The sequence below is a fragment of the uncultured Erythrobacter sp. genome (assembly GCF_947499705.1).
Classification (GTDB): domain Bacteria; phylum Pseudomonadota; class Alphaproteobacteria; order Sphingomonadales; family Sphingomonadaceae; genus Erythrobacter.
On the sequence record NZ_CANMPJ010000001.1, the window covers coordinates 2,150,353 to 2,381,038 of the forward strand.

Sequence of the window (230,686 nt, forward strand, 5' to 3'; positions counted from 1 at the left end):
TGGGCTGGACCGGCGGATTTGTGATGCTGGCGCTGCTCCTCGCGCCTTATTTGCGGAAATTCGGGCAGTTCACCGTCCCCGATTTCATCGGCACGCGGTACTATTCCAAAACTGCCCGCGTGGTCGCGGTAATCTGCCTGATCTTCATCAGCTTCACCTACATCGCCGGGCAGATGCGCGGTGTTGGGATCGTGTTCTCACGCTTCCTCGATGTCGAGATCACCATGGGCGTGTTCATCGGCATGGGGATCGTCTTCATTTACGCCGTGCTCGGCGGGATGAAGGGCATCACCTACACGCAGGTCGCGCAATATTGCGTGCTGATCTTCGCCTACATGGTCCCGGCTTTCTTCCTTAGCTTCATGATCACGGGCACACCCATCCCGCAGATCGGTCTCGGCTCGGAACTGGCTGACGGATCGGGCTTATCCGTCTTGCAGAAGCTCGACAGCGTGCTCGTCGAACTGGGCTTCACGGCCTACACCGACGGCTCGAAGAGCATGATAGATGTGTTCTGCATCACGCTGGCGCTGATGGTCGGAACCGCTGGTCTGCCACATGTGATCGTGCGCTTCTTCACCGTGCCCAAGGCATCGGATGCACGCAAATCGGCCGGCTGGGCGCTGGTCTTCATCGCGCTGCTCTACACCACCGCTCCGGCAGTCGGAGCATTTGGAATGCTCAACTTCGTCGATAAGGTCGACGACACCGCCTACAGCGAAGTCGATGAGTTCTTCCCGCTATGGGAGAGCAACGGACTGCTCGCCTTCCAGGACAAGAACGGCGATGGGCGCATGCAATATCGCCCGGGTCCGGCGTTCGAAGGCAAGCCGGAATATACCGGCGAAACCGGTCCTTCGGGTGAGCGGCTGCTATCCAACACCCCGAATGCGGAAAGCGCCAACGAAGTCTATGTCGACCGCGACATCATGGTGCTCGCCAATCCGGAAATCGCCAACCTGCCGGGCTGGGTCGTCGCCCTGATGGCAGCGGGCGGATTGGCCGCTGCTTTGTCGACGGCGGCCGGTCTGTTGCTGGTTATCTCAAGCTCGGTCAGCCACGATCTGCTCAAGAGCACGTTCGCTCCCAACATCTCGGCCAAGACCGAGTTACTTGCGGCGCGGGTCGCGGCAACGGCGGCGATCGTGGTGGCGGGCTATCTCGGCATCTATCCTCCGGGATGGGTCGCGCAAGTGGTAGCCTTCGCCTTCGGTCTGGCCGCATCCAGCCTGTTCCCGGCGATCTTCATGGGCATCTTTTTCAAGGCGATGAACAAGGAAGGCGCGATTGCCGGCATGGTCTCCGGTCTGGTCTTCACCTTCGGGTACATCCTCTACTTCAAGTTGATGAACCCGGCGGCGAACTCGGCCGAAAACTGGCTGTTCGGGATTTCGCCCGAAGGGATTGGCGTAATTGGAATGGTCATCAATTTCAGTGTTGCGATTGCGGTCGCGAGTATGACCGCCAAGACGCCCGCCCACATCCGCAAGCTGGTCGATTCAATCCGCGTGCCTCGCGGGGCTGGCGAAGCGCAGGTGCACTAGCTCATGCCTCGACTAGTGGAGGCAAAAACGCCGTTTCTGTCCAATCAATAGATTCCCAATAGACCATGATGTGATCTCAATAGAATCGAATTTTCGATGATTCGACTGGAGATTAGACATGCCTGGCTACAAGCAATTCGTCAGTGAATTCAGCGCAGAGACGGTATTCTTGCAAACCCAAGGATATTTCGAAGATGATGATGTCGACAAAGGAGTTTGCGCGGCATTGTCGTACATGTGGGCTAGCGAGAATTTAGACGGGACATTCAAACTGGACGAATGGAGGCCGCGCGAAACGCGGTTCAAGTTCTCAGGCGTGCCTATGAATTCTGGAATCGGAAAGCAGTTTCCTGACCTGGTAATGCCGACCATTCACGCACAGAAAGTGAAACCCGGCTCGAAGTTCGTTCAGAAACTCTACGAGGTAGAATTCAGGACTTCGTCCGGAGATGCAATCCTTAAGATCGGACGCAAGGACGGCAGGCTGATCAAGCGGGTGGCAAAGATCTCGGGAAATGTGGGCGGGGCCGATGTTGGTGAGAACCTGAAACGATACAAAGCGAGTTTTCTCAACGGCTACGGAATTCTCACTTTCTCGATGAAGAAGGGAGGGCATGCCGTGGCGTTTCAGGCAACCGAGGGTCAATTTCAGCTATATGACGCCAATCTCGGTCACTTCAAAACCAGTTCCTGGCGTAGGATGAAGGAGCTCATCTCGTCCGCGTTTCAGGCTGCTGACTACAATTGCCGCAATTTGTCTTTCTACTCTGTCGGCAGAGTGAGCTAAGTGTCACCCACTTAGCCCTGACGCCCTCCGATCAACCGCCCAACCAGCGATGGGTCGGCCAGTGTCGAAGTATCGCCCAATGAGCCGTAATCATTCTCCGCCACCTTGCGCAGGATGCGGCGCATGATCTTGCCTGAGCGAGTTTTAGGCAGGCCGTCGGTGAATTGAATGTGGTCGGGCGAAGCGATCGGCCCGATCTCCTTGCGGACATGCGCGCGCAGCTCTTTGTAAAGCTCGTCCGAGCCTTCCTCGCCCGCATTCAGGGTGACGTAGCAATAGATGCCCTGCCCCTTGATATCGTGCGGGTAGCCGACCACTGCGGCTTCGGCGACGAGATCATGCAGCACCAGCGCGCTTTCCACCTCGGCGGTGCCCATCCGGTGGCCGGATACGTTGATGACATCGTCGACACGCCCGGTGATCCAGTAATATCCGTCTTCGTCACGCCTGCAGCCATCGCCTGTGAAGTACTTGCCCGCATAGGTGCTGAAATAGGTCTGGATGAAGCGCTCGTGATCGCCGTAGACGCTGCGCGCTTGGCCCGGCCAGCTGTGGGTGATGCACAGGTTGCCGTCAGTGGCGCCCTCAAGCACGCCGCCGTCATTGTCGACCAGCTGCGGTTGGATGCCAAAAAATGGCCGGCCCGCGCTGCCCGGCTTCATATCATGCGCCGCGGGCAGCGTGGTGATCATCACACCGCCGGTCTCGGTCTGCCACCACGTATCGACGATCGGGCAGCGGCCCTCACCCACAACATCGAAGTACCAGCGCCATGCCTCCGGATTGATCGGCTCTCCAACGCTACCAAGCAGCCGCAGCGATGACCGATCCCGGGTAGTCACAAACTCATCGCCTTCGCGCATCAGCGCGCGGATCGCAGTCGGCGCCGTGTAGAGGATGTTGACCGAGTGCTTGTCGACCACGTCCCAGAACCGTCCGTGATCAGGATAGTTGGGCACGCCTTCGAATACGACGCTGGTCGCCCCGTTCATCAGCGGGCCGTAAACGATGTAGCTGTGCCCGGTCACCCAGCCGATATCGGCGGTGCACCAATAGATCTCGCCCGGCTGGTAATCGAACACGTAGTTGAAGGTGGTCGCGGCCCACACGCCGTACCCGCCAGTTGTGTGTAGCACGCCCTTGGGCTTACCGGTCGATCCGGACGTGTAGAGAATGAACAGCGGTTCTTCGGCTGCCATCATTTCGCATGGAACATCCGTATCTGACGCGACCTCGTGGAACCAATGGTCGCGGCCTTCGGCCATGCCAACTTCAGCGCCCGTGTGCTGGATGACAAGGACACCATCCACGTCTGCCCCTTCAATCTGAAGCGCGGCGTCGACATTACCCTTGAGCGGTACAACCTTGGTGCCGCGCAGCCCCGTATCTGCCGTAATGACGAACCTACTTTCGCAGTCGATGATCCGGCCTGCCAATGCTTCCGGAGAAAACCCCCCGAACACAACCGAATGGATCGCGCCCAGCCGCGCGCAGGCAAGCATTGCTGTCACACCTTCGACGATGTTGGGCATGTAGATCGTGACCCTTTCGCCCTTCGACACGCCGATGGCTTTGAGCGCGTTGGCCATCCGAACAACTTCGCCATGAAGGTCGCGGTATGTGAGCGTGCGACCGTGCCCCGTCGGATCATCGGGTTCGAAGATGATCGCGGTATCGTCGCCGCGCGTTTCAAGATGGCGGTCGACCGCGTTGTGGCAAAGATTGAGCGCGCCGTCGGCGAACCATGTGATGTCAACGGGATCGTACGACCAATCGCCGCCTTTCGCAGGCGCGGAGAACCAATCGAGCCGATTGGCCTGATCAAGCCAGAACCCATCAGGATCGCTGATCGAACGCTGATACATCGCCGCATATTGCTCTGGCGAGCAATGGGTTGCCCGCTCGAACGGCGGACGCTTCACGAAATCGGTCACGACGAATCTCCCTTGTTCTGGCCGTTTAGGAGGACACGCCGGTGGCTGTCCACAAGTCCTATCCGAGCGCGGCGAGTGCTTCGGGCGTGTCGATATCGGCGAGCCATCTGGTGCGGCACTTGATTGTGTCGCCTTCACCCAGGATTGAGCGCGCGCCCTTATTGCCAGTCAGCGCGGTCAGTCTGTCGAATTGCTCGCGCCCAAAGATCGCAGGCGGCATCCGAATGATCCCGTTGGTAGAGGCGATGAGCAGATTGGGCCCAAGGGCACGGGCAGCATCGACCATCGCCGAATAATGCGACACCGGGATCAGGGGCATGTCTGCCAGCGCGATCAGCAACGCGTCGCTTTCCGCTCGGCGCGCGATACGAGCAGCTGTGGCAACCGACGTACCCATGCCTTCATCGGCATTGGGATTGCGGACAATTTCGAACCCGGCATCGCGCCAGCCGCCCGCGCAGGAGTGCTGCTGGTTCGAGGCGATGACCATGCGTAGCTCTGCGGGGACTTCGGCCAGCGCATCGCTGACATGCAGACCCAGAGGCTTGCCGCGAAACGGCGCGCGCAGTTTGTCGACCGGACCAAACCTGCGCGAAGATCCTGCCGCGAGCACGGCAACCGCAAGGCGCAGAGGTTCAGCCAAGTGCAACCTCAAAGTCCGCGTCCTGATAAGTGCGGATCACTTCGGCAAGTGTCGATAGCGCGAGGGTCTGCGGATCGCGCGAGGAGTGGAACACGCCAATCGGTGCGCGGATTGTTGCGAGTTGCTCTTCCGTAATTGCACGCTTGGCCAGAGCCTCACACCGCATTGCATGCGCCTTTCGCCCGCCCATTGCGCCGAGGTAGAAGTGCGGAAGGTCGAATGCGCGCGTCATTAGCTCGATTTCCCAGTCGTGATCGTGAAACAGGAACACCATAGCCGTCCACGGGTCGCTTTCGAGCAGGTCGGTCTGGCTGGTGCGGTCGATATGTATGGCGCTGAGGCCTTGGTTAGTGAGGGTCTCAACAATCCGCTCGTCTGGGGTGAGCACGTTGGACCCGCAACCCATCGAACGTCCGAGTTGGGAGAGCGCTTCTACTCCCGCGCCATGACCAACAATCAGCAAGTTTGGCGCTGGCCAGTGGCCGAATGACCCTGTGCCGCGCTGATGATCAAAGCTCTGTGCAACCCATTCAGCCGCATGTTCCGCGCCCTGCTCTTTGAGGATTATCGAAAACGGCTCTCGCTTAGCGGTTGATCCCAGACATTGGGACGCCAGATCGCTCGATCCAACCGGTTGAAAGTGCAGGTCCAGCCCACCCCCGCATGGCAGCTTGATATCGAGATAAGGAGAACCTGCGCCGAACCGCACAACCCGGCCTATGTCTGCCTTCAGCACAGCCAAAGCCTCAGCGACAACAGCGTTCTCAATGCAACCGCCAGAAAGCGAACCGGCGAAGCTGCCATCCTCGGCAACCCCCATGATCGTGCCCGGATTACGCATCGACGACCCTTCGACCGCGCACACGGTAACGAGCACGGCGGCCATCCCGCGCTCGCGGCATTCATCAAGGAATTGCAGAACCCGCTGAAGGTCCACGGATCAGGCGCGCCTTTCGGTTACTCGGACAGGCTGCCGAGATAGGCGACGATCGCCGCGCGGTTCTCGCCGTCGCTGACGCCGCCCGCGACCATGGTGGTCCCTTCGACCCGGCCTGCCGGATTGGCGAGGAAGCGATCAAGCTCGGCAATGTCCCATGTGATGCCTGAACTGGCGAGTGCATCAGAATATGCGAAGTCGTCCAGCGAGCCCGCTTGCCGCCCGACTACGCCGTGAAGATTAGGACCAGCGGTCGAGGCAGCCCCTGCTTCGACCACATGACATCCTGAGCACACAGCAAACGCCGTTTCGCCTTTCGCCACCAGATCGACCACATCATCGCTGGCCGCTTCGGCATTCGCTGCGATGGTGGCGTTGGCAGCCGGTTCGCCCGGCTCGCGCACGACGATTTGTTCGACTGGCGGTTGCTCTTCCGTGCCGCCACATGCGGCCAGCATCACTGTGAGCAGGCCTGCCGCCGCCAATGTGCGTGTGTGCATCTTTGTGTCCCCTCTAGGCTTTTCTTGGCGCCGTTCAGGCAAACTGTTTCGCGATCGGCAACTCGCGTAGGCGCTTGCCCGTCGCTGCGAAGATCGCATTAGTCAGAGCCGGAGCAGCAGGCGGCAGTCCCGGCTCGCCTGCACCGCCAATCGGCACATCGCCGCTGTTGATCAGTTCCACAGTGATCTCAGGCACTTCGTTGATCCGCAGCATCTTGTAATCGTGGAAGTTGCTTTGCTTGATCGCGCCATCGACCAGCTCCAGCTCGCCGTACATCGCGGCGGTCAGACCGAACACGATCCCGCCTTCGATCTGATTGCGGAAGCCATCGGGGTTCATGGCGTAACCCGCATCGCAGACTGCCCAGACATTTGTCATCTTCGGCTTGCCCGATGACATGTCGACTTCGATCACTTCGGCGACAATTGTACCAAAGCTCTCGACAATAGCGACGCCCTTGGCTTTGCCTTCGCCCGATGGCGCCCGCCATTCGCTGATCTCGGCGACCTTCTCGAGCACAGCCCGGTGACGCGGCGCGTCCTTGAGCATGGCAAGTCGGTATTCGAGCGGATCCTTGCCCGCTGCATGCGCTGCCTCGTCAATGAAGCTTTCGATGAACCAGCCCTGCTGCGAGTGATCGACTGAGCGCCACGCCTGGAACGGCAGATGCAATTCAGCCTCTGCAACCCGCACGGAGGTGTTGGGAATATCGTACATCGCCGGGACACATGCCTCGGCAGGATCATGCCGCTGCGTGAACACGCTGTCATAGGCCATGAGATTGCCCGCATCATCCAGCCCGGCACGCAAGCGGTTCATGTCTGCGCAGCGATAGAGCGCCTTTTGCGTGTCTTCCTCACGGCTCCAGATCATCTTGACCGGATAGCCGGTGGCCTTGGCAATGCGAGCGGCCATTGCGACATATTCCGCGCCAAGCCGGCGACCGAACGCCCCGCCCAGGTAGGGGTGATGGATGGTGATATCGTCAGCCGACAGACCAATCGTCTTGGCCACTTCGCTGCGCGCCATCAGCGGCACTTGCGTGCTCGTCCAGATGTCGCACTTGCCGTCCTTGTAGTGCGCGGTGCAATTCAGAGGCTCCATCGGCGCATGCGCGAGATAGGGGGCCTTGTATTCCGCTTCGATAGTGGTCGCAGCCTTGCCAAATGCGTCCTGCGCATTGCCTTTCGCCGCCGCTTCGTTCCCGCCAGTCTCGCCCGCGTCGTCCAGAGCAGCCGCAAAGGCGGCGAACTGGTCGTCCATCGTCTTGATCTTGCTCTCGGGCTCGCTCCAGCCGATCTGGATCGTGTTCACGGCCTGCTGCGCCTGCCAATAGCTATCGGCAACCACTGCGACGTAATTGCCCATATTCAGGATCTGGAGCACGCCAGGCATATCCTTGGCGCGGGTCGCATCCATGCTCTCTACCGAAGTGCCCTGGATTGGAGGTCGCACTACAGCTGCATAGGAAAGGTCGAGACCTTCCGGGACAGCATCGATGCCAAATTCGGCGGTTCCGGTGATCTTGGCTGGAATGTCCGTACGGGCCTTGCTCTTGCCCATCAGGCGGTATTCGGAGGACTTCTTGAGCGTAGGGGTGTGATCCATTGGCTGCTCCGCAGCCGCAGTCGCAAACTCGGAGTAGGGCGCGGAATTGCCGGACGCTTCGTGGATCAGCGTACTGTCGCGGGTCACGATTTCGCTCGCAGGAACGTCCCAAGCCTCAGCCGCTGCCCCCTTCAACATCTGCCGCGCAGCCGCTCCGGCGACACGCATCGAATGCTGGCCGGTGGTGCGGATCGAAGACGATCCGCCAGTGATCATCGCATCGGCCAGCCGCGCCATTTGCGTGAACAAGCCATCCCAAGTCGGCTCGATCCAATCCGCTGCGTTCAGCGTGAACGGCGCAAGGAACATGCGAGCCGTATCGCCAACGACGTAACTGCCATCGGCGGGCGCTTGCATGACGTTGACCTTGTCCCATGCCGCATCCAGTTCATCGGCGAGCATCTGCGCCAGAACCGAATGCGCGCCCTGTCCCATCTCGCAATGCGGGACGATGGCGGTGACGATGTTGTTGGTGTCGATCTTGACCCAGCTGTTGACCAACTGCTCACCGTCGCCCGGAGCGACACTGGATGCCAGCTTGTCGATCGGGTTACCCGGACGCACACCGATGCCGATCAGCAGACCGCCACCAGCGAGCACGCCCGCGCCGATAAATCCGCGGCGGCTCCATTTGGCCAAACCACTACGTTCTTTCTTCTCAGGAGACAGATCGTTCATGGCTCAAGCCTCCTCATTACGCGGTTCAAGCTGACCGGAGGCCACTTTGATCGCGCGGCGGATGCGGGTGTAGGTCCCGCAGCGGCAGATATTGCCTGACATGGCCGCGTCGATGTCCTCGTCGCTCGGCTGCGGATTGTCGCGCAGCAACGCGGTGGCGCTCATGATCTGGCCCGACTGGCAGTATCCGCATTGCGGCACCTGCTCGCTGATCCACGCTTGCTGGACCGCAGAGAGCTCGCCTTCCGGACCGGAGATGCCTTCGATTGTCGTGATCGCCCGGCCTTCTGCCTCGGCAATCGGGGTCGAACAAGAACGCACTGGCTGCCCATCGAGATGCACAGTGCAGGCCCCACACTGTGCGATCCCGCAGCCAAATTTGGTGCCATTCATGCCAAGCTTTTCGCGCACGACCCACAGGATCGGCATCGCCGGATCGACTTCGGCAGTGGTCTCCTGCCCGTTCAAGGTGAAACTCGCCATTCGTATTCTCTCCGGACTCACGCCTCAGTTGCGGTGCGCAACCTATCTTGAACGCTCACGTAAGGGAAGAGCGCGGGTTACATCACCCCGGCGGCGCGAAGGATCAACCGCACACCGAGACCTGCGGCAACCAGCACGACAGTGAACCCCAGCGCATTGGCGAGTCTGCCATTGGCGAAGTCTCCCAGAATAGCGCGCTGGTTCATTGCATAGAGCAAGAACACGGCGACGACCGGTAGCAGCAGGCCGTTGGCGAACTGCGCCGAAAGGATAATCGTAATCGGGCGGATGCCAGTGAGCGCAAATCCTGCGCCGATCACGATCACGCTGAGTGCCACCAGCCTCATCGCGCGTTGACGCTTTTCCGGCGCAACCTGGAAAATCTCGCTGACCGCATAGCCGGTCGCGAGCGGAGCGGTGATCGAGCTGGTCAGCCCTGCGGCGAACAGCCCCGCACCCATCAGATATTTCGCGTGCGACCCGAACAGCGGCTCAAACTGCGTCGCCATATCTGCAGCACTTTCAACCGGCACAGAGAGCGCGAACAGGCTGGCCGCTGCGGTCGAGACGATGAGAATCCCGATCAGGCCGCCGATACCGATCGTGACCATCGTGTCGACCCGTGCGGCGGGCAGGTCTGCTGGCCCTGACCATTTGTTGCGTGCAGCGCTGGCGTGGAGGAACAGGTTGTAGGGCACGACAGTGGTCCCAATCAGGGCCACCACGGTGAGCAGCGCTCCTTCGGGAATGGTCGGGAGAATAAGTCCCGCAAAAAGCGCGCCGAGATCAGGGCGCACAATCGCAAAGGTCGCGACAAAAGCGAGCGCCATGAACAGCACCAAAGCGACGAGCACTTTCTCGATCTGGCGATAGCTGCCGGTCCAGAGCAGCAATGCGGCGAGAACCGAAATTGCTGCAACGCTTGCTTGGAAAGCGATCTCGGAATCGCCCGCTGCTGCCGCGATCCCCAGCGCTGCACCGGACAGATTGCCCGCTTCATAGGCCGCATTGCCGACATAGAGCGCCACACAAATCAGCGCGATCAGCGGCCAGCGCCACACCGATTGGCGGAACAATTCAGCAAGCGTCTCGCCCAGTCCCTTCTGCGTGATCACACCAAGCCGGGCGGACATCTCCTGCAGGACCATCGTCGCAATGGTGGCAAACACCAGCGCCCAAAGCAGCGCATAGCCGAAGCTCGCGCCTGCCAAAGTGCAAGCGGTGACGGTGCCCGGTCCGATGAATGCGGCAGTGACCAGCGCGCCGGGGCCGCTGTTTCTAAGGCGCTGCGTGATGCTCATGTGTCCGTTCCCCCAAAGCCGCCGCCCGTTGGCGTGCGGATTACCACGCGGTCCCCCGCAGCGACATCGGTTTGGTCGCATCCGGCCAGTTTTTGGGCCGAGCCATTGCGGCGCTCAATCCAGTTCCTGCCGGGTCGGCCATCCTTGCCGCCATCCAGACCGACTGGGGCGACTTTTCGGTGGTCGGACAGGATCGAGACCTCCATGTCTTCCAAGAAGCGGATCGCGCGGGTTACGCCGTCGCCAGCGTTCGAGGCCCCCTTCCCGCCTGAACCACGATCGATACGGAACTCGTCGAGCACCACGGGATAGCGATGTTCGAGCACTTCGGGATCGGTCATCCGCGTATTGGTCATATGCGTGTGCACCGCCGCCGCGCCATCGAAACCGGGTCCTGCCGGAGCGCCTGAACAGATCGTTTCATAATACTGCCGCGAGGCGTCACCGAAGGTCAGGTTGTTCATGGTCCCCTGACTGGTGCCGAGCTTGCCGAGCGCCGCAAACAGCGCATCGGTTATCGCTTGGCTGGTCTCAACATTGCCCGCGACGACAGCTGCGTCGTTGCCGGGATTGAGCATCGAACCTTCAGGCACGATAATGCTGAGCGGCTTCATGCATCCGGCATTGAGCGGAACGTCATCATCGATCAGGCAGCGGAAGACATAGAGCACCGCCGCGCGTGTGACTGCTGGCGGAGCGTTGAATGCACTGTCCTGCTGAGCGCTGGTGCCGGTGAAGTCGATGACGGCGCTTCCAGCGTCACGGTCGGGCGTGATCGCCACCTGGATCGCAGCGCCTGAATCCAGTTCCAGCCGGAATTCTCCGCCTTCGATTGCCCCGATGACTTTGCGCACGGCAGTCTCGGCGGTGTCCTGAATATGCCCCATATAGACCTGCACGACCTCAAGGCCGTATTGCCCGATCAGCTTGCGCAGCTCCCCGGCACCCGCCGAATTGGCAGCAACCTGCGCCATCAAGTCAGCGACGTTCTGTGCGATGTTGCGGGCAGGATTGGGGCTGTCGCTTAGTAAGTTCTTGATCCGCTCGGTCTGAAATTCGCCGCTTTCGACCAGCTTCACATTGTCGAGCAGGATTCCTTCGTCGTCTATCGTGCGCCCCAGTGGTGACATCGAACCCGGGCTGATCCCGCCGATGTCCTCATGATGCGCGCGAGACGCGACGTAGAACAGGACCTGTTCCTCAGCCGCATCAAAGACCGGCGAGACCACCGTGACATCAGGGAGATGCGATCCGCCCTTATGCGGATTGTTATGAACGAAGGCGTCGCCCGGCTCGATTGCAACCCCGCTCTCTATGATGGTCTTCACGCTCGCATCCATCGAGCCAAGATGCACCGGCACGTGCGGCGCGTTGGCGACCAGATCACCTTCGGCGTCGAAGATCGCACAGGAGAAATCGAGCCGTTCCTTCACATTCACCGATTGCGCCGTGTTGCGCAGAATGATGCCCATCTGCTCGGCAATCGACATGAACAGGTTGGCAAATATCTCAAGCGTGACCGGATCGAATGCAGTGCTGCGCGCCAGCGATGACCCGGTTGCAATGTGGGTGAGGATCAAGCAGCCGTCCTTGTCGACTTCACCGGCCCACCCCGGTTCGATGATCGTCGTTCCCGTTGCTTCGATGATGATCGCAGGACCATCAATCCGATGGCCGAAACAGAGGTTGTCTCGGTCGAACATCTTGGCGTCGCGCCAAGCGCCTCCGGAATAGAACCGCGTGACTGTCTTCGGCTGCGGCGCCTCCTTTGCTGGCTCAGACTTAGGCGCAGCCTCTTCCGCTTGAGAACATGCCTCGCTCTCGACGATTACCGTGTCGAGCAACAACACTTTTTCGGGCGCAGCAAAGCCGAATTGCTGCCGGTGAAGTCGCTCGAATTCTGTTGCCATCTCGTCAACCGAACCGAGCGGTACGCGAATCGCGGTTTCCGTCCGGGCGTAGCGCATCAGGGCACTGACGTTGTGAACGACTTCATCGGAGCCAACACCTTGTTCAGCCAATTCCCTTTCGGTCTCGGCCCGCAAGTCAGCAACCGAAGATCGAACGTCTTCGAGCGCCTGCTCCGACAAGTGCTTATCCATCACACGCTGACGCTGAGCTTCGGTTTTGGCGAGGCCCATGCCAAAGGCGGACAGAACCCCAGCGAAGGGATGGATCTGGATGCTTCGTATACCCAGTCGCTCGGCGACAAGACACGCATGCTGCCCCCCTGCTCCGCCAAAGCAATTGAGCACATAGTCCTTCACATCATGCCCGCGTGCGGTCGATATCTGTTTGATTGCCTGCGCCATGTGCTCGTTGGCTATCGCAAGGAATCCTTCGGCCACCTCTTCGGGTGAGCGGCCATCATCCAGTTCGGTGGCTACGTCAGCAAAGGCCGCGCGCGAAGCCTCCGCATCGAGTGGTTGCGACTGATCGGCGCCGAAGATCGCGGGAAAATGCGCGAGCTGAACCTTGCCGAGGCAGACATTGATATCGGTCACAGCCAGTGGCCCACCGCGCCGGTAACAGACCGGCCCCGGATCGGCTCCGGCGCTTTCCGGGCCTACCCGCAAACGTCCATCCTCGAAGCGCAGGATCGAGCCGCCACCCGCTGCAACCGTATGGATATGCAGCATCGGCACGCGCATCTTCGCGCCCGCAACTTCGGTCTCGTAGACCTTTTCAAAGGTGCCCGAATAGTGCGACACATCTGTCGACGTGCCGCCCATATCGAAGCCAATGACTTTCTCGAACCCGGCGCGCTTCGCCGTGTGCACGCAGCCTACAATGCCTCCTGCGGGACCGGACAAGATTGCATCGCGCCCGCGAAACTTGGAGGCATCGGTAAGCCCGCCGGAGCTCTGCATGAAAAGCAGCTGTCCGGGCGCACGTGCATCGGCAAATCCGTCCGCAATGCGATCGACATAGTTGCGCAGGATCGGGGTCAGATAGGCATCGACCACGCTAGTCTCACCGCGCGGGACGATCTTGGTGAGCGGGCTGACTTCGTGGCTGACCGAGACCTGCGTAAAGCCGACTTCGCGCGCGATCTCAGCCAGGCGGATTTCGTGATCCGGGTAGCGGTAGGCGTGCATCAAGACGATGGCGGCAGCGCGCAATCCGGTCGCAAAGGCAGCCTCGAACGCCGCATGCGCCCGCGCCTCGTCCAGCGCTAGCTCGACCGCTCCGTCGTCGCGGACCCGTTCGGTAATCTCGATTACATCGGCATAGAGCGGCGCAGGCCTTTGAATGTTGAGCGCGAACGTATCCGGGCGCGCCTGCGTGCCGATCTCGATCACATCGCCTAGACCTTTGGTGATTGCCAGAAGGGTCGGCTCACCCTTGCGCTCCAGGAGGGCGTTGGTCGCGACCGTGGTGCCCATCCGGACCGACTGGATCGTTTCGAAACTGAGCTGCGCTTCGCCAGTCAGTTCGCGCATCCCGTGCAGCGCCGCATCGTCATAATGCTCAGGGTTCTCGGACAGGTATTTTCGCGTCAGCAACTCGCCACCTGGCGCACGCGCGACGATATCGGTGAACGTCCCGCCGCGATCGATCCAGAATTGCCATTGGCCTGTCGTGGCCGAACCGCGGGTATCTTGCATGCCGCCCTGATGAAACAGCTGCGCGCGCTTGGCAATTCGGATTAAGCGTTATCGCCCAGCGCCGCCTTCAATTCGCCCAGCCAAGGCTCGAACGGCTTCCAAGCGCCCTGCCCCTTACGGTTGATTGGCTGGCGGACCTGTTCGCTCGATGCGGTGCGAACGGCGCGGTCAGTCTTGTGGAACTCGAGGCATGCTTCCTCGAACGGTACTTCGAGATAATCGAGCATCCGCCGCGTTTGCCCTTCGAGATCATCGAGGACATCTTCATGCTGCACGCGAAGGACTTTGCCCGGAAGGACAGCGTCCCAGTGGTCCATCAGGTCGACATAGTCGGCGTAGTACCGCCCGATCTCGTGCAGCCCGTAGGTGAACTCCTGGCCCTGCGCGAACAGTTGTTTGAAGCCGGAGAAACAGCAATCCATTGGTTCACGGCGGGCGTCGATGATCTTGGCATTGGGCAGGATCAGATGGATCAGTCCAATATGCCGGAAATTGTTCGGCATCTTGTCGATAAAGATCGGCGCGCCTTGCCGGTGAACCTTTGTGTCTTGAATGAACTGAGCACCGAATTTGACGAAGTCCTCGCCGGTCAGATCGTGCAGGTTAGCAGGGTATAGTGGCTGCCCCACTTTGCGCCCGCGCAACCGGTGAGCGAGCGCGAGAATGTCCGGAAGTTCCAGCGTTCCATCGATCTGCGAATGGCTGGCGAGGATCTGTTCGAGCAGCGTAGAGCCAGCACGCGGTAGTCCCAGAATGAAGATCGGGTCGGGCGCGTCGTGGCCCACACCTTTGTGTTTTTCAAAAAGCTCGGCGGTACAGAACTGCTTCTGCCGCGCGAGTTCTTCGCTCATCCCGTCGGCGCTGTAACGGATCTGCGTGCGTTTGAGCGTATTGCCTTCCTCATAGCGTTCGAAGCTGCCTTCGTAGTCCCCGCGATCCTCCAGCGCCTTGCCCAGCGCGAAGGCGATATGGACCCGATCCGTAAACGCCAGATCGGGCCGCTCTGCCTGCTCCCGCATCGCGTCGATTTCATCATCGGTGAAGCGATAGGTCTTGAGATTGGCGAGCGCGTAATAGGCGTCGCCGTGGCTCGGCTGTGCAGCAAAGGCTGCGCGGTAGCTCGCGACCGCTTCGTCCTGCTTGCCCATCGTTTTCAGCGCATGGCCCTTGCTGGTCAGCGTCGAATGATCACGCGGCAGCTTTGCCAGCACTTGGTCGAACAGGTCGAACGCGCGCTCATATTCGCCCGCCTGCATGCTTTCGATCGCGAGCCGCGACTGGAACAGCGGGTTTTCCGGATCGCGCTCGTGCAGGGCTTCGGCTTCCTCACAGGCGCGTTCGAACTTCTGCTTGCGACGCAGCACATCGATGAAGTCGAGCCGCAACTGGATGTTATCGGGTTCGAATGTGACTGCGCTTTCGAGCAGGAATTCGGCGTCTTCCAAAACGCCCAATTCAACCCCGATCCGCGCGAGCAGTCGCATCCCTTCGACGTTGCGCGGTTGCTGGCGGAGGAAATGGCGGCAAATCTCTTCGGCCCGCAGCAGGCGGCCTTCATGCAGGTGGTTGGTGACGGCGACCAACTCTCGCGGGAGCTTTTGCAAACGCTCCAATTGCGCCTGCGCTGCGGCAGCCTCCTCCGTTCGGCCCAACTGCCCAGCCAATCGCGCCTGCTCCCGCCAACTGGCTTCGAGCGCGGAGTTGAACCGGGTCGCCTGCGTGAACGCCGCCAGCGCGTCTGCATCGTCGCCGCGCGCCAGAGCCAGGTGCCCTTCCTCCTGCCAAGCCCGCCCATATTCCGGCATCGCCGCGTGGAGCCGCTGGAGGTACGATGCTGCATCGTTGAACTGCTCGAGATACCGACAAGCAACCGCCGCCATATACAGCGCCTCGCCATCCGTAGCGTCCTCGCCAAGCAGCGCCTCTGCCAACGCCAAGCCATCGGGAAAGCGCCCACTTTGCATCGCTTGCTGTGCGGCCTTCAAATTGTCGGTGCGTGAATTCATTCATGCCGCCCTAAAAGCAAACGGCGGGAGTGAACAGCACCTGCTCACCCCCGCCGCCAAATCACTCAGGGTGATGGATCAGTAGTTGAACGTCACCCGTGCCCCAGCCGTCAGAGGACGGTTGGTAATGATGCGTTCGCGATCGTTTCCGAAGATGCCCGAAATCTCGGCGCGCTCATCGGTCAGGTTCTCACCGAAGATCTCAAAGCCCCATTGGTCGGCCTTCACACCGATCGACAGATCGAACAGCGCATAGCTATCGAGCTCGATCTTGTTGATCTCAATGATGTCGGTGAACTTCGATGCCGAATAGGTCACTTGCGGCTGGATATAGGCCTCGAGCGTGTCCGACAGGTCCCATTCGTACCGCGCACGCAGGTTACCCTGGAAGCCCGGCGCATAGGCCAGTTCTTCGCCCTCAAGCACGTCAGTGGTCGGGATGAGCACTTCGGTGATCTCGGTGTCGAGGATCGAGAAAGCACCCGTGACCGTCAGCCCCGGAAGCGCGTATGGCGCGATAGTGAAGTCTGCTTCAATCCCGTAAATCTCGGCATCGGCTGCATTCGACGAGAAGAAAAGGTTCGTGATCGATGGATCGAAAATCTGCGTTTGCAGGTTCGAAATGTCGACGAAGAATGCCGAACCGTTGAAACGGAACTGACCGTCGATCAGGTCCATCTTCCAGCCGAGTTCGTAGTTCTTCACTTCATCGGTTTCGACTTCGAACGGAACCACGAAGCCCGTACCTGCCGATACTGCACCGCCTGGACGGTTCAGCAGACCCGGACGGAAGCCTTCGGAATAGGTCGCGTAGAACAGCAGATCCGGTGTCGGGGTCAGCGTCAGCGTACCCTTGAAGATCGTGCCGCTGGTAGAGGCAGTATCGGGCGCGCGGATGGCATTAAACACCTGCTGCGCTTGTCCGGCAGAAAGGCCAGCGGCCTGAATGTCGGCAAGGCTGTCACCCAGATCGAAGGTCTGACGCAAAGTCGCGTCACACGATCCAATGAAGGTGAACTGCCCATCGCCATCATATAGGTCGCTGATGTCGGTGCCGAACGCGTTGGCGTCCGTCGCCGCGCCTGAGTTACAGAACGAACCGTTGGCGCTGCCTTCAAAGTCGACTTCGACATCGTAGTAACGCGCGCCAAATGTCGCAGTCAGCAAGTCGGGGACGATGTCAAAGCTGGCTTCACCAAAGATTCCGAATTGCTCGTCTGTCCGGCGAATGTCGTTGCGGAAGATCGTCGAGGCAGGAAACGGTCCCGGATCGGAAACAAAGCCCGACATTTGCGGGAAGTTCTGTGCGAACGGGCCGAAAGGCTGCGCAATCACGTTGTTCGGGTAGGCAAAGTCGACGCGCTCTTCGAGGCTGAGGTCCGAATAGAACCCACCACCTTGGAAACGGAAGCGCCAATCTTCAGGCGTGCTGAAGCGCAGTTCCTGCGTGAACACCTCGGTCTTGGAGAACGAGTTCACGAACAGGTTCGGTGCCTGGCACGTGCCGGTCGGATCGTTGCCAGCACCCGGATAGCTCACCGAGCCATCGCAGATGTAATATGGCAGATATTGCCCCGCAAACAGGTAATCGGTGTAGTCGGCGCGCTGGTCACTTTCGCGGTCTGTGTAGGCACCCGTGTAGACCACATCGAGCATCGCGATGCGGCCCTCGACAGTCCAGCTGGTGTTGGAGAAATCGTCTTCGAGACGGTCTTCTTCAAAACGCTCAATTTCAAGATCATCGAGACCGTTCAATTCCGGATCGGCGAAGAACACGCCGTCGCTTTCGAGGCTCTGGCGCTGGTGCGAGACGGTCACGGTCCAATCCGGTGTGACTTCCCACAGGCCCGAGATCCGGAAACCGGCATACTGTGTGTCGTTAAAGTTTTCCTGTGCGAGACCGGCATTGTCGGCATCGAGGAAGGTCACACCGCTAAGATCGGATGTCGACTGGAAACCGGCGCGGTTGGCGTTCACCGGTACGCCGTTTTCACGGACGAAACCTTCTGGGCGGAAACGTGCGCTCTCGGTGAGATTGCGGGTGCCCTGAACGTTGTCGATGTAGCCGCCCTGATCGTCGAGATAGACGACACCGCGAAGCGCGATCGTGTCGGACACCGGTACGTTGACGGTCAGCTCACCTTGGTAGCTGGCTTCGCCGCCCTTGGTAAAAGAGACACCGGCAGAGGCGTTGACCGCAAAGCCGCTAAGGTCGGGCTTGTTGGTGATCAGGCGGACAACACCGGCCTGCGAACTTGCGCCGAACAATGTGCCCTGGGGACCCGAGAGAACCTCGATCCGCTCAAGGTCGGCTGCGTACACATCTAGGTTACGGCCAGGCTGTGAGAGCGGCTGATCGTTGAGATAGAGCGCGACGTTCGGTGCGAGACCGGCAACACCGGCAACGGTGATGTTCGGCGTGGTCGAGGCGAGCCCGCGAATGTAGATCGTGCTCTGGCCGGGACCGTTGCCACCTGCGGTGACCGATGGGATCTGTTCCAGGTAATCTTCGAACGTGTCGATGTTGAGTTCGTCGAGCTGCTCGGCACCGATCGCGGTCACCGATACCGGCACGTCCTGCAGATCTTCGCTGCGGCGCTGCGCAGTAACGACAATGTTCTGAACCCCGCCGCGCTGTTCCTGAGCGCCTTCGGCAGCGTCAGTGTCCTGCGCGATAGCAGGCGATGCGACAGCAATAGCCAGCGCGCTCGCCGAGGCGGCGCTTGCAAATCTAATCATTTTGTTTGTCCCCTTAAGACAATTTGCGACCCGCGGCGCCATTCAAAGGGGGCCGCCTGATCAGTATTTCTGACGCGGTAATTTAGAGGTCGCGCCTTGGTGGAGCCCCTAACAAGGCTAGTTTGGCGCGGCCACAGCAGCGCGGAAAGATTTGGGGAATGGAAAAATCGATGTTGCAAAATAACAACATCGACACCGATGCTATGAATTCATTACCGATTAGATGATGATATTCAAAATATCGAAAATTCTATTTTTGCTTTGACTGCAATTTATTCAAAATCAGCTTCACCAACTCTCAAGATCAGTCAAATATATCTAATTTTACTCTTGCACTCACACCCTAAGTGATCAGCCCTATTCGGCAACGGATACTTTGCCATCCCAGTTTTCGCAGGCCTCGGCCGTGGTTGGGACCCCGTGGCGTTTGCGGATCAGATCGAAAATCACGGCTTTGCAAATGGATACGCCCATCAAGGCGACAACCACCGAGAACGGCAGAGCACCGATAATCATGGTGATCCGGATCGCCTCAATCCCGCCGAGGATCAGCATCGACCCCACCACAAATGCGAGCGCGATGCCCCAGAATACGATGTGGTACCGTCGGCTGCCCTCATCATCGCCCGCCCCATTGATCGTGTTGACGATCAGGATCGCGCTGTCTGCTGAGGTAATGAGGTAGGTCATCAGCAAGATCACAACGAGGCCGGAGACAATCAGCATGGTGCCTTCGCTCAGCATAACCGCGAGCGTCGCATAGAGTTGGTCCGCCATCGACGCTTCGAGGATCGAGCCGCCCGCTGCGCCGGTCAGTTCCAGATCGATTGCTGTCCCGCCAGCCAGTGCCATCCAGATAAAACACATCAGCGATGGAACGAGCGCCACGCCGAGCACATATTCGCGGATCGTCCGCCCACGCGAGATGCGCGCGATGAACATGCCGACGAACGGTGCAAAGGCGATCCACCACGCCCAGTAGGAAACCGACCAGCCAAGCTGCCACGCGACCAGTTCATCGCCCATTTCGCTGCCATCGGATGTGAACAGGCTGAGCGTCTGCTGCGGCAATGTCAGCACATAATCGAGCGTCCCGGTCCAGAGCAGCTCCAGCGCGAACAGCCCCGATCCGACTGTTGCGAACAGCGCCAGCAGGCCGAAAGAGAGGCCCATATTGATATTGGACAGCCACTTGATGCCCCGCCCGACACCAGACAGCGCGCTGACGGTCGAGGCCCCGACCAGAACCGCCAGAGCCATGACAATGCCTATCGAAGAGGCTGCGAGCCCACTGCCATCCGACTTGGCCGTCATCAGCCAATCGCCGAACCCGATCCGGTACAGCCCGGCAACGAATTGCTCGACCCCGAAACCCAAAGTGTAAGCAACGCCCAGGATTGTCGCGACGACGGCGACGATATCGACCACATGACCCATCGGCCCGGACATGACCTTACCGAACAGCGGTGCGAGGCTGGACCGGATCGTCAGCGGCAGACCCCGACGGTGCGAGACATAGCCTATCCCGAGACCGACCAGTGCATAGGTGCACCACGCACCAAAGCCCCAATGAAGAAAGGTGTAGAGATAGGCTGAGCGCACGGCCTCAGCGGAAAGCGCTTCGACCTCGCCGCGGATGATGTCCGGATTGTTGGCGAAATGCGCGAGCGGCTCTCCGGTTGAGAAGGTGAGCATCCCAATACCGATGCCTGCTCCAAACAGCATCGCGAACCATGAGAAACGGCTGAACTCTGGAGCCTCATCTGGCGCGCCAATCCTCAATCTCCCGGATTGCGGAAGCAACGCCAGCGCAACGCAAACCACCACCAAGGCGGCCACGAGATAGACATACCAGCCGCTGAAGATCGAAATTATTGAATTGTTGGCGGCGTCGAGCGTTTCGAGCGCATTGACCGGAAAAAAGATCGCCCAAAGGATAATCAGCGAGACGATGATCTTCGACGGAATCGTCACTTCGCGACTGAAACCGTCGTAAAATCCGCGATCATGGGTATCGATCGGCAGTTCAACGATGGGCGGGTCGATGGGATAATTCCCATCGATTGTCGGACTTGGGTCGATATCGGCCATCGAGGTGGTGTGTAACCTGTTGCTGCGTGAACCTGCTGCGTCGAAACGCGCTTCCGGTCGAAGCCAAGCGTGCCAGCGGTTCGGGAAATTGACCTAAAGCCTAGAGGCCGCAGCCATCATTGCAACCCCGGTGCCCCAATCGCACGGCACAGGATACTGACAGGATTGGGGGCGACAGGCGGTTTTGACGCCGCCTGTTGCTGTTAGATAGCTTAGAAGCGGAACCGGATATTCGCGCTCACGCCAAAGCCGCTGATGTCGTCACCCACCAGCACCTGCCCTCGGAACCCACCGCTCAGTGCGTCGTCTTCTCCGCCCAGTGACACTCCGGCGGTCAGTTCGGCATAATCGTCAACTGGAAGATTGCCGAAACTCGCCGTTTGCCCGCCGCTGGTGAAGATCACGCTGTCTTCGCCTTCGAATTCGTGGACATAGCGTGCGCCGACATAGATCGCGCCGGGGGTGTCGCCGGACTGGAAGCCCGAACCAAGCCGTGCACCAATCTTGCCGAGCATGCTGTCTCCTTCTTCGAAAGTCAGATTGCCCTGCGCGGTCGTGACGCCGTTAAGATCGGCATGGTTGTAGGCCAACGAAGCGCTCGGTTCGAAGAAGAACCCGGTGCGATCACCCAGCAAGGCGCCAACTTCGCCCTGAACACCGAAGGCCGAGCCATCGAGTTCGGAGGAAACACCGCCGGTCGCACTGCTGAGCTGGCCATTAATGTTGTCATACTTGAGCAGCGCATTGGCAAAGAACGGTCCCGTATCGAGCGCAAGATAGGCACCGATGGTCAGAACATCGAAATCGATGCGGTTGGGCGATGCGGCAAAGCGCACTTCGCTGCTGAGATAGCCGCCGGTGATACCGTAGCGCAGAGTCTCGCTGCCGAAATCGACGCCCGCGAGCACACCGAACGAATCCTGATCGTAACCCAGGTCGAATTGGTTCGTGATGCCATTCACATTCGAACTGAGATCGCGATCACGGTCGATATCGCCGCCAAAGCCGGTCAGCCACGCTCGCGCGGAACTGTCCTGCCCGCCCGCAAGACTGCTCGATCCAGAACCGAATTGATCGCGATCGGTCGCCATCTGGCCAGAGAATGCATCGGCGGATTGCTGCCAAACGCCGCGCGCACTTTCCGCAAAATTGCCTGCCTGGAATGCCGCTTGCGACGGTGCCGTTGCCAGGAGGTAATCGTTGCTGGAGGCGTCGAACACGACATCGAATTCGATCAGGCCAAGCGTCTGGCGTCCACCTGCCAGCGTAAAGGCCGCTTCCGCGCTGCCACTGCCCGCATCCACAACAAGGATATCGGCGAACAGCGTCGTCGGAGTTCCCCCGACCGTGTTGATCCCCAGCGTGGTCGATCCGGTGACCGCGCCGCCAATCGTCAGAACGTCGGCGCTCGCCGCAGCAAAGTCGACGTCGAGGCCAAGCATCGATCCGCCCGATCCGGCGAAATCACCCGCAAGGATCAGGTTGTTGCCGATTGCGTCGTCAACCAGTGAAACGAGGCCGGTATTGGCGAAGCTCTCCAGCCCGCCGAGGGTCAGGGATCCGCCACTCGCAACAGCGAAGTCGCCATTGTTGGTCAGCAAATCGGCTCCAAGACCGAAGCTGCTGTCGCCTTCTGCCATGAACATGCCGTTGTTGGTCAGAGTGTCGTCGCCGTCGCCCAAGGTGACGAAGCCAAGCAAGGTGCCGTTATTGGCAATCTCGGCATCAGCGCCCGAAACGTTGATCGCTTCGCCAGAGGTCGCCATCAGTGTCCCGTCATTGACGACAGTGGTCGGGCCGGTGCCATCATTGGCCGCGAGAACGCCCGCCGTCTCACCCATCGTGATTCCGGTGAGATTGATGGTGAGCCCTGACGTGCCCATCCCGTTGACCGCGTCGATGGCCACCAAGATCCCGCCGCGAATATCGCCAGCGGTGATCACCGTCGAACCGCTGCCGGTATTGTCGGCAACGATGCCGATAGCTCCGCCGACCACCGTCCCGGCGCTGGTGTCGATCGTGAGATCGGTGCCGGAATGCACCACCTCGATGCCTTCATCAGCCCTGCCGGTGACATCGCCGGTTGTAATCGTGGTCGCGCCGCTGCCGGTGTTGTCCGCATCGATGCCGCCCAGGCCGCCTTCGACCACGCCCGCGCTGGTGTCGATGACCAAGTCGGTACCGCTCGCTTCGGCGACGATGCCGTATCCGCTGACGCCTGCGACCATGGCGGTCGAGATCGAGACCGAGCCCGTTCCGGTATGGTCCACCAGCACACCTACATTGCCGCCCGCTACGGTTCCTGCAGTGCTGTCGACGCTTACATCGGTGCCAGCCGCAGCCACCGCGATGGCATCGACCATCCCGGTCACATCGGCGGCGGTGATAGCGGTGACGCCGGTGCCGGTGTTTTCGGCGACGATGCCATCATCCGCGCCCATGACGCTGCCCGCACTGCTGTCGATTATCAGGTCAGTACCGCTGGTCTGAGCAAATATCCCGATACCTGCGGTGCTGACCGTATCGGCGGCTGTGATCGTCGTTGCGCCAGAGCCGGTATTTCCAGCCAGGATCCCGCCGATTGCGCCCGTGACCGTTCCTGCCGAGCTGTCGATGGACAGGCTTGAACCGCTCGTTCTGGCCAGAATACCCGCATTGGTCATACCAATCGCATCAGCGGTTGTGATCGCCACTGCGCCTGAGCCGGTATCGGTCGCATCGATGCCGCTTTCGCCGCCAATCACAGTGCCAGCGCTGCTGTCGATTGCGATGCTGCCCGCGCCATCGGTGATCACTTTGATTCCGTTGGTAGAACCCATGACATCGCCGATCGCAGTGGTCGAACCAATGAGAATGGAACCGCCCATTCCGCCGCTCGCATCCGCCAGGATACCCGCGCCCGCTGTGCCGGTGACACCGCCTGAAAGCCCGACACCGTCGATGGTAATCGCGCCGCCATCGCTATCGGCAAGGATGCCGTTCGCGCCCATGCCGGTGATCGCGCCAATATCGCTGACAGTGATCGCGCCGCCTGCAGATGTCAGGTCAAGCCCATCGCCTGCCAGACCGATCACACTATCCAGATTGTCGACCGCGATATCGGCACCAGCGGTCACGACTGCTATGCCGTCAGTCGCTCCGGTCACATCTCCCGACGAACCTTGGACGGTCACACTGGCGCTCATCTGCGTGCTGATTGCCCTGATGGCCTCGCCTCCGAGGCCCACCACATCGTTGACCGTCACGGTCAGCGCGCCAGAGCCATAATGTCGCGCATCGATGCCTTGCAACGCGCCAGTGACACTGCCCGCGCTGCTGTCGAGATTCAGGGTCGTTCCGTCTGCCGAATTGACCGCATAAATCCCGTCACCTGAATCGCCAACCGCATCCGCCGACACTATCGAAAGTGCCCCCGTGCCGTTGTTAAGAGCAACAATCCCTTCGGTGCCGCCAGTAATTGCGCCTGCAGATGTATCGACTGTCAGCGACATTCCATCCCCGCGTGCGTATACAGCATCATCAGTGTTTGCAGATACGGTGCCGGTGATGACGGAGGTCGCTCCGGTGCCGTAATTGATAACCTCCACCCCGTCATATTCACCGCTCACGCTGCCCGCGCTGGTGTCGACGGTCAGGTCGGTGCCGTTGGTCGAGTTCAGGATCAGCATGCCATCGCCGCCCACACCAGTCACATCGGCTGCGGTGATCGAGACTGCACCTGATCCTCTGTGGGAGGCGAAGATGCCACGGGCGTCACCGACCACAGTCCCTGCCGAGGAATCGAGACTTAGCCCTGTGCCCGCGCCCGACACACTGATGCCGTTGCGCCCCAGCCCTGAAACATCTGCGGTGACGATCGACAGGTCACCCGAACCCGAGTGGCTGACATTGATGCCGTCGGTGCCGCCGGTGACGCTGCCAGCGCTGGTATCAACCATCGTGTCGCTGCCGTCGTTCAGCAGGAATATGCCGCGATCAGTTAGTCCAGTAACGTCGCCGGTCGTGACCGACAGGACTCCGGACCCCATATTGATGGCTCTTACACCTTCGGTTTGGCCCGCGACTTGGCCAGCGGTTGTATCGACTGAAAAATCGGTCCCAAACGCAGTGAAACTGATCGCATTGAAGCCAGTGGCAATGACATCGGCAGTGATCAGAGTTGTCGAACCTGCGCCGCTGTTGCTGCCATTGATGCCAATATTGCTGCCTGTCACAGTTCCCGAACTCGTATCGATCAGCACGTCCGTGCCGGTCGCTCCGAAGCTACCTGTGATGGCGTTGCCGTCGCTCGCAGTCACATCTGCGGTGCGGATCGTGCCGGTGCCACTGCCATTGTCGATCACGAAGATCCCGGAATTCACCCCGCTCACCGATCCGGCAGTGCTGTCAACCAGGAGGTTGGACCCGTAATTGGCGGTGAAGATACCGTTCAATGTATCAGCGGTTACGTCGCCAGAGAGTACGCTCAGCACGCCAGAGCCGCGATTGTCAGCAAAGATGCCATTGTTATTGCCGCGAACACCACCTGCACTGCTGTCGATGGTCAGATCGGTGCCATTGGCCGAATTGCGCGCTACAATTGCATTGTCGTTTTGGCTGGCCACATCGGCAGTCGTCACCGAAAGCGCGCCCGTACCGTCATTGTCAGCGAAGATGCCTTCGCTTGCTGCGCTGACAGATCCAGCGCTGCTATCAATGACCAGATCGGTACCTGCCGCGCTGTTCGTGGCACGGATTGCCCGCGAAGTTGCACTCGCCACGTCTGCCGTGGTGACATTTAGCGCACCATTGCCGGACTGACGCGCATCGATACCGTATACAGGCGCATTGACGCTGCCCGCACTGCTATCGACCGTAAGATCGGTGCCCATCGTTGAATTGAAGCCATAGATTGCCGTGCCGTTCACGCTCGTCACGTCGGCGGACGTTATCGATAAAGAACCTGTACCGCGATGTCGCGCCAGAATACCGGTGCTGTCGGCGGTGACATGGCCTGCACTGGTATCGATGCCGAATTCGGTCGCCGCGTATCCAGTCCCGCCATAAACACCGAAATTGTAGGTCGAATTGACATCGGCTGTCGCGATGTTCAGCGAACCCGTTCCCCTGTGGTTGGCGAACACGCCCAGGCGGCTGGCGTTGATCGTACCAGCCGTGGTATCGATGATGAGATCGGTGCCATAGTTGTTCGCGAAAATGCCATCGAATGATGTGGCCGAGATATCGGCGCTGGTAATCGATAGGATTCCTGATCCGAAGTTGCGCGCGTCTATCCCTTCGTAACTGCCACTAACTGCGCCGGCGCTGGTATCGATGATCAGATCCGTGCCGGTGTTGAATGCATAGATACCATCGTCAAACGTGCCGGTGACATTTGCAGTCGTGAGTGTCAGGGCGCCCGACCCTTCATTGCGCGCTTCAATCCCGTCGAACTGGCCAATCACGGATCCTGCGCTGCTGTCGATCGAGACATCGGTGCCATAGCCGCGACCGACGATGCCTACAGTGCCATCGCCGGCTACATCGGCGCTTGAAATCGTCAACGCACCATTACCGAAATTGCGGGCGAAAATTCCGCCACCGCTTCCGTTGACCAGTCCGGCCGTGCTGTCGATCATGAGCTCGTCGCCGCCATATTGAGTGGCAATGATGCCGTAACCATTGGCGCCCGTTGCATCGGCTGTGGTGATTGCAAGATTCCCGGCGCCATAGTTGCGCGCAAAAATGCCATTGGTCGCACCAATGGCTGCTCCCCCCGAGCTGTCAATCGTGAGGTTGCCGTTTGCACCATACTGCACCGCATAAATCGCGTCGCTCGCCTGGCCGACAACCCTGCCAGTCGTGATCGAGAGGTCATTCGAATAATAGCCATAGCTGCGCGCGGCAATTCCGCGATTGCTGCCAGTCACGGTGCCTGCGCTGGAATCGATGACCAAATCGGTTCCGTCGTTGGAGGCAAAGATGCCGTCATTGACCGTGCCGTCCACATCGGCAGTTGTAATGGTCAGCGCGCCGGTACCATAATTGCGGGCATCGATCCCGTAGGTCCCGCGGACTGCTCCCGCACTTGAGTCGATCGAGGCGTCGGTACCGAAGCTGTCGAGGTCGATCCCGCTATTATACGCCGCAATAACGGTTGCAGTGGTGATCGATGCGTCGCCAAGGCCAAAGTTGACGGCGGCAATGCCTCCGTTTGCCCCTTCGACCGTACCTGCGGAGCTATCGATGGTCAGGTTGCTTGCCGAAGCGCCGCCAAGATACCCGTAGATTCCGCGCCCGTAATTGCCCGAGACCCCGCCCGACGTGATCGACAATGCACCTGCGCCATATTGGCGGGCCTGAATGCCGGTGGTGTTGCCGGTCACAGCGCCTGCGCTGCTATCGATCGTCAGGTCACCCGCTGTGCCATAGGATGTCGCAGTGATGCCGTATTGACCGTAACCTTCGACACTGGCGGTCGTTATCGATGCAGAGCCATAGCCACTGTTGCGGACGCTAATCCCGCTGAGGCCGCCGGTTACCGTGCCCGCAATCGTATCGATGGTGACGCCGTCACCGACGGTGAAGACATCGATCCCGTAGTTGTTGGTGCCAGTGACATCGGCGCTGGTGATCGACACGGCGCCGTATCCGTATTGCCGAACGCGAATGCCGGTGTTCGCACCGCTGACTGAACCAGCACTGCTGTCGATCGTCACGTCGCCTGCGCCGGAATTGACGAGGATCCCGTAGAAGCCGCTGCCGGTTACATTGGCGGTCGTGATGCTGGTCGGCCCGTAGCCGTAATTGCTGATCGAAAGCCCGTTGTTTCCGCCGACTACGCTGCCTGCCGAGGTATCGACGCTGACGCCAGACCCGAAAGCCGAAACTGCAACACCGACTGCGTAATTGCCCGTCACATCGCCTGTGGTAATGTCGGCATAGCCGGAACCCTGATGCTGGACGCTAACACCGGATTGCTGACCGGTTACAGTGCCAGCCGAGGTGTCGACCGTCACGTCGGTTCCCTGTGAACGGACATCGACGCCGTCAAAGGCCTGACCGGTGACATCGGCGGTGATAACACTGGTTATGCCGGTGCCATCATTGCGAGCATAGACGCCGCTCATGTTGCCGATGACCGGGCCGCCGGCGGTATCGATCAAGAGATCGGTGCCATAGGTAGAGTTAGTGACAAAGACGCCCATACCTGAGGTTGCGGTCACCGCACCGGTGGTGATGGAGACTGAGCCGGTGCCGTAGTCCAAACTCGCATTGATGCCGGTGTTCACGCCGGAAACCGAACCGGCGCTGGTATCGATAATCAGGTCTGTCCCAGCGGTCTTGCGGGCGCGGACCCCTGCGAGGAGATTGCCAGTGACGTCACCGGTCGTGATCGTAAGAGTGCCGGACCCGAAATCTTGCGCGTAGATTCCGTTGGTTGCGCCTTCGACCACGCCAGCGCTGGAATCGATCGTCAGGTCGGTGCCGTAGCTTCGGGCGTCGATCCCGTCGCCAACTGTGCCGGTGACGCTAGCTGTAGTGATCGTAAGCGCGCCCGAACCATACTGGTCGAGATCGATCCCGTCATTGCCGCCGATCACGCTTCCCGCGCTGCTGTTGACGGTAAAGTCAGTGCCTAGAGTCGAGTTCTGCGCGAAGATTCCGGCGAAGTTGGTGCCGGCAACGTCGGCTGTGATGATCGTGTGCGATCCGGTTCCGCCATTGTAGGAATCGATCCCGTCATAGAGGCCCGTGACAGTGCCCGCGCTGGTATCGACCGAGACATCGGTGCCCAGGCCGCCGTTCGCCGCGACGAACACGCCATCTCGAATTGCGCCGGTGGCGTCCGCAGTGTTGACGATAGTCGCGCCCGAGCCGTTGTTGATAGCCACAACCGCCCAGGTTCCGCCATAGGCACTCCCTGCACTCGTATCGACCGTCAGACCATCGCCACCCGTAAATGCAAACGTACCGTATCGCGAAGTTCCGCTGGTCGCACCAGTGATGACTGTTGTTGAGCCGGTAATTGCAGAATGACCAACATACACGCCGGTTGTTATCCCTGACACTGTACCTTCGCTCGTATCGACGAAAACGTCACCCGCGTAGCTTCGCGAACGGATTCCAAACGTGCTCCCGGTGACATCACCCGTCACGATCGAAACGTCGGAAAAACTGGAATTCAGATAGATGCCCACCGAATAAACGCTCGAGATCGAGCCTCCGCTGGTGTCGATTGCAACCGCATCGGCTGCAGCTCCATTGGACCTTACATAAACGCCTTCGAACCTGGCATCCACATCGCCGGTCGTGATCGAAATCGCGCCGTCGCCGGATCCAAGATTGACGTCGATCCCCCGACCGGCGCTGGTGACTGTTCCACCCGACGAGTCGATCGTGACTGTCCCAAGGCCATCGGTAGACGCAGCAATGCCGGGGCCATAGGTTGATGTGACGTCTCCAATGGCAGTGGTGTTGCCGATTTCGATATTACCGCCAGACCCAATCCCGAATGAGCGGGCACCGGCCGATATACCATTAGCTACGCCTCCCACTTGGCCGACACCCTGTATCGAGATATCTCCGCCTCTGCTAATGGCGGCGACAGCACCGTTGATTGTATCGATATCGGAGATGGCAATCGCGCCACCTTGGCTGTCAGCGACAATACCCGCTCCGCCATTCGCAGTAATTGTTCCGATATCGCTGACCGTGATCGCCCCGCCCGCCGAGCCGAGATCGAGCCCATCGCCAGCATTGCCGGTCACGCTGTCGAGGTTTTCGACGAGGATGTCAGCGCCAGATGTGCGCAGGTAGATCCCGTCGCTTGCTCCAACAACGTCACCGGAAGAACCACGAACGACTATGTCCGCCACTGAAATCGTGCTGGAAGCCCGGATGCCGTTGCCACCGCTTCCACTCACATCATTGACAGTGATGGTCAGGTCCCCGGCACCTCGATTGTAGGCCAGGATGCCGTGGCGACCTCCTGAAATTGTGCCAGCGCTGGTATCGATGTTGAAAGCGTTGCCAGAATTATTCTCGCCGGAAATAGCATCGAATCGAGTGCTTTCGACATCCGCTGTTGTGATGTCCAAATCGCCGTAGCCGGTCTTGGTCGCGCGAATGCCAAGGTTTGCCGATGTTATTGACCCGCCGCTGCTGTCGATTGAAAGCCCCGATCCGCGGAACGTAGCCGCGTTTATGCCCGAGCCATTAATGCCGGTAGCCGCCACATCGCCTGTCGTAATCACGAGAGTGCCGGGCCCCGATTGGGCGGCGCTCACGCCGACTAGATACGCTTCAATTCTCCCAGCAGAGGAGTCGATGGCCATGCTCTGGCCGTTTGAGCGGGTGTAGATTCCGCGCCCGTTGAGATCTGTGACACTCGTAATGTCGCCGGTGGTAATCCTGACATTTGCGCCGTGGTAGCCGAATCCGCGGGCGTTAATGCCCGAGCCATCCGCCGTCAGAGCACCGGCCGTCGTGTCGATGGTAAGGTCGCCGCGAACATCGCGCACATAGATCGCGTCGGATGAGGTAGACGACACGTTCGCCGTCGTGATTTCAATCGACGCCGAATCGTTTCTCGCACGCGCGTAAATGCCGCGACCGCCGGCGGTCAGCTGACCTTGAGTGGTGTCGATGACGATTCCATCGCCATTGCTGCCATTGTAAACGTTGATGGCGTCGCCAGCACCAGAATTAACGTCTGCCGTGGTGATCGAGACTCCGCGTGTCGCGGCGGGATCAGTGCCGTTGACGCCATAGCTGTTGATCAGGATGCCATTGATCGCACCAGTAACTGGCCCAGCAGTGGAATCGATTGCGACCCCCAGGTTCGGTGTCCGCGCAAAGATCCCGACACTCGACCTTCCGGTAACACTTCCTCCAGTGGTGATGGAAACGAGTGCGGAGGCTCTAAGAGATGCCGAGAAGACCGGGAACGCGACGGCGCGGATACCTTGGTCACCGGTTATGGAGCTCGTTCCATCGCTCTGTCGGATTGAGATATTGCCACCATTCGAAGTGATATCGAGTCCGTCGCCGCCGATCCCGGTTGTGTCGACAGCAAATCCATCCTCGATCGTAATGTCGACAGAGTTCGCCACGATGGTCTGCTGGGTTATTGCAGGCGCACCATTATCCTCGCAAACGAACACACCGCTACCGGGCGCAGTCTCGACGCACGCATCTTGCGCCAACGCCGGGCTTGCGCCGACCAATCCCGACGCTGCGATCGCTGCCGGAGCCACTCCCCAGCGTAGCGCCGCAAGCGCGCGGCCTAGCAGGCTCGTCTCGCCACCCGCAGCGCCATCTACCGCAACCGAAACACCCAGCTCGGGCGAGTAGCTCGCCGCGACGCCGTGTTGCTTGATCATTCGACCGCCGCGCAGCATGGCTGAGGTCACGGGCCGGTGCTCATACGGCGCCAGATCAAGCCAATCCTTGTTCTGCTTTTCGCTCGAAATACCCGTTGCGAATGCGCCCAGCTTGTTCGTCACTTCAATAGCCCCTGTTTCCCCGCGCGTGCGGAGGTCTAGTGTGGATTCACCAGTCCGGTCCGACAGGAAAACCCACTTGCACGTTTCAAAAATGTCTGGCCCGTTTCGGGCTCTGGATTATGCGACCCTCTCCCGGTCAGCTGTCGTCGAAGGTAATCAACGTCGTGGCATCGGGAGAATTTGGAGACACGGTCATCGGGCAGGAAAAGCCTTCAACCAGCTCAACATCGTAAAGTTCGCCAATATCGCCATCGATCCGAAACCAGTCGACACAGGTGCCTTTGGCGAGGTCGATGACCTGCACACCGCACCATGGTTCGCTGTCGGCATCTTTCAGCCGCTGATCGAGCTCCAGGCCTTCAAAACGCTTGTAGCGAGGACGGGAAAGGCCGACGAAAGCGTAGCCGCCATGGAAAGTGAGGCCGCGCAGGAATCCGGGGCAGAAGGCAACCGGCTTGAATGTGCCCATCTCGCCGTCTTCGCCGAATTCGACATAGCCGAAATCGCCGGTTCCGGCGTTCAGCACCCAAAGCTTTCCATCGTGCCAGCGCGGCGAATGCGGCATGGAAAGACCTTCGCAAACCACTTCGCCGCTTTCGACGTCGATCACGACACCGCCATCCGCACGGCGATCGCGCCAGCCATCGATGGTGTTGGAGCGGGAGACTGCCGTGACATAGGCAGGCTTTCCGTCGCGCATCGCCAGGCCGTTCAGATGGCAGCGATCCTCATCCACGATTTCGCTGATGAAAGACGGCTGCCATATCGGCTTGAACGAGTGCCTGTCCGAAACCGTCGCCAGACAATTGTAACGGGTGTTGACGAAGACGATCTGCCCATCGACGTCGACCCCGACATCGTGGGCGTCAAGCTGCCCGGTCAGATGCTGTGTGCGCGGCATGAAGCACGCGTCGTAAACCTGGTTGATGCGCTGTTCAGGCTGGAGGATATTCTCAAACCGGATGATCTGCGCACCCGCCGACAAGACCAGACCGCCCTTGTCGTCGACACACAATCCCATCGGTTTGGGCATGCCCGATTGGTGCAGTTGCGCCCCGCCCTGTGGGCCGGAACCGAGCATGTAGAGAAAGCCGGATTGGTAGGATGTGAAAGCCAACGAAGCCTTCATGCCAGCCAGCCGTGCCAGCAATCCGCCGGACAGCGAGTATTCTACCTTAGGTGGTGCGGCCCCGACCTGACTGGCCGAAACGGGTTGACCCTGAGCTGACATTGAAAGTGTGCGCCCCCTATGCGCACATAACGAATCTGCGATGCCCTTTGATGGCGGAGCAAGGTCTCCGCGTAAAGACGATTGAAAGTCATTCGTCGATTTTTGTTGATCTTTTCCGAGGGTTTCACGCCAGCTGCGCCGAAGATTCCGGGCGTGTCTGTATCGCCCGATAACAGGCCGGAGCTTTCGGCGTATTGCCACGCACACGGCCTAGCTTCTTCGCTCGCATTAGTTCACTATTTGCCGATTATTGATCGATACTTGGCGATTGGAAGCAAAGCATGGCTACATCTCACATTCCGATTGGCGCGGATGGGTTTTACCATCCTTCAAGCGAAGTCGAAGTTATCGAACTTGTGAAGTTTGCGAGGAAGCAAAAGAAGCAAATCCGATCACGCGGTGCCACGCACAGTGTCGCCTGGAGCATCTACACCGACCCCGTCGGCAACATTCCGCCCAACCGCACGTTGCAGCAATCACCTCCGCCCGGAGATCAGATCAACATCGCTTTCGACAAAATGCGCGCGGTGAAATGGATCGATGAAAAGAACGGAATTGTCGAGTCCGAACCGGGCATCAATTTAGGCTGCGACCCGCGCGATCCGTTCCATGTCTCGACACTGGAAAACAGTTTTCTCTACCAGATTTTCGAGAAGGGCTGGGCGGTCAACACGCTCGGCGGGATTACGCACCAGACGCTGGCCGGGTTCACGGCAACGGGATCAGCCGGCGGGTCGACGCGCTATGCCTGGGACAACGCAATCGCATTCCGAGTTGTCGATGGCAAAGGGAAAGCCGAATGGATCGACAAGGATCATCCCGACTTTGACGCTTTTCCGACCTCGATGGGATTGCTAGGCATCGTCACCAAGTTACGGCTGCAGCTCGTCCCTATGTACAATATCAAAGGCACGGAGCGCACAACGCCGGTCTCGGGGGCCAAAGCGCCGATGGATTTCTTTGGACCAGGCTGCAAAGATCAGCTTTCGCTTGAACAATATCTCAAAGACACGCCCTACACCCGGATCGTCTGGTGGCCGCAGGAAGGGGCTGAGCGCATCCAGACATGGGAAGCCTCGCGCGTTGCCTTCACCAAGGACGATCTCACACCCTATCAGCAATTCACGCCGGATTTCGCCGGGCAGACAGAGCAGCTGTTCGCCTCGATGTTCTTCGTGCTGCTCGGCAACACCGATTTCGGGCGCGAAATGGCGCTGCTGTGGAGCAAGATCACTCATTATTTCCACAACATCGCGCAGCTTCCGGATCAGGGCTCACTCAGCTGGCTATGGCGCCTCATCACCTTTGTGATGGCCGCGCTTGCCAGTGCGGTTGTGCTGATCCTGGGATTGATACTGGGCATCCTGCAAGGAAGCGTCCGTGCGCTCTTCACCACACTGATGCCGCTGTTCAATCCGATGACGAAGAAGGACGGGGAAACCACCTTCAACGACTATTACTGGCGCAGCCTGTGCATGGACAACACGGTCGACGACGTATTCCTCGGCACCGAATTCACTGAGATCTGGGTTCCGATCCAGCACGCGCAGACGGTGATGAACCTGTATCGCGACATGTTCGATCAAGGCGGCGCGGAGGCCACCGGCTATTTCTCAACCGAGATTTACGGTGGACCTCCCAGCTCGGGCTGGATCGATCCCGGCTACACCGATGGGAAGGACGAATACAAAGACGGCACCGTGCGCATTGATGTCTATTGGTTCCGCGACAACCAGGGTGTACCCAACTCAGACGAAGGCTTCTTCGACCAGTATTGGGATATCCTGAAAGACAACCAAATCCCGTTCCGCCTGCACTGGGGCAAGTTCGTCCCGCGCTATGATTTCCCTCAATGGCTTGAGCACTACCGCGCAAGCCTGCCGAAATTCGATGACTTCATGGCGCTGCGCAAAAAGCGCGATCCGGACGGTCTATTCTTCACCTCCTATTGGAAGGAACGCCTGACCGGATCGGCTTGATCACACCGCCGATCTAGCGCCTGCCGCGCCCAATCGTAGCCCATGTCGGCACTGGCTCCGCTCCTTCAACAGCCGTGAGCACCGCGTTCGGCGGATTGAACAACTGGCACTTGGGTAGAGTGTCGGGATCAAGCGAACTGACAAGGTCCCACGTCTCCTCCGGATCGGGCTGAACTGCCTGGAAATTGGTGTAATTCTGGCTCACAATTGGGGCGAAGGGCACCATCTTGCCGTCGACTTCCCGCACGGGCACGCCCGAAAAGTAGAAGCTCTGCGGCATCACATCGTCGCCTTGGGCCTGAAAGCCATAGCCAAACATGACGCCGCCATCGGCCGTACGGTCGGGCGCGACGCCGGTCTGCATGATCGAACCATCGTCATGACTGACCCAGAAGCTGTAACCCTGCCCGCCTTCGCCGATGCGCCCGCTGTCGGCGGCATCGTAGGGCAGATGCTTGATGAAATCCTTGCGCGGCGGGTGGTTGAACTTCGAAAACAGGCACACATCCGGCATCCAGTCGGGCTTGCCCTCACCAGCTATGAAGAACGCGGTATTGCCGAGCGAAATAAACGAGCAGGAATAGGTGTTGTTGAACGGGAAGATCGGCAGACACCTCTTGTCATACTGCTCCATCATGGCGCCTGTCCCGCCCGGCCCGGTCCAGGTGGAATCGTAGTAGGTTGCCCCGTATGACACCTCGTAATCCGTACCTTCCTGCAGGGCCGCTGGAGGTTTTCCCGGATAGGGTGGCGGATTGTCTACGTAATTGTTGAACACCCGGTACATCGTCCATTCGGACACCCAATAATCCGGATAAATCGGGTTCTCCGGTTCGCCCTCCGATCGCGGATAGGTGCAATCATCATTGGTACAGGGCGGCGATGTTCCATCATTGTGCACGCCGTAGGTCTGGTAAACGGCACCCTGATCGATTTCGGGTTCTTCGTCAGGCGCCTTATCTTCAGCAGAATTACAGCCCGCCAGCAGCGCAATCGCGCTCACCATTGCGACTCCACCAATGGAATTCACACCTAAGTCGCGAACATTTATAAAGATATTCATTCTGCCGCCTCCCTCGCCAAAAATTATCGCCATAAGAGCAAAGCAATTGAACATCTGCAAATCAAAATTTCCCAATGAATAGTATTCGACTATTCAAGTTTGCGTGTAGGATACGGTAAATACGTGAGTCGGAAGGGGAAACGCGCATGTTTAAGCTGATGTGGACGCCGCCAAAAACACTCGAAGACGTTCAGGCGCGAGTTCAGACAGCGATAAATCTCGAGTTTTCTACGCTTCCGCCATATCTCTACACATTGCTGTCGATACCGCCGGGCGAAAATCTTGAGGCGCGCTCCCGCATCTACACCGTGACGATGCAGGAAATGATCCACATGTGTCTCGCCTGTAACATCATGAATGCGATTGGCGGCCGTCCCGCGATTGTCGCGCCAAAGTACCCCGGCCCCCTGCCCGGCGATCTGGCGCACGGGGTGCACATTCACCTCTACCCATTCTCTGAAGAAGCGATTGCGCAGGGCATGACAATCGAACAGCCAGAGGACCCGGTCGCGCCCTCCAACTTGCTGCGATCGCTGGAGGATGCGGGCGCGCAGCCAGTCACGATCGGTCAGTATTATGCATTGCTGGATGACGCACTCTCGAACCTTCCGGCGTCAGACTGGCAAACGGATCGCAACCAGTTCGACGATTCCCAATTCATGCAGGGCAATCTGTTCAAAGTGAACAGCTACGCCGATGCGCATCAGGCAATTTTCGAGATCGTTTCCGAAGGCGAAGGCACACCGGTGACCGCAGGCGACAATGGCAGCCCGCTCGACTGGCAGAATGAGCTCGCGCATTATTACCGGTTCTGGGAGGTTAAGCAGAATCTGGTTCTGACCAAGGCGGATACGCCCAGCGGCTATCAATGGGGGCCGCAAACGCTCGGGGTCGACTGGAGTGCGGTCTATCCGGCGATAAAGGATCCCGAGCAGCACGATTTCTCAAGCGAACCGCAGGCTGCGCAGGATGCGCAGCAGAAATGCAACGACGCCTATTCGGCGATGATTGCCGCGCTCGAACTCGCCTTTAACGGTCAGCAGGATCAGCTTGGCATAGCCGTACGAGCGATGTTCGATCTGCGCATGGCGGCGCGCGTCGCATTCACCACGCCGCTCAATTGCGGGAAAGTCGCTGGCCCTGCATTCCTCGACAATGCGCCGGGCTGGGTCGCCAGCAACGCGGTATCTGCCGAGGGAGAAGTCGCATGAGCGTGCTCGAAACACCCCGCATCTACTTCAAAGGCAACATCAGCTGGGACCCGGTCACCACCAACAATTACCCCGGCAAGAAACGGCTCGCCGGGTACGACGAAGACACGCTGGATTCTGTCTGGGACGGCGATGCCGTTGCACCGGAGCAAGTCGAAGAGTTTCGCCAGCAGGCGATCGAACAGGTCCCGGCACCGCCGGATGTTTCGGGCACAAGCTGGAACCCTGACGGGACGTATCGTTCGAACTTCTTCGACACCAAAGTCTCGGGCGTCGACACGGGCTCCGGTTTGGATACGTCCGATGCGCTGGTGGGTGCGCCTGTTGGTTTCAGCGGGATGCTCGTTGATGCCGAACCCTACGGTCCGTTTACCTCGCAATTGTTCTTCGATGAGATGAGCTTTGGCATTCCAGGCGGGTGCCGCATTCTCGGAAAACGGCAGCGCCGGTTCGATGATCGCAACATCAATTTCGGCGCCAATCCGAGCAACCAGATCATCGCCGGGCTGGCCTCTGTTTCATGGCAGACCGTGTTTCCGAAAGTCGGTCATGCGGTATTGGAGGAGTTCGACTCTCCAGCCGTCGCGGCATTGCGCGCGGCCTTTTCGCATGACGATGTTCTGGGCCTGATGGTGCGCTGGAATTCGTACCGCACGATCTATTACAACGACAAGGCGCTGCGGAATGGTAATCAGGCGCAGTCGGATGCCCAACAGGCGATCATGGCGAAACTGCGCGAGGGCGGCTGGCAGCCGAACCCTGCGCGAAGCCTGGTCGTTGGCGTCGTCGGGTTGTGGCGGCGCGGCGAATGCCCGACTGAGCCGGGCGACCGTACACTCATTTCAACCCTCACCGACATCTCGACGCCCGGCGGGGACGCGACAATGGGCACGGCATTTATGAAGCTCGATACTCAGGCTGAGCCGCCGACGCTTACGCTCGACCTTCAGAACTCCATTCCGTGCCGGAATCAGGAAACCGACAAGGTCGACCTCGGCACACTATCCGTGATCGCCGCCGATCCGCCGCCCGCCGTGGCGATGGCAGATCTCGTCGATATTCCTGTCGGAGCGTATGATCGCGCCGCGTACGAAGCGACATCGGGTATCGTCACGATCCCGTTGCCCCGCGCAATGCAGGGGCTCGAAGATTATGTGTTCTCGATCAAGGGCCAAGGCGATGCCCCGACCTATTTGAGGGAGATCCGCTACCGCGCGCTAGCGCTGGAACCGAATGTCTATGTCAATCAGGGCGACACGCGCCAGATCACGGTTCAAGTTTACGACCGAGGCGAGCCAGCCGGTTCGGGCCTGACGGTCACATGGACGCCATTTTCTGCTGTCGGGACCGACGATACGACCCACGGCACTGCGACAACCGACGCTAATGGGCAGGTTTTCGTGCCGCTCGATACAAGCACGGACGATCCGGAAACGAACAAGGGCAAAGTCTACGCGCTGATCTTTCAGGTTGGGACGAGCGCCGTGGTTCCGCTGCCGAAGTTCAATCCGATGGTGATGCCCTACGTCTATATTCGGGTGCTGCCGAAAGACGACAAAATCGCAGGCCTCTCCCCAACTTGGGACAATGTCTACGCCAACGTCCTGGCCAATTTCAAAGCCATTGCTCCGTGCATGGACAACTGGCTGCGGCTCGACGAGGAAGCGCAGGTGCGCGCCTATGCGCCGCTGGTCAAGCGCCTGACTGATCCATCCGCATTCGAGGATTTTCGCTACATGCCGGTGACGCGTGACCTCTCGCCCGGACAGCGGACGTTGCTCTACAATTGGATCAACAGCCCCGCCTCGGATGGCCTGAAAGCGGCATCCTCCGAACCGCCGCCGCAACACGGCATGCCCGATCCGGAAACACTGCCCGATATCGCGGGTGTCGCAGCCTCGCACCGCGGAGATGGAGAATGACGAGCGGTGCGCCGGTCTGCCTGACGTCGCGCTGGTTCATTAAGCCCGGCCATGAAGATGCCGTGATGGAAGCCATCCAGAGCGACCTAGTCCCGCAGATCGAAGCGCATGAAGAGGGAACCCTAACCTACTACGTCCATCGTCCCTACACCGCCGATCCGGGTCTTCAGCCGCTCCCGCCGACAGATGCGCAATTGCTGTTGTTCTACGAGGAATACGCCTCACCAGAAGCGTTTCACGCGCATGTGAATGGCGAGATCTTCACCGGCTTCGTCGCTGCCCACGCAGACAGTTTCGTGCAAGCCAATGGAAAGCCTTACGTGACGGTGACGTTCGTGTCGCGCGAGGCAGGGTTTGCGCGGTCTCGAACGTGAATAGCGAGTCATCAAGCTAGATTACGCTCAAAACGCAAATCCGGCAGACACGCGCAGCACGCGGCCCGGTGCGGGAAAACCAACAGCGTCCTGCCAGTCCTCATCCAGCGCATTGCACAGTGCCAGCGACAGGCTGAGCGCCTTGGTCGCCTGCCATTCGGCAAACAGGTCCACAGCGACATGCCCCCCCAGTTCGATCACGCCGGTAGGTATGCTGGTCTCAAGGAAATCGGAATTGAACGTCGCGGCCGCGCCAAGCCTTAACGTTTCGGCAGGACGCCAGGCAATGCGTGCGTGGCCGTACCAATCGGGCCGACTACGCAAAGGCACAACACTGTCGAAATCGAGCACTGTCAGCGAGCCATTCCATTCGACACTCGGGCCGAGTGTGCCTTCGCCCGACAATGAGAAACCGCTGATCTGGGTCTCCGAACGGTTGACTGTGGTGAACAGAACAGGGTCGAAATCGATCAGATCGGTGTAGTTGTTCGCGAAGACGCTCGCTCGCAACCGCGCGGTTCCGCTCTCCCATTTGAGCCCGCCCTCCCATGAAACGCTGCGCTCGGGAAGCAAGTCTGGATTAGCCGTCAGCGGAAACGCCAGTGCAAACAGGCTGGGCAGGCGAAAGCCTTCGGCATAGCCGGCAAAGGCAGTCAGGCCGTCCGCGATCACATATTCGATCGAACCCTGCACGCTTGCTTCGCTGCGCTCTTCGAACCAGTCCTGTCTTCCGGCGAGCGACAGCGTCAGACCGGCCAGCGGTCGCCACTCCGCTTCGGCAAATAGCGACGTCTGATCGCGATCGATTGCGAATTGGGTCGGGAGCAGCAAGCCAATATCGATGGTGCCGGTGCTGCTGGCATCCTCGCGCTGGTATCCGGCGCCTGCGACCAGATCGAAACGGTCAGTTAGGCGAAACCGGAGATCGCCAGTCAGCTCAAGCCTCGAAAAATCCGTGTCGCTGGTGAGCGCGGGTACAGGATCGAAAACGCCGGGAAAGATCGCAGGCGTATCGGCCGCGACATTGTCGTCGTAATATCCAGCGCGGAAAGCGGGCCGGATTGCCGCGCTTTCCGGGCCGAGGATCGATAGCCCCAGCGTCAGAAAACTTGTGTCGCGCATCTCCAGGTTGCGATTGGCAGCAAGTTCTGGACCGCCGCTACTTTCTGGGAATCCGTTCCGCTCGGTCTCCCCGTAGATGCCGAATGCCGATAGATCCCACTGGCCCAGTCCCTGTTCGAAGCGAGCCATCACCTGATCGCGCTCAAGCGTTGATGCTTCGGTCAGATCGCCTGTGTCCACCCGCCCGCCCGACACGAGCAAACTGCCATTGCCCCATCCCAGACCAAGCCGGGCAGACAAGGCGTAGCCGTCCTCACTGTCCGCCGTGATCGAACCGCCACCGGAAACGCGGCTCAGGTCCGTGCCGCGCAGTCTGAGCGAGACCACACCCGAAAGCGCATCGCTGCCATGCACCGCGCTTCGACTGGTCGGAATGATGGCGATGCTCTCGATGAGCGCCGGATCGAGCTGTGCGAAGTCGAACCCGCCGCCCTGGCTGCTCGACGGGTTGGAGACACGAACGCCATCGATCAGGATCTGCGCGAAGTTTGGTTCAGCGCCCCGGATCGACACGAAGCTCGTTCCGCCTGCCCCTCCCGTCGACACGGCACGCACATCGGGCAAGGTTTCCAGCACCTCGAGAACATTGATCGGTAAAGCGGTTGGAAGTGGATCGGGGCTTTCGATCGAAGCAACCAGCGCACCTATTCGTGATCCTTCTACGACAATCCTTTCGTCATCTTGTGCCGTATCCGCCTGTTCATCCCCCGCCGAAATTGAGGCTAGCGCAGCGAGCAGGAAGGATTTAGTAATCATCGCACCTCCAAGCAGCCGGATATTGTAATGTCACGGTCGAGACAAAGTCAGACACTGAAATATTCCGGATACGCCGCACTCTATTTATCTCTATTCATTATCCCCTTCATTCTCTTTGGCAAACAGATTGAGGAATTTGCTCAAGTGTTTTTGACGGGCAATGGTGGAGATCACGTGGTTACGTTTGTTGCGGCCCTATTGCTTGCCGGCGATCCCGTTTTGCCAACGCCATCGAGTGTCATCGCCACGCTGCTTGCGACGCGCATCGGGTTTCTCCCCGCCGCGCTAGTCAATGGTCTCAGCCTCTCTGCGGCATGCGTCATTGGCTATGTAATCGGGCGCAGCGGTGGCGAAGCATTCGCGAAAATGGGCCGCACATTGCCCGCCGGTTTTGTCGAGTGGGTGCGGCGCCATGGCTTGATCGCGACACTGCTGTGCCGCCCGGTTCCGGTGCTGGCGGAAGCATCTCTGATCCTCGCGGGCGCGGCACAGCACGAACCGCGCAGATTGCTCGCATGGTGCTGCATGACACAGATGATCCTGGGCGCCGCCTATGCTTTTGCCGGTTCCGGTTGGGGCGAAGGCCAATGGAACGGCACCGCGATCCTGATAGGCAGCGTCGGCATACCTGTCGCAGCTGCTTTCATCGTCTTTTGCTCGATGCGGCGGCGTACTCCCCAGCCCTGACGAAAAATGCCCGACCAGTTCACACTGGCCGGGCATTCAAGGAGAGAGAAGCGGTTTGGGGTGCTTCCCCGGGAGTTAGAAGTTCGCTCGTAAGATGAACGTATAGCGCCGATCATTGCGGAAGAAGTTACGCGGTGCGCGCAAGCCCTGATCGTTGATCGTCTGTTCTGTAATCGTGATCTCATCAAGCAGGTTCACGCCTTGCACGCCGACCTTCAGATTTTCGGTTACGTCGACGAACAATGACGCATCAAGCTGCCCGCTCGCTCGCTGATAAATCGAGGCGAATGGGAAAATCACGTCACGCGGAGTGAGCTGGAACGCGCTGCGCCAGTTATACGCCACGCGGGCCTGAACGATGCCTTTTTCATAAAGGCCGATCAGGTTCACGTTATGCCTTGAGATGCGCGGGAACACGTCCGCATCAATGTCGAACCGCGCGGTCGGTGGATCATCGCTCGCAAGCGCAGGGTCCAACGTGTTCGCCACACCCTCTGAATCGATGAACGTGTAGGTTGCTTGCATGCCAAGCCCGCTCAACGCGCCCGGCAGGAAGTCGTAGAATTGCTGATAGGCAACCTCGAAACCCTTCACCGAAGCGTTTTCATCGACATTGACTTCGGTGTTGCGAAGCAGCGTGAGGTCATCGAACTGGGCGCCGATTTCGACCGGAGCGAACGCGATGAAGTCATCGATTTCCTTGTAGAAGCCGGTAACCGTGATCGAGCTGCTGCGCCCAAAGTACCATTCCCACGACAGATCGAAATTGGTCGATATCTGCGGCAAGAGTGAAGCATTGCCGGTCGCGTTGGAACTGAAACCACCAAACGAGTTCGGCTGGCCAATACCCGTTGAAGTGTCGGGTAGGACTTGTACTTGCACCCGTTCGTTGAGCTGCGTCACACCGGGGCGTGTCATCGTACGCGAGGCAGCAAATCGCAACAGGTGACCGCCATCAAACTCAAGCTTGAGGTTCAAGCTGGGCAGGAACTCGTCATAGTCGACATCCACCCTTTGCTGAATGATCTGGCCATCACCAAATTGAGCCAGCAATTGCGCGCGATTGGCGCAGGCTGCCGGTTCCGAGAACGTCGGATCGGCGCGACCGGGGAATGCCGGATCGCATGCGTTGGTGGTAGGATCGCCCGGCGCCGAGGTATCAACCAGCGCAGGGAAGAGCGTAGCAAAACTGCGAACCGATGTTGTCGTATCGACGGAACGGTCGGTGCGGACATAGCGCAGGCCGACATTACCAGTCAGTTCGCCGCCAAGGAAATTGTCTGCACCAAAATCCGCGCGGACATAGGCTGCAATTGTCTCTCTTGTCACAGAGCCGATTTCACTTGGGAGGAAGGGGGTGCCCTCAATCACACCGTCGCGACCCGTTAGCGGCGTCCAGCCGCTTGGGCTGCCGCCGATCACGTTCAGAACGTTATTGAACGTCTCCTGCCAGCCGTCGAAGTCTTCTGCGCCCGGTCCTGCATAGGATGGAACCAGTCCCTGGAAACCAGCACCGACACCGCGCTGATAATCCGGGAATGCGTAGCGACCAAATAGAGGAGCAACGACCGCCTCGACAGCCGGATTGGGGTTGTCGAACGGACGGACCAGCGGGTCGCCTCCGCCATTTACGTCACGGCCCGTCCAAACTTCTGAGATGTTGCCCCAGTTGAAGTCGGATTCGCGAATCAGGATTTCCTGATCGGAATAGCGCGCACCAGCACGGAGAGACTTGAGCCAGCCATCACCAGAGAAATCGTATTCGACATCGCCGCGGAAAGCGAGAGACTCGGCATCATTCTGGGTGGTGTGATCCATCGCAGATCGGATAAACGAATTGCTGGGTTCGAAACCGACGAACGGAACTCTGCCAACGCTGGAGTCGATGGTCACCGGGCTGAAGAAGCTGGTGTGTACCGTGAGATCGAAAACGTCCGACGTGGAATCGATATACTGCGCGTCGAAGTTGAACCGCAGATTGTCCGTGGCCGAAAACTTGAGATTGAACCCGTAATCGTTGGTGATGTCCTCTTCCAGACGCTCACGATAGAGGTTGATCTGCTGTCCGCCATTGGGCGCGAGGTAGCCACCGACATTCGGCCCGCGCCATTGCGAGTTGTCGGTGATCGTACCGGCAGTGAACACTCCGTCATCGTCGAAAACGAAATCCGAACGATCGAGACCCGGACGGGAGCGCGCTGCGCCATCCGCAGCGGTTTCGATGACGTTCTCACCCCAAAGCAGGGTCGAGTCTGACCGAAGGAACTGTGCTGTGGCCAGCCAGCGGCCATCGGCGCTTTCATATTGCGCCGCTGCCGCGATCGAAAGGCGTTCGCGATCGAATTCCTGCGTGCGGATGCTGCCGCCTGACGGAATGAAAAGCGGGTTGCCATTGGCATCGGTGATGAAGTTGGAATCGTCCGAAGGATCGTTCAGCAGTGGGCCGGGATCGTTGTCCCGGAAATCCGCAATACCGGTGCCGTCACCACGCGACTTCAGTCGGTTGTAGGAGATGTTGCCGAGCAGACCGAAGGTGCCACCGCCTACATCCCAAGTGTTCGAATAGAGGAACGAGCCACCAGGCGTTACCTCATCTGCAAAGTCGGTCAGCTGAGCTTCGACGCTCGCTGCGATCACCTGCCCGCCCTGATCGAATGGCAGACGCGTGCGGAGATCGATGGTGCCGGCTGCGCCGCCTTCAATCAGGTCAGCCGAGGAGTTCTTGAAAACGACCACGCTGCCGAGCAGTTCGGGCGAAACATCTTCGAAGCCCAGTACGCCGCCGGAATTGGCTGCGAACACATCGCGTCCGTTCAATTCCGAACGCACGAACGGCAGGCCGCGGATAACAACCCCGCTACCTTCAACAGCGAAGTGATCGGGATCGTTAGGACCGGCGAAGCGAAGGACGCTGACGCCCGGAACGCGTTGCAGGGCCTCGGACACAGAACGATCCGGCAAAGCGCCAATGTCCGATGCGGTGATCACATCGACGAATGTGTCGGCGTTGCGCTTTACATTCTGCGCGCTTTCCAGCGACGCCCGAATGCCGGTGACAATGATCAGTTCGCCTTCTTCGACCGGCTCGGCCGTTTCCGGCTCATCAGCATCCGGTTGATCCTGCGCGACGGCGGGTGCCGCAGCCAACAGTCCAAGTGTGGAAACGCCCGAAAGCAAGGACTTCGATACAACGCCGCCAGCGGCGCAAGCGCGAGACAGTTTCACCAGTTTTTCCCCTCCCAAGGTGCCCCGTTCAGGGGTCACACAAGTCTATCTAGGGTGATTTGACCTCAATTGGACAACGTTGTCAACTCAGATTGTCAATCGCTGTGGATTTGAGGCCAATCCGCATCACCCAATATTTAAATCACTATTTTTGCTGCACAATTTTTCTCGATAAACTCACGGTGTGTGGGCATATCACTGGCCGCGTTATCAATTGTCGATCCAATCTGCCGAATTGCCGAGTCGATTTTGGCCATTGGCACCTTCGCGATCAGCGGGTTTGTCGCGACCGGTTCAACGCCCTGTCCGTACATCACTGCAAGCCAGCTAGCGGTGCCGAAGATATCGTTGGGTTCTTCGAAAATGCGCCCCCCTTCGCGGAATTGCTCGATACGGCGGGTCAACTCATCAGGTCGTTCAATCGTCTGGCAATGCCGCCAAAACGGCGTGTCGTCGCGCTTGGTCGCGGTGTAGTGGAGCACCAGGAAATCGCGCACCCGCACATATTCCTTGAGCGTGCGGGCATTGAACGCCTCGATGTCCGAGGGGTTAAAACGCTTGTCCGGGAAGTGCGTCAGCAAGCGCGCGAGGCTGGTCTGAACCAGATGGATACTGGTCGACTCAAGCGGCTCCATAAAACCGGCAGCCAGTCCAAGCGCCAGGACATTGCCATTCCAGAATTGCTTGCGGTGGCCGGTCACAAAGCGGAGGCGATTAGCGTCCGCCAATGGAGCTCCGTCAAGATTGTCGCGCAACACTTGCTCTGCGGTTTCGTCGTCCATGAACTCGCTGCAATAGACGTGACCGTTGCCCGTTCGGTGCTGCAACGGGATCCGCCATTGCCAGCCCGCATCTCGCGCCGTCGCCCGGGTATAAGGGACCGGATACTCGGCCTTCTCACAGGGGATCGCGATGGCTCGGTCACATGGCAGCCATTTGCGCCAGTCTTCGTAGCCGGTCTCCAAGGTTTGCTCGATCAGGAGCCCGCGAAAGCCCGAGCAATCGATGAAGAAGTCGCCGCCGACCTGCTCGCCGTTTTCCAAGGTGACGCTGGTCACATGACCTGTCTCGCCATCCTGCGCGACGCTCTCGATCCGACCCTCGACCCGCTCAACGTCCTTGCCCTCGGCAAAGCGGCGCAGGAAAGCAGCGTAGAGCGAGGCGTCGAACTGGAACGCGTAGTTGATCCCGGCATAGGCCGATTGCGGGCGGTCGCTCAGCGGGCGCATGAACTTTTCGCGTCGGCATGCCTCGACCATCAGGGAGTAGGCAAACAGATCGTCCTTTTCGCCCGCCAGATTGCGATGGAGCCAGTATTGGTAGAACGGGATCGCATCGAAATCTCGCCCGAAATCACCGAACGGGTGAATGTAGCTGTGGCCCTTTTCAAACCAGTCAACGAATTCGATGCCGAGCTTGAAGGTCGCATTGGTCTCGCGGACGAATTCGTCCTCATCGATCCCGAGCATGGTGTTGAAGGCGATGATGGGCGGGATGGTGGCCTCGCCCACGCCCACCGTGCCGATGGCTTCGGACTCGATCAATGTGACTTTTGTCGGCGAGCCTTCTAGCATGTGACCAAGCGCCGCAGCGGCCATCCATCCGGCGGTCCCTCCGCCGACGATGACAACGCGGTCGAGCAGATGCGGGTTCATGAAGCGCTCGCCCGGATCGCGACCGGCTCGGCCCTGCAGAAGCGGTCGATATAGGCCTGATGCGTAGGCATTGCCGCGACAGTCTTGGCGTAGACGCCGCGCATATTGGCAAGGCTCTGCGTGAGATTGTCGTCGCCAATTGCATCGGCGATTGGACTATGGCCTTCCGGTCCCCACCCCTGCCCTTCGGCCACTGCCAGCCAACTGGTGAGATCGAACAATTCCGCGTCGTATTTGAAAAACCGCCCGCGCGACCGCAGCAGGTCCATTTTCTGTGTGAGACTGTCTGGAATGCTCATCTCGCGCACATAGTCCCAGAACGGTGCGTCATTGCGGTTGGTCGCCTTGTAATGGAGGATCAGGAAGTCGCGCACATGCGTAAAATCATCGGTCATCAAGCGGTTATATTCGCCGCGCTCAAACGGAGCGTCGATGGCTCCGGGGAACAGCGAAACCAGCTTGGCAATGCCCATGTGAATCAGATGAATGCTCGTCGATTCCAGGGGCTCCAGAAAGCCTGAGGACAAGCCGATCGCCACGCAATTTCCGGACCAGAAGCTCGCGCGGTGTCCCGTCTGGAAACGCAGGTGATTGGGTGAGCTGACAGGCGCGCCATCGAGGTTCGCGAGCAAAGTCTCTTCGGCTTCTTCAGCCGACATATGCGCGTCGCAATAGACGTGACCATTGCCGGTGCGATGCTGCAAAGGGATGCGCCATTGCCAACCAGCCTTGCGCGCAGTCGAGCGGGTGTAGGGGACCGGATCACCCTGCTTCTCACAGGCGACCGCCACCGCACGATTGCACGGAAGCCAATGGCTCCAGTCGCGATATTCGGAACCCATTGCCTGCCCAATCAGCAGGCCACGAAACCCGGTGCAGTCGATGAAGAGATCGCCTTCGACTTGCCGGTCATGATCCAGTTTCAGAGCCGTGATCAGACCAGTTTCTGTATCCTGTTCAACTTGCTCGATTCTGCCTTCAATGCGGGTCGCCCCCTTTGCCTCGGCAAACTTGCGCAGAAAGGCCGCATAGAGCGATGCGTCGAAGTGGTAGGCGTAGCCCAGTTGTCCGATAACCTGCCCGTGATCAGGCTCGGGCTTCAGGAATTTCGCCGAATAGGCAGCCAGCGTGTTCAGCGAATAGTCGGCCAAACCGCTTTGATCGCCCTGCTCGCGCAGCCTCATCCAGTATTGGTGGAAGTCCAATCCTTCCAGATCGAAGCCATAGCGCCCGAACGGGTGGAAGTAGCTTTCGCCCAGCCCGCCCCAATCGTTGAACTCGATCCCAAGCTTGAAGGTCGCCTGCGTCTCGCGGACGAACTGATGCTCGTCGATCCCCAGCTGCGTGTTGAACTTAGCGATGGGCGGAATGGTCGCTTCGCCGACGCCGACTGTCCCGATAGCTTCGGATTCAATCAGCGTGATCGTGATGCCAGCCGGGCCGAGCAGTTTGGAGAGTGCCGCCGCCGTCATCCATCCAGCAGTTCCGCCGCCTGCGATGACCACGCGCTTTACAGGATTGCTTTTCATGCCACCTGCCTTTGCCGCGATACCTGATTGGTAATCTCGACGATCTGACTCCGAAGCGACGAGAGCCAGCGATGCAAGTCGTCTTCAGGCATGGCCTTGGCCATCCGATCAAACCGCCGGGGACGCAGGCCCCTGCCCCAAAGCGCGGCAAGCCATTCCGGCTGGCCAAAAACCTCGAAGTCTTCGGTCGGAATTCGGCCGCAAGCGGTGAACACGTCGATCTTCCGCTTGAGCGCGTGACTTGCGGTATTTCCCGGGTCTGGATCGGTCAAAAGCGCGCGCATATCGGCGATCCTGCCCGCCTCTTCTGCAGCCAGCCGGGTGTATTCACGCCGTTCATTCTCGCAATCACTCAAATGCGGCACCAGACCGAGCAAGCGGCGAGCCGCATTCACGCAAATCTGCCAATCGAGCCCGGGAACATCGCTGTCTGTCGCGACTGAGAGTAGGCCTCCCGCCCATTCCGAACCCTTGCCGTTAGATCCGCAATCAATCGTCAAATCCTCAGTTGAAGGCTCGGCAACGACCCTCGCTCCGTTGGACACCGCCGCCTTCATCAGGAGCGCGGAATACTTTGCTCGATCCAGCCTGAGACCATTTTGCAGGGGAAGCTTAGAGAGCGCAGCAAGACTTGGACGGTCTGCCGCGTGTTCCAGCGCCAAGGCCAGCGAAAATTCAGTTAGATCGGGTTGGCACTTTGATGCGTCGGCGCGCTGCCAGAAGTGATGAAATTCGACCCCAAATCGGGCCATGCCAAACGGCGAAAAGGGCAGTGTCAAGCTGCCCGCGGCGCTATCGACTTTGACCGCGAGGACTGGAACCGCGCCTGCATTCTGCACAAGCATGTCAGGCGGCAGGCCTAGCTCGGCATGAACTCTGACGTGATCCGGCCTTGCGATGATCGTTTCGCGGTCGCTTGCCTCGCAGTTCGGAGCGAGCAGCAATTCACGTCCGTCACCCGACCAGCGCCGGGCCAGAATCGCACCAATGATAGCGACCCGGTGTTCGGGACCCACAACGCAAATTCGCTCGCCGCTCATGCCGCGTTGCTCATCGTCGCCAACCGGCCGAGATAGGCCGCGTGGTCATCCATCGACGCCGCTGCCTTTTCCATATGGCCGCGCAGTCCCGCGAGATGCCCTCGAACTTGATCGTCTGGCACGCCATCGACCCTGCTGTCATATCCATTGGGCAGAATGCGCTGTCCGATCAGGACTGCGATCCAGCTGGGTATGAGGAACAGCCCGTGTTCGTAGGCTGACACGTGGCCGTGCGCGCGGAACAGTTCGAGCCGCTCGTTCAGGCTGTCAGGCACGGGCATGGTCCGCATGTGGTTCCAGAATTCGGAATCGTCGCGCTCGGTGGCGTGGTAATGCAGGATCAGGAAATCGCGGACTCGCTCGAACTGCAGGTCCATCCAGCGATTGTATTCCTCGATCTCGACCGGACAATCATGGGTCTCGGGAAACAGCTCAAGCAGCTTCGAGATACCTTCCTGGATCAGATAGATGCTGGTGGATTCGAGCGGTTCGAGGAAGCCGCCTGATAGTCCGATCGCGACGACATTCCTGTCCCACAACTTCCGCCGCTTCCCGGTGACAAATTTCAGGAAGCGCGGGTCGGCCAATCGTTCGCCTTCAAGCCCATCGAGCAGCGTGTCGCAGGCCTCATCATCGGAAAGAAACTGGCTCGAATAGACGTGCCCGTTGCCGGTGCGATGTTGAAGCGGAATGCGCCAGCTCCAACCCGCGCTATGCGCCGTGGCCCGCGTATAGGGCAACAAGGGACCGGCACTCTTGCAAGGGACCGCTACAGCGCGATCTGCGGGTAGGTATTCGCTCCAGTCATCGTATCCGGCCTGCAATTGCTTCTCGATCAACAGGCCGAAGAACCCGGTGCAATCGACAAACAGGTCTCCAGCAACTTCGCGTCCATCATCCAGCTTTAGCGATTCAACGCACCCACTTTCGCCATCAAGCGCCACATCGACAACCTTGCCTTCAAGCCGAGTCACGCCGCGCTTTTCCGCATGGGCGCGCATGAAGGGCGCATATTGGAGCGCATCGAATTGATAGGCGTAGCGGTAGGTCGAAAGCACTGAACGCGGGTCTTCGCTGGGTGGTTGGAACTTGCCCTTGCGGCAGGCGATCACTGGCAGCGAATAATCGTCGAGCGGGCCAACCGACGGATCACCCGCAAATTTGCGCCAGTACTGGTGGAAGGCCACGCCCTCATTAGGCAATCCGAACTCGCCGAACGGGTGAATGTAGCTGTCGCCTTTGCGGCCCCAATTGACGAATTCGATGCCCAATTTGAAGGTCGCAGAGGTTGCCGCCATGAACTCGGCTTCGTCCACGCCGATCGTGTCATTGAACAGCTTGATATGCGGCAGTGTTGCTTCGCCAACACCCACCACACCAATGGCCTCGGATTCAATCAGTGTGATTTGAAGTCCCGTAGGCCCGAGCATGCTCGCAAGACCGGCAGCCGTCATCCATCCCGCCGTGCCGCCTCCGACAACAACAACATGATTGATCGATTTCGCGGCGTCGCCAGCGGCCACCCCATCACTCCTCTATCCCGCCAACAAAATCGCACGCAGCCTGACGAAGTCAATCACACGCCGCTCAATTGTTTTCGCGTCCTCCACAGACGCTTCCCTTGACGCCCTATGACAATCAGTAATACAAATTGACAACGTAAGACAAGATGGCGCATCACGGTCACGACGTCTGGAGGGGAATTTGATGTCAGCGCGCATGCGAATGGGCATGGTTGGCGGCGGGAACGGTGCATTTATCGGCGCCGTGCACCGGATGGCGGCTGCACTCGACAGCGAGATCGATCTCGTTTGCGGGGCCTTCAGCCGTGACTTCAGCAATTGTCTGGAAACGGGCCGTTCGCTCGGTCTCGCCGACGATCGCTGTTATCCTGACCACGAAGCGATGATCAATTGCGAGCGCGACATTGCGAGCGGCCAGCACGCACGCGCGATGCAATGCGTCTCAATCGTGACGCCAAACCACACCCATGTTCCGATGGCGAGACAGGCAGCGGAGGCTGGGCTGCACGTGATGTCCGACAAACCCGCTGGCGTCTCGCTTGCCGAGGTCGAGGCGCTGGCCTCGACACTTGAACGAACCGGCACTCAATACGGCCTGACGCACACCTATCTCGGCTATCCGATGGTGTGGCAGGCACGGCACATCGCCAGTCAGCCCGAATTCGGCGCGATCCGCAAGGTGCACGTGCAATACACGCAGGGATGGCTCGCGCAGCAAGCGGAAGCCGGAAACAAGCAGGCCGCGTGGCGAGTCGATCCGGCTCTGGCCGGTCCAGCAGGTGCGCTGGGCGATATCGGCAGCCATGCGCACTCGCTGGCCGAATTCATCAGCGGTTCGCGAATGAACGCTTTGTCCGCGCATTTACGCAGCCATTTCCCGGACCGTACGCTCGACGATGACGGCGAGATCCACTTCACGCTCGAGAACGGCGCAACCGGATCGCTCATCTCCAGCCAGATTTGTGCAGGCGACGAGAACGATCTTGCCATTCGCATTTACGGCTCAAACGCCAGCCTCGAATGGCGTCAGATGGAACCAAACTCTCTGATCGAAAGGCGCGGGAGCGGCGTCTTGATCCACCGGGCAGGCGTAGACAAACCGCTCTGCGACGAGGCTCTTGCGCGCTGCCGACTTCCATCGGGCCATCCCGAGGGATACGTTGAGGCCTTCGCCAACCTCTACCGCAACTTCGCCCGCGCGATCCGCGATGATGTTTCACCCGCATCACTTGGTGTGCCCGGAATGGCCGAGGCTCTGCGCGGCATGGCTTTCCTCGAAGCGGCAGTCGCAAGCAGCGCCAATGGCGGCGCATGGATTGATATCAAAGCGCCCTCGGCTGGCGCGGATAAAAAGGGATTATTGGCATGAAGGAACTCCGTGGCCCCGCCATCTTCCTCGCGCAGTTCATGGGCGACACCGCCCCGTTCAACACGCTCGACAATATCAGCGCGTGGGTGTCGTCGCTCGGATACAAAGGCATACAGATTCCGTCGAACGACATTCGCTGCATGGATCTCGATCTGGCCGCCGAAAGCCAGGATTATTGCGATGAGCTGAAGGGCAAATGCGCTGAGCACGGGCTGGAGATCACCGAGCTGGCCACGCACCTTCAGGGGCAATTGGTCGCGGTGCATCCTGCCTATGACGACCTGTTCGATGGCTTCGCCCCGCCTGAACTGCGAGGCAAGCCAGCAGCGCGTCAGGAATGGGCTGTCGATCAGATGAAGAAAGCGGCTATCGCGTCGCGGCGGCTAGGCTTGAAATCAGTCCCAAGCTTCCCCGGCGCGCTGATGTGGCACCTGGTCTATCCGTGGCCTCAGCGGCCAGCGGGTCTGGTCGAAGCCGGGTTTGCTGAGCTAGCCAAGCGCTGGAAGCCCATCCTCGATGTGTTTGACGAGAACGGCATCGACGTGGCTTACGAAATCCACCCGGGTGAAGACCTTCATGACGGCGCGAGCTTCGAAGCATTCCTGGCCGCAGTCGATGATCATCCGCGGGCGAACATCCTGTTCGACCCGAGCCATTTCGTGCTGCAACAGCTCGACTATCTCGCGTTTATCGATCGCTACCACCCGCGCATCAAGGCGTTTCACGTCAAGGATGCGGAGTTCCGCCCCGATGCGCGCACCGGCGTCTATGGCGGCTATCAAGGATGGCAAGACCGTGCAGGACGGTTCCGTTCACTGGGCGACGGACAAGTCGATTTCAAACAGATTTTCAGCAAGCTGACGCAATACGGCTTCGATGGCTGGGCCGTGCTCGAATGGGAGTGCTGCCTCAAGCACCCCGAGCAAGGCGCAGCCGAAGGCGCACCGTTCATCGCCGAGCACATCATCAAACCCACCGAATACGCGTTCGACGATTTCGCGGGCGGTGATGTCGATCAAGCAATCATAGAGCGGGCCCTCGGGATCGCACCGCCAAAAGAAACCTGACGCCAAGTCGGGAGAGGGATTTATGGCAACTGCATCAATGGAAGCGTTCGCGCCGTCCGAAACCCAGCGAAACAGGCTGTTCTGGCTCAGTTGCATCTCGCTGATCGTAACGGCCATGACCTTCGCGATCCGCGCGGGCATCCTGACACAGCTGTCAGACGAGTTCGCGTTGAGCGATACCCAGCTCGGCTGGGTGAATAGCATGGCCTTCCTGGGCTTCCCATTGGCGATGGTTGTCTTCGGCTTCCTCTACAACAAGCTCGGCCCGCGCCTGATCATGATCCTGGCATTTGTCGGTCACGTTCTTGGGCTTGTTCTGACCATTGTTGCGGATGGCTTTCTGGGCTTGCTGATCTCCACTTTCTTTATCGGTTTCGCCAACGGCTCAGTAGAGGCCGCGTGCAATCCGCTGGTCGCTGACCTCTATAAAGAAGAAAAAACGAAGTGGCTGAACCGCTTCCATGTCTGGTTCCCCGGTGGGATCGTGATCGGTGCAGTTGTTTCTTACGCGATGACCAATGCTGGAATTGGCTGGCAGCCGCAAATCGCGGTGATGCTGATCCCGACAGTGATTTATGGCGTCATGATTTTCACCACACGCTTCCCGGATGTTCCGGAGAGCGAGCGGACTGTCGATCTGGATTCCAAAGGCGTCTTTCTGATGAGCGCCATTCTCGGCCTTCTAGTTCTGATCGGCACGCCAAACAGTCTCGTATCTGGCCTGCCCGGCACATTTGTGCTTCCGCTGCTCCTGGTGCTCGGACTGACCTTCATGTTGATGCTGTTCCGTGCAGGGCGAGCGCGCGATGCGCTGCTCTTGATCGTGCTGATGGCAGTGATGAGCGTCACATCCACATCAGAGCTGGGAACTCAGCAATGGGTTGATCGCATTCTCGGCGCACAACTCGGCAATCTCCCGGGACAGGCGATGATTGTGCTGGGCATGGTGACAGGGATCATGGCTGTCGGTCGCTATTTCGCGGGGCCGCTCATCCACGCGCTCAACCCGCTCGGCGTGTTGTTGATGAGCGCTGTGATGACAACAATCGGTCTGTTCCTGATGGCATCGGCAAGCGGGGCAATGGTGTATGTATCGGCGATCATTTTCGCTGTCGGCGTATGCTACTTCTGGCCAACAATGATCGGCGTCACCGCCCAATATGTGCCGCGCTCCGGTGCCTTGGGCATGAGCCTAGTTGGAGCTGCGGGTATGTTTGCCTTGACGATCTGGAACCCGATCATCGGGGGGTGGATCGACAGCGCAAGAACCAGCGCCGAGGCAAGCGGGCTCGAGGGCACTGCAGTCGAAGTAGCGGCAGGACAAGGTGCACTGTCTCAGCTCGTCTACTTCCCGGCAGTGCTGATCGCCGTATTCGCCGCACTCTACCTTGCTCGAAGACACCTCGAAAATTCTGCGGAGCAGGCATGATGATTACAACCGACACACCTTCGATGGATCGCCGATCTCTGCTGCGCGGGAGCGTGACCGTCGCGGGGGCAGCGATCATTCTGCCTTCGCTCGCCAGTCTTGGCGGGTGTTCGTCAATGCCTGCCTCTCTGACGGAGAAGATGGACCTCATCTCCGCCATCAGTGACCGGATCATTCCCGCGACTGACACCGGAGGCGCGCTCGCAGCGAAAGTCCCGGAATACATCGCTGCGCTGTTCGAGAAGCACTTTTCCGAGGACCAGCAATCCGCGTTTGCTATGGGCCTCGATGCAATCGGTGACGCCGGTTTCGCAGCAGCTAGTCCGGAGCAGCAGGATGATATCCTATCCGGCCTTGCAAGTGCCGATGATGCCGACGCGGGCAAAGCCACATTCCAGCAGCTGCGCGATATGACGATTTTCGGTTTCTACACCTCGGAAGTGGCGACCGAAGAGCTTTCTTACGAAGAGCTGCCCGGCCGCTACGACGGCTGCGTTCCGCTCAGCGAAGTTGGCCGCGCGTGGCTTGATCGCGGCGTCTGAAGACCTCCCCAGAATGGATGACTGAACTTTATGTCTGGCACTGAAAATTTTGATGTCATCGTTGTCGGCTCCGGCATGTCCGGAGGCTTTGCGGCGAAGGAATTCTGCGAACGCGGAATGAAGACGCTGGTCCTCGAACGTGGCAAGAAGACCGAACGCGGAGTCGACTATGTCGGCGAGAACAAGGAACCGTGGGACATGGAGTTCCGCGACCGCGTCGACCCGAAGCTGGCGGATAGTGATTATCACAAGCAAAGCACATGTTACGCGTTTCGCGAAAGCACGCGCAACTTCTTCATCAACGACCGCGAGAACCCCTATTCGGAAGCTGAGGATGCGCCATTCACATGGCTGCGCGGCGATCATGTAGGCGGCAAATCGCTGATGTGGGCGCGCCAGAGCTATCGCTGGAGCGAGATGGACTTCAGCGCGAACAAGGCGGACGGAAACGGCAACGATTGGCCAATCCGCTATGCCGACCTTGTGCCCTGGTACGAGCATGTCGAACGCTTTGTCGGCATCAGCGGCTCGGCAGAAGGACTGCCGCAGCTGCCCGACAGCATCTTCCAGCCGCCGATGGACATGACCTGCGTCGAAAAGGCCGCGAAGACCGGGATCGAATCCGCCTTCCCTGATCGCCGCTTCATGATCGGACGCGCAGCGCACCTGACGCAGCCAACCGAAGAGCAAATGTCGCTGGGCCGTGGCACTTGCCAATTCCGCAATCAATGCGAGCGCGGATGCTCTTATGGCGGGTATTACTCCAGCGTTGCTGGAGCCCTGCCTGCAGCTGAGAAAACCGGCAATATGACGCTCATGCCCGACAGTATGGTCGAGCGGATTCTGTACGATCCCGCCACCAACCGTGCCACAGGCGTCACGGTGGTGAATCGCCAGACCAAGGAGCGGCAGGACATCACCGCCAAGGTGATCTTCCTGTGCGCATCGACAGTTGGCACGCTGCAAGTGATGCTCAATTCGACCTCGGACAGATTCCCGAACGGCTTCGCCAATTCCAGCGGAGTGCTGGGCCAATACATCATGGATCATCACACTCGCATCGGGGCGATGGGCCGGATGCCGGGATTCGAGGAAGACTACTTTGTCGGTCGGCGTCCCAACGGCATCTATGTCGCGCGCTACAGCAACCTCGACAATCGCACCGATGGCGAATTTCTGCGAGGCTTCGGCTATCAGGGCTCCAGCAGTCGTGGCTCTTGGACGCGGGCTTTGGGCGGCAGCAATTTCGGCTCCGGCCTGAAAGAAGAGCTGCGCCAGCCCGGCGATTGGTACCTGCGGCTCCAAGCGTTTGGCGAGCACCTGCCAAGCGCGGATAATCGCGTGACCCTGCACCCTACGAAGACGGACCCGCTGGGTATTCCGCAAGTGCACATGGATGTGCGCTGGGGCGAGAATGAGAAGAAGATGCGCGTGGCGATGAAGAACGACGCGGTCGCGATGCTGGAGGCCGCGGGTGCGGTCGACATCGAGCCCTTCGAAGGCGAAGCCATTCCGGGTCATTGCATCCACGAAATGGGCGGCGCGCGGATGGGCAACGACCCAAGCGAGTCGGTGCTAAACAGGTTCAACCAGTGCCACGACGTGCCGAATGTGTTCGCCACGGACGGTTCGGCCTTTGCCTCGGTAGCCTGCCAGAACCCGTCGCTCACATTCATGGCGCTGACCGCACGCGCCGTCGACTATGCCGCTGGGCGCATGAAAGAAGGAACTCTCGCATGATGATCCGCACCGACCGCCGCACTTTCGTGGCAGGGACGTCGTTCGCTTCGATGGCTGCGCTCGCGGGCTGCACCGGCGCTGGCGAGACAGCGCCTGAGGAGGCCGCCGCCGCCCCAAGCTATACCGAATTGCTTGGTGTCCAACTCTACACGGTGAGGGACCTGTTCGAGCGCGACGCGCGTGGAACACTTGAAGCGCTCGCAGAGATCGGCGTGAAAGACTGTGAGACCGCCGGCCTGTTCGAGCACAAGGCCGCCGATATTCGAGCCATCATGTCCGACCTGGGACTGGTCAGCCGATCTGCGCATATCCGCTTGCCCGAGCTTCAGGACGGGATCGGACCTTCGCTCGAAGACGCTGATATTCTGGGCCAATCAAACCTCTATCTAGGCTGGATTCCTGAGGAAGAACGCACGCCCGATAGGTACCGCGCGCTCGCAGACCTGCTCAACGAGCGCGGCGGTGAAGCCAAGGCGGCGGGCAAGATGATTGGCTACCACAACCACGAATTTGAGTTCATCGAACAGGACGGAACGACCGGCTACGACATTCTGCTGGAACGCACTGACCCTGAACTGGTCACCATGGAGCTCGATTTCTTCTGGGTGGCCGAAGCGGGCAAGGACCCTCTCGCAATCTTCGAAAGCGCTCCGGGCCGTTTCACCTCATGCCACATCAAAGACCGCAATGAAGCGGGCGAAATGGTATCAGTCGGTGACGGCGTGATCGACTTCAAGACACTGCTGCCGATCGCCGAAAAGGCCGGGATTGAACGCTTCTATGTCGAGCATGATAACCCCGAAGACCCGCTGATTTCGGTGGGACGTGGGTTCACCCATCTGACTGGATGAACCCGCATCGGCGTGAATTCACTCCTTCGTGAGCGCAGCCAGCATATCTTCGTCCCAACCGTTCTCATCGGTGTAGAGCGCGAAGGTGTTGCCATAGGCCCATAGGCACCACGGCACGTCAGCAGCTTCCATCGCCGTCTTGACCGCGCCAGCCCATTTGACCCGCTCTGTATTGTCGACCGGCGAATTCACCCCGAACTCGCCCAAGAATACCGGGCGTTTGACGGCTTCGCGAAACGCAGTCGCTGTTTCAACCGCTCGCGCCAACTCGGCCTTGTCCTCACTGGAACCCCAACCGCGCTTGCCCTTGGGCATATCGTCCCCGAGCCAGGTCGCCTGTTGATGGGTAAAGTTGAACGGATCGTAGTAGTGGAACGTGTAAACCAAATTCGGATCGTCCGAAGCGAGATTGGTCGCCAGTGAGTTGATGCCGGACCATTCCTCGCCGCCAAGGATCACGATCCGGTCCGGATTGTCGCGTCGGATCAGTTGCAGCGCCATGGCCTGAAGTTGGCGCATCTCTGCCCCTTTCAGGTTCTTGTGTGGCTCGTTCAGAGTCTCGAACCAGACATTGCCCGGCAGCTTGGAATAGCGCAGCGAAATCTGATCCCATATAGCCCGATAGCGGTCCTTCTGTGCCGCAGGCTGCTCCATGATTTCTTCGAAGTGATGGATATTGAGGACAACATTCAGACCGCTGGTGAGCGCCCATTTCACGTTGCTGTCGACCAGTTCGGCAAAGTCCGGATGGATGCGGAAATCAGGCGCAGGCCCGGTGTAGTCGCTCCAGCGCACAGGGATTCGCACCGTGTCGAAACCGGCCGCGGCGATTCTCTGGTAATCCTCCTTAGCGTAATTCCGGCCCCAGGGCGCACCATTGGGCGCCTCCAGCGCGTTGCCCATATTGACGCAGCGCTTCATCTTGAAGTCTGCAGCGATTGGTGTGGCATCTTCTGCAGACGCGCTCGCCGAAGTCAGAGCCAACGACAGCGCAATTGGCAACGTTGTCAATCCACAAAGCAATTTCATCATCTCTCTCCCAACAAAGTCCGCGTATTAGCTTTCGCGAGGTGCTGCGGTGGTGTCCCGCAGGATGAATTCGTGATCGAGCACAATGCGATGCGCCCCATTCCCGTTGGCCTCACTCAACGTCGAGACCAATTCCCGAACCGCCGTCGCACCCAGATCGCTCAGCGGCTGGCGGATCGTCGTCAGAAACGGACGCATACAGGTCGCGATACTCGCATCGTCAAAGCCGACCACTGAAAGGTCATCCGGCACTTTCAACCCGCGCTCGGTGTAAGCCGCGACAAGTCCGGCTGCCATGTCATCGTTGGATGAGAAAACTGCCGTCGGCGGTTGTTTCAGGCCGAGATAGTACTGGCCCGCATCATAGCCCGCCTGAAAATCAAACATGCCGGGACGGACAAGATCAGGGTCAACCTTCAATCCGGCGGCTTCCATTGCGACCGAAAACCCGGAAAATCGCACATGCGTCGCGCGCTGGTTCTCACTCCCGCGAATGAACCCGATCCGCCTATGCCCAAGGTCCGTTAGATGGCGAACCACTTCGATCGCCGCCTTGTAGTCGTCGATCTCCACCAGGACGCCCTGATTCTGCAAGTCTACCGGGCCGACGCGAACGACGGGGATGCCCATTTCCTGCAGAACGAAACCGATCTTTTCGTCATTGGCATAGGGCGCGAGGAGCACCACACCATCGGGGCGACGCCGACGCATCACCGTTTCAAACGCATCGCGTATTTCGGAAATGGATTTCTGATCGAGGTCCTCGACCAGGCTGATCGACAATTGATAGCCCAATTCCTGGCACGCAATTACAGCGCCGAACTGGATAGAATTGACATAGGCACTATCGGGATTGTGACAGATCAGATTGATGTCGTAAGAGCGGCTGCCCCGCAGTGATCGCGCCGATTGGCTGGGCACGTAATCCAGCTTCTCCGCCGCTTCGCGGACCTTCCGGCGCAGTTTGTCCTGAACGTGCGGCTCATTGTTCAAAACCCGCGAAACGGTCTTGATAGAAACGCCGGCGAGATCCGCCACGTCCTTCATTTTGGCCGAGTTTTCGGATCTTGCCTTCGCCATATACCCCCCTACCGCGACAACTCGTCCACGATGCGAGCGTGCAGATCGCGGGTCAGTGGCATAAGAAACAGCGTAATTGAAGCGATGACGAGCAGGAAGGCCGGAACGAGAGCCATGTAATTGCCCAATGCAGCAGCGGTTTCGGCCGTCTGAACCTCTCGCTCGGTCTCGTATCCGATCCCCGAAAGAAGGTATCCGACAGCAAGCCCGGTGAGCGCGCCCGAAGCCTTTTGCACGAACAGGCTCGAGCCAAAAACTGCGCCTTCGTCACGCCGTCCGTTGGCGTATTGCCCATACTCGACCGTATCCGGGATCAGCGCCCAGATGATGATCGCGAAGGCAGAACCGGTTAAGCCAAAAACGATGATCTGGATCGGAATGCCCGCTATCAATATCGGCCCGGCTGCGAAAAGCGACAGGCCCGCAAGACATGTCAGCGCAGTCGCCAGATACCAGCATTTCTTTTTGCCGAATGAGCGGGCAATCAATGTCCATAACGGCGTCCCAGCAAGAGTGGCGAAGGCATAGGCCGACAGGATCACTTCCTTGTTGGCAAACTCACCGGCATTGGATTGAATGTAGAACGCCATAGGGATGCTCAGGCTCGCACCCGCTGCCGAGTTCAGGAACAAGATCAGCAGAAGCAGCCGCAGGGCGTCATTTTGCGCAAAGGCATCAAGAAACGATTTCGGGCTCCAACCACGCGGGATGTCGTCACCCCCCAAAGGCGGCTTTTCGCGGGTGAAGAAGAAGCAAGCCGACAGAGCAACGGTGGCCACGATCGCACCGAGCATCGCGGTGTAGAAAAAGCCATCGCTGGTGTATTCCTGATCCGGCCCAAACTCGCGGCTGAGCGGGAAGAAGAATGTGGTGACACACAGCATCCCGCAAAACGCGAAGAACATACGCACGCCCGACAATTCCGCACGCTCCACTGAGCTGAAAGTCAGTCTCGCCGACAGAGCGGAGTAAGGGACTGCCACGATAGTGTAGGACGTGCGAAAGACGATGGCTGCGCCGAGCAACGCGGCGAACAAGGCCCATCCCTCAAGCGGAGGTGCCCAGAAAAGCAAGCAAAATGAAGCTCCCAGGCCAATGCTTCCGAACAGCAAGAACGGTCGATAGACACCGTGGCGACTGCGATTGGCGGCTGCGAAAGATGCGACCAGTGGATCGGAAATCGCATCCCACAACAGGCCCAGCGCATAGATCCATCCGGCAAGTTTCGGATCGAGGCCAACGACTTCCGCATACCAGAACACCAGGATCAGCGAGAGACTGTGCCAATAAATGTTCAGTCCGAAATCGCCTATTCCGTAGCCCGCAAGCCGTTTGACCTTCTCGCCGTGCATCAAACCGCTAGCCAAGCTTTGGCGATAGGTTTGGGCGATGGTCGGCATATCAAAACCGGCCCAATCCCGCGGTCTTGGTTCGCACCGCAACCAAGCGGTCGGCGGCAGTGATGAACAGTGTCCGACCGTCTTCGCCGAACGCGCAATTCGCCGTCGCTCGCCCGGTGGCTATTCGCCCGAGACACTTTGCTTGTCGGTCGATCACCAGAACCCCGCCCGGTCCTGCCAGAAAGATATGCCCGCCAGCGCCCACGGCCATCCCGTCGGGCAGACCCCCGACTTCGGCCATGAAAGGGCGCGCATCGAACCATATCTCTCCCCCGCCAATCCCATCGGCTCCGATTGAAAAGCGCCGGATCAAAGGCGCATCGGGGTCCGATTGGCTGACATAGAGGTATCGTTCATCGTCCGACAACACGACCCCATTGGGGAACGTCATGTCGTCCACAATCCGTGCGACGTCGCCGTCAGGGAAGAGGCGGTAAACGCCGTTTACGTTCAGCTCTTTCATCGGCGAAGCGTTTAGTCCGGACAGCCCATATGGCGGATCGGTGAAATAGATCGTCCCGTCGGCAGCTTCGACCAGATCGTTTGGACTGTTGAATCGCTTACCGTCAAAGCGGTCGATCAGCGTCTTCCGCTCACCGGTCGCGAAATCACGCAGTTCCACTGAACGCGCGCCATGATTGCAGACCAGCAGACCGCCTGATTGCGCCAATAGAAGCCCGTTTGCACCGGGCTCCCGCATACCTTTTGCAAGATCAGCTTCCACGCCTGAGGGATCGAGGAATATCTCGACGCCTTGCTCAGCCGACCAGGCGAAAGCGCGATTGCCGGGCACGTCGGTGAAATACAATCGCTGGCGGTCGCGGTCCCAGGCTGGCCCCTCCGACCATCCATGTCCGGTCGACAAAAGGCGCGGCTCAGACGACACGTCTACGACATCACCAAAACCGGAAGCGAACGGTTCGAAACTCACTCCATGATCTTCGGTGTTACCAGAGGGAACAGCAATGCGCGCGCATCCCGCAGCCAAAGCAGCGAGCGATGCCGAAAGCGCAGTCCTGCGCGAGACAAGAATCAAGATCCCATTCCTCCCAGACCCTTGTTATTCCAATGTTGACAACCTTGTCAAAAACCGCTGCTCTAGAGCCGAGATTGGAGATTCGGTTGCGCCTGAATGCGCGGCCGATGTGGAGGAGTTCGCGAATGCCCCGGGATATTTTTGCGCCAGCGCTCGGCGTGACGATAGCCGTCTGCCTCAGTGGATGTGCCACAGCCTATGGCGAAACGCCCGCTCCTCAAGTTGCCGCAGCGGCAACCACGTCCGCCTCGGCCAATACCGTCACGTCATCGGGCAGCATCCGTCCAGAGATTTGGCCCGAGCTCCAAGCCGCTCCGCTTGACCCGGCTATCGAAACCCGGATCGACAAAATCATGGCGCAAATGACGCTCGAACAGAAAGTCGGCCAGACAATTCAGGCGGACTCGGGCGCCGTCACGCCAGAAGAAGTAAAACGTTACAGGCTCGGCTCCGTGCTGAGCGGCGGGAACTCCGCACCTGGACCGCTACCTTATGCTGCGGCCCCAACCTGGTTGGCAATGGCCGACGCCTATTGGAACGCTTCGACCGATCCCGAAGGTGTCGATGTCGCGATCCCGATCATTTGGGGCATCGACGCGGTCCATGGGCATACCAACTTGCTAGGTGCGACGGTCTTCCCGCACAATGTCGGCCTTGGCGCGGCTCGCGATCCTGAATTGATCGAGCGGATCATGGCGGCCACTGCGCGCGAATTGGTTGTGTCAGGGCACGACTGGACGTTTGCGCCAACATTGGCCGTCCCACGCGACGACCGCTGGGGCCGCGGCTATGAAGGGTTCTCCGAAGATCCGGCAATCGTGATCTCCTATTCGGACCGCATCGTTGAGGGCCTCCAAGGCACTGCGGGCGAAAGCGATTTCATGGCTCCGGGCAAAGTCATTTCGGCAGCCAAACACTACATTGGCGACGGCGCGACCGACAATGGCCGCGACCAGGGCGATGCCAGCATCAGCGAAGAAGAACTGCGCGACATCCACGCGCTCGGTTACCTGCCAGCGCTCGATGCGCAGGTGCAGACGGTCATGGTGTCGTTTTCAAGCTGGCAGAACATCAAGATGACCGGCAACAAGGCGCTGATCACCGATGTCCTGAAAGGCCGCATGAACTTCAACGGCTTCGTGGTCAGCGACTGGAACGCACACGGCCAGATTCCCGGTTGTTCGAACACCGACTGCGCTGAAGCGTTCAACGCCGGGATCGACATGTTCATGGCGCCCGACAGTTGGCGCGGTCTCTATGAAAGCACGCTCAAGCATGTGAAATCGGGGCGCATTCCGATGGCCCGGCTTGACGATGCGGTGCGCCGCATTCTGCGGGTGAAGCTCAACTACGGATTGTTCGAGCGCGGTGCGCCAAGCTCGCGCGCTGACGCCGGCGATGTCAGCCTGCTCGCCAATCCCGATCACAAGGCAATTGCGCGCGAAGCCGTTCGCAAATCGCTGGTGCTTCTCAAGAATAACGACAGCACCTTGCCGCTTGAGGCCGGGCAAACCGTGCTGGTGGTCGGAGACGGAGCGGACAGCATCGCCAAGGCATCGGGCGGGTGGACACTGTCCTGGCAGGGCGGTTCGCACGGCAACGATGAATTCCCCAATGGCCAATCGATCCTTGGCGGGATCAGGGAAGCGGTCGAAGCCGCTGGCGGCACGGTGATCTTCGACGAAGCTGGCACCGGCGATCATCGGGCCGATGTCGTCATCGCCGTTTATGGGGAGGACAGCTACGCCGAGTTTCAGGGTGATCGCCCGCATCTCGACTTTGCCGACGGTGCATTCGATACAGGAATGCTCGAAAGCTACCGTGAGCGGGGCATGCCGGTCATATCAGTATTCCTTTCCGGGAGACCCATGTGGGTGAACCCCGAGATCAACGCCTCGGACGCCTTCGTAGCAGCGTGGCTTCCCGGCAGCGAAGGCGGAGGAGTGAGCGACCTGCTGTTCCAGCGCGATCCCGCATTCGACTTCACCGGCAAGCTCTCATTCTCATGGCCAAAGCGCGCCGATCAGGCGACGCTGAATGTCGGCGATGCGGGATACGATCCACTATTCGCCTATGGCTATGGTTTGACCTACGCGGACCAGAGCCAGCTTGCGCAGCTGTCAGAGGAATCCGGGATCGATCCCAACGCCAATGCATCTGGAGACGTGCTGTTCGCTGGCGGGCAATCGCCCAATCCATGGTCGCTCTATGGCGTCGTAGCTGGCACGCAAACCCGTCTCAATTCCAGCACATGGGACGGCGGCGCGCTCACCTTCTCAGGGCTCGATCGTCTGGCGCAGGAAGACTCGCTTCGCATCACATGGAGCGAAGCAGAGCCTTACGTTCGGATCGCTACGCATGCCCCTGTCGACTTCTCGCGCCAAAGCAACGGGGCGATGGAGTTGTCCTTCTTCGTCCGCAATCTGGGAAGTGCACCGGCACAATTGCGCGTGGCGTTGGGCTGCGACACAATGGAAGCATGCGGTGACGGATTGAAAGTGGGCGTCACGGGCAGCGAATGGCAGGAAGTGAGACTTTCCCTTGCCTGCTTCGCGGATCTGGGAGCGGACATGACAAAGATCACAACCGGTCTGCTGCTCGCTACCGAAGGCCCAGCCGAAATTGGTCTTGCCGACATCCGCCTCGCTCCCGATATCGACGCGGTGCGTACCTGCGGAGACTGATAGCCGATGCCGCGCCAGTTGATCGTGGTCATGGGGCCAAGCGGCTGCGGCAAGTCGAGCGTCTCCGCTGCACTAGCCGAAACCATTGGCGCCCCGATGCTCGAAGGGGACGATTTCCACTCGGACAAGAACCGCGCCAAGATGGCATCCGGTCATCCACTGACCGACAGCGACCGCGCTGGCTGGTTGGACGCCATCTGGCACGCGTTGGAGACCCATCTGGCGCCTCGTGTATTGCTCGCTTGCTCAGCGCTGACGCCCTACGTCCAGTCGCGGTTACGGGAAGCGTCCAACCGCGATATTCGCTTCGTCCTGCTCGATGTGCCGCGAGACGTACTGGCCGAGAGGCTTGAAAGGCGAACCGACCACTTCATGCCGCCAACTCTGCTGGACAGTCAGATAGAGGCGCTCAAAGTGCCACAAGATGCAATTGTCATCGACGCAAGCCAATCAGTCGATGCAATCGTTGCCGAAGTGGTGAGCCAGCTAGAGAACTAGGCCAAGCAGCAGCACCGCCACAAAGCCAACAATGCCAACCAATGTCGAGGCAATTGTCCAGGTCTTGAGCGTCTCACCGGCAGTCAGCCCAAAGTATCGTGAAACCAGCCAAAAGCCGGAATCGTTGACGTGGCTTATGATGCTCGCCCCGGCAGCAATAGCGATCACCATCCGCGCGAGGTCCCACCCTTCCAGACCAGCCGCGACTGCAAGCGGAGCAGACAGTCCGGCTGCAGTTAGCATCGCAACTGTGGCTGAGCCTTGGGCCACTCGAACCAGTGCTGCGAGAAGGAACCCTGCAATAATCGGTCCCATGCCGAATGCGAGGAACCCTTCTGCCATCATTTTGCCAGCGCCCGTGTCGACGAGTACCTGCTTGAACGCTCCGCCAGCTCCGGTGACCAACAGGATCACAGCAGTTGGCTCCAACGCGCGGGTAAGGCCATCTTTCAAACGCGCCCGGCCAGCATCATCTGCAGGTCTCAGCGCCCAAGCAGCGAGGCCGCAGCCGACTAGCAGCGCAACGAAGGGATGGCCCACAAAGCCGATAAACTCGCTATCCCAACCAACCTGTGCGGCAATGGCGGCCATCACAATCAGAGCAATCGGAACGGCGATGGCAGCCGAGGCCCTTGCAGCAAGCCCATTCTCAGCAGCGGTATCCTCACTTGGCTCAGCGGATTCCAGACGATCCGGCAGCCAGCCACGATTGTCGGCGAAGCGCGCGTAATACGGTCCCGCGATCAGCATGGCCGGAATGCCTGCGATCAAGCCGCAAACGATCACCAGTCCTATTTCCGCACCGAGTATCTCAGCGACTGCGACAGGCCCCGGTGTCGGCGGGATAAAGGCGTGCGCGGTGGCCAATCCCGCGAGCAGTGGCAGGCCGAAATACATCGCCGCTTTGCCTGCTTTCGCTGCGAGGGCGCGCACCAACGGGAACAGCAGGATCAACCCGACATCGAAGAACACCGGGATGGCGATCACCAGCCCGACAAAGCCCATGGCGATGCCAGCCGGTCCCGGAGGTCGATTGCCGACGATAGACCGCGCAAGCGCCGCCGCGCCGCCGCTCGCTTCCAGATAGGTGCCAAGCAGCGCGCCCAAGCCCACGATAACCGCGATAAAGCCGAGCACTCCGGCAAAACCATTCTGAATCGATTCCAGCACCGCTCCGGGCGCAAGACCCGCTGCAAGGCCCGTAGCAAGCGCGGCCACGAGCAACGCAGCGAAGGCGTTCACTTGCCGGGCAAGGATCAAAAATAGCAGCCCGACTACTCCAAGTATCGTCGCTAGAAGTGGGCGCCAGGCAACCAGAAATTCGGTGAGTTCCATCAGCGGAGAGCTTCAAGCAGGACGATTCTGTCAGCGCCGGAATGCGGTGCTAAGAAGATAGCTGGCAGAGCATTTCCAGAGAAATCAACTTCTCGCTCGGAAGCGTCGAACACGCCCTTTTTCGGGTCGAACAGTCTGACCCGATAACGGCCTGCCGAGAATGCCGTGGCAAGCGGTGTTGGGGTGTCTTCGCTCGAATAGAATGCGTAGACTTCGCCTTCTTTGCCAAGGCAATAGGCGTCGCCCGGGCATGGCTCCATCTCCCAATAACGCAAGTGCTGTTTGAAAAAGTCGAGCGCAACTCGCGTCTGCCGCCACAATTCTGCGCGGCTGCGCAAGTCTTCCGTGGTCAGGTCATTGCCGTCCTGTTCGGCGCCAAAATACCATTCTACCCCGGCTCCACCAGCAAGCAGAGTTCCCCACAAGGCATGACGGCGCAGGCTGTCGTGATCCGGGTCGTCACTGTCCGCGCGCGCTCCGATCTGCCACGGCCCAATCTCGTCCATGGTGATGGGCCAGAGGTGGCCTGCTTTCCGCGACAGATCGTGCCATTTGCGGATCTCAGCATTGACCGTTTCACGCTTGCTGACTTGAAACGAAAGCCCCGCAATGTCGCGGTTGCCGAGCTGCGGGGAGAGGATCGTATCCTTGTCTGCCGCCTCGGAATGCGTGTGTAGAAGCACGGGGTGATCGTAGGGATCGATCTGCTCGATGTAGCGTGCCATCGCCGTGCGCTGCGCATCCGACTGCCCCTCGGGCCGCCAATGCACGGGTCCATTCTCTTCGCCGATGTTCCAGAACAGAGCGGGATGATGACCGAACCGCGCGACCAATTCTCGCAAGAACAGTTTGCGCTGCGGCCCGGTGTCACCGCCATCCAGCGCCAATTCGTTCTCGGTCTCCTGCAGAACGACATGCAAGGCTATCCCGCGCCGCTGCATATGCGTGAAGACAATCTCCCACTGCGCCAGCTTGCTGACATCGAAGCGGGTGCGGACCGCCGGGTTCCGCCACGGCCAGACATCTTTCCCGTCGCCCTCGGTGTTGTAGACAAGGAAATACGCGACGTTCATTCCCTGGTCAGCGAGGTAGTTGAGAGCTCCGATCAGACCCTTGCCCTTCCCGCCCTGCCATGTCGGATCTCCCGGCCGCCAGTCGGCGACATGCGGAGCAAAAGTATGAAGCTCCGCACCAGCATCGGATTCTCCATCGCGTGCATTGTCGGAGAGGCGGTAAGTGCCGTCGAAATCGACATAGCCAAGCAGATTTTCCGGGCTGTTGGTCCCGCCTTTCAACCAGAGCTTGTCGCTGCCCGCAAAGCGAAAATAGCGTCCGTCACGGCGCAGAGCGCCGTGTTGGTAGAACTCAGGAGTATTGCCCCTCGCCTCGCCCACTTGGAACGAGCCATTCCATGATGAATGCAGTCGCATGCCGGGATCACCGATGTCGTTGAGTGCCGCGTCCTGCCCCGCATGGAGCTCGGCAGTGTAGGTCCATTCGCCCGGACGATCCGGCGCAAACCGCACCCGCCACACATCGCCGCTATCGGCTCCCGTTTCGGCGGCGTTCCCATCTGCAGCGAAAAAGCCGGGGACCGTGACCGAGTGCGAGCCGTTGCGGAATGTCACCGTCAGCTTGAAATCGGTGAACGGATTGACCGCGCTCGTCTCGCTCAGAGCGGGGCCCGTAAAATCCAGCGCCATGGGCTCCCAAACGGTGCGAGCTATCAATCGCGCGGCATCGGAACGAGCGGGCGTTGCGCAGGCGATAAGCGGCACGAACAGCAACACACAAAGCGCTGCGCTTACAAATCTTCGTAGATCGCTTGCCATTATTCGGTCGGATCGACCGGGACCGGCAGACCTTTGGAATTCCATTTCCAGAACACGAAAGTCAGCGGCTCATCACCAGTGTTCTTGATCCCGTGCGAATCCCAGGCCGCCGCGTAGAGCATATCCCCTTTCTTCGCGGCGAATACCTCTTCACCGACGGTCCATTCACCCTCGCCTTCGATAACCATCAGGAACTCTTCCTCGGCATGCCGGTGTGGAGGATGGATTTCGAGACCCGGCTTGATCCTCGCAGTTCCCGATAGCAGGTCCTTTGTTCCAGCCGTTTCACCGGCAAAGTATTCGACGAAGGTGCCCCATTCCTCCTCAGCCGTGGAGGCGGTCTCAGTCGTGAGCACCTGTGTTGGCAGGCCGGACATCTTCGCTTGCTCGGGTGCAGACTCCTCTGTCGCCGCCGGTGCACAAGCGCTGATTAACAGCGCTCCAGACACGGCGAGGCTCGACGATATTCTCATAAATCCCCTCCATTCACTCGCACATTGATAACGTTGTCAGGTTAAATGCTCAAGCACCGCGTTTATCCGGATCAACTGCAAAATCACGGATGCACGGACTACAAAGGCTTCATCAAACCGCGCTGGCATGTTGTAAAACATTGCAAACTATGGCTCTTCAAATCGGTCTGCCTCTGGAACAGAAGGCGTCAGCCTAGTAGCCTGCGCACAAGAAACGCATTTCAACAGGGCGGAGCAGTCAAGCATGCGGGTAGCATTGGCCGACGACGAACAGGAATTGCTCGAACAGATCGCGGCGATCGTGCTCGGCGCGGGTCACGAAATCGAGACGTTCAGCAATGGCGTTGAGCTTCAAACAGCGCTTAAACGCGAGACCTTCGACGTGGTCATGCTCGATTGGAATATGCCGGGCCTGACCGGGGTCGACGTGCTCGAATGGGCCAATGAGAATATGCCCTCCCCGCCGCCCTTCATCATGCTGACCAGCCGCGGCGAAAAAGACGATATTGTCCGCGGCCTGCACGCGGGCGCGGTTGATTACATCACCAAACCGGAGTCCGATGAGATCATTCGGGCGCGTCTTGAGGCGGCCGGACGCCGCATCGGCGGCAACAAGCCGGACCAGCATGCGCAATTCGGCAAGTACCGGCTCGATCGCAAGAGCAAAACCGTTGAGGTCGATGGCGAAGGGATTGCCGTTACCGCCAAGGAATTCGACCTGGTCGACCTGCTGTTCCAGAATCTCGATCGGCCGCTTTCGCGCGGGTACCTGTTCTCCCGCGTTTGGGGCGGCGAAACTGAGCTGGAGACGCGGACAATCGACGTCCATGTCTCCCGCCTGCGCACCAAACTCGAGCTTCAGCCAGCCAATGGCTTTGTCATTCGCACCGTTTTTGGGTTTGGCTATCGCATGGATGCGTATATCGAAGAGGAAACAACCGACGAGTAACGCATGAATCAGCTACGCCAGAACAGGCCGACCCCTGCACGATCATGGATCGCTGCACTTGGTGCTGCGTGCGTAGCGGGATGTGCAGTTAACTCGCCTCCTGTGCTGACCAGCAGCGTGGGCACGGCTCCTCCATCAATCTCGAAGATCCATCTTGTTGAACCCGATGCTGAGAAGGTCCAACGCGGCGAACTCTACTCTGCCATCGCACAAGAATTGCGCGGACGCGGTGTGGAGATCGCCGAAGATGCCGATGCCGTTGCTGACTTCGCAATCTCGGTCAGCCCCAGCCCGGTAGGCCTCTATGCCAGCGAAGCAGGCAAATCCGATGACCAACCGGAGCAGATCGCAACAACCCGGAAACAGCGCTGGTACGACGCCTGTGAAGCTGTCCGCGTGCAAGCGAGCTTGGTGCTCTACAATCGCGGTAATGGCGAGCTACTGAAGAGCAGCAAGGCCGAGAGCATGGGGTGCGAGGGAGATATGCCCGTCGCCGAACTGGCTGAACTGCTCGCCGACGACCTTCTCGCCGACTAGGTGCGCTGAGCTTCTGCGCATGGCAGCGTGATCACAAATCGCGTGCCGGCTTCCTTGCTGGAACTGACGCTGATTTCGCCGCCGTGCTCGTCCACTGCCCGTTTCACATAGGCCAGACCGAGGCCCGCACTGGGTCCTGCCTCGGTGTTGCGCGCTCCGAAGCGGGCGAAGGTATCTTTCTGTCGCTCTTCGGGCAGGCCGGGGCCACTGTCATAGACTTCGATACGGAGGCATTCGCTCGGCAATCGTTCCAGCTTCACGCCGACTTTCATGCCGTCGGGTGAAAATTTGATCGCATTGCCAATCAGATTGTCGATCGCCCGCGACATCGATGATGGATCGATCTGGCAAAACTCAGGGTCGGCAGGAATGGAGGCTTCGAACGCAATCCGCTTGCGCTTGGCACTGGGATAGGCGCGGTCCATCGCCTCATGCAGTAGCGCGCCGATATCGGCTTCCTGCGGTTCAACGCCTTCATATTCGAGCCGCGCGATCTGGACGAAGTCATCGGTGAGTTTGAGAGTCCGCCGCGCCTGCTTTTCGATCCGTGATAGCCGCTCCTTTTCCGGCAGTGTCTGTCCGGCGGCCCCGACCAGGCCCACGATTGCAGCCTGCGGAGAGCGCATGTCATGCGACAGGAATTCAAGCATTTCACGCCGTTGCCGCTCACTGCTGCGCAACGATGTGATATCGCGCAGGGAGACGATGTTCCCGCCTTCGCTCATGCCGATATCGGAGGACGCGATCAGGAAGGACCGCCCGTCCGGCAATTGCAGCTCCTGCTCATGTGTATCGAGCACGGCGCCGCGCTCGCTGAACAATTGCGCAAGATTCTGACCGGCCAGCGCAGCCTCGCTCCCGAAAACTTCGGCCGCCCGGTCATTCAAGAGGCTCAGTTCGCCATCCTTGTCGAACACCAGCATGGGATCGGGTGAAGCCGATAGAATACTGCGCAGGAACGACAGCCGCTCGCGCGTTTCGCCGATCAGACCGCGTACCTGCGATACTTGCCGGGCGATGGGATCAAAGCCCACCGCTCCATCTGCCAGCGGTTCGCCTTGGCCACGATAAAGAGCGCGCGCTTCAGTATCGAGGAACCGGCTGACGGAGCTCAGACGTCGCCAGCCCCACACCGGATAGGCCACGAGTATTCCGAGAATGGCCGGGAAGACTGGCATCCAGCGCCCTGCAAAGACGACGAGAACCACCGAAATCAATGCCAGCGCGACGATCAGTCCAATCGACACTCGCAAGGTCCATTTGGGCGGTAGCTGCCAGAACACCAGAAACAGCAGCACGATCGAAAGGATGAGCGCGGTCGCCACCAGAGACGACGGTATCTCGGTCACGAGTTCGCCTTGCAGCATCCCGCTGAGCAGGTTTGCCTGGATCTCCACCCCGGTCATGATCCGCCCCGCATGGACCGACACAGCATAGCGATCACCCAGCCCCTGAGCCGTTGCTCCGATCAGGACGATCTTGCCGCGTAGAAAGTCCGTCTGAGCCTGCCCATCGACGATATCGGCGGCGGAAAATGTCTGGAACGATCCTCCGGAATGCATCGGCACGATGGGGTCGCTGTTCGAGGCAGGCAGAGCATCCGTATCCGATCCGGCGGCGAGGTACGCGACCTTCGCCAGATGATCATAGGAACCGCCGGCCGTTTGGTATTCCAGTGCAAAGCGCCGCACTGCACCATCCGGATCAGGCGACACCAGCACATGGCCAATCTGCGATGCACCGGCTCGCAATTCGTCCAGCGGGAAAATGGGCTGCAATTCCGAGCTGACGCCCGGTGCAGGCGCAAAAGTGTGCGGCAGAGCGACATTGCCTGCGTCCGCAATCGATTCCGCCAGCCGTCCGTCGCTCTCGACCGAGGTCGGCTCCAGGAACAGGATATCGAACACAATCAGCTTGGGCTGGTGCACCTGCAATTGATCAACCAGCTCAGCATGGCGGTCGCGGTCCCACGGCCAATTGCCGATCTCTGACAGGCTGCGGTCGTCGATTTCCACCAGCACGATCTCATCCGAAGGATCGCCAAGCCGCAATTCGGTCGCCAGATCGAGCACGCTCGCATCCAGCCTATGCGTCCATCCCTGATGCCAGGCGAGCAGGACCAACAGCAATGTGGCCGTCAGCAGGGCGCACCATTCGCCGAAGAGGCGGAAGTTTTTCATACCCACGATTCTTGGCCGCGCTGTCTCCGCGTTATTCGCTAACGGTAAGCTCTTGGACCGGGCCCCAGACCTTTATCACGTCGCCTTCATCGATTTGGAAGGACGCCACCTTCCATTGATAGGTACCAGGTTCAAGGCTCGAGATGAGCACGGCTGTGTTGCTCATGCCAACCTCGTCGACCAGCAACTCGCCCGGATTGTCCGAGCGCCACATCTGGAATGCATGTGTAACGTCGCCAGCGCCTTCGGTGCGCCACGCAAACTTGAATGCATCGGCGAATGCGGCGGGTTCTGCCGACGCCGCTACACCGACGCGTTTGCGGCGGAAAGAGTACACTTTCGAAAGCCCCTCCAAGCCTACACCAGAGATCGCGCGGCTGCGCACGAAGTAGCGGCCATCTTCCAATGGCTCGAATTCGGCTTCGATGGTTTCGTCGATGCTCTCAGTCACGACCTCTATGAAACCGGCGTCGCGGGCGATCTGAGTGCGATACCCTGCCGCTCCGGTGAGCGGTTCGATCGCGAAGGTCAGCGCTTCTTCGGTTTGGATTCGGCCCGGCTCGACCAGTTCTGGAGCAGGCAGCAATTGCTCGGTCTCGCCCAGCGTGTCGCCTGCCGAGGCTACGCCAAAGCCCGCGCCGGTTGGGACTTCCCGCTCACCGGTCGCGACATTGACGTCGCCCTCGACCACTTCGGTCAGGCTCAGATCGCTATCGGGGTCGAAGCCGACGCGAAACTCTGTGCCGCGCACGGCGGTAACGACCAGCGGTGTCCCAACGCGGTAGCGACCTTCGCCATCGATCTTGGGAGCGACAACCTCACCCCGGCCGCGCAGCACGCGCAGTTGAATATCGATCTGGTTGTTGATCAGATAGCGGCGCGCATCGATGATCCGCGCGCGTGAATTGGATGGGATCGAAACCTTGGAATTACCGTCCCCGGCAATCGATACAAAGCTGTTGCGGCCAGTGGCGATCTCCACCCCTTCGCGCAAGGAAAGGCCGATGCTGGGATTGATCACCCTCCGCCCCAAATTCAGCTGGACTGCTCCGGAGAAGCTCTGGAGCACCAGATTGACCGGCCGATATTTGAGCAGCCGCCGGGGGATCTTCAGCGTCGTCCCAACCTGCATCAGGCGCGGGTTGCGAACGCGATTGATCCGCCGGATTTCATTCGCATCGGACCGGTTGGCGAGATACTCGCCCGCCAGCCCGTAAAGCGTGTCATCCTGTTTCACGGTGTAAGTGATATCGCCATCGGGCGCTGCCGAGGCGGAGGCCGCCGCGACCGCAAACAGCCCTACCATCAAACTTTTCAGCGCTGCGATCCGCATAGTCCCATCCCTCGTTTCGCGGCATGACTAGCATTTCGAGGATCAGAGATCACGTCGAACCGCGCGCATGCAAAACCAATTTACATGCTCCGTGCCCTGTTAGCCATTCACAAAAGGCCAAATGGCAAGGTCGAATGGAAAGGCCAAATAGAAAGGAGCACGATGCCATCGGCACCGCGCTCCCTTAGAGTTCGAGGTATCGACCCTATTTGTCGATCTGGTCCAGCTTTTTGGCTGCCCATTCGCGTCCGCCGAGGCCGAATGCCAGAGCGCCTGCGACGGCTAGACCAATCACCAGCGCGCTGAATGCGGTCTGCACGATCTCTTCGCCAACGCCCATGAACTGCAGGCCCATGAAGGTGAACAGCAGGATCGTCGCATAGCGCACCACCGAACCGGCCATGCCAACGCCGCCAAGCATCTTGCCCAGAAGGTTGGCGATCAGGAAACCAACCCCAATCACAACCGCGCCAAACAGCACGCTGCCGCCGAGCTCAAGAACCTGATCCAGGATCGCAGTGAGTTCCGGGAAGCCCAGCATCTTGGTCGCGGCGATGGCGAAGAACAGGATAATCCCGATCTGCACGATGCGCGACAATACGCCTGATGCACTTGTGCCTTCAGGCAAAAGGCCAAGCGCTGCAATCGGGCGGTCGACGCCGAATCCAGCGAGCAGCTCGCTGAGAATGCCGACTACGAACTTGCTGATCAGGTAACCGATGCCGAGCAGCAGGCCTGCAGCGATGATGTTCGGGATGGCGGCCATGATCATGCTGAGCATTTCGCTGGCGGGGTCCGAAATCGCCGCAATGTTAAGCACGCCCAGCGCACCGATGGCGACCGGGATCGCGATCAGCGCGTAGACAATGGTGCCGATCGTTTTGCTGATCGTGGCATTGCCGGTGACGTCTTCCACGCCGCCTTTGCTCGCCCACTTATCGAAATCGACGGTTTGCATTGCGGTCACAACGATGTCGCGGACAATGCCCGCCACCATCAGGCCGATGAACAGCAACAGACCTGCACCAACCAGCTTGGGCACGTAGCTCATGATATTGTCGAGCAATTCGTTGATCGGACCAGCAACGCCGCCAAGCTCGAGCACTTGCAGGATGCCGAGCAGGCCGAACAGCCAGATCAGCAACGAGACGATCTTTCCGACCGAAGCGCCAACGCTTTCGCCGCTCGCGGTTCCGCGACTGAGAAGCGGGATACGATCAACCAATTTGGCGAACGCCCACTTCGCCGCGTTGGCGAGCAGCCAGGTTACGAGGAGGATCGCGATGGCGAAGACGGCTTTCTCACCCAGCTCCATCGCGAGATCCTGGTCGAATTGATATCTTCCTATTTGCATGAATGTGCTCCCTGCTGTGCTGCGCTGGATGAGATCGATCCAGAGGACTTTGTCATGAGAACTCCCGCGATCCCTGCGGGAATCGAAGAGCGCGCATGGGGATGCGGCGCACTGATTACCGCACGCATAGTACCGGCCCGCTAGGGAGCTCTACAAGCCGCCCGCCGTAAATTGTTGTTTCGGGGAGTGCTGGCGATGCGCTATTTGCCCTCCGCCCGCTGGTCTTGTCAGGCTTCGCAGAGGACAATTCGAAGCTTGTCACACTCCAAGCAGTCGGTAGCGATAACAAAATTTGTCCGGACAACTCTTCCCATTCTGCCCGCGCCCGACTAGGCTGCACTGATGCAAAGTCTAAGACTGATCCCGGTAGCGTTGCTTGCCGCATTGTCGTTCCCAGTAATGGCGCAGGACGCGCTGCCAGCGGGGATATGGACCAACACCGAAGACGAATATTTCGCCGAGGAAGAAGGCCGCGAGAAGCCTGACTGGGCCGCGTTCGAAGCAAACGAAGACGGCCAATGGCGGCCAATCGATGCCTTCGGCGAAGCGCAAGGTGCATGGAACAAAGGGCCGATCCCGGGTCTCTCGGGCGACGCAGTTACCGGATGGCGGTTCAAGGGCAGCGAACTCCGAAGGGCACGACCATTCTTTTGCTGGGTTTCCGTGCGCAAATTCGCGGGCAAGCCCGATGGCAGCGAAGACTGGACCTTCATCCGTAACCTGCCTCAATTCGACCAGGGCGGACGCATCCTCGTTCCCGGCGATGGGATCGCTCCGGATGTGACGATCCGGATGCGCAACGTGACGTGGGCAAAGGGCAGTCGCAACAAACCCTCATTGGTGCTCTACGTACACAAGGCAGACCCGGTTAGAGCCGAAAGCTACAGCTGGGCCGCACCGGAATCGACCATGATCGGGATTAATCTACGCTGGGTTCAGGCGAGCTGCAGCAAGGCACAAAGCAAAACAAAAGGACCATAACAGCCATGCAATCGACCCGAGCGGTTTTCCGTCAGACTGGCGGCCCCGAAGTCATCGAGTGGATCACCGAAGATCATCCCGCACCCGGACCGGGCGAAGTCACGATCAAGCACGGCGCCGTGGGTCTCAACTACATCGACACCTATCATCGGCGCGGAATCTATCCGGTCGAACTGCCCAGCGGAATGGGTTTGGAAGCGGCGGGCCGCATCACCGCGATAGGTGACGGCGTAGATGGGTTTGCAATCGGAGATCGGGTCGCAACATTCGGACCATTGCTTGGTGCCTATGCCACCCACCGCAATATCGCGGCCGGGCATCTGTTCCATCTGCCCGACAGCATCGATGATGAAACCGCTGCCGCTGCGATCCTGAAGGCATGCACCACCGAATTTCTGGTCGAACGCTGCGGCAAGGTTGAGGCTGGCTGGCCGGTCTTGGTCCATGCCGCCGCCGGCGCGACCGGGTTGCTGCTGGTGCAATGGCTCAAGCATATCGGCGCGGAAGTGATTGGGACGGTTTCAACCGAAGCAAAGGCCGAAGCCGCCCGTGCGGCAGGCGCGCATCATGTGATCTTCTACAAGGACGAAGACACTGCCGCGCGCACCCGCGAGATTACTGGCGGCGCTGGCGTGCGCGTGACCTTCGACGGGATCGGTCGCTCGACTTGGGAAACGTCGCTCGATGCGACGGGCAAGCGCGGCTTGATCATCAACTTTGGCAATGCCGATGCGCCGGTGGGCGAGGTCGATGTGGGTGTGCTGGCGATGAAGGGGTCGCTGTTCAACACCCGCCCGATGCTGTTTCACTATTACGAGGACCCGGCGGATCGCGCGGCGGGCGCGGCGCGCGTCTGGGAGATGTTCGACAAGGGCGCTCTGTCCGTGACAATTGGTCAAACCTATGCGCTCACCGACGCCGCACAGGCTCAGACAGATCTGCAAAGCGGCAACACCACCGGATCGACGGTCCTGCTGCCGTGAGCCGGATCGCGCCCATGGCGGTCGAAGATCTGCCGCCCACCACCCGCGAGGCGCTGACTTACGCGCAAGGCATCATGGGCTTTGCGCCCAACGATGTGCTTACCATGGCGCACTGGCCCGAACTGCTTGAGGCGATGGAAGGGCTGGTCTCGGTTATCTACAAGCCGGGCGAGCTCGACCCGGTGCTCAAACGCCTGATCGCGACCATCACGAGCGGCGCGGCCGGTTGCCGTTATTGTCAGGCACACACGGCGCATGGCGCGGTGAAAATGGCAGGCGGCGATGACGAAAAGATCGCCAAGGTCTGGGAGTATCAATCGAACCCGCTGTTCAACGCCGCCGAACGCGCCGCGCTCGATCTGGCGCTCGCGGCTGGAACTCAGCCCAACGCTGCGACCGACGCGCATTTTCGCGAGCTGAAGAAACACTTCTCCATGCAGCAAATCATGGAGATCATGGGCGTGATCGGCCTGTTCGGTTTCCTCAACCGCTGGAACGATACGCTGGCAACCGAGCTTGAGGACAAGCCCCACGAATTCGCCAGCGAGACGTACTCAGCCGATGTCTGGGAGCCGGGGCGACACAAGCGCGACTAACGCGGATCAGCCTTTCCAAGCGGTTCCGCCAACCCAATCACCCGCAACGCCGCGAAACTCGCTTGCCGAGATCGATTGCCAGACGCCCGCGTTGAAATAGGGATCGGCTTCGAATTTAGCGCGCGCGGCATCTTCATCACCGGCCTTGATGACGAGCATCGATCCGATGGTTTCCTCGCCGCGCTTGAGCGGGCCTGCCACAGCGTAATCCTCGATATGCGCTTCGACATGGTCGAGATGCGCAGCCAAGTGCAGCTCGCGCAGCCGCGCCCCATGCTCTCCATCGCGGCAGTAAAAGGCGTAAAGTGGCACTAGGGTTCCCTTTGCGGCGGCGTGAAGACTGATGGATCGATGGGCTCGCCCACCGTGACCTTGGTCCACAGCACCGTATTGCTGATCACGCCGTCATACAACAGAGTGACCGAACGTGCCTGCACCCAGCCGCTATCGGGAAGGCGCACGAAATCGCCGTAGATCCGCTCGTGAAAACCGCGCGCACTGTCGAACGCCATATAGCGGATGAAACCGCTTTCGACGTCGAACCCGAACAGCGTCTCCTGCCCGCCCGGATCGGTAATGCGGATTAGGGAAACCCTATGCCCACGGACCTTGCGTGGTGGAGCGAAGCTGAGCGCGAACCCGTCGTCGAGCGCCGAACGGACAATCCCGAAGCCGAAATTGCTGGCCCAATAGGCGTCGGCCTGCGCCTTAGGCATGATGCCGTCCTGGGTCCACGTGGTCTCGCCATCGTAGCCGACTTCGAACAGGTTGCGCTCGCCCGCGTTGGCAACGATGCGCACCTTACCATCGGCACCATGTGCGACCTTCCGCCCGCGCTCGAATGCGCGCCACATGCGATAATCGTCCGCGACCGAGCGGACTTCACCTGTGGCCGGATCGAAGAAGGTGGCGGTGCCTTCGAGCTGCAGGGTCTGCGGATCGAGGAATGCCTCGCCTCCATGCGCCTCAAGCCCGCGCTCCACCACCTCACGCGGCGAAAGTGACGTATCGGCTTTAAGAGGTTCGGCTGAGGCGATGCACAGCGCAAACATGCCAGCGAGCCAGCGGCCAATCATTCGCCGACCTCGACCAGCTCGACCAATTCTCCGCCAGCGCCAATGGTCGTTCCGCACCGTCGCTCCTCATAGAGCGCCCCTTGGCGAGCATCGGGCGGCATGATCCAGTCAACATCGCACTGATCGACATCACGCACCGCGAGACTGACCAATGCGTTACCGGGAGGCAGTTGCTCATGGTGACACGGTCGATCGGTCGCCGCTGCGGGATAGTCGTCCACCTCCACAATCGGCATCCGGTCATGCTGGACCATCGTGATCGTGGTCAGCGTATCGGCCGGCAGGCCGAAGGCGTTGTTGATCATCGAATAGGGTAGAGAGTAATCCGCGCCGCGCGTCAGACCCAATCGGTCACGATACCATTCGACGCTCGCATCGCGATCCGGGGTCGCCAGCACGACGATGAATATGCGGTCCACAGCCGATTTGGCGCGCGGCAGGTCTGTCCCCGGCATGTCGTTCAGCACCTGGTTGAGATAGACCATCTCGCGCCCCGTCCCGAGCACCTGCATCGGGATGAAGGCTGGCTCGATATTCTCGAGCTTCTTGGGCGGACCGACGATGGTGAAGCCCGCACCTTCGACGACGTCGGGCCAGTGCCACACATCCTCGACCGTGCATTCGAACGCGGCCCAGCCGTAACTGCGCGTGGGTTTGAACCCGGGATGATCGGGCTGCTCTACGAGGCGGAACCAGCACGGTGCGCCGCTTTTCGGGCGCAGCACTGCGTAAGGTGAACCTGCGTTGCCGGGACAATTCCAGCTTGCCGCGAGATCGGCGGCGAGTGCGCCTTGCTCGACCAGTTCCAGGCCGAGGCAATCGCGGTACCCGCTCAGTGCGTCGGAAAGATCGGGCACAGTCGAAAGACCGCCCATTATCGTTCCGTGAGCGATGCTCATTCGCCGAATTCCGGCTTGCGCTTCTCGACAAAAGCCTGCGTGCCCTCGGCGAAATCCGGCATAGTGAAGGCGCGCGCGAACATTTCTGCGGTTTCCTCGTTCTCCTCGCTTTGTCCGTCGAGAACGAAGCGGATCATGCGCTTGCTTTCGCGGATCGAATGTGGGCTGGCCGCGAGCAGCGCGGCGATAGCGTCGTCGGGGCTGTCTGCAATCTGCTCGATCAGGCCGATCCGCTGCGCTTCCTGAGCGTCATGGAGAATGCCGGTGTAGAGCATCCGTCTCGCGTGCCCCGGCCCGACCAGATCGGTCAGCAGTTTCACATCGTGCAGCGGATAGACAAGACCCAATTTGGCGGGCGTGATACCGAAACGCGCGGCTTTGGTCGCCAGCCGCAGATCGCAGGCCAAAGCCAGACCGCAGCCGCCGCCGACGCAATCACCCTCGACCCAAGCCAGCGTGGGCATGTCGAGCCGCGTGAGCTTGTACTGCACCCGATTGATCGCCGCTTGATTGGCCGCGCGCCAGGCCGCGTCATCCTTGTTCGCCAGCAATTCCCTGATGTCGGCCCCCGCACAGAACGCACCGCCATCCGCCGCGCGCAGGACAAGCACCTTCGCTTCAGGATTGCGCTCCACCTGATCGAGCAAGTTCGGCATTGCCTCCCACATCGCCATGTTGAAGGCGTTGCGCTTATCCGCCCGGTCGATCAGCAGGTGCGCAACCGGACCATTCATTTCGAGGCGCAGGTTCAAGCCGGGTTCTCCGCGATGAAATGATCGGCAATCGCCTTGCGCGTGGTCACCCACACGCCGTCATGCGCGCGGACATGGTTGAAGAATTCCTCCAATGCCCAGATGCGACCGGGCCGCCCGATGATGCGGAGGTGTAGCCCAAGACTCATCATTTTCGGGTTCCCTTCCTCGCCTTCGCGATAGACCTGATCGAAGTTTGCTTTGGCATAATCGAGCCATTGATGCGGGGACAGTGCCGGGTCGGTCCACATCTTCATATCATTGCTGTCGAGCTGATATGGCAGGATACACATCGGCTTCCCGGGAATGGTGTCACGATCCCAGAAAGGCACGTCGCCGCTGTAATCGTCCATGTGGTAGGTGAAGCCCTCTTCTGACAGCAGCCGCCGCGTGTTGTCGGTGAGCAGATAGCGCGACAGCCAACCGCAAGGGCGCACGCCACAGGTCTTTTCGATGCTGGTGACAGCCTTGCGAATGAACTCGCGTTCCTGGTCCTCGTCCATCTTGAACTGGTGCACCCAGCGCCAACCATGGCTGACCGGCTCATGGCCCAGTTCAACAATCGCTTCGGCAATCTCGGGATGGTTTTCGAGGCTTAGCGCGGCGACGGTCCAGCTGGCCATGATGTTATAGCGCTTGAGCAGTTTGACGATCCGCGGCGCGCCAGCCTTGATCCCGTAGAGATAATTGCTTTCGTTCGAGTAATTGCGCATCTTCGACTTCACGAAAACACCCAATTCGTCGACCGGCTCCATGCCGCGATCGCCGCGCGCGATGGTCATTTCGCTGCCCTCTTCGACATTGACGACAACGCTAAGCGCCATCTTGGCGTTGTTCGGCAGGTCCATCCGTTCTTCGGTCAGCGGCATCAGTGCATTTCCTCCCCGCCGCTCACATTGAGCGCTTCTCCGGTCACATAGAAGGCCTCATCGCTGGCGAGCCAGAGACATGCAGCGGCGGTATCACTCGGCAGACCGGGCCGCCCCATGGGGTTTTTGGCGCTCATATTGGCGAGGTATTCTTCGACAGTGGCGAAGCCGAGCAGTTTGCTGAAATACTCGTTCTGCTGCGCCCCAAGTCCAGTGGTGACATGGTTCGGGCAGATCGCGTTCACCGTGATCCCGTGTGCGCCCAGTTCGACCGCCGACGCACGGGTCAGGCCGACCATGCCGTGTTTGGACGAGACATAAGCAGGCAGGTGAGGGAAGCCGGTTTTCGCCGCTTGGCTGGCGATGTTGATGATCCGCCCGCCTTTGCCCGCATCGACCATTGCGCGTGCGGCGGCCTGCGTGCTGTAGAATGCACCCGAAAGGTTGACCGCAATCACCTGATCCCATTCATCGGCCGTGTCGACGTCGAGCAGCGGCTTCATCTTGAAGCCGATCCCGGCATTGTTGACGAACACATCGAGCGTCGGGAAATGCGCGAGTGTCTTCGCCACGAGCGCCTGGCATTGGTCGGCTTTGGAAACGTCGCACGCGATAGTCGCGACTTTTGCCCCGCGTCCGCGCAGTTCCTCAGCAACAGCATCGGCTTCCGCGTCGATGGTCAGGTCCGAGACGACGCAGTTGGCACCTTCATCGGCGAATGCTTGCAGGATGCCCTGCCCCAGCCCCTTCTCCTTGCCCGAGCCGGTGACTACGACCGTCTTGCCTGTGAATTTAGCCACCTTAGAAGTCCCCCACTCTTACAAGTCTTCAGTCAGGATGAATTGCGGGCCGTTGGCATAGTCCTGAAACGGGGCCGCCTTGGCTTGGAAATCAGGGTCCGAAACATCCTTCACGAAGTCATCCATGTTGGTGATGTCGAGGATCTCGAAATAGGCATAGGGCGGCGGGGTGTCGGGATCGCCGAACAGGCCGGTCGCTTTGTGCACGGTGAAGCTGTTGACCGAAGGCAGCGCGCTCGCGGTCGGCACGTCTTTGGTCTTGGCCCATTCTTCGTATTCGGCGACATCGGTTCCGGGCTTCAGGTTGAACGGTACAATAATGCGCATGGGTATCAGGCTCCTTTTTGGGGCGCGCGATAGGCGCCGAGTTTGCTGTCGAGGTCGCGGGCGATCCGGAACAGTCCCGCCTCAGCGCCCGCTTCTCCGATGATCTGCACACCGATGGGCAGACCGTCCTCGGTCCAACCGGCGGGGATGGAGAGTGCAGGCAATCCGGCGATGTTGGCAAGGCAGGTAAAGTCGGCCTGCGCGGCAGGTTCAGGTTCGGAATGCGGGAATGGTGGATTGGGGACGGTGGGAAGGATCAGAAAGCCGTGCCGTTTCACAATTGCGCGCACAGCGGTGCCGGTTTCGGCAAGCATGCTTTGGTCCTCGACCCAATCCGCGTCAGAGCGACGCGGTCCATAGGTCAGCAGCTTCGCGAGATGATCAGACTTCGCAACATCCGCGAGATCGCCCGCCATGAATTTCGAGACACCGACAAATCCGGCGAACCGGATACGCGAGTTCGGATGGGCGAGTTTTTCGGTCTCAGGATGCCCAAGCTCGGTGAGAGCTCGCCCAAACGCCTGGTCAACGTCGGGATGGCACTTCACCCCGTGCTCGATCAAAGTGGCACCGGAACCCTCGATATTGCCGTCGCCAAAATCGGAGATGACGCGCGATACTCGCTCTAGCGTATCGAGATCGCGCGCCAGTGGTCCAATCGCGTCGAGCGAGGGATCGGCGGGGATCAGCCCGTCCTGGCTCACCCGGTCGGTCGCGAGCTTGAAGCCATAGACCCCGCAATGCGCGGCTGGGATGCGGATCGAGCCCATCGTATCGGTTCCGAGCGCCACATCGCACAAACCAGCTGCCACCGCCGCGGCACTGCCTCCTGACGAACCACCAGGCGAATATCCATGACGGTGCGGATTGTGGGTCGGACCGAAATGCGGGTTGTCGGTCTTCGCACCCAGCGCGCCCTCTTCCATGTTGGTGATGCCGGTGATCACCGCGCCTGCCTCACGCAAACGCGTGATCACCTCGGCGTCGGCATTGGCCTCTCGCCGTGTCCATGCGCCGAGTCCGGCATGGAAAGGCATTCCCTTGACCGCGATATTGGCCTTCACACCAACGGTCATTCCGGCCAACGGGCCGTCGATCGGTTCGGCATTCTCCACCGCCGTCCAATCGCGAGAAACGAATGCGTTGAAAGGGTCGAGGGTCATATCCACGCTCAGATGCCCCGCTCATCGATCAACCGCAGCGGCTTTTGCCGCTTGTCGATCTCAGTCACGGCAGCTGTTCCGCCGGGTTTGCAAAGCGCAATCTCGACCTCGACACCGAGACCCTGTTTGAGCTTCTCTGCCAATTCCGCCGCATCCGTCCCGCCATGGCTTTCCAGCGTCACGCGCATCGAATCGCGCTGGCTTGCATCGCGGGTCAGGTGGCAGACATATTCGCCGGTCAGGTCCGGACGGTTCTCAATAATTGCGCCAATCGCGTGCGGAAAGACGTTGATCCCGCGCAGTTTCACCATGTTATCGCTGCGCCCACGGAAGCCTGCGATGCGCTTGAACGCGATCTCGCCCCGCCCATCCAATTCATGCGTGATGTCGTGGGTGTTGAAGCGGATGCAGGGCGCGACGTCGTCCTTGTAGAGGCACGTGACGACCATGTCCCCGGTCTCGCCATGAGCAACAGGCGCTCCGCTGTCGATGTCGAGCAGTTCGAGATATTGCGCATCTTCCCACACATACATCCCGTCGCGGTCCGGCCCCTCGCCCGCTATCGAGCCGGTGTCGCCGACGCCGTACCAGTCATAGGCTTTCGCACCGTGCCAGGCGTCTTCGGTCGCCTGCCGGTCCTCGGTGCCCAGATGGCCGATGATCATGCGGATATCGATCTTGTCGAACAGGCCAAGTTCCTCGGCGGTGCCTGCCAGTTTGCGCACATAATCGACGAAGCCAACCACGGCGGTCACGCCAAAATCGGCCATCAGCTGAACTTGATTGATACTCCGCGTCTCGATCCCGGTGCCTGCCGACAGGAAAATCGAGTTGGTAAACTTGGTCACAGCCTCGCGGATGTAATGCCCGCCATTGATCATGCCGTGGCCATAGACCGAGTGGACCACATCGTCCGAATGCAGCCCCATCCAGCGATACATTCGTCCGACCAGCAGATTACCGACTTCGCGCCCCTTGGGACCGAACATCAGCACTTGCGGCTTGCCAGTTGTGCCGGAGGTTGTGTGAAAGATCGTAGGCGGACGGTTAGCGGCATCGCCCATGCCGTGAAAGTCGCCGTAAGGCGGATGCTCGGTGATCGAAGCCATCAGGTCGGACTTGTCGTAAACTGGCAGCTTGGTGATGTCGGCCAGCCCGGTGATATCGCCCGGTTCGATCCCCTGCGCGCCCCACAGCCGCTGATAGAACGGCACCTGCCAACCCTTGACCATCAGCCGTTTGAATTGCGCGTCCTGCACCGCGAATAGTTCATCACGGCTCATGGCTTTGTAGCGCGCAACGAACTCGTCGCCGACCGGATAATCGGCCAGCATCTGCCTGTGATCAAGCGCTTCGAAATAGGTCGGATAGGTCATTTCGGGTCCGTGAAATAGGAATGAGTATCTTCGAAGATGCGCGGGTCAGCGCTGTCGGGCGCAAGCTCACGTGCGAGACGGAGTTTCCTCATGGTTTGCGGGCGGTTCAGCGGATTGCCGGGACTGCCGAGCGTGTGTTCGACCAAGTGTCGTTCGACCGCGCCGTCGGCCATCGTGATTGTAAGGCTTTGCGGAAACAGCGCGTTCTCATCTGCGTTGCCATCATCCGTCAGCCGCACTTTGCCCGCAATGGCGGCCAGCGCAGGGTCGGCGATATCTTCCGGGCTGAAGCGGCGCGGGTCGATGCGCTTGTCGGTGAGCATCAGCGCCGCAAGATAGGGCATGCACAGCCGCGCCCATGCCGGGGACATGTCGGCTGAATAGGGACGATCCACCAGCCGCCGGATCAGTGGCGGGCACGCCAGTTCGATTGACGCGACATTGTCGGGGTTAAGCCTCAACCGTGCCAGCTTGCTGAGCGCCGCATGGCTTGCCCGGCCCGAGGGATAGGGCTTGGTACTGACCTGTGCGATACGCCAGACTTTGCCGAGATCCTGGGTGTAACGGGTCAAATCGCCATCTTCGAACAGTTTGAGATAGCCGAACGGCCCGTCGAGAGGATCTTTCGGGGCGGAAAATCCCGCTTTGGCAAGGTCACTGGCCACAACGGCAGCTCGCGCCGCGTTGGCGATCTGGAATGGCAAGGTTTCGCTGCCCTCGACATGCGCTTGCATCGTTCCGGCGGCGCTTGAATAGGCCAGGCCAAGCGCATCATCGAGCGGCGCACCGTCGATCCGGGCTACAGCGACCGCCGCGCCCATCACACCGCAAATGGCCGGGCGGAAAAACCGCATCGCGCTGTCGGCGCACAGTCCAAGCCCCGACGCGATATCGACGCCAATGGCGAGCGCGACCAGCGTCTCTTCGCGATTGTTACCACCGCGCCGGTCAATCACCGCTCCGAGCGCTGCCGTCACCACGCTCATGGCGTGAACCACGGCGGGTTCGTGCACTGCATCCCATTCCAGACAATGGATGCGGTATCCATTCACGAATGCGGCAGAAGGGGCAGGCAAACGCTCGTCGGTTCCCAGCAGTCGCGCCTCCTCGCCCTGCCCGAATGCCCGAGCCGTCTGGAGGATGGCGGGCTCGCCCGGCGCGTCAACCGCCGCCGCGCCGATTGCCAGTGTATCGCGCAGCAGCCGGATTGTAGAAGTACGAACCTTGGGCGGCAGTTTGTGATCCGCGCCTGCAAAGGCCAGAAGGTCGTCCGTCGCGCTCATCCCAGCCATTGCTCCAGCATCGCGTCGATTGCTGCAGCGTCATCGCCGCGCAGTGCGAGGTCGGTAGCGCGGTCGGCCTCTTTCTCGGAGAGCCCTCCCCACTTTCCCAGCGTTCTCATCTTTTCGGAGATATGATCCCCTCCGATGGGGCGCTCAGGATCGCCAAGCGTATCGACCACTTCCATCCCATTCACCCGTGCCCCGAAATGCGCGGGATAGCGGGCAGTGATCGCGGGCTCTTCCGCAACCGTCACCTGCGCTCGCAGGTCGGCAAGTGCGGCAACGGTTTCTTCAGTGAAATCCTCAGGCTTGGCATCGCGGCCATCAGCAACCACAGCGACAGCATGTTGGAGCGAGAATTTTGCTTCCAGCTCAGTGGTCGGATCGGGCCGGTTGCAGAAGGTCAGAGCGTCGGCGAACGTCTCGACCTTGAAAGGCGCTTCCAACTTGCCGGCCTCGCGCAATTGCAACGCCGCATCGATTGCCGGATGGGCATGGCGGCAGGCTGCGAAGGGCTTGAAGCTGACTTCGTTGATGAGCCAACCCGCGCGATTTCCAGCCAAATCTCCGGGCTCCTGCGTCGTCGCGGCGAACAGGCCCTGCGGTCCTTCGAGTAACGCCGCCGGGCCAGTCGCACCGTAGTGGACATGCAGAGCCGCGTCCCGTCCCGTCCTGACCGCGTGATAGATATGCCATTGCTTAGTCAGCACATTGTCGTGCCGCATATGCCATAGCCCGCCCGCGACCGATCCGGCATTGCCCATCGCGTTGGCATATTCAATCGGCGCAAAGCCGATCAGCGAACCGAAGGCTGCACAGGCTCCGAACACGCCCGCAGTCGCGGTAGGATGCCAATGCGCGTAGTGATGCGCATCGAAGGCAGCACCGACGGCGATCATCGCCTCATATCCTCGCACCGCCGCCTCTAGCCGCTGGTCCAGCGTAGAACTCGCCATGCTCATCGCGGCTGGCCACACCACCGGGCCGGGATGCAGCAATGCCGTGCGGTGCACGTCATCCATCTCCAGCGCATTGCCAGCATAGGTCGCGCGCTCCCAACCGAGCGACGAAATCGCCCCGCCCATATGGCCCGCTTCCATGTCGCGTGCACCAGCCACGCACGCTAGCCAATCAAGTAGGTGCAAACGCGCACGCATTTTCTCGCCATCCGGGACCGGGCGCGCTATTCTCTTGGAAAGTTGCGAGAGCAGTGGTTCGCTCATAGAGCGTGCTCCCGCTTCGAATACGGGACATGGAGACTGAATTGGCTGACGCTAGCGCGCCTAAAAAAGGGAAAATACCGCGCTACATGCAGGTGGCGGGCGAATTGCGCGAAGCCATTCTTGCCGGACGGTTTGCCGATGGAGAGCAGTTCCCGACCGAGACAGCGCTTTGTAGGCAATACGACGTCAGTCGTTTCACGGTGCGCGAAGCTCTCAAGCGCCTCCAAACCGAAGGACTGATCGCTCGCAAGCGCGGCTCTGGAACGGTCGTTCAACCGGCGGCTGCACGCGGCGGCGCGCTGCATCAGCCTTTGTCGAATGTCGGCGAGCTGCTGCAATACGCCCGCGATAGCGAGGTGGAATATACCGAGCGTGACGAAGGCCCGTTGCCCGAAGCGGTTGCCGAACAAATCGGTGAAGACACCAAAGGCGTCTGGCGCCGATTTCGCGGGGTCAGACGGCAAACGCCGGACACGCAACCGATTGCTGTGACTGATGCTTATTTTCATGAAAGACTCGGTGACGCTGTCGACGAACTTGAGCTTGGCGCCGGCACGTTGTTCAGCCAGATTGAGCGGATTGCGGGCGTGACCATCGGTCGCGTCACGCAGGATATTCAGGCCATCACCGCAGATGATCGCGTGGCTAATTTCCTTGAGATCGACAAAGGCGATCCCGTGCTGCGGATCGTGCGCTGCTATCTCGACCCCAAGGGTCACGTTTACGAGATTTCGGTCAGCCATCACCCCGGGGATCGCTTCGCCTACGCGATGCATATCGACCTCGACAGCTGAAACGTTCATTTTCCGCCCAGTTCTGGCACCGGGCCTAGCTTAAACTGCTGACCGGCGAAACGGATCGGCGACGCGATATGATGCGCGCCGTCTTCGGATTCGATCAGAATGCTCCGCTCGGCGATGTGCGGTTCGTCCAGAGCTTCGCGGAAGTTGAGAACGGGGGCGAAGGCCACGTCTTTGTCCGCAAACCAAGAAACCCATTCGTCGCGGGACTTCGTGGCAAAGGTTTGACGCAGGAAAGCGATCAGTTCGCCCTGCTCACCCGCCTCGCGCTCAGCGTGAGAGATCAGGTCTTCACGACCAAGCGCAGCTAGCAGGTTGCGTGCGAATTTTATCTCTCGTCCTCCCAGCGAAACGTGCTTGCCGTCCGACGTCTGGTAGACCTGATAGAAACCAGCTCCGCCCAATGAGCGTTGCCGAGCAGATACCGGGCTTTCGCCTCCCGCAATCGCGCTGCCCGCCGTGTGCGCGCACCATGGCAGCAAGCTGTCGAACATCGCGCAATCGATATAGGCACCCTCGCCCGTGCGGTCCCTGCCGACAATCGCCATCAAGACCGCCGAAAGCGCTGTTAGCCCGGCCGCCATGTCGGCGCTGGGAGCTCCGGGGACGACTGGCGTTCCGTCGGGTCCGTCATTGACCGAGAGGAAGCCCGCGAGCGCCTGAACCGCCATGTCGTGCGCAGGGTGATGCGCGAGTGCGCCGTCTTGTCCAAACGCGGAGATCGAGCAATAGACGATGTCCGGCTTGATCGCTTTGACGCTGTCATAGTCGAAGCCTAGCCGCTTCATGACTCCAGGGCGAAACCCTTCGACGAAGACGTCTGCCTCACGGCACAGGTCAGCCAAAGCGGCCTTGCCCGCATCGCTCTTCAAGTCGAGAACGACGCTTTCCTTGCCGCGATTGAGATTAGCGAACCACACCGAATGGCCCGCTTCACGCGGCTCCATTTCCCGCGCGGGATCGCCCGCTTTGGGTTCAACCTTGATCACCCGTGCGCCGTGATCGGCCATCATGACCGTCATCATCGGGCCGGGCAGGAACTGGGTCAGATCGACGACTGTGATGCCAGAAAGTCTACCCATGGCCCCTTAGACAATCCCGCCAGCGCGCAGTTTTGCAATCGCGTCTTCATCATAGCCGAGATCGGTCAAAATGGCATCGCTATCCGCGCCCAGCAGCGGTGCGGCGCGATTGGGCAGGCGCTTGCCATCCAGCTTGATCGGGCTTGCGAGGATTTGGACATTCTCGCGGTCTGGATGATCGACCGAGTCGCGCATACCAATGGTCTCGAGCCACGGATTGTCGAGTGCATCGGCCAGCTCATAAACCGGGGCAACAGGCACAAATCCGGCCAGCAGTTTCTGCCAATGCGCCATGGGCTGCTTGGAAAACTCGTCGTCGAGAATTCGGGTTAGCTCTTCGCGCTGCGACAGACGATCGCCATTGCTGGCAAAGCGCGGATCATCGCGCAGATCGTCTCGCCCAATCCGGTCGACAAGAATATCCCAGAATTTTGGCAGTTGGCACATGACGAACATCCAGCCATCGGCGGCCCTGAACATCTGGCTTGGGGTAGCCGTCGGGTGCGCGCTACGCGGCGTCCGCGCGGTTTCGTCGCCCTCATTCATGTACCACAAGGCCGGGTAGCTGGTCTGGTGGACCGCTGCGGAAAGCAGGTCGGTGTCGACGTCGCGGCCTTTGCCCGTGCGCTGAGCATCGACCAGCGCCGCGAGCAATCCGATGGTGAAGATCGTGCCGGTCATGAAATCGACCATCGAAAGCCCCATGCGCTGTGGCTCTCCCCCCGGCTCACCAGTCATCGCGCAATAGCCCGCTTCGGCCTGCATCAGGTAGTCGTATCCCGGCCATTTGGCGCGCTCATTGTCGCGGCCATAGGCGGAAAGATGCGCGCAGATGACGGCGGGATTGACGTCCTTGAGCGCACCGTAAGTCAGCCCCAATTTTGACGGCAGATCACCGCGCATATTGTTGGCAACGGCGTGGCTGGTCGCCACCAGTTCACGCAAGACCTGCTGGCCTTCGTCAGTGCGCAAATCGAGCGTCAGCGATTTCTTGTTGAGGTTGAACGACTGAAAATACAGGCTTTCATCCTTGCGCAGGAAATGCGGGCCAACTGCGCGCGCGGTATCGCCGCCGCCTTTACCGTCCTTGCGCGGCGGCTCGATCTTGATGACTTCCGCGCCAAGCTGGGCGAGGTGCATCGTCCCATAGGGACCCGCGCCGTATTGCTCGGCGCTGATAATCCGGAATCCGGCTAGGGGTAGCGGCACGCTCATGGGAGCAGGGTCAGACCGGGTTCGCTTTGAGGTGCTGTTTGGCGATGATGATCCGCTGCATTTCGTTGGTCCCCTCTCCAATGCACATCAGCATGCTGTCGCGATAGAAGCGCTCGATGTCGTATTCCTTCGAATAGGAGTAGCCGCCGAAAACCCGCATCGCTTCCTGACTGTTGTCGACTGCCGCTTCTGAAGCGAAATATTTCGCCATGCCTGCTTCCATGTCGCACCGTTCGCCAGAATCATAGGCCTCCGATGCATCGAGCGTCAGCAACCGAGCGGCACGGGCGCGCGTGGCCATCTCGCCGAGCTTCAATTGGATAGCCTGATGCTGGGCAATCGGTTTGCCCATGGTCTCACGTTGCTGCGCATATTCGGTCGCAAGGCGCAGCGAACCTTCCGCCAGGCCAACACCGCGGGCGGCGACGTTGATCCGGCCGAGCTCAAGCCCGCCGGTCGCCTGGAAAAAGCCCTGCCCTTCGACTCCGCCGATCAGTTGGTCGGCTGGGATGCGATAGTCTTCCATGATCAGTTCGGCGGAATCGATGCATTTGTAGCCGAGCTTGTCGAACTTCTTGCCGGTCGTCAGGCCATCCCGCTTATCGGCAATGAACAGGCTCATACCCTTGTAGCGAGGGTCCGCAGTTGGGTCGGTCTTTGCAAGCATCGCGAAGCATTGGCCGTTGAGCGCGTTGGATATCCACGTCTTGGTGCCGTTCAGCACATAGTCGTCCCCATCGCGCATCGCCACGGTGCGGATCGCCTGCAGGTCGGTGCCAGCGTTCGGTTCGGTGAGCGCAAGACCGCCGCGAATTTCGCCGGTCGCGAATTTCGGTAGCCATTTCATCTTCTGCTCTGGCGTGCCGAAGCGCTCAACCGCTGCCGCCATGATCAGGTGCGAGTTGAAGATTCCTGTGATCGCCATCCAGTAGCTAGAGATACGCATCACAATCTTAGCGTAGGTCGTCGCTGGCAGGCCCAAACCGCCATATTCCTGACCAATAGTGGCCCCAAACAGGCCCATTTCCGCCATTTGCTCGACCAGTTTCTCCGGCCACAGATCGTTGTGATCGTGATGCTGGATCACCGGGATCACTTCGCGTTCCATCCAGCGATCGATCGCGTCCATGAATGCGCGTTCTTCATCGGGATCGATGGTGCGTATCTGGTTTTCGAGCACTGCGGCGGTAGCCATAATGTTTGTCCTTAGATGTAAATTCAGTCGTCGAGCGAGCCGAAGCCGCGCTTCCAAACCAGTACGGAACGTTTGTAGTGGCTCACCACCTCATTGTTCTGATTTTTGCCAACCGTCTTGAAGGTAACGATGCCCTGCCCCTCGCGGCTCTTGCTCTCGCGTTTCTCAAGCACTTCGCTTTCACAATAGAGCGTATCGCCGACAAACAGCGGCTTGGTCATGCGCACTTCGTCCCAGCCAAGATTGGCGATCGCCTTGCCGCTCGTGTCCGACACACTCATGCCGGTCATCAGAGCAATCGTCAGTGGGCTGACCACAAGGGGTTTCCCAAATTCGGTTTTCTTCGAGAGTTCGTAATCGAAATGCGCCGGATGCGTGTTCATCGTCAGCAGAGTGAACCACACATTGTCGGCATCGGTGATCGTGCGTCCGGGGCGGTGTTCATAAATATGGCCAACTTCGAAATCGTCGAAGTAGCGGCCTTGAACCTCCCGAAACCGGCCGGGAGAAACTTCGATTACACCGTCACGCATTCTGCTTTCCTTCTTTGCGCGCAACGATCGCGCGATATTTCTTGACCAACGGAGCTTCGAGCATTCGGCCATCGTACCGGATAGCGCGCTCGCCGGCGTCCTCGTAAGCCTGCAATGCCTGCTGTGCGGCATTCACGGCTTCATCGCCGGGTTCGAAGGCAGCTTCGATTGCTGGAACCTGTCGCGGATGGATTGCTGCTTTCGCATCGAAACCGATCGCTTCGGCGCGGGCACATTCCTCTATCAGTCCAGCTTCGTTATCGAGCTGGACATAGGGAACATCGATTGCGGGCATGGCGTGTTCGGAGCAAGCGAGGATGAATTGCTGCCGAGCGGTTAGCAGTGGCTCCCAGCTTAGCTCTACGCCGAGTTCGGCAGAGAAGTCGCCGCCGCCAAACATCATCGCGGCCACGCCCGATGCGCAGGCAATCTCGTGCGCATGGCGCAGACCCTTGGGCGTTTCGATCAGAGGTATCAGTGCCGGACAGCGATTGCCGAGAGAATTTGACAAAATCTCCAGCTCAACTGGCGATTCCACCATTGGGACAAGCAGAAATGGCGGGAGCGTGTCGTTGGTGGTCAAAGCGGCGAGGTCGCGAATGCCATCGGCCGTTGTTACCGCATTGATCCGAAGCGCCCATCCATCCATCGATTCGCTGGCTAGGTGTTCGAACGCGGTCTTTCGCGCAGCCTCTTTCTCACCGGCAGGAACGGCATCCTCCAGATCGATGATTGTCAGGCCAGCTCCAGCCGCTTTTGCCTTGGCAAAGCGGTCGGGCCGAGACCCTGGCACGAAAAGAAGGCTTGCTGCTGAAAACACGTGAATCGTTCGGTCCCCGATGATCGCCCGAATAATGAGCATTATGTGACTTCACAATTTGTCCGGACAAATCTAAAGTCAAGGATGAAATATCGAAATGTCCGGACAAATTTTTAGTTCCGGGACCGGAGTTGGAGGATTTGATGACATTCAAGAAGTCTATTTTCGCTGCTGCAAGCCTGGCGACTGCTGCGATTTTTGCAACCGGATCGGCTCAGGCGCAAATGCTAGATCCCTCCAATCCGGAAGACGCGCTGGAAATTTCTAAGCGCCTGCAATGTGGCGTCTCTGCCGACGAACCAGCTGTCTATCACTGGTCAGGCAACATTTATGGCCGCAGCCCCGGCGTGCGTGACAAGCTTTTGTTCAAGGGCGAAGGCATGAACATTCGCCGCTGCGTAGAAGTTACGGACCCGGAGCGCGGCACAGGATGGCGGTTGATCAGCCGGGAAGTCATGTTGATGCTCGATCCCGAAACTGGCGAAGTGGTCGATGAATGGGAGAACCCCTACACCGGCGATACTGTCACCGTGATGCAGATCCACAATGATCCAGTGAACGGACGGCCAAACTTCCCGAAAGGCCGCGACGGATCGCCCTTCCAGCTTTCGACCCTGCGCCAGTCCGGGCCCTACGTTTTCATCCCATTCGAAGTGCCGCTGTTCTACACCAATCCGCTCGCCGGAGACTATCAGGACGCAGTCGGCAACAAATATCACGCGATGGAGATTTTCGACTTCGCCGCCCTCAAAAGCGACCTTTACGATTCCAGTACACCAACCGCCTATCCGATGATCAGCTGGGTGCGCATTTCGCCATGGGCTCCATGGATGAATATGGGCGGACGCCCCGGGCAGATGGTGTTCAACGCGATGGGCCAGAAACTGCCCGGCGGGTTCGAGGAATTACCGGACGTCCTGAAAAACGAAATTCGCGAAAATTACCCGATCTACGAGCAGGCGCCGCCCAAGGACGATACCCGCCGCAACGAGACGACCTGGACGAAGTATAAGCTGCTCACCGAACAAGCGCGTGCTGCCGAAGGTGAGAAGGCCAAGACAGACGAGGGTCACTAAGCCAGAGCGATGGTAACAAGGCGCGCATTCCTCGCGGGCAGCTCGGCGGCAATCATCGCCGGTGCTGCCCCGCGAATGGCGTGGGGCAAGACTGAGGCCGATGTTGCGATCATTGGTGCTGGTCTCGCGGGACTTCACGCGGCGAGCATGCTCGAAGCCGCCGGACTGAGCATCGTTCTGCTGGAAGCTGAGAACCGGGTCGGTGGGCGGCTCCACACACTTGATGACCTTCCCGGAAAACCCGACGCCGGGGGAATTCAGGTCGGAGCGGGCTACAAACGGCTGCACGGCATTGCCGACACGTTGGGCGTTGCCCGGCAGTCTGGCAGCGGTGCAGGCGCTGGGCGGGTTCAAGTGCCCGGAAACCTCTATCATGTGAACGACAGGACTTTCCCGAGCAGTGGGTGGGCGGATAGCGAGGCAAACCGGCTCCCCGACGCAAAACGGAGCGTGGAGCCTGCGTCTCTGGCACGATCATACTACGGGAAACTGCCGCAATTCTCTCAGCCAAGCGACTGGCTCAATGGTGCGAGCGAACAGGATATTTCGGTACGCCAGATGCTGCGAATGGCCGGTGCGTCGGACGAAGAACTTCGCCTGATCGAAACGAATTTCAACGGCAATTCGCTCGCCGAAATGTCGCAAATCCATCTCGCGCGTTCTCTGGCGATTTTCCGGGCGGGATCAGGACCGGTTTCAACCATCGCCGGCGGCGCGCAACGCCTGCCCGAGGCGATGGCGGATGCACTCTCGGTCCAGCCGCGACTGGGCTCACCCATAAGCGCCATTGCAGAGGACGAAAGCGGTGTCACATTGCGGCTTGCCGATCATACGATCCGCGCGCGTCAAGTTATCTGCACCCTTCCGTTTCCGGTGCTGCGAACTATACCAATGCAGGCCAAGCTCGCCCCGGCCCTTGCCCGCATGATCGGCAGTCTGCCCTATAGCCGCGCGAGCTTCGCCTACATCGCCGCGCGCAAGCCATTCTGGCGCGAGGATGGTTTGCCAGACACTTTGTGGACCGATGATCCTCTTGTTGGGCGCGTCTTTGTCCTTGGCGACGATCCTGCGATATTGAAGCTTTGGACCACTGGCGTCGGCGCCGACTTACTTGACCGCCTGCCCACGGAAGCCGCAAGCAGAATGATCGTCGAGCGGATCGAGCAGATGCGCCCCTCTGCTCGCGGACAGATCGAAGTGGTGCACCACTTCAGTTGGCAGAAGTCGCCCTATGCCCGTGGCATCTATCACCATATTGGCACCGGCATGGCGCGCGACCTCGCGGCTGCCACGCAACACGCCGGATCGCGGCTCCACTTCGCAGGCGAACATCTTGCTGTCGAAAGCAGCGGGATGGAAGGTGCGCTGGAGAGCGGCGAGCGCGCAGCAACCAGAGTTTTGGCCAACATCTGACCCAAACAAATTGGGCGGGAACCGAAGCCCCCGCCCATTCCGTCTTCTTGCTCTTCTCGGCCGGGATTTCTTCCAGCCTCGGATCGATCAGAACTGCAGCCGCACAATCGCGCCAAACCGGCGACTCAGGCGGTTGTTGAACTGGAAGCCGCGCGATTGCCCGGCAGAGCTCAGCGTAAAGCCGTTGGCGATGTTGGTGCCATTGACCACGAAGCTGCCATTGCCGCCCGTGGGGTCGATAAAGCGCAGCACGCCCAGCGGTGCATCTTCGTTGGTCAGATTGCGACCATAGACCGTAAGGCTCAGATTATCGCCGTACTTGAAGGTGACGCGCGCATCGAGCTCAAAGGCTTCACCCGTTTCCGCGAGATTCTGAACTTGTGCAAAGCGGCTCGACAGGTAGTTGCCATTGACCGAGAAGACAGCCGCGAAATCATCGCTAAGCTCGGCCTCGTAGTCGGCGTAGAACGATGCCTGATGACGCGCCTGACGTGGCAGACTTTGCCCCGTCAGATCCGGGTCGCCAAACACCGCGCCTTGCGTCGCTTCGGTGCCCGACGTGAACTCCGTATCGGTCCACGCATAATTCCCGCCAAGGGTAACCCCAGGCAGAGCAGCGGGCGTCCAGATCGCGTCGATTTCGACGCCGTAGACATCAACATCGCCGAGGTTGGCGGTAACCGACCCCGTGGTGCTGGTCGCGCCGAGTGCGGCGAGGTTCTCGGTCAGCTGGTAATCCTGCAGAGCCGAGTAGAACGCCGCGACGTTGAAGATCAGATCACCATTGGCGAACGCATTCTTCGAACCGAGCTCAAACTGCCAGACTGATTCTTCTTCAAACGTGCCGAACCCGAATTCAAAGCCCTGCGCACCGTTGAACCCGCCTGGCTTCGTACCGCGTGCAGCGCTGGCGTAGATCAGATTGTCCGGCGTCGCTTCGTAGTCGATGATGAAGCGCGGCGTGATCGCATCGAATGATGCCTCGACATCAAAGGCCGAACCATCGGCCAACGTCGTCAACGCGCCCGTGTTGAAGTCGAAAACCCGCAGGCGCTGCGTTTCATCCGCCCAGCGCAGCTCTGCGGTGGCGGTCAGCCGGTCGCTGAGATCGTAGGCGACCGATCCAAAGACCGAGAAGTTTTCGACCGTCAGTTCTTCCGGATCCGCCGGTCCGTTGGCAAAGCCGCCGCCCAGATTGATGATCGTGAAGGAAGGCACGCCCAGCGCAGCGGCGATCTGCTGGATCGTCGCCTGCCCCGAGGCATCGATCGCTGCCTGACGTTCAGGCGTAAACGCTCCAAGCAAGCTTTCGTCGCGCTCATTATTGCGGAAGTAGTAGCCGCCTACCCTCCAGCGGAATGGACGGTCCTGCGGCGAATCCAGACGCACCTCCGCGACATAAGTCGTCTGGAGATCATCATCGGTGGTGGTGAAATCGAACGGCAGCAGGACAACGCCGGTTGCGCCCGGGAAGATGAATGGCGCCGGGAATGGATTTGCAACTGATGCTGTCCCGAACGACGTTGGCTGACCATCGCTGTCGAGCTCATCGCGGAATTCCTCCCGCGTGTAGCCGAGCGTTGTCACAAGCGTGTATTCGCCTAGCTCAAACTCATTATTGAGCGAGAGGAAAAACTCTTCACGCTCAAGACCGCCGCCTTCGCCCAGCGTGTTGCTGATCTGTGGAGAGCCACTGGGGTTCGGCGCGGACGTTGGCACGACGCCTTGGAAGAACGGCTGATTGCCGCCCAAATCGATGCCGCCTGGCACATTCACATTCAGGTTAGGAAAACCGAACAATCCAATCGGGAAGTGTCCGTCATCATCCTCGTTGTAAGCAATGCGCAGTTTGCTGGTCCAACCCGGTGTAGGCCGAAATTCCAGCGTGCCACCGATGCTGAATGAGGACTCATTGCCAACCGACGGGTTCAGATTGCCCGGACGGTCAAACTCGCTTTGAAAGTCGTAGTAGCGCGCGGAAAGCGAGAAGAAGAGCTTGTCTTCGATGATCGGCCCGCGAATGTTACCGAGCACTTCATAGAGATTGTCTTCGCCCACTTCGACGCTCAGCTCGCCGCCAAAATCGTTTGTCGGTTGGCGGGTCGTGATGTTGATCGCACCGGAATAGGTGTTGCGTCCGAACAGCGCCGATTGCGGTCCCTTGATGATCTCGATCGTGTCGATGTCGCCAAAGTTCAGGCTGCGGATCGACTGGGTGACGTTGACGTTATCGATGAATACCGAAACGCCTGAATCGCCGAGAATGTTGGCCTGACCGCGAATGATTGGGCGGTCGAACTGGCGTCCGAAGGGCGTGTCGAACACAAAGCCCGGGGTCCGGCGCGAAAGGTCTTCGATGTCGCGGATGCCCTGCTCGAACAGATCTTCCGATGTGAACGCGGAGACCGCAATTGGCACATCCTGAATGCTCTCTTCGGTTTTGCGGGCTGTAACGATGATTACGTTGTCGTTGCGTTCTTCGGCATTTGCCTCGTCGGCGGTAGCCCCCGTGTCCTGTGCGAGAAGAGCTCCCGGCGTCATGACCGTCGCAGCCAATAACGCTCCGCGAATGACCTTTTTCATAGTGATACCTCCCATTTGGCGCTGCGCCCCACCGCAGCAATGTTCCGTCCCAGTCGGCTATTTCTGCCGCCCATGCAAAATTTGTCCAGACAAATTATGAGTTGTCCAGACAATTTTTGCTCCACCGGTGCGGTTTTCGTAACAAACAACGTCGCTGTGTGGCCTTAGAGTAACGGTTTGGCGTTGCCCAAAAAGGCCGTGATCATCAGCAAGACATAGACCGCCCAGACCCAGATCCGCGTCCGGTCCATCGTCCGCCTCAAGGGGATTTCAGTCTCATCGCTCGACCCCTGCTCGAGCACTGCCGTCAACTGCGCACCGACAGGCTTGAATGTGACGTCGATCATGATTGCGGCAACAAAGATGAAACCGAACAAGAGCGCTTTCCATGCGAGCCAATCAGGCGAAAGCGGCGCGTCTGCAATCAGGCTCTGGCCGCCAAGCCAAAGGTAAAAGCCGCCAATCAACCAACGCAGCCAGCCTTCAATTTTGCGATTGCGCGCGGCGCGCGGAGTCTGATCATGGCGGTGTGAATCCCACACCAGCCACAGCCAGAACAGGCCAATCACCCACGCTCCGATCAAAAGCCAGACGGGGACATCCCACCAGTTTCCGAGATCGACCACACTCAGTGAAAGCGGCACCATCAGCGCCCACGCACTGCGCGGGACCATATCGATTTCCACCAGCAATTTGAGCAGAGCGATCCTTTGATCGAGCGAATAGGCCGCGCGCCGCCGGAAATGCTGGCCAAGAACGAACACGCCGACATCAGCGCCCAGCCACAGCACGAATAACAGCAGATGCGCATAGACCAGCGCCGGATACGCCATTTCGGAAAAAGCCATTCGGCCTCCTTGTCAAACTGTTGCCCGATCACCGCATCGGGAGACAGATTCGTTCAATTTGTCCGGACAAATTGCATTTCTGAGCTTGACAAGCAAGATGTTGTCCGGACAACTTACATGGACAGGACGGGACATTCCGATCGGTAAAAGCCGACGCGACACACATCTTGCCGAGAAGGATCTCTTTCAATGCACCTGCGACGCTCCCCCAAACTGGCCTTTGCCAGCGCAACTTCTGCTATCGCCCTTGCAGCATTGCCATCACAGGCGTTTGCCCAAGATTCCGACACCGCCGAGGCCACCGAGGATGACAATGTTATCGTCGTCACCGCACAGCGCCGCGCCGAGAATATCCAAGATGTCCCTGCATCAGTAACTGCATTGACCGGAGCGCAGCTTGAAAACCGCCAAATCGCGGATAGCAATGATCTGACATCCCAGATTCCGGGCGTGGTCATCACCACCGGAACTGGCACTTCGTCATCCGCGCGGATATTCTTCCGCGGCGTTGGCGAAGACGAATCGCGCGGCGCGATCGACCCGGCGGTCGGTATCTATATCGACAACGTATATCTTGGCCGGACGGTAGGTTCACTGGTCGATCTGGTCGATATCGAGCAGGTGGAAGTGCTGCGCGGCCCGCAAGGTACGCTGTATGGTCGCAACACCAATGGCGGCGCGATCAAGTTCACCTCGGTCCGGCCGCAATTGGGCGAAACGTCTCTTTCGGCCGATTTCGGCTACGGCAATTTCGACCGCATTCAGGCACGAGGGACTGTCAATCTCAGCCTCGCGGATTCGCTCGCGGTCCGTTTGACCGGCCTCTACAAGGAGCGCGACGGATTCCACACGCTCAACCCGAATGGCGATTTCGCCGGTCAGGCAGGGACGGAAGTTGGCGCCGAACAAGTGCTTGCATTCCGCGGCAGCCTCTACGGTGAATTGGATGACAGCTGGAGCGTTCTGGCAACATTCGACTACACCTCGGACAACAGCGATCCGGTGCCCAGTTCGCTAGCGGCAAGCAGCTCCAATCCCGCCATCACGACCGACGCCGATCAGGACATCTTTACGATCGAACCGGCCGCGGGCGTCACGTGTTCGGCTCTCACACCCGTCAACTTTCAGCCCATTGGCTGCGTCACCAACTTTGACAGCGAAGTCGAAGCTTATGGCGCATCGATCCAACTGACCGGTGAGTTTGACAATTTCTCGGTCACTTCGATTACAGCTCTCCGCGCGCTCAAGGATGAACTGTCGAGCTTCATCAGCTTCCCGTTCTTCCAGCAGACAGAGCAGGACCAGTTCAGTCAGGAATTCCTGCTGAACACCGATTTCGAAGGTCCGTTCAACTTCACTGCCGGCGCGTTCTATTACAACGAAACGGTCGATCTCGACTACGTCTTCGTCTTCCCATTCGGCAACGATGTGGAGACCGAAAGCTTCTCGCTGTTCACGCAGGCAACGTTTGACGTGACCGATGCGCTGACATTGACGGGCGGCCTGCGCTGGACGACCGAAGACCGCGAATTCGTCGGCAATGCCGGGGGGCCGCTGGCTGGGTTCGGATCGAACATCACCGGTGAGACCGACACGGACAACATCACCTGGACTGCCAAGGTCGACTATTCGCTTACTGACGACATCCTGTTCTATGCGTCCTACTCGACCGGCTTCAAATCGCCCGGCTTCTCGCCGGACTGCTTCAGCCCGGTCGCCTGCTTCCTGCCGGTCAACGAAGAGGAACTGGACAGCATTGAAGCGGGTATCCGGACCCAGTTCCTTGATGGGCGCGCGACCTTTAATGCGACCTACTTCTACAACGATTATCAGGACCTGCAGATCAGCGGGACATTGCCAACCGGCGGCTTTACCCGGATCAATGCGGGTGAAGCGCGCATTCAGGGCGTCGAGATCGAAGGCCGGATCGAACCGGTCGATGGCTTCACGATCTACGGCAATGCCAGCTGGCTTGATGCCGAATATCAGACCCTCAACTTCGCGCAGGCTGGCCTGCTCTCGGGCAGCACCACCACGACGCCGGGCCTTGCATGCGGCACCATTGGCGCCGCGCCGGGCTCGACTGCTTTCGAACAGGCCATCATCGACTGCGCGCTGGGACTAGAGCTTAAGAACGCGCCTGAATTCAAAGGGTTGATCGGCTTCAATTACGATATTCCGGTTGGCAATGGAGACGTCTTCTTCGGCGGCGATGCGGCGTGGGAAGACGACACCTTCGGCCTTGTCGCCAATGTGCCCGGCACACGTCAGGAACCGGGCCTGCGGCTCGACGCGCGGATCGGATATCGCACGGATCGTTGGCGGGTGACGGTATGGGGCAAGAACCTGACCGACCGCGAGTATTTCCGCGCCAACACTTTCGCTGGCGGCTCACAAAACCAGGTCTTCGCTGCACCGCCGCTGACCGTCGGCATTGATGTCGGCTTCACGTTCGATTGACGTGAGCAACCTTCTCTCCACCATGCGCCGGGCCTTCGGGTCCGGCGTCTTGTCTTTGGCAGCATTGTTGTGCGTGGTCGCGATTGCCCCTGCGCAGGCTCAGCCTGCCCGCGAGTACAATATCAGCCCATGGACCGAGGCGGTCGTCAGCGTCACCGAGTTCGACCCGGTAACGCGGCTGTTTCGCGAGGCTGGCGACTGGCAGTTGCGGCTGAGCGGAGAGATTGCGCGCAGCGAACTCGACTACTGGAAACTGCCAGAGACGGCGTCGGGTCGCTTTGAGCTCTGGTGCGCTCCGCAGGCTGTTAGAGGCTGCCTGCGTTTCGTGCGCTTCGACGGCGTTGATCAAGAACCGATCCGCATCACCGCCCGCGCTTGGGACACGGGCGGCATCTATTCGATCATGGTCCGCTCGGACAATATTCCGGCGCTGTTCGACAAGGCGATCCACTTGGGCTGGTGGGCGGAGAGCCGCCCGATCCGGTTCCAGTTTGGCACCTCCGACCTACGCAACGTCGTGCTGCAAGGCCCGCATGGGATCAATCTGGCGGTTTACGAGCGGCTTTCGCCCGACTTCACTGCATTCCCGGTCGGCCGCATCAGCCAGGGCTTTAACTCAATGCGGATGGTGAAGGATAAGCAGGCCGCGCGAGCGTTCTATGAGCAGAAGCTCCAATTCGGTCTGCTGTTCGACTTCGATCGCGAGCCAGAGGAACCTGCACGCTCGAACTTCGGCATCCCCTTTAACCTCACGCCCACAATCACACGCAGCGCTGCTGCCTTGCAACCGCAGCTGCCCGAAGAAACGGGTCGCGTAGAGGTAATGCAAATCGATGGCTTCACCGGCGATGATCTCTCGAGGCGCGCTTCACCGCCCAATCTCGGCATCATCTCGGTGCGCTACCCGGTGGTGAACCACAGCATGTACCGCGATGACATGAAAAGGCTCGATGTTCCGATGCCGTACGAAGCGGAGAAGGTGGAGATCGCAGGCATCGGCACGCACGATATCTTCGCAGTGCGCTCGCCCGACGGCAGCCTGACCGAATTCTACCGCGACCATGTGATGTAAGCCGGAAGCGGTTGCATCCCGGCACAATATGGCGGAACAATCCCGCCGCAGGAGAACAATCTTGAATTCAACCAGCGTCCCGCCAGACACAGAACGCGGAGAGTTCTCCAAGGGCTGGACCGTGCTGATTGCGGGGGTTCTCGGGGTGGCATGCGGGGCATCGCCGATCCCCTTCAATGTCATCGGCTTTACCGTCGATCCGCTTATCGCCGAATTCGGCTGGTCTCGAACCGAAATCCTGTTCCCGATCACGATCTTCGGTGTGATTGCCAGCCTGCTCGCGCCGTTCTTTGGGTCGCTCGCTGACAAGCATGGCGTGCGCCGTGTCGCTCTCTGGTCGCTCGCGGCCTTCGGCTTTTCGTTCGGCGCGATCAGCCTGACACCCACTGCCGCCGCAAGTTCCACGCTCTACATCTACTATGCCCTTTGGGTGCTGGTGGGGCTGGTCGGCATCGGTTCGACCCCGGTCACCTGGAGCCGTGCGATCAACCTGTGGTTCTTCAAGCATCGCGGTCTTGCGCTCGGCATCCTGCTGCTCGGCACCAGCCTTGCGGCCATTGTGGTTCCCAAACTCGCTGTCTGGGCGATTGAAACGCAGGGCTGGCGCGCGATGTTCGCGATTGTCGCCGCTTTGCCGCTGCTGGTTGCGCTGCCCATCGCATACTTCCTCTTCCGTGAACCCCGCCCTGAAGAACGGCCCAAAGCAATCGAAAGCGCGAGCGGGAAACTGACCGGCGTCACACTCGGCACCGCGCTCAAGGACTACCGGTTCTGGCTGATCTGGCTGTCCATCGCGATCATCGCCACAGCGTTTGGCGGGGCATTCATCAACATGCCGACCATGCTGGGTGATCGCGGGATCAGCCAACAGGACGCCGCCAGCGTCATGGGCGTGCTTGGCATCGGCATCCTGACAGGGCGGCTCGCTACCGGCGCGCTGCTGGATCGGTTCTGGCAGGGCTTCGTGGCGTTCCCGCTGCTCTGCCTTCCCGCCATATCCTGCTACGTCCTGCTGGGCGGAGAAGTGACCTTCACCATGGCGGCGCTCGCCGGCTTTCTGCTCGGCTTTGCCGCCGGGGCCGAAAGCGATCTGATCGCGTATCTCACCGGACGCTATTTCGGCATGGCCAATTACGGCAAGATCTACGGGATGCTCTACATGCCTTTCGGCCTGTTCAGTGCGCTATCGCCAATCATCTACGCCTACGTCCGCGACACGACGGGAAGCTACGACGCGATCCTGCAAGTGGCCATGTTCGCTTTCGTTGTCGGAGGCGGGCTACTGCTGTTCCTCGGTAAATACCCCGCCGAGCTGCCCGAAGCCGAAGACGAGTCCCAAACCCCCACCCCCGAACTGGAGCCAGCCTGATGGCCACCCTAGCCGCCTCACCAACCAACCTCGCCGACAGCCTGCGCGCCTCGGGTGCCGAGGTCCTGACTGACAAGGCCACCCTCGATTTCTACGCCTATGACATTTACGATCGCGGCGCCGACCTCGCCGCTGTCGTCCGGCCAAAGGACAAGGACCAACTCGCAGCCGCCGTGAAAGCCGCGACCGATGCCGGACACCCGGTTGCGCCGCGCGGCGGAGGGATGAGCTACACAGGAGGCTACACGCAGGATCAGCCAGGCGCGGTACTCTTCGATCTCGCCGAGATGAACCGCGTACTCGAAGTCGACGACGTGTCGATGACCGTCACCGTCGAAGCGGGCTGCACCTGGGCCGCGCTAAAGGAGCGGCTGGCGCATCACCACCTGCGCACTCCGATGTGGGGAACGCTGTCGGGCCTGAAAGCAACCATCGGCGGCGGGATGAGCCAGAATGGCATTTTCTGGGGCACCACGCGCTATGGATCGGCAGTGCAGAGCTGCACATCGCTCGAGGTGGTGCTCGCTGACGGCACATTGCTGAACACCGGGAAGAAGCACACCCGGCCATACGGGCCTGACCTGACCGGATTGTTCCTCGGTGACACAGGCGCGCTGGGTATCAAGGCGACCGTTACACTTAAGCTGATCCCTGAAGCCGACTGCCACGGCTATGCCAGTTTTGCCTTCGACGACGCTGACAGCTGGTTCTCAGCAGCCAGCGCAATCGAACGCATGGGCATCGCAACAGAGTGCTTCGGCTTCGACCCGTATCTCAACGCGATCCGGATGAAGCGCGACAGCCTTACTGGTGACGCCAAACAGCTCGTCGGGATGATGAAGAAGCAGGGCGGCGTCATGAAGGCGCTGAAGGAAGGCGCGAAAGTCATCGCTGCCGGGCGTGACTTTCTGAATGACGCCAATTTCTCGCTCCACATCCTCGCCGAAGGCCGGATCGAAGCGGCAGCCAATGCCGATATCGACATCGCGCGGCAGCTGGTGGAACGCTGCGGCGGACGCGAAGTTGAGAACACCATACCCAAGATCATCCGCGCCAATCCGTTCGGTCCGCTCAATTCGATCCTCGGACCGGAAGGCGAGCGCTGGGCTCCAATCCACGGTCTCGTGTCGCACGGCCGCTCCGCGGAATGCTTTGCCGCTTTTGAAAAGCTGTTCGCCGATCACGCGGAGGAGATGGACGAACTCGGCGTGCACTACGGCACTCTGGTGGCAGCCGTTGGCGGTGCAGGCATGGTGATCGAGCCGTGCCTCTACTGGCCCGACGCGCGCAATCCGGTGATCGAAGACACAATCGAAAAGGCGCATCTGAAGAGGCTTCCGAAACATAAGCCGAATGCAGATTCCTGGGCGCTGACGAAGAAACTCAAGCAAGCGATCGTCGATATTTTCTACGACCATGAGGCTGCGCATTTCCAGATCGGGCGCACCTACCGCTATCGCGACAGCCTGCATCCACGTGCTGATGCGCTACTCAAGGCCGCTAAGGCTGAGCTGGACCCCAAAGGCCTGATGAACCCGGGTTCACTGGGACTATAGGTGGCGCTGGAGCTCGATCGCAGGCGGGCGTTGATAGGCTCTGGGGCAGCAGGAATGTACGCTGCGATTGTGCCGACCGGCGCGATTGCAGCATCCAAGGGAGACGATGTGAGCGAGACTTCAACCTATTCAGCTATGGCGATGCAGCTGACGGCGCGCTCGCTGGAGCAATTGCCCGATGCCGAAGCGGCGCGCGCGGCGATCCTTGAGCATATCGCCGAGATTGAAGGGCAAATTCGAACGAGTTCGATCTTCGTCGCTCAATATTCGGGCAAGCCGGTCAAGCTGGTGGTGCTGCCGGAATATTTATTCACATCGTACCCCGGCCGCATTTCGATCCCGAACTTCGCTGCCCGCGTTGGTTTTGCTGCGGATGGGCCGGAATATGAGGCGCTTGGCGCTGTCGCGCAGCGGCTCGGCATGTTCCTCGCGGGCAATGCCTATGAAACTGACGAGGCGTTCCCGGACTTCTATTTCCAGACCTGCTTTATTGTCGCGCCATCGGGTGATGTGGTGCTGCGCTACCGGCGGCTCATTTCAATGTTCGCACCCAGCCCGCACGATGTGTGGGAAGCCTATCTCGACAAGTATGGGCTCGAAGGCGTGTTCCCCGTCGCCCGCACCGAGATCGGCAACCTTGCCGCGATTGCGAGCGAGGAAATCCTATATCCGGAGATCGCTCGCGCATTGGCGCTGCGCGGTGCGGAAGTGTTCTGCCATTCCTCTAGCGAAGTCGGCTCACCAATTGCCACTAACAAGGACATCGCGAAGCAAGCGCGCGCTTTCGAGAACCTTGCCTATGTGGTGTCGTCGAACACAGCCGGGATTTCCGGGACCGCCATGCCGCTCTCCAGCGCCGAAGGAAACAGTCAGGTCGTCGACTGGAAAGGCCGCGTGATCGCGCAATCGGGCGATGGCGAAACCTTCACTGCGTTTGCCCCGATCGACCTCGGCGCGCTGCGCGAAGGGCGCAAGACCCCCGCAATGACCAACTACCTCGCCCGCCAGCGACCGGCCTTGTTCGCCGAGGCCTATGCCGCCGCCGCAGAGCCGTTTCGCGGCCCCGATGGCATGATGCAGGACGGCAAGCCTGGCATTCCGGATCGCGACTATTTCCGCCGGGCGCAGGCCGAAGTGATCGAACGGCTCGACAAGGCGGGAGTGATCTGATGCGGCACCGTAACGTGCGCGGGAAAATCCGCTACTCGTCGGTCAAGCCGGGGATGAAAGGTCAGGAACGCGGGCGCGAATGGTTCAACTTTTCGCATCACTCGGATGGTTCGGTGATCATGAGCGCGCAGTGTGAGATCGAAGAGCCGGATCCAACGGTGCTGCGCAACATCACCTGTCATATCGGCCCGGATCGCAAGCCGCAGAATTTACTCGTCCATCTGACATTGGGCGATGAGTTCCTCGGCTCGGGCTGGATGCGCTACGATCAGGCCGCCGATCAGATCATATGCGAGAGCTTCGGTCCCAGCATTGGACGCAATTCCGAAACCCGCGAGGCGGGCGAGTTCGACGCGTTCGGCACCCATCCAATAGCTGGCGACGGGTTCACCACTCGGCTGATGGATGTGAGCAAAGGGCCGCACAAACGTCGCCTGCGCTTCTTCCTACCCTCGCCCGACCATCGCGGGGCGACGCCGCCACAGATCGCCTATCTCGAGATGGTGATGGAATATGTCGGCGAGGAGGAGAAGACGGTCGAAGCCGGGACATTCCAGTGCCGCCGCTATCGCTATGTCGATGATAGCGATGAAGGTATGGGCGGGACAAGGCACCCCGATTTCGACATGTGGGTGACCGCCGATGACGACAGCGTACTCGTCTACGGTTCAATCGACGGCTATATGATGAACCGCTACGAACTGGTCGAATTAGAGCGGTAGTTACTGCTCGATCTGCGGAATTTCGCTTGCCGAGAATTCCGCCGTATAAGCGTTGTCGCCGACTTTGCCGACCATATCTTCTCGCAGCGGCGCTTCGGGATAGACCCGCACGCTGTAATCGCCTGCGCTCGGGTCCAGGCGCAGCGGCAGGATCGTTTCCTGATAGGTCTTCGAGTACCAGAACGCGCGGGCATTCTCGAGGCAAGGGAAGCGCACGGTAATGGTGGTTGCGCGCTCGTCTTCGGTGCCTTCGAATATGGCAAGCGTGCGCGGGATGTTGAGGTAGTAGCCGCCGAGTTTTTCGTAGATTTTGCTCTCGGCAATGGCGCGCGCGTATTCGCCCATCCGCTTACGGTCGAGCGTCAGGCCGGTCACCACCATCACAACCGGCTGATCGCAGGTCGATTGCGACGGAGGCCCTGCCCGCGCAGTACCATCCTGCGCCATAACAGGCTGCGCTGCGATCATCAGCGCGGCCGCAAGAGCCAGTTTTGTCATCCCTCGATCCTCTTCTCATCGCACAAAGTGCGCTTCCACGGCTCATCGCCCTTGAACCACTGCCATGTTCGCGCGCGTGTCTGCGCGCCGGGAAACAGGCCTATCATCTCGACATAGCAAGCTCCCGGTACATCCAGCCGATCGAGCCGCAGCATGATCGTATGCTCATGCGTCTGCCAGCCGTAACCGGAGAAGCGGTCTGTGTTCCAGATAAGCCGGTCGCCTTCGAGCCTGCCGCCAAATTCGACATGCATTTCGCGGCCGTCGGCCCAATTGATCCAGTTGTGCTGGATGTAGTGCCACTCGCCGCTATCGGGAAATTCGCAATGCGTCTTGACGCGGCGCTCATCGAGCAGCTTCCCGTCCAAGTCGAAATCGCGATACCAGCCGTCCCACCAGCCATCGTGGAGCAGCATCGCAGGCATCACCACTTCGAGCTGCGCGCGGTTGCTCACGCGCTTTGACCTTCGCGATAGGCATCGATGGGCAGCGCCTGCCCGGTCTGGCGGATCATCGCCTTGCGCCGCAGGAACCGCAACAGACCTTCATCGCCCATGCGGCTTGGCCCCAACCCGGATGCCTTGCGCGAGTGGTTGGTCGCATCGCCGACCATGCTGGTGAGAGCGCCGTCCTGAAGGCTGATTGCCCCGGCTTCGAGGCGCGATCCGATTTCGGCGGCCTCTTCGAGCGAACCGGCAAGCACCCCTGCCGAGAGGCCATATTCGGTGTCGTTGGCCATGGTGATGGCAGATTCGAGATCGTCAAACACAGTCACAGGCAAGACCGGACCGAAAGTCTCTTCGCGCATCACCGCCATATCCGGCGTCACGTCGGTAAGGATTGTGGGCCGCAAGTACTTTCCGCCGCCAAGTTCCTCGACCTGACCGCCAGCCAGCACCCGTGCGCCTTTGGCAACCGCATCATTGATCTGCGCCTGAACCTTGGCTGCCTGTGCCGGGAAGATGAAGGGTCCGAGATGGCCCTGACCTGCGTCAGGGTAGGTGATTTCGACTGCCTTTGCGCCTTCGGTCAGCTGGGCGAGGAAGGGTTCGGCGATCTCCCGCGCAACGAATATCCGCTCGATCGACTGACACGCCTGTCCGGTCGCGACGATCGAGCTGCGCAGCGCGATGCCTGCGGCCCATTCGGGATCGGCGTTTGCGGTGACAATCATCGGATCCTTGCCGCCCAGCTCAAGATTGGCAGGGATCAATTGACGCGCGGCAGCCACGGCCACTTTCTTGCCCGTGCCGGTCGATCCGGTGAAGCAGACATAGTCCACTTCCTCGATGAGCGCCTCCCCGACCTCGGCCCCGCCCATCACATAGGCAAGGGGCAATTCAGGCACCTTGGCGAGCACTTCGCGCATCGGCGCGACAAAGCGCGGCGTGACTTCGGACGGCTTCACCAGCGCCGCACAGCCCGCCATCAGTGCGGGTACGGCGTCGATATGGCTCAGGATCACCGGAAAGTTCCACGGGGCTATCGCACCGAACAGCGGATAGGCCGAATAATGTGCCGCGATCTCAAAACCCGGCGTTGCAGATGGATGCGCCTCTCGGTCGAGACCCTCAATCAAGCCCGGCCCACGCTCGGCCCATTTGCGAATGTTGCGCGCCAGCCCTTCAACTTCGATCCACGAAACAGCGCCGCGCCCGGTGTCGATGGTCAGCGCGGCTGCAATCTGCGGGGCCGTAGCATCGACGGCATCGGCAAAGCGGCCGAGCACCTCGGCGCGCCCTTCAGGCCCAAGCGCTTCCCATGCTGGTTGAGCAGCGCGCAGGCGGGCAGCCTCGGCGGCGATCTCATCGCGGGAGCTTTCGGCGAACTCGTAGTCTTCCTCGCCAGTGCGGGGATTGCGCGCCTTCATTGCTGCTTCTCCCACTCAGCCACAATATCGCAGCCCGGCGCAAACCATGCATCGGATCGGTCGGCGAAATCGGCGAGCAGGTTCTCCAGCGCGCCGATCCTGTAGGGCAGCCCCATGATGTATGGCGTGAGGTGGATCGGCAGCATTCGCCCGGCGCCTTCGCGCGTCGCTTCGGCAGACAGCCAATCGAACGCATCGCTCATGCTTTCGGCCAAGCTCTCAGCGCTTTTCTGCTGGACCGTGATGATCTGGCGGTCGGACAATTCATGGTTCAGCGGCAGGTCGATCAGCCCATTCGTGAAACGATAGGGCAGTTCGTCATTCACCCAGTCACAGCAATAGGTCAGCCCTTCATCATTCAGGATATCGAGCGTGTGGAAGCTCTGCTGGCGCGCAATCGAAAGCCAACCCTTGGGCCGCGAACCCGTCGCCACCTCCAGCCGCGACATCGCATCGCCGATCAAGGCACGCTCTGCCTCTTCGCCAAGGCTCGCGTCGATTGTGCCGTTCATGTCGGTCGAATGCGCGATGATCTCGTGCCCGCCCTGCTGGATCGCGGCGATCAGTTCGGGGTAACGCTCGGCAATCGCGGCATTGGTCGCGAAGCTGGCCTTCACGCCCGCCTTTTCGAATGCGTCAAGCATCCGCCAGACACCCACACGGCTGCCATAATCGCGCGCGGTATAATGACGATAGTCGGGATAGGGCGTGACCATATGGCCGGGTGCCTTGAACGGGCCCTCCGGGGTGATTGGAAACCATTCAAGGCTGACGCAGAGCCACACCGCCACGTTCTTGCCGCCGGGCCAATGAACCGGACTGCGCTGGTGCATGTTAGACCACGGATAGAGATCGTGGTCGTAGCCTTCGCGGCGCTTGGGATATCGGGTGTAGCTTTCGGGAAGCGCGCTCATTGCTGCGTCCTCCCAACCTGTTCGCGCCAGGCATCGACAATCTCACCCGCTTTCGCAATCCATGCACGGCCATCCTTGGCGATATGCTCGAGCGCTTCTTCGAACGGACCAATCCGGTGCGGTTGACCGATCAGATAGGCATGCAGCGGGATGCACATGACCGTGCCGGACTGCTCGCCCTCCGCCGCCAGCCGCTCGTATTGTTTCACCAGCGTATCGGCATATTCGCGGCCCGACATATTGTAGACGAAGAAGCCATAGTGATCGTTGACCTCGAGGCTGTAGGGAATCGACGCCAGCTTACCCGAGGCGACCTTCACCTCCTGAACCTGATCGTCGTGGTACAGGTCGCAGGTGTAGTCCATTCCGTACTCGGCCAGCAGGTCGAGCGTGCGCGGCGTGTGCGTCAAAGCGGGGGCGAGCCAGCCGCGTATTCGCTGGCCGGTCGCCCCCTGCACTGTGGCGATCGAATCTTCGATGATCGCCCGCTCCTGCGCCTCGGTCATGTCGTAGGAATAGCGTGTGTTGTAGATGCCATGGCTGAAGAACTCCCAGCCGCGCTCCTTGGCATCTGCAACGACCTCGGGGTGGTGCTGGCACAGCGCCACAGACAGGCTCACCGATCCGGGAAAGCCATGCTTGCTCATCACTTCGGCCATGCGCCAGTGGCTCACACGGTTTGAATGGTCCCGGTGCGAATAGCCGACCACGCTCGGCGCGGGATGCGGCCACGGCTTGCGCTTGGGGTGGATCGGCGGATCGATCTCGTAATATTCGAGATTGGGCGCAACCCATACCGCACAGGTCTTGCCGCCCGGCCAGGTGATCTTGGACCGGGAATTGTACGGGTGGTAGTCGTAGAGTCCGGGGTCGGTTGCGTTCTCTTTCATGATTTCCGCCCGCTCATGCGAAAGGGAAGGCAACTTTCGACTTTAGTTTGCAGCGGCATGATCGGGGCGCGGGCCTGCATGACTCAGCGCGCCTCAAGCCAGTCGATCACCGCCTGAACCGGCTCGACATCGGCATATTTCAGCTGGAGGTCTGTGAGATTGGCGAAGTGATAGCTTTCGTGTTTGTCCGCGCAGGTCTCTACGGGCACGATGGTGCGGTAGCCGTGGCTGAGGGAATCGACCGCCGTCGCGCGGACGCAGCCTGATGTCGATCCGCCCGTAACGACCACCGTGTCGACTTTATGGAAAGTCAGGTAGCTCGCCAGCGGGGTTTCGAAGAACACGCTGGGCATGCGCTTGGTGAATTGCAAATCGTCCTGATCGATTTCGCAGCGCGGATCGAATTGATGGCGTTCGGAATCGTATTTGATGTTCTGCAGCGAATCCTCGGTATCGGTGCGCGTGCCCCAAACACCGGCATCGCCTGCATCCGCCTTGTAAGCGACCCGGCTCCAGATCACCGGCATGCCCTTTTCGCGCGCCAATCGGCTGATCGTGTTGATGTATTCGATCTGACGCGGATCGGTCTCATACGCGGTCTTGAACATGTCCGTTCGCGTGTAAGCCTGCTGCACATCGACATTCACAATCGCCAGCTTTTCACCAAAGCCGAATTTCTTGCGGGCCGGATTGGCCACAACGCCTTCGAAGATCTCGCGCGCGGTCTTGCCGTCGCTGACCATCTTCGTACCGATTAACTCGGTCATTTACCTACCTTTCGATTCTGCTTTGACGGGAACCATAAACGCCCTTAGGAGGTTGTCGAGATAAATTTGTCCGGACAACTTTGTGAACACGATCACGCGCCATATCGTTACAATTCCCGAGACGGGAAGACAGGTCCACTACCGCCGCTGTGGGCGCGGTCCAGTGCTGTTGATGGTGCATCAAAGCCCACGCTCAAGCGCCGAATACGAAGCGCTGATGCAGCAATGGAGCGCGCACTTCACCTGCATCGCTCCCGACACGCCCGGTTTCGGCCAGTCCGATCCATTGCCGCAGGTGGGCCGGAGAGACCCGGAGATCGGCGACTTCGCCGATGCGCTGGGCGAGTTTCTCGATGCGCTGGGTGTGGGCCCCTGCCCCGCTTACGGGTTCCATTCGGGCGGCATCATCCTTGTCACGGCGCTCAAACGCCAGCCGCATCGCTTTCGCTGCCTCGCCATCGGAGGCTATGCGATCTGGACCGAGGAGGAAATGCGGATATTCGGCGAGCGCTATCTCCCCGAATTTCATCCCTCCGACTATGGCGAACACCTGACCTGGCTGTGGAACCGGATGCTGGAGCAAAGCTGGGTGTTCCCGTGGTTCGATACGCGCGAGGAAGCGCGGCTGTCGGTCGCGCATGCCGACGTGGCGCGAGCCAATCAGGCGGTCATGGAAATGCTTGATGCGGGCAACGATTACCGCGCAGGGTATGGCGCAGTCTTGCGAGCGCCGCGCGATATTCCGACTGCGAGTGCGGATGTGCCGCCGTGTCTGATAACCGCCTATGACGGCGACCCGTTACAAGCGCATATCGACCGCCTGGGCGCAATGCCCGCAGGGTGGAACGCGAAGAAGGTCGCTACGCCGGCGGATCATCAGGCCGAAAGCCTCGCATTCCTGCTAGAAAACGGTGCGGATGGACCGTTGTCGAACCTGGCCGAGGACGACACGGAAGGTTGGCTCGAAGTGGACGGTCAGTTGATCCACTGGAAAGGCACTCGCGGAGGCGACGCATTGGTCCTTCACGGCCCTGCTGGAGAAATGGACGAGCCACACGAGGATACGCTCGCAATCGATGTGCCCGGCCACGGCCAATCCAGCGAATTCGACGATATCGAAGCCGCAGTCCGCATCGCCGCCGAAGAACTGGGCGCGTCGCGCATTTTGTGGCCGACGCCGCCCGAGGGCAATCCCGAACGACTCTATCCCGATATGGCGCCCGACCGGTTCGGCCAGCATCTCCAGCGCGCATGGGCCATAGCCCGCGCCGAAGCATTCTTCAGCCCTTGGTACGAAGCGAACGCGGCCAACGCGATTCCGCTCGACCAACAAGCCCTCGACCCGGCAGCGCTCCATGCAGGCGCACTGGCTCGCATTCGTTCCGGCAGCGCGGCGCGGCGCTGGCATGACGCCCTTCTCTTGATCAACGGAGCCTCCGAATGACAACTTTTGCAGAATTCTCGGCGGCGATGCCGCTGCTCGCCCGCCATGAAGGCGTGTGGGACGGGACCTACAGCTATTTCAATGCCCAGAACGAGAAGATCGACGAACATGCCAGCCGTTTGCTCTGCCGGATGACGGGCGAGGATGACATTCCCTACCATCAGACCAATCACTACCGCTGGGATGATGGCCGCACCGAAGTGCGTGATTTCCCCGCAACCTACCGCGATGGCCGCATCTGGTGGGACAACGAGCTGATCCAGGGTTGGGCCGCAGAAGTGCCGCTCGACGAATATAGCCGCACCATGATGCTTTACTGGCAACGCACGGGCGACCCATCGCTCTATCTCTACGAGCAGATCCAGATTTCCGACTGCGGCCAAAACCGCTGCCGCACCTGGCACTGGATACGCAACGGGATGCTTGAAACCCGCACCGCCATCCAAGAGACCTTCGTCACGAAAGACTGGCGCAAGATCGACGAAGAAATGAAGGCCGCCGCCTGAGCGAAGGACTATGGGAAAGACGCTGTTCGAAAAGATCTGGGATGCGCATGCGGTCGCCGAAACAGCAGGCGGCGCGTCCCTGATCGCGATCGACCGCGTCTTCCTGCACGAACGCACCGGTTCCTCTGCGCTCAAGCGCATGGCCGAAATGGGACGCACAGTGCGCGATCCGACCCGTGTGTTCGCCGTGATGGACCACATCGTCGACACACGCCCGGGACGCGGGGATGGGACTCTGATGAAAGGCGGCGAAGGCTTCATCACCGAAACCCGAGCCGCCTGCCGCGACGCAGAGATAACCCTATTCGACGTCAACGACCGCGATCAGGGCATTGTCCACGTAATCAGCCCGGAACAAGGCATCGTGCTTCCCGGCGTCACGCTCGTCGCGCCTGACAGCCATACCTGCACGCAAGGCGCATTTGGCGCGCTGGCTTGGGGCATAGGTTCCTCCGAAGCTGAGCACGCGATGGTCACCGGAACCCTGCGGATGACCAAACCCAAAACGCTGCGTGTTCGCTTCGAGGGTGAGCTGGCCCTGGGCGTCACCGCCAAGGACATGATCCTGGCGCTGATCGCACGGCACGGCGCAGGCGGCGGTGCGGCGCATGTGATCGAATTTGCAGGCGAGGCGGTTGCCGCGCTCGACATGGAAGCCCGCATGACCCTGTGCAACATGGCCATCGAATTCAATGCGATGACCGGCCTGATCGCGCCCGATGCGAAGACCTTCGCCTACTTGGCCGATCGGGAATATGCCCCAAAGGATTTTGACGATCGCTATTGGAGCACACTCGCAAGCGACCCCGATGCGGCATTCGATCAAGAGATCGAGATCGACGCCAGCAGCATCGCGCCGATGGTGAGCTGGGGGACCAGCCCCGAACACACGATCCCGGTCGATGGCGAAGTTCCAAAAGGCCCAGCTCGCGCGCACGACTATGTTGGCTTGGCACCGGGAACGCAGCTCGCCGGAACGCCCATCGACGCTGCATTCATCGGCAGTTGCACCAACAGCCGTATATCGGACCTGCGCCGGGCGGCTTCCATCCTCAAAGGCAAACGCATTGCGCCTTCAATCAAAATGGCGCTCGTTGTCCCCGGCTCACTGGCGGTGAAACGTCAGGCAGAGGCCGAAGGGCTGGATGCCATTTTTGCCGCCGCTGGCTTCGAATGGCGGATGAGCGGCTGCTCACTGTGCTTTTATGCAGGGGGCGAAGGCTTTCCCGAAGGCAGCCGCACGATCAGCAGCACCAATCGCAATTTCGAGGGCCGGCAGGGTCCGGGTATCCGCACCCATATCGCCTCTCCCGAAACAGTCGCAGCGAGCGCCATCGCTGGCATGATCGCCGACCCGCGCCCTCTTATCCGCACGTTGGAGAAAACGGCATGAGCGCTTTCCCGCAACCGCTCCGTGATGTCGCAGCACCCCTGATGCGCGACAATATCGACACCGACACGATTATCCCGAGCCGCGAAATCCGCTCAACCGGGCGCGATGGACTGGCCGATGGACTGTTCGCACCGTGGCGGTATCTCGACATGGCCTCTCGCATCGAAGACCCCAAATTCGTGCTCAACCAGCCCGACTATCGGAGCACGTCAATCCTCGCCGCTGGCGCTAATTTGGGATGCGGATCGAGCCGCGAGCACGCGGTCTGGGCGCTGGCCGAATGGGGCATCAAGGCGATCATCGCCGAGAGCTTCGCACCGATCTTTGAGGGAAACTGCATCCGCAATTTCATCCTGCCGGTCGCGCTGGATCGCGCGGCAGTGGAGGCGCTGGCAGGTAGCGAAGTGACAATCGATCTCGCTGCGCAGGAAGTCAGCGGCGCAGCAGGAACCTATTCTTTCGCAATCGATCCCGAGGCCAAGCAAATGCTAGCCGAAGGCCTCGATGCGATCGACCTGACTCTCACCCAAGCGAGCGATATTGACGGTTGGACGGCACAAGATCGCACAGCGCGCCCATGGGTCTATCTTGGCGGAGCACCCGCATGATTTTCCTACCACCCCGCCTGGTTGCTAGATCACCTGCGGTTACAAAACCGCCTCAAGGTGATTTAAGTTGGACAAGTGTCAACTTCGGATTTCCGCATTTAGTCATTTGCTTTCATATGTTTGAGCCAGAGAGTTTCGAATGACACACTGTCAATTCTGTCAAGTTTGCCGAGCCTATCCGGAGGGGCTCACCCGATGACCGACATTCTCATTTCCGAAGTTGGCCCGCGCGATGGGCTGCAATCGATCGATCGGGTAATGCCGCTCGAAGCGAAGAAACGCTGGATCGCTGCCGAGGCGGCTGCGGGTGTGAAAGAGATCGAGGTCGGCAGCTTCGTTCCGCCCACACTGCTCCCGCAAATGGCCGATACGGCAGAGCTGGTTGCGTTTGCCAAGGGCATCGGCGGCCTCACAGTCGTCACTCTCGTGCCCAATGCCAAAGGCGCGCAATTCGCGGCCGATGCCGGGGTCGATGGAATGAGCATCCCGTTCTCGATGAGCGAGACGCATTCGATCAAGAATGTGCGCAAGGATCATCCTGCCATGATCGAAGAGATTAGAGCTGCCGCCGCTATCGCGAAAAATCACGGTATCCACTTCGCCGTGGGTCTCTCGACCGCTTTCGGCTGCACGATGGAAGGCGCTGTCGCCGAGGATCAGGTCGTCCGCCTCGCCGAACAAGCCGCCGAAGCAGGCGCGATGGAGTTCAGCCTGTCCGATACGACCGGCTATGCCGACCCGGCTCAGGTCCGTCGCCTCACCCGCAAAGTGAAAGCCGCCGTCGGAAGCGACATGCTCACCACCCTGCACCTTCACAACACGCGCGGGCTTGGTCTGGCCAATGTGGTCGCGGGACTTGAGGAAGGCATCACCACCTTCGATGCGTCTCTGGGCGGATTGGGCGGTTGCCCGTTCGCACCGGGTGCTTCAGGCAATCTGGTCACAGAAGACCTCGTGCTGATGCTCAATTCGATGGGCTACAAAACCGGGATCGACCTAGAGAAACTGCTCAAGGTGCGCTCAATCATCGAAGAGGCGCTGCCCGGCGAACCGCTCTATGGTTTTACGCCCGATGCAGGGCCAATGCTCGACTATGATCAGAGAGTCGCTGCATGAGCGCTCCCCAACCGCTAAAGGGCCTAACCGTCGTCGAATTCACCCACATGGTGATGGGGCCGACGGTCGGGCACATTCTGGCCGGATTGGGCGCGGAAATCGTGCGGGTCGAACCGATTGGCGGGGATCGAACACGGCGCTTGCTAGGGTCTGGCTCGGGCTATTTCCCGATGTACAATCGCGGAAAGCAGTCGATCTGTCTCGACCTGAAAAGCGAAGACGGCATCGGCGTCGCAAAGGACCTCATCGCCAAGGCCGACATCCTCGTCGAGAACTTCCGCCCCGGCGCACTCGACCGCCTTGGGCTGGATTATGAAAGCTGCTCGGCGAATAATCCCGGCCTGATCTATTGCTCAGAGAAGGGTTTCCTGCCCGGCCCCTATGAAAAGCGGACCGCGCTCGATGAAGTCGCGCAGATGATGGGCGGGCTTGCCTATATGACCGGCCCTCCTGGACAGCCGCTGCGCGCCGGGGCCAGCGTGATCGACGTCACCGGCGGCATGTTCGGCGTGATCGGCGTCCTCGCCGCGCTCGAAGAACGCCACCGTACCGGCAAAGGCCAGAAGGTCACTGCCAGTCTGTTTGAGACCACGATCTACCTCGTCGGTCAGCATATGGCGCAATACGCTGTCACTGGCACACCGGCCGCTCCGATGCCTGCGCGGGTATCGGCATGGGCGATTTACGACGTGTTCCAGACGAAGGACGAGCCGGTGTTCATCGGCGTCGTCACCGACGCCCTGTGGGAGAAGTTCTGCAAGCTGTTTGCTCTCGACGAGCTTTGGGCGGACGAGAGCCTGCGCGAGAACAACGCCCGCGTACTGGCACGCGAACAGATCATGCCGCAGATCCGCGAGCTGATCGCCGAATTCACCGCCGCAGAGGTTATCTCCAAGCTTGATGGCTCGGGGCTACCGTTCGCGCCCATCGGCAAGCCGCAGGACATGTTCGATGATCCGCATCTCAATCAAGGCGGGCTGGAAGATGTGACGCTCGACAATGGCACCGAAGTACGCCTGCCAACCATTCCGCTGGAGATGGACGGGAAGCGGATCGGATCGCCGCAACAACTGCCGACGCCGGGAGCCGATGCGCGAGGTGTGCTGTCATCGCTCGGATATGATGACGAGAGGATCAACGCCTTGATCGAACAGGGCGCCGTGGGGGAAGAGATATGAGAATTATCGGGATTGTATTGGCCACGGCGCTGATCGCAGGATGCGGCGGAGCGGCGACAACCGCTTCAACCGAAGACGAAGGTTCGTCGCAAACGGCCAATCGCGCCATGGAAGGCGTCGAGATCGAAGCGCGTCTTCCAACCGATGTGCGCCGCGTCTCCATCGTGGTGCGCGATATGGAGAAGAGCCTCGAATTTTATCGCGATGCGCTCGGAATGGAGATCAACTATGACACGGTGGTCGAGCTTTCGGGTGTGAACCTGCCGGTTGGCGAACCCGGCTCCAAGGCGCGGCTGATTCTGCTGAATGGCAACGATCCTTACATGGGCTGGGTCGGACTTTTGCACCCGTTCGAACCGCCTTTGGAAGGTGTCGATGAGCCGTATGCGACCCGGCTTGCGCCCGGCACCGCATTCATGGTGGTGAACACGGACGATGCCGAGAAGGCGTGTGAGGCCGCAGCCAAGATCGACGGCGTGACCATGACAGGTCCGACGCGGTTGCAGGTCTATCCTGGACGCGACGGAAGGCCCGACATCAATGTGCGCGGTTGCAACGTGTTCGACCCCAACGGCGTCGCGGTCGAGATCAACCAGCTGCTCGACTAGCTGGGCAGGTTGGTCAGAACCTCATCTGCAATGGGCTCGGCGGCTTCGTCGAGCACGGCACGGGTGATGTCGAGTCGTTCGATGAGCTTCGCAGCGGGAATAAGCGAAGCCGCGCGGCGCGATGGTTCGAGCAGCATGGATTGTGTGGCTATAATGGTTGTCGGTTGATCGACCTTCGCAAGGCGATCCTCGACCGGGTACGTGAAACCGGCGTGAAAACCGGCATTCATTGCCTCGCCATGGCGGAGATGCTCGACGAACATCTCGAAGCTACGAGTCATGCCCTGGCTTTCGACCCGGCGAGTAATGCCGCGCTCCCACGCCGGTTCAAGGCTCGCTATATCGGTTGTGAATCCCGGCGGCGCTGAGCTCTCAGCAAGGTGCGCATGGCGAGTGGCTTCGTCGAACGCAGGTACATCGATCAGCACGAGTGAGCGCACTCGGTCAGGAGCAAGAATTGAGAGTTCGCACGCTACCAGACACCCGGTGTGAAACCCGAAGAGATCGACCGGGCGGTCAGGTGGCAAATTGTCGGTAACGCTGAACATCGCCTCGGCGTAGTCCCGGATGCTAGCATCGGCGCGGTGCGGATCTGAGCCACCATGGCCCGGAAAGTCCGGTGCAATCACCCGCCGCTCCTTGGCCAGCAAGGGCATGATAGCGGTAAACGCGAGCCCGCTGAACGGCGCAGGGTGCAGGCAGACAAGATCAGGCGTTTCCCCCCTCTCCCCGCACGCCCGCCAATGCACCTGCCCGAAAGGCCCGTTCGAATAGCCTTTCGTGATTGCGTTCATCCTGCCGAACCTTCCATCCGCTCCACTTGTTGCAGATAGCGTTTCCGCGTCATCGGCATCATCACGAGCGGGATGATGGCGAAGATGAACGGCACCGCCGCCACTGCAAGTCGCAACTCGTCCTCGCCAAATACTTGGCTCGACAGCTCACCGACCACGATTGGCCCGAGCGATCCGAACCAGCTGATCGCCAGATAGTAGAGCGCCACGATCTGCCCTCTGATCTGCGCCGGCGTGATACCGAGTAGAGCGGTCACTCCGATGGCCGAGACTATGCCGATCCCGACCGTGTTCACGCACAGAACGGCGAAAGCGGTCCAAGCATCGGGCATGAACATCGGCAAGGCAGCCGTCGGCACCATGATGAAGAACCCGATATACATCAGCCGCAACGCCGCATCGGGAACCCCTTTCGAAGTCCAGCGATCAGAGATGGTCCCCATCAACATCATGTTTAGCGGACCGATCACCAGCAGCGCGATGCCATTGACAGTCGCGTAGGTCTGCGGGGACCAGCCCCATGTCCGCTCGAACACGGGGGCGAGGAAGCCCTGACTGTAGGCGATCGCGGTCATGCAGCACACCACCATCACGAATCCGAAATAGAGCGCGAAATTATCGATGATGTACTTGAACGCATCGCCGATCCCGTTGCCGCCAATTACCTCTTGGCTGGCCTGAGTCGGTCGCCTCGCCGGTTCGCGGATGAACAGGAACAGAGCAGCGAAGAACAGGCCCGGCAGGCCGACGACGATCAGCGTGAAGCGCCATGGTTCAAGCTCGCCGAAGAATGGCAGGCTCTGGTTTCCGCTCGCTGCAGTCCATGCAATCACCGCGCCGGACAATAGCGAAGCCAATCCTGCGCCGATAGGCAGTGCGCTCGAATAGAAGGCGATCGGTTTACCCCGCTTCTCGGGCGGAAAGCTGTCGCCGATCATCGAGAATGTCGCGGGGCTGAGCGTCGCCTCGCCCACGCCTACGCCCATCCGTGCCGTGAAGAGCTGGAAGAAGTTTTTGGCTGTTCCGGTCGCGACTGTCGCAGCCGACCACAAGGCCATGCCGATGGCGACGATCCACGTCCTTCGCCCACGATCGATCAGCCAGCCCATGAAGATGCCGACAAACCCGTAAACCCAGGTGAAGGCTGAAAGCAGCCAGCCAATTGCACGGTCAGACAGGCCGAACTCGGCCTTGATCGGCTCGATCAGCAGACCCAGGATATAGCGATCGACGAAGCTAAAAATGTAAGCGAGCGTCAGCAGGACGACGAGCGTCCACCCAGCTATCGCACTCGGATACGGCTTGTCCGCTTCGGGTGCCGGATCGCTCACGCCGTGCCTTCCGGGAAACTGTAGATCACGATCAGATTGTCATCGAAATCGACGATCCCGATCTCGCGTCCGACCCGGCCATCAGGTGTCTTGAGGACCTCTTCTTCGTAGACGGTCAGGCCCAATTCGCGCGCACCTGCCATCACCGCATCCGGGTCATGCGTCTCTAGCACGATAGCGCTACGGCGCGGATGCGGGATCGGAGCAAGGTCGACATTGCCGATCTCGGTCAGCGCCATCACTCGGCGCTGGTTCGGCAGGTTGAGCGTTACGAAACCGAGCTGCGCCTCATCGGGGATGTCGAAGACGGGCCGAGAATAGCTGTCTGGATTGTCGCCCAGCCGATATTCGATCTCGAACCCCAGCACGCCTTCATAGAAGGTCAGCGCACGGTCAAGATCGGCGACGATGAAATTGGCGCGCTGAAAACGCACAGGGGCTTGTTCACTCACAGCCATTCTTCGGGTTCTCCACGGACAGAGCAGCATTGGACGCCGACATTGGCGCCGTAATAGAGGTTGGCTAGCGCGCGCGGCATCGCAGCGAAGCCCTCTTCGATGTCCTGCACCGGCTTCAATCGGCCATCGTCGATCCACCCGGCAATTTCGTCCATCACCTGACCCCAGCGATCCAGGTGATTGTAGACGAAGAAGCCGCGCATCACGCTGTCGGTGGCGCGCAAGCGGGTGTAGTTGGAGAGCTTGAACGGGACGTCGCGCGTGTATTCGCTGATCGAACCGCACAGCACGATCCGCGAATGCATGCGCAGCCGCTCAAGGCAAGCTTCGAGCGTCTCACCGCCGACATTGTCGAAATAGAGATCGATCCCGTCGGGCCGCAGTTCGTCGAGCATCGCCTCGATATCGTCGGCCTTGTAGTCAATCGCGGCAGTGCAGCCATGCTCACCGATGAAGGCGCATTTCTCCGGACCGCCTGCCATGCCGACCACATCGCAGCCGACCACATTGGCGGCCATCTGGCTGACCATCGATCCAACCCCGCCCGCCGCTCCGGAAAGGACCATGCGGTCGCCTTCTCGCGGATCACCACAGGCGAACAAGCCCGCATGGGCGGACAGGCCAGTCATTCCCAGCACGCCCGCGCCAAGCGCAGCTGGCAGGCCATTCTTGGGCATGCGGAAGAACTTCTCTTGGGGCGTCATTCGGCTGACTTTGTAGGTCTGCCAGCCCACCTGCCCCTGTACCACCTCGCCTTCGCGCCAGTCGGGATGCCGCGACTTCACAATCTGGGCGACTCCGCGCCCATGGATCACATCACCGGGGCCGAGCATCGCATCGCCAGTGCGTGCGGTGCCCTGCATATAAAACCGCATGACCGGCGCGAGGCCGAGATAATGCGTGCGCAGCAGCATCTCACCTTCGCGCGGTTCGGGAATGTCGCTCGCATGCCACTCGAAATCATCCGGGCGGACATTGCCTTCGGGCCGCCGCGCGATGCGCCACTGGTAGTTGGCGTCATCGTCGATGGCATGGCTCGCATGCGTATCGAAGGCAGCAAGAGCGGCTGGCGCCCTCACCCGTCGTGGACCCGAACCACCTGATTCACCTCGAAGAAATTGCCATCGAGATCCCAGAAACTCGCGCCGATCATGTCCTTCTGGCGGCCATCAGCGCCGGTCACTGTCCAATCGAGCGGCTCGGCATGGATGCGCGATCCCGCCGCCCGCGCCCTCTCAACCGCGCCTTTGGTGTCTTTTGAAGCGACGACGAAAATCGGTGTGCCAAAGGGTATCTCGGTTGGCAGTTCCGCGGGAATATCCTCCCGAACCGGATCGACCCATTGCAGCAGGCCGATCATTCCGATCTCGTCATGTTCGGCTTTCATGATGATCAGCCGGGTCTGGTCACCCTTTTTGCCTGCAGCCAGTTGATTGCCCGACAGAGTGAACGGCGTGTCCATCCAGCGGGTCATGCCGAGCACATCCTCGTACCAGCACGCCGCCTTCTCCGCATCGCGAACCATCACCGTGGTGCGCTTAATTGCATCAACCATTCAGCGCCTCCGCGATGCTGGGCGCTTCGATCAGCAACACCTGACAATCGGCAATGTCGGCGCGCAGCTTCTTGGCTTCGCCATATTCGGGGCTGTTCCAGAACGTTTTGGCGGCGGCTTTGTCCGGCCATTCGGAAATCACCATGGAAGCGCCATCGCCGAAGTCGCCCTCAAGCAATTCTGCACCCGGCCCGCGCAGGATGTAGCGGCCACCGAACTTCGCAACCAACGCACCAGCGGTGGCGCCATAACCTTGAATGAAGGCATCGCGATCGGCGATCTTGGCGGTGACGATCATATACGCAGGCATCGTGCGGATTCCTTTGCTGAAATTGTCATTTGGAGCGCTCCGACAAGGCACTGGCTTCGCGCTCGCACCTCTGCGACTGACAGCGCAGCAATGTGATGTATTCGCCGGGTTTTGAGCCCCAGACCGGCTTCATGTCCGCGTCAAATCCGCGCTCGGAGGTGCCGAATACATCGTCGCGATAGAAACCGTCTGCACCAATGCGGATGGTGGTTTGGCGCCTTTCGGAGAATATCTCACAACGGTGCGGATCGACTTTCCCGCGCCAGACACCGTCTGCGTCTCTGGACCAAACCTGCTCGCAGCCCTCACCCAGCACGGGCTTCATGTCGGTCATGGCAAGACCTGCGAACGTCTGCGGGCGCGCCCAACCATCGACAAAGCGGCTGGCATCAACGGGTTCGAAGCTGCGCTGGATCACGCTTTCGCCATCGCTCGCAAGGTCCAGCCGATGAAACCGCTGACGATAAACTTTCTGCTCGGTCCCCGTATTCAACTGGCTGTAGAACCAGATTCCCGTCTCGCCAGCGACACTCACGGCGACCCTGCGGTCGATGATCGTCAGTTCGAGATTGTCTGGCGAGGTCGCGAAATCACCCAACATCAACTGGCTGAGTTGGCGCAGGCCCGCGTCTTCCGTCGTGCTTGCGACATCGGCCTGCGCGGCAGTCGGCTGGCCGATGAGTAGCACCCCAGACAGCGCGATGAAAAAGGCAGACCGCGCACGCATCACCGCGACCTCCGCCAGCGGGTCTTTTCGCGCAGATAGCGCCCCGCATCCTTGGTATCGGTCGGCTGGTAGTCAGCGAGCAGGTTCGGACCGTAGGGGCTGCGGTACTGCTCGAAAATCGGCATCACGAGCTCGCTGTGCACAATCGGTTGGCGATGGCGCGCGCGGAAGTTGCCGATGGGGATGCGCCCGTAGATGAGCGTCTCGTCGTCGGTCGCGGACCGCTCGAAAAACTCCCCGTCCGGCCCGACAATTCCGGCATATCCGGGGTTCGAGTCCGCCAAATAATATTGGTTCTCCGGCGAAGCGGAGTTGTTGGCGATGGTCGAATAGACGCGATTGTACATCGACACCGCGCGGATATCGGTTTCGTTGTAGTTGCCCGTCGCGGTGCGCAGCATGATCTCTGCGCCCTTCATTGCCGCCGCGCGGAACAGCTCCGGCTCCAATTGTGAGGAACTGGTGTAGAGATTGCCGATCGGCGTCTGGATCACCGGAATGACGGAATCCCAGCCGTAGCGCTCAACATATTCGTCCAGCACGTCGTAGATCGTGGTGGTGAAAAGCTCGCGGCCACCGGGGAAGAACCCTTTGAGATTGCGGGCCTTCCAATCTTTCGCGATGATCTCGCCCTTGTCGTTGAGGATTGTGGTGATCGAAAGCAGCCGCGTCGGCCAGTCGGGATCGCGAACATAGGAGCCAAAGCTGATATAGCAGCCATATTCGCGCGCCTTTGCCCCAAGCATCTCGCTCTCTTCACCTGGCAGTTCGATGGCGATCTTGCGTGCATCGTTGAGATCCCAAACGTGACGATAGCCGGTGATCGGAAACTCGTGGAAAGCAACCAGATCCTTCGATCCGGAAAAGCCGTTCGCGATATCGATCACGTCGCACATATGCTGCACATTGGCGCGGCGGGTTTGGGCGATACTCCCCAGCTCGACCGGCACCACGCGGGTCTGCGCGACGGCTATCGAGATGGTGTCTTTCCTGAGCGGGATGGTCGCGTAAGACCCGTCGGATCGCATCTGCACCGGATCGCCCGGCTTGCCTATCGCCGCCGCAGCGGGCGAGGCAAACATGGTCCAATCCAGGGTCGTCGCAGCAGCGGCTCCGGCTCCTGCGCTCAACAGCGCGCGGCGGCCGATTCCCTCCGCCATCAGAACGGCTTCACCGCGCCAAGGAAGCAGACCGAGGCGATGGTGATCCAGTAGATGTATGCGGCGAAGCGAGCCATGCGTATCTCGCTAGCCAGAGCAGCCTCCTGCTCGGTGTTTGGCCCCATGGCGAGGATGCGGAACCGCTCGGTCCAGCGACGCATAACGAGCCGCAGGAACAGGCCAATGCAAAGCGCGAAAGCGTACAGCCCCATCTTCGCCGGATACCAATTGTTGCCCTCGCCCGAGGTAATCGGACCGCTGCCACCAAAGGCCATGAACGAAACAATCAGCAGCGCCGCGATCAGCGGGTAACGCAGCAGTTCCTCGGCGCGGGTAACCTTGATCCCGATATCGGTCTCGCGCTTGATGAAGGCAGTCCAGGTCATCGCCAGCCACACGGCAAAGAACAGCCACATCCACCACACGCCCATGCCATCGAGCAGCGGAACAAAGCCATAGATCTTACCCATATGCAGGCCAAGCGGCAGCAGCAGAACGATCCCGGTGCGCGCGAGAATATCGATGCGATAGGCGGTTTCCATGTGCCGCTTGCGCTCGTCGAGCGAGAGCGCGGGATTGGTCACGTGATAGCTGGTCTGGAACACGCCCCATTCGCCGCCCAGCCAGTAGACCATCGCCAATATGTGAACCCAGCGTAGAATGCTGAGCTCGTTCAGTATCAAGAAGTCCATGATCCCTCCCCAAAGCGCGCTCCCACACGCACTCCGTTCAATCGCAAGTGGTTATTCGCGCGATAGCCTGTCGACCACATCCATGATCGGCGGATCATCCGCTTCCATCGCTTCAACCTGTTGCTGGAACCCACGCATGATGCGCGAGACATAGGCCTGTGTCGCAAGGCCGCGCTCTTCACCTGCTTTCCGGTCCGGTTCGTAGGCCTCGATATCTTCGCGCCTCACCACGCCGTTAGTATCGAGCAGTCGCTCAACTGTGTCCTGCCGCTCACGCAACGCCGAAACTTCAGCAGCCAGAGCGAAGACGGTTGAGTAGAGGCGGTCGAGCGCGGGGTCTTCAAAGTACTCGGGGCGCTTGCCTTTGGCCCGGCGGCCTGATGCCGCGACCCAATCAAAGTCGTCGCTCATGCCGCGACAGCCTGTTCGGAGGGTTTCCATGCGCCATAGGCATTCCAGATTGCTGCTCGGCCGAAGTCTTCCTCGCCATCATCCGGAGACGGAGGGAAAATCTCGGGATCAACTACCGCGCGCACGCCCGCGACAAACTGACTGTCACGCGGAAAGCCGGCATCCGCCATCACCTGCTTGAGATCCTGACCGTGCATCGCTGTCCAGAACGGTTCGTTGTTGTTGAACGCGTCCCAGTCACGCATGAACTGTTCGAACAACGGCATGTCGTCCGAGTATTGCGGCTGTTCTATATGCAGGATCAATCCGCCCGGCGCGAGAACGCGGTTCGCCTCGGACAGGATATTCGGCATCGCCTTCGATGAAAGCTCGTGCAGGAACATCGTCGTCTGGACCCAATCGAAACTGCCATCGGCCCAGCGGGACAGGTCTTCACCGGAAGCCTGCACAAATTTGATGTTTTTCACGCCCATCGCCGCTGCGCGCGCCGCCGCATAACGCAAAGAAGCGGCCGCCGTGTCGATCGCGATGACCTCTGCCTCAGGATAGGCCTGCGCGATCGGCACGGCGTTATGGCCGACGGTGCAGCCAATATCGAGAATGCGCTTGGGGTTCCAATCAGGGCGCTCAGTCTTGGCCCATTCGACGACAGCCTGACCGCCGCCATCATTGAGCCCGCCGAGTGCACCGCCAGTGGTGGCGAACAGACCAACGTCGTAATTGGCTCCGACCGTCACGTCGTCGGGCCGTTCCTCACTGTGATAGCCGCCGGGCTGGCAGTGAATATCGACAGCCGTTTGATAATGCGGTTGCTCAACCGACGGATCAAGTTCGAGCAGGCCGGAATGCTCGTTGAACTGCTTGGCCATTGCATCGAGTTCGTCAAGCTGACGCAGCACCGCTTGCCGACCATTGTGCTGGCGCATCTCCATCGAATTACGCTTCAGCGCCGACCAGATACGGTGCCAGTCGGTCTTGTTCATCGCATCGCGGACTTCGTAACGATGCTCGGGATCGCGGCCATGCTCAGCGCGGAACGTTGGCAGCGCTTCTTTATCATAGGCTAGCTTGTTGCCTGCCCCGATCGCGCCTGAAAGATAGCGGTTGAAGTGTGTGAGGAAATTGAACCGTGCCGCTTCATCGTGATTGGTGCGCGGCATCATCGGATGGCGTGTCAGCGCGGTGTACGGAGGGGGAAGATCAGTTGCCATGTCGCTGCCTCAAAATTTGTCCGGACAAATCTGCCGGGCATTCCGGTTCGTGTCAATCGGAATAAGGCTACCCGGCGCGAGTTCTTCAACGAAATTTGAGGTCGAGCGCCATTGCGCCGAAGAAATAGATCGCAAGCGTGATCAGCCCAACGCCGATCAGATTGAGCACCAGTCCCCCGCGCGCCATCTGCGCAATCGTGACTGCGCCGGTGCTAAACACGATGGCGTTTGGAGGCGTTCCAACCGGCAACATAAATGCGCACGTCGCTGCAAAAGCAGCAGGGACCAAAAGCGCCATCGGGTCCATGCCGATTCCCAGCGCCACTCCGCCCAGCACCGGAATGAACGTCGCGGCAGTCGCTGTGTTGCTCGTCACTTCGGTCAGGAAAAGCACGATTGCGACCACGCAGGCGATGATCAGGATGACCGGCAGCGCTTCCAGCCCGGCTACCTGCTGACCGAACCAGTCATCAAGGCCGGTCGCCGCGACAGCTCCGGCCAGACTCAAGCCTCCGCCAAACAGCAGCAGCACGCCCCATGGCAGGCCGTTTTCCGCATCCTTCCATTCGAGCACCATCTCGCGCCGCCCATTGCCCGGGATCAGGAACAGAGCCAGTCCAGCGCCGATGGCAATCGCGGTGTCATTGAGCTTGCCAAGCCAAGGCGCGGCTGAGGCAATGGCAGGCAATTCCGAAAGCAGGCCCGGCACGATCCACAAAAACGCCGCGCCGCCGAACACGAACGCAACCACCTTTTCGCCTTGGCTCATTGGGCCAAGCCCGCTGATCTCGCTTTCGATCAGCTCTTCTCCGCCGGGTATCTCTGAAAGTTCGAACCGGTACAGCAGGCGGGTCATCAGCACCCAACCAATCAGTATGAATGTCGCGGCCAGCGGTACGCCCAGCATCATCCAGTCGAAGAAGCCGATATCGATGCCAAGCTCGTCGCTCGCATAGCCAGCGATGATAGCATTGGGCGGGCTGCCGAGCAGCGTGCCAAGGCCGCCCATGCTCGCCGACCAGGCAATCGCCAAGACCAAACAGGTGCCGAATTGCGCAATGTCGGGGTCCCCGGGTTGCGTGGTGGCCTGCGCCATGTCGCCCGCCATTCCCTTGCCGGAAACGAGCGCCAAGACCGAGAAGCCGATTGGCAGCATCATCAGGGTAGTCGCCGTGTTCGAAACCCACATCGAAAGGAACCCGGTCGCGATCATCATGCCCAGAACGATACGCTGCGGCGAGACCCCGACACGTCGCAAAGTCAGGAGTGCGATACGGCGATGCAGGTTCCATTTCTCCATCGCAATCGCGATCAGGAATCCACCGAGAAACAAGAACACGATTGGGCTTGCATATGACCCAGTCGTCTCGCCGACCGTGCGCTCTGTCAGCGGCGGTATCAGCACGATCGGCAGCAGGCTTGTGACGGCGAGCGGGATCGCCTCTGTCATCCACCACACAGCCATCAAGGCAGCAATGGCCGCGACAAAGCGCGCATCGCCCGGCATCTCTGCCGAACCGAGCAGCGCATAGACCGCGGATGCCAAGGCCAGCCCGCCGAGCCGAAATGCCCAAGTCGCGCCTGCTGAGCGCTGACCCGGTCCGCCTGGTGCACCGTGATTTTGGAACTCGCCTTGCTGAGGGATGGGCGAAGCTATGGTTGCGCTCCCTCGAGCTTCGCCTCGGCAATGGTGCTTTCGACCTGCTCGATTGCCGCTGGATCGATCGCGTCCGGATCGAGCAGCCGGGCAATGTCGTCATTGCCAAGATAACGCCTGGCTTGCGGGTTGGACCGCAGCGCCTCGGCAAAGCCCTGATCGGCGGCCAGCGCCTCGGCGATCACTTGCTTAACCAGCGCTTCGGCATCGGCGCGCGGCATGTGCTCGGCCAGCGCAAAGGCGACCCGCTGCGACATCGCAAAGCCGCGTGTGCGGTCAATGTTGGCGCGCATTTGCTCAGCCTCCACCTGCAACCCGTCCAGCAACGAATTGAGGTTGCGCAGCGCCCGCGCGGACTCGACCGAGATTTCCTCGATCACCGGGGTCAGGCGCGAAGTGTTATCACGCTCGAAGAAATTGACGACGTCATCCGCGAGGACCTCACCGAGCCGCGGGATCGTCCGACCAGCATGGATCAGGCGTTCGGGCACGCGCGGATTGCGCTTGTGCGGCATCGACGAGCTACCGACTGTGCCGCCTGGGAGGCTTTCGCTCAGCTCGCCGATATCAGTGCCTTGGAGCAGAAACACTTCTTGCCCAAAGCGCTGATGCGACTTGGCGATCATGCCTAGCACCAGCCCATATTCGGCGATGACATCGCGGGTGCCGTTCCAGTCGGCAGGATAGGGCGCATCGAAGCCCAACTCTTCAGCAAAGCTGCGTTCGACCAGGATCGCCTTGTCGCCCAGGCCCGAATAATTGCCGACTGCGCCTTTCAGGATTGCCGAGCGACGCACTCGCGCGCGCAGTTCCGCCAACCTGTCACGATGCCGCGCATACTCGCCGATCCACGTGCTTACCTTTTTGCCGAAAGTGATTGGTTGCGCGTGCTGCCCTAAAGTGCGCCCGATCATCGGCGTCGCCTTGTGATCGTCGGCAAGCCGCGACATCACCGCGATACTTTCGGCCATGCACCCGTCGATCTCAACGATAGCACTGTCGATCTGCATCATCGTCGCAGTGCCGTAAATATCGACCGTCGTGGCTCCGAAATGCACGTATTGATCTGCTTCATCGCCAAGCGATTCACGCCAGACATTGAGCAGCGCAACCATCCGATGGCGCACCTTCGCATATTCGACGTCAAACGCGGCTTGAGGCACGAGTGCAACGCGCGCCTTCTCCGAGATTTCGTCTGCGGCTGAGTGGGGGATCACACCATTCGCGGCCTGCGCACGGGCCATCGCCGCTTCTACATCCAAGACAGCCTGCGTGCGCGCTTTATAGGCGAACAAGTCATCGACGCTGGAAATCGAACAGGCATTGGCAGCCGAGGGAATGATCGCAATCGCTGCGATAGCAGCAAGCCTGAGCCGCTTTCCAGTCTGCTTGTTAAGTCCGGCCCCGCCCATCGTTCCATAGACCGCATTTATGGCGCGGACGTCAATCGCTCATGGCTCGCCCCAAACTATCTGCGCACGGTGCGATGTGGATATCGGGTTAGGGGACGAGTTGGTGACAAGATCGGCAATAGTGATTGGTGCGGGCGTGATCGGCGTCGCATCGGCCTATGCCCTCGCCCAAAGAGGCTGGAAGGTCATTCTGGTCGACCGGCACAAGCAAGCTGCAATGGGAACATCACACGCCAACGGCGCACAGCTGAGCTATTGCTTCACCGACGCGCTAGGCAGTCCCAGCACGATGGCCGCGCTCCCTCGGCTTCTTGCCGGACGAGGATGTGTGCGTATCCGGCCCGGTTTTTCGCCAGACTACCTACGCTGGCTCGCCAGCTTTGCCCGCAATTGCACCGCTTCCCGCTTTCGCGAAAACACGCTTGCGGTGCTCAATCTGGCTCTGGAATCACGTGCGGCGATGGACGCTTTGTGCCAGCGTCATTCGCCCGATTTCTCGCATGCCAAGGCCGACAAGATTCAACTGCTCTATTCCGATGCTGACCGTGAGCGGGCAGAAGCAAGCATTGCGATAAAATCGGAATCGGGCTGCGAGCAGTCTATCGTCGAACGGGCCGGATTTGCTCAAATCGACCCAGCCCTGTCGGACCTGGACGAGGCGGTCTCTGCGGTAATCTTCACCCGGTCCGAGATGGTCGGCGATGCCCGGTTGTTCTGCGAGAATATGCTTCCAATACTGGCGAGTGAATACGGCGCAACGATCAGCCTGGGCTGCGAAGTGCAACGGATTGAAACCACCAGGACAAGCACTCGGATCTTGCTGACAGACGGAGACATGCTCGAAGCGGACCATGTCGTTCTTTGCGGTGGGTGTGACAGCAACCGTCTTTTGCGGCCGCTCGGGCTTTCAGTCCCGGTCCAGCCGATGAAGGGCTATTCATTCGAAATGCCGCCTACCGAGGCTTCGCCCAAAGTGTCAGTGACAGATGCAAAACGCAGGCTCGTCATCACCAATCTCGGCGGCCGTATTCGCGTTGCCGGGTTCGCCGACCTGGGCAATGCCTCTCCCAAGCTCGAAGCCGACCGTGTCGAGGCACTCAAAAATGCGGCCATGTCGTGTTTGCCCGGAGCAGGGGACTACTCCCAGACGGAGCGGCATTGGGCGGGGCTGCGGCCAACCACGCCGCGTTCGCACCCGATCATTTCCCGCCCGCGCCCCGGGATCGCGATCAATACGGGGCACGGCGCATTGGGTTGGACCTTGGCTATGGGATCGGGAGAAAGGCTCGCGGCTTTGCTGGACTGATCGGCACTGAGGCGACCACGCTGGCAGTCAATTGGACGGCGTCTCGAGCAGCGTCACCATCAAGGCGATAGCGGACTCACGCCCGATCCGCTTAATCAGCTCCCGGTCGGTCTCATCGCCGATTTCAAATGTGATCCCAGGCACGCCATAAGTATCGAAGGAATAGCCTTTCGAAATCGGCCTCCCGACAGTGTGCCTCGCATCGCGGGTCACTTCGTATCCCGGCATGCGCTCCTGATAGAGTTCGAGCCATTTCCTGGTGAACAAAGGCGGATCGGTCGGCAACTCGTCCGGGATGGTGTAGAAGATGTCGCGGCGGGTGGAATGGAAATCGATCAGGGTGCGAAGGCGCCGCTCTGGATCGGCAGCGATCTCCTTCAGCACTCCATCCATCAGCCGCGTTTCCGGCTGCGTAAACGGTCCCCAATCACGGTTGAGATCGACTCCGCCCGTGTTGTGCCGCCAATGTCCGCGCACCACGCCATCGGGGTTTAGCAACGGGACGACGACCGTCTCGAACCGTGCGCGGTAGGCCTTGGCCAAATCGCTGTCTCCCATCAGCGTCTCGACGAAGGGCAGCATGGCCAGCGCGCCGGTAACCTCAGGCGGGTGCTGGCGGCCTACCAACACGACAGTTTCGCGCTGACTCGCTGCCAGATCGGCAATGGTCAGCACTTCGATGTCGCGATCCTCGGCAGACTTTCCGAGCAACTCGCGCTTGGCAAACGGCGATGTCTCAAGCCCGTCTAGCCACGCATCATAGGTTGACGGCGGCAATATCTCCTGCGCGGCGACGAACACCGGCTCTTTGCCGAGCTTCAGGGTGATCAGAGCCGAGCGGTCATCGCCCTCGCCATCGATCTCGACCGCGCTCTCAGGCAGGTAGGTCCAGGTCTCACCATCAGTGCTGGTTTTGGGCCAATAGCGATGGCCGCATTTGGTGTAGTCAATCTGGACGCGCACCCGCGCCTTGCGCTCCGACGTCAGGCGAAACGCATACCAAGGGCTGCAGTTGATATCGCCGTCATCCTCGGGCGCGATGGTGATGCGAAAGCGCTTCTTTCCCGACGTTTCACAGGACGCAAACGCGCCCGTCACAAAATCCTTGTCCAGTGCCGCGACCCTGGTGGAGCAGCTTTGCTCAGACTCCGGTGCATCATAGTCGTGAGCCTGTATCGGCGTTGCCGAACACACCGCAGCAATTGCGACCAACCCAAGCGCGTTGCTAGCGAAACGCATCACTTTTGCTCCCTGCAATTCTCTTGAAGCGACTGAGCGGGTGGCATGAATCCACCCGCTCGCGCCGGATCAGAAGTTCTTGCGAATATCGAACGAGAACTGACGTCCCCGCCCGCTATGCAAGCTACCGTAATAGCCGAAGCTCTCATCAGCGATCGGCGGCGCTTCGTTCAGGATGTTGTTGATGCCAAAGCGCAGGCGGGTCCCATCCAGCGCGGTGTTATTCTCTATCGAATAACTGATACCGAAATTCAGCGTGAACCAGTCATCGACACGGAATAGCTCGGCGGTGTCGTTCTGCTGCGCGCCCGGATCGAACACCTGACTGACATACCGGCCGAAGAAGTTCACGCGCACCGGTCCGCTTTCGAACGCTGCCGAACCGCTCAACCGCCACTTCGGCCGACCATCGATTTCGAGCAGCTCGCCAAATCCGAAGGGCTGCAAGGCCGCAATATCGCCCGTCGAAAGCTCGGGGATTTGTTCGAGCAAGGGTGTGAGGTCGGTAAACAGCAAATCGGCATCTGGACCAGCGAGTTGCTCGAAGCCGAGCAGCCGTGCGGCGTTCACCTGAAAATCGAAATCGCCAATGCCGGTCTCGAACTCATACATGACACTGAAATCGAGGCCTTCGGAAGTGCGGCGGTCGAGGTTGCGATACGGGTTGAGGATTTGCTGAAGCTCGCCGGCAGGATTGATGCCTGTGCCGGCATACAGATCAAGATCATCCTGTGTTGGCGCATCGCGCACTACGAACGGGTTTGAACCACCCTGTAGGCGCAGCAAAAGGTCTAGCAGCAATGCATTCTGGTTGCCGAAGATCCCGATGATCCCCTCCTGCTTGACCCGCCAGTAATCGGCGGTGAGCGTCAGGCCAGGAATGAAGCTCGGCGTGAGCACAACGCCAAAGTTGATGCTTTCGGTATCTTCCGGTTCAAGATCGCGTGCGCCAGAACGGAAGTCGATAGTGCCCTGCCCGCCGCAATCTGGGACATCGTCTTCGATCCCCTGAATGATCTCGGCAACGCACTCCACCGCTCTGAGAACCGTATTCGAACGTGTTGTGCCTTCGTCGTTGATCTGGATCAGGTTCGGGGCACGGAAACCTTGCGACCATGCGCCGCGAAGCAGGATGTCTTCCACCGGACGCCACGCCAGCGCAGCACGCGGCACGAACGCGCTGGAGGAGTCGGAGAATTCCTCAAACCGCGCGGCCACCTGCAACTCCAGCGAATTGATCAGCGGGATATCCATGTCGTCCGACACCAGCGGCACCAGCGCTTCGGCAAAGGCCGAATACACTTCTCGGTTGCCGCTCGTATCCGGCGAAGGGCTGGAGCCAAGCACGTCGGAACCGAAGAAATCGCCATTCACCGCATTCGTGAAGGTGATTGTGCCGTCGAGGCGGGGATCGCGATCATCTTCGAAAGTCTCGCGTCTGAACTCAATGCCAGCTGCGATGCCTACACCGCCACCGGGAAGTTCAAACAGATCCGGGCGCGACACTTTGAAGTCGGCCAGCGTCAGCGTGGTTTCACCCTTGCGGAAGACGTCAATTGTGATCGCGTCAATCGCCGCCTGCGAATTTGGCGTGCAATCACCCCTGTTCGCTCCGAACGCTGCCTCCCCAGGGAAGCAGCCACCGTTGAACGGGTTGTAGGCGCTCGCATCGGTGCGGTTGATGGCAGCCTGCGCGTTGGTGCTCGAAATCCGGTTGCGTGTCAGATCGGTGGTGTTGGCCTGAGCATAGAGGAACCCCGTGTCGTAATCCCAGCCACCGATGTCGCCTCTCAGACCAGCGACGAGACGGAATTCATCCTTGGTAACAGAGCCAAGACGCGGGCCCGCATCGACCCAGCGATAATCTTCAAGCAAAAGCGCCCGGCCCGCATCGGTTACGCCCGATCCCAGACCATTGTCGATCCGGTTTGGATTGGGTGAGCCGTCCACTAGCGTGGTTGCACCGAGCGGGTTGTAGAACGCGGTCGCTTCGATGCCGAGCGGCACAGCACTCAACATTGTGCTCTGTTCGCGCTCGCGGAAGTTTTCTGAACGGTAGTAGGAGCCCTCGAAATAGAATTCTGCGCTGTCGCTCAGCTCATAGTTGAAGAGCGTCTGGACGTTGATCCGGTCTTTCTGGGAATAGAGGAAGCGATCCGCTCCAATATCGTAGCGCAGATCGCGGTCGATCGTACCGCCGTTGTCGGCGCACAGACCGTTGCCGAGATCGAGGAAACGTCCATCGCTTGGTTGCCCAGAAGCTCCGAACAGCGAGCATGGCTGTATGTGGAAGTCATCATCGCGCAGAACGGTGGTGTTGGATGATGTGGCGCTCGACCCCTGAATATCGAAAGCGCCAAATGGCGAGTTGATCGAGCGATTGTCAAACTGGGTGTCGCCTTCGAAGTCGGTGCCGACGAGGAATGGCCTTAGGTCGCTACTGGCCGAATAGGATCGTTCGGTCGCACGCAGACCATTCTCGTGGAAATACCCGCCATAGACTGTGAAATTGCCGCGTCCGTCGGCGAAGTCAAAGCCGATACCGCCATTGATCTGGTAGCTGAACAGGCTGGTCCCGTCTGACGCGCGGTAATTCCCTTGAAGGAACCCGCCGGTGCGATTGCTGCGCAGGATAGTGTTGACCACGCCCGCGACCGCATCGGCACCGTAGACGGCAGACGCGCCGTCACGCAGAACTTCGACCCTGCGCACGCTGGCCGGCGCAATCGTGTTCGTATCAGGCGAAACGACCGGTACGAAGAGCTCAGTCTGGAACCCCGGATTGAGCAGCATGCGGCGGCCATTGATCAGCAGCAGCGTGTTACCCGTGCCAAGCCCGCGTAGGTTAATCGAGGCAATATCGCCGCGAGCACCGTTCACACCTCCAGCGGTACTCTGTTCGTTGAACTCGACCGAACCCGCTTGCGGAATGGCGCGGAATATCTCGTCACCAGACGCCGGATCGATGCTGTCGATCAAATCTTCGCCAACGATCGTAACCGGAAGCACATCGTCAACCTGAGCACCGCGAATTTGCGAGCCGGTGACGACGATGAGCGGCGCGTCTTCAGGTGGCAGTTCAGTCGCAGAACCCGTGGCGACCTCTGCTTCGGCGTCTTGCGCATGCGCCGTCGCGCCAGCCAGTGCCAAGGCCGAAGCGCCGGCCAATGAAATCACACGCGATATCGAAGTTTTCATTCTTCCCCCCAAGATTCCCCAACGCACTCCAGCCAACCGGCCAGCCTGACAGCGTGTTACAATTAGACGTCAATCGCCTGCTCAGCGCAACTCTCTGAGTTAATCATGTGCCGAGCACCTCATAACCATGCGTTATGGGCAACCCGGGATCGCCAGACAGCGATTGTGACTAGCCGAACTGCCGACGAATGACGGCGAGCGTCGCCTCTATGAAAGGATTGTTTTCGGCTTCGGCCAGATAGAGCGCGGCAAACGGCAGGGTGGGAGAACCCGCCAGCGAAAGGGCTTCGAGATCGTCTCCCGCAAATCTCTGTGCGGTAAACCCATCCACAATGGCTGGGCCTACACCGAGTTTCACCAATTCGGCGGCTATGTAATAGGTCTGGGCCGATACCGAGACTTTCGGTTCCACCCCCATGTCGGACAAGTAAGTCTCGATCCGATCGGCGACCGGACCGCTATCGCGCAATCCGACAATCTCCGTTCCATCGAGCATCTCGGGTGTCACAACGCCATTATCGTTGTCCATCGATCCGGTTCGGCATAGCAGAGCAAGCTCCACCGAATTGATCGCCTGACAACGGATCCGCGAGTCGAATTCGGCGTCAAAGCCGATGCAGAGATCGTACCTGCGCTCGATCAGGCCCGCTGCCACTTCGTCGCTATGCAAAGTGCCAAGATCAAAGCTCAATTCGGGGTTTTCCTGCCGCATTGACGCGACCAATGGCGGCACGATCGCAAAGGCCAGCGAGGGTAACGCACCCAGCGCAATATGCCCTCCCCGCCGGTTGCGAATATTGTCCGCCGCGCGGTTGAGCGAGGAGACCTGGTCATAGATGTCGCTGACGCTGCGATAGAGTTCGTCGGCGGCGGTGGTGGGAAACAGACGTCCCTTTCGCCGTTCGAACAATGCGAAGCCGAGCTGATCCTCTGCATGACGCAGCACCTTGCTGACTGACGGCTGCGATACGCTGAGCACCCGCGCGGCCGCGCTGATCGAGCCTTCGCGGTAGACGTGGTAGAAGATTTCGATGTGCCGCAAGCGCATGCCAGCAGCATACACACGCACCGGTACTGCGGAAGCTTAGTTGTTGCGAAGGCTGCGGAGACCGCGGTGCGCAACTGATTGAAACGACGGATTGCGTTCTCTTCGCCTGCCGATATACATCTGATTTATGGGCGAAAACAGCGATCGTGTTTCAGAGCTGCTGGCAGAGCTCGACATCGAACTTGTCTCCGCACTCTATCGCGCAGCCAGTGAACCCGATGCGCTCGACAACCTCGTTGCTACACTCGAGGAGCGCTATCGGCCCAAGAGCCCGGCGGAGTCCGGCGAATTGCGCGATGCGGTTACGAAACAGCTCGGCCAGATCGCCACGATCATCGATGATCAAGACCCCGGCATGTCGCGCGATCCGCTGGAACGCGCAGTGGAGGAAGTGCCTACCGCAGCAATCGTAATCGATCCGTTCGGCAAGGTCGTCCTGACCAACGAGCTGGGTGCCAGGGTTTTGGCTGCGCGCCCCGATCAAGGCTTCGATTTCGACCTGATCGATCCCGGCTATCGCACGCAGTTTCGCGATTTCATCGCCAGCGCTCGCCTACGGGGCAATCAGCGCCGGATCATCGTTCGCCTCGACATGAACCGGGACGAAGACGAATCCGCCGCGCCAATCGAGTTAGCCGAAGCGATGATCGTCGAAAGCGCACGCCGCGATCACGGCTGCATTGCCTTGCGTGCGTTGGAGATTCCCTGGACCAAGACTGTCGATGCTCAAATGCAGGAAGCATTCGGTCTGACACGCGCGGAATGCGAGATTTCGCGTCAATTCTATGAGCTGCGCGACACCCGCGCGGTTGCAGCCGATCGCGGCACCACACTCGCCACGGTCCAGACCCAGCTCAAATCGGTGTTCGCCAAGACGCAGACGACAAATCAGGCGCAGCTTTTACAGGTTCTTTCTTTGCTCTGCGCGCGGGCCAATCTCGACAAGAAATCCCGCCTCGTACGTTGGTCCAACCCTTTGGGCAGGGAAGCCACTTTCACCCGCAGCGATGGCCGCGAGATCGCCTATTCTTGGCAAGGCGCGGAAGACGGCAAGCCAGTGCTGGTGGTTCACGGGCACACGCTCGGCCACATGTTCCCGCCAGAGGCAGAGCGGATTTACCGCGAGGCTGGCCTGAAGCTCTACATCATATCGCGGCCGGGTTTCGGTCACAGCCAATACGACCCCAAAATCGACGCGGTTGCAGATAGCACATCGGCCATCCTCGACTTTTGCGACCATCTCGGCCTGATAGAGATGCCCGCAATCACCGTCAGCACCGGCCTTGTCTCGCTCGCGAGCGCCTGCAAGCAGCGTGCTGATCTAATCCGCGCGGTTGCCAACCTCGGCTATATCTACTTCCCGGACGTGCCGCTCGATCAGGACATTCGCCGATACCAGCGGATGGTGTTCAAGGTCGCACATCGCTCCCCGCCCTTGTTCCGCGCCTTCAGCCGTATCGCCTATCGCAATATGCAGCGAGTCGGGGTCGACTGGTATATCGACCGATTGCTTGGCGAAGACGCCATCGATCGCCCGTTTTTCCGCAGCGGTGCCAATGCCGGTCTGATCCGCGCAGCCACCCATCATGTGCTGACACAGGGTCCGGAAGTCTATGCGCGCGAGCACTCCATCACGCGCGAGCCGATCTTGCGGATGCTGGAACGCGATCCCTTCCCCGCACTGTTTCTGGTGCCTGATCATGACCGCGTTCACCCGTTCGAGGACTTCCGCCGCAACCTCAGCGTCAGCGAACGAACCAGCTTTGTGGAACTGCCCGGCACGGGAGAGATCTACTTCTACAAGGCCGCCGAAGAGATCGCCCGGCAGGTTGTGCGTCATTTCGACAAGGCGATCCCGGGTTACGTCAAGCAAACCCCCGAACGAGCGATGTTCTGACCTAAGTCGGCCCGGACACGCTGCTCATTTGGCCTCACAAAACGCTCGAACGGGCGCCGCATACACCATCCGGTGTATGACAGCGCGCGCCGCGTGCTTCAGTTGATCTCCCCAATGAAAACAAGGTCGTGATCCAACACACACTGTTTCACGGGGGAATTACCGATGACGAAGACTGTACTGTTCGCCAGCACAGCAATGCTGGCTGTTGTAGGCTCGATGGCGTTCGCGCCGAGCGAAGCGCGGGCGGATGATTGCTTGCTCGACCGCGACAATGATGGGGTGGTTGATGCCGGGACAGACGACGATGGCGGCGCAAATTCCGCAGACAGTGATGAGAGACTCGCCTGCGGGGTTGGTGCCAATGCAAATGGCAACAATTCAACGGCGCTGGGTGCACGTGCTGACACATTCGGCACCGGTGCGGTCAGCATCGGGCATGAAGCTTTCGCAGGGAACCAGCCTTCGGCCTACAATATCCTTCCTGGGTTCTTTCAACCGGGCACGGGTCAGTCTCCCACCGCAATTGGCGACTCCGCTTTCGCCGCCGGGGAAGGAACACTCGCAATCGGCGCAGCTGCCGAAGCAGGGGCGTTCGCGGTCAATGCGAGCGGGGGCTATGACGTCACGGACATAGATTTCACTACAGCCGTTGGCGCGAGGGCACAGGCGCATGCCGAAGGTGCTACGGCGCTCGGTAACAGCTCTTTCGCATCGGCAACCGAATCCACGGCGCTTGGCAGTCTATCGCAGGCTACAGGTAGCGAGTCGGTTGCGGTCGGAACAAACAGTGTAGCTGCTGGCTCCAATGCTATCGGGATAGGCTCCAGTTCTGACGCAAGCGGAAGCATTGCCATTGCCATTGGGGACGATTCCGAAGGTTCCGGTTCGAACGCTGTAGCTGTCGGCCGACAGGCGCGCGCAACAAATGATTCTGCAATAGCTATCGGGTCCGTAACACAAGCCATTGGCGAAGGCTCACTCGCATTGGGGGGCGATGGCGAGGATGGGAACATCAACGGGGCGAGCGCACTTAGCCAGTATTCGACTGCGATCGGGGCTGACGCAAGAACCGATCGCGCTCGTAGCGTAGCCCTTGGCTACGCTGCCTATGCATCGGCCACATCCGCGTTTGCCGGAGGCGATAACTCAGTCGCGTCAGGTGACAGCTCTGTGGCTATTGGAACCGACGCTTTGGCAAGCGGCGACAACTCGATTGGAATTGGTTCTTCGGTCGTGGCCAGCGCCGAAGATTCTGTCGCGATCGGCAACAATGCTGAGGCTAGCAACGGCTCAATAGCGTTGGGGGGCGGCGCGTCTGCACCCGGAGTCTCAACAACAGTTTCAGGCGGTACAGTCCGGGTGGCGACGACTGCAGTTGGTCAAGGCGCAGTAGCTAGCGGCGGAAGCATCTTCGGTCAGGGGGGCTCCAGCGCATTTGGCCGAGGAGCTGCAGCCACGGGATCGGGCAGCACAGCCCTGGGCGAAGGTGCGTCAGCATCGGGTAGCGGTGCGACCGCTGTCGGTGACAATGCTGAAGCATCGGGTTCTGGTTCTGTTGCGCTCGGAGCGGATGCAGATGGCGATTTCGCAGGAGCTGCGGCGTCGGGGAGCAAATCTGTCGCTCTAGGTGCTGATAGCGAGGCATCCGACGCATCGACGGTCGCGCTCGGCAACAGCGCTTTGGCAGATACGGACTTCGCTTTCGCAGGGGGATTCAATGCAAGCGCCCTCAATATCAGTGCAACCGCTCTTGGTGCTGGATCGGAGGCGCTCGGTATTCGCAGCACCGCAGTCGGCGCTGGCTCCGAAGCACGTGAGCAGGAATCGACCGCGCTAGGCAATGCGGCCACGGCCACCGGAACAAGCGCAGTAGCCATCGGTAACGCAGCCTCTTCGCAGGCCGCAGACGCTCTCGCTCTCGGCACAAGCGCCCGCGCCGAGCAGGAATCCTCGATTGCGATTGGGGAAAGGGCACTGGCAACCGGCGGGAATGGGGTTGCGCTAGGCACGCAGACCCGCGCTGGAGCCCGCGGTGTGTCAATCGGATTTGCCAGCGAAGCCGTCCAAACAGGTGGGATCGCAATCGGCGGTGAGGGTATCTTGACTGATGGCGACGGCGCTAGATCCACCGGTATCGCAGCCATTGCAATTGGCGCGGACAGCGCAGCTACGGGAACCGTGGCGGTCGCGCTGGGCTTCAACGCTTCAGCATCGGACACGAGCGCAGTGGCCCTCGGAGCCAATTCCGTTGCGGATGAAGCGGATACCGTTTCTGTTGGCCGAGCCTTCAGCGATAATGGCACCCCGGGTGATACCAGCGACGATGTTACTGCAATCACCCGCCGCATCACCAATGTCGCCGACGCCGTGGATGACAACGACGCCGTCACGCTCGCTCAGCTCAATTCGGCGATTATCGGCGTGGGTTCGGGCGGCGCAAACCCGCTTGTTGCAGTTAACGAAGATCAGACGGGGTCGGCCGCGTCGGCAAGCGGCCTCGGAGCAATCGCCATTGGTGGGGATAGCGACGATGCTGGCACAGTCGCGGCGCGCGCCATGGGCGAAGGCTCGGTTGCTCTGGGCCGGGATGCCAGCACCGGCATGAACGCCAGCGGAGGGGTCGCGATTGGTGATGCTGCCAACGCAGGAACCACGCGCACAATCGCAATCGGTCAAACAGCGAGTTCCACCGGAACCTCGGCCATCTCCATCGGCTCAGGTGCGAGTGCCGCCAATGGCAATGCCATGGCGCTTGGCTTGAACTCAGTCGCCGGGGGTTCCGGTTCGATTGCGGTCGGACGAACCAGTTCGGCTCAGGGTTCCGACGCGGTTGCTATCGGCTCTCAATCGGAAGCGGATGGCCAGGGTGCCACTTCGATCGGCGAAAACAGCGAAGCGATTGGCGTGTTTGCCACATCTGTGGGCGCATTCGCCATGGCCAGCGCAGACGATGCAACCGCGATTGGCAAGTTCGCCCAGGCCAGCGCCACAGGGGCGGTGGCGCTTGGCGGCGATGGTGAAGATCTGAACAATGAAGGTGCGCGCGCGACTCAGGTCGATGCGACGGCTCTCGGCGCCGATGCCATTGCCGGACACCAGAATTCGGTCGCGCTCGGTGCGGGTTCGACGACCAATGGTATCGATGTGGTATCGGTCGGCAATACGGGGCTGAAACGCCGGATCACCAACGTCGCCGACGGCACCGATGATACTGACGCCGTGACGGTGGGTCAGCTCAGCACAGCGATTGCCGGTGTGTCGGTTACCGGTTCACCCTATATCGCGGTGAATTCCAGTGGCACCGCCGCATCGGCGGGCGGCACCAATGCGGTCGCAATCGGAAACGACACCAGCGCCTCCGGTGTGGGAGCCATTGCGCTTGGCGGGGATGGGAATGACGATGACACTGGCGGTGTCCTCGGCGCGCAATCGCTTGGCACGCAGACGACGGCAATCGGGGCAGATTCTTTTGCCGCCGGGTTGAATACGACAGCGCTCGGCTCAAACACCCTGGCAGTCGGCGTGCAATCGACGGCTGTCGGGTCGGGGGCAGGAGCCACCGGAGTCGGTGCACTGGCCTTTGGTGCGTTTGCTCAGGCGCAAGGCACCTTCTCGACCGCACTTGGCTACAACAGCTTTGCGCAAGTCGATCGCTCTACCGCCATCGGCAACACCGCTCAGGCGACCGGGGTGCAATCGACCGCCATCGGCTTTGGCACGCGCGCTCGCGGTGCTGATTCCGCTGCCATCGGTTCAGGCGCAGTGGCCGATCAGGCGAATGCGACCGCAGTGGGTACAGGAGCGACCACCACCGCTGCCAATCAGGTCGCACTGGGCGGCACGGGCAGCGCGGTTCGGATTGGAGACATCGACGCATCTACACTGGCACAAACTGGACCAGTTGATGTCGTGACAGTTGATCAGAACGGAACGCTCGGCCGACAACAGGTCGCGACCGCAGCGTCGGTGCAGAATGTACGCACGTCACTCAACGCTCTGTCGCAAGTCTCAGATGCGCAGTTCGGCCAGTTGGAGAATAGCGTCCTGGCGCTCGATGGGCGCGTCTCTGGCCTTGAGTTTCAACTCCAAAATGTCGATCAGCGGCTAACCGGCGGGATCGCTGCGTCAATGGCACTGGGCGGCCAAATGGTCGTACCCGACAGCAACGTCTCCTTCAGCCTAAACGCTTCGACTTATCAGGGCGAGCAGGGCTTTGCGGGATCGGTTTCTGTTCGCGCGACTGAGCGGATCTACATCTCCGCAGGCGTCGCCGGTTCAACTGCGCCGGACAGCACCGGTGGCCGGGTGGGTGTCGCTTTCGGGTTCTGATCACGGTACCAAGAAGGGTCGGTACGCGCAGCCGATGTTCCGCGCCGACCCTTCACCCCCAATTTTCGGCGGGGTGCACCCAATTTTCGCTCAGCCTCTGGCCGCTGCGAAGGACTTGCGGCACACTCAATCCATGCTCGCCGAACGAGAAAGTGAATTGGCACATTTGACCAACCTGCTCGAAACGGCGGGCAAGAGTGGCCACGTCGTCGCGATTGGAGGCGAAGCAGGGATCGGCAAAACCGCTCTATTGCGCGAATTCACTCAAAAACTCCCAGACCGATATGATTGCATCTGGGGCATGTGTGACGCGCTTTTCACCCCGCGCCCACTCGGGCCGGTACACGATGTAGCAGCAATGCTTGGCGGACTTGGCGAAGACTGGCGCACAGAAGGCGGCACGGCGTTGTTTTCGCGGCTTCTCGCGCATCTTGCCGATTGTCCTAAGCCCATGGTCTTGATCCTCGAAGACGTACACTGGGCGGATGCAGGAACCCTAGATTTCATCCGGTTCCTGGGCCGGAGGATCGCTCTATGCCGCGTGTTGCTGATTGTCAGCTATCGCAATGATGAACTGGGCCGAGATCACCCACTCCTGAGAGTGTTTGGCGACATTCCAAGCGCGCAGATGGACCGGATAGAGCTGAGGTCGCTTTCGCTGGCTGCCGTGGCCCGGCTCGCCGACGAGAGTGGCCGAGACGCTCAGGACCTGCTCGCCATCACAGGCGGCAACCCGTTCTTCTTGTCCGAAATACTCGCGGATCGCGAGGCTGGTCGGCAAGTTCCGGTCTCGGTCCAGGATGCCGTGAACAGCCGCCTCGCCCGGTTGTCGAACGCACACATCCGGCTGCTCGAAGCGATCAGCATCATCCCTGTCCCAATCGACCCACAATTGCATTGCGGCTGGATCGAGGGGCACGAAGCTTTGCTGCAGGATTGTCTCGATCTATCGATCCTCGTGGAGGACACAGAAGGGCGCATCCGATTCCGCCACGAACTGGCCCGGCTTGCGACCAGCCACCGGTGCTCTTCCATTGATCTGCGCAACCTGCATCATCAGCATTTGACCTTCATGCTGGGCCAGCCCGAGCAATACGATGCCGGGGAATTGCTCCATCACGCACGGGGCGCTGCCAACGCTGAAAAGGTGCTGGAATTCTCACCTGTTGCGGCAGAGAAAGCCGCCGAGCTCGGTGCGCACAAGGAAGCAGCGGACTATCTGGAAGCGGCTCTGGAATACATCGACGAAGCCGAACCCGAAGAAGCCGCCCAGCTCTATCAAAGCTGGGCCTACGAAGCGGCGATTTCGCACCGGATTGACGACCGAGTGATCGAAGCCCGTCGGCACGCGCTGACTATGTGGCGCGCGCTGCAGCGATCGGACAAAGTCGCCGAGAACTTGCGCCATCTTTCGCGGCTGCACTGGTATCGCGGCGAAGCAGTCCAGGCAAACCGGTACCTCGACGACGCGATCGCGCTGCTCGAAAAAGCAGGCGATACCAATCGCTTGGCCCTAGCCTATTCGATGCGTTCACAAATGCACATGCTGGCCAGCCGCATGGATGAGGCGATTGAATGGGGGCAGAACGCGTTGAGCCAAATCGGCGACGCTTCTGTCCCGGAAGTGGAAGTTCACGCGCTGAACAATATCGGCACTGCGCGGCTGTTTCTGGGCGATACGAAGGGGTTCGATGATCTCCAGAAAAGCCTCGAGATCGCGCTGGAGCACAACCTTCAAGAAGATGCAGCGCGGGTCTTCACCAACCTGTCCGAATATGCGGTCGACATGCGAAGACTCGATCTTGCCGAGGCAACTCTGAAGCGCGGGTTGGAGTTCGACACCGAACACGATCTGGACAGCTGGACGTTCTATCTGCGCGGTAGGGAAGCGCAGTTGAGGCTCGAGCAAGGGCGATTGAGGGAAGCCGAGGAAGTGTGCCGGAAGGTGATCGGGACACCGGGCCAAACCTTGCTCATGAAACTACCCGCCCGGATCATGCTAGCTCGGGCACAGGTCCGTTTGGGCGATGATGAAGCAGCGCACACGCTAGAAAAGGCTCACAAGGATGCCTTGGCAACGGGCGAGGTTCAGTATTGCATTCCGGTGCTTCTGGGCATGCTGGAGCGCGCTTGGCTTACCGATTCAGCATCGCTTGCGTCCGAAGCCAGCGATGCGCTTGCGCGAATTGATCCGGGGTGTTTCAGCCACTGGGCAAGCGCGGAGCACGCATTCTGGCTGACACTGAATGGCAGGACGGGAGCGCAAGAGGCAATAGGTGGCGATACACCGTTTGGACCCGCGATAGAGGGCGATTTTGCAGAAGCAGGGATCGCGTTTGCGAAACTGGGAGCGGACTTTCTCGCCAACCTCTGTTTCGCGCTGGCTGACAAGTCGGAGACGGTGTCGTCAGGGCTGGCTGAGCTCCATCAACAAGGCGCAAAGGCTGTGGTCACGCGGCTGACCGATCTGCTGGAGGTACGCGGCCTCTCGCGCGACGATGTGACCCTGCCGCGCGGCCCCTACCGTGCATCGCGCGAGAATCCATTTGGTCTCACGGCCAAGGAAATGACCGTTCTCGAATTTCTGTCGCAGGGGATGAGCAATGCTGAGATCGCAGATGAGATGTCTCGTTCGCAGCGGACAGTGGAACACCACGTGTCGGCAATCCTGCAAAAGCTAGAGGTTGAAAATCGTCTCGCCGTGCTGCTGAAACTGCGCGAGGAGCCTGAACTTCTTGGAGACATGAAAGCCTCAACCGCTTCCATTCGATAAGTCCAATCTATCGTATCGCGGACTGGCTGGAGTGAAAGTTAGGTGGTCCAGCCGCAAAAATTGGGGGCCTGCACCGATGACGCAGGCTCGCGCCCTCCGCATCCTTTCCGGGATTTGTAATCACCCGGAGAACCCCGATGCGCCCCTATCGTTTTCTTATCAGTTCGCTCTTGCCCTTGCTGGCGATCGGCGCAGGTTCCCATGCCATTCCCGCCGCTGCGCAAACATCCAAGATCGACCAGCTCGAACAAAACCTGCGGCAGGAATTTCAGCGGCAGTTTGTCGGCTATTCGGTAGCCATTGCCCGGCACGGCAGGGTCAGGCGCACACTCATTTCCGGCCTCGCCCGGCGCGATGCTGATGGACGAAAAGTGTGGGGGCCACGCACCCGCGGCAATGTCGCCAGTGTTTCCAAATCGATCACCGCGATCGCGGTTCTGCAGGCGCTGGAAGCCAACGGGCTGACAATCGAGGCACCCATCGCGCCTTATCTGCCCTCTGGCTGGACCCGTGGCCGCGGCTTTCGCAACGGTCAAAGCGTTACGTTCCGCCAGCTGTTGACCCACACATCCGGCATGAATCAGCGCTTCCTACAGCTCAAAGCCAATGGCAATGAAGGTCCGTGGGGCAACGACTGGGACGGCTTGAAATTCGCCGTCGAAAAGGGTGTCGCCGCGCGGTTCCTCGGTCCAGACAAGTACGCGGCGGGCAACCGCAGCTACAAGAACGCGAACTATGCGCTGTTCCGAATAATCGTGCCGAAGTTGTGGCGTATGGCTCAGGGATCCGATGGCTCCGGCGTGCGCAAAGCCAATCATGGCGCGCTGTTCGCGCTCTATGTTGGCGAACATGTCATGGTCCCCAGCGGCGTACAGGGTGCGAGCTGCACCGAACCGGCCAATGGCGGTCATGCCTATGCGTATGACTGGAACGATCCCACCGGCGCGGGATCGGCATTCAATGGCACCCTGCAAAACTGCGGTGCGCATGCGGGTTGGAGACTTTCGGCACCGCATCTCGCCCGGATAGCGGGTCGCGCTGACTGCAACTCGGCCAACAACTGGCCAGGTGACAAGAAACTGCTTTCACCTGCGGCCTGCTTTGCCCGCACGGTTCGAAAGCTTGGCTGGGACGATGGCTCCAATGGCTCCAGCGACCGAACCAAGAACCGTTACTGGCATGGGGGCATGTTGTTCTCCCGTTCAGAGAAACCCCGCCGCGCAATTCAGAGCTGCATGGTGGTTTTGCCCGACGGTTTCTCAGTCGGCGCGATCGCCAATTCCGACAGCCGGGATGACCAAAGAGTGTGCGGCAAGATCCTCGACGCAGCCACTTTCCTTTGACCTCCCACCCGATCGAAAGACTGACGCTATGACTCATCCAACCATCGAAGCGATCCGCCCTGCTCTTCTCCTTGGAAGCAACGCGGCCCTAGCTATCGGCCTGTGCGCGTCACAATCTGTCGCCGCGCAGGATCGCCCCGATTTCCAGTCGCCGACGCATTGCGGACAGGTCTGGGATGTTTCGACATACGGTCCGCCGGGACGAAATCACGCGCCTGATCCCGACAGTCTCGATTTCGCGATGCGCGATGGCGACGGGCGAAACATCAGCCGTGATCAGCCGGTCTTGGCCAGCGCGGCCGGTGTCGTGCGCATAGACCGGACCTTGGGCAATGGCCTGCGCTACATCATGATCGATCACGCAGGCGATTGGCGCACGCACTACCTGCACGTCGCCGAAGAGGAGGGGCAGCCGCGACTGGCGGAAGGTCGGCGCGTGGCGATGGGCGAGGTGATCGGACGCACCAGCGACACCGGATCTTCGACATTGCATATTCACTATACCCAAGTGCGCGGCGTTACGCTGGATCAGGAAGGGCTGGATGAGGCCGGGTTCTGGGACAAGATGGGGGACGGAGAGGCCGTGCGGGCTGTCTTCGACGGAACCCCGGTAGACACATATCAGGCAGATACGAGTTCTTGGGGCCGGTGGGGCGACGACAATGCCGAAGATATCCGCTCGCACAATTGCCCCGGCAATCGCTTCCTTAGCTGGAGGGAGGGCGGTAAGCGCTTCTTCCTGAGATACCGGCCCACCAATGGCCGCATCCGGATCAATCGGTTCGATACCGTATCAGGTACGGAGACGACGCAGACACTTCAGGCCGATTGGGGACAAGGCTGGACCAGCTTCATCGACTTCCTCCCTAATGGATCGAACCGCCGCCACATTATGGGCTACAATTTTGCCACTGGCGCGGTCGGTTTCTGGGAGATCGTCCCCGGCGCGGCGACCATCACGAAGCTCAACGAGGTTCAGGTCTACGCGGGCTGGACCCACATGGAAAAGCTCAAGATCGCCGATCAGGATCACCTGATTTCGTACGATTCCCGGTATGGCCATTTCAACGTTGATCGGATCAACCGGGCGTTCACTGGTTTCGAGTCCGCGCTAAAGACCAACCTAGGCAAAGGGTACACACAGATCGTTCCCTATTGGGAGGGGAACGATCGATACCTTCTGCTCTACAAGGGCAGCACCGGCGCGGTTCGTATCGTCCGCCTGACCCGATCCGGAACCGAGGTGGATGCAACAACAACATGGTCGGCGACAAGGGCAAGCGGCTGGACACACATGACTACCTTGCCGAGGGGAGGAAAGATGTACCTTTTCGGATACCGCTCAGACACCGGCAAAGCCAAGCTGTGGGAACTGCAAGCAGGAGGCAGCGGCCTGACCAGCGTGCGCGACCTCAACTGGAGCTCTGACTACTCAACGATCACACCATTTTCGCAGGGTGGAGCCGGACATCTACTGGTCCAGAAAATCGGCGACGGAACCACCAAGACGGTTCGCCTCAAGAACGATCTTTCCGGCTTCAGGACGGTGATGAACGGATCGTGGGCTACAGGTTGGCGCTGAAAAACACGCGCGCAAACGAGTGCTTAGCGCTGCACGCGTCCTGATCCGTCGCCGCTCATCAGTTTTTCGACCTCGGGAACCGTAACCCGATTGAAGTCGCCCATGATGGTGTGTTTCAGCGCGCTTGCAGCCACTGCGAACTCGAGGCTCTGCTGGCGATCCTCATAGGCATTAAGCCCGTAGATCAGTGCTGAGGCAAAGCTGTCGCCGCCGCCAACGCGGTCGACAATGTCGGTTAGCTCGTACTTCTTTGACAGCATGAAGCCATTTTCACGGGTACGCAGGCAGGCCGACCAGTTGTTGCGGTCGGCACTAAGGCTTTCACGCAAGGTGATCGCGATCGTGTGCATGTCCGGATAAATATCCAGCACCTTCTGACCCAGCGCTTCGTATTTGGCGGTGTCGAGTTCGCCCGATTCCACGTCCACATCAACGCTGATGTCGAGCGACTTCTGGCAGTCTTCCTCATTGGCGATGCCGACATCGACGTACTTCACCAGCTCGCGCATCACTTCAGGAGCGGTCTTGCCGTACTTCCACAGCTTGCCGCGGAAGTTGAAGTCGCACGAGACAGTGACGCCCGCTTCCTTGGCCGCTTTTACGCAAGCCATGGAGAGATCAGCCGCCGATTGGCTCAGTGCGGGAGTGATCCCGGTGATGTGAAGCCATTGGGCACCCTTGAATATGGTCGGCCAATCGAACTCATCCATACCTGCGTTGCAGATCGAGGAGTTGGCGCGGTCATACACGACCTTGGACGGACGTTGGTTAGAGCCCGTCTCGAGGAAGTAAATTCCGACCCGGTCGCCTGACCGGCTGACATGGGCGGTGTCCACGCCGAACTTGCGCAGTTCCATGACTGCGTTTTCGCCGATGTCATTATCGGGCAGCGCGCTCACAAATCCCGCGTCGAGACCGTAATTGCTCAGCGCAACCGCGACATTCGCCTCGCCTCCGCCAAATGTCGCCTCAAACTCGGGCGATTGGAAGAAGCGTTGATGCCCCGGCGTTTTCAGCCGCAGCATGATTTCACCGAACGAAAGGAACTGAGTCATGGGGAGGAGCTCTGTTTGAAGTTGTGAGGAAGGTTGCAGCGTTTACGAAAACGCCAAGCCGCCATTGATGTCAATATTTGCGCCGGTGATGAAAGATGCTTCCTCCGAAGCGAGATAGGCAACGAGGTTGGCTGTTTCCTCGGCACGCCCCTGACGCTTTAGAGGCGTCGAATTGGCGACATTCTCACGCGCGGCGTCTGGCGTAAACTTGTCGTGGAAAGTCGTCGCGATCATGCCAGGGCAAAGCGCGTTGACCCGGATCCCCTGCGGCCCGAGTTCCTTTGCAAGCCCGCGAGTAAAGGTCATCACAGCGCCTTTCGACGTTGCATAAGCAATCGCGCCGCCACCGCCACCATCGCGGCCAGCAAGGCTGGCGAGGTTCACGATGGCCGAACCTTCGCCCATCAAAGGCGCGGCTGCTTTGCATGCCAGGAAGGTCGATGTGACGTTCAACTGCATGACAAAGTTGAAAAACTCCTCATCCATCTCGTCGAGCTTTTTGCGCGCAACCATTCCGCCTGCATTGTTCACTAGGATGTGAATGCTGTCGCCGAAAGCCTCGCGCGTCGCGGCGATCAGTGCATCAACGTCGGCCGGTTTTGTAACGTCGGCCTTTACCGCGACGCCTTTGCCACCAGCGGCTTCGACAGCGGCGACGGTCGCGTCCGCGTCTGCCTGATTGCTGTTGTAGTTCACAACAACGCTGGCACCTTCACTGGCAAGCTTGACGCACACCGCCCGACCAATGTCGCGGCTGCCGCCTGTAACCACTGCCACTTTGCCTGCAAATTTCATGTCGTTGTTCCCCGTCTGGAAATTGGTGATGGCACTAGGCCGTTTTTGGTTGAGTAGGTTTCAATGGTTTGATCTCGGGGCACAGGACGAGCACCGAAAGCACGGTCATAATCGCCAGACCAGCGCCGACAAGAAATGCCGGTGTGTAGCTGTTGACGGTTATAACCGGGATCAGGAAATTCAAGAGCACGACGGCGAGCTTTGCAGCCGTTCCAGCAAACCCCGCAAGCGAACCGACCGATTTCCCGCTGTAGAAGTCACTTGGCAGTGTCTGGATATTGCCGACCGCTGTCTGAAATCCGAACAGGATCACGCCCATGATCAGAACCGCAGTAAGCGGCGTGGACGCCATTGTCGTTAGCAGCAGCGAGACGAGCATGATGACGCCGCCCAGCGTGATAACAGTTTTGCGCGTGCGGTTGACAGTCCACCCTGCTTTCAGGCGATTGCCCGCGAGCAATCCGCCAAACCAGGCGCCAAACATTGCCCCGACATAGGGAATCCAAGCATAGACAGCGATCTCTTCGACGCCGAAGCCGTAGGTGTTGAGCAGGTAGATCGGAAGCCAGCCAACGAACAACCACCAGATCGGATCGATGAAGAAGCTGGCGAGGATGACACCCCAGCTTTCCTTGCGAGTGAGGATTTCCTTCGTATCAGGCGCGTAGTCGGCGACCTCGTTGGTCTCGACATTGCGCTGTCCCGTCAGGATGTATTCGCGTTCCTCGGCGGTGATCCAGGGGTGGGCATCGGGACCGGATTTGTAGACGATCATCCACGGCACCAGCCACAGGAAGCCGAGCAGGCCGATAGCGACAAAGGTTGCCTGCCAGCTGCCGAGCCACACGAACAACAAGCCAATGATCGGAGCGGAGACAATCCCGCCAATCGCAGCACCTGAATTGAAGATGCCCTGTGCCAGCGCCCGCTCATTTATCGGGAACCACTCGGCATTGGCCTTGGTCGCGCCCGGCCAGTTTCCGGCTTCGGCGACACCCAGGATCGCACGGAAGATGGCGAAGCTCAGCAATCCGCGTGCAAAGGCGTGCAGAATAGTCGCAGCCGACCAGACGACGATCGAGAGGATGAAACCCATCCGCGTCCCGATCCAGTCGAATATCTTGCCGAAGATCGACTGGCCGAATGCGTAGGCAAAAGTGAAAACGTTGAGAATGATCGCGTAATCGAATTCGGTCAGCTCAAGCTCTTTGGAAATCTCTGGCCAAAGAAAACCAAGCGCACCGCGATCAATGTAGTTGATCACTGTCGCAACCGCGACGAGGATGACTATCCAGTAGCGAAGTTTGCCCTTCATCATGATCAGTCACCCTGTCCTAGGAAGTCTTCGCGAGCAGGGCTGAACGTGTCGATCAGCACGCCGGCCTCGAGACAGACAGCGCCATGATCAAGGTGCGGTGCGATGTAGAAGCAGTCCCCTGCCCCGAGCACGCGCTTTTCGCCATCGATGAAGACTTCAAATGAACCGCTTTCGACATAGCTCGATTGGCTGTGGCGATGTGCGTGCACCTGGCCAACGGCGCCTTGCTCGAACCACACACGCACGATCATGATCTCGGGACCATAACCGAGTATCTGGCGGCTAATCCCGTCTCCAAGATCTTCTTTCGGCGTCTCCTTTGCGACCACAAAGGGCGGGCTCGCCTCGCTCACCAAAGTTGCCATTCTCAGTTCTCCCCTCCGGTGAGTGCGACCACAGCTGTAAACCCCATCCAGGTAATTTCCTCGCCATCAAGCGAGACGGAATGCGCCTGCTCGGGATTGGGATCATGCGATACTGCGATCGCGAAGCGCTGCCCTGATTTCAAGGTCAGGCGCACGATGTCGTTCTTGCCAATTTGGTCATGCGATAGATCAGCGACGCGGCTGCGGCTTGAAACGGTTTGTTCCGCCGCGCCGTCATACTTGCCATGCGCTTCAAGCAGGCTGGCGAAGCTGGTGCCGCCAGACTGGCGATCGGCACGAAGCAGAATCAGCGGCTCGCGGCGCAAGTTGAATTCAGGATCGTTCGCCCCGCTTTCACCCAGGATCACGCCAAGCGGCCCATCGCTTGCAAAACGATAGGTGTAGAACCGGCCGTCGAGAATCCAGGTGAGCGCGCCCTTGCCGTCCTGCTCATCAGCGACGGCATCAACCCAGATGTGTTGGTAGCCGCTGTCCTCACCTAAAACGGGTCGTTCCGCGACGTTCGTCTTGGCCGCGAAGTCGAATTCCATGATGTGGCCGCTGTAGTGCAGCGGCAGATCATATTGGTGAGAATCGGGGCTGTTCGCTCGAACCAGATCCAGCACTAGCGGCGCTTCCAATCCGGGAATGTCCGGCATCAAAAGCGTCCGGCGGATTGTCACACGGTCATATGCAGTTGAAATCTCTGCGCTCGATACCTGTAGTCCGGCCTGGTCGGAGAAATAGAGCTGTTCCGGCCAGACTGCGCTCGCCGCCTCCACCTCGCCATCAAAGTGGCTGCGTTCGTCCACGACCAAAGTGTTGTGCGCAATCGACGATTTGGCCCAAGTCGTGTTCTCAGGTAGGTAGCGCCCGCCCGCCTTCGCTTCGATATTGAGGAAGCGCGCCGCGCCGTAATCGCGGACGATCTCGTTACCATTGTCGTAGAATTGCCAGGCAAGTTTATCGAAGTGCCCGTGGCCCATGCCTTGGGCAGTGTTCTTGGCGATCAAAGCTGAACTTGGTTCACCCTGAGCATTGCCGGCACCCTGCCGAAGTACCGCCACGGCCCCTTGGCTGCCATCCGGCCCATCGCTGAGCAGCATCGAACGGAATGGGAAGCCTTCGGCCTTGCCCGCCGCCAGATCACTCGCGACCATCAAGCCGTTCTTGCTCAGAACCGTGCGCGCTTGAAAATCAGCCACTGACAGCAAGGACGGATCGCGCGTCTGTGCGTAAGCGATCGCCACGCCATCATAGAGTTCGGCAGTCCTTAGGCTCTTGTCACGGATCGCGTCGTTGAACGGGAAAAAATAGCCGCGATAGCTCTGCTGAACAGTCGTCCGCAGCGCCTTCAGCAGAATGCCGTCGCGATGCTCGAATATCTTGCGTTCGGGCTCGTTGCGCTCGATCGCGTCGGCAAACACCATGAACGGCAATAAAGCGAACCGCTGGTAATACGGCCCTTCGGTGTAGTATCCATCCGGCGAAAACAGCAGCTCTGTCTGGCGCAGAAACCCGGTTTCGCCGCTCTTGTCCGATCCCAGGAGCGCAATGTCGACCATGTCCTGATCGTCAAGCAGGTAACCGGTCATGCCGACGCCCGCCGTGGCCCAGGTCGCGTGGTTGTGAATTCGGTTGAACGTGTGCTCGGAATCCACCGACATGAACTTCACGGCTGGACGGAACACATCGTCGTCGATCCGCTGACGCTCAGCATCGGAAAGCGTATCGCGGATGTCGCCATAGCCTTGCACCGCATGGACCAGCCACATCGCATCGTTGAGCACCTGCCAAAACAGGCGTCCGACATTCTGGTTGGCCTTGGCTGGGTGATCGCCGAGCGTCGGATAGAGGTCCGCATATTCGAGCAGCATGTCGCGGACGTAGTCGCGGTAGCGCTGCTCACCAGTAACCTGGAACAATTGCCCGCCAAGATAGATCGCGCGGAAATTCCGCTTGTGCTGTTCGTGTGTGTAGCCACCGCCCGGATCCTTTGGCTGAGGCACGACGACGCCGTCCGCCATCATCCCGTCAACGAAAGTCTTCGCGAGCTGAAGCTCGGCAGCGTAAAGCGGTGGTAACGCATCGGCGGAGGCGCTGGCCGTGCTCGTGTGATCGTCAGCCCGCGCAGCCTGCGGCATGGCAACTAAAGCGAACGACGCGGCCAAGAATGCAGCGCGCATCACTGATCAGCGCCTTCAGCGAAAATGTTGTCTGCCAGCACCGCCCGATGTTCACCGTCGTAGTTGAGTTCTTCAAGAGCGAAGCCCGGCGTACCAACAAACTGATTACCAGTGATCGCGGTCTTCGGCGTTCCGACAGTATGCACAACGCGGAAAGGCGCGGACAAAGCGACCATATTTCGGCTTACATCAGCAATCTGAACCCCATGCAGGTTGAGCGAAGCACCCGAACCATTGGTTGCGGCCTTGCCGGCTTCGGCAATCTGATTGCCCGAGAATCTTACGAACGGTCCAAACGTGCTTTCATCGCGCCCACCGCGATAGACGTCCGCGATCGGCCCGCCCACATTCGCAAAATTGCTGTCGACGATATCGAGATACTCGACATTGTACTGTCCGAAATCCTCGGTCTCGGCCGCAGCAGAGATCACAGTGCCGGTAATGTCGACAAAGCTGCTGTTGCGGATGCTGACGCGGTCAGCGAGCGAGCTTTTGCCTAGCGTGAGGACATTGAAGGACTTGTTGACCACCAGTCCGGTTACCGTGACGCCGTCCATCTCGATCTGCATGTTCGATTTGATCGGATATGTGGTGGTGCGGATTGCAGAATTACCAACCGAGTCCGGAGCAAGAGCGCCGTCGATTGTCAGGTTAGCAAGCTGAAGGTTCCCGCCTTCGCGCAGCTCGATCAGCGTTGGACGAGTGAACATGATGGTCGGTGGCTCGGCACCCTCTGCGGACGCACCTCTGATCGTCAGCGCCTTGTCCAACGGGATCGAACGGTTGGCGATGTATTCACCGGCTCCAAGCTCAAGCACATCGCCGTTGCCAGCGGCCATTGCCGCCTCGACTAGTGTGTCTTCGCCCGGCGCAACAGTGATAACCTTACCGGATGACCCAAAGATGCCTTCGTCGCCAGACTTTGCGTACCATTTGACGCCCACCTGATCGAGTGCAACCGGCTTGAGATCGCGCGGAGCACCAAGATCAGAAAGTGCAGGATCTACCGGGTAAAGCAGGCCATTCTCTGCGCGCTCGAATTCAACCGGGGCAAACTCGACCTTGTCGGCCAGCTCGCCCTCAACTTCTCCGGCAGCCAGACGGTTTCCGCTAAATTCAATGCCGGAAATGTCGTCATAGGCTTCAAGGAAGTACTCTCCCTCGATCCCGCCGAGCAGGTTGTTCAAAAACGTGCTGTTACTTGGCGCGGCGGAACGCTCTTCGTCCGCGCCCACATTGAAGGCCACACGGCGGCTGTCGACGATGGTGTTATTCTCGATCCGAGCCTTGTCGACCACGACATAGCGATTGACCGGCGAGTTCGGCACGCCGTTCATCACTGCAAGCGCGCTGGAGAATGCCTCGCCTCGCAAGCCCTCCATGTAATTGCCGCGCACCGTTTGGCCGCGATTGATGACGCGGATGCCGCCGGTGTAGTCCTTGCCATGACCGAAGAAGACATTGCGCTCAACGATGTTGTCATCGCCGTGGCGCAGCGTCAGCGTCCCACGTGAACGCAGGAAAACGTTCCCGCGAAAAACATTGCCGCCCGACTTGGAAGAGATGATCTCGACCTCGCCATCGGTGCGGTCGAAGATGTTGTTCTCAACGATCGTTTCGGAGCGGTGCATCGAATAACGGCTCGTGCCGATCCGCAGGGTTTCACCACCGTTGGAACCAAGCACCGGGCGCGGCCCGAAGTAGTTGTGGTCGATACGGTTTCCGTTTTCGCGGCTTTCCTCGCTGTCGAGCCGCACCGCAAGCGTCACACCCTTGTTGGTTTTACCAACCATGTGGTTGTGATCGAAACGGTTGTTCTTGCCGTAAATGCCGACCCAGTAATCGCTTTCATACCGGTCGGGCTTGCTGAAATTGTCGATCACAACCTCAGTGACGCGAGAGTTCCTCGTAATGTCTGTTTTTGTGCGGCGGAACGAAACGACTTCACCGCGAGGGCTGTAGCCGTCTTTAAAGACCAGCCCGCTAACGAGGATGTACTCCCCGCCAATACGGAGACTTGATTGCCCTGTCAGGAATACCCTGCCTGGCTCCTCTGAGGTGACTGTGATTGGCGAACCTTTACGGCCCTTGCCGGTGATCACCAGCTCGAAATCGCGCCATTCGCCATTGGCCAGGACGATAACATCGCCAGCCTCAATCTGCTTCAACGCGTGGGCGTACTCATTCTGATCGCGGACGAAATATCGCTCAGCTAGCGCTGGCGAAGCGCCAAGCAACACAGCGAGCAGCACAAGGCACAGCCTTGTCATCATCCCAACAATCCCCTCGTCCTATTTTTATGGATTTGGACTATACGTGTCAGGAAAGCGCTGTCAATCAATCTGGCATGTTATTTAGGTATTTTTTGTATAACCAGTTGGCCTAGCCAATTTTCGCGGACGCGGTGAAGCGCTCACGGCTCTTGAGCACTTGCTCTTGCACCTCTTCGAGAGCCATCCGCTCGGTCGCATCGAGCATTGCCTCGATCAGTCGGTGGAAGTGCTCCCGCATTGCATTTCGTGCACTGGCCGGATCGCGGTCGCGCAGCGCAAAGAAGATTGCTTCATGCTCGGCCGTTCTGGATGCTGCGTCATGTACACAGACTGCTTCGTAGGTCGCTTTGACGTCGGGCAGTTCTTCTCGCATCCGCCACAATGTCGTCACCGTGTGCATCATTGCTGCGTTGTTGGACGCCTCGGCAATTGTGCGGTGAAACTCTTCATCAGCCTCATTCGCAGCATCCTCGTCCCCAGTCCGCATTTGCTCGACCAGCTTTTCAAGGCGGGCAATACCGTCATCGGAAATATTGTGTGCTGCCAGCGCGGCCGCTTCTGATTCAATCAGTAGTCGCGCTTCAGTCACCTCGAACGCGCTTGCACCGGGCAATGCCGTGCGACTTTCAGGTTCGCTCTCGCTGACATAAACGCCGGAGCCGGTCTTGATCTCCAACCGGCCAATCGCCTGAAGCGCGATCTCGGCCTCGCGGATGGTGACACGACTGACTCCCAAACGCTCGGCGAGCTCACGCTCTCCGGGAAGCCGCGTTCCAGGAGGAAACGCACCCTCTTCGATCAGACCGGCAATCTGCTCGGCCACGGATTGGAAAAGTCGCTTACCGTTCATGCTCACCCTTTGCTGCTGATCCGAGCTTACCTCTCCGCCCTGGGGAACTCCTTAAATACCACCTTGACGCCAGTCAAAGCGGTCGACTGCCGCCGCAGACCCCCACCTGCGGCGGCAGCCAGGTGCGGGTCAGAACTTGACCCGCGCCCCTACGAAATAGCGAGGTCCATAAACCTGGATCGCACCGAAATCGTCCGGCGCCCCGCGGAAGTTCGTCCGCGGTTCGTTGAAAAGGTTGATACCTTCTGCCGTGATGCGAACATTGTCGTTCAGTTCGAAGGAAACGCGTGCCTCGAACACACCGACATCGTCAACGTAGCGGATACGTCCAGGCGTTGAGATGAACTGCTGGAAATACTCGCTGCGATATTTGTAGACGCCCTGGAAATCGAACGGACCGATCTCGTAATAGGCCTGCGCAGAAAGCACATGCTCAGAGAAACCGAACAGGTTTGAAGGCGGGATCAAACCGTTACTGACGCTGGTCGAACCATCGGCATTTACTGTTGTGATCGCGCCGAGTGTGTCGTCCTCAAACTCGAAATCCGAGTCCGCGTAGTTATAGCTCAGCTTGAAGCCCAACCCGTCCAGCGGCGCGGGAAGATAGTTGAAGCTGTGTGCAGCCGTGATTTCGATTCCGTAGATCGTGCTTGTATTGTTGTTGGTGTCGATTGAGGTGACCAACAGGTCAGCGCTTTCACCGCCGACGTTGAAAGTTTCGAACAAGCCAACCGTTTCGAAACCACCGTTGAAGCTCTTGTAATAAGCGTTGAACGCCAGAATTGTATCGTCATTCGGATACCATTCGAGGCCAGCGTCAACATTCCATGAAAGCAGCGGATCAGTGGCCGGGTTACCGGTCGCAGAAACGTTGTTCACACCGCCCACCAGGGCCTCTTGCGGCGTCGCGAAATCATCATTGTCGTTGATGTTGATGATCCGTCCATCGCCCAACTCGGATGGGTCCGGACGCGAAAGCGCGCGGTAGACTGCAAACCGCCCAAGTAGATCGGGCTGGAATTCTGCAACGAGGTTCAAGCTGGGCAGGAACTCGGTGTATGACGCAATAGAATTGCGTACAATCAGATTGTTCGGGTCTTCTACCAAAGCAAAGCTTGCGACGCCTTCGTCGTCGATCTCACTGATTTCAATATCAAGCGCAGTACGGAAACCGCGGGAGCGAACCGAAGTGTTGACCACCCGGACGCCAACATTCCCGCGAACAGGCATGTCACCAAACTCGGTGTCAAAGTTTGCCTGCACATAGCCGGCCCAGCTGCGTTCGGTCACATCTGTGTTCTGGATCGAGTCGAAGTCACCGGTCGGGAAGATGATGTTCCCGTCGGCATCGAATTCGAGGCCCGATGGATCTTCACGTTCCAGCACCCGCGCGATGCAGCGCGCATCGAATGTCGCGAAAGTGTTCGACGTGCCCAGCACATTGCCGTCCAGATCGACATTGGTGATCAGCGCGTTGCCGCCGGATACGGAGGAAAGAAAGCCGCTTTCCGGGAAGGCCGTGCGACATTCGCGGTTAGCCACTGCCAGCGCGCCTGTTCCATCCGTATCGTTGTAGTTGTTCTCAAACCGGCTGGTGCCGTTCGAGGCCCCGGGAACGTCACGATATACGAGTTCCTGATACCGGGTACCGGCCTGGACCGAGTTGAAGAACCCATCCATTTCGTATTCGACATCGCCACGGACCGCCCAAACGCTGTTGAACCGATCCTGCTCAAGATCGGCACGAAGGCGCGGATCGTTGGCAAACAGATCGTAATTCGTCACGTCGAAATTCTGGGTGACAAAGTTGAGCGCCTGTGAACCATTCTGGCGGATCAGGACAGCCGTTTCAACGCGGTCGTCTGTACCGTTTGTACGGCCCGCGTTAGGCGTTTGGTCGCTTTCAAACGCCTCTGGGAAGAACGGATTGCCGTTGGCGTCCGTATTGCCCTCAATGCTTTCGCCATCCTCGGTGCGAAAGCGGATCTGCACCGCTTCTTCGATCCGCTGAGTACGCGAATAGGAAGCGTCGAGCGAGAGCTTGAGCCGGTCGGTGACTTGAGCGTCGAGTGACAGTCCGCCGCCGTAATATTCTTCTTCGCGCTCGAGATATTCGCTGACCGCTTCGACGCGCTGCTCGTTGGTGAACTGACGCAGCGCTCCGCTTTCGGTGAAGAGCAAATCAAAGCCTTCGATCCGGTTGGGATCGCCCGGCCCGTCAATCCGTCGGCCTTCGGCGAAGTTCAAATCGCTGCGCTGTTCGCGGAACAGGCGATTGGAATATTGGAAGTCGGCGTTGATATCGACGTCCGGGCTCGGCTTGAACTGGATCGCTGCGAACACGGAATCGCGCGTGTCATCGGTAATGTTTGAACGCAGCGCGTAGCTGTTGCGCGCGATCACGAAGGGCAGGTCAACGCTGCCATCCCGCAAGCCAGCGATAGTGCCACTGCTGGTATCGCAATTGCCATCGTCGAACACACCATCGCTGGTTGTGCTCGGATCGATTACGCAAGCGCGGATCGTGTTGGAGACGTTGGCCTCCTGTTCAGGGTTGGTCGACTCGTTCCGCTGAATGCCGATCGAGATACCCAACTCACCATCACCGACATTGAATTGGTCCACGTAGCTCAAAGTGCCGCGGAACCCGATATCCTGGAACCGCTGATCGGAATCGATATCGAGGTTGTCCGGGTTGATATTCGCCTTCAGCTCACCCTGAATACGGCGCTTGCCATAGTCGATGGGGCGCACCGTTTCGAGCACGATCTGTCCGGCAACGCCGCCTTCGATGTAGCTCGCGGCCTGCGTTTTGTAGATGCCGACCTTAGTGAAGAGCTCAGACGGGAATTGGCTGAAGTTCACCGACCGATCACCGCTGCCGTTGGTTGCTACACGGCCGTTGATAACCGTCGAACTCAGAAATGGACCGAGGCCACGAATCGAGATTTCGGTCGCCCCGCCCTGCTCTCGGTGAGAACCGGCGCCGGTCAGAGTTTCAAGCGCCTCACCGATCGACAGTGCAGGAAGATCGCCAATCTCATCCGCAGAAAGCGCATCGAATACCTCAGTGGCGTTGCGCTTTTCCTCAATCGAACCCTGAATGGTGGCGCGAATACCGGTAACAACAATACCGCCTTCACCCTCGGCGACGGTTGCGTCTTGGTCTTGATCTTCGTCCTGAGCCGCCGCGGGCGACGCAGCAACTGCTGTACCAGCCAACAGAGCTGCGGTGATCGAAATACGCGAAAGAGCGCCGCTACGGGCTGCGCGAAGTACCATTTTTACCCCTCCCAAGGTGTTTGAGGCACCATGGATAGAGACGCATTTCAGTAAGTCAACCAATCTGTCATACCGATATGCGCCGAGTGTCCAGACCAATTTTGGAAGCAGTGCAGCCATTTGTCCGTCGCTTCATCAAGTTGCGCTTACCAATCAGGTATTTGTGGGCGATTGAGCCTGATTTGAGTCAATTCCAGGCTGAGCATATGTGGCGAGAATGCCGCAGTTGGTACCCCAGACAGAGCGACACACGCCGCGCTATTCACAAGAATCCGAACAAACTTGGCATTACTTTTCTCATATTTTCCGCTACTTATTAATCATAATACCAATTGGTATGATACTTTTCTAGTATAGGACTGCGTATCTGGTTGACTCATGTTTAGGCCAATATATGTTCGTAACCCTAAGACCAAAAAATGGTGATGGGAGAATCTGATGGGGTACTGGAACGGGGGCGCACGCCTGCCCGCAAAAAAATCACGCATTATTGCAGGTTTGCTGACCGGGTCGGCAATTGCACTCGCGCCTGGCACGGCGTGGGCTCAGGACGCAGAAGTTGCCGACGAGTCGGCAAGCGAAGGCAACCAGATCATCGTCACCGGCATTCGCAGTTCGCTTGCGAGCGCGCTGAATGAAAAGCGGCAGGCGGACAGTCTGATCGAAGTCATCCAGGCTGAGGACATCGGTAAGCTGCCTGACCAAAACCTCGCCGAGGTTCTTGAGAACGTCACCGGCGTTCAGATCACCAGGACCGCCGGCGTTGGTACCAATGTTCAAATCCGTGGCACCGATGATAACCGCACAGAAATCAACGGTGTTGGTACTGTCGGTTCGGGTACGGGTCGTGCCGGCATTTCGTTTGAAGACGTCAACGCCGCGATCATTGCTGCCGTTGAGGTCACCAAGGCTCCGACTGCAGCCACTACGGAAGGTTCTGTTGGTGGTACGATCAACCTTCGCACCATCCGCCCCCTCGATTTGACAGAGCGTATCACTACAGTGCGCGTTCAAGGCGAATACAGTGAGCTTTCCGACACGATCAGCCCAAGAATCGCTGGCAGCTTCGGTCAGCGATGGGACGCAGGCGACGGCGAATTCGGCATAGTTCTAGCCGCCAGTTACACTGAGCAGGAAGCGACTTCATTCCGCCCGCGCGTAGACCGTGACACGCTGATTTCGGTTGGCGAGAGCGTGACATCTACTGGCGCTGCCGGTCCAGACTTTGAATATCTCGGTATTCAGTTCCTCAATCAGGAACTGGAGAATTTCGAGTTTGAGACGATCAACATTGCCGGTTCGATTGAATACGCGCCAAACGACAGCCTGAAATTCTACTTTGATGGCTTTTACAACGATCAGACGCGAAATCAGGACAGTTCGCGCATCCAGGCCTCCGGCGTGAGTAGCTTGGCTGACGAAAACGTCCCGGATACATTTGAAACCGTCAATTTCGGTTCTTTGGGCGGCGTCAATCTGGGCAGCATCCAGGCAGCGCTAACAGGCGCAATTGAGCCGAACATCGCTGATGACGATGATGATCCTAACCTGCGCTTTTCAAGTGATACAGGCGCTCGTCTCACTGAAAGCACACTTTTCAGAGTTGGTGCAGAATACGAAACGGGCCGTCTATACGCTCGCGTTCAGGCATCACAGACAAGCTCCGACACTCGCACGCCGCAATTGGACGCGACGCTCAATTTCATCAACCCCAACCCGCTCGCGCTGGACCCGTTCCTCGCAGGCAATGGGAGCAATGATAACCCGGTTCCGTTCATCTACGACTTGACTGGTGGCGCGCTGACGTTCGGTGTGAACTTCGACTCACCGTTTGCACCAACAGTGGCTGATCTGACCGATCTTAGCGGTGCCAACGTGGTGTTGGATGCGGTTACCGCAAACAACAGTCTCACCGAGAACGAAGAAACGGCAGCTCGCATCGACTTTAGTTTGGATGTCGATGATATTGTCGGCTTCATCAAATCAGTCGATTTTGGCTATCGCTACAACCAGTCTGAATCAGAGTTCACACGGATCCGTTCAACCTTTGGTACGGGCAACCTCAACAACAGCCCGTTCGGCACCGAGTTCGCGAGCCTACTCGCTTTGGGCCCTGACAATTTCGATGATGCTGACGGAAGAGCACTCGCTTTCCGCAACTTCGTGGTCGTTGATCCAGACCAGGTGGCCAGTGATCTGGATGGAGTGTTCAACACCTTGCAGGCAGCTCTCGATGGCACAGTCGGCGGCCAGGCGGCGATTGCCGGTGGTGGCCGTTTGCTGAGTGATCTTGATCCCAATGATTTGGGCAATCTCGCGGCATCGTTCCGAATTGAGGAAGAAACCCATGCCCTCTATGGCCAAGCGAACTTCGACTTTGGCTCGGTTCGCGGCAATGTGGGCCTTCGTTTCGTCGACACGACCGTAAGTTCGCTTGGTAACCAGATCGCCAACGGTGTCGTCTCTCAGGTAACAACGTCCGGTGGCTATACGCAGTGGCTGCCGCGTGTGAACGTAATTGCTGATTTGACCGACACTTTGGCGTTCCGTGCCAGCTGGACCGAGGATCTTCTTCGCCCAGACTTCAACGATCTGTCGACTTCGATCAGTTTCCCGACCGGCCCCAACAATGCCGTGACCATTGGTAATCCGACCTTGGCACCAGAAACAGTGACCTCATTTGATGCGTCGCTGTCATGGTATTTTGCCCCGGCAGCGGTTCTGAGCGTCGGCTTCTTCCACAAGGAACGCACAAATCTGTTCCAGACACTCACCGAAGCGGCTGTCGAAGACGCAAACGGCTTCCGCGACATTACGGATCCGTGCGAAGGGGGCGGCATCTTTAACCCGATCCCTGATCGCAACGTCTTGTCGGATGTCCCGGGCAACGGCCTTTGTGTGCCAATTAACACAACGGTCAATGACCCAGGTGAAACAACTCAAACCGGTATCGAGATCGCGTTCCAGTATGATCTTTCTGGATTTGAAGATACTCTTGGATTTGCATCGGGCTTCGGCATTCTGGCCAACTATACCTACCAAGAATTCGGTGGGGGTGAAATTCAAGATACGTCCGACGCTGATAGTCGTGGTACAGAGGTCTTTGAAGCAAGTAGCGGTCTGACTGGGCCGTTCACCGCAACTCGCGGGCTCCTCGACTTCTCACCACATGCTTACAACATCACTCTGTTCTACGAGAAATATGGCCTGTCGGCTCGCGCTCGTTACACATGGCGTGATGCGTTCCGCACTCTGGATACGGCTGCTGGCGCTTCCCTCGGTAGTACCCTCGGCTTCCCAACTGTTACAGAATCTCGTGGACAGCTGAACGCTAGCATCACCTATGATGTAACCGATAATATCAACATCGGTGCCGAAGGCGTAAATCTGACGAAGTCTGACATCACGCAGTCTTGCGTCAACTCAGGTGGGCTGCTGTGCTTCCAGGGTATTCCGGATCGCCGGATTACGTTCGGTGCTTCGGTGAGTTTCTAAGCCGACACATCGCAGAGACTTCCGCTGGTCAAATCAAGTCTGATGAACCAGCGGTAGTCTTTGCGAAATAAAGATGGCCCGACCCCAAGATGGGCCAGAAAATGCGAGGCGCTGCCACACTCTCCCGGCAGCGCCTCGTTTTCGTTTGGGCTGCGTCTTGCAGCGGTTCGATCCAAAAGGGTCGGTGGTTATCAGGCCACAACAGCCTCGTAGTGATCGATCGTCGCCTGCACGACTTCAGGGTTTTCAATCGTCTGCGGGATCGTGATTTCCCAACCGTTGACTATCGCTCGAAGCAGATTGCGCAGGATCTTCCCAGACCGCGTCTTGGGAAGCGCCTTCACTGCAATCACATGACGCGGAGCAGCAATCGGACTGATTTCCCTTCGGACAGCGCCGATCACCTCGCCGACGCCATCATTCTCATCGCCTCCCGATGAAACGTAGAAGACCACCGGCACTTCGCCCTTGAGGTCGTCGGCTCCGCCAATCACGGCGCATTCGACAACGCATGGGCACGCCGCCACGACTTCCTCGATCTGACCGGTTGAAAGGCGGTGGCCGGCAACGTTGATAATGTCATCGGTGCGGCCCATGACGCGAAAGGCACCGTCTTCGCCCATCACGCCAGCGTCGCCGGTCGCGTAGAACCCTTCGAACGCAGTGAAGTAGCCGCGAAATCCTTCTTCATCCTGCCACAGGCTGCGAAAGCTGCCGGGCGGAAGCGGCTCTTTGATCGCGAGATTTCCGGTCACTTCCGGATCAATCTCTGAGCCGTTTTCATCGAGCACCCGGAAGGCAAATCCCGGCACCGGATATCCAGCAGCTCCAATAGGCGCAGGGTCCGAACCCAACCCGATACATGTTGCCAGTGCGGGCCAGCCAAGCTCGGTTTGCCACCAGTGATCGATCACGGGCTTGCCGAGTTGCTCGCCGACCCATTTGACCGTATCTGGATCGGCGCGTTCGCCAGCAAGGAAGAGCGCGCGCAGGCTGTCTGGCCCGGCGTTCCGCAACAGGTCTCCCGCTGGATCGGCGCCGCGGATTGCGCGAATGGCGGTCGGCGCCGTGAACAGGATTGACACCTGATGCTTGGCAACAATCTGCCAGAAAATCCCGGCATCCGGCGTACCCACCGGCTTCCCTTCGAACAGGACGGTCGCGTTGCCGTTCAGTAGTGGACCGTACACAATGTAGCTGTGGCCGACGACCCAACCGATGTCGGATGCGGCCCAATAGGTCTCTTCCGGCCTAGCGCCGTAGATATTCGGCATGCTCCAAGCCAGCGCGACGCCGTATCCCCCGGTTTCGCGCACAACACCCTTTGGCTTGCCGGTCGTGCCCGAGGTGTAGAGAATATAGAGTGGATGATCCGCAGAAACAGAGACGCAGTCAGCAGGCTCCGCGTTCGCCAATTCGTCCTGCCAGAACTTCTCCTTTGCAGAGGTTAAGTCAGCCGAGCACTGCTCGCGCTGCCATACAAGCAAGGCGGATACCTCCTTGGTCGCGCGTGCCAGGGCATCGTCGACGATCGGCTTGTAAGGGATGACCTTCGCCCCTTCGATCCCGCAGGAAGCAGTGAGCACGAGTTTGGGCGCGCAATCGTCGATCCGTTTTGCGAGCTCGGCGGCGGAGAAGCCTCCAAACACGACTGAGTGCACCAAGCCTAGCCGCGCGCAAGCGAGCATGGCGAACACAGCTTGCGGGATCATCGGCATGTAGATGATAACCCGGTCGCCCAGCTTTGCGCCTTGTGCGGCGAGCATACCAGCAGCCTGCGCGACTTCGCTCTGGAGTTCTGAGAATGAGTAGGTTCGGCTGATCCCGGTTACCGGGCTTTCATAGATCAGGGCAGGGTCTCGGCCACGCCCAGCATCGACATGGCGATCAATCGCGTTGTGACACAGATTCAACTGGCCGCCTGCGAACCAACTACTGCGATCAGCGCCAAGGCCCTCCGAGGGTGCATTGTCCCAATCGAGCGCTTTTGCCGCATCAAGCCAGAAGCCATCGGGGTCATCAATGCTGTTCTGGTAGGCATCATCGTAGTGCATTGCGATTTTCCGCTTGGTCCAAAAACAATCGGGGGGAGCCTGCGCCCACTACCGACCTATACTAACCGTAGTCCTGCCCGGAAAGCCAAGCTGATGGCTTACCCATGCATGGTCTCGTACAAACTTAGAATTCGAATGAAGTGGGCACACCATAGGAGAGTTGCGCCCAAGCGGCGCATCCGGGCTTTCTTACGTTGATAACCACTCGTTATCGCTTCCGACGATATTCTCGCGCGGCTATCGATAGATCACTAATCTGTCATGGGTTTCCGCCGAGCCGAGGCAACCGGAGTTCACTTGGCCCTTTCGTTGAATAAGATTGAGCGGATGGCTCCCGATCAGGCGTCTCTCACGGCCGCCAAGAAGCTTATTAAGCCCGCAAAATGGCCGCTATTGCAAGAGGACGGCGATGGATTGATCTGGGGCGAATGCCAAGGGTCGGGCTCTACCCCTTATCGGGTCGCCGTTTCCGAATCCGATGCAGGATACAAATGCACCTGCCCCAGCCGCAAATTCCCCTGCAAGCATGCGATCGCGCTGATGTGGCTGCGCGCGGATGCGCTTGCGCCATTTGCCGCCGGAACACCGCCGCAATGGGTGAATGATTGGCTGTCTCGCAGGCGCGACCCTGCCAAAGGTCAGACAAATGACGGTAAGCCACCAGACAAATCCAAGGAGGGCCCTCACCCGTCGATCTCGGCGACGGCGCTCGAAAAGGAACCCGATCCAGCCAGCCCCGAAGCGATCGCCAAGGCGGAGGCTCAGAAAGCGCGCAACCGCGCCAAACGTGAAAAGCTCATCGAGGGCGGAATCGAGGCGATGGAGCAATGGATCGAGGATCAGCTCGAACGCGGGCTCACCGGCTTTGATCAGCGCGCGGTGAACGATTGCGACGTACTCGCCAAGCGTTTGGTAGATGCGAAGGCCGGGGGCCTTGCAAACCGCGTCTCCGCGCTACCTCCTTTGTTGTTCCAGATCGATGAGCAACACCGCCCGATACGCGCGGCGCGAGAGCTGAGCGCATTGTATCTGATCGGGCAGGCCTACACCCGGCAGTCCAAACTCTCCGACGCCTTGAAAGAGGATGTGCGTCAAGCGGTTGGTTGGGCCATGACTCGCGAGGCTTTGCTCGCCGAAAAAGATCATCGTCGCGCCGATGGCGACTGGCGCGTACTGGCGACGTCCGACGAAGTGCAGGCCGATCGATTGCGGCGAATTGAAACCTGGCTCGAAAGCACCAGCGAAGACCGGCGCAAGGCGCTACTCCTTGACTTCGTGCCTGTCAGCAGCGGCGCATCCGGCACCGTTTTCGAGCCGGGCGAAATCCTGAATGCCGAGCTGGTGTTCTACCCATCGCCGGTGCCGCTGCGCGCCCAGATTGCCGATCATCGCGGCACCCGTACCGCCGACGGGACCTGGGACGGAGCAAGCGCAAGCTTGCCCGATGGGCTGGCCGAATGGAGAAAAGCGCTTGCGCAAAAGCCTTGGCTCGATGGCTTTCCAATAGCCACGAATGACGTCGAACTGCGCAGCTCAAATGGCAAGCTGTTCGTGTGCAGCAACGACACAGCACTCCCCATTGCGCCGGGCTTTGAGGCGCAAGCTTTTCCTCTAACGGAAGTCGGCAAGATCAGCCTGTTTGGATTTTGGGACGGCTATGAGTTTGAGCCAAGTCTTGCCGCCACATCTCTGGGCGAATGGAGCGTATCATGACACCCGATGCGATCCTTGGCACTATGATGCAGGGCACCGGGCGCCGGCCACTGAAGCTGGCAGGTGAGCTTGCAGAAGGGATGAGTCCCGAGGATCCGGTCAATGCCCCACGACTGATGGCGCTCGCTGTACAAGCAACCCGCTTTGATACGCCGCCAAAGCCCGCAAGCTTCGATGAAGCGAAACCGAACCAAAGCGCCGAGAAGATCGTATCCGAAGCGGCGCGGCCGCTGATCCTTCGTCTCGTTACCGGCAAGGGCAATCCGGCGGATGACGTCGCTGCCTCTGCTGTCGCGCGGGCGATCGCCGCAAAGGGCTTGCGTCTTCATCCCTTCGACATGGCGAAGCTCGCCCCATTCGCCGCCAAGCATGCTGAAACACTGGGGCTGGACGCAGATCAGAGTGAACAGGCTGGCGCTGCCGACTGCTATTGGACTGGCACCCATACGCTGGATGCGGATAATTGGTCGCAGGCCACACCGGCGATAAAATCCCGTTTCATCGCCGAGCTGCGAGCAAACGACCCCGCTGGGGCACGAGCGCTGGTCGAAGAGCAATTGCCGCTCGAAAAGGCGCCGGTGCGTGTCCGCCTGATCAATGCGCTTGCGACTGGGCTCGGCTCGGATGATCGCGAGTTTCTCGAAACTCTGACCAAAGATCGCGCTCCAACTGTCAAACAGGCTGTGACGCGGCTGCTTGCCCGCCTTCCAGGCACAGGCGCGGCCGCTGAGCAGGTCGAGGAGTTGGTCTCTCGCATCAAGCGTGGCACCGTCGGATTGCTTCGCAAGCGCACGACGTTGAAACTCGAATTGCCTGCCACTGTGCGTTCTCCTGCTGCCGAAACCGACTGGCTGGCGCTCAACTTCGGTGCGGTTTCGAACCACGCTCTGGCCGAAGCATTTGGCATGGAGCCGGGCGCAATGCTGGAGGCAGCGCGCGACGATGGCCGCTTGGTCTGCGGGATCGCATTTGCCGCCTGTGTCGAGCGCGACTGGCCGCTGCTCTCAAAGATTTCCACGAACCATGCGCAGGACATTTGGATCAGCTTCCTGCAGCCCGGTCTGAGTGCATTTGGCCTCGCTACCGACAGCGAGCGGCGTGATTGGATCGACGCCGCCATCCCGCGAAGGTTCGATCCCGACCGGCTAGACACCTATTCACTTCAGCGCCTCTTTGATGCAATCGAAGGCCCTTTGCCGCTTGCGCAGGCCCGCGCGATTTTCGACGTCGCGCACCGGATCAGGCCCGACCAATCCGAGGCTTTGACGGCAGCGATTGCCCTGACCCCGGCGGGCGGTCTAACCGAATTTGCCCGAATACTCGAAAGCCGATCTCCCGAAATAACGCGCCGGGCAAGCCTGCTGGCCGAAACACTCATCCGTCTGGACGAAGGACCATCCAAACTATGACCGAACCGTCACTCCGCCGCTCCGCAGAGGAGACCTACGCCGACGAGCTTGAAGCCCTGAAACGCGGGGACGACCGGCAGCGGCCCGCCAACTGGAGCATGTCCCCGCAGGCAGTGGTCGACTATGTGATGGGCGGAACAGCGAAGGACGGAACGCCAATCAGCGCCAAATATGTCGGCAACCGGCGGCTCATCGAAACGGCGGTCGCGACATTGGCAACCGATCGCGCCCTATTGCTTCTCGGCATGCCGGGGACCGCGAAATCATGGGTCTCCGAACATCTTACGGCAGCTGTCTCAGGCACCTCGAACCGGGTGATTCAGTGTACCGCCGGGACCGATGAAAACCAAATCAGATATGGCTGGAACTACGCAGTCCTGCTGGCCAAGGGACCGAGCCACGATGCCTTGGTGCGAACACCCTTGATGCGGGCGATGGAGGAAGGGACACTGGTTCGGCTCGAAGAACTCACACGGATGGGTTCCGATGTGCAGGACACGCTCATCACGGTCTTGTCGGAGAAAATGCTGCCGATCCCGGAGCTGGACGATGCCACATTCGCAAAGCCGGGCTTCAACGTGATCGCCACCGCCAACAACCGTGACAAAGGCGTCAACGAGCTGTCTTCGGCGCTCAAGCGGCGCTTCAACGTGGTGGTGCTGCCGCCGCCGGCAACCATCGAGGAAGAGACCGCAATCGTCACCAAGCGCCTTGGCGATATCGGGACGAGCCTCGACCTTCCCGAGATCGCCCCAGCTGACCAAGAGATCGCCCGGATCGTGATGCTCTTTCGCGAGCTGCGCGGAGGACAGACGCTGGACGGCAAGCTCAAGCTCAAGACGGTCAGCGGCACCCTCTCGACAGCCGAGGCGATTTCGGTCGGGATCAATTCCTGGGCCGAAGCCGCACATTTCGGCAGCGGTGCGATGGACGCGCAGGCCATGGCAGCGAACCTCGTGGGTGCGATCGTCAAAGACCCGGTCAGCGACACGATGGCGCTGCAGGAATATCTCGAGAATGTCGTGCGCAAACGCAAGGGCTGGCAGGACCTCTACGGGGCTATCCGCGACGTGATGTAAGCCGATGGACGAACGCGCGCATCTCTTTGGCATCCGGCACCACGGACCGGGCTCAGCAGCAAGCCTGCTGGCGGCACTCGATGCGCTCGATCCGGCCATGGTGCTGATCGAAGGCTCACCGGAAGCCGAAGAGCTCGCGCACTTCGCCGGGCTTGAAGGGATGAATCCGCCGCTCGCCATTCTCCACTATCAGGCCGACAAACCCGCCAACGCGATGTTTGCGCCGTTCGCCGAGTATTCGCCCGAATGGCAGGCGTTGCGCTGGGCTTTGGCGCGCGGTCGCCCTGTGCGGTTCTGCGATTGGCCCGCCGCCAATGCGCTCGCATCAGAGCAGGATGATCTGACTGGCGAGGAACCGGTTGAGCCAGACGAAGCCGCCGCCGATGCGGACCTACCCCCACCGGTCGGCGGCGATCCGCTCGATATGCTCGCACAAGTGGCCGGATACTCCGACGGTGAAGCATGGTGGAACGCCATGGTCGAAAGCAGCCGTCCCGGACCGGAGGTGTTCGAGGCCATCGAATCTGCGATCACCGAGCTGCGCGAGGTCAGCGAAGCCGAAGACATTCTCGGCAAGGTACGCACCCAGCGAGACAATGTGCGCGAGGCCTTCATGCGATTGTCCCTGCGACAGGCTCTGAAAGACGAAGCGGGAGATGTCGCGGTGGTGGTCGGTGCATGGCATGTCCCCGCATTGCGAACCAAAGTCTCGATCAGCGAGGATCGCAAGGCCATTCGCGGCCTCTCCAAGGTCAAGGTAAGCTCGGCCTGGGTGCCATGGAGCGACAGCAGGCTCGCCAGCGCTTCTGGCTATGGAGCCGGAGTGACGGCGCCGGGTTGGTATCGCCATCTGTGGCAATTGCAGCGCGATGGCACCGCGCTCTCGCCCGAAGCCTTTACCGCTGGATGGCAATCGCGCGTGTCTGGACTGCTCCGAGAAGAAGGTCACACCGCCGCATCAGCGAATGCCATCGAAGCTTCGCGCCTCGCATTGGCTCTGGCCGCGATCCGGGACGAGCCCGCTCCCGGTCTCGCCGAGATGCATGATGCGACGCTCGCGGCGATCTGCCACGGAGACGAGACCCCGTTGCGACTGGTCGAACGAAGATTGCTGCTTGGCGAGCGGATCGGTTCGGTCGACGAAGCCGTCCCGCAAATGCCGCTCGCGCTCGATCTGGAGCGCTGGCAGAAGAAATGTCGCCTCAAGCCGGAGGATCTCGAACGCGAAATTGCGCTCGATCTGCGCAGCGATGCGGGCCTGCTCAAATCGACCCTGTTGCACCGATTGACGCTGATCGATGTGTGCTGGGGCCAGCTGATCGATGCTGAGGCCGGGCGTGGGACGTTCCGCGAAACCTGGCGGCTTGCATGGACTCCATCGCTGGCCGTCCAACTCGCCGAGGCGCTGGTCCATGGCGTCACGATCGAGCAAGCTGCGGCCAATCGCACCATGCAGCGAGCGCAGGAGCTAGGCGATGTCGCCGTGCTCGCGCAGCTCGTGAAATCTTGTCTGCTGGCCGACCTGCCTCAAGCCGCCGAAGCGACCATTGCGCGCCTGCAGTCGGCGGCAATCGACAGCGGAGATGTCGTCAAGCTGATGCAGACTATCCCTACGCTGGTTTCGATCCTGCGATATGGCACTGCGCGGCCCATCCCCGAGGCGCAGCTTGCTGCACTGGTTTCGGCCATTGCCGTAGAGGTTAACGCAGGGGCCTTCACCGCTTCGGCTGAGATCGATCAAGTGGAGGCGCAGGCATTCGGCGCAGCCATGCGTGACTACGACCGCGCGCTGAGCCTGTTCGGGAATGACGATCTGAGCGAGATTTGGGAGCGCGAACTGGCCGCGATGGCATCGCAGGACCGTTGCAGTCCATCGGTGCGCGGGCTTGCCTTGAGAATGGTGCATGACCGTGAAGTCTGGGTCATTGATGAAGTGGCTGCGACCTTGTCGCGCGCGCTCACACCGCCTGCCCCGCCAGCGGCAAGCGGTGCCTTTGTCGAAAGCTTCCTTTCGGACGGGGCGGAGGTTCTGTTGCAGGATCGCCCGCTGCTTGCGGCAATCGATGCTTGGCTGATGGGGTTGGATGAAGACACTTTGATCGAACTGCTGCCGATGCTGCGCCGGGGGTTCACAGCCTTTGCAGCGAGTGGGCGCGAACGCATTCTGGCTGCGCTGGGCCGGGGCGAAATCGCGCATGCAGGCAGCCAACAGAGTGCAGGCAAGGAGGCGTCACGCGAGTTCACCGAACAGGCTCTGCCCTTGCTCCGCACGATTATGGGGATCGAGCCATGAGCAACGACAAGGAAGCCGGGGCTCACCCGCACGCCGATAGCGAAGATCGCATTCGGCGTTGGCGACTAGCTATGGGCGGTGACGAGGACAACAACCTTAGCGAAACCGATCAACGCATAGATCGCGCCCTATCGGCCCTCTATGCGCCGACCGACCCTGCCGGTGGATCGAAGCGCCGCAAGGGCGGGCTCGGCGCATCCGCACCCCGCGTTGCCCGGTGGCTCGGGGACATTCGCGAATTCTTTCCTTCGCCCGTCGTCCAGGTAATCCAACGCGACGCCTTCGAGCGGCTCAATCTCAAGGCGATGTTGCTTGAACCGGAGTTTCTCGAAACACTGGAAGGCGACGTGCATCTCGTTGCCGATCTCATTTCCCTGCGCGGTGCGATGCCGGAGAAGACCAAGGACACCGCCCGAATGGTGGTCGCTCAGGTTGTCGAGGAATTGATGAAGCGGCTGGCGCACAAAACAACTGAGACACTTCGCGGCGCGATCAACCGCAGCCAGCGCACACGCCGTCCTCGCCCCTCCGATATCGACTGGCCCAGCACGATCCGGGCAAACCTGCACAATTGGCAGGAGGATTATCAGACGATCATCCCGGAAACGCTGATCGGGCACGGGCGCAAGAGCAAGTCCAAGGCAGACCTGGACGACGTCATCATGTGCGTGGACCAATCGGGCTCGATGGCGTCGTCCGTCGTCTATGCTTCGATCTTCTCGGCCGTGATGGCGTCACTCCCGGTGCTCGAAACGAAGCTTGTCTGTTTCGATACGGCGATCATCGATATGTCCGATCAACTGGCGGACCCTGTCGATGTGCTGTTCGGTGTGCAATTGGGCGGCGGCACCGACATCAATGCGGCGCTCAACTATTGCGAAGGGCTAGTTACCTCGCCCGCCAAAACCAACCTGATCCTGATCAGCGATCTGTATGAAGGCGGCAATGCCCGCGAGATGCTCTCGCGGGCTGGCGAGCTGGTGAATTCGGGCGTGAATCTGATCGTGCTTCTGGCGCTGTCCGACGATGGCCGCCCGTCATACGATCAGAACCACGCGCAAGCCTTTGCGGCGCTCGGCTGCCCGGTCTTCGCCTGTACGCCCGATCAGTTCCCTGATTTGATGGCCAACGCGCTAGCAAAGAATGATGTCGGCGCCTGGGCCTCGGGCGAAGGGATCAGCGTGATCGCGCAGAAGTAGACTGTCCCAGCCGCGCTTTGTCACCGTTTGGGCAGGGATCAGGGGGCTGCATCTGTTCCCATAGCCTCACCCAGTCCGGCGGGACGATAGGTGCTCGCCAGATAGCTCGCTACATTCTGGCGATCTTTCGCAGGCAGCTCAGGCATTCCATGATCCTTCACCATCAGAGCAAGCATGGCGTCCCATTGCGGGCGAGTGAGGCGCTGTTGAGCGACCAGATTGAAGCTGTGGCACCCTCCACACACCGCCTCAACATAGGACCGCGTTTCATCGTCCGATACTTCCGCCAATCCATCACTTGGCGCTAGGACCGGAGCGGACTCGGCAGCCCTATCAGGGTCGAGTGGGTCGAACACTGACGCATAGTCAGGTGACTTAGGCCCGGACTTGGCCATAGCTTCGATCCGCGCAAGGCGTTCAGCACTTTCAAGCGGGATCCCATCGGCCCTCTCTCCGCTTTCGAGAAAGAAGAAGGCAAAGACACCCGCAGCGACCGCCAAGGCCGCGCTCAATCCCCAGCGCCCAGCTCCACTCCCGCTGCTCATACGGCGTACAGGGCTATGCGGTGCTGCATGTTGTTGAGGTAGCCTTTGGGATTCCAGCCCGGAACCGTTGCCGGCTGCATTTCGCCGGAACTATCGGTGGCCCTCGCCCACACTTCGAAATAGCCCGCTTGAGGCAGCGTGATCGCGGCACGCCAGTGCTGCCAGGCATAGGAATTGGCGGGCTCGCTCAGCTCTGCCTCTATCCAAGTCTTTCCGTGATCGATCGATACATGCATCGCGGCAACCGACCGGTCCCCCGCCCATGCATGCCCGCGCACTTCGAACGGAGAGCGTGGCTCTACGCGGGCACCAGTTTCGGGAAAGGTGATCAGCGACCTCACCGGCAGAGACCCGATGATCTGCATGTCCTCATCGGCAACCTGTGTGCCGCGCGGCACAGGGTAGGCCGGGACGCGATAGGACTGTCCCGTCATCTTTGCACCGTCGTGCACCTTGTCGATGATCGAAATGCGCGTCAGCCATTTCTGCGAGCACGACCCGGGCCAGCCCGGCACCACCAGCCGAAGCGGATGGCCGTTATCCGCTGGCATAGCCTCACCATTGATCGACCATGCAATCAAATTGTTTGGATCGAGAGCTTTTTCGATCGGAACGCCGCGCGAAATCGGTTCTTTTGCCGGATCACCGGTCAGGTGGATATCCGCGCCGTAATGCGCGGTGTAGACTGCCTCGGGGCGAACGCCAGCAGCCTTCAAAACGTCCGCCAGCCTGACGCCGGTCCATTCAGGGCAGGCAATCGCTCCGAACGTCCACTGATTGCCTGACGCGCCGGGCGAGAAATACTTCCTCCCATTGCCCGCGCATTCCAGCTGAAGCTGCAGCGTGACGGTCTCGAACTTCTCTTTCAAGTCGGCGATGGAAAGCGTCAGCGGTGTGTCGACCAATCCGTCAATCGAGAGCGTCCATGCCTCGGGCTCCACATCGGTTGGGCTTGGCGGGAGCCCATTGTTGCGCACGAACATACGGTGGGCTGGCGTCACATTATCGTCGAGCAAATGCGCTGGCGTTTCAATGTTGAGCGGCCTGTCGTTGAGGACCGTCAATCCCTCTTTCCCCGAGGCATTCTCCGATGCATGCGCCTTTCCAACCAGCCCCCCACCTGCTGATAGATGATCAATGGAGCCGATCGCAGCGATTGCGCCCACGCCGCCCGATGCAGTGAGAATTGCCCTGCGAGTTGGCAATTTCGACTTGTCCTCAGTCGGCATTCGTTCCCTCCGAAGAAGCTGGTCTACCGGATCGTCTCTGTCCCGCACGACTGCCTCTGCCATGTCCCTCCGCAAGCGACATCATCGCGCCACCAATTCCTTGACCGCATCGACAAATCGCACAGCAGTGTCAGGTGAAAGGCCCGCCAGATTCACTCGCCCGGTCGGCGGCATATGGATGGCATGTTGCTCGGCGAGCGCTTCTGTCACTTCAGGGCCAAATGGCAGCAGGGAGAATATCCCCTTGGTTCGCCAGATTATCTGCAACGCCGGGTGATCATCCGCCGTAGCCTTGATCGTTTCCCGCAGAACCGTCATCCGGCCCCGCATCAATGCCAGTTCTGTCTGCCAGTCTTCTTTCAGCGCCTGATCCGACAAGATCGTCCCGATCACCTGCGCGCCGTGCGCGGCGGGAGCGGAGTAGTTCACCCGTGCCAGCACTTCGGCATTTCCTCGTGCAAGCTCTGCTGATGCACCGTCACGGCATTTGATGAAAAGTATCCCGATCCGGTCCCGATACAACCCAAAGGCCTTCGAGCCGGACATCGAGACAAAGCACTCCGGCAATTGTTCGATGATGTCGCGGATCGCCGTTAGGTCTTCGTCCAGAGGATTGCCCAACCCATAATAAGCCGCATCAATCAACGGGATGACGCCCATTGAAGCGGCCTCTCGCAGCAGGCTAACAACTTCGTCGCTGGGCAGGTCGAGACCGGTCGGATTGTGACAGGGGCCATGCACGATCAGCACGTCGCCCTGGCGCGCATTGCGAAGTGAATTACGAGCATTGTCGAACGATGCGGCGTCCTTCTGATCGTTCAAATAATCATAGACGCTCACCGGAATTTTCAGCCTATCGCTGATGCCTTGATGGTTGGGCCAGCTGGGTACGCCCAGATGAACCCTGACATCCGGATTGGCATGCTGAGCCAGTTCGAGGGCCAGTCTGATACCGCCAGTCCCGCCAACCGATTGCACCGCGGCGACATTATCTGGGCGTTCGCCATCGAACAGCAGCGCGCTCATCCCGGCGAGAAAGCCAGGCTCGCCCGCTAGCGGCAAATAGGCCTTGGTCTCATTTTCCGCGCACAGTCGCTCCTCGGCGATGCGAACGCTGCGCATAACAGGCGAAAGCCCGTTTTCATCGCGATAGACCCCCACGCCAAGGTCAAGTTTGTCCGGCCTGGGATCAGCCGCATAGGCGGCAGCCGTTCGGTACAGCGCATCGACACTGGGAGGCGAGAAGCTCTCAAACATTCAATCACTCGATCAATGAAAAGCGGAAAACGAGATCACAGCCAGTAGCGCGAATGCGGCGAGAGCCAAGGTTGGGATGACCAGGAGGATCACTGGCGTCCAGCCAATCCGCCAGATCGATTGCAGCGAAGTGAGGCAACCAAGGGCCGCAATCGCGAGCACAAGCAGCGCCTTACCCGCCGACGCAAGGCCTTCTAGGACAAGAGGCGGGACCAAACCCGAGCTTGCCACGATTGAAAGCGCGACAAAGCCAATCAGGAACACCGGCAGGATCTTTACCCGGCCGCTTACGATCTGGTCCGCGCACGTTCCACTCTTGCTACTCATCAGATAGGCAATGATCGCCACCACCGGAACCAGACAGGCAACTCGCACGAGCTTGACCATGGTGGCAGTCTCGCCAGCCGTGTCCGAAATCATGTAGCCAGCGCCAACGACCTGCGCGACATCGTGAATGGTTGCCCCGAAGAAGACGCCCGCCGCCTTGTCCGTCATCTCCAACTGAGTGGCGATCAGAGGATAGAGCACCATCGCAACGGTGCTCAAAGCGGTCACACCCAGAACTGCCAGTAATGTCTTGGATTCGTTTTCGCGGGTTTGCGGAAGTGCTGCCGAAATGGCGAGCGCAGCCGATGCGCCGCAAATAGCCACTGCACCGCCAAACAACAGCCCCGAAGCGGTGTCGCTGCGCAATATCCTCGCCGACACACAGCCGACGGCCAACGTGAATGCAACACCAATCAGGCATAGGACCAAAACCGGCCAGCCAAGCGCAGCAATGTCGCTCGCAACAACTCCGGCACCAAGCAGCGCTACACCAAACCTAAGCAGCTTTCTCGCTGCAATCTCGAGCCCGGGCTCATAGGTATTGCCGCGCAAGAATGGCTGTGCGGCAAGGCCGAACAGCAAGGCGAGCAAGATGCCTGGGAGACCGGTCAGACCGGCAATTCCCCAGGCGCAAACCGTAATAAAGATAGCCAGCAAAAGCCCCGGCACAGCCCGGTTAACGACAGTCGCGATTTTCGCTGACGTGTGGTCTATCCGGGAATCCGGTGCAGAAGCCATTACAGGCTTGAGCCCTCTAGCGTCGACGCGTCAGCCAAGGCTCTGTCGCCCCTGCGTTCCCCGCGATCGCGATTGACGACCATCCGATCATGCAACTCGCAGATCGCAGAGCTGCCGCTGCTCTTGAACCAGAATGGAAAGATTCCGTGCAACAGGCATGCAATCCCAGCCACGCACATGCGCAAGCCAAAGCTCATCGCCATCCCGAAATGTTCAAAATATGTTTCACCAACTGCCGCGGGATGCTCGGTAAATAGTCGCTTCATAAGTTCCTCGAAAATTCGTGGACCACCAAGCGCAAGCTCTAAAGGATCCACCCAAGGAAAGGTTTCTAAATTTTCTTTGAAATTGGCCTGAAGATAGAATATTTATCTATCTATCGGAGATATTTCGAATGGATAGCATCGATCGGAAGCTGTTGAGACTGCTTCAGGAAGACTCCAGCTACACCGTGGCGGAGATCTCCGAGCGTATCGGAATCTCGTCAACTCCAGTCTGGAAACGTATCAAGCGGTTGGAGGAAAGCGGTGTTATTGCCAGTCGAGTTGTGCTGCTCGACTCCCAGAAAATCGGGCTAGGTCTCACCGGGTTTGTCCTGGTGCGAACCAACGACCATTCCGAAAAGTGGCTGCAACAGTTCGCCAATGTGGTTGAGAGCATCCCCGAGATCGTCGAAATGCACCGGATGGCCGGCGACGTGGATTACCTGTTGAAGGTCGTGGCACCGGACATCGGCGGCTACGACGTAATCTACAAGCGGATCATCAAGCTGATCGATCTCCAAGATGTCAGTGCGAGCTTCTCGATGGAAGTCGTCAAGAGCACAACCGCCCTGCCATTAGACTATGTGAGCTAGGGTCGCTCATGGGGAAGCCGAGCCTGCTGGAGCGCGACTGGTCAAGGTCCCGAGTAGCCGGGACTGGTGACCGACTTAACCCGCGGCGCGAGCGCGAATACGCCGCCGCCAAAGGATAAGTACGGCTGCAAGCAAAATGGCCGCCACTCCGACCGCGAACACCATGAGCGCTGTTGGAAGACGAGATGCAAAGGTCAGGCTATCCACATTGCCGTTCTTCCAGAATACCCACTCGCCTGCGATCTCGGTCGCCAGCATCGGGTCACCAGTCGACAGGATCACAATTCCATCGCCTGTCGCCGGGTCCATTCGCGCTGCGGTGTTGATGGCTGGTTCATTGCTTCCGTCGTGACCGATGATGAAGTCACCGTGGTTATTTGACGCATACAGCATGACGCCAAGCCCCCAGATATCCGCGCCCAGTTCCGATGCGTGTGGCTTGCGCATCAAAGCTAATGTCTCTCCCGATAGGACCCGGTTCGAGGTCCCCGGCGCCTGCACCGCGATGAACTTGGCAAGGTCCTCCGATGTCGTGAACAGCGACGTGGCTGCAAGTGCGGTGTACCACCGAAAGGGCTCGGTTTTTCCATCTGGTCGAAAGTTCTCAGCAAGCCCTAACTCGATGGCGTTGTCGTGATCAAAGGTGGTTCGATCCATCTCGAGCGGCGCGAAGACCGCGCTCTGCATGAACTCGGGAAAGGGGGCCCCGGAAACCTCTTCGATCACGAGTTGCAAGAGCGAGTAGCTGCCGCCAGAATAGTTCCATCCGGAGCCAGGCTCGCTGCCCAAAATTGTCCTGCCATCATGGCTCGGCGATGCGTCCGTGGCCTTGGTCAACGATGCTTCGAGCGTCTGCCGGTCCTCTGCCCGGTCGAACCCGTCATAGCCCAATCCATCAGTGAGACCCGCAGTGTGGCTCATCAATCGCCGCACGGTCACGCCCGACGTATCGAATTCAGAATCCGGCATGTGCCAGCGTGCAAGATACCTCGAAACGGGGGCGTCGAGATCGATCTTTCCTTCTTCGACGAGGGTCATGATGCCCCACGCGGTGAGCCACTTGCTGAGCGATGCGACCTGGAAGACTGTTTGACTGTCGACCGCCTCACCTTTGGACAGGTGGAAGCCATCGGTCACAGTGCCTCCTTCCAGCAGGACGAAGCTGACATTTCCAAGGTTGCGGTGTTCCGCAATGTCCTTCGCTGCGAGTTCAAACCCTGCAGTGTCGCCAATTGGAGCAATGGGGTCGTGTCCCCAGCCACCATCCAACGCGGCGAAGACCAACCCACCCCAAGCCACGATTGCCACCACAAGCGCGAAGCCGAATCCTACGAGTTTCATCCTTGCACCTGACCACTTGTGATGAGTGTAACGGCGGCGATGGTATAGAGCCCCCCAGTGACGATGCTGCCCACGAACCGCACGTGATTGAGCCGAGTCCACTCCCGGCCATACTCCAGCCAGTATGCGTGCGCCTCAGCCGAGGTGTGATCGAGTTTTTCAAGCTTGTCGTTCATCGGAACATTGCCGAAAACCGTCATCAGAAAGACGGTCGGCAGATAGACCAGAGGCGCAAGGATCAGTGTCACGAGTGCAGCCCCTTCAAAAGCTATCAGGCTGTACACCGCGAAGAACACCGAGAAGACGGCGATCGACAGGATACCCGCAACGAACTGTGTTCTGATCACGTCGCGATTGATGTGCTGCATGGCCTCAATGCCGCCAGCGGGCTGCGTCTTGCACAATCCAGACATCACGAATTCAGAGAAGGCGGAAAAGACGCCGCCGACAACGGCGCTCCAAAGCGCGAGGAAGAAGCAAAAGTAGAGTGTCCAATCATAAGTCATGGTTCGGTTTCCTTCGATTTGTCTGCTGAAAATGGGAGCCGTCCAAAGCTCGACGGGTCGCCCCTCGGACAGTCAATTTAAGCCGGTAGCCTGCTCTCTGATTTCCGGTCCGGCCCGGAATTGCTGAGAGAAGGTGCATCCCAGACGCCCGTAGCGGCGACATCGCGCGCATATTCGGCAAAGTCTTTTGGTGGGCGTCCAAGGGCTCGGTCGACGCCGTTGGTCAGGTGGGCATTGCGGCCGTCGAGGACCGTCGAAAACAGGTAGTCGAGCATCCAGACCACATCTTTCGGCGCACCCGATTTTGTAAGTTCTTCGATAAAGCCATCGTGCGGCACGTCGACATAGGCGATCTCGCGTCCGGCCGCGTTTGACAGTTCGGATGCGACGTCAGCGATTGTCATGAGGCGAGGGCCCGTGACTTCGTAGATTTCGCCATTGTGGCCGTCTTCAGTAAGCGCTGCGACGGCGACATCAGCGATGTCGTCTGCATCCACGAAAGGCTCGGGCATGTCTCCGGCGGGCAAGGTGATGGCCCCGCCAAGGACCATGTCGATAAAGGCGCCTTCGGAGAAATTCTGGTTGAACCAGCTGGCACGCACCACTGTCCATTCAAGGCCGCTGTCCTGCACAATCTGCTCGCAGGCCTGAGCCTCTTTCTCACCTCGACCCGATAACAATACGAGGCGTCTCACGCCCTGCAATTTTGCGTGCCGGACAAGCGCCTCAATGGCGTCAGTTGCTCCGGGCATAGCCAGGTCAGGCGAGTAGGTGATGTAGATGCTCGAAACGCCATCCAGGACGGCATCCCAGCCGCCTTCATCGTTCCAGTCGAATGCAGGAGCGGAACCTCGTGATCCGATCCGAACCGCATGCCCTTTGGCAGTCAGCCTATCGGCAATTCGCCTGCCAGTTTTTCCCGTTCCACCGATCACCAGTGTGATCCGCTGATTTGTAGTTTGATCGGTCATTTGCTTGTTCCCGTTTGTTAGAGACAAGCATGGATTAGGTGAGATGCCGAGCGCTCTCTTGCCTTAGGATGACAGCCTTTGTGCAGATCGCGTCACCGGCTTTCTGCCGCGCTCAATCGATAGGAACGGGGGGTCTCACCGGCCCACCGCTTGAACGCGCGCGTAAAGCCGCTTTGCTCAGCGAAACCGGTGAGAAAAGCGATTTCGACAAGCGGGAAATCCGTCGTTCGGAGCAGCCGCTCGGCCAATTCGCGCCGGGCCTGATCAACCAGTTCCTGAAAGACCGACCCATCATCCCCAAGCTTGCGTTGCAGCGTCCGCGCGCTCATCCCAAGAGGCTGAGCAACATCCGATAGTTTGGGAACACCGCCGCTGAGATTTTTCCCGATCACGGATTTCACCTGCAGTGATACAGGAATATCTGTTTTGATCTCGGCAAGCATCTCTTCGACACGCGCATCAAAAAAGCGCGAGATCGCATCATCGCCAACAGCATTGGGCAAAGCCAATTCCTCGTTCGAAATGATTACCGCATTAATGCCTGCCCGATCTTCGAGCGGACACCCCAGAAAATTCTCCAGGAATTCCCTGTCGCCGATGAACGCATGCGCGCACAGCGCTCGAACCGGCTTGAAATGGCGCCCCGAAGCTTCGCGGCAGATGGCCGTGAAAGTCGCGAAAGTGGCTTCATTTGATAGCCTGGCGCCCATTGGTGCTTCATCTGTCAGCCGATGAAAGCGGATCTCTGTCGTTTGTTCGCCGCGCGTCATTTCGAGAGCTCTCACACGAGCAACGACGCCAATATAGCGCTGCGCACGATCCCATCCGTCCATCAGCGTAGGTGAGCTCTTCCAGGCAAGGCCGACAGCTCCAAGATCTTCGCACCGCATGGAAGCGCCCAGCTTGATGTGCGCTCTAGGGGCCCCATCCTCGGCCTGTGCTATTGTCTCAAGCAACCTGACATAGTCTTCTTCAGCCACCATCGTGGCGAGATCGGGAGGGCTGTTCATGTCGAGCTTGCAGATCGCAAACAGGCTGGCTCGATCCAGGCTTTCTGGCGCCTGCTCAATGGCCTTGCGCGCATAGATGGAGGAAGCCTGAGACACGCGCGATCAATAAGCGTTCACTAGCGCCGTTAAAAGGGGGCAGCCCGGACGCCCGCAAATGCGCTCTATCCTCCGCGCGTTTGATGCCACCAGCGTGGCTTGAGGCAAATGCACCTAACCTCCACACCGAGATTGCTTCGATGATCGATCAGCCATTGGCCAGAGGTTCGTTTCAAAGCCAGACGCCAAATGGCTCTAGTGACATTCAGGAAAAGATGCGGTTGAAACGCCCGTTCTAGCCGTAGCAGCGGGCATCGCTGGCCCAGTCCATAGTCGGTCAATATGCGCAACGAACATAGCGAAGAAGTGTCTTGCATCCCACTATGACACCGGTTACCAAACTTTGCGAAACGTCATCCAAAACGAAAGTGACATCTCATGAAGATTGCATTGGTCGTCGAGAACAGTCAGGCCGGAAAGAGCGACATCATCCATGATGCGCTCACCTCAGTAGTAAAGCCTATGGGGCACGAGGTTTTCCATTACGGCATGTACACACCCGAGGACAAAGCGCACCTGACCTATCCGATGAATGGGTTGCTTTCCGGTGTTCTACTCAATTCAGGCGCGGCCGATTTTGTCGTGACTGGATGCGGGACCGGCATGGGTTCGATGCTGGCATGTAATGCGATGCCTAACATCTTTTGCGGGCTCGTCATCGATCCGACAGACGCCTTTTTGTTCAGCCAGATAAACGCAGGCAATGCGATCGCCATGCCCTTTGCCAAGGGCTTTGGCTGGGCGGCGGAACTGAACCTGCAGGACTGTTTTCAAAAGCTGTTCGAGACTGAGGCTGGCCTTGGCTACCCACGCGAGCGCGCCGAAGTCATGCGCACCAATCGCGGTGTTCTGGCCGACCTCAAAAAGGTCACCTGCCACGACATGCTTACCATCCTGAAGAACGCGGATCAGGAACTGTTGAAGACAGCCATATCGGGTGAACGGTTTGCCGAGTACTTCTATCCGAACTCGCAGGATGACGACATTAGCGCCTTCCTCAAGGACCTGTAAGAACACGAAATGGCTAACTCAAATTTCGATCTTTCCGGCAAAACCGCGATCGTTACCGGTGCGAACACCGGCATCGGACAGGGCATAGCCGTAGCTCTATCTGAGGCTGGTGCCGATATTGCGTTGGTTGCGCGAAGCGATGCCAGCGAAACAGCGTCAATGATCGCCGCCACCGGTCGCAAGGTGGCAATCATCGAAGCAGATCTTTCCACCACGGAGCCATGCCAGCGTATCATTTCCGAGACCGTGTCTCAGTTTGGTCGTCTCGACATCCTGGTCAACAATGCCGGGATTATCCGGCGCAACGATGCCCTGGATTTTACCGAGGATGACTGGGATGCGGTGATGGACACCAATCTCAAGGTGCTGTTCTTCCTCAGTCAGGCTGCAGGGCGCCATATGGCAGAGCATGGCCGTGGCTCGATCATCAACATCGCCTCAATGTTAACTTTCCAGGGTGGAATCAGAGTGGCGAGCTACACTGCGTCAAAGAGCGGTGTGGGCGGGCTGACTAAGCTGCTCGCCAACGAATGGGCGGGCAAAGGCATCACGGTAAACGCGATTGCGCCTGGTTACATCGCGACCAACAACACTGCTGCTCTTCAAGCAGACGAGGCCCGCAACCGGCAGATTCTCGAGCGTATTCCCGCTGGACGCTGGGGCGAGCCATCAGATTTGGGCGGCGCGGCCGTATTCCTTGCCTCTGATGCCGCACGCTATGTGCAGGGTCATATCCTTGCTGTGGATGGCGGCTGGCTCGCGCGATGACATGATCTTCCTCGCACCCTGCCGAAATTAGAACGGCCGCCGCTATCGGCACGGTCGTATTCAAATGCGATAGCGAGCACGGATGCGGGAATAAAGAGACGCAGATCTCTTGACGATACAGATAGGGGTACTTTCTCCTTCGTTGTAGCGGATCTTCGAGCGGCAAAGGCAGCACACTCGGTTGCCTCGCTGGCGTTCGATGCATGCAACTAACAACGACTTCGATAGATTTACGCGTCCAGTATCATAGCTGCGCCGACCCTTCGCTCATTGTGCAGCATCTGGCAGTTTCTTGCGTGACAATTTGCGACAAGTCGTTGCTTGTATTTGCTGGTTACCCATGATTTTCTGAAGGTGAGCGAAGGGGGTCGCATGTCTGATCATTCATGGACTATTGCCGCGACGCGGTTTGGCTATGGCCATCGACCATCAGACCCGCTCAACGGCTCACCAAAAGCGTGGCTGACAAGGCAAGTCGAAGACTACGATCCGGATCCAGTTTTGCTTTTAGACCTGCCTGGTTCGGGACCAATTGCCCGGCAGTATGGCGCGTTCCGCCGTTTGCGCGGTGAGGATGAAGAAACCAAACGCTCTGCCCGGCGCGAATTGCGCGGCCATTTGCGCGACGCGATCAGCGCACGGATTGAACTGGCGGTTCACACTTCGTCGCCATTTGCCGAGCGGCTGGTCCATTTCTGGGCCAACCATTTCGCGGTCTCCACTGAAAAACCAGGTGCAGGACCGCTCGCGGGCAGCTTTGAAGCGGAATCGATCCGGCCAAACATCTTCGGCCGTTTTTCCGACATGCTACGAGCCGCTGAAACCCATCCGGCCATGCTGATCTATCTGGATCAGGCGCGGTCCATCGGACCTAATAGCCGCCGCGGACTGGCTGCCGCACAGCGCGGCAGGCGGCGAGCCGGCCTGAATGAGAACCTCGCGCGTGAGATACTGGAATTGCATACGCTAGGCGTGCGTTCCGGGTACACTCAGGCTGATGTAACGAGCTTCGCCAAAGCGCTGACAGGCCACACGGTTCCCGTCTTGCGGCGAAATCGCGGCGGCGGAAATCGCACATATGCCTTTGTCGCACCGCTGCATGAGCCAGGGTCCAAAACTGTACTCGGGACAACCTACCGCGAGGATGGCGCGCGTGAGGCGTTGCGCATTCTGGACGATCTGGCCGTCCATCCAGCAACAGCAAAGCATATCGCGACCAAGTTGGCGCGGCATTTCTCCGCCGATGATCCGCCGCCTTCGCTGGTGAGCAGACTGGAGCAGAGTTTTCTGAATACAGGCGGCGATTTGCAGGCGTTGACGCTGGCCCTGATAGAGGCACCAGAGGTCTGGCAGGCAGAACGCCAGAAATTCCTTAGTCCATGGGAGTGGAGCATTGCGTCGCTGCGTGCAATTGAGGCGGATCAATACGATCCATTTCGCGTCCGGCGCGTGATGATCCGCTTGGGACAGGACCTATGGAAGCCCGGGTCTCCAGCAGGTTTTAGCGACAAGGCATCGGCCTGGGCTGCACCTGAATCGCTTCACCGGCGCGTGGAAGCGGCGCAGACGATCGGCAGGCGCGGTTCACGGCTGGATGCGAGAACCCTCGCCCCGCTGCTTTATCCCGGGGCATGGAGCGAGAATAGCGCAACGGCGGTTGCGCGAGCGGAAAGCCCGGAACAGGCAATGGCACTGATGTTGGCAAGCCCGGAGGCAATGTGGCGATGATCATAAACCGGCGAAACCTGTTAGGCGGATCGGCCGCCGCAATCGGCGCAACAATGCTGCCAAGAGTGGCATTTGCCGCTGGTGGCAGCGGGACCAAAAGACTGGTCTTCGTGCTGCAGCGCGGTGCCGCAGATGGTCTGGGTATCATCGCACCTGTTGGCGATCCGGCCTATGCTGGTTTGCGCGGTGCGCTGGCAGAAGATTACGCGGATGCGCCCCTGATCGGCGGGCTTTTCGCACTCCATCCTGCACTTCAGCGCTCAGCAGAAATGTACGCAGGCGGCGAAATGATGGCGATCCACGCGGTTGCCTCCGCCTATCGCGACCGGTCGCACTTCGATGGACAGAATGTGCTCGAAAGCGGCGGAACCCGGCCATACGAACGCAAGGATGGCTGGCTCAACCGGCTCGTTGGCATGTTGCCGGATGCAAGCGCGTCGGGCCTCGCCATTTCACAAACCATCCCGCTGGCGCTGCAAGGTCCGCACAAGGCGGGTTCCTATGCCCCGTCGCGGCTGCCCGACGCCGCAGACGATTACATGCGCCGGATCGGCCAGCTCTATATGGGCGATGAGCGGCTCCATATGCTGTGGGAAGAGAGCATTGCGACCCGTGCCATAGCCGAAAGCATGGATGGCGGCGGCGATATGCGGCAGGCCGCCGATGTAGGGTCCCTCGCCGCGCGCATGCTTTCGAGCAAGGACGGTGCGCGCATAGCCATGATCGAAACCAGCGGCTGGGATACGCATAACGGCCAGAGGCGGCGGCTGGCACGCGAGCTGGGCAAGCTCGATACGCTGATCGAAGCGCTGAAGATGGGCATGGGCGAACTATGGGATGATACGCTGGTGATCGTCGCCACAGAATTCGGCCGCACCGCTTCTGTCAACGGAACCAACGGGACCGATCACGGGACAGCTTCTGCGACGCTGCTTTACGGAGGTTCACTGGGCGGCGGAGATGTGCTGGGCGATTGGCCCGGCCTAAAGCAAAGCGATCTTTACGAGGCGCGTGATCTCAGGCCGACAAATGCACTAGAGGACGTTATTGCCTCAACCACTGCCAGCCACTTTGCACTTGATCCTGAGCTGACGAGGCGAACGCTTTTCCCCGGGCGTTAACGCGCCAACGCAGTCCGCTTATTCTGGCGCAGCGCTGTCATAGGCCAGTCTGAAACCGACATTTGACGCCCCTAATCCTGCATCGCGCCCCTGCCGGCTTTCAGGCCGATAACGCTGGCAATAATTGGGAGCGCAAAGGTAGCTTCCGCCTTTCATCACGCGGCTGGCGAAGCCGGGGTTAAGGGGATCGTATGCGGCGTTTTCGCTGGGGCCGCGCGGATTGTCGCGATCTGCCGGGTCATGGCCCGGCCGAAAGTAATCAGCGGTCACTTCCCATACATTGCCGACCATATCGTAGAGTCCGTATGCGTTGGGCTTGAAACAGCCGACCGGTGCAATGCCTTTAAACCCGTCACTCCCTTCGTTGACGACCGGGAACACCCCTTGCCAGCTGTTCGCGAGACGCGGATCGGGCTGCTCGGTATATTTCTCCGCGCCTCCGCTGGCGGCATATTCCCACTCCGCCTCAGTCGGGATACGCCCGCCCTTCCACTCAGCGAAAGCGCGCATATCGTCCCATGCCAAATGCACCACAGGCTGGCTGGGCTGCGCATCGGGACCATCGGGGCCATAGGGTTTTTGCCAGTTCGCTCCGGGGACATACTCCCACCAGTCGCCGTAATTGCGCGAAGGCCGCTCGGGCGGCGTGAAGACGGCGGACCCAGGCTCCAGCATGAAGGGCGGAATTTGTTCGACCGGGACACCGAATTGCGCCGGATCGACCGGTTTCTCGGCCACGCTTTTGTAGCCCGTTGCTTCAACGAATTCGGCGAACTGGCGGTTCGTCACCTCATGCGGATCGATCCAGAATCCGCCAACGGTTGTTTGCCGCTCAGGCCCCTCCTCCGCATAAACGACGTCGCTGCCCATGATGAACGTTCCGCCTTCGATGCGCACGCGCGCGCTGGAGGGCGCCTTGCATGTGGTCGCTGGGGCAAAGTCGCTCGCCGAAGTTGGCAGTGGCTGATCTGCTTCTTCGCCGTCCGATGGGCTGCAGGCGGTGAGACTTAGTGCCGTGACAGCCGCCACAAGACTGCATAGCCGCCACCTGTCATGTCTCGTTGGCTTTTGTACCATCAAACCGGCCTAGCGCGGGCTAATCGTCCTTGTCACGGGTCCATCGTCACCCAGCAGATACATCCGTCTTGCATCCGTGCCTCGCGCTCTTTCGGCAACGATCACACGCGCATCGGGATGTGCGTTGCGAATGAAGCTGCTGATCGCAAAACTTGCCTTATCACGCACCAGAAGCTCGCGAGTCCGCGCGAAGCTAGCCCCGCCGTCTTCGCTTTCCCACCAGGCGATCATAGCCTCGCCACCGCTTCTCTGAGATGCAAGCAGGAAGCGCACATCTTCGCGGCCGTCCACCACCAGATCGCCGTTGCCGACTGGCAGTCTGGTTGATTTCCCGCCGACCCACTCGCTGCCGCTCCAGCGATAATGGCGCATCTGTTTCGGGCCGCCCACTTTGGTCACACCCAGATCTTCTCCCATGGTGATACCGATATGGGGATGCCCCAGGTCATCAAGCGTGACTGAAGCGTTGAACGACCACAGATCGCCAGATCTGGCGACCAGGGTCTTCTCCTCGGCAACTTCACGCGTCAGCGGCATGGGAAGCTGTTCGCCCTCGACATTCCGCCAGCTGCCATCGCCTGTGTCGAAGACCATGTAGAACAGATCCTGACGGTTGGCTGTGTGGCCGCGCGCATCGGGTGCTCCGGCTCCGTCCCAGCACAGATGGTAATCAAAGCTGACGATGATCTCATCACCCTCTCCTTTGGTCACATAGGGATACCAGCTGTCGACCGCCTGCAGATCGGTGCGGCGTTTATGCTTGAGGAAAGACACAGGCTCGCTGAAGGTGCGGCCGTTATCCGTTGATTTGTGATACACCCAATCGCTGCGATGCGCGCCGTGGCGATAGAACAGATAGATATCGCCATTATCCATTTTCACCACCTGATTGTAGGTGCCGAAAGGCGGGATCGTATCCAGTTCTTCCCATTCTGAAATGTCATACGGCCGCTTGGAAACGACATGCTTGTTCTCACCATAATGGTGATTGCCAAGCGGGTTTTTGCCCAGCTCCGGCGTGCCGCCATGCCCGCCGAAAAAGATATGGACGTAGCCGGCATCGTCGATGATCAGAGTGGGCTTGCCGTGATTGTCGATCTTGCGAGTGGGATCCTTTCCCATCGCGCTCACGCCAGCTTTGAAAGGCCCGCTCCATTCGCCGGTGTTGTGATTGTACGACGCCACGTAGGGGTCTTCCAGCGGCCCTTGATAGCTCACATAGGTGATGCCGTCCTTATATTCTCCGGCTGGATGCTGGACCACGGCGACCGCATTGCCCAGCCCGTTATCGGCGAAATATTCGGTCTGGGATGTAGTCGCCGTCGCGGCGCTTTGCGGACCGTATGCACCGGTGCATCCGGCGATCCCGGCCATGCAGGCCGTGAATGCTGCTGCGAAAAGGAGTGAGCGTTTCATGTGTCTGGGCCTTGAATGATGGTTCACAGCATCTCGGATGCAAACAGCAACATTCCGCCGGTCGCATAAAGCTGGCTGGTGTCGGCATCGGTGGTCTGGGGATCTTTGCCAATTTGCTGGACCCAGCCGACCTTGCCGCTGTCTGTGGTGGCCGTGCGCATCGCATCCCATGCCTTGTCACGAGCAGCCTCGTATTGCGCGCCTTCGATCATGCCGTTGTTCAGGCCCCATGCGAGACCGAAGCCGAAAAAGGCGGTTCCGCTGGTTTCGGGGTTGGTCAGATATTCCGCATCCATCAGTGAAGTGGGCCAATAGCCATCCGGACGCTGGATTTCGACGAGCTTTGCAGCAAGCGTCTTGAAAGTCTTGACCATCAGCGAGCGTTCAGGATGGTCGGCAGGCATATCTTCGATAAAGCGCGCAAGCCCTGCAAATACCCAGCCATTGCCCCGGCTCCAGAACACGGGCTGACCGTTGGGCGTTTTGGCGTCGAAATAACGGCTGTCGCGGAATAGCAGGCCGGTTTCCGGGTCTTGCAGATATTCGATCACCGCCCGCGTTTCGCTCGCGGCGTAATCCAGATAGCGCGGATCGCCCGATACCTTGGTCGCCAATGCCCATGATGGCGGGGCCATGAAGATCGCATCGGCCCAGCACCAGCGCCGCTGGCATGTGCCTTCGGTGTGGCCGTCTTCTGGCTCGATAAATTCGAGGCTCATCGTGTAGTTTTGCGCGATGATATGGTCGAACACTTCGATCGACTTCTTCATCATGGCCGGATTTTCGTCGCGCAGCGCGATTGCGCCATAGACTGCAGCGACGGCCTGATCATCACCGTGCCAGATGCGGTCTCCCAGCTCCATTCCGTTTTCATAAGCATATTGCCGCACGCGGTTCAGAAGCTTCTCGTCACCCAGCTTGGCGGCGTAGCGGTCAAGACCGATGTAAAATGCCGCCTTGACCCAGCCGCGCCCGTAAGAGCTTTCCGGGATTTTCCGATCAAGATAGCTCATGTCCTCTTTTGCCTGCAGCTGCCATGCGGCGACAGCGCAGCCGATCTCTTCAGCCGAAGCCTTTGAAGGAGCCACCAAAGCGGGCGCTTGCCACTGCGGCACGATGGCATCGCAGGAACGCGCTGCGCTTTCATTCGTGTGATCGTCAGCCGAGGCTGAACCCGCCCCGCCAATCGCAATTGCCAGCGCACCAAGCGCGGTCAGATGATGGATTTTCATGGGGCAGCTCTCCACTTTTCTCTGTTTGGCGCATTATGCTGCGCCTTGGTTGAAGCAGCATCTTGCCACTCAATATCGCGATTGCAATCCAGAAATGTTCATTTACGATCAAAATCGCGCATCAACAGGCATGTGCGAGGTGAATTGCGCAGGGAGACAGCAAATGGTTCAGGTGTCGCGCAGACAGTTTTCCGTGGGTGCATTGCTCGGCGCGACAATGCTTTCCGGCTGTTGGCAGTCCAGCGAAGTCGCAGGCGCCGCCGGAGCCAAGAACCTGCTACTCATCATCATCGACGATCTGAACGACTGGGTGACCGCATTGGGCGATCATCCTCAAGTCAAGACGCCGCATATCGACGCGCTGGCCGCGTCAGGCACGGTGTTTACGAATGCGCATGCGCAGGCTCCCATTTGCGGCCCGTCGCGCGCCAGCCTGTTCTCAGGCCTCTATCCAGCGCAGACCGGTATCTACGGCCAGATCAAGGATGCCGATCTTGGGCCCGCCGTGGCCGCGGCATCGCCGACCCTTCTTCTGCCGCAATATCTGCGTTCGCACGGTTTCTATGCTGCCGGTCGGGGCAAGGTCTCGCATCAGGGCGGTCAGGACGGTATGTTTGACGAATACCATCCTCGTTCTGAAAAGAACGGCGATTACGGCCCGAAACCGGAAAAGCGGATCAAGTGGGATAGCGACAAGACCCATACCGATTGGGGTGCCTACCCCGATACGGATGCGGAGATGATCGATCACATCACGGCGACATGGGGCGCAGAGTTCCTTCAGCGCGATCATACGCAGCCCTTCATGCTGGCGCTCGGTTTCGTGCGCCCGCATGTGCCGTGGTATGTTCCGCAGCGCTGGCTCGACAAGTTCCCGCTGGACGAAATCGAGATGCCCAAAGTGCGCGCCAACGACCTTGGCGATGTGCCTCAGGCCGCCCGCGATCTTGCCGCTGTACCGCAGATGCCGACGCTGGAATGGGCGATGGAGAACAAGGAGTGGCGCCCAATCATGCAGGCGTATCTCGCATCCATCGCGTTTGTGGATCATTGCGTGGGCATGGTGATGGAGAGCCTGAGCGCATCGGGCCGCGCCGACGATACGCTGGTCTGCCTTGCCTCTGACAATGGATACCACCTCGGCGAGAAACAGCGCTTTGCCAAAATGTCGCTGTGGGAACGGTCCACGCGCGTGCCATTGATGTTTGCCGGGCCGGGAATTCGCCCGCAAGTGATCACCGACCCGGTCGGCCTGATCGATATCTATCCCACTGCGATCGACATTCTGGACCTTCCCGCAAACGCGGAAAATGCAGGGCGCAGCCTCGCAGCTGTGCTGACGCAAGGGCGGGCGCTACCGGTTGAACCGCAGGTCTCCGTCTATGGCGAAGGCAATTACGCAGTGATCGACCCGGACCATCGCTATATCCGTTATGCCGATGGGTCAGAGGAACTGTACGATCTGCATAAAGACCCGAACGAATGGGTCAATCTTGCCGATGATCAGTCCCTGTCTCCGGTCAAAGACAGGCTGCGCACATACATTCCCGCCAATCCGCGCGCCGACGTGATGACGGCCCCTTAGCGCAGCTTCACAGCCCGTCGCGCCGCTGCGGTATTTGCGCAGGCGGCAAGTCTTTCCAGATACCCGCCGTGACCCGGACGTCGATCGATCCGGAAGCTTCGGGCCAACGCAGCACGAGGATTTGCTGCGCGCTTTCATCCCAGATGAAGTCTGCCAGCCGGCTGCCCTTCCCTGCGCGCGCCACCTGAAACGCCTCGTCGCTGCCAGGCGCATGGGTCAGAACCAATCCGTTGCTCAAATGCAGAGAGAAGCCATCAGGGTAATGCCGGTTCGCCCCGACAAACAGCGACGAAACGCCCTTGCTGTTATCCGGCGTAATCGTGGCTGAAAGCTCGCGCTGGGCAAAGTCATAGCGAAACCGCTCCAGGTCCCCGGCGATGATCTTGGGATAGGGGCGTGCGATAATGTCGGTGATGTATTTGCGCTCCACGGTCCCGCGGGATTGGTTGTCCTGAAAAATCGCCCATGTCGACGGACCACCGGGGAGGAAGTTCTGATAGCGCGGATTGCCAAGGAACCACGCCTTGATCGTGCCCATGCCGGTCTCATCGAAAATCTCTGCGGTGCGGATGTAAAACCGCTGATAGTGCAGTTGATCTTCCACGGACGTGTCCGTGGACATCAATGTTGGAAAGCCCCACTCGCCCACCAGAATTGGCGCATCGAGCATCTCTGCCTCTCGCTCGAAACGGCGCAGGATCGGTTCAATATAGTCGATCCTGTCCTGATAGATATGCGGCGCAAACACGACATTGCCGCCTTCGATCTGATCCTTGATCTCGGCATATTGATTGAATTCAATCGCCTCGCCCTTGTTCATGAAAATCGTCTGGCAAAGGAAAAGCTTGTCCGGATTGTAGGTGCGACCTTCAGCGATCAGGCGCTCGTAATAGGGGATCAGGAAATCACGCGTGAGATCATCGTATGAAATATCCATCGAGAGCTTGCGCGGTTCATTGACAAGATCATAGCCAACGACATCGGGATTGTCGGCAAACCGATCCCACATGATGTGCCAGGCCTTGGCGTAATTGTCCTGAATGCCGTTTGTATTGTTCCAGAATGCTTCCCACGAAAAATCAGGCACTCCGTACAGCGTCATCTTGAAGCTCGTGGTCATGCCAGCATCGCTGCCCAACTGCGTCAGCCTATCGAGTTTCTCGAGATAGGCAGGGTCGAAGGTGGTGCCCGGCATGGTCCCGAACCGGCTCAGCTCCAACCGGATCACCTGCGTGTTTGCGCCCATCCGCGCCATGCGCCAGTAATCGCCTTCATCGAACATCACCGGCTGATTGCCGTCATTCGTGTTCACGACAAAGCCGCGCGGGACATAATGGCGACCGTCTGCATCTCTCAAACCGTGCTTGATCTGCGCCTGCGCAGGCACAGCAAGCATCGCCAAAAGCGCGGCAGCCAAGATCCACAATGGCGCCGCAAGTAAGCCTGCCCTTTGCCCTGCTTTCAGAAAGCTCATCACAACCCCTTCGTTTTGGGAACGCAGCCAATCGGGCGTTTAATCGCCTACCGGATACGCTCAACTGACTATTCAAGAATGATATTGTCTTCGCCGACAAAGAACCGGTCGCTGTGGCCATCGGCAAAGCGGACGATGACCTCGAAACTGTAGCGCGCCGCGCCCGGGCGCACGTCAATCGTGGGCGGCGCGTCACCTGCAAACGGCACGACAAGGCTGATCAGTTCTGGGCTTTCCGCCTCAAACCGGGCGGCGATACGCCGGAGATATTTGTCATATCGGAATTCGGTACGCCGCCGGATCAGTGTAACCTCGCTCAGGTCATCCTCGCTCACGCGTAGCTGCTTGGTTCCCGAATAAGCGGCGAGCAAAGCCTTGCTGCCTGTGCGTTGGCCGTGGACTATCACTGCGTCGCCAGCTTGCTGCACCCGGTTGCCCGGATAGGTGATATAGCGGCTTTCAAACGGCTTTGGCCCGCTGTTCTCGGTCCGCGCGTCATCACGAAAGATGATGTAAGGGCGCGGCGTCCGCACGAAATAGAGCTTGCGGTCGGCCTGCCCTACGAAAGCCGCATCGAAATCGTAGGCTTCTTCGGCCTGGCCGCGCACAAACGCCCCGCGTTCATCCTCACGATATTCGACGATCCGCCCATCGCCGCCCTTGATCTGTTCGGCACCGTCGATCTTCAAAGTGGTGTGCGCATCGCTGCGTTCGAGCCAGTATTGCGGATCGATCAGAAACCCTTCGCCTTTGGCGTAAAATGTAACAGAGTTTTCATCCTGATGATCGTGTCCGCGATGCTTGTCGTAGCCGGATTTGAACGAGACATGCGCGGCATCCTCGCCGGTCCATTTGTCGCGCAGGAAAACCCGTCCCGATTCAAACCGGTGGCCTAGCGCGAGGCCAGCTGCCAAAGGGTCCAGCGGTCGCACCGGCTTATCTCCCCAGACAAACAGAAACGGCGCAGTATAGGATATGCCGAAATAGGAACCCAGCTCAGCGGTCGATCCGGACTTCTCCAAACTCTCAAGCGTGGCCCACAATTGATCGCCGCGATTGTGGCGCAAAACTCCGATTAACGCTGCGATCTCTGCAGGACGATCGAAATTGTCGTTGAGCGGAAGCATCAAGCCGTCAAAGGGCAGCAGCTTCCATACCATCTGATCGCCCACCAGCGCGAGTGTCTCATCTGCCTCGGCAATCAGATCGGGACCGCCGTGCCGCTTCAGAGCCATGGAAAACGGCACGGCACCGCCCAACCCGTATCCGACGTAATGCACGCCCTCGGTCGCGTAGCCGGTCGGGTCCGCAAAAGTCTGAAAGAAGGCGCGGGTGCGCCGGGTTGCCATTTCGACCCATTCCGGCCTGTCGCCCAGCGCGAGCGCGACCAGACCCAGCCCGCCGAAATGCACCGAATTGTGGTTGGAAGATGATACGCCGGGCACGTCCTTGCCCCAGGTTGTGTTTGCCTCGAACAGGATCGTGCCGATTTCTTCCATCTCCGCGCGCACTTCGGCGCGCTCGGCATCGCTTAGCGTGTCATACAACCAGTCATATCCAATCGCGAAGGCCTGCGCCGCGTCCCCTTGTTGCAAGTGGGTCTGCCAATGCTTCTTGTTGCCCGGCTGCGTCTGGCGGACCACGGCGAGTAGGATTTTGCGTCCCTTCGCCGCGTAGCGTGGATCTCCGGTCAGATATGTCGCAAAGCCCAAAGTACCGAGGCGGTTCTGCAACGCACGCCCTGCAGTGCCCAAGGAGTTCTGGTTCGAGACAAGCGGATAAGGATCGGTCGGGGTCGCAAGGAATTGGTCGGCCTTGCGCAGGATTTGCTCCCTGGCCGTCCGAAGCCAGGGCAGGCTTTGCGATCGCGCCTCAATCTGCGCGTGATCAGCCGGATCAAAGAACAGATCAGGCCGATCCTGCGCTGAAAGCGGCGAACCGGAAAGACCAAGAGAAACCGACGCCAAAGCAACACAAAAGCTCGCAATCAGATATGACTTTGCCATTGCGCCCGCCTCGGTCCAGTTCTGGCAGCCAAACCAAAGGCCGTGGCCGCGCTCATGCCCAAGGGATCAACATCAAGCCCTCAAGCTCATTATTGATCAATATTGACCTATTTTGATTGTCCGTGCAATAGCTCCGCGATGTGGAGAGCTTCAATCACATCCAAGGCAGCCAGAAAGCGAGCCGCAAGCCTCTCGTCAGCTGAGCCGGGCCGAGGATCTCTCAACAATGTGCGACGGGACGATAACCTGCTCGAGATCGAGCTTGGCCGTCCCATCGCCCAAAAACTCGGGAACCAGTTTCATCGCGGCCAACCGGCCCATCTCTTCAATCGGCCAGTGGATCGTCGAGAGCGGCGGCCAGACATGCGATGCCGTGGCCGTATCGTCGAACCCGACAATATCCAGATCATCGGGAACAGCGATGCCAAGCCCATGCGCCGCATGAAGAACGCCAGACGCCATCTCGTCATTGCTGGCAAATATGGCGCTGGGACGATCCGCGCGATCAAGCAAGCTCATGCCCGCCTTCAGACCGGATTCGAACCTGTAGCTGCCCTTTTCCATCAATCCGGGGTCCGGTTTCAGCCCAGCCTCTCCCAGCGCATCAAGGAAGCCGTTTTCGCGCTCCAACGGCGATCTGAAACCGTCAGGCCCTCTCACAAAGCCGATCCTTGTATGCCCGCGTTTGATCAGGGCCGCGACCATTTGCTGAACGATTTCGCGGTCATTGGAGGCGACACAATGCGCCGGTTCATCGAGCACGGTCGAACCGATCCGCATATATGCAACATCCAGTCGCCGACACAGATCGACGATTTCGTCACGCTCCGAAATCGGCGGCAGGATCAGCACTCCCAGCGGTCGCTGCTTGCTCAGAAAGGTTTCGATATCGTCGAGCAGATCGGGGGAAGTTCGATCAACCGGCCGCACAGCGAGCGCCAGCTCGGTATCCTTGATCGCGGACAGAACACCTTTTTGAAAATTGAGCACGGTCTGCCCGTTTGGATTGTCATGCAGCAGCGCGATCATGAAGTTGCGGCGCAGCGCCAGCGCTCTCGCCTGGGGATTGGGGACATAGCCCAGCTGATCAATCGCGACCGAGACTTTCTCCCGGGTTGCAGCGCTCATCAATGGAGATTTGTTGATGAACCGGCTGACAGTCTTCTTGGAAACACCCGCCAGCGCGGCCACGTCATTGATCGTGGGCGCGCTCTGATTTTGCGGATTGTCGCCATCATACGTCATGGTTTGCCACCCCTATCAGGCATCGAACGAGGATTGAATTTCGTCCGGGTCCTGCTGTCACCATCAATTAGTCATGGCAATCACATAAATCATGCTTGCACATAATATGACACCGGTTACCAACACTGTCCTGATCTGCTTTGGGAGGCAAGGTCGGGTTTAGCAGGGAGAGAGAATGTGCTCGTCCAATCAAGACGTCGGCATCTGCAAATGCTGTCAGTAGCAGGCCTGGCAGGGTTATTGCCGGGTTGCGCGCGTCTGGGAGCGTCCAACCGCATCACGCTCGCCCATACTCTGGACGAACAGCATCCAGTTCATCTCGCTATGGCCCGGTTCCGTGATGAACTGATCCGTCTGTCGGGATCGACCCTGGCGGTAGAAATCTTCCCCAACGCGCAGCTTGGAACCGAGCGGGAGCTGGTCGAGCTGGTTCAGCTCGGGGCCATATCCATGACCAAGGTTTCATCGCTGTCGCTAGAGAATTTCGCACCCGATATGGGTGTCTATTCGCTGCCCTATATTTTCGACGACAGCGAACATCAGAAACGCGTTGTGCAAAGTGAAATCGGGCAGGAGATTCTGAGCGGCCTCAGCAAGATCCTGCTCAAGGGGATGGGCCATTACGACGCAGGCGCCCGAAGTTTCTATATGACGGGCGGGCCAGTCAATACGCCGGACGATATACGCGGCAAGACCTTGCGCGTGTTGCCCAGTGAAGCCCTGATCAAGACGGTCGAAACGTTTGGCGGAGCAGCCACTCCGATTGCCTTTGGCGAGCTATACGCAGCCCTGCAGCAGGGCGTTGTCGATGGCGCGGAAAACAACCCGCCCAGTGTGCTCAGCGCGCGGCATCACGAAGTGTGCAATTACTATTCGCTCGATGAGCATGTCAGCGCCCCTGATGTTGTGGTGATGAGCCAGAGCGTTTGGGACGGTCTGACCGAAGAGCAAAAAGGGTGGGCAACCGAAGCGATGGCGGCATCGGAAAGCTATCAGCGCGAGTTGTGGCGTAAGGCATCCGATGACGCTCTGGCCGAAATCGAAGCGAGCGGGGTTGCAATCAACAGGCCGGACAAGGCGCCATTCCGCGCCGCCGTCGCCGACTTCAAGGCCAGCTTTGACGGAACACGGATTGGAGACCTCGCCGCCCGGATCGAAGCTATGTCGGAGACCGCATGATGCGTATTATCGTAGAAAAGGCGCTTGCCGGAATTCTGGTTCTTTTGTTCAGCGCCACAGTGCTCACCGTAATCTGGCAGGTGATCGGTCGATATGTGCTGGAAGCTCCGAGCTCGGCGACCGAGGAAATTGCACGCTTCCTTCTGATATGGCTGGGCATGGTTTCAATGGCATATGCCTTTGCCAAGCGGATGCATGTGGGCGTGGATCTCATTTCAGCCAGACTTTCGCCGTCCGCACGCAAGGGTTCGGCGCGCGCGATCTGGCTGGTATGCGCAGCGTTCGCTCTGGCAGTCATGGTCTATGGCGGGGGATTGCTGGTCAATGTGACGGCGACACTCGGCCAGACTTCGGCTGCGCTCGGACTGCCCATGTGGACCATTTACAGCATCATGCCCGCTTGCGGACTGGTGATTGCCTATTTCGCGATCTCATTCCTGATTGAAGGTGTCGCGACCGAAGAAGAGAAGATCGAAGGAGAAGTCCAATGACAACCGGGCTTATCCTCGTTCTCGTATTCTTCATACTGGTCGCGCTTAACGTACCGATCGGATTTGCGATCGGGCTTTCCACGCTGGCCGCGCTGGTTGCGATCATGCCGTTCGATCCTGCCACCACCACCATGGCACAGCGTATGGTGGCCGGGTTGGACAGCTTCACGCTTCTGGCAATCCCGTTCTTCATTCTGAGCGGGTATCTTATGGGAGCCGGGGGAGTTGCGAGACGGTTGATTGACGCAGCAAAGGGCTTGATCGGCGCGCTCCCCGGAGGCCTTGCGGTTGTCAGCATCATTTCCAGCATGCTGTTTGGCTCTGTCTCGGGCTCGGCCGTGGCTGCCACATCGGCAATCGGTTCGTTCATGGTGCCCGCGATGAAGAAGGAAGGGTATGACGCGCCGTTCGCGGCCTCAGTCACCACTTCTGCGTCGATCCTCGGACTGCTGATCCCGCCATCCAACGTGATGATCGTCTATGCGGTGGCCGCCGGCGGCGTATCAATCGGTGCGCTATTCCTTGCCGGATACGGCCCCGGCCTGCTGGCCGGCCTCGCCCTGGTCATCGCGGCCGTGATCGTTGCGCGCAAAGAAGGCTATCCAGTCTCCGAAAGGCTTCCATTCAAGGATTCCATTCGCACTGTCTTCCCTGCCATTCCCAGTATCGCAATGCTCGTCATCGTTGTTGGCGGCATTGTGTCCGGCATCTTTACCGCGACAGAAGCAAGCGCGTTTGCCGTGGTATATTCATTGATCCTGGGCGTCTTCGTTCACCGTGAAATGGCATGGAAGGACTTGCCCGGTGTAATCGTCAAGTCGGCTGAAACAACCGGCATTGTGCTGTTCCTGATCGCGGCATCGACCGGGATGGCCTGGATGCTCGCCTATTCGGGATTGCCCGGCGCAATCGCGGCAGCGCTGCTGACCATTTCGGACAATCCGCTCCTGCTGCTGCTGTTGATCAACGTCGTCCTGCTGATCGTCGGCGCGTTTCTGGATATCACTCCGGCGATATTGATCTTCACCCCCATCCTGTTGCCTGTCGCGGTGGCTCTGGGCATCTCACCTGTGCATTTCGGGATGATCCTGATCTTCAACCTGTCGATCGGGTTGTGCACGCCGCCGGTGGGAACAGTGCTGTTCGTTGGCGCGGCAGTGGGCGAAACCAAAGTGGCCGCGATGATCAAGCCGATGATCCCGCTCTATCTGGCGATGCTCGCTGCACTAGCGGTCACAACAGCCGTTCCAGCTCTGTCAGAGGCGCTGCCACGGTTCTTCGGAATGATGTGAGACGTTAGTAGCACCCGCGACCAATAATCTTTTTTGATCATTTTCGATCAATTTCTTGCATCGGACGGAAAGCGGGTTAATCTCTCGCCCAAAGAATCCGAGGGGGAAAATACGTGGAAGAATTCGAACGCGAGCCGGTTGCTCCAACGGCGCTGAAGCCGGGCAGGTACTTTGCGGCATCCTACGCAGGTGAGCATGTTGCCGGTACAGAGTTCGTTATTGGCGCCATGTTTGTTTCGTGGGGTGTCGGCGCCGGAGATGTGATTTCGGGACTGCTGCTAGGCAACCTTCTCGCCGTTCTCAGCTGGGTGTTGATTTGCGCCCCTATCGCGACCGAGACCCGGCTTACCCTCTACGCCTATCTCGAGAAAATTGCCGGACCCGGCTTCATCAAGATTTATAGTGTGATCAACGGCGTGCTGTTCTGCATTTTGGCCGGGGCAATGATCACCGTTTCGGCCAGCGCTGTCCGTATCCTTTTCGGAATCCCGCCGCAGGTCGAATGGTATCCGACCAGCATGACCTTTGTTTTCATCGCACTGGGCGTCGGCGCAGTCGTCTCCTTCGCCGCGATGCGCGGTTTCAGTTTCGTCGCACGCTTCTCCGAAGTTGCCGCGCCCTGGATGATTGCGATGTTCTTCGTTGGCGGGGCGGCATTGCTACCGGTTATCCTCGCCGGAACGCCATCGGTCTCCAGTGTCGGCAGCTACGGGGATTTCCTCAATCTGGCAGAGACCAGCATCTGGATCGATCAAGGCACCGAGATGGGATTCTGGCATGTCGTCGCCATCGCCTGGGGGGCGAACCTCGCCTTCCATGGCGGGCTGGGCGACATGTCGATCCTGCGCTTTGCGCGCCGCTCTTCCTATGCGTGGTATTCCTCTATCGGAATGTTCATTGGCCACTTCGCAGCCTGGCTTGCGGCGGGCATCATGGGCGCTGGCGCGGCGATGATCCTGAAGCAGCCGCTAACCTCGCTGGATGCGGGCGAAGTCGCGTTTCAGGCGCTTGGCCCGATCGGCATTCTGGCCGTGATTGTGGCGGGTTGGACGACATCCAATCCGACCATTTACCGTTCAGGTCTCGCGTTCCAGTCGCTTCACCCGGCATGGTCACGCGAGAAGGTGACTCTGGTCGTCGGCGTGATCACGACGATCATCGCCTGTTTCCCGTTCGTCTTCACGCGGCTGCTTGATTTCCTAGGCATCATGGCACTGGTGATGGCACCAATCGGCGGGTTGATTTTCGCTGAACACTTCCTGTTCAAGAAGATCGGCCTGACACGCTACTGGCGCTCGGCCAGCGGAGCAGCGCTCAACATACCCGCGCTGTTGACGTGGATCGCCAGTGTCGCGGTTGCCGCGCTGCTGGGATACGAGCTTGGCGTGCATGTCCTGTTCCTGTTCGTGCCCGCCTGGCTGACAGCCATGGTGCTGTATCCGGTTTTGGCTTCGGCGATGGGAGCGAAAACGGTCGACAAGGCTCAGCTGGCAGCATCCGAACAGGCAGAGAGCGATCGCCGCGCGGCGGAGCAGTCCTTTCTGGACAGTCACACCAAGCCCCAGCTTGCTGCGTCGAACACCAATCGTCTGTTCCTCATCGGTGCAAGCCTCTCGCTTGTGGCGGCGATCGTCCTGGGAATTACCGCTTTGACGACAGGCGATCTGGCGCGTTTCCAGTCGCTGATCATCTGGCCCACTGTGACCTATTTCGTCTTCGCGATTGTGCTCGTGCTGCGGGAATCGACCGCGCAGGAATAGACCATATGGCAATCAACCAACGTTCTGATCGGTTAGGAGATTTGCGAGTGAAAGTTTCAGGAATTGCGGCATCGCTCATCCTCGCAGCAAGTGTTGCGGCATGCTCTGCCGAGACAGGCGGAGCCGACACTGGCGGGACCGAAGGAGCGGCAAACGACGCTGCGGCAGTGATCGTGGATTTGCGCGTGCGCGACAATCCGGAAGCAGCCTATGTTTCTTTGCAGGAATTCACAGTTCCGGCCTCGCACGAGATCGGCGATGGCATGATGCCCTATGAAGGGATCGGCTGGGAGAACGGGCTGGTTGGGTATCGCATGTATCTCGATGGCCGACTGGTCAGCGACATATTCGGCAAGCAATCGCCAGATCCAGCCCTTGGACAAATCGACGAATACGGCAGCTATCACGAGCTCGCCCCGTGGGGCATGGACGTGCTCAAGGTCGGGCCAAGCCTGGGGCTTGGCGGCATTGGCATCATGCGCGGCGATCAGCCAGAACAGTTTGGCTCCGTGCCAGAGCTTTCGGCCAGCATTGGCGAAACCGGCGCGGCAAACGGTGTCTTCACTATCACGGCCGGAGGGATCGAGGGGGCATCGGGCAACACTGGCGGCTTTGTTGCCGACTATTCGATTGGATCAGACAGCCCGCTAACCCGGGTTAAGGTAAAAACGAATGGCGAGCTTCCCCTGGCAACCGGCCTTGTCATGCATGACGGGGCAGAACTGCTGCAATCAGACGGTGCGGAAGGCACGTGGCGCTATGTCGCGACATGGGGTGACACGCAAAGCGAGAACAAGGATGGCCTGGGCATGGCGCTGTTCTACCGCGCTAATGAAGCGACCTATGGCGGCCTTGCGAACTCGACCCATTTTGTGGCCTTCGGTCAGCCGGAATTTGAATACGCATTCCTTGCCGCTTGGGAGCTTGATCCCTCAGGCATCAATTCGCGCGAAGCATTTGCGGCACTGCTGACCAAAGAACTGGCCGAGCTTGAAGGAACGACCGAATAATGACCCGCAAATTCATAGCTCTTTGCGCCGCCACGAGTGTTCTGGCCCTTTCAGGCTGCGCTGCAACCACCAGCCTTGCCAACAACACAAGCGAGCCTGCGGTCGCAGCAACACCAGCGGTTGAGGCACCCCGCCCCAATATCCTGCTCATCCTGTTTGACGACATGGGATACGGACAGCTGGGGATCACTGGCCACAGCATCATCAAGACGCCGAATATCGATGCGCTGGCGCGTGAAGGCATGATCTTCTCCAATGGCTACGCAGGCAGTACCGTGTGCTCACCCTCGCGTATTTCGCTAATGACCGGACGTGACGCCTCCCGGCTGAGCAGCACCGCAAATACGGTGTCGCTGCAAAAGGGCGACCGCACTATGGCGCACGTGCTGGGTGATGCGGGCTATACCACCGCACTGTTTGGCAAGTTTGGCATCGGCACGACCTTTGGTGAGACGGACCCGATGACGATGGGTTTCCAGCAATGGAAAGGCCTGCTGCACAACATTCAGGCGCACCGCCAGTTTCCGATGTTCCTGTTCGAGAACAACAAGATGGTCCCGGTGCCTGAAAACCGGGCTGGCGCGCGAGATGGCTATGCCCAGCGACTGTTTACGGATGACGCGCTGGAATTTCTGGACACGCAGGATGGCAGCAAGCCGTTCTTTGCTTTCGTCAGCTACACATCACCGCACTCGGAAATGGCCGCGCCTGAGGAATTCGTTGCCCCCTATCGCGGCAAATTCCCGGAGACCCCTTATAACGGTCTAGCTGGCCCCACCCCGGCGAGCCAGTTTCCGGACTATTATCCACTCGCGATTGACGAGCCGAATGCCGTCCAAGCGGGCATGATCGCCGCGCTGGATTCCTATGTTGGCGAACTGGTCGCCAAGCTTGAAGCGCAGGGCCTAAAAGACAACACGCTGATCATCATCACCTCCGACAACGGCCCTCACTCCGAAGGCGGCGGCGACCCGATCGGGATTGCCGCTGGCGGCCCATATCGCGGCGGCAAACGCGATCTGACCGAAGGCGGCATTCACATGCCATTCCTCGCGACATGGCCTTCCGTCATCAGATCCGGACGGGTGGAAGATGAACCCGTAATATTTGCAGACCTGTTGCCCACCCTAGGGGCGCTTGCGGGCAGGCCCGATGCGGCTGAAGCGATGGGCGCCAATGGCGTATCGCTGGCCAAATTGCTGATGCGTGAAGATGCCGAACTGCCGGAACGCATGCTCTATTGGGCATTTTCGCGCCAGCTCGGCGATCCCAATTCCGGCGTGATTGGCGTCACCCAGCAAGCCGGACGCATCGGCAAATGGAAAGCAATTCGCGTAGAAAAGGACGCGCCCGTTGAGCTGTACGATCTGTCAAAGGATCCCGGCGAGGCGAATGATGTCTCCGCTCAGAACCCGGCCATTGCGGCGGACTTTGCTGCGCGGTTCGATGCCGAAATTGTGGAACAGGCGCGCTACGCCAAATAGCGCGCCCGATCGCCAGTCAATGCTGCCTCAGGCCAATGCGGCCTGGGGCACATGGTCCATATCGTCGAATTCCTGGTTCTCACCGCCCATGGACCAGATGAAGCTGTAGGAACCGCTGCCGACACCGCAATGCATGGACCATGACGGAGACAGCGCGGCCTCTTCATTCGATAGCGGCAACGCCTTCAATTCGTCAGGTCGCCCCATGAAGTGGAACACGCGGGCATCGTCCGCCAGATCGAAATAGAAATAGAATTCCGACCGGCGATCATGCGTGTGCGGCGGGAACGTGTTCCACACGCTGCCCTTGGCAATGCAAGTGAAGCCCATAACCAACTGGCAGCTTTCAACGATGCCGGGGCGTAGGGGCTGAAAGATCGTGCGTTCATTACAGGTCGCCTGCTCGCCCAGATCGATGCGGTTCGCCTGATCCTGTTTCACCAGCTTATGCGGATAGGTGGTGTGCGCCGGATAGCTTACAAGATAGAAACGCGCCGGGTTGGCCGCATCGTCGCTTTCAAATTTCACGGAATGCTCCCCGCGCCCGATGTAAAGGCTATCGAGCCGTTCCATCGCGAAGCGTTCATCGCCCACAGTCACGCTGCCGCTTGCACCGATATTGATCACGCCGACTTCGCGCCGCGCAGTAAAGGCGCCGCCGCCAAGCTCTGCAAAAGAGCTGAATTCCAGCGCCTCGCCAAGCGGGACCGCGCTGCCCACGATGCCGCGATCGATGTCGGACAGGGTCAGTACCAACTCGCCTTCGGTCATCAGGTCTGCGATAACGAAGCTGTCACGCAGCTCTTCATTGCGCATGGTGCGATAACGTTGCTGATCTGCGGCATATTTGCGGTCAAGGTTCACGATTGGCTCCGGCTTTCATGTGAATGATTGGTTCTGAATGAAATTGGATTTTCGTGAGTGCTTATGCATGCTAGGCGCTTCGATGAAAAGAGGGAGACTGCGCATGGCGTCATATGCTTGGGTGCTGGGGATTCGCCCCGGATATGAAGAGGAATACAAGAAACGCCACGACGAGATCTGGCCTGAAATGACGGAGGCCCTCCAGCAGTCGGGTATCCGCAATTACCACATCTTCAAGCACGGGCTGACACTGTTCGGCTATTTTGAAACGGACGATTTCGATGCAACCGCCGCCTTTCTGGCGGACAATCCCGTCAATGCGCGCTGGGCGGAGTATATGGCGCCGATCATGCAGGTCGATATCGACCCGGCGACAAGCTTTCCTTACCTTTTGCCGAAGCAATTCTCGCACGACTAAGGCGCGCGCCAAGCGCCCTATTCAAACCCGATCCGGTCAAGCGCTAGCTCACCCTGCCCTTCGCGCTTCAGCCGAATAATCAGGCTTTCTGAATCGCCAAGCGCGCCCAAGGGGATGCGCCAGCGGTTGGCACCTTCTAACTGATGGCTCGCGATTGGAGCAGAGGCACCTTTCCGGCTGATCGACAGCTTGAAAGGCAATGCCGGAGCCCCCTTCATATCCAGCACAATCGTATCCTTGCCGCCTAGCCCGCCGATGTTCGGAAAGGTGAGCTCTCCGGCAGCGCCATCAAGCACAACATCGAAACCATTGGACGCGTCGGCGCGCTCCCGCTTGGAAAACCCGCTATTGGCGAAGAATTCTTCTGCTTCGATCGGACCCGACGATGCGCGGTATTCGCCAACTCCCGTCAAATCGACGCGAATGGGAGCGATACTGCCATCGCTGCGATAATGGACATAGCTGATGAAGGTATCGCGGAAATAACGATTGCCGCTTTGTGAGATGTCGCAATAGGCAAAGTATGTCTGGCCGTGCCATGTGAAGAACGATCCGTGCCGCCCCTGCTGCGGGCCTGTCGGCCAGGTTGGCTGGGACAGCCCGGTCGGAAAGCTCGCCTCCGTAATCACCGCGCCGCGATAATCGTAAGGTCCGTACAGGTTCTTCGACGTTGCATAGAACGCACCCCACGACAGATAATAGAGATCGCCATGCTTGTGCAGGAACGGCTTGTCGTCGGTTAGCTTGCCATCGAACGGCGTGCCGGTTGTGAAGGTGTAAGGCCCTCTCGCACCGCGAATATCCATCTTGCGTGGTTCCTCTGCCAGCGAGATCATGTCTTCGCCTAGACGCGCAAGATAGTAATCCCATACACCGAAGATGATGAAGCGATCATCGCCTTCCGAATACAGCCCCGGATCATATTCGTGCGTTGGCGTAAGGTCCTCCGTCAGCAGCGGCTTGCCCAGTGCATCGCGCCACGGACCCACCGGGCTGTCTCCAACGACAACCCCTGTCTGCCGATTGGCTTCGGAGAAGAACCAATAATACCTCCCGCCCTTTTCCGCGACATCGGTGGCCCAGGCGGACGTAAAATCAGGCTGAGCGCGCAGGTACGTCTGGTCGGGATGAAGCGTCGATTGAAGCGTCCAATTTACAAGGTCATCGGATGACCAGACCTGCCAGTCTTCCATGACAAAAGTCTCATTGCGCGCCGACTTGTCGTGGGAAGCATACAGATATGCTTTGCCATCGAAGATACGGATATGCGGATCGTTGACGCCCTGATTGGCGATGATCGGATTGCCAGCATTGGCGGGAAAGAATGCGGCTGCTGTCAGCAAGACCGTAGCGCTGAAATTCAGACCGATCTTCTGAAGCCGTTCCATTCTTCAATCTCCCGGATGCCTCGCCACCGTCACTCGAACTCGATATCAAACACCTGCACCGGCGTAGAGACACCGCGGGTTTCCGGCGCGCGGTGCCACAGCATGGTCGCTTGCCCCTCTTCGAGCAGCGAGAGGTCCCATGTTATGTAGCCGCCTTGCGGATCGAACTTGCGCTTCTTGTCGATTTCGATCGGAAGCCTCTTCCATTTGCGGAAATCGTTGCTTCGATTTGCATAGTAGATCTGCCCCTTGTCCCGCCCGACAAAGGCATAAAGCCGGTCGCCAGCCACTGCGAGCGTCGCGTCATTGCCATCAAAATTGGTTTGCTGCTGGCTCCAGCTGCCATCCGGCTTTCCGAGATAATGGAAGTAGTAGGCTTGCTTTGCCCCGCGCTGTGGAAGGTGACGCAGCAGCACATGCATATCTCCCGACACTGGATCGACTGTCGATGTGATCGAGGGATTGCTGGGGCCCAGCCCCTTCGGAATCTCGATCACGGGTCCGCCGATATTGCCGATCGAGATCGCCTCTCCCTTCTCGGTATCGGCGATAACGGTTCCATCGGCGCGTTGCCACGTGCGCCCTTCATCTAGCGATTTGGCATAGAACAGCCCGTGGTTGCAGAATATCTCACTGCGCGAAGAGGTGGTGTAATCGCACGGCCTTTCGCGGAACACCCACGCGGCGTGGAGCGAGCCATCCGAGCCGACCTGCATTCCGTTCGCGAGATAGGGGCCTCGTGTGGTCTTTAGGCCATTGTAGGTGCCATGGCGGTCGGAGACGATGTGAACCTTGCCCCACTGACCCTGCTCCGCATCATACTTCCCCAGCCGCATGTCGCCGCCATAGGAACCGCCCGTGCGGAAATAGACTACCAGATTGCCGCCGGGGAACGCCTTGAATGAAGGATAAGTAACGTTGAGCCGCGTCTTTGGATCGCCGCCAAGATTTTCGGCGTATGTGAAAACGCTGTTGTCCCAAGTCACATTGGCCGGGTTGTCCGCAACACCGGCGGCCGTGGCTGCGTAGTTCATTGTTGGACGATTGTGATGATCGAACGAGATATGGATCACGCCATCACCGCCCGAGATACCAATGGTCTGGCGATTATGGGCATCATCGGACGTGACCTTGTACCCCTCCAGCACCGAATATTCCCAGTCAAATCCGCCCAGTTTCCTCCGCGCAACGGCAACGTAGGATGCCGCCTCTTCCTTAGGCTGACTGCGATCACGCCCTGGGTAGAACACGACATATTGATAGCCATTATAGCTGACCGCTTGCGCGCCCAGAGGCCCTGCAAAACGAGGCTTCCCATCGCGCGAACGCTCCATTCCGTCCGAAGTGTGCGACTTGGCAGTCAGTTGGTCCCAGCCGGTGATAGAAGCGCGCTCAGCGTCCTGTGCACCCTCGGCCAGCAGCGCAGTGCCACTCAACAGCAAACACGATGCTGCCAACGTCGACGTAATTTTGCGCGCTGAGATCATCAATGTCCTCCCCTGTCGTCACGCTTGGGGGCCGCGTCCTTATTGGCCTGTTCCAATTGGTGCGGCGTGTAGGGGCTGAGCGTGAGATAGAAGGCGTCGAACACAAAGCCGTCTTCCCTCATGGAGAATTCAACCCGGTGCGTGCCCGCCGTTGGTACATCCAACCAAAGCCCGCCTTTGACTCCGCAGTGATCTTCGCGTGTGCGCTGGCGGCTGTCCCAATGCCAACGCTGCCTGCCCTCACAATACTGGATACGCGCGCCGCTTTCCGGCCATTCGCCATTGATGCCAGCATGCAAGCCGTTGTCTTCGGAGCCGAGCGAATGCGCGCGCACCCACAGATACCAGCGCCCCGCAGCGGGGAACTCCACATCATAGGAAAGGATCGCCATCTTTCCGGGTGAGCCGCTGAAATTTTCGCCCCGGATCAGTTCGTCATCATGGGTGACACGGGTGTCTGGGACCAGCGCAATATAATCCGCTGCTCCAGTGCGCTCCCACCCGTCGGGGCATTCCGCCTTCCTGCACCAGCTGCGCACGTCGTTGGCGCGCTGAGCCACGAAGTCTTCCGCTTGCACCAGAATGCCCTGATCAATCCGTTCGACCACTGCGATCCATTTGCCGCTGCCGCCTTCCGGTGGTTCACCGATCTTGGTGTTGCGCCGGTGGTTGTCGACCTCGGCGAGCGACCCTGTTTGCAAGCCGCCGCCATTCACCCGGTCAAACCAGCGCACCGAGAAGCGCCCTTCGATTCCGCCAGTCGTCATAATGGTTTCTTCCTCACCCGGAACTATGACAGCGAACTGCCCCGGTTCGGCAAACACGAAATCGTCGCGCGGGCGGGTGAGGTAATCAGCGGCGACCATGCGCACGGCGCGGTCCCCTACATGTTGGCTGAAAAACTCCAACGCCACCCGACCTTCGCGCCAGAGACGCGCGCGGGTTCTGTGATCCTGACAATCGAGATCGCTGCAGCCGGTCTTGTAGCCGTAATATGCCTCCACCCCGTTTGCACCGGCTGTCAGCGCATTCCACAGTCCATCGCGCAGGAACAGTTCCGGATCGAGCTCGACCTCGCGTTTGGCTGGCAGGCGCTCATCGGGATAGTCGGGATCGACCCCGGCCCCGCCATCTGCCCTGCCCGGCTCGTCATAGGCCATGACCAGAGGTTTTCCCGCAAGTTGAGCCTCACGAATCCACTCCGTCACATCGGGTCGCAAATCGGAAATATCATCCTCGCGGCCCTGAAGACTCAGGCCGTTCAGCGCCGAGTCCGGACCCAGGAAAGCGCGGTAACGCTGCTTTTGATCCGGATAGGAATGCAGCACGAGCGGGTGATCATACGGATCAAGGGCTGCCAGATAGGAAGCCATGTGGCGAACATCGCCAGGATGCTGAACGTTCTCTTCGCCCAGGTTCCAGGTCAGCGCGAGGAAATGCCCGAACCGCGCGACCATTTCGCGCATGTAAAGCTTGCGCGTGCGGCCCAGTGCTCCGCCATCCATAAAACTGTCATTCTCGGTTTCCTGCAGTTTGAAATGCAGGTGCAGCCCGCGGCTGTCGGCATAGCTCAGAGCGCGCTGCCATTGGTCGAGCTTTGAGACATCGAAGCGGTCCTGAACCAGCCCTTCGTCCCACTGCGCGGCAGGGTCCATCTGCTCATATCGTTCGGCGGGAACAGCGAGCAAATGCGGGAAGACATTGCGATCGTCACCGCCTGCATTCCAAAGCAGCATGGACACCGAATTGGCTCCGGCATCTGCAAGATAATCGAACATTCCGAGCAGTCCGGCGCCCGACTTCTTCTCGCCCCACAAGACGCGTGAGCCTTCCTCACGCAAGTCCGAAGCATGGGCCTGCCAATTCTTGCGGAAACCCTTGTAATTCTGGGTTGCGTCAAAGCCTTCGTAGGCGAGCATGTTTTCCGGCGCGTCAGGTCCGAACTTGAAAAAGACGCTGCCGTCGCCTGCGAAGCGATAATAGGTTTCGCCCGTATATTGCAGAAGCCCCCTTGCCCGGATCGGATCGGCCGATTGCCCCGAAACCGAGAAACTTCCCGTGGCACCATGTCCATTGAGATGTTTGCCGGGAGACGGTGCCACGGCCATATCTGGTCCTGTACGAAAATCGACTTTCCAACTGTAGTCGCCTTCATCCGGAGGCACGAAATGCGCGCGCCAGACATTGCCTCCAGTGCATCCAGTATCCGCAGCATCGCCGCAGCCGGCAAAGTAGCCCGGAATAACCCAGGTCTCGCCCTCATGCGTAAGCGTCCATTCGAGGCGAACATCCGCGAACGGATTACGGTCGCCGCGCTCGTCGAGTTCAGGGCCTGCGACGGTTAGCGTAACCAGCTCAAATCGAGCGCCCGCTTCGGAGACCTCTTGCGCCGCCGCATAGCTTGCAAAGGTAATCGCGAGCAGGCCGCAAAGCAGCGATAGAATGCGATGAAGCATATCAGTTTTCCTGAGTTGTGACGGTCACCGGCCCGATCAGACCGGAAGCGATCAGAGGATCGTCCGGTTTCTGGAAGTAATGCGTCGCAAAGGTGCGCCTTGGCCCGGGCGGAGGTGGCTGGTTGGAACTGTACCATTCGACCATGTTCCGCTTGGGCAGGTTTTCTTCGGGCCGGTATCCGATATTGTCCTCCGGCACATATCCGCTGGTGTCTGGCAGGGCAGCGTCGGCGATCAGACGGTTGACCCACAAATTGGCGACTTCGATTTCCACGGTGTTGCGTCCTGCGCGAACCGCCGATGAAATGTCGATCGCGTAGGGTGCAGTCCAAACGGTGCCGATTTCCTGGTTGTTCACACGTACGGTCGCGACCGTTTCCACCTGACCGAGATCAAGCGCGAAGCCGGATGATCCTTCCAAGGCACCAGCAGTCACCTCGAACGAACTCCGATACGTCGCCTTGCCTGAGAAGTGAGAAATCTCCGGATCCTGGCTGTTGCTCCAATCGAACAAGGTCGTGCCAGTCAGGTCTTTCGCAGAGCCATAGGCACGATCGAAAGTGATCGACCAGCCATCGTCCAGATTGGCGAGCGTTTGGACCTCTTCCGATAGTTCTTGCCCGCGCGGCTGAAACGAAAGCCTCTCGTCGAATACCAGAAATCGCGACTCATAAGGGGCCAGGCCAAGATCGATATTCGTGCAGCCCCCGTCATCGACCGACCCGGTCAGTGCGCGGGCTCCTCCGGAAACGGGATGCCATTCTTCGCCGGACTTTCCGTCAACTCTGAAACAGAGATCAAAGTCTTTGCGCACATCGGAATCGTTGAAGACGAAGAATATGTCGGTTGAGCCGGACTGTCTGTGCGTGAACGAAGGCAGCTGGCCGCTGGATGAAACGCGCGGTTTTAGTCCCGCCGCCAGAAATACCTCGTCGGCCGCTTCACCACGATGACCGAAGGCAACGGCCACACCAGCCCGCTTCGCCTCTTCCAGACGCGCTGCTTCAGCCCCTGAGGGTGCGTGGCTATGAGGCCACCAGATCATGGAATATTTCGCGCCATTTTCGAGCACCAGTGCACCGCCTTCAAACCGGCTGCGGTTCAGCAATGTGGGTGTATCGACACAATCAAACTCTACCCCTGCGGGCAGATGCTTGCCAGCTTCTACCTTTTGCGGGCAGATAACCGGGCTGTTGGAACCGATCGCCATCGCAACATCGGCCACCGCCATGCCTTGCCTGAGCATGTGCTGGCCCCGCGCCATGTAGCCGAACCATGCCTTTCCGCCTTCGTCCCACCATGGCTGAGTGCGGTCGAAGTGAGAGCCCCAGCGGTTCATCGTCATGCCGGGAGCGACATGGGTGTTGGCCTGATGCGCGAACCGGTGGAACAGGAACTGGTTGACCCCGGCGACCCATGCGCGGTCACCCCATTTCTTCCCGAAGGCGGGATGGAAAAACCAGTTATCGTCCCACACAGCTGTGAACGCCTCTGCGGCGACCACCGGTTTACCATAGATGCGCGCGGCTGAGACGGCTCCGTTGAGGTTGGACAGATCGTCCCGGCGAACCCAGAATTCACCGGCGGGAACGGAGGCAACCGACGCAACACTCAGTTCGTCAAATGGCCCCAGTCCGTAGGGCTGGATCAGGCTTTCCAGCCCTTCATCGGCCATCAGTCGGGCGAATTCGCCGTAATAGTTTTCATTGATCAACTGCGCATTGAAGCGGCGAATTTTGGCAAACATGTCTGTGGTCGCCGACCCGCTGGAGACAAACCGACCGGCGTAAATGGGCAACCATTCTTTCAAGTCGATGCCATGCGCCTGCTGAAACTGGCGGTCGTAACCGGCCGTCCAGTTCTGACCGCCGACCTCATAGCTGTCTATCATTACACCTGCGGTGGCCGTGGGGGCGACTGCCCTCGCCCGCTTGATCACCGGCGCAATGAAAGCGTCGTAATGCACGCCAAACGCGGCTGCATCGAACTTGTCGACCTCAAGCCCGTTGCCTTCAGGCGAAGGGTTCACATTGCGCGCGCCTGTGGATGTGTATCCGAAACGCATGACCGTCCATTGTCCGGCCGGCAAAGTGGCCCGTAACCGCCCGTCCGAGTCCACCTGCCGCGTCAGGTCCAGGATCGTATCAGAGTTCACAACATCGCCGACGGGGGGCGTTGCCTGCACCGGCAATTCGTCACCCGGAACGTAGCCCATCCCGCTATGGCCGGAAGCATTGGCGACCTTCGCGAGTTGGGAAAGTGCAATTTCCCCGATCAGCGCACTGTTGTCGAAAGTGACCCTGAAATGGCGCGCTTCCACCGGTGCGAAAGTCGCGTCCACTTCCCATTCGACGCGCAAAAGACGCGTTTTCTTGAACTCGCGGACGGTCCGGAAATTCTTCCCGTCATCAGAAACCTGGAGCGCGATCTTGATGTCGCGCTCACCGATGTTCCCGACCGAAAGACTGCGGATAGGCACGGCGCGGTCATAGCTGAATTGGACCCAGCCCGGTTCTTCTGCCGGTGCAGTAAGGTATCCTTGCGTGAAACGCTCACCATCGGTCACCAGATCAAGGTCGAGCTGCGGATCCGATGTGGAGACCGCTGGCCTGTTCGTTCTGTCGGCGATCTCTCCGGTCAACGAGGGATAAGCGATGACAGCGATGTCGCGATAGAAGCCCTCGGCAGTGCCGGGCTTTTCGAGTTGGAGCGATATCGTCCCGCCATCCACAGCCGCTTCGCTCCATACGAGCCGCTTCATCGACTTCTCCGGCGTCACCCACGGGCCAGCCGTGGAAGACCATCCATCCGCATTGTGGAACGAGAATTTGAGGCCAAGTCGCTCACATTCCGCTGCAACGTGCTCGATCAGTTCGAGATGCTCAGGGGAATTGAACTTCACCGGGCCATAAGAAATGCCCTGGGTGACGTGGAACAGCACGATTCCGCCAATCCCAACCCGCTCAATCGCCTCGAGATCTTTCGTGATCCCTTCGCGGGTCATGTTCCCGCTCATCACATGAAACCAGGTCCATGGCCGGGCTTCGGCAGGCGGTTTTACAAACTCCGCCTTCAGCCTCTCAATATCCGTTTGTGCTGCTGCAGGAGAGCCGTGCGCAAGTAAAAGGAACCCTGCGCAGATGGCCGAGAGGCAAGTGCTCCAAACGCCACGAACCGCGTCAGCCACGCCGATCATCTTAGCGGGGGATCTTGTGCAGTCGCAGCGTTGAAGGCGCAGGAATTTCCCCCCGCGCCTGATCCTGCGCAGGCGGGTTTGCTTCCCAGCTCAGGTAAAAGTCATATGCGCTTTCTGGCGGCGTGCCTTCAGCCTTCCTGACGAACTGGACCAGTTCCGGGTTTTGCTGGAACGTACCAATGACGTCAGGCGTCGATTTGTAGCTGCCAACTTCCAGCGTCCGATTGGTCGCCGGATCGACAACAAACTCGATCTCCTGACCATCACGCTTTGCCCTTACCCTGATCGTGCCGTCATCCGCTATATAGGGATCCTCGGGCACAAGGATTGAGACACTGAGGCTACCCCCACGATCGAGGAATTGCTTGCTGCCGCTCCAGTCGCTGATCTGATGGATCGTCCATCCATCGCCCGATTTGCGAGCGAGCATGATCTGCGTGTCGCCGGTTTCATCGTTCTTGTAATAAGAAATCATCGGGCGGTTATCGACGTCAAATCCGATTTTCTTCTGGCCGTTCAGCATGCCGCCAAACGCCGGGACAGGATCCACAATCTCGCCAGTTGAGCGGATCAGTGGCAGCGTGACCGGATTGCCGTTGGAATCTTCCCAATTTTCCAGATCGGGACTGCGCACGTAAGACAGGTTGTTGTTGGTCGCAGCAGACGGCGTTTCGCGCCAGACCCAGACGATATGGAACATGCCGTCGGGACCAAGCACGGGACCGGTATAATACGCGCCCCGCTCGTCCTCACCGTCGAAAAACTGGCCATCATGCATCAATGACCATGTCTTCGTATCGGTGTCATAGCGGTGGTAGTAGTACCGGCCATTACCACTCCCGCCCAAGCGGTAGATCGCAATCAGGCGGCCGTCACGGTCATGCATGAACCGGGGATAGGTCACATTCGTGTCCCGCTCCGGATCGATCATGAAATCGACTTGTTTGAGCGAACGGACATTCCACGGCTGGGTTGAGCGGAAGTAAACCAGCGGATCGTTGTGCATGTTGCCCATCACATGGATGTAGCCGTCCTCATCCACATCGACCGTCACGTAATTGTGGCTGTCCCAGCCGACGAAGCTGGGGACTTTCTGATAGCGCCAAGGAGTGCGTTGGTGTGCGCGGTGGGCGATGCTCATCTGGCGGTTCGCATCGTAATAAGCGATGATCTGATGGTCGCCGCGCTGGATCATCTGCGCGAACACGCGGTGGCCAGACCAGGTAAAATCAATGGCTTCCACTTCGCTGGCGAGGTTGAGCTGCTCATCAGCAAGCTTCTCGCTCGGCTGGGCCAAGGCAGGCTGGCTCGCACCAAATGAAAACAGCGCGACCAGCAGCGTAGCTCTTATTGACTTCTCCAATCCGCGCATTCTTCGTTTCTTCCCTATCGATAAAAGGGAGTGGGCCGACAGTCAGCCTCATGCTGACCGCCGGCCCACAGGGAGGCTCGTGAATTCATTAGAACCTGAAGGTTGTCGAAAGCGAGTATGTCCGGCCATCATATTCATAGAGACGGAACAGTTCTTCGACACCGAGATATTCGAGGCGTGAGCTCTGGGTGATGTTGAAGACCTCGAAGCGAACCTCGAGCCCGCGTGCAGGCTTGATCGCGCCGCTGAAGTCCAACTGGCCGCGCGGTGCGATGATAGTCGAACCGCCGATGAAGGAACTTCCGCCCTGACGCTGGATTTCTGACTGGTGGTTGTAGGCCAGGCGGGCCTGCAGGAAATCGTCTTCGTAATAGCCGATGATATTGTAGGTATCCTCGGCCACGTTGAAGAGCTGAACATCATTGTCGCCGCCTGAACGCACACGCGTGTAGTTGAGGACCGTGCCGGTGTTCTTCAGAAGACCGGGCAGGAAATCGAACTGCTGCTGAATCTGCGCTTCAAAACCTGTCACGTTGATCGTGTCCGGGTTGTTGACCGTGCGCGAAACACGAATGCGTTGCGGATCGCCAAGGTCGTTGGTGAAGATACAGCTGCCTGCAAACGATGCTTCAATATCATTCGCCGAGTTCACATCGGCAAAGCGGATATCGTTGAAGGCACGGTCACCGACAGTCAGGTTTTCACCTTCCGGGCAGAAATTGCGCTGACGCGAAATGTCGCCGATCAGTGATTTGCGGAAGAAGCCAAGCGAAATGACGTTGCCTGGCCCGTTGTACCAGCTCAAACCGATATCAAATGCTTTTGACCGGCGCGGCTCAACTTCAAGCGTTGAGATGTTGACCGATGTACGCGGAATTGGATTGCCATCAGCACCGAGGATACGATCTGCAGGATCGAAATCGTCGTCGTCCGGATCGACCGCATTTTCCACGATCAGCGTCGGCGTCGGAGTGAACTCGGCAAGATCGAGCGCCTCAAACGTTTCATAATACGCCGCGCGGAGCACCAGGTCCGGTGTGATTTCATAAATGAGATTTACCGATGGAAGGAACCGCTCGAAGCTGTTGCTGCCCTGACCAAAGACCAGCGCATCGTTGTCGCTCGGATCCTTGAACTCCAGCGCCGGCCCACCGTTGGCAGCGCGGATTGCGTTGAGATTGTCGTAGAATTGCAGGAATGTCGGGTTTGTTTGTCCGACCAGATCGGTCTTGACGTAACGCACCCCGATGCTGCCTCGCAGCTGCGCATCGGATACTCTGCTCAGGTCAAACTTCGCCATCCCGTAAAGTTCGACAGTCTCACGCGAAGACGTGAAGTTGTTATCGACTATGGTCGATCGCGTAAGCTGCGGCCGGGTGAGATACGTGTTTCCGCCCGGCGCCCTGATCAATGGCAGAGCAGCGAGGATTTCCTCTGCGGTAACAGTAGCAGCACTCTCTGTCGTCAGCTGCGGGAAGTAGTTGCGAATATTTCCTGCACTCGGCGTAAACTGCAGGTCCGGCCTCGGCGACTGACTCGCAGAACCGAGCAGGGACTCCAAAACAGGAATGTCGAGTGAAAGAAAACTGTCCAGCTCGACGCCAGGAACATCGCCGCCGAGATAAGCCCCGCCCTCGGCCACGCCATCGTTAGGCACAAGGATGCTTGGGTCGAACGCGGTCGCATAATCGAGACCAAGTCCACCAAACTCCGAGCGGAAACGATCAGAAGTTTCGTCAGTGTAGAAACCACCAACCTGAATCTCGGTGATGAAGCTGTTTTCGAATTTGCGCGCAACATCGATATCAATCGATTTCAGGTCCCGCTTAACGCCTTCAGTAAAGCCGAGCGCCAGGATCGAGGTTGGCTGATTAAAGCCATTTTGGTTCGGTCCCGGCGGGAGGAAGCCTGCAAAATCGTCACGCGCGCCGATACCTGCACCCGTTTCAATTCTGGCATTACCCCGCGTCTGGTCTAGTTCAAGAAGCCGAGGATCGATGATGTTGTCGACGAATATCCCGCCCAGATCGCCAAGCCCCTGATCAAGGATGAGGATCGAGTTGTTGCCGCGATCATCGATGCCATCAAGGTTGGAATCCAGGTTACGGGTCGAAGCACCACCGCCGCGGTTACGGACACGCAGGCTGTATTGATTCAGCGACGAGGTCCCCAATGCTTCCGAATATGTACCGGTAACATCGACGCGCCAATCGTCGTTTTCAAAGTTGAACTGCGGATAGATCGCCCATGCCTCATCAACGGCAGGGAAGCTGCGGTTTTCGACGGCTGACTGGGAATCGCTGATCAAAACGCGCGGCACGATGAAGACGTTCTCTTCAGTGCCGTTCTCGTCGAAGTCGACCACTCCGACATTCACCGGATCGGAAAGCGGCGAAATCAGCGAATTGAAGTTATTCGTCGCCTCGTAGATCGAGATATCCTGGTTCGATTCACTCAGATCGCGGCGGGTGTAAAGGCCATCGAGACGGAAGGTCAGGTCGTCCGAAATCTCATAAGCAAGTCCAGCGCTTGTCGAAAAACGCTCGCCCCGGTTGTTCTGCACAAACTGACGGATGACACGCGGGAAAATGACGGCGTTATCAAGACCATTATCCCCAACTGCCGCGATATCGAATGCGGCATTGGGCGTTGCTGACAGCGCCTCCAGCCCATCTCCAACCCCGCTGACTGCAGTACCATTTGCGAACGCCGCGACTTGGGCATCAGTGAACTCGCGATAGTTGTTCAGCCGGAGCGAGTCGCGGCGGAAGCTCTGTTCAGAATAGGCAATATTTGCATACACACCGAACCGGCCAAAACGCTGCGCACCGGAGAAAAAGAACTTCGGCAGGAAATCGCCGGTCGTCTCTTCATAGTCCACTTCACCGCGAACGACGAAGCCTTCCCGGCGTGCCAGAGCACTGTTCAGGCGCAGATCGACCTGCGCGGCAAGGCCGCCAGCCGGAGTGTCCGCTGTGAACGACTTCAGGACATTCGCGCCGTTGAAGATCGAGCTTTCAAAGATTCCGAATGGGTTGCCTGTATTGTTCCCGCGAGTGGTGGACGCGATCGACTGGTTCATGATCGTGGTTTTCGTAAACCTGCCCGGCAGGCCGCGTACCGAAATGGTGGCGTCGCGGCGCGCGCCTTCACGGTTGATCTGAACACCCGGGATACGCGCAAGGGCCTCGCCAAGGTTGAGGTCGGGAGTGGAACCGATATCGTCCGAAGAGATACCATCCAGAATGACATCTGCTTTCCGGCGGATGTTCAACGCATCTTCAAGACTCGCCCGGATACCCTCAACGATAATGACGGCGTCGTCATCGCCGGATTCTACTGTCGCCACCTCTTCTTGCGCATCGTCAGCTGCTGCATCTTGAGCGGCCGCGACAGAAGGCATGCAAAGCGCAGCTGCAGCCACACCCAACTTCAGGCTCAAATCGAACGCGTTGCGCGCCCCATCGGTGCGGATGAATCCCATTTATACTCCCCCTCAATCAATCTTTGTTTTTTTACATATGATCGATTGAATTCGAGCATGTCAATGCTCTAACATGACGCATAGTGACTTTTTTTGATCATTTTTGGCAATATGATGCAAGAAGGCGTCGATTTCCTGCCGACAGGTTGTCAAAAAACCAGTCAGCGCGTTGGCTTGATCAGTCTTGCTCGAGTCGGAGAATCTGGCCCGCTGCCAGCAAGAAGGCTCCTGTGCCATAAAGCTGGTGGTCATCTGGCTGTACACCCTCCGGTCGATCGCCGACCTGCTGGACATATCCAAGCCGCCCTTCACTATCGATATTTTCTGTGAGCGCTGTCCATCCGGCATCCACTGCCGACGCATACTGTTCGCCTTCCAGCAAACCTTCATTCAGTCCCCAGGCAAGACCATAGACAAAGAAGCCGGTCCCGCTGGTTTCTGGAGGCGTCGCGCTGGATGCGAGAAGTGACGCGCGCCACATCCCGTTTGGCGCCTGAATAGCGATCAGCCGGTCCGACATTTTGCGAAACAGGGAAACGTAATAGTCTCTGCGTGCATCATCCTGCGACATGGTGCGCAGGATGTTCACCAATCCGCCATAGACCCAGCCATTACCGCGGCTCCAGAACAGTTTTTCGCCGTCATTCCCGCGCCGATCAAAGAAACGGCTGTCGCGGTAATAAAGGCTCACGTCAGGATCGAAGAGCAGCTCCGTCGCGACCTGGAATTCTGCGTGCGCATAATCGGCGTAAGCCTCATCGCCAAACGTCTCGTGCGCGTCCCACCAGGTGGCGGGAGCCATGAACAGGGCATCGGACCAGCACCAACGCTTGGAACAGCCGGGATCGCCCTTCTTGTCGGGATGGAGCATCTGCGTGTTGGGCTTTTCCGCGAGAATGGCATCCAGCGTTTGGCGGGTCGGGCCCAGGTCTGCGCTAGCAACACCGGCGCGGGCCAGCCGCATATACACCTGACCGACAAGGTGATCGTCTGCATGATAAAGCCGGTTACCCAGCCGCCATTCTTCGCGCTGCGCGATGGCTGCCAGAGCATTCACATAGCGCTCTTGGCCGGTCTGTTCTGCGTAATCCGCCAGCCCCAGGAAGAAGGTTCCCTTCACCCAGCCACGCGGGTTCGGCGTTTCGCGGGAGATAAAGCGAATATAGGTGTCGAGATTATCGAGGTTGGCCAGCTGCCAGTCAGCAACCTGATTGGCCACCAGCTTGATTTCGGCCTGCCCGCTTGACTGCGCCGATGCGGACTGAACACCAGACTGGCCTGAAGGCGAGTAAGTGCAGCCTGCGGTCAACGCAGCGATTGGCAACAGGCTAGCTGCGAGTGAGCGCATGACAGTCATCGGAATGCTCCTAATTTTAGCGGGATCTCAAACGATGCCAGCGCCCAGGCCAACGGCTTTGCGCTCCTGGGCCTTGCGATCACGGTATTGGCTGGCCCGGTACACACCAAGCCAGTCAATCGCGCCGCCAAGCTCGTCACGAGCCTGCGCCAGGATCGGCGTAACATCGGTTTCGTAGGCCGTGCGCAAAGTTCGAAACGCCAGCATGACATCATTGTCGTTCTGGGCTGCGTGCAATGCCTCGCGATCAACCATTGCTGCCCGCGCGTAGCATCCGGCAATAGTCTCTGCCGATGACAACATGCTTTCGATCGGGTCAGTCACATTGTGCGATTGGTCGATCATGTATGACGGATCAAAACCATCGCGCGGATTCTGCTCGGCCTCGATCAATTCGTTGAAAACCAGAAACAGCTGATGCGGATTAATGCTCCCGCTATCAAGATCGTCATCACCATATTTGCTGTCGTTGAAATGGAATCCGCCCAGTTTACCAGCGTGATGCAGGCGCGCGACGATCTGTTCGATATTCACATTGGGCGCATGGTGGCCAAGATCGACCAGGCATTTGCACTTCTCGCCCAGCGCCTGCGCCGCCATCAGCGAACTGCCCCAATCCGAAATGACGCTGGAATAGAAAGCGGGCTCGAACATCTTGTGTTCCAGCATCATTTTCCAGTCTCCCGGAAGCGCGGCATAAACCTGCGATGCGGCCTCGATGTAGCGGTCAAAGCTCCGGCCAAGGTCCTGCTGACCAGGGAAATTCGTTCCGTCGCCGACCCAAACGGTCAACCGGCTCGATCCGATCTTCTGGCCGATCTCAATGCATTCAATGTTGTGATCGATTGCCTGCTGCCGGGTATCGGCAATTGTGGACGATAATGACCCGGTGGCATAGGTTTGCGCCTGTCCGGGTTGATCCTGAAACGTATTGGAATTCACCGCATCGAAAACGAGGTTGTAAGCCGCCGCTTCGTCTTTCAGCGCGGCAAAATCATCAACGCAGTCCCACGGAAAGTGCGGACTGACAGCTGGTGTTGATTGACCCAGCTGATGGATTACCGCGCAGTCTTCCAGCTTCTCGTGAATGTTCGTCGGCTCGCCGGCGATCGGGAATTTCGCGAATCTGGTGCCACCGCGCCCAGCCCCCCAGCTCGGCACGGCGACCCCAAAACCTTTGACCTTGTCCTTAATCGCATCGACGGCGATCCCGCGTCGTTCAAGCTTTCGCCCGAGCGCCGCATAATCTTCTGCCACGGCATCACGCGCATTCGCGTTGTGCTCGGCAATCAAATCGGCCGAGATAGGCAATTGTGTCATCTGTCCCCTCCGATTTCGATGCTAGCGCGTAAATGCCTGGGCGTTGCCCGCATCGACATTGATCATGTTGCCGGTGGACTTTGCCGATGCTTCGCTGGCCAGCCAATAGGCAGCTTCTGCGATATCCTGAGGCAAGACAGACCGTTTCAGCATCGAACGCTGGCGATAATGCTCTTCAAGCTCATCGCCTGAATCGATCCCATGTGCTCCGGCGCGTTCTTGCCGCCAGTCGCCGTCCCAGATCCGGCTGCCTTTGATAACAGCATCGGGATTTACGACATTCACGCGGATGCCGTCATCGGCACCTTCGAGAGCAAGGCACCGCGCAAGATGGTTAGCCGCAGCCTTGGCACTGGCATAGGCGCTGGCGTTCTTCGCTGCAGCCACAGCATTCTTCGATCCGACAAACACCACGCTCGAACCGCCTTGAGCTGCCATTCCCTGAAGCAGCGGCCAGGCATACTTGGCCGTGAGAAAATACCCCTGCGCCAAGACGTCAAAGTTCTTGTTCCACAGCTCGATTGTCGTTTCACCGATTGGCGCAGATGATGCGATCCCGGCATTGGCGACCAGAACATCCAGTCCGCCGAATTCAAGTGCACAAGCCTCCAAAGCGGCGGCTACTTGCGCTTCATCGGTCACATCACAGGTGACCGAACGCACCACATCCTTGCTGAAGGCTCCGGCAAGATTGGCTTCGATTTCCTTGACTGCTTGCTCGTCCCGATCCGCCAGCATCACACAGGCCCCATCGCGGAGCATGCGCTCAGCCACAGCCGCCCCGATACCGCCCGCGCCGCCGGTTACCAGTGCAACCTTGCCCACCATCTCCTTGGGTGCAGGCATGCGCTGCAGCTTGGCTTCCTCAAGCAGCCAGTATTCGATATCGAATGCCTCCTGCTCATCGAGCGCAATGTAGTCACCAATGGCCTCCGCACCGCGCATCACGTTGATTGCATTGAGATAAAACTCTCCGGCAATACGGGCTGTCGCCTTGTCCTTGGCAAAGGTCATCCGGCCAACACCGGGAACCAATACGACGACCGGATTGGCATCGCGCACGGCAGGGGAATTGTGACGCTTGCACCGCTCGTAATACGCCGAATACATCGCGCGGTAATCCGTGATCGACTGCTCCAGATAGGAGTCATCGTCCAGCTTCGCGGGATCAAGCGTCAATGGAGCGATCTTGGTGCGCAGGAAGTGATCCGGGCACGACGTGCCGAGTTCAGCCAGGCGCTCAAAATCAGCGCTGCCGACGAATTCAAGCGTTGCATCGTCATCCGAATAATGTCCGACTTTGCGGCGATCACCAACCATCAGCGCACGCAGACGCGGCATCAGGCCAGCTGCCAGCTTGTGCCGGTCTTCGTTTGGAGCGACTTTCGCGCCGCCAAACGCCGGTCCATTCGACAGCTTCGTGTTCAGATAATCCGCCGCTTCGGTGATCAATCTGACGGTCTGATCATAGCAATCCTTGGCAGTGTCGGCCCAACAGATGATGCCGTGCCCAGCCAGCATGGCGCCTTTCGCCTGCGGGTTGGCCCGCGCAAAATCTCGAATTTGCACGCCCAGTGTGAAACCGGGACGTTTCCATGGCAGCCAGCCGATTTCATCGCCCCACAATTCCTTTGTCGCCGCTTCGCCGCCGCTTGAAGCTGCAAGCGCGATAATCGCGTCAGGATGCACGTGGTCGATATGCTTGTACGGCAGAAGCGAATGCAGCGGCGTATCAATACTGGCCGCGCGGCCGTTCAGATTGAATGTGCAGTGAGGGAGGAAACCGACCATCTTGTCATCGTCGTCCTCACCTTCGTAGTGTGTCTCCAGGGCGAGCAGTTTTTCCTGATAAAGAGTGGCAAAACCATCCATACCCATCGAACCGATATCGCCGCCCGACCCCTTGACCCAGAGCACCTCAACATCGCCGCCCGTCAGCGGATCGCGCTCGGTCACTTTCGCCGAAGTGTTGCCGCCACCGAAATTGGTCACAGTCAAATCCGCGCCTAGCAAATTCGACCTGTAGAGCAGCAATTCCGCTTCAGACATGGAGGTTGCAGCTTGCTCATCCCAACGGTTGACGGGGATAGCGAACGGAATGGCCACTTCGGCCAGAGACGCGTGCATATTCATGAGAGACTCGCTACCATTGGGTCTTTTCAAAATCAATCATTTTCGCTAATCGGCAATCAATAAGGTTCATTGAGGTTGTGGGGAGTGGGTTTTGAAAAAAGGTCATGCGATTGTTGTCGATATCGGCAAAACGCTTGCCAAGGTCAGCCTATGGACCCGCTCAGGCGAAATGGTGGCGCGCGAGACGCGGCCAAACCAAACCGTTGCGCTTGATGGCATCCGCCGTCTGGACGCCAGTGGCATTGAAGAATGGCTGACTTCCGCTCTCGCAAGCTTTGCAGGCCATCCTGTGGAATACATCGTGCCAGTGGCGCATGGCGCCGGGGTCGCAGCAATCCGTAACGACAAACTGGCCATTGCGCCCATAGATTACGAACAGGAACTGCCCGAGCATTTGGGCGCTCAGTATAACGCCGCAAGAGCGCCTTTTGCAGAAACGGGTTCTCCATCCCTTCCCGCCGGGCTCAATTTCGGAGCGCAGCTGTTCTGGCTTGAACAATTACAGCCCGATCTGATTGCGCAGTCCACATTGATCCCGTGGGCACAATATTGGGGCTGGTTCCTGTCTGGCGAGGCGCGCTCCGAAGCGACCAGCATGGGTTGTCATTCAGATCTATGGGCCCCTGCATATGGGACATTTTCCAGCCTTGCGGTCAAGCGAGGCTGGTCCGATCGTTTTGCGCCAATTGCTGCAGCAGGCGATGTGATCGGAACACTGCGATCAAGCCTAGCAAAGAAGACCGGGTTACCCGCAACGGCCAAGGTCTTGGCGGGATTGCACGATTCAAACGCGGCCCTGAATGCGGCGCGCGGGTTTCACGAGATCGAAAATCGCGAAGCGACCATCCTTTCCACTGGGACCTGGTTCATCGCCATGCGCCTTGCCGCAAGCGCGATCGATATGAGCAAACTGCCCGAGGCGCGCGATTGCCTTGTCAATGTCGATGCCTTTGGCAATCCGGTGCCATCCGCCCGCTTCATGGGAGGGCGCGAAATCGAATCCCTGATCCAGATCGACACGCGGCAGGTTGACATCAAGCCAGACCAGCCGCGCCTGCTCGAGGCGGTCCCCAGCATACTCGAACAGTCTGCCATGGTTCTGCCGACGCTCGCTCCTGGCAACGGTCCGTACCCGCAAGGGCAAGGCGGTTGGATCAATCGGCCGGAAGACTGGTTCGCAAGACGCGCAGGCGCATGCCTTTACGCCGCGCTGGTTGCTGACACTTCGCTCGATCTGATCGGCTCAAGCGAATGCCTCCTGGTTGAAGGGCGCTTCGCCGAAGCCGAAGTGTTTGTAAGAGCACTCGCAGCTTTGCGGCCCGATATGAAAGTCTACGTCGCCAATGCACATAACGACGTGAGCTTTGGCGCGCTGAGGCTGATCGACCCAGATATACGCCCCAAGGGCGGATTGACGCAGGTGGAACCTCTGGCAGCGGATCTGTCAGGCTATCGCAAGGCCTGGCATCAGGCGCAGATGGCCGGCGCATGAAGGCTGCAAGCGCAATCGACTACCGTGAGCTCGCCCGTCGGCGACTGCCGCATTTCCTGTTCGAGTATATCGACGGCGGCTCGTACGCAGAGGTCACGCTTGAACGCAACGTCGCTGACCTGAAGGACGTAGCCTTGCGCCAAAGGGTGCTGCGCGACGTCTCGCAAATCGACCTGTCGACACAGTTGTTCGGCCAGGATCTGGCGCTACCTGTGGCTCTCGCTCCAATCGGGCTTGCGGGCATGAACGCAAGGCGCGGCGAATGCCAGGCCGTGCGTGCCGCGAACAAGGCAGGCATCCCCTTCACCCTTTCGACGGTCTCGGCGTGCGATCTGGAAGAAGTCGCCGCTGCCAGCAGCGCGCCGTTCTGGTTCCAGCTCTACATGATCCGCGATCGCGGCTTTATGCGTGAACTGATGGCCCGCGCTGTCGCGGCCGGTTGCACGGCATTGGTGTTCACTGTCGATATGCCTGTGCCCGGCAGCCGTTACCGCGACTATCACTCAGGCCTGGCCGGCGCGCCGGGCGTTGCCGGGGCGATCCGGCGTTCCTGGCAGGGCGCGATGCGGCCCCATTGGGCCTGGGATGTAGGCATAAATGGCCGCCCGCACAGTCTCGGCAATGTTGCGCCGGTATTGGGCGACAAGTCGGGAATCGAAGACTTCTTCGCCTGGATGCGAGACAATTTCGACCCCTCCGTGACATGGGATGATCTCGATTTCATTCGCAGCGAATGGAATGGCCCGCTGATCATAAAAGGGGTGCTCGATCCAGACGATGCCATGCGAGCTGCGGAGCTTGGCGCCGATGGCCTGGTCGTCTCGAACCACGGAGGCCGACAGCTGGACGGCGTATTGTCGACCGCGCAGGCGCTACCTCGAATTGCAGAAGTCGCTGGCGACCGGATGACCGTGTTGGCCGACGGCGGAATACGGTCCGGGCTGGATGTGGTCAGGATGCTCGCACTTGGCGCCAAGGGGGTGCTGCTTGGGCGCGCTTGGGCCTATGCGTTGGGCGCGCGCGGCGAAGCCGGCATTTCGCACGTGTTGCAGCTGATTGAAGCAGAAATGAAAGTGGCGATGTCGCTTACGGGTGTGACTTCCATCGACAAAATCACGCGCGACATACTGGCCGATGAAAACCTGACTAGCTGACCGGCTTCACCAGATCGATTTGCTCCAGACCGGCTTCGCGTAACTGATCGATCAGTTCGGGATCTGCTGCGTCATCGGTGATCATTCGGTCGATGCGGTTCAACTCGCACACGATTGCGCCCGAAGACGCTTGCAACTTGCCACTGTCGACGACCAGAATGACCTCATCGGTCCTGTCCAGGAACCTGCGCTGGCTGGCCACTAGCAAAGCATCCGCCTGAAAAATGCCGCGCGGACTGACTGCCGCTGCGCCCAGAAACAACTTGCTGGCGTGAAAGTTCGGCATCGTGGTCTCACCAGCCGGGGCGAGAATGATATTCTGCTCCCGAAAAATCGGACCTGATGGAACCAGCAGCTGCGTCGCCTCCTGACGCAGCAAAGTGTTTACGATGTGAAGCGAGTTGGTCAGGACCTGAAGGTTGAGATCGCCCAGATGTTCGCACATCTGGTATGTCGTGGTCCCGCCATCTATGATGATGCCCTCACCCGGTGCGCATAGTTCGGCTGCCGCCCTACCAATCGCCCGCTTTTCGGCGATGTTCTGTTTGAGCGATTTTTCAAAAGGCGTGCCAGCAAGGCTGGGCGGCGTCCCTGCTACGCCTGCATCTGCATCAACGGCCTTGGCCCCGCCGTGCAAGCGAATAATCTTGCCCTGCTTTTCGAGCCTGGCCAGATCGCGCCGGATCGTTGCAGGAGAAGCCTCCACGTTCGCTTCGAGGTGTCGATACGTGGTGAAGCCCTTCTTCATCAACGCGTCGAGAATGATTTCTTCGCGTTCGGCAGCGTGCATGCGCAAATCCTCTTTCGCAGTTCGGCACGGAATGCGATGCCAAACTTGTTCAGCGATCTCCCTGCATGCTGTTCAATTCAGTATCAAGCCGGAACTGATCATTTTCGCGCAGCCTTGCGATCGACGTTGTGCGTTGTGACGCTAAGTAGGTTATAAATCAATCACTTACTATATTGCCGCCAACTACATACGCTTGTTTAACTGGTAAGCGTAGAGGGAAGGAACTGCCTCAACGGACTGGTTGAGCCACTCCAGATATGGCTCTGGCGTATGATCGAGACGAATTTCACGATTTCCATGCATCCCGATAATTCGCGCGTCCGGACCTTCCGATCCACCGAGGATCACGATCTCCCCGCCAGGCTCCACGCCGCTTGCGACCGCGACATTGACGTTCCACGCCGTGTTGTATCGACCATGACCGGGCAGCCAGTATCCCGCCCCGCCCGCTTTGTAGAGATCATACATCGGCGTGCCATCTGATGCAGTCAGGTCGGGCGTCACGTGTACCGTCACATTATCATACAGGTTCTGATGGTTTGCGCCTGCATGCTGATCGAGCCTCGGCGTGGTCCAGACCACCGCGTCTTTATACACTGACTTGGTCGACTGCGTGTTGAAACTGAGCGCATGAACGGTCGGATTGAAGACGGTGAGCCCTTCGACCAATACATTGTGAACATTGCCGATATGCACGCTGTAATGCGCGGTGTGATCGCCCTCGGTCACGATATTTCGGATGGTCACATTGGCCAGATCATCGGTCAGGATTCCGCTGTCGCCATTTGCGATGCGGACATTGCGGATCCAGCCATTGTGGACCCCGGTAAAATAGACGCCGTTATATCCGCTTTCATTGTGATGCCCGAAATCGGGGTTCTCCGGAAAGACGAGCGACATATCCTGAATGCCCACATCGGTTAGATGCTCCCACGATGAAAAGTATGCAGGAAGATCCGCACCGATCGAATGGAGCAGAGGGTCTGCAATGGTCACCTTTTCGCCGTTGATTGCCTCAATCCGTGTGGCCTGACGAACAAGCGGACGGTCGGGCAATTCCCAATGCCTGCTTCCGATCTTTTCCTTGGTATCGCCGTAGAGGGATTTGACCAGCGGGCCGTCTGGCCCCTCACGGTTGTGCCAATTGATCTGCAATACATCGCCAACTTTAAGGCTGCTCGCATCGGAGACCATGACTTCGCGCGAGAACTGCGATCCTGCCGCAATCTCCGTAACAGTCCTGATGGGCCGATCGTATCGTTCAAGATAGGTCGCGTGGCGACCATCGGGGACGCGGGCCCATATGAAACCAGCGCTCCAGCTGTATGGCGAAAACAGAACCTCGAGATTTGCGTCGGGGATCCGTTCGTATTTGCTGTTTTCCTCCAGATAAATCCGGATCTCGTCGAGCGCGCCGCCATCGTCGATCTGGTTCAAGGGGCGCGGCATATACAGTTCTGTGCCGCCCTCACCCATCCCCATGCCTGAAAGCACTATCCCGCTGCGTTCGATCCACAATATCTCGCTCAGGAGATAGCGGCCGGCATGAAACTGAACCCGCACCGGCTCAGCGCTTTCATGTGCAGCCTTGAGCGCAGCGAGAAGCGCCTTGCTATCGTCCTTCCCATCATCCGGTACGGCCCCGAATTCAGCCACATCGATAGCGTTCGAGATGTCCGGAATCTCAGTGACTCCGAAATCATACCCGGCATAAGAAAAGTCCGGCAGCGGATTCTCCGCACGCACCGATTGATCTGCAAGGATGGCGGGCAGATTCTCAGCGTTCGCAGGCAATGCCAGAC

The 230,686-nt window shown here is 59.3% G+C and carries 169 protein-coding genes (2 of these 169 running past the window's edge); 63 read left to right on the forward strand and 106 right to left on the reverse strand.

The genetic code is table 11. From position 1 onward, the window contains the following. Positions 1–1,544, forward strand: partial view of a sodium:solute symporter family protein gene (locus Q0837_RS10305; protein ID WP_298468500.1) — the 3' portion only. 232 nt of this gene lie to the left of the window's left edge; the window shows 1,544 of its 1,776 coding nt (coding positions 233–1,776); the start codon falls outside the window, past its left edge; the stop codon is at positions 1,542–1,544. Positions 1,545–1,662: 118 nt separating this feature from the next. Continuing rightward, positions 1,663–2,331, forward strand: coding sequence for a YopT-type cysteine protease domain-containing protein (locus Q0837_RS10310; RefSeq protein ID WP_298468502.1), 669 nt, complete (start codon positions 1,663–1,665; stop codon positions 2,329–2,331). An 11-nt stretch (positions 2,332–2,342) separates the two neighbouring features. Here Q0837_RS10310 and acs read toward each other — a convergent pair whose 3' ends face one another. From acs to Q0837_RS10375, 13 genes are all read right to left on the reverse strand, one after another. Further along, positions 2,343–4,265, reverse strand: coding sequence for an acetate--CoA ligase (acs, locus tag Q0837_RS10315; RefSeq protein WP_298468504.1), 1,923 nt, complete (start codon positions 4,263–4,265; stop codon positions 2,343–2,345). A 58-nt stretch (positions 4,266–4,323) separates the two neighbouring features. Continuing rightward, positions 4,324–4,908 (reverse strand): nucleotidyltransferase family protein, encoded by a 585-nt coding sequence (locus Q0837_RS10320; protein WP_298468507.1) that lies wholly within the window; start codon positions 4,906–4,908, stop codon positions 4,324–4,326. Beyond that, positions 4,901–5,845 (reverse strand): XdhC family protein, encoded by a 945-nt coding sequence (locus tag Q0837_RS10325; protein WP_298468509.1) that lies wholly within the window; start codon positions 5,843–5,845, stop codon positions 4,901–4,903. The genes Q0837_RS10320 and Q0837_RS10325 overlap by 8 nt, the downstream gene beginning before the upstream one ends. A 20-nt stretch (positions 5,846–5,865) precedes the next feature. After that, entirely contained in the window at positions 5,866–6,345 is a 480-nt protein-coding gene (locus Q0837_RS10330) for a c-type cytochrome (RefSeq protein ID WP_298468513.1), read from the reverse strand. A gap of 34 nt (positions 6,346–6,379) precedes the next feature. Then, positions 6,380–8,632 carry a molybdopterin cofactor-binding domain-containing protein gene (locus Q0837_RS10335; RefSeq protein WP_298468516.1) on the reverse strand — a complete coding sequence of 751 codons (2,253 nt, stop codon included), beginning with the start codon at positions 8,630–8,632 and terminating at the stop codon, positions 6,380–6,382. Positions 8,633–8,635: 3 nt separating this feature from the next. Beyond that, positions 8,636–9,115, reverse strand: a complete 480-nt coding sequence (locus Q0837_RS10340; protein ID WP_298468519.1) for a (2Fe-2S)-binding protein — start codon at positions 9,113–9,115, stop codon at positions 8,636–8,638. Between the two features lie 77 nt (positions 9,116–9,192). After that, a complete protein-coding gene (locus Q0837_RS10345) occupies positions 9,193–10,416 on the reverse strand; it encodes an Nramp family divalent metal transporter (RefSeq protein ID WP_298468523.1) in 1,224 nt (407 codons plus the stop codon). Beyond that, the gene (locus tag Q0837_RS10350) at positions 10,413–14,024 is read right to left on the reverse strand and encodes a hydantoinase B/oxoprolinase family protein (protein WP_298468526.1); all 3,612 of its coding nucleotides are present in this window, start codon (positions 14,022–14,024) and stop codon (positions 10,413–10,415) included. Before Q0837_RS10350 ends, Q0837_RS10345 begins: the two co-directional genes overlap by 4 nt. A gap of 41 nt (positions 14,025–14,065) precedes the next feature. Then, positions 14,066–16,030, reverse strand: coding sequence for a tetratricopeptide repeat-containing sulfotransferase family protein (locus Q0837_RS10355; protein WP_298468528.1), 1,965 nt, complete (start codon positions 16,028–16,030; stop codon positions 14,066–14,068). A gap of 78 nt (positions 16,031–16,108) precedes the next feature. Continuing rightward, the gene (locus tag Q0837_RS10360) at positions 16,109–18,769 is read right to left on the reverse strand and encodes a TonB-dependent receptor (RefSeq protein WP_298468530.1); all 2,661 of its coding nucleotides are present in this window, start codon (positions 18,767–18,769) and stop codon (positions 16,109–16,111) included. 357 nt (positions 18,770–19,126) lie between these two features. Continuing rightward, entirely contained in the window at positions 19,127–20,860 is a 1,734-nt protein-coding gene (locus tag Q0837_RS10365; RefSeq protein ID WP_298468533.1) for a BCCT family transporter, read from the reverse strand. Positions 20,861–21,072: 212 nt separating this feature from the next. Then, positions 21,073–31,347, reverse strand: a complete 10,275-nt coding sequence (locus Q0837_RS10370; protein WP_298468535.1) for a hypothetical protein — start codon at positions 31,345–31,347, stop codon at positions 21,073–21,075. Positions 31,348–31,483: 136 nt separating this feature from the next. Next, the gene (locus tag Q0837_RS10375; protein ID WP_298468537.1) at positions 31,484–32,578 is read right to left on the reverse strand and encodes a TIGR03032 family protein; all 1,095 of its coding nucleotides are present in this window, start codon (positions 32,576–32,578) and stop codon (positions 31,484–31,486) included. A gap of 281 nt (positions 32,579–32,859) precedes the next feature. On the opposite strand from Q0837_RS10375, the gene Q0837_RS10380 reads away from it, so the two are divergent. Next, complete coding sequence (locus tag Q0837_RS10380; protein WP_298468540.1) at positions 32,860–34,557, forward strand: hypothetical protein; 1,698 nt, start codon at positions 32,860–32,862, stop codon at positions 34,555–34,557. Between the two features lie 13 nt (positions 34,558–34,570). Here the strand turns inward: Q0837_RS10380 and Q0837_RS10385 are convergent, their stop codons facing one another. Next, on the reverse strand, positions 34,571–35,620 hold the full coding sequence (locus Q0837_RS10385; RefSeq protein ID WP_298468543.1) for a hypothetical protein: 1,050 nt from the start codon (positions 35,618–35,620) through the stop codon (positions 34,571–34,573). A gap of 146 nt (positions 35,621–35,766) precedes the next feature. Between Q0837_RS10385 and Q0837_RS10390 the strand changes: the two genes are divergently transcribed. From Q0837_RS10390 to Q0837_RS10400, 3 genes are read left to right on the forward strand one after another with little or no spacing between them, the layout of a single operon-like run. Beyond that, positions 35,767–36,831 carry a ferritin-like protein gene (locus tag Q0837_RS10390; RefSeq protein WP_298468546.1) on the forward strand — a complete coding sequence of 355 codons (1,065 nt, stop codon included), beginning with the start codon at positions 35,767–35,769 and terminating at the stop codon, positions 36,829–36,831. Next, positions 36,828–38,753, forward strand: a complete 1,926-nt coding sequence (locus Q0837_RS10395) for an Ig-like domain-containing protein (protein ID WP_298468548.1) — start codon at positions 36,828–36,830, stop codon at positions 38,751–38,753. The genes Q0837_RS10390 and Q0837_RS10395 overlap by 4 nt, the downstream gene beginning before the upstream one ends. After that, positions 38,750–39,127 (forward strand): antibiotic biosynthesis monooxygenase, encoded by a 378-nt coding sequence (locus tag Q0837_RS10400; protein WP_298468550.1) that lies wholly within the window; start codon positions 38,750–38,752, stop codon positions 39,125–39,127. Before Q0837_RS10395 ends, Q0837_RS10400 begins: the two co-directional genes overlap by 4 nt. A 27-nt stretch (positions 39,128–39,154) precedes the next feature. Here the strand turns inward: Q0837_RS10400 and Q0837_RS10405 are convergent, their stop codons facing one another. Further along, positions 39,155–41,005 carry a TonB-dependent receptor gene (locus Q0837_RS10405; protein WP_298468551.1) on the reverse strand — a complete coding sequence of 617 codons (1,851 nt, stop codon included), beginning with the start codon at positions 41,003–41,005 and terminating at the stop codon, positions 39,155–39,157. A 27-nt stretch (positions 41,006–41,032) separates the two neighbouring features. Here Q0837_RS10405 and Q0837_RS10410 point away from each other — a divergent pair, with 27 nt between their 5' ends. Then, entirely contained in the window at positions 41,033–41,692 is a 660-nt protein-coding gene (locus tag Q0837_RS10410) for a VTT domain-containing protein (protein WP_298468553.1), read from the forward strand. A 75-nt stretch (positions 41,693–41,767) separates the two neighbouring features. Here Q0837_RS10410 and Q0837_RS10415 read toward each other — a convergent pair whose 3' ends face one another. The 5 genes from Q0837_RS10415 to Q0837_RS10435 form a co-directional block, all read right to left on the reverse strand. Then, positions 41,768–44,917: a TonB-dependent receptor gene (locus Q0837_RS10415; RefSeq protein WP_298468555.1), complete on the reverse strand. Its 3,150-nt coding sequence runs from the start codon at positions 44,915–44,917 to the stop codon at positions 41,768–41,770. 137 nt (positions 44,918–45,054) lie between these two features. Next, entirely contained in the window at positions 45,055–46,572 is a 1,518-nt protein-coding gene (locus Q0837_RS10420) for a tryptophan halogenase family protein (RefSeq protein ID WP_298468557.1), read from the reverse strand. Continuing rightward, positions 46,569–48,101 (reverse strand): tryptophan halogenase family protein, encoded by a 1,533-nt coding sequence (locus Q0837_RS10425; protein WP_298468560.1) that lies wholly within the window; start codon positions 48,099–48,101, stop codon positions 46,569–46,571. The genes Q0837_RS10420 and Q0837_RS10425 overlap by 4 nt, the downstream gene beginning before the upstream one ends. Further along, entirely contained in the window at positions 48,098–49,141 is a 1,044-nt protein-coding gene (locus Q0837_RS10430; RefSeq protein ID WP_298468562.1) for a tryptophan 7-halogenase, read from the reverse strand. The genes Q0837_RS10425 and Q0837_RS10430 overlap by 4 nt, the downstream gene beginning before the upstream one ends. Beyond that, entirely contained in the window at positions 49,138–50,664 is a 1,527-nt protein-coding gene (locus tag Q0837_RS10435; protein ID WP_298468564.1) for a tryptophan halogenase family protein, read from the reverse strand. Before Q0837_RS10435 ends, Q0837_RS10430 begins: the two co-directional genes overlap by 4 nt. Positions 50,665–50,848: 184 nt before the next feature. Here Q0837_RS10435 and Q0837_RS10440 point away from each other — a divergent pair, with 184 nt between their 5' ends. Genes Q0837_RS10440 through Q0837_RS10465 form a run of 6 tightly spaced genes read left to right on the forward strand, consistent with a single transcriptional unit; the run spans position 50,849 to position 57,662 of the window. After that, complete coding sequence (locus Q0837_RS10440) at positions 50,849–52,033, forward strand: Gfo/Idh/MocA family oxidoreductase (protein ID WP_298468567.1); 1,185 nt, start codon at positions 50,849–50,851, stop codon at positions 52,031–52,033. Next, positions 52,030–53,100 (forward strand): sugar phosphate isomerase/epimerase, encoded by a 1,071-nt coding sequence (locus tag Q0837_RS10445; RefSeq protein ID WP_298468569.1) that lies wholly within the window; start codon positions 52,030–52,032, stop codon positions 53,098–53,100. Before Q0837_RS10440 ends, Q0837_RS10445 begins: the two co-directional genes overlap by 4 nt. Before the next feature lie 22 nt (positions 53,101–53,122). After that, the gene (locus Q0837_RS10450) at positions 53,123–54,529 is read left to right on the forward strand and encodes a sugar MFS transporter (protein WP_298468572.1); all 1,407 of its coding nucleotides are present in this window, start codon (positions 53,123–53,125) and stop codon (positions 54,527–54,529) included. Further along, positions 54,526–55,071: a gluconate 2-dehydrogenase subunit 3 family protein gene (locus tag Q0837_RS10455; RefSeq protein ID WP_298468575.1), complete on the forward strand. Its 546-nt coding sequence runs from the start codon at positions 54,526–54,528 to the stop codon at positions 55,069–55,071. Before Q0837_RS10450 ends, Q0837_RS10455 begins: the two co-directional genes overlap by 4 nt. A 30-nt stretch (positions 55,072–55,101) precedes the next feature. Then, positions 55,102–56,811: a GMC oxidoreductase gene (locus tag Q0837_RS10460; protein ID WP_298468578.1), complete on the forward strand. Its 1,710-nt coding sequence runs from the start codon at positions 55,102–55,104 to the stop codon at positions 56,809–56,811. After that, a complete protein-coding gene (locus tag Q0837_RS10465) occupies positions 56,808–57,662 on the forward strand; it encodes a sugar phosphate isomerase/epimerase (RefSeq protein WP_298468580.1) in 855 nt (284 codons plus the stop codon). The genes Q0837_RS10460 and Q0837_RS10465 overlap by 4 nt, the downstream gene beginning before the upstream one ends. 18 nt (positions 57,663–57,680) lie before the next feature. Here the strand turns inward: Q0837_RS10465 and Q0837_RS10470 are convergent, their stop codons facing one another. Genes Q0837_RS10470 through Q0837_RS10485 form a run of 4 tightly spaced genes read right to left on the reverse strand, consistent with a single transcriptional unit; the run spans position 57,681 to position 62,102 of the window. After that, a complete protein-coding gene (locus Q0837_RS10470; RefSeq protein ID WP_298468583.1) occupies positions 57,681–58,673 on the reverse strand; it encodes a glycoside hydrolase family 5 protein in 993 nt (330 codons plus the stop codon). A 45-nt stretch (positions 58,674–58,718) separates the two neighbouring features. Further along, a complete protein-coding gene (locus Q0837_RS10475; protein WP_298468585.1) occupies positions 58,719–59,771 on the reverse strand; it encodes a LacI family DNA-binding transcriptional regulator in 1,053 nt (350 codons plus the stop codon). Between the two features lie 8 nt (positions 59,772–59,779). Continuing rightward, a complete protein-coding gene (locus Q0837_RS10480; protein ID WP_298468588.1) occupies positions 59,780–61,171 on the reverse strand; it encodes an MFS transporter in 1,392 nt (463 codons plus the stop codon). 1 nt (position 61,172) lies between these two features. Further along, the gene (locus Q0837_RS10485) at positions 61,173–62,102 is read right to left on the reverse strand and encodes an SMP-30/gluconolactonase/LRE family protein (RefSeq protein WP_298468591.1); all 930 of its coding nucleotides are present in this window, start codon (positions 62,100–62,102) and stop codon (positions 61,173–61,175) included. A gap of 230 nt (positions 62,103–62,332) precedes the next feature. Between Q0837_RS10485 and Q0837_RS10490 the strand changes: the two genes are divergently transcribed. Beyond that, the gene (locus Q0837_RS10490) at positions 62,333–64,891 is read left to right on the forward strand and encodes an exo 1,3/1,4-beta-D-glucan glucohydrolase (RefSeq protein ID WP_298468593.1); all 2,559 of its coding nucleotides are present in this window, start codon (positions 62,333–62,335) and stop codon (positions 64,889–64,891) included. 6 nt (positions 64,892–64,897) lie between these two features. Beyond that, positions 64,898–65,389, forward strand: a complete 492-nt coding sequence (locus Q0837_RS10495) for a gluconokinase, GntK/IdnK-type (protein ID WP_298468594.1) — start codon at positions 64,898–64,900, stop codon at positions 65,387–65,389. Here Q0837_RS10495 and Q0837_RS10500 read toward each other — a convergent pair. The 3 genes from Q0837_RS10500 to Q0837_RS10510 are packed head-to-tail and all read right to left on the reverse strand — an operon-like array spanning position 65,378 to position 69,029. Next, positions 65,378–66,724 (reverse strand): GntP family permease, encoded by a 1,347-nt coding sequence (locus Q0837_RS10500; RefSeq protein ID WP_298468596.1) that lies wholly within the window; start codon positions 66,722–66,724, stop codon positions 65,378–65,380. The genes Q0837_RS10495 and Q0837_RS10500 overlap by 12 nt on opposite strands. After that, positions 66,724–68,556 carry a DUF5060 domain-containing protein gene (locus Q0837_RS10505; RefSeq protein WP_298468599.1) on the reverse strand — a complete coding sequence of 611 codons (1,833 nt, stop codon included), beginning with the start codon at positions 68,554–68,556 and terminating at the stop codon, positions 66,724–66,726. Before Q0837_RS10505 ends, Q0837_RS10500 begins: the two co-directional genes overlap by 1 nt. After that, on the reverse strand, positions 68,556–69,029 hold the full coding sequence (locus tag Q0837_RS10510) for a cupin domain-containing protein (RefSeq protein ID WP_298468602.1): 474 nt from the start codon (positions 69,027–69,029) through the stop codon (positions 68,556–68,558). Before Q0837_RS10510 ends, Q0837_RS10505 begins: the two co-directional genes overlap by 1 nt. Positions 69,030–69,273: 244 nt before the next feature. Here Q0837_RS10510 and Q0837_RS10515 point away from each other — a divergent pair, with 244 nt between their 5' ends. Continuing rightward, positions 69,274–69,978, forward strand: coding sequence for a response regulator transcription factor (locus Q0837_RS10515; RefSeq protein WP_298468604.1), 705 nt, complete (start codon positions 69,274–69,276; stop codon positions 69,976–69,978). 3 nt (positions 69,979–69,981) lie between these two features. Further along, entirely contained in the window at positions 69,982–70,515 is a 534-nt protein-coding gene (locus Q0837_RS10520) for a hypothetical protein (RefSeq protein WP_298468607.1), read from the forward strand. On the opposite strand, the gene Q0837_RS10525 is transcribed toward Q0837_RS10520, so the two are convergent. From Q0837_RS10525 to Q0837_RS10535, 3 genes are all read right to left on the reverse strand, one after another. After that, the gene (locus Q0837_RS10525; protein ID WP_298468609.1) at positions 70,512–72,695 is read right to left on the reverse strand and encodes a CHASE2 and HATPase_c domain-containing protein; all 2,184 of its coding nucleotides are present in this window, start codon (positions 72,693–72,695) and stop codon (positions 70,512–70,514) included. The two genes, Q0837_RS10520 and Q0837_RS10525, sit on opposite strands and share 4 nt — an antisense overlap. 31 nt (positions 72,696–72,726) lie before the next feature. Beyond that, complete coding sequence (locus Q0837_RS10530; protein ID WP_298468612.1) at positions 72,727–74,028, reverse strand: FecR domain-containing protein; 1,302 nt, start codon at positions 74,026–74,028, stop codon at positions 72,727–72,729. Between the two features lie 205 nt (positions 74,029–74,233). Next, positions 74,234–75,382, reverse strand: a complete 1,149-nt coding sequence (locus Q0837_RS10535; protein WP_298468614.1) for a mechanosensitive ion channel — start codon at positions 75,380–75,382, stop codon at positions 74,234–74,236. Between the two features lie 342 nt (positions 75,383–75,724). Here Q0837_RS10535 and Q0837_RS10540 point away from each other — a divergent pair, with 342 nt between their 5' ends. From Q0837_RS10540 to Q0837_RS10550, 3 genes are read left to right on the forward strand one after another with little or no spacing between them, the layout of a single operon-like run. Next, on the forward strand, positions 75,725–76,363 hold the full coding sequence (locus Q0837_RS10540; protein ID WP_298468617.1) for a hypothetical protein: 639 nt from the start codon (positions 75,725–75,727) through the stop codon (positions 76,361–76,363). Positions 76,364–76,368: 5 nt separating this feature from the next. Next, the gene (locus Q0837_RS10545; RefSeq protein WP_298468618.1) at positions 76,369–77,346 is read left to right on the forward strand and encodes a quinone oxidoreductase; all 978 of its coding nucleotides are present in this window, start codon (positions 76,369–76,371) and stop codon (positions 77,344–77,346) included. Between the two features lie 14 nt (positions 77,347–77,360). Next, positions 77,361–77,942 carry a carboxymuconolactone decarboxylase family protein gene (locus tag Q0837_RS10550; protein WP_298468621.1) on the forward strand — a complete coding sequence of 194 codons (582 nt, stop codon included), beginning with the start codon at positions 77,361–77,363 and terminating at the stop codon, positions 77,940–77,942. Between the two features lie 6 nt (positions 77,943–77,948). On the opposite strand, the gene Q0837_RS10555 is transcribed toward Q0837_RS10550, so the two are convergent. The 11 genes from Q0837_RS10555 to Q0837_RS10605 are packed head-to-tail and all read right to left on the reverse strand — an operon-like array spanning position 77,949 to position 87,710. Beyond that, positions 77,949–78,254 (reverse strand): YciI family protein, encoded by a 306-nt coding sequence (locus tag Q0837_RS10555; protein WP_298468623.1) that lies wholly within the window; start codon positions 78,252–78,254, stop codon positions 77,949–77,951. Beyond that, entirely contained in the window at positions 78,254–79,018 is a 765-nt protein-coding gene (locus Q0837_RS10560; protein WP_298468624.1) for a hypothetical protein, read from the reverse strand. Before Q0837_RS10560 ends, Q0837_RS10555 begins: the two co-directional genes overlap by 1 nt. Further along, complete coding sequence (locus tag Q0837_RS10565) at positions 79,015–79,917, reverse strand: VOC family protein (RefSeq protein ID WP_298468625.1); 903 nt, start codon at positions 79,915–79,917, stop codon at positions 79,015–79,017. The genes Q0837_RS10560 and Q0837_RS10565 overlap by 4 nt, the downstream gene beginning before the upstream one ends. After that, positions 79,914–80,669, reverse strand: coding sequence for an enoyl-CoA hydratase/isomerase family protein (locus tag Q0837_RS10570; RefSeq protein ID WP_298468626.1), 756 nt, complete (start codon positions 80,667–80,669; stop codon positions 79,914–79,916). Before Q0837_RS10570 ends, Q0837_RS10565 begins: the two co-directional genes overlap by 4 nt. Next, the gene (locus tag Q0837_RS10575; protein ID WP_298468627.1) at positions 80,666–81,538 is read right to left on the reverse strand and encodes a polysaccharide deacetylase family protein; all 873 of its coding nucleotides are present in this window, start codon (positions 81,536–81,538) and stop codon (positions 80,666–80,668) included. The genes Q0837_RS10570 and Q0837_RS10575 overlap by 4 nt, the downstream gene beginning before the upstream one ends. Next, a complete protein-coding gene (locus tag Q0837_RS10580) occupies positions 81,538–82,338 on the reverse strand; it encodes an SDR family NAD(P)-dependent oxidoreductase (protein ID WP_298468628.1) in 801 nt (266 codons plus the stop codon). Before Q0837_RS10580 ends, Q0837_RS10575 begins: the two co-directional genes overlap by 1 nt. Positions 82,339–82,356: 18 nt before the next feature. Further along, positions 82,357–82,665, reverse strand: a complete 309-nt coding sequence (locus tag Q0837_RS10585) for an REDY-like protein HapK (RefSeq protein ID WP_298468629.1) — start codon at positions 82,663–82,665, stop codon at positions 82,357–82,359. Between the two features lie 5 nt (positions 82,666–82,670). Continuing rightward, on the reverse strand, positions 82,671–83,828 hold the full coding sequence (locus Q0837_RS10590) for an amidase (RefSeq protein ID WP_298468631.1): 1,158 nt from the start codon (positions 83,826–83,828) through the stop codon (positions 82,671–82,673). An 8-nt stretch (positions 83,829–83,836) separates the two neighbouring features. Continuing rightward, positions 83,837–85,204 (reverse strand): phenylacetate--CoA ligase family protein, encoded by a 1,368-nt coding sequence (locus Q0837_RS10595; protein ID WP_298468633.1) that lies wholly within the window; start codon positions 85,202–85,204, stop codon positions 83,837–83,839. Next, positions 85,201–86,487, reverse strand: a complete 1,287-nt coding sequence (locus Q0837_RS10600) for an MmgE/PrpD family protein (RefSeq protein WP_298468635.1) — start codon at positions 86,485–86,487, stop codon at positions 85,201–85,203. The genes Q0837_RS10595 and Q0837_RS10600 overlap by 4 nt, the downstream gene beginning before the upstream one ends. Further along, the gene (locus Q0837_RS10605; protein ID WP_298468636.1) at positions 86,484–87,710 is read right to left on the reverse strand and encodes an MmgE/PrpD family protein; all 1,227 of its coding nucleotides are present in this window, start codon (positions 87,708–87,710) and stop codon (positions 86,484–86,486) included. The genes Q0837_RS10600 and Q0837_RS10605 overlap by 4 nt, the downstream gene beginning before the upstream one ends. 41 nt (positions 87,711–87,751) lie before the next feature. On the opposite strand from Q0837_RS10605, the gene Q0837_RS10610 reads away from it, so the two are divergent. Further along, a complete protein-coding gene (locus Q0837_RS10610) occupies positions 87,752–88,504 on the forward strand; it encodes a GntR family transcriptional regulator (protein ID WP_298468637.1) in 753 nt (250 codons plus the stop codon). Between the two features lie 5 nt (positions 88,505–88,509). Here Q0837_RS10610 and Q0837_RS10615 read toward each other — a convergent pair whose 3' ends face one another. The 5 genes from Q0837_RS10615 to Q0837_RS10635 are packed head-to-tail and all read right to left on the reverse strand — an operon-like array spanning position 88,510 to position 93,397. Next, positions 88,510–89,592, reverse strand: coding sequence for a CaiB/BaiF CoA-transferase family protein (locus tag Q0837_RS10615; RefSeq protein WP_298468640.1), 1,083 nt, complete (start codon positions 89,590–89,592; stop codon positions 88,510–88,512). A gap of 6 nt (positions 89,593–89,598) precedes the next feature. Next, the gene (locus tag Q0837_RS10620; RefSeq protein WP_298468642.1) at positions 89,599–90,807 is read right to left on the reverse strand and encodes a CaiB/BaiF CoA-transferase family protein; all 1,209 of its coding nucleotides are present in this window, start codon (positions 90,805–90,807) and stop codon (positions 89,599–89,601) included. A gap of 10 nt (positions 90,808–90,817) precedes the next feature. Further along, entirely contained in the window at positions 90,818–92,002 is a 1,185-nt protein-coding gene (locus Q0837_RS10625) for an acyl-CoA dehydrogenase family protein (protein WP_298468644.1), read from the reverse strand. Between the two features lie 23 nt (positions 92,003–92,025). Further along, positions 92,026–92,535, reverse strand: coding sequence for a MaoC family dehydratase (locus tag Q0837_RS10630; protein ID WP_298468646.1), 510 nt, complete (start codon positions 92,533–92,535; stop codon positions 92,026–92,028). Continuing rightward, entirely contained in the window at positions 92,528–93,397 is an 870-nt protein-coding gene (locus Q0837_RS10635; RefSeq protein WP_298468647.1) for a CoA ester lyase, read from the reverse strand. The genes Q0837_RS10630 and Q0837_RS10635 overlap by 8 nt, the downstream gene beginning before the upstream one ends. Before the next feature lie 101 nt (positions 93,398–93,498). Between Q0837_RS10635 and Q0837_RS10640 the strand changes: the two genes are divergently transcribed. Both Q0837_RS10640 and Q0837_RS10645 read left to right on the forward strand, forming a co-directional pair. Further along, a complete protein-coding gene (locus Q0837_RS10640) occupies positions 93,499–94,431 on the forward strand; it encodes a DUF1838 family protein (protein WP_298468649.1) in 933 nt (310 codons plus the stop codon). 9 nt (positions 94,432–94,440) lie between these two features. Further along, positions 94,441–95,844 (forward strand): NAD(P)/FAD-dependent oxidoreductase, encoded by a 1,404-nt coding sequence (locus Q0837_RS10645; protein WP_298468651.1) that lies wholly within the window; start codon positions 94,441–94,443, stop codon positions 95,842–95,844. An 87-nt stretch (positions 95,845–95,931) separates the two neighbouring features. On the opposite strand, the gene Q0837_RS10650 is transcribed toward Q0837_RS10645, so the two are convergent. Further along, complete coding sequence (locus Q0837_RS10650) at positions 95,932–98,427, reverse strand: TonB-dependent receptor (protein WP_298468653.1); 2,496 nt, start codon at positions 98,425–98,427, stop codon at positions 95,932–95,934. Positions 98,428–98,591: 164 nt separating this feature from the next. Next, positions 98,592–99,275, reverse strand: coding sequence for a hypothetical protein (locus Q0837_RS10655; RefSeq protein WP_298468656.1), 684 nt, complete (start codon positions 99,273–99,275; stop codon positions 98,592–98,594). A gap of 189 nt (positions 99,276–99,464) precedes the next feature. Here Q0837_RS10655 and Q0837_RS10660 point away from each other — a divergent pair, with 189 nt between their 5' ends. The 6 genes from Q0837_RS10660 to Q0837_RS10685 all read left to right on the forward strand — a co-directional run bounded on the left by Q0837_RS10660 (position 99,465) and on the right by Q0837_RS10685 (position 107,624). Further along, positions 99,465–101,735 (forward strand): TonB-dependent receptor, encoded by a 2,271-nt coding sequence (locus Q0837_RS10660; RefSeq protein WP_298468658.1) that lies wholly within the window; start codon positions 99,465–99,467, stop codon positions 101,733–101,735. Position 101,736: 1 nt separating this feature from the next. Next, entirely contained in the window at positions 101,737–102,807 is a 1,071-nt protein-coding gene (locus tag Q0837_RS10665) for a VOC family protein (RefSeq protein WP_298468660.1), read from the forward strand. 61 nt (positions 102,808–102,868) lie between these two features. Then, the gene (locus tag Q0837_RS10670) at positions 102,869–104,176 is read left to right on the forward strand and encodes an MFS transporter (RefSeq protein ID WP_298468663.1); all 1,308 of its coding nucleotides are present in this window, start codon (positions 102,869–102,871) and stop codon (positions 104,174–104,176) included. Continuing rightward, positions 104,176–105,732: an FAD-binding oxidoreductase gene (locus tag Q0837_RS10675; RefSeq protein WP_298468665.1), complete on the forward strand. Its 1,557-nt coding sequence runs from the start codon at positions 104,176–104,178 to the stop codon at positions 105,730–105,732. The genes Q0837_RS10670 and Q0837_RS10675 overlap by 1 nt, the downstream gene beginning before the upstream one ends. A 54-nt stretch (positions 105,733–105,786) precedes the next feature. After that, on the forward strand, positions 105,787–106,902 hold the full coding sequence (locus Q0837_RS10680; RefSeq protein ID WP_298468666.1) for a nitrilase-related carbon-nitrogen hydrolase: 1,116 nt from the start codon (positions 105,787–105,789) through the stop codon (positions 106,900–106,902). Next, positions 106,902–107,624 carry a hypothetical protein gene (locus tag Q0837_RS10685; protein WP_298468669.1) on the forward strand — a complete coding sequence of 241 codons (723 nt, stop codon included), beginning with the start codon at positions 106,902–106,904 and terminating at the stop codon, positions 107,622–107,624. Before Q0837_RS10680 ends, Q0837_RS10685 begins: the two co-directional genes overlap by 1 nt. Here the strand turns inward: Q0837_RS10685 and Q0837_RS10690 are convergent, their stop codons facing one another. The 6 genes from Q0837_RS10690 to Q0837_RS10715 form a co-directional block, all read right to left on the reverse strand. Continuing rightward, the gene (locus tag Q0837_RS10690; RefSeq protein ID WP_298468673.1) at positions 107,625–108,122 is read right to left on the reverse strand and encodes a DUF1330 domain-containing protein; all 498 of its coding nucleotides are present in this window, start codon (positions 108,120–108,122) and stop codon (positions 107,625–107,627) included. Continuing rightward, positions 108,119–108,577, reverse strand: coding sequence for a hypothetical protein (locus Q0837_RS10695; RefSeq protein WP_298468676.1), 459 nt, complete (start codon positions 108,575–108,577; stop codon positions 108,119–108,121). Before Q0837_RS10695 ends, Q0837_RS10690 begins: the two co-directional genes overlap by 4 nt. After that, positions 108,574–109,992 (reverse strand): aldehyde dehydrogenase family protein, encoded by a 1,419-nt coding sequence (locus tag Q0837_RS10700; RefSeq protein WP_298468678.1) that lies wholly within the window; start codon positions 109,990–109,992, stop codon positions 108,574–108,576. The genes Q0837_RS10695 and Q0837_RS10700 overlap by 4 nt, the downstream gene beginning before the upstream one ends. Then, a complete protein-coding gene (locus Q0837_RS10705; protein WP_298468681.1) occupies positions 109,989–110,906 on the reverse strand; it encodes a polysaccharide deacetylase family protein in 918 nt (305 codons plus the stop codon). The genes Q0837_RS10700 and Q0837_RS10705 overlap by 4 nt, the downstream gene beginning before the upstream one ends. After that, entirely contained in the window at positions 110,903–111,796 is an 894-nt protein-coding gene (locus tag Q0837_RS10710; protein WP_298468683.1) for a polysaccharide deacetylase family protein, read from the reverse strand. Before Q0837_RS10710 ends, Q0837_RS10705 begins: the two co-directional genes overlap by 4 nt. Positions 111,797–111,879: 83 nt before the next feature. Next, entirely contained in the window at positions 111,880–112,563 is a 684-nt protein-coding gene (locus Q0837_RS10715; RefSeq protein WP_298468685.1) for an isochorismatase family protein, read from the reverse strand. Between the two features lie 82 nt (positions 112,564–112,645). Between Q0837_RS10715 and Q0837_RS10720 the strand changes: the two genes are divergently transcribed. From Q0837_RS10720 to Q0837_RS10750, 7 genes are all read left to right on the forward strand, one after another. Beyond that, positions 112,646–114,007 carry an alpha/beta fold hydrolase gene (locus tag Q0837_RS10720; RefSeq protein ID WP_298468687.1) on the forward strand — a complete coding sequence of 454 codons (1,362 nt, stop codon included), beginning with the start codon at positions 112,646–112,648 and terminating at the stop codon, positions 114,005–114,007. After that, positions 114,004–114,513, forward strand: a complete 510-nt coding sequence (locus Q0837_RS10725) for a DUF3598 domain-containing protein (protein WP_298468690.1) — start codon at positions 114,004–114,006, stop codon at positions 114,511–114,513. The genes Q0837_RS10720 and Q0837_RS10725 overlap by 4 nt, the downstream gene beginning before the upstream one ends. A gap of 10 nt (positions 114,514–114,523) precedes the next feature. Then, positions 114,524–115,906, forward strand: a complete 1,383-nt coding sequence (locus Q0837_RS10730) for a 3-isopropylmalate dehydratase large subunit (protein ID WP_298468692.1) — start codon at positions 114,524–114,526, stop codon at positions 115,904–115,906. Next, on the forward strand, positions 115,903–116,514 hold the full coding sequence (gene leuD, locus Q0837_RS10735; protein ID WP_298468693.1) for a 3-isopropylmalate dehydratase small subunit: 612 nt from the start codon (positions 115,903–115,905) through the stop codon (positions 116,512–116,514). The genes Q0837_RS10730 and leuD overlap by 4 nt, the downstream gene beginning before the upstream one ends. Positions 116,515–116,709: 195 nt before the next feature. Then, positions 116,710–117,630, forward strand: coding sequence for a hydroxymethylglutaryl-CoA lyase (locus tag Q0837_RS10740; RefSeq protein WP_298468696.1), 921 nt, complete (start codon positions 116,710–116,712; stop codon positions 117,628–117,630). Then, complete coding sequence (locus tag Q0837_RS10745) at positions 117,627–118,808, forward strand: CaiB/BaiF CoA-transferase family protein (RefSeq protein WP_298468698.1); 1,182 nt, start codon at positions 117,627–117,629, stop codon at positions 118,806–118,808. Before Q0837_RS10740 ends, Q0837_RS10745 begins: the two co-directional genes overlap by 4 nt. Then, on the forward strand, positions 118,805–119,416 hold the full coding sequence (locus tag Q0837_RS10750) for a VOC family protein (RefSeq protein ID WP_298468701.1): 612 nt from the start codon (positions 118,805–118,807) through the stop codon (positions 119,414–119,416). The genes Q0837_RS10745 and Q0837_RS10750 overlap by 4 nt, the downstream gene beginning before the upstream one ends. On the opposite strand, the gene Q0837_RS10755 is transcribed toward Q0837_RS10750, so the two are convergent. The 13 genes from Q0837_RS10755 to Q0837_RS10815 all read right to left on the reverse strand — a co-directional run bounded on the left by Q0837_RS10755 (position 119,413) and on the right by Q0837_RS10815 (position 131,134). After that, positions 119,413–120,210: an alpha/beta hydrolase gene (locus Q0837_RS10755; RefSeq protein WP_298468705.1), complete on the reverse strand. Its 798-nt coding sequence runs from the start codon at positions 120,208–120,210 to the stop codon at positions 119,413–119,415. The two genes, Q0837_RS10750 and Q0837_RS10755, sit on opposite strands and share 4 nt — an antisense overlap. Beyond that, positions 120,207–121,541: an MFS transporter gene (locus Q0837_RS10760; RefSeq protein ID WP_298468708.1), complete on the reverse strand. Its 1,335-nt coding sequence runs from the start codon at positions 121,539–121,541 to the stop codon at positions 120,207–120,209. Before Q0837_RS10760 ends, Q0837_RS10755 begins: the two co-directional genes overlap by 4 nt. After that, on the reverse strand, positions 121,538–121,999 hold the full coding sequence (locus Q0837_RS10765) for a VOC family protein (RefSeq protein WP_298468711.1): 462 nt from the start codon (positions 121,997–121,999) through the stop codon (positions 121,538–121,540). The genes Q0837_RS10760 and Q0837_RS10765 overlap by 4 nt, the downstream gene beginning before the upstream one ends. Next, positions 121,990–123,078 (reverse strand): NADP-dependent oxidoreductase, encoded by a 1,089-nt coding sequence (locus Q0837_RS10770; RefSeq protein WP_298468714.1) that lies wholly within the window; start codon positions 123,076–123,078, stop codon positions 121,990–121,992. Before Q0837_RS10770 ends, Q0837_RS10765 begins: the two co-directional genes overlap by 10 nt. Continuing rightward, positions 123,075–123,554 carry a VOC family protein gene (locus tag Q0837_RS10775; RefSeq protein ID WP_298468717.1) on the reverse strand — a complete coding sequence of 160 codons (480 nt, stop codon included), beginning with the start codon at positions 123,552–123,554 and terminating at the stop codon, positions 123,075–123,077. The genes Q0837_RS10770 and Q0837_RS10775 overlap by 4 nt, the downstream gene beginning before the upstream one ends. Beyond that, positions 123,547–123,864, reverse strand: coding sequence for a DUF1330 domain-containing protein (locus Q0837_RS10780; RefSeq protein ID WP_298468719.1), 318 nt, complete (start codon positions 123,862–123,864; stop codon positions 123,547–123,549). Before Q0837_RS10780 ends, Q0837_RS10775 begins: the two co-directional genes overlap by 8 nt. Before the next feature lie 25 nt (positions 123,865–123,889). Next, positions 123,890–124,591, reverse strand: a complete 702-nt coding sequence (locus Q0837_RS10785) for a chromophore lyase CpcT/CpeT (RefSeq protein WP_298468722.1) — start codon at positions 124,589–124,591, stop codon at positions 123,890–123,892. Beyond that, the gene (locus Q0837_RS10790) at positions 124,591–125,751 is read right to left on the reverse strand and encodes a nitrilase-related carbon-nitrogen hydrolase (protein ID WP_298468726.1); all 1,161 of its coding nucleotides are present in this window, start codon (positions 125,749–125,751) and stop codon (positions 124,591–124,593) included. The genes Q0837_RS10785 and Q0837_RS10790 overlap by 1 nt, the downstream gene beginning before the upstream one ends. Continuing rightward, positions 125,751–126,443 carry a hypothetical protein gene (locus Q0837_RS10795; RefSeq protein ID WP_298468728.1) on the reverse strand — a complete coding sequence of 231 codons (693 nt, stop codon included), beginning with the start codon at positions 126,441–126,443 and terminating at the stop codon, positions 125,751–125,753. The genes Q0837_RS10790 and Q0837_RS10795 overlap by 1 nt, the downstream gene beginning before the upstream one ends. Positions 126,444–126,494: 51 nt before the next feature. Continuing rightward, positions 126,495–126,854, reverse strand: coding sequence for a hypothetical protein (locus Q0837_RS10800; RefSeq protein ID WP_298468731.1), 360 nt, complete (start codon positions 126,852–126,854; stop codon positions 126,495–126,497). Further along, positions 126,851–128,065 (reverse strand): class I SAM-dependent methyltransferase, encoded by a 1,215-nt coding sequence (locus Q0837_RS10805; protein ID WP_298468733.1) that lies wholly within the window; start codon positions 128,063–128,065, stop codon positions 126,851–126,853. The genes Q0837_RS10800 and Q0837_RS10805 overlap by 4 nt, the downstream gene beginning before the upstream one ends. A gap of 85 nt (positions 128,066–128,150) precedes the next feature. Beyond that, on the reverse strand, positions 128,151–129,611 hold the full coding sequence (locus Q0837_RS10810) for a DASS family sodium-coupled anion symporter (protein WP_298468738.1): 1,461 nt from the start codon (positions 129,609–129,611) through the stop codon (positions 128,151–128,153). 107 nt (positions 129,612–129,718) lie between these two features. Continuing rightward, positions 129,719–131,134, reverse strand: coding sequence for a lyase family protein (locus Q0837_RS10815; protein WP_298468740.1), 1,416 nt, complete (start codon positions 131,132–131,134; stop codon positions 129,719–129,721). Positions 131,135–131,237: 103 nt separating this feature from the next. Here Q0837_RS10815 and Q0837_RS10820 point away from each other — a divergent pair, with 103 nt between their 5' ends. Next, positions 131,238–132,440: an FAD-dependent oxidoreductase gene (locus Q0837_RS10820; RefSeq protein WP_298468743.1), complete on the forward strand. Its 1,203-nt coding sequence runs from the start codon at positions 131,238–131,240 to the stop codon at positions 132,438–132,440. Between the two features lie 27 nt (positions 132,441–132,467). On the opposite strand, the gene Q0837_RS10825 is transcribed toward Q0837_RS10820, so the two are convergent. The 3 genes from Q0837_RS10825 to Q0837_RS10835 form a co-directional block, all read right to left on the reverse strand. Beyond that, a complete protein-coding gene (locus tag Q0837_RS10825; RefSeq protein WP_298468746.1) occupies positions 132,468–133,679 on the reverse strand; it encodes a M14-type cytosolic carboxypeptidase in 1,212 nt (403 codons plus the stop codon). A 69-nt stretch (positions 133,680–133,748) separates the two neighbouring features. Next, complete coding sequence (locus tag Q0837_RS10830) at positions 133,749–136,877, reverse strand: TonB-dependent receptor (protein WP_298468749.1); 3,129 nt, start codon at positions 136,875–136,877, stop codon at positions 133,749–133,751. Positions 136,878–137,046: 169 nt separating this feature from the next. Continuing rightward, positions 137,047–137,919, reverse strand: a complete 873-nt coding sequence (locus tag Q0837_RS10835; protein WP_298468751.1) for a LysR family transcriptional regulator — start codon at positions 137,917–137,919, stop codon at positions 137,047–137,049. A gap of 133 nt (positions 137,920–138,052) precedes the next feature. Here Q0837_RS10835 and Q0837_RS10840 point away from each other — a divergent pair, with 133 nt between their 5' ends. From Q0837_RS10840 to Q0837_RS10860, 5 genes are all read left to right on the forward strand, one after another. Continuing rightward, entirely contained in the window at positions 138,053–139,822 is a 1,770-nt protein-coding gene (locus tag Q0837_RS10840; RefSeq protein WP_298468753.1) for a hypothetical protein, read from the forward strand. Positions 139,823–139,987: 165 nt separating this feature from the next. Beyond that, the gene (locus tag Q0837_RS10845) at positions 139,988–144,154 is read left to right on the forward strand and encodes an S-layer family protein (protein WP_298468756.1); all 4,167 of its coding nucleotides are present in this window, start codon (positions 139,988–139,990) and stop codon (positions 144,152–144,154) included. 133 nt (positions 144,155–144,287) lie between these two features. Further along, the gene (locus Q0837_RS10850; protein ID WP_298468758.1) at positions 144,288–146,927 is read left to right on the forward strand and encodes an AAA family ATPase; all 2,640 of its coding nucleotides are present in this window, start codon (positions 144,288–144,290) and stop codon (positions 146,925–146,927) included. A gap of 137 nt (positions 146,928–147,064) precedes the next feature. Beyond that, positions 147,065–148,270, forward strand: a complete 1,206-nt coding sequence (locus tag Q0837_RS10855; RefSeq protein WP_298468760.1) for a serine hydrolase — start codon at positions 147,065–147,067, stop codon at positions 148,268–148,270. Between the two features lie 28 nt (positions 148,271–148,298). Continuing rightward, the gene (locus Q0837_RS10860) at positions 148,299–149,852 is read left to right on the forward strand and encodes a M23 family metallopeptidase (RefSeq protein WP_298468763.1); all 1,554 of its coding nucleotides are present in this window, start codon (positions 148,299–148,301) and stop codon (positions 149,850–149,852) included. A gap of 23 nt (positions 149,853–149,875) precedes the next feature. Here Q0837_RS10860 and Q0837_RS10865 read toward each other — a convergent pair whose 3' ends face one another. The 8 genes from Q0837_RS10865 to Q0837_RS10900 form a co-directional block, all read right to left on the reverse strand. Next, positions 149,876–150,907 (reverse strand): sugar kinase, encoded by a 1,032-nt coding sequence (locus Q0837_RS10865; protein ID WP_298468766.1) that lies wholly within the window; start codon positions 150,905–150,907, stop codon positions 149,876–149,878. A gap of 42 nt (positions 150,908–150,949) precedes the next feature. Further along, complete coding sequence (locus Q0837_RS10870; protein WP_298468767.1) at positions 150,950–151,702, reverse strand: SDR family NAD(P)-dependent oxidoreductase; 753 nt, start codon at positions 151,700–151,702, stop codon at positions 150,950–150,952. 34 nt (positions 151,703–151,736) lie between these two features. After that, on the reverse strand, positions 151,737–153,020 hold the full coding sequence (locus tag Q0837_RS10875) for an MFS transporter (RefSeq protein WP_298468769.1): 1,284 nt from the start codon (positions 153,018–153,020) through the stop codon (positions 151,737–151,739). Between the two features lie 2 nt (positions 153,021–153,022). Beyond that, on the reverse strand, positions 153,023–153,385 hold the full coding sequence (locus tag Q0837_RS10880) for a cupin domain-containing protein (protein WP_298468775.1): 363 nt from the start codon (positions 153,383–153,385) through the stop codon (positions 153,023–153,025). Between the two features lie 2 nt (positions 153,386–153,387). Next, a complete protein-coding gene (locus Q0837_RS10885; RefSeq protein ID WP_298468777.1) occupies positions 153,388–155,571 on the reverse strand; it encodes an alginate lyase family protein in 2,184 nt (727 codons plus the stop codon). Continuing rightward, positions 155,571–157,844 (reverse strand): polysaccharide lyase 6 family protein, encoded by a 2,274-nt coding sequence (locus Q0837_RS10890; RefSeq protein WP_298468780.1) that lies wholly within the window; start codon positions 157,842–157,844, stop codon positions 155,571–155,573. Before Q0837_RS10890 ends, Q0837_RS10885 begins: the two co-directional genes overlap by 1 nt. A gap of 109 nt (positions 157,845–157,953) precedes the next feature. Next, complete coding sequence (locus tag Q0837_RS10895; RefSeq protein WP_298468783.1) at positions 157,954–158,694, reverse strand: FadR/GntR family transcriptional regulator; 741 nt, start codon at positions 158,692–158,694, stop codon at positions 157,954–157,956. A gap of 129 nt (positions 158,695–158,823) precedes the next feature. Then, positions 158,824–161,976, reverse strand: a complete 3,153-nt coding sequence (locus tag Q0837_RS10900) for a TonB-dependent receptor (RefSeq protein ID WP_298468786.1) — start codon at positions 161,974–161,976, stop codon at positions 158,824–158,826. 438 nt (positions 161,977–162,414) lie between these two features. Between Q0837_RS10900 and Q0837_RS10905 the strand changes: the two genes are divergently transcribed. Next, complete coding sequence (locus tag Q0837_RS10905; RefSeq protein WP_298468788.1) at positions 162,415–165,471, forward strand: TonB-dependent receptor; 3,057 nt, start codon at positions 162,415–162,417, stop codon at positions 165,469–165,471. 191 nt (positions 165,472–165,662) lie between these two features. Here the strand turns inward: Q0837_RS10905 and Q0837_RS10910 are convergent, their stop codons facing one another. Continuing rightward, positions 165,663–167,525 (reverse strand): AMP-binding protein, encoded by a 1,863-nt coding sequence (locus tag Q0837_RS10910; protein WP_298468790.1) that lies wholly within the window; start codon positions 167,523–167,525, stop codon positions 165,663–165,665. Positions 167,526–167,786: 261 nt separating this feature from the next. On the opposite strand from Q0837_RS10910, the gene Q0837_RS10915 reads away from it, so the two are divergent. The 5 genes from Q0837_RS10915 to Q0837_RS10935 are packed head-to-tail and all read left to right on the forward strand — an operon-like array spanning position 167,787 to position 175,218. After that, positions 167,787–169,238 carry an SWIM zinc finger family protein gene (locus tag Q0837_RS10915; RefSeq protein WP_298468792.1) on the forward strand — a complete coding sequence of 484 codons (1,452 nt, stop codon included), beginning with the start codon at positions 167,787–167,789 and terminating at the stop codon, positions 169,236–169,238. Further along, positions 169,235–170,647, forward strand: coding sequence for a DUF5691 domain-containing protein (locus Q0837_RS10920; RefSeq protein WP_298468795.1), 1,413 nt, complete (start codon positions 169,235–169,237; stop codon positions 170,645–170,647). Before Q0837_RS10915 ends, Q0837_RS10920 begins: the two co-directional genes overlap by 4 nt. Then, positions 170,644–171,726, forward strand: coding sequence for an AAA family ATPase (locus tag Q0837_RS10925; RefSeq protein ID WP_298468797.1), 1,083 nt, complete (start codon positions 170,644–170,646; stop codon positions 171,724–171,726). The genes Q0837_RS10920 and Q0837_RS10925 overlap by 4 nt, the downstream gene beginning before the upstream one ends. A 4-nt stretch (positions 171,727–171,730) precedes the next feature. Beyond that, positions 171,731–174,019 carry a DUF5682 family protein gene (locus tag Q0837_RS10930; protein WP_298468798.1) on the forward strand — a complete coding sequence of 763 codons (2,289 nt, stop codon included), beginning with the start codon at positions 171,731–171,733 and terminating at the stop codon, positions 174,017–174,019. After that, complete coding sequence (locus Q0837_RS10935; protein WP_298468800.1) at positions 174,016–175,218, forward strand: VWA domain-containing protein; 1,203 nt, start codon at positions 174,016–174,018, stop codon at positions 175,216–175,218. Before Q0837_RS10930 ends, Q0837_RS10935 begins: the two co-directional genes overlap by 4 nt. 38 nt (positions 175,219–175,256) lie before the next feature. Here Q0837_RS10935 and Q0837_RS10940 read toward each other — a convergent pair whose 3' ends face one another. The 5 genes from Q0837_RS10940 to Q0837_RS10960 form a co-directional block, all read right to left on the reverse strand. Next, the gene (locus tag Q0837_RS10940; protein ID WP_298468802.1) at positions 175,257–175,730 is read right to left on the reverse strand and encodes a hypothetical protein; all 474 of its coding nucleotides are present in this window, start codon (positions 175,728–175,730) and stop codon (positions 175,257–175,259) included. Positions 175,731–175,759: 29 nt separating this feature from the next. Next, entirely contained in the window at positions 175,760–176,992 is a 1,233-nt protein-coding gene (locus Q0837_RS10945) for a sulfite oxidase (RefSeq protein ID WP_298468805.1), read from the reverse strand. An 81-nt stretch (positions 176,993–177,073) separates the two neighbouring features. After that, positions 177,074–178,249, reverse strand: a complete 1,176-nt coding sequence (locus Q0837_RS10950) for an aminotransferase class I/II-fold pyridoxal phosphate-dependent enzyme (RefSeq protein WP_298468808.1) — start codon at positions 178,247–178,249, stop codon at positions 177,074–177,076. A gap of 12 nt (positions 178,250–178,261) precedes the next feature. After that, positions 178,262–179,314, reverse strand: a complete 1,053-nt coding sequence (locus Q0837_RS10955; RefSeq protein ID WP_298468812.1) for a putative sulfate exporter family transporter — start codon at positions 179,312–179,314, stop codon at positions 178,262–178,264. After that, positions 179,314–179,580 (reverse strand): DUF6356 family protein, encoded by a 267-nt coding sequence (locus Q0837_RS10960; protein WP_298468815.1) that lies wholly within the window; start codon positions 179,578–179,580, stop codon positions 179,314–179,316. Before Q0837_RS10960 ends, Q0837_RS10955 begins: the two co-directional genes overlap by 1 nt. Positions 179,581–179,708: 128 nt before the next feature. Here Q0837_RS10960 and Q0837_RS10965 point away from each other — a divergent pair, with 128 nt between their 5' ends. After that, entirely contained in the window at positions 179,709–180,170 is a 462-nt protein-coding gene (locus Q0837_RS10965) for an Lrp/AsnC family transcriptional regulator (protein WP_298468817.1), read from the forward strand. A 75-nt stretch (positions 180,171–180,245) separates the two neighbouring features. Here the strand turns inward: Q0837_RS10965 and Q0837_RS10970 are convergent, their stop codons facing one another. From Q0837_RS10970 to Q0837_RS10985, 4 genes are all read right to left on the reverse strand, one after another. Beyond that, entirely contained in the window at positions 180,246–181,511 is a 1,266-nt protein-coding gene (locus Q0837_RS10970; protein WP_298468819.1) for a serine hydrolase, read from the reverse strand. Further along, positions 181,508–182,017, reverse strand: a complete 510-nt coding sequence (locus Q0837_RS10975) for a DUF1772 domain-containing protein (RefSeq protein ID WP_298468822.1) — start codon at positions 182,015–182,017, stop codon at positions 181,508–181,510. The genes Q0837_RS10970 and Q0837_RS10975 overlap by 4 nt, the downstream gene beginning before the upstream one ends. A 77-nt stretch (positions 182,018–182,094) precedes the next feature. Beyond that, positions 182,095–182,988, reverse strand: a complete 894-nt coding sequence (locus Q0837_RS10980; RefSeq protein WP_298468824.1) for an NAD(P)H-binding protein — start codon at positions 182,986–182,988, stop codon at positions 182,095–182,097. A 92-nt stretch (positions 182,989–183,080) separates the two neighbouring features. Next, complete coding sequence (locus tag Q0837_RS10985) at positions 183,081–184,094, reverse strand: AraC family transcriptional regulator (RefSeq protein ID WP_298468826.1); 1,014 nt, start codon at positions 184,092–184,094, stop codon at positions 183,081–183,083. A gap of 378 nt (positions 184,095–184,472) precedes the next feature. Here Q0837_RS10985 and Q0837_RS10990 point away from each other — a divergent pair, with 378 nt between their 5' ends. From Q0837_RS10990 to Q0837_RS11005, 4 genes are all read left to right on the forward strand, one after another. Further along, positions 184,473–185,105 carry an RpiB/LacA/LacB family sugar-phosphate isomerase gene (locus Q0837_RS10990; protein ID WP_298468828.1) on the forward strand — a complete coding sequence of 211 codons (633 nt, stop codon included), beginning with the start codon at positions 184,473–184,475 and terminating at the stop codon, positions 185,103–185,105. 9 nt (positions 185,106–185,114) lie between these two features. After that, positions 185,115–185,873, forward strand: a complete 759-nt coding sequence (gene kduD / locus Q0837_RS10995) for a 2-dehydro-3-deoxy-D-gluconate 5-dehydrogenase KduD (RefSeq protein WP_298468830.1) — start codon at positions 185,115–185,117, stop codon at positions 185,871–185,873. Positions 185,874–186,245: 372 nt separating this feature from the next. Beyond that, positions 186,246–187,601 carry a DUF1800 domain-containing protein gene (locus tag Q0837_RS11000; protein ID WP_298468832.1) on the forward strand — a complete coding sequence of 452 codons (1,356 nt, stop codon included), beginning with the start codon at positions 186,246–186,248 and terminating at the stop codon, positions 187,599–187,601. Continuing rightward, on the forward strand, positions 187,598–188,722 hold the full coding sequence (locus Q0837_RS11005) for a DUF1501 domain-containing protein (protein ID WP_298469885.1): 1,125 nt from the start codon (positions 187,598–187,600) through the stop codon (positions 188,720–188,722). The genes Q0837_RS11000 and Q0837_RS11005 overlap by 4 nt, the downstream gene beginning before the upstream one ends. 18 nt (positions 188,723–188,740) lie before the next feature. Here Q0837_RS11005 and Q0837_RS11010 read toward each other — a convergent pair whose 3' ends face one another. Genes Q0837_RS11010 through Q0837_RS11020 form a run of 3 tightly spaced genes read right to left on the reverse strand, consistent with a single transcriptional unit; the run spans position 188,741 to position 192,447 of the window. Continuing rightward, positions 188,741–189,751 carry a formylglycine-generating enzyme family protein gene (locus Q0837_RS11010; RefSeq protein ID WP_298468834.1) on the reverse strand — a complete coding sequence of 337 codons (1,011 nt, stop codon included), beginning with the start codon at positions 189,749–189,751 and terminating at the stop codon, positions 188,741–188,743. 57 nt (positions 189,752–189,808) lie between these two features. After that, positions 189,809–191,215 carry a BNR-4 repeat-containing protein gene (locus tag Q0837_RS11015; RefSeq protein WP_298468837.1) on the reverse strand — a complete coding sequence of 469 codons (1,407 nt, stop codon included), beginning with the start codon at positions 191,213–191,215 and terminating at the stop codon, positions 189,809–189,811. Between the two features lie 23 nt (positions 191,216–191,238). Continuing rightward, entirely contained in the window at positions 191,239–192,447 is a 1,209-nt protein-coding gene (locus Q0837_RS11020) for a glycoside hydrolase family 88 protein (protein ID WP_298468840.1), read from the reverse strand. Positions 192,448–192,610: 163 nt separating this feature from the next. Here Q0837_RS11020 and Q0837_RS11025 point away from each other — a divergent pair, with 163 nt between their 5' ends. Beyond that, positions 192,611–194,032, forward strand: coding sequence for a sulfatase (locus Q0837_RS11025; protein ID WP_298468843.1), 1,422 nt, complete (start codon positions 192,611–192,613; stop codon positions 194,030–194,032). Between the two features lie 7 nt (positions 194,033–194,039). Here the strand turns inward: Q0837_RS11025 and Q0837_RS11030 are convergent, their stop codons facing one another. The 3 genes from Q0837_RS11030 to Q0837_RS11040 form a co-directional block, all read right to left on the reverse strand. Then, positions 194,040–195,506, reverse strand: coding sequence for a cellulase family glycosylhydrolase (locus tag Q0837_RS11030; protein ID WP_298468869.1), 1,467 nt, complete (start codon positions 195,504–195,506; stop codon positions 194,040–194,042). Between the two features lie 68 nt (positions 195,507–195,574). Beyond that, entirely contained in the window at positions 195,575–197,512 is a 1,938-nt protein-coding gene (locus Q0837_RS11035; protein WP_298468870.1) for a heparinase II/III family protein, read from the reverse strand. Between the two features lie 195 nt (positions 197,513–197,707). Next, entirely contained in the window at positions 197,708–198,757 is a 1,050-nt protein-coding gene (locus Q0837_RS11040) for a LacI family DNA-binding transcriptional regulator (protein ID WP_298468871.1), read from the reverse strand. A 210-nt stretch (positions 198,758–198,967) separates the two neighbouring features. On the opposite strand from Q0837_RS11040, the gene Q0837_RS11045 reads away from it, so the two are divergent. The 6 genes from Q0837_RS11045 to Q0837_RS11070 all read left to right on the forward strand — a co-directional run bounded on the left by Q0837_RS11045 (position 198,968) and on the right by Q0837_RS11070 (position 205,973). Next, positions 198,968–199,936, forward strand: coding sequence for a TRAP transporter substrate-binding protein (locus Q0837_RS11045; protein WP_298468873.1), 969 nt, complete (start codon positions 198,968–198,970; stop codon positions 199,934–199,936). Beyond that, positions 199,933–200,427, forward strand: a complete 495-nt coding sequence (locus Q0837_RS11050) for a TRAP transporter small permease (RefSeq protein WP_298468875.1) — start codon at positions 199,933–199,935, stop codon at positions 200,425–200,427. The genes Q0837_RS11045 and Q0837_RS11050 overlap by 4 nt, the downstream gene beginning before the upstream one ends. Further along, entirely contained in the window at positions 200,424–201,719 is a 1,296-nt protein-coding gene (locus Q0837_RS11055; protein WP_298468877.1) for a TRAP transporter large permease, read from the forward strand. Before Q0837_RS11050 ends, Q0837_RS11055 begins: the two co-directional genes overlap by 4 nt. A 113-nt stretch (positions 201,720–201,832) precedes the next feature. Beyond that, a complete protein-coding gene (locus Q0837_RS11060) occupies positions 201,833–203,479 on the forward strand; it encodes a hypothetical protein (RefSeq protein ID WP_298468879.1) in 1,647 nt (548 codons plus the stop codon). Positions 203,480–203,526: 47 nt separating this feature from the next. Next, a complete protein-coding gene (locus tag Q0837_RS11065) occupies positions 203,527–204,489 on the forward strand; it encodes a DUF4861 family protein (protein ID WP_298468881.1) in 963 nt (320 codons plus the stop codon). Then, positions 204,489–205,973, forward strand: coding sequence for a sulfatase-like hydrolase/transferase (locus Q0837_RS11070; protein ID WP_298468883.1), 1,485 nt, complete (start codon positions 204,489–204,491; stop codon positions 205,971–205,973). Before Q0837_RS11065 ends, Q0837_RS11070 begins: the two co-directional genes overlap by 1 nt. Before the next feature lie 27 nt (positions 205,974–206,000). Here Q0837_RS11070 and kduI read toward each other — a convergent pair whose 3' ends face one another. Continuing rightward, positions 206,001–206,837: a 5-dehydro-4-deoxy-D-glucuronate isomerase gene (kduI, locus tag Q0837_RS11075; protein ID WP_298468886.1), complete on the reverse strand. Its 837-nt coding sequence runs from the start codon at positions 206,835–206,837 to the stop codon at positions 206,001–206,003. A gap of 103 nt (positions 206,838–206,940) precedes the next feature. Here kduI and Q0837_RS11080 point away from each other — a divergent pair, with 103 nt between their 5' ends. Next, complete coding sequence (locus Q0837_RS11080) at positions 206,941–207,255, forward strand: L-rhamnose mutarotase (RefSeq protein WP_298468888.1); 315 nt, start codon at positions 206,941–206,943, stop codon at positions 207,253–207,255. A 17-nt stretch (positions 207,256–207,272) separates the two neighbouring features. On the opposite strand, the gene Q0837_RS11085 is transcribed toward Q0837_RS11080, so the two are convergent. From Q0837_RS11085 to Q0837_RS11125, 9 genes are all read right to left on the reverse strand, one after another. After that, positions 207,273–208,643 (reverse strand): family 43 glycosylhydrolase, encoded by a 1,371-nt coding sequence (locus Q0837_RS11085; RefSeq protein ID WP_298468889.1) that lies wholly within the window; start codon positions 208,641–208,643, stop codon positions 207,273–207,275. A 29-nt stretch (positions 208,644–208,672) separates the two neighbouring features. Continuing rightward, positions 208,673–210,130 carry a BNR-4 repeat-containing protein gene (locus Q0837_RS11090; protein ID WP_298468890.1) on the reverse strand — a complete coding sequence of 486 codons (1,458 nt, stop codon included), beginning with the start codon at positions 210,128–210,130 and terminating at the stop codon, positions 208,673–208,675. Beyond that, positions 210,130–212,586 carry a DUF5060 domain-containing protein gene (locus Q0837_RS11095; protein WP_298468892.1) on the reverse strand — a complete coding sequence of 819 codons (2,457 nt, stop codon included), beginning with the start codon at positions 212,584–212,586 and terminating at the stop codon, positions 210,130–210,132. The genes Q0837_RS11090 and Q0837_RS11095 overlap by 1 nt, the downstream gene beginning before the upstream one ends. Before the next feature lies 1 nt (position 212,587). Beyond that, positions 212,588–215,782, reverse strand: coding sequence for a glycosyl hydrolase (locus tag Q0837_RS11100; RefSeq protein ID WP_298468895.1), 3,195 nt, complete (start codon positions 215,780–215,782; stop codon positions 212,588–212,590). Between the two features lies 1 nt (position 215,783). After that, complete coding sequence (locus Q0837_RS11105) at positions 215,784–217,154, reverse strand: BNR repeat-containing protein (protein WP_298468898.1); 1,371 nt, start codon at positions 217,152–217,154, stop codon at positions 215,784–215,786. Between the two features lie 88 nt (positions 217,155–217,242). Continuing rightward, entirely contained in the window at positions 217,243–220,638 is a 3,396-nt protein-coding gene (locus Q0837_RS11110) for a TonB-dependent receptor (protein ID WP_298468900.1), read from the reverse strand. A gap of 178 nt (positions 220,639–220,816) precedes the next feature. Continuing rightward, positions 220,817–221,995, reverse strand: a complete 1,179-nt coding sequence (locus Q0837_RS11115; RefSeq protein ID WP_298468903.1) for a glycoside hydrolase family 88 protein — start codon at positions 221,993–221,995, stop codon at positions 220,817–220,819. A gap of 27 nt (positions 221,996–222,022) precedes the next feature. Beyond that, positions 222,023–223,315 (reverse strand): TIM barrel protein, encoded by a 1,293-nt coding sequence (locus Q0837_RS11120; protein ID WP_298468905.1) that lies wholly within the window; start codon positions 223,313–223,315, stop codon positions 222,023–222,025. A 21-nt stretch (positions 223,316–223,336) separates the two neighbouring features. After that, on the reverse strand, positions 223,337–225,442 hold the full coding sequence (locus Q0837_RS11125; protein WP_298468908.1) for a bifunctional rhamnulose-1-phosphate aldolase/short-chain dehydrogenase: 2,106 nt from the start codon (positions 225,440–225,442) through the stop codon (positions 223,337–223,339). 97 nt (positions 225,443–225,539) lie between these two features. Here Q0837_RS11125 and Q0837_RS11130 point away from each other — a divergent pair, with 97 nt between their 5' ends. Both Q0837_RS11130 and lldD read left to right on the forward strand, forming a co-directional pair. Next, on the forward strand, positions 225,540–226,940 hold the full coding sequence (locus Q0837_RS11130; protein WP_298468910.1) for a carbohydrate kinase: 1,401 nt from the start codon (positions 225,540–225,542) through the stop codon (positions 226,938–226,940). Further along, complete coding sequence (gene lldD / locus Q0837_RS11135) at positions 226,937–228,094, forward strand: FMN-dependent L-lactate dehydrogenase LldD (protein WP_298468913.1); 1,158 nt, start codon at positions 226,937–226,939, stop codon at positions 228,092–228,094. The genes Q0837_RS11130 and lldD overlap by 4 nt, the downstream gene beginning before the upstream one ends. Here lldD and Q0837_RS11140 read toward each other — a convergent pair. Together Q0837_RS11140 and Q0837_RS11145 are read right to left on the reverse strand one after the other, a co-directional pair. Then, complete coding sequence (locus Q0837_RS11140; protein WP_298468915.1) at positions 228,087–228,884, reverse strand: DeoR/GlpR family DNA-binding transcription regulator; 798 nt, start codon at positions 228,882–228,884, stop codon at positions 228,087–228,089. The two genes, lldD and Q0837_RS11140, sit on opposite strands and share 8 nt — an antisense overlap. Before the next feature lie 183 nt (positions 228,885–229,067). Next, a protein-coding gene (locus Q0837_RS11145) for a right-handed parallel beta-helix repeat-containing protein (protein ID WP_298468918.1) crosses the window boundary here: on the reverse strand, positions 229,068–230,686 show its 3' portion. 70 nt of this gene lie beyond the right edge of the window; 1,619 of the gene's 1,689 nt are visible here — the last part of the coding sequence; its start codon lies off the right edge, out of view; it ends in the stop codon at positions 229,068–229,070.

Bases quoted from the DNA above. Each gene is read 5' to 3' on its own strand.
- Q0837_RS10310 (WP_298468502.1), top strand. From the start codon at position 1,663: ATGCCTGGCTACAAGCAATTCGTCAGTGAATTCAGCGCAGAGACGGTA.
- Q0837_RS10330 (WP_298468513.1), bottom strand. From the start codon at position 6,345: ATGCACACACGCACATTGGCGGCGGCAGGCCTGCTCACAGTGATGCTG.
- Q0837_RS10335 (WP_298468516.1), bottom strand. From the start codon at position 8,632: ATGAACGATCTGTCTCCTGAGAAGAAAGAACGTAGTGGTTTGGCCAAA.
- Q0837_RS10340 (WP_298468519.1), bottom strand. From the start codon at position 9,115: ATGGCGAGTTTCACCTTGAACGGGCAGGAGACCACTGCCGAAGTCGAT.
- Q0837_RS10345 (WP_298468523.1), bottom strand. From the start codon at position 10,416: ATGAGCATCACGCAGCGCCTTAGAAACAGCGGCCCCGGCGCGCTGGTC.
- Q0837_RS10350 (WP_298468526.1), bottom strand. From the start codon at position 14,024: ATGCAAGATACCCGCGGTTCGGCCACGACAGGCCAATGGCAATTCTGG.
- Q0837_RS10355 (WP_298468528.1), bottom strand. From the start codon at position 16,030: ATGAATTCACGCACCGACAATTTGAAGGCCGCACAGCAAGCGATGCAA.
- Q0837_RS10360 (WP_298468530.1), bottom strand. From the start codon at position 18,769: ATGATTAGATTTGCAAGCGCCGCCTCGGCGAGCGCGCTGGCTATTGCT.
- Q0837_RS10365 (WP_298468533.1), bottom strand. From the start codon at position 20,860: ATGGCCGATATCGACCCAAGTCCGACAATCGATGGGAATTATCCCATC.
- Q0837_RS10375 (WP_298468537.1), bottom strand. From the start codon at position 32,578: ATGTCAGCTCAGGGTCAACCCGTTTCGGCCAGTCAGGTCGGGGCCGCA.
- Q0837_RS10380 (WP_298468540.1), top strand. From the start codon at position 32,860: ATGGCTACATCTCACATTCCGATTGGCGCGGATGGGTTTTACCATCCT.
- Q0837_RS10385 (WP_298468543.1), bottom strand. From the start codon at position 35,620: ATGAATATCTTTATAAATGTTCGCGACTTAGGTGTGAATTCCATTGGT.
- Q0837_RS10390 (WP_298468546.1), top strand. From the start codon at position 35,767: ATGTTTAAGCTGATGTGGACGCCGCCAAAAACACTCGAAGACGTTCAG.
- Q0837_RS10395 (WP_298468548.1), top strand. From the start codon at position 36,828: ATGAGCGTGCTCGAAACACCCCGCATCTACTTCAAAGGCAACATCAGC.
- Q0837_RS10400 (WP_298468550.1), top strand. From the start codon at position 38,750: ATGACGAGCGGTGCGCCGGTCTGCCTGACGTCGCGCTGGTTCATTAAG.
- Q0837_RS10405 (WP_298468551.1), bottom strand. From the start codon at position 41,005: ATGATTACTAAATCCTTCCTGCTCGCTGCGCTAGCCTCAATTTCGGCG.
- Q0837_RS10410 (WP_298468553.1), top strand. From the start codon at position 41,033: ATGTCACGGTCGAGACAAAGTCAGACACTGAAATATTCCGGATACGCC.
- Q0837_RS10420 (WP_298468557.1), bottom strand. From the start codon at position 46,572: ATGAACCCGCATCTGCTCGACCGCGTTGTCATCGTCGGCGGAGGGACC.
- Q0837_RS10425 (WP_298468560.1), bottom strand. From the start codon at position 48,101: ATGAAAAGCAATCCTGTAAAGCGCGTGGTCATCGCAGGCGGCGGAACT.
- Q0837_RS10430 (WP_298468562.1), bottom strand. From the start codon at position 49,141: ATGAGCGGCGAGCGAATTTGCGTTGTGGGTCCCGAACACCGGGTCGCT.
- Q0837_RS10440 (WP_298468567.1), top strand. From the start codon at position 50,849: ATGTCAGCGCGCATGCGAATGGGCATGGTTGGCGGCGGGAACGGTGCA.
- Q0837_RS10445 (WP_298468569.1), top strand. From the start codon at position 52,030: ATGAAGGAACTCCGTGGCCCCGCCATCTTCCTCGCGCAGTTCATGGGC.
- Q0837_RS10450 (WP_298468572.1), top strand. From the start codon at position 53,123: ATGGCAACTGCATCAATGGAAGCGTTCGCGCCGTCCGAAACCCAGCGA.
- Q0837_RS10455 (WP_298468575.1), top strand. From the start codon at position 54,526: ATGATGATTACAACCGACACACCTTCGATGGATCGCCGATCTCTGCTG.
- Q0837_RS10460 (WP_298468578.1), top strand. From the start codon at position 55,102: ATGTCTGGCACTGAAAATTTTGATGTCATCGTTGTCGGCTCCGGCATG.
- Q0837_RS10465 (WP_298468580.1), top strand. From the start codon at position 56,808: ATGATGATCCGCACCGACCGCCGCACTTTCGTGGCAGGGACGTCGTTC.
- Q0837_RS10475 (WP_298468585.1), bottom strand. From the start codon at position 59,771: ATGGCGAAGGCAAGATCCGAAAACTCGGCCAAAATGAAGGACGTGGCG.
- Q0837_RS10480 (WP_298468588.1), bottom strand. From the start codon at position 61,171: ATGCCGACCATCGCCCAAACCTATCGCCAAAGCTTGGCTAGCGGTTTG.
- Q0837_RS10490 (WP_298468593.1), top strand. From the start codon at position 62,333: ATGCCCCGGGATATTTTTGCGCCAGCGCTCGGCGTGACGATAGCCGTC.
- Q0837_RS10495 (WP_298468594.1), top strand. From the start codon at position 64,898: ATGCCGCGCCAGTTGATCGTGGTCATGGGGCCAAGCGGCTGCGGCAAG.
- Q0837_RS10500 (WP_298468596.1), bottom strand. From the start codon at position 66,724: ATGGAACTCACCGAATTTCTGGTTGCCTGGCGCCCACTTCTAGCGACG.
- Q0837_RS10505 (WP_298468599.1), bottom strand. From the start codon at position 68,556: ATGGCAAGCGATCTACGAAGATTTGTAAGCGCAGCGCTTTGTGTGTTG.
- Q0837_RS10510 (WP_298468602.1), bottom strand. From the start codon at position 69,029: ATGAGAATATCGTCGAGCCTCGCCGTGTCTGGAGCGCTGTTAATCAGC.
- Q0837_RS10515 (WP_298468604.1), top strand. From the start codon at position 69,274: ATGCGGGTAGCATTGGCCGACGACGAACAGGAATTGCTCGAACAGATC.
- Q0837_RS10520 (WP_298468607.1), top strand. From the start codon at position 69,982: ATGAATCAGCTACGCCAGAACAGGCCGACCCCTGCACGATCATGGATC.
- Q0837_RS10525 (WP_298468609.1), bottom strand. From the start codon at position 72,695: ATGAAAAACTTCCGCCTCTTCGGCGAATGGTGCGCCCTGCTGACGGCC.
- Q0837_RS10530 (WP_298468612.1), bottom strand. From the start codon at position 74,028: ATGCGGATCGCAGCGCTGAAAAGTTTGATGGTAGGGCTGTTTGCGGTC.
- Q0837_RS10535 (WP_298468614.1), bottom strand. From the start codon at position 75,382: ATGCAAATAGGAAGATATCAATTCGACCAGGATCTCGCGATGGAGCTG.
- Q0837_RS10540 (WP_298468617.1), top strand. From the start codon at position 75,725: ATGCAAAGTCTAAGACTGATCCCGGTAGCGTTGCTTGCCGCATTGTCG.
- Q0837_RS10545 (WP_298468618.1), top strand. From the start codon at position 76,369: ATGCAATCGACCCGAGCGGTTTTCCGTCAGACTGGCGGCCCCGAAGTC.
- Q0837_RS10550 (WP_298468621.1), top strand. From the start codon at position 77,361: ATGGCGGTCGAAGATCTGCCGCCCACCACCCGCGAGGCGCTGACTTAC.
- Q0837_RS10560 (WP_298468624.1), bottom strand. From the start codon at position 79,018: ATGATTGGCCGCTGGCTCGCTGGCATGTTTGCGCTGTGCATCGCCTCA.
- Q0837_RS10565 (WP_298468625.1), bottom strand. From the start codon at position 79,917: ATGAGCATCGCTCACGGAACGATAATGGGCGGTCTTTCGACTGTGCCC.
- Q0837_RS10575 (WP_298468627.1), bottom strand. From the start codon at position 81,538: ATGCCGCTGACCGAAGAACGGATGGACCTGCCGAACAACGCCAAGATG.
- Q0837_RS10585 (WP_298468629.1), bottom strand. From the start codon at position 82,665: ATGCGCATTATTGTACCGTTCAACCTGAAGCCCGGAACCGATGTCGCC.
- Q0837_RS10590 (WP_298468631.1), bottom strand. From the start codon at position 83,828: ATGACCCTCGACCCTTTCAACGCATTCGTTTCTCGCGATTGGACGGCG.
- Q0837_RS10595 (WP_298468633.1), bottom strand. From the start codon at position 85,204: ATGACCTATCCGACCTATTTCGAAGCGCTTGATCACAGGCAGATGCTG.
- Q0837_RS10600 (WP_298468635.1), bottom strand. From the start codon at position 86,487: ATGAGCGCGACGGACGACCTTCTGGCCTTTGCAGGCGCGGATCACAAA.
- Q0837_RS10605 (WP_298468636.1), bottom strand. From the start codon at position 87,710: ATGAGCGAACCACTGCTCTCGCAACTTTCCAAGAGAATAGCGCGCCCG.
- Q0837_RS10615 (WP_298468640.1), bottom strand. From the start codon at position 89,592: ATGGGTAGACTTTCTGGCATCACAGTCGTCGATCTGACCCAGTTCCTG.
- Q0837_RS10620 (WP_298468642.1), bottom strand. From the start codon at position 90,807: ATGAGCGTGCCGCTACCCCTAGCCGGATTCCGGATTATCAGCGCCGAG.
- Q0837_RS10625 (WP_298468644.1), bottom strand. From the start codon at position 92,002: ATGGCTACCGCCGCAGTGCTCGAAAACCAGATACGCACCATCGATCCC.
- Q0837_RS10630 (WP_298468646.1), bottom strand. From the start codon at position 92,535: ATGCGTGACGGTGTAATCGAAGTTTCTCCCGGCCGGTTTCGGGAGGTT.
- Q0837_RS10635 (WP_298468647.1), bottom strand. From the start codon at position 93,397: ATGCTCATTATTCGGGCGATCATCGGGGACCGAACGATTCACGTGTTT.
- Q0837_RS10640 (WP_298468649.1), top strand. From the start codon at position 93,499: ATGACATTCAAGAAGTCTATTTTCGCTGCTGCAAGCCTGGCGACTGCT.
- Q0837_RS10645 (WP_298468651.1), top strand. From the start codon at position 94,441: ATGGTAACAAGGCGCGCATTCCTCGCGGGCAGCTCGGCGGCAATCATC.
- Q0837_RS10650 (WP_298468653.1), bottom strand. From the start codon at position 98,427: ATGAAAAAGGTCATTCGCGGAGCGTTATTGGCTGCGACGGTCATGACG.
- Q0837_RS10655 (WP_298468656.1), bottom strand. From the start codon at position 99,275: ATGGCTTTTTCCGAAATGGCGTATCCGGCGCTGGTCTATGCGCATCTG.
- Q0837_RS10660 (WP_298468658.1), top strand. From the start codon at position 99,465: ATGCACCTGCGACGCTCCCCCAAACTGGCCTTTGCCAGCGCAACTTCT.
- Q0837_RS10675 (WP_298468665.1), top strand. From the start codon at position 104,176: ATGGCCACCCTAGCCGCCTCACCAACCAACCTCGCCGACAGCCTGCGC.
- Q0837_RS10680 (WP_298468666.1), top strand. From the start codon at position 105,787: ATGTACGCTGCGATTGTGCCGACCGGCGCGATTGCAGCATCCAAGGGA.
- Q0837_RS10685 (WP_298468669.1), top strand. From the start codon at position 106,902: ATGCGGCACCGTAACGTGCGCGGGAAAATCCGCTACTCGTCGGTCAAG.
- Q0837_RS10690 (WP_298468673.1), bottom strand. From the start codon at position 108,122: ATGACAAAACTGGCTCTTGCGGCCGCGCTGATGATCGCAGCGCAGCCT.
- Q0837_RS10700 (WP_298468678.1), bottom strand. From the start codon at position 109,992: ATGAAGGCGCGCAATCCCCGCACTGGCGAGGAAGACTACGAGTTCGCC.
- Q0837_RS10705 (WP_298468681.1), bottom strand. From the start codon at position 110,906: ATGAGCGCGCTTCCCGAAAGCTACACCCGATATCCCAAGCGCCGCGAA.
- Q0837_RS10710 (WP_298468683.1), bottom strand. From the start codon at position 111,796: ATGAAAGAGAACGCAACCGACCCCGGACTCTACGACTACCACCCGTAC.
- Q0837_RS10715 (WP_298468685.1), bottom strand. From the start codon at position 112,563: ATGACCGAGTTAATCGGTACGAAGATGGTCAGCGACGGCAAGACCGCG.
- Q0837_RS10725 (WP_298468690.1), top strand. From the start codon at position 114,004: ATGACAACTTTTGCAGAATTCTCGGCGGCGATGCCGCTGCTCGCCCGC.
- Q0837_RS10730 (WP_298468692.1), top strand. From the start codon at position 114,524: ATGGGAAAGACGCTGTTCGAAAAGATCTGGGATGCGCATGCGGTCGCC.
- leuD (WP_298468693.1), top strand. From the start codon at position 115,903: ATGAGCGCTTTCCCGCAACCGCTCCGTGATGTCGCAGCACCCCTGATG.
- Q0837_RS10740 (WP_298468696.1), top strand. From the start codon at position 116,710: ATGACCGACATTCTCATTTCCGAAGTTGGCCCGCGCGATGGGCTGCAA.
- Q0837_RS10745 (WP_298468698.1), top strand. From the start codon at position 117,627: ATGAGCGCTCCCCAACCGCTAAAGGGCCTAACCGTCGTCGAATTCACC.
- Q0837_RS10750 (WP_298468701.1), top strand. From the start codon at position 118,805: ATGAGAATTATCGGGATTGTATTGGCCACGGCGCTGATCGCAGGATGC.
- Q0837_RS10755 (WP_298468705.1), bottom strand. From the start codon at position 120,210: ATGAACGCAATCACGAAAGGCTATTCGAACGGGCCTTTCGGGCAGGTG.
- Q0837_RS10765 (WP_298468711.1), bottom strand. From the start codon at position 121,999: ATGGCTGTGAGTGAACAAGCCCCTGTGCGTTTTCAGCGCGCCAATTTC.
- Q0837_RS10775 (WP_298468717.1), bottom strand. From the start codon at position 123,554: ATGGTTGATGCAATTAAGCGCACCACGGTGATGGTTCGCGATGCGGAG.
- Q0837_RS10780 (WP_298468719.1), bottom strand. From the start codon at position 123,864: ATGCCTGCGTATATGATCGTCACCGCCAAGATCGCCGATCGCGATGCC.
- Q0837_RS10785 (WP_298468722.1), bottom strand. From the start codon at position 124,591: ATGCGTGCGCGGTCTGCCTTTTTCATCGCGCTGTCTGGGGTGCTACTC.
- Q0837_RS10790 (WP_298468726.1), bottom strand. From the start codon at position 125,751: ATGGCGGAGGGAATCGGCCGCCGCGCGCTGTTGAGCGCAGGAGCCGGA.
- Q0837_RS10795 (WP_298468728.1), bottom strand. From the start codon at position 126,443: ATGGACTTCTTGATACTGAACGAGCTCAGCATTCTACGCTGGGTTCAC.
- Q0837_RS10800 (WP_298468731.1), bottom strand. From the start codon at position 126,854: ATGAGCGACGACTTTGATTGGGTCGCGGCATCAGGCCGCCGGGCCAAA.
- Q0837_RS10805 (WP_298468733.1), bottom strand. From the start codon at position 128,065: ATGGCAACTGATCTTCCCCCTCCGTACACCGCGCTGACACGCCATCCG.
- Q0837_RS10815 (WP_298468740.1), bottom strand. From the start codon at position 131,134: ATGGGCGGGGCCGGACTTAACAAGCAGACTGGAAAGCGGCTCAGGCTT.
- Q0837_RS10825 (WP_298468746.1), bottom strand. From the start codon at position 133,679: ATGCGTTTCGCTAGCAACGCGCTTGGGTTGGTCGCAATTGCTGCGGTG.
- Q0837_RS10830 (WP_298468749.1), bottom strand. From the start codon at position 136,877: ATGAAAACTTCGATATCGCGTGTGATTTCATTGGCCGGCGCTTCGGCC.
- Q0837_RS10840 (WP_298468753.1), top strand. From the start codon at position 138,053: ATGGGCGAAAACAGCGATCGTGTTTCAGAGCTGCTGGCAGAGCTCGAC.
- Q0837_RS10845 (WP_298468756.1), top strand. From the start codon at position 139,988: ATGACGAAGACTGTACTGTTCGCCAGCACAGCAATGCTGGCTGTTGTA.
- Q0837_RS10850 (WP_298468758.1), top strand. From the start codon at position 144,288: ATGCTCGCCGAACGAGAAAGTGAATTGGCACATTTGACCAACCTGCTC.
- Q0837_RS10855 (WP_298468760.1), top strand. From the start codon at position 147,065: ATGCGCCCCTATCGTTTTCTTATCAGTTCGCTCTTGCCCTTGCTGGCG.
- Q0837_RS10860 (WP_298468763.1), top strand. From the start codon at position 148,299: ATGACTCATCCAACCATCGAAGCGATCCGCCCTGCTCTTCTCCTTGGA.
- Q0837_RS10865 (WP_298468766.1), bottom strand. From the start codon at position 150,907: ATGACTCAGTTCCTTTCGTTCGGTGAAATCATGCTGCGGCTGAAAACG.
- Q0837_RS10870 (WP_298468767.1), bottom strand. From the start codon at position 151,702: ATGAAATTTGCAGGCAAAGTGGCAGTGGTTACAGGCGGCAGCCGCGAC.
- Q0837_RS10875 (WP_298468769.1), bottom strand. From the start codon at position 153,020: ATGATGAAGGGCAAACTTCGCTACTGGATAGTCATCCTCGTCGCGGTT.
- Q0837_RS10880 (WP_298468775.1), bottom strand. From the start codon at position 153,385: ATGGCAACTTTGGTGAGCGAGGCGAGCCCGCCCTTTGTGGTCGCAAAG.
- Q0837_RS10885 (WP_298468777.1), bottom strand. From the start codon at position 155,571: ATGCGCGCTGCATTCTTGGCCGCGTCGTTCGCTTTAGTTGCCATGCCG.
- Q0837_RS10890 (WP_298468780.1), bottom strand. From the start codon at position 157,844: ATGATGACAAGGCTGTGCCTTGTGCTGCTCGCTGTGTTGCTTGGCGCT.
- Q0837_RS10895 (WP_298468783.1), bottom strand. From the start codon at position 158,694: ATGAACGGTAAGCGACTTTTCCAATCCGTGGCCGAGCAGATTGCCGGT.
- Q0837_RS10900 (WP_298468786.1), bottom strand. From the start codon at position 161,976: ATGGTACTTCGCGCAGCCCGTAGCGGCGCTCTTTCGCGTATTTCGATC.
- Q0837_RS10905 (WP_298468788.1), top strand. From the start codon at position 162,415: ATGGGGTACTGGAACGGGGGCGCACGCCTGCCCGCAAAAAAATCACGC.
- Q0837_RS10910 (WP_298468790.1), bottom strand. From the start codon at position 167,525: ATGCACTACGATGATGCCTACCAGAACAGCATTGATGACCCCGATGGC.
- Q0837_RS10915 (WP_298468792.1), top strand. From the start codon at position 167,787: ATGGGTTTCCGCCGAGCCGAGGCAACCGGAGTTCACTTGGCCCTTTCG.
- Q0837_RS10920 (WP_298468795.1), top strand. From the start codon at position 169,235: ATGACACCCGATGCGATCCTTGGCACTATGATGCAGGGCACCGGGCGC.
- Q0837_RS10925 (WP_298468797.1), top strand. From the start codon at position 170,644: ATGACCGAACCGTCACTCCGCCGCTCCGCAGAGGAGACCTACGCCGAC.
- Q0837_RS10930 (WP_298468798.1), top strand. From the start codon at position 171,731: ATGGACGAACGCGCGCATCTCTTTGGCATCCGGCACCACGGACCGGGC.
- Q0837_RS10935 (WP_298468800.1), top strand. From the start codon at position 174,016: ATGAGCAACGACAAGGAAGCCGGGGCTCACCCGCACGCCGATAGCGAA.
- Q0837_RS10945 (WP_298468805.1), bottom strand. From the start codon at position 176,992: ATGCCGACTGAGGACAAGTCGAAATTGCCAACTCGCAGGGCAATTCTC.
- Q0837_RS10950 (WP_298468808.1), bottom strand. From the start codon at position 178,249: ATGTTTGAGAGCTTCTCGCCTCCCAGTGTCGATGCGCTGTACCGAACG.
- Q0837_RS10955 (WP_298468812.1), bottom strand. From the start codon at position 179,314: ATGGCTTCTGCACCGGATTCCCGGATAGACCACACGTCAGCGAAAATC.
- Q0837_RS10960 (WP_298468815.1), bottom strand. From the start codon at position 179,580: ATGAAGCGACTATTTACCGAGCATCCCGCGGCAGTTGGTGAAACATAT.
- Q0837_RS10965 (WP_298468817.1), top strand. From the start codon at position 179,709: ATGGATAGCATCGATCGGAAGCTGTTGAGACTGCTTCAGGAAGACTCC.
- Q0837_RS10970 (WP_298468819.1), bottom strand. From the start codon at position 181,511: ATGAAACTCGTAGGATTCGGCTTCGCGCTTGTGGTGGCAATCGTGGCT.
- Q0837_RS10975 (WP_298468822.1), bottom strand. From the start codon at position 182,017: ATGACTTATGATTGGACACTCTACTTTTGCTTCTTCCTCGCGCTTTGG.
- Q0837_RS10980 (WP_298468824.1), bottom strand. From the start codon at position 182,988: ATGACCGATCAAACTACAAATCAGCGGATCACACTGGTGATCGGTGGA.
- Q0837_RS10990 (WP_298468828.1), top strand. From the start codon at position 184,473: ATGAAGATTGCATTGGTCGTCGAGAACAGTCAGGCCGGAAAGAGCGAC.
- kduD (WP_298468830.1), top strand. From the start codon at position 185,115: ATGGCTAACTCAAATTTCGATCTTTCCGGCAAAACCGCGATCGTTACC.
- Q0837_RS11000 (WP_298468832.1), top strand. From the start codon at position 186,246: ATGTCTGATCATTCATGGACTATTGCCGCGACGCGGTTTGGCTATGGC.
- Q0837_RS11005 (WP_298469885.1), top strand. From the start codon at position 187,598: ATGATCATAAACCGGCGAAACCTGTTAGGCGGATCGGCCGCCGCAATC.
- Q0837_RS11015 (WP_298468837.1), bottom strand. From the start codon at position 191,215: ATGAAACGCTCACTCCTTTTCGCAGCAGCATTCACGGCCTGCATGGCC.
- Q0837_RS11020 (WP_298468840.1), bottom strand. From the start codon at position 192,447: ATGAAAATCCATCATCTGACCGCGCTTGGTGCGCTGGCAATTGCGATT.
- Q0837_RS11025 (WP_298468843.1), top strand. From the start codon at position 192,611: ATGGTTCAGGTGTCGCGCAGACAGTTTTCCGTGGGTGCATTGCTCGGC.
- Q0837_RS11030 (WP_298468869.1), bottom strand. From the start codon at position 195,506: ATGAGCTTTCTGAAAGCAGGGCAAAGGGCAGGCTTACTTGCGGCGCCA.
- Q0837_RS11035 (WP_298468870.1), bottom strand. From the start codon at position 197,512: ATGGCAAAGTCATATCTGATTGCGAGCTTTTGTGTTGCTTTGGCGTCG.
- Q0837_RS11040 (WP_298468871.1), bottom strand. From the start codon at position 198,757: ATGACGTATGATGGCGACAATCCGCAAAATCAGAGCGCGCCCACGATC.
- Q0837_RS11045 (WP_298468873.1), top strand. From the start codon at position 198,968: ATGCTGTCAGTAGCAGGCCTGGCAGGGTTATTGCCGGGTTGCGCGCGT.
- Q0837_RS11050 (WP_298468875.1), top strand. From the start codon at position 199,933: ATGATGCGTATTATCGTAGAAAAGGCGCTTGCCGGAATTCTGGTTCTT.
- Q0837_RS11055 (WP_298468877.1), top strand. From the start codon at position 200,424: ATGACAACCGGGCTTATCCTCGTTCTCGTATTCTTCATACTGGTCGCG.
- Q0837_RS11070 (WP_298468883.1), top strand. From the start codon at position 204,489: ATGACCCGCAAATTCATAGCTCTTTGCGCCGCCACGAGTGTTCTGGCC.
- Q0837_RS11080 (WP_298468888.1), top strand. From the start codon at position 206,941: ATGGCGTCATATGCTTGGGTGCTGGGGATTCGCCCCGGATATGAAGAG.
- Q0837_RS11085 (WP_298468889.1), bottom strand. From the start codon at position 208,643: ATGGAACGGCTTCAGAAGATCGGTCTGAATTTCAGCGCTACGGTCTTG.
- Q0837_RS11090 (WP_298468890.1), bottom strand. From the start codon at position 210,130: ATGATCTCAGCGCGCAAAATTACGTCGACGTTGGCAGCATCGTGTTTG.
- Q0837_RS11095 (WP_298468892.1), bottom strand. From the start codon at position 212,586: ATGCTTCATCGCATTCTATCGCTGCTTTGCGGCCTGCTCGCGATTACC.
- Q0837_RS11100 (WP_298468895.1), bottom strand. From the start codon at position 215,782: ATGATCGGCGTGGCTGACGCGGTTCGTGGCGTTTGGAGCACTTGCCTC.
- Q0837_RS11105 (WP_298468898.1), bottom strand. From the start codon at position 217,154: ATGCGCGGATTGGAGAAGTCAATAAGAGCTACGCTGCTGGTCGCGCTG.
- Q0837_RS11110 (WP_298468900.1), bottom strand. From the start codon at position 220,638: ATGGGATTCATCCGCACCGATGGGGCGCGCAACGCGTTCGATTTGAGC.
- Q0837_RS11115 (WP_298468903.1), bottom strand. From the start codon at position 221,995: ATGACTGTCATGCGCTCACTCGCAGCTAGCCTGTTGCCAATCGCTGCG.
- Q0837_RS11120 (WP_298468905.1), bottom strand. From the start codon at position 223,315: ATGACACAATTGCCTATCTCGGCCGATTTGATTGCCGAGCACAACGCG.
- Q0837_RS11125 (WP_298468908.1), bottom strand. From the start codon at position 225,442: ATGCACGCGTCTCTGGCCGAAGTGGCCATTCCGTTCGCTATCCCCGTC.
- lldD (WP_298468913.1), top strand. From the start codon at position 226,937: ATGAAGGCTGCAAGCGCAATCGACTACCGTGAGCTCGCCCGTCGGCGA.
- Q0837_RS11140 (WP_298468915.1), bottom strand. From the start codon at position 228,884: ATGCACGCTGCCGAACGCGAAGAAATCATTCTCGACGCGTTGATGAAG.